Origin of the sequence: Domibacillus indicus, assembly GCF_023715895.1 — a bacterium.
In the GTDB taxonomy this organism is placed as follows: domain Bacteria; phylum Bacillota; class Bacilli; order Bacillales; family Domibacillaceae; genus Domibacillus; species Domibacillus indicus_A.
The window spans coordinates 1-230,686 of record NZ_JAMBOO010000004.1 but is presented as its reverse complement, the minus strand read 5'-3'; the positions used below and the strand labels follow the sequence as shown (position 1 = coordinate 230,686).

The window sequence follows — 230,686 nt, the reverse complement described above, 5'->3', positions numbered from 1 at the left end:
TGCCTTTGGTAATTTTGACTGCTTTATATGATGGATTTACTGCTTGATTTTCAGACATGTGCTTCTCCCCCTCTCTTCGTTAGTCCGTTACGGAAATCCCCTGACGTTTCATCATGGCAATGGTAATGCGTTCTGTTAAAATCCCGCGGATTAAAATGACAATCATGCCGACAAGGAAAAACCGGATGGCCAGTGGTCCTGTTGAAAGGCCAAGCGTCGTAATCCCCTGGGCAATTCCCATGTACACGAACAGCTCCGCTGCATTGGCGTGCGGGAAAAGTCCGGTGATCGGGTGAACGAGTGAAACAGCTGAATCATAAAATGCCGGCTTCTGGCGCTCTGGCAGGAACTTCCCAAATGTATAAGCCATCGGGTTTGTGAGGAAGAAGACGGCCAGGAGTGGAAACAGCGTATAGCGCAAAATAATATTTTTCGTTGTTTTACGGGCGAAGCGGTCAATCCGTTCTTCCCCGATAATTTTAATTAAAGCGTTTACAGCTAGAATCAAACAAATGAGTGTCGGAATGATACCGGTAAACATGCCCATAAAGGTTTCTCCGCCTTTTTCGAACATCCCGATAAATCCTTCTGCAAATTTTACCAAAAAGTCCATCTTACATTCCCTCCTCTTTCTTGTATAATGAAAACTAAACGGTTACAGCTGTATTCATTTGCTGTTTGATTTTATCAGTGGCCATTTCGAGCGACTTTTCCCATTGTTCATCATGCAGTACGGAAATATGCTGACCTATAAACCGCTTACATTTTTTGAATTTAGCAAAAACCGTGACACCGCTCATGACCCGGCATTCTTCAACAATCCCTTGTTCATTTGTAACAAGAATCAGCACGGTACCGGAACCAAGTTTCTTTTTCTCAACACCAACACCCAAGTAACCGCTTTCTCTTCTGCTCATATGTTGAATCGTCATTCGATAATGCTTCATCTGACGCATTGTCAAATAAATTTGAAGCAGCCATAAAACGACAAACCCCGCAAGAAGATAACCCCACATTGAAGATCACCCCTTTTACATTTGTTCTTATATGTTACCTTTGTAATGATTGTAGTCCATCCTATGAATTAAAGTCAACAGTAATCCACAGATTTTATGAAAAATTTTTCAGACAAAAGGAAACACGCTATTTTTGCAACAGGGTTGAACCGTTGCAAAAATAGCGTGTTTCCTTTTTATTAGTTTCCTTGATACGTTCTTCCGCCATCAAGAAGAAAGATTTGGCCATGAATATAATCCGCTTGAGCTGAACTAAGATACTGCACCAGTTCAGAAATATCGGACGGCCTGCCCAGTCTCCCGATTGGGATTTTATTCCTGACCGTTTGTTTTAGCTCGTCCGTTGGATAAAGTGAATCAAGCATTTGTGATTCAATGACTCTCGGGGCGATCACATTAATATTAATTTGGTGTTCTCCAAGCTCTTTCACAAGCGATCTCATAAGGCCAAATGCACCGCCTTTTGAGGCGTAATATTGAATGCCTCCTCCTGATCCTGTAATAGCAGAGCCAGAGCCGATAATAACGATTTTCCCTTTTTTTCTGCCTATCATGTGCGGCGCGGCGGCTTTGATGCTGAAAAACAGACCATGTAAATTAACGGCCATTGTTTTTTCCCATAAAGCCCAGTTTGTTTCTTCCAGCTCCCCTTTTTTCGTTATGCCTGCCGAAAACACAAGCGTATCAATGCTTCCTATCTTATCGATAACCTGTTCGATCATTTCCGAGACGCTGTCCCATGAGCTGACATCTGCTTTAAATCCATATATTTGATTTTGCTGGGTCATGTCTGTTAAAGCTGACTGGTCAATATCCGCCACAGCTGTACAGCATCCTTTTTCGGCAAAGTCTAAAGCAATCTGACGTCCAATGCCTGCAGCACCTCCAATGATGAGTACATTATCCAACGCTTTTCCCTCCATCAACGAGAATCGATTCGCCACTTATATAGCCTCCATAGTCTGAACAAAGCAGCAGCGTCATGGCAACTGTTGAAGAAATGACCTGCTCATTTTCTTTTTCGCCTTTTGCCAAAAAAGCAGGTGCTATGCCGCTGACACGTACGTTTTGCTCTTTATACTCACGAGCCAGTCCGCGCGTCATCGATTGTAACGTGCTGCTTATCGCGGCAAAAGGAGGACCCCCTTCACCTGTCACCGCTGCGGATGATGAAATATTGATTACAATGCCGCCGTGTGCTTTTGCCATGCGAGGCATGATCTCCCGGCACGTCAGAAAAGGAACATCCACGTGGTACTGGAACAAAGACAGCCATTCTTCTGGATCCGTCTCCAAAAGAGAACGGGCTGGAGGGGCTGGAAAAGAATGAATTAAAATATCAATCTTTTTATCTTTTTCCAAAATACATTCTGCCAATTTTTTCACTTTGTTCGGCTGGCGAACATCTGCTGCAATAACTTTGCTGGAGGGGCTCATCACGGCTTCTTTTTCTTGAAACACTTGATGCCATACTTCGGCACCTGCTTCAGCCAGTGCTTCACAAAGAGCTTGATTGATTGGACTGATTCCCCCAATCAGCAGTACCGTTTTTTCCTGCAATGTAATATTCATAACACTTCTCCTTATGAAGGGGTAATGAGTACCTTGAGCACTTTTTCATTCGCATCGTGTGCACAGCGGATCGCTTCATGCAGCTGTGAAAGCGGAAAACGATGGGTCACCATTTTATCTGCTTGAATGATCCCTTGTTGAATCATTTGAAGCGCACTTTCATAGTTATAAGGGTTGGATGAATAGGAGCCGATGATTTTAATTTCATCATTAAAAAATCGTTCAGCTGGTATTTGTACAAACTCCTTTTTAAACGGAGCAAAAACAAGAATCGTGCCGCCTCTTCGCACGCATTCCATTGCTTGAGGAAGCAGGCTGCCTATCCCTGCAGAGATAATCACGTGGTCTGCTCCGTTTCCGTTCGTCAAACGCATCACCGTATCGAGCAGGTCTTCTTCTTTACTGTTAACCGCATGATCTGCACCAAACTGAAGAGACTGTTCAAGCCGATAGGGATTAATATCACTGACCATGATTTGTCCGGCTAAAAGATGACGGGCAATTTGAACCTGCAGACAGCCAATTTGGCCGGCTCCTAAAATAAGAAGCGAGTCTCCCGGCTTGACTTGAATCGATTCAAATCCGTGCAGGCAGCAGGCAACGGGTTCGACAAGTGCTCCTTCTTCAAAGGTGACGCTGTCTGGCAGTTTTCCCATCGTGTGCTTAACATGAAGCTCTGGTACACGAATGTATTCGGAGAAGCCTCCTGGATCCAGGTTGGTTTCTTTAAACTGCCTGCACAGGGTATACATTTTCCGCTGGCAGTAATGGCATGTAAAACAAGGTACATGATGAGCCACGAATACCCTGTCTCCTTCTTTAAAGTTCGAAACCCCTTGTCCTGTTTTTACAATCGTACCGGATACTTCATGGCCGAGAATGCTTGATTCTGGTACGGATTCGTCAAGCACCTTGTGAATATCCGTGCCGCACAGTCCGCACACTTCCATTTTTAACAGCACTTCTCCAGGTCCTATTTCCGGAATGGCCCGCTGTTCGTATTGAATGGTTTGTTTATCATAGAAAACGGATGCCTTCATGCTCTTTTCACGTCCTTTTGGCTTTTCTGTTCTAAAAAGCTGAGGAGCTCCTTATAGTCATTCATTTCATGTGTAATCCAGTATCTGCCGCCTAAAATGCGCGGCTTGCCAAGCCGGATAAACGTCTTTCCTACATACTCATACTTCCGGACAAAAATAACCCCCGCTTCTTCCCATGTGTACGTGTGGCTTCGGCCAAAGCCGCTGAAGGTAATCGACTGGTCGGTCACTTTTACACTCGATGGATTGTGAAGCCCGATAAAAGAAGACAAAAGAAGCACCGGCATTGTATATAGAATCAGCTCATTTAACGGAAACCTGTTTTCTGACAGCAATCCATAGACGGCCCAGGCGAAGAGGCCGGCCATAACCAATACCGGCAAAAAGATTGTCATGTTTTTTGATGATTTGCTGTACGTGTAAATAGACATCGAAAACACCTCCCCATCGCATCATAAGAAGAGGGGAGAGTCTCCCCTCCGCCTTTTTATCCCAAGTACTGAATAATTTTTTCGATATCTGTGTCGATTCCAACACCTGTTAGAAAGGAAATGGTTTGAATAACAGGCGTGCTTCCCGCATCGCTGATTGGCGTAGTCGTGACAATCACATCGGCACCTGCTGCTTTATAAGGAACCTCTGATGCTTTACATTGCTCGACAACGACGTCATACCCTTTGCTTTTCAATGTCTCTTCTACTTTTTTAGCGACAACCGTTGACGTAGCGACTGCTGTTCCGCATGAAACCAATATTTTTTTTGCCATTCTTTATTCCCCCTAATAATTAATTAATGTTTTCAAGCTTTTTATCTGCTCCATTTTCCTGCTGTGCATCAAGGCCCATTTCCTTGGCGTACTGCTTGCGGATATCGTTGCGTACCCAGTACCAAAGCAATGCGTACACAACGGCTGCGCCGATTGCGGCAAAGAAATAAGGATTAGACGGATCAAGCAGGCGAAGGATAATCCATGGAAGAACGTGTGATCCAAGGTCAATCCCTGAAATTAATGTGGCCCCTTCAGGGAAAGCAAAGCCGACTGCACGTCCCATCGTCGTTGCAAGATCTGCCAGGTTTGTTGCCAAAAAGAACACAATCATCAGCGTAAAGATACTGTTAATCAATCCGCGAATAATATTGCCTCTAGCAGCAGCAACTGCCCAGACAACGGTAAATGGAAGCACGGATAAATCAGCAAATGGAAGCATGTTGTTGTAAGGCAGAATCACCGCCAGCAGGATTGTGATCGGAACCATTAAAAGCGCTACAGCCATATTAGCCGGGTGCCCGATGACGATGGCTGTATCAAGCCCAATGTATACGTTTTTCCCGGGAAATTTCCGGTTAATATAATCGCGCGCGCCTTCCGAGATCGGGATAAGCCCTTCCATCAGCAGGGCAACCATTCGCGGCATTAAAATGAGGACAGCTGACATTTGCACGCCCAGCGTCAGAACGCCTTTCGCGTCATATCCGCCAAGAAGGCCAATTAACATCCCTAACACAAGCCCCATAACAAGCGGTTCGCCGAAAATACCAAAGCGTTTTTTCAAGGTTTCAGGATCGGCATGCAGCTTATTCAGTCCAGGTATTTTGTCAATGACTCGGTTAGATGCATACATGAGTGGTGCAAAGTTAACGGTTTCGGAATGGGCCATCGATACACCCTTCAACCCGAAGTGATGCTCGATTGTCGGAGCCGTCCAGTCCGCCAGTTTCAAGGTAATCGCGGAAACAACCAGGCCGACTACAATAGCGAGCAGCATATTGTCGTACGCATAGTACGCAATAGAAGCAGCGAAAATAAGGTGCCAGAAATTCCAAATATCGACATTCAATGTTTTCGTCCAGTTTAACGAAAGCATAATTACATTCAATATGAGAATAAGCGGAATCATAAGCGGGGCCACCGGTGTACCGAATGAAATAGCCGCGCCGATCGGCCAGCCGACATCCAGGATGTCCAGGCTGAGTCCTAATGATTTGACCATGGCTTGTGTGGCAGGCCCGAGCGCTTCCATAAGCAGACCAATCACAAGATTAATTCCGACGAAGCCGATACCGATGGTTAAAGCCGCTCGGAACGACTTATTAAATCCCTGTTTTAAAATAAGTCCAAACGCAAGCATAATAATGGGAAGCATAATGGATGGCCCTAAATCTAATACAAAATCCACAACATCTTTAATCATGTTTACACCCCCTGATTAATATGAGATTGAAGCGCTTTCATCTTACTTTATTTCGATAAGCTGCAATTTATTATTCAGCAGCTCGACAATTTTTTCTTCTGCCTCGGCATTTTTAATGGCTTCCATCGCCTGTTCATCCTGAAAAACATTCATCAGCCGCTGCAGCATGGCCAGCTGCTTTTTCGGATCAGAGATTGCCAGCATCAGTACAATATCGACACTAATTTGTGTGTCCGGGCTGCCCATCATATTGAACACAACCGGGTTTTGCAGGACACTGACCGCGATAGCCGGCTTCAATACATGCTCTGAGTCCGTGTGCGGAATGGCCACACCCATTTTTGAAAGCGGCAATCCGGTCGGGTAGATTTCCTCCCTCTTCAACACGGCTTCTAAAAAAGACTTTTTTACATACTGGTGTGTATGCAGTTTTTCAAACAAGTGCTCAATAACAGCTGAGCTTGAGCGGTGATTTGCTTGAAGTTCAATCAGCTGTTTCGTTAAGGTAATGTGACTGTCCATTTTGCTCACCCTTTTCTATATACATTTTAATTCTCCCGGCAGCGTCCGCTTTGCTTTTTGCTTTTGCTATTCGCTGAACTTCTTCGTGCTCAAGCGCCAGCTGTGAAAGCTGAAACAATGCTCGAATATGCTTTTCTTTGTCTTTTGCCGCAATCACGACCACTAAATGAATATGAAAATGGTCTGAAAATGGCACACCATCCTCGACGCACAGCAGGCCCATCGCTGTTTCGTGCACGCCTTTTTCCGGGCTCGCATGAGGGATAGCGACATGTTTTCCCAAAACCATATAAGGGTTTTCGTAGTTGTGTTCTTTGATCATCGCTTCTGTATATTCCGGCTCGATTTTCCCGGCTTGAACGAGCGGAGCTGCGGCCAGGCGGATGGCCTCTTTCCAATCGGACACAGACGGGACAATGGTCAGCGTGCTTTCGTTGATAAAATGGGTCAAGTCAAGCCGCTCCTGTTTTTTCAGCGTTTGAATCCCTGCCTGCTTCGCCTCGAGCAGTGTCTGTAATTCTTTTTTCAGCTTTTTTTCGTCTTTGATCTGGCCATGCTTGTGAATAATTGAAAAAATTTCTTCCACATTCAAGGCGGATGGCACATATCCATATAACTCCTGCATCACCCGCTTCCTAAGCTGCATTTTCTCTTCTTCCGTCGGCAGCTGCTTTACAATAAACAGGGGTTTATCCGTCAGCAGTACATGCGGGGCAAAAACCAATTCGTACTCGCGCGTATACTGCTGAAATTCCCTGATCGATAGAGAATCCCAAAATAAAAACTCCGGAAAAATGGTTTGAAGTGTTTGTTTCATCAGCTTTGAAACTGACAACCCGTTTGGACAAACCACGACCGCCCGTATTTTGCTGTCGATCCGGTCCCCCTGCCGTTCGAGCCATCCCCCTATAAACATCGTTAAGTAGACGATCTCACTTTCTGGAATAGGCTCTCCAATCAGTTCTTCTAACGGCGCGATAGACTGCTTAATTAAAAAATGAAGTTCTCCAAATTCTGCATCGATTTTTTCGGCATACTGGTTAGAAGTGGTCAGATGATACTTGATCCGGTAATAAGCCGGCTTCATGTGAATAAAAATAAGCCGGGTTAAGTTTTCTTTTTCCTTTAGCTCAATGCAGGCATTTTTTTCAAACAAATGCAAGGTGGTTTCTACTGCTTTTACGAGCTCAGGAAGATCTGTATCTGTCAGGACCTCATAGGAAGAAACATTGGATGCCAGGAGATTTAAGGCGATAAACAGCCGCTCTTCCCTTGGAATGGTTTCATCACCTTGCAAAAGCAGCTCGACCGCCTGATATTCTTTCGTATCTGACAGTTCCTCGTAATGAATACAAAATGCCGCATCAATTCGTTCAAATTGCTCAATTCTCTCCAGTGTAATCGCAAGGACGTAAGGAAGCTGCTTCATTTTTTCGTCGGTAAACGTTAAATTCAGCTGCTGTTCTACTTGCTCAAGCCATTGCTGAATATCCACTTTTCTTTGTTTATGAATTTCTTTGACACTTTCAAGAGCCCATTCTCCATGCTCTTTTTCAAGTATTCTTTGCACAAGATGAATCAGAAATTTTCTTTTTTGAATTTCACTTCCGATCATTTCGTACCCGCTCTGCCGGGAGTAACCTACTTCAAGACCGTGCGGCTGCAGCAGCGTTTGAGCCATTTTCAAATCATTTAAAATGGTATTCTTGCTTACACATAGAGCACTCGTAAAATGGATAAGCGACAATTCCTCCCTTTTGCTTAAAATCATAAGTAAGATGAGCTCTGCCCGTTCATTCTCAGAAAAAATGTACGGCTGCCCGGCGGCCTCTGCTTGATGATCCATTTTGAAGTAAGAGCGGACTTCTGTTTGAATGATAAAAAATCCATTTTTTGCCCTTTCAATAACAGGCAAATTATTTGAAGTCAGCCAGCTGTTAATTTTGTTAATACTGTAACCAACCTGACGCCGGCTCAGCCCGTACTTTTCCTCTAAATCCTTGTTTTTAACATGAGGATTGAAAACGAGGTCTTTTAACAATAAGCTGCTTCTTTCGTCCAGATACATCAATATGACCTCCTTGCTTAATTACATGCTATCACGATTTTCCCTCAAAATGTATGCGTTTTCATCACAGTTTTTATCCATCGCTTTGTACACAATTGTGCTGAAACGAAACAAATGAAAAAACTGCCAGAAACCTCCGGCAGCTTAAACAGCAATGATTTAGTTTAAAAGAGCTAATGCGGTTTGTTCATCGGTAATGAGCGTTTGTACGTAGCCGCCTTTCAAGGCCGCTTCGATACTTTCCGCTTTGTAGGTTCCCTCGACAATGCCGATCACGTACGGAATGTTCTTTAAGTCTCTCAGCCGAAGGCCGATAATCCGCTTGTTTAATTCATGTTCAATCGGGACACCATCCTGATCGAAAAAGCGGGAACCGATGTCTCCGATGGCGCCTGCTTTTTTCAAGCTTTGGATATCTGTTTCATGAATATAGCCGATGTCTTTCATCGTAGATCCTTTATGCGGGTTCCCGATTCCGACAATCGCTACCTCTACATTTTTTCCTTCTTCGAGCACCTGGGCAATATCCTGCATTTGTACGAGCCGCTCGGTTAATTCGACTGATTCTACAATGGCAGGTGCGTACAAGTATGAGCAGGTGCCGTTCATTTTTTTCGCCAGCTCGTACGCCAGCTGGTTGGCATGAATCTCTACACTTTTTGTTCCCATGCCGCCGACAAGCGGCACAATATTCATATTCTCCCGCCGTTCAAATGGATATTCCTTTACAAATTCAGACAGTGTCGTCCCCCAGGAAATGCCGAGCCGCTCCACATCTGTTTTTAAATGACGCGACACGTAATGAGCGGCGGCCTGCCCGACCGCACGGCGTACCATATCTGGTGTAAAACCGACCGATGGAACCACGACCGTATCTTGAAGACCGAACTTTTCTTCCAATCCTTTCTCCAGCTCTACCGTATGCACACTTTCGTCTTTTATGTACACTTCTACAATGCCGGCGTCTTTTGCCCGCTGCAGCATTTTAGAAATCACTGGACGGGATACCCCGATTTTTTTGGCAATCTGCTGCTGTGTCCAGCCTTCCGTATAATATAAATTCGCCACTTTCACAAGTTGACGGCGCTCTTCCCAGCTTAACATTGAAACCCCTCTTTTTGTTTATGTCATAGATAATGTTTTGACAGGACGTAATACGTCTCTTTCTATTTTATTATAACAATTACATGCAAAAATGAGAGCGTTTTCTTTGAGAAAAGGAAGAAAAAAACACACCTTGTTTCAGATGTGTTCTTTTGTAAGCGCCTCAATCAATTGTTCAGAAGCGTCATGGCCAAACCTTCATCAACGACCAATATGTTGACGATTCCGCTTGCGAGAAGACCCTTCATGCTTCTTTGTTTATTCGTTCCATCTGCCACTGCCATGACGGATGGAATTTGTTTAAGCTGCTCAAGCGGAATGCCGACCACTCTGTTGTTAAAAGGGTGATCAACGGCGGAGCCGTGGTCATTAAAAAAACGGAATCCAACATCACCCGCTGCTCCTGCTTCTTTAAGAGATTCCGCTTCTTCTGTACGAAGGTAGCCTACTTTCTCAAGCGTCGAATCTTTGTGCGGATTGCCTACGCCGATAATCGCCATTTCCACACTGGCTCCTTCATGAAGTACACTTTTAATGTCAGCCATCTTCATAAAGTGATCTTTCATTTCTTCTGAATCCACAATCGCCGGCGCATATAAATACGAACAGGAGGCGCCGCTTTTTTTCGCCAGCTCATAAGCCAGGTGATTCGCGTGAATATCGATTGATGCTCTTCCCATTCCGCCTTCAAGCGGGACAATGTGCAAATCCGGACGCTTATCAAACGGAAAATGCTTTACGAGCTCCGCCACGGTGGTTCCCCAGGAAATACCGAGACGATTCACATTCCTGGTTTTTTTAGCGGCATAGTACGCACCGGCTGCTGCAACAGCACTTTTCATAGAATGGCCCTGCGCCCGGCTTTGAGGTACGACGACTGCTTCGTCAAGGCCGTATACCGCTTCAAGCCGCTGTTCCAAGGCAACTGTGTGAACCGTTTCATCCTTAATAAACACTTCGACAATTCCCTCATCCTTTGCCCGCTGAAGCAGCCGGGAGACAATGGGACGGGACATGCCGATTTGCTTGGAAATTTGCGCCTGTGTCCATTCATCGTGGTAGTAAAGCGAAGCGGTTTTCACCATCAGCTTTTGTTCGTCCCCTCCCATGTTCATGCCTCCTTTTTTGGTTATGCCTGCTTCTTCAGCTTATTGACCGCGTGAACCGCTGCTTCAAAAAATGTTTCCGAGATCGTTGGGTGCGGATGAATCATTTTGGCTGCTTCATCCACTGTGCCTTCTAAATACATAAAGGCAGAGGCCTCAGAGATCATTTCCGTTACATGCGGGCCGGCCATCACCACGCCGATGATTTCACCGTACTTCGCTTCGTAAATGATCTTCGTAAATCCTTCCGGCTCGCCGGCTGCCAGCGCTTTGCCGCTTCCGGCAAAATCAAATTTCTCAACCCGTACGTCTATCCCCTGCGCTTTTGCTTCGTCTTCTGTTAAGCCAACACCCGCAATTTCCGGCAGTGTATAAATACAGCGCGGCATCACTTTGTAGTCGATTACATCCGGGACGCCGGCTGCATTGTTTGCCGCCACGACTCCTTCCGCGCTTGCCGCGTGGGCCAGCTGCCAGCCGCCGATTACATCGCCGACCGCGTAAACGTTAGGACTGCTCGTTTCCATTCGCTCGTTTACAGCGATAAACGGCCCGTTCATGTCCAGGTTCAGCTCACCGGCTGCAGATACATTCGGCCGTCTTCCTGTGCTGACAAGCAGTGTATCAGCTTCCACCTCAAACTCTTTTTCTTTCGCATCCACACAGGTGACGATTTTGATCCCGTTTTCTTCCCGTACCGACTGCACTTTCGCTTTTGTTTGAACCGCGACGCCTTTTTTCTTCAGCGCTTTCGTTAACAGCTTGGCTGCTTCTGCATCCTCTGTCGGTACAATTCGATCCGCTGCTTCCACGATCGTGACCTTTGACTTGAGAGAAGCGAAGATGCAGGCAAATTCTACACCAATCACCCCTCCGCCGATAATGACGACGGACTTTGGAATCTCTGGAATATCAAAAATCGTGTCACTCGTATCAAAGCGGACTAAGTCAAGGCCGGGAATCGGCGGCACAGCCGGTGTTGAACCGGTGGCGACGATCACTTTCGCCGCCTGGATCGTTTCTTCACCGGATTCCGTTTTGACCGCTACACGCCCGCCTTCCTTAACAGAGCCAAAGCCGTTATAAACATCGATTTTGCCCTGTTTCAGCAAAAACGCAATGCCTCCGCGCAGCCGTTCAATCACGTCATTTTTCCGCTTTTTCATTTTATCGAACGAAAGCGTCATTTCCCCGGTTTCAATACCCCAGTTCTTTGCTTTTTCGATCGATTCTATGATTTCTGCATGCTTGAGCAGCGTTTTAGACGGAATACAGCCGCGATTCAAGCATGTGCCGCCTAAAAAATCTGGTTCTACTAATGCTGTCCTTTTGCCAAGCTCCGCTGCATGAAGCGCCGCGACATACCCCCCCGGTCCGCCTCCTACAACGACAATATCGTATGATGTCATCAGTTACACTCCTTATACAAGCAGCTCATATGGATTTTCTAAAATGTCTTTCAGCTCCGTTAAAAAGGCGGCTGCCGGTGCCCCGTCAATCACACGGTGGTCAAATGACAAGCTGAGTGTCATCATTGGCCGGATTTCAAGCGCTCCGTTTACCGCGACTGGCTTGTCCTGCATCCGTCCTACGCCTAAGATGGCGCTTTCCGGCTGATTAATGACCGGCGTAAACATATCAACGGCATACATACCAACATTGCTGATCGTAAACGTGGACCCTTTCATTTGATCAGGGAGCAGCTTATTTTCACGCGCCCGCTGGCTGATTTCTTTTGCATCCTGTGTCAGCTCCGCCAGCCCCTTAGCGAGCACATCTTTAATGACCGGCACCATTAAGCCGTCCGCCACCGCTACGGCAAGGCCAAGGTGAACGTGGCCGTGCTGGACGATTTCATCGCCTTCAAGCGATACGTTGATTTCTGGATGCCGTGCTAGAGCTGCGGCTGTTGCTTTCATTAAAATTTCTGTGTATGACAAGCGGAAGCCCGTCTGCTTTTCCACAACCGGCAGAAGCGATGCACGCAGTTCTTTTACTTTTGTCATATCAATCTCGCTCGTCATCGTGACGTGAGGTGCTGTCTGCTTGCTTTGTACCATACGTTCAGCGATCACTTTACGCATACCCGACATTTTTTTGCGCGTCGATGTATCCGCAGCAGGCGCTGTTGTGCGTTTGGCGGAAATCACATCCTGCTTCACGACTTTGCCATTGGCGCCGCTTCCCTGCACAGTGGACAAATCGACACCTTCTCCTGCCGCAACCTTGCGGGCAAGCGGTGTTGCTTTCGCCTCGGCCGGACTGCCCTCTGCGTGAGCGGTTACGTCTTTTTTATGCACGCGTCCGTTCGGGCCGCTTCCCTGTACCTCACGAAGCTCGATTCCTTCTGTCCGGGCAAGATGCCGAGCGGCCGGTGTAGCCCGCGGCTTTTCGTCCGTGATTACTGTTTCTGCACTTCCCACTGCAACAAGCTGCGGCTCTGGATTTTCTGTTGGAGCAGCTTCTTCTGTTTCAGCACCGGATACCCCTGGCGCTTCTTGTGGCACGTCATCCCCTTCGGTTCCAATATAACCGATCACATGATTGACCGGCACCTGGTCGTCTTCTCCAAAGTACTTCTTTAATAAAACGCCTTCATCATATGACTCTACTTCAATATTGATTTTGTCCGTCATAATTTCAAAAAGCGGCTCGCCAATCTCGACGCTGTCTCCCTCTTCCTTAAACCATTGAAGGAGGGTTCCTGTTTCCATCGTGCTGCTCAGCTTTGGCATAAAAATTTCTTTAGCCATCGTTCTCCCTCCTTCTTACTTGTTTTTCACCGTTTCTTTTACTGCTGCAATAATATCCGGTACCTGAGGAATCGCCGCTTTTTCAAGTGTCGGATTGTACGGAATCGGCACAGCCAATCCGCCCAGGCGCTTGATCGGCGCATCCAGATAGTCAAATGCTTCACTTTCCGCAATCATACTGGCGATTTCTCCGCCGATGCCGCCGCGCTTTACCGCTTCATGTACTACAATGAGACGCCCCGTTTTCTTGACAGACTCAATAATCGTTTCTTCGTCCAGCGGCACGATCGTGCGCGGATCGATAACTTCAACGCTAATGCCTTCTTTTTCAAGCTCTGCGGCTGCTTCGAGCGCTTTATGCACCATAATGGCTGTTGCCACAATCGTTACGTCTGTTCCTTCCCGCTTTACATCAGCTTTTCCGAGCGGAATAGAGTATTGTTCTTCCGGCACATGACCGGATGTTCTATATAGTAACTTATGTTCATAGAACACAACCGGATTGTCGTCATCCATCGCTGCCTTTAAAAGTCCTTTTACATCGTAGGCTGTAGAAGGCTGAACCACTTTCAATCCTGGAATGTGCGCCATCCACGCTTCTAAGCTTTGCGAGTGCTGGGCAGCCGCGCCTGTTCCAGACCCAGCCGGTGTGCGAAGCACCATTGGCACTTTTCCTTTACCGCCAAACATATAACGTGTTTTGGCGGCCTGGTTGACCATCTGGTCCATGGCAATTGTAATAAAGTCCGAGAATTGCAGTTCTAAAATCGGACGCATCCCTGTCAAAGCCGCCCCGACCGCTGCACCAGAAATTGCTGCTTCTGAAATCGGCGTATTGCGCACGCGCTCCGGACCGAATTCTTCAATCATGCCGCGCGTTACACCGAACGCGCCGCCGTATACGCCTATGTCTTCTCCAAGAATAAATACATCGCTGTTTTGGCGCATTTCCTGGCTCATGGCTTCCCGAACGGCTTCTAGATACGTAATTTCTCTTCCTGTTGCTGGCGTAGCTGTTGTCATGGTCTCCACCCCTCCTGTTTTTACGCGTATACGTCTTCTTCTAAAGTATCAATGGACGGTTCTGGACTCGCTTCCGCAAATCGCACCGCTTCTTCAATTTCCTGATTGGCTTCTTCCTGCAAGGCTTTCGCTTCTTCTTCTGTTAAAACACCTGAGGTAATCAGCGCTTCCTTAAACCGCTTAATGCCGTCCTTCGCTCTCCATTCATTTTCTTCCTCACGTGTACGGTATTTTTTCGCATCGCTTTTTGAGTGGCCTTTCCAGCGGTATGTTTTCATTTCAATCAACGTCGGCCCGCCGCCTTCACGCGCCCGGCGCACAGCGTTGTCTACGCTGTTCATAATGTCGATCATGTCACAGCCGTCTACAATCTCTCCCGGAATTCCGTATGCTTTCGCGCGGTCTGCAATATGTTCAACGCGGGTCATGTCTTTGACCGGGCCCGACATGCCGTACTGGTTATTTTCACAAATAAACACAACCGGCAAATCCCAAATAGCCGCAAGGTTGACCGATTCATGGAAACTTCCTTCATTGGACGCCCCGTCTCCAAAGAAACAAAGCACTACATAGTCTTCATTTTTCATTTTGGATGTCAGGGCTGCTCCAACTGCAAGCGGAATGCCGCCGCCTACGATCCCGTTTGCACCCAAGTTGCCTTTTTCTACGTCTGCAATGTGCATCGAGCCGCCTTTTCCTTTACAGTAACCGGTTTCACGACCGAACAGCTCAGCCATCATTTTATTAACATCGCCTTCTTTGGAAATACAGTGCCCGTGACCCCGGTGTGTAGAGACAATTTTGTCCCGAGGCTCGAGTACAGCGATCGAGCCAGCCGCTGATGCTTCCTGTCCGACACAAAGGTGCGTCGTTCCATGAATAAGCCCCTTCGCAAAAAACTGGTCTACTTTCTCGTCAAAATAACGGATCATCCACATTTCTTTGTATAAGTCTCTTAGTTTTTCATCCGTGATCGAAGTGGGCAGGTTTAATTTGGTTACCATGATTGTTCCTCCCTTTTACTTTTGTTCGTATGTGTTACATTTGTAAATAGCATATAACCTTCTCTTCTTTTCGTCAAGAGGTTAAGCGAAAATAAAGCGATTACTTTTCTGAAAATTAAAAGCGTTTACATAATGTTTCAATTGTTCGATTGACTTTCGTTTGCTAGTATATAAAGGGAAAATAAAACGCGAAGGGGATTTTTATGAGCCAAAAAATTATTTTTTTTGATATAGACGGCACATTGTACGATCATGACAAAAAGCTGCCGGCTTCTACCGGGCAGGCTATCCGCGAGCTTCAAGAGCGCGGCCATGAAGTAGCGATTGCCACAGGGCGTGCGCCATTCATGTTCGAAGGTCTGCGCAAGGAGCTGGGTATTGAAACATTCGTCAGCTACAACGGTCAGTATGTTGTTTTCAAAGGAGAACCGCTCTATAAAAATCCGCTTAATAAAGAAGCTTTACTCCGCTTAACAGATGTAGCCGTTGAACGAAAGCATCCTGTTGTGTTTATGGATCATGAAGATATGAAAGCCAACACGCCTGAACACGAGCATGTTACAACGGGTATTAGCTCACTAAAAATCAATTACTTCCCTGAGCATGACCCGACCTACCATGAAGGGCGCGACCTGTATCAGTCTCTGTTGTTCTGCCAGGACCCGGAAGACAAAGAATATGAAAAAGCGTTTCCTGAGTTTGATTTTGTCCGCTGGCATCCCGTCTCTGTTGATATCGTGCCTGCTGGCGGATCAAAAGCCAAAGGAATTCAAAAAGTCATTGATAAACTTGGCATCTTACCAGAAGATATTTATGCATTTGGGGACGGCTTAAATGACGTAGAAATGCTGAAAATGGTGGCAAACAGTGTAGCAATGGGCGATGGACACCCAGAAGCGGTCAATGCCGCCAAGCATGTGACGACCAATGTTGATGCAGACGGGATTTTAAACGGTTTAAAAATGGTTGGACTGCTTGATTAATATAAAAAACCACTCTCTTCATGAAGAGAGTGGTTTTTTATATTATTTATCGGCCGGTACGGAGCTTCTCGGTACGTAAGCAATCCAATACACCATGGCAACAAAAACAAAACCGCCGACGGCATTTCCCAAGTATACCGGTACAAAGTTTCGCAGAAAGTCCATCCAGGTTAACTCTCCGGCAAAAATTGCTGCCGGAATCACAAACATGTTGGCGACAATATGCTGGAATCCGATCGCGACAAAGCCCATAATCGGAAACCAGATGGCCAGAATTTTCCCGCCAATATCGTCTGCGCCGTACGCGAGCCAGACAGCCAGCCCTACAAGCCAGTTGCAGCCGATGCCGGAAATGAAAGCCGGCCAAAAAGCTGTATCTACTTTTGCGTGGGCGGTTAAAACGGTTTTCTCCAAGTATGGGCCGGTTTCTGTCAGTCCAACTACGTGGCCAAAAAAATATGCGACAAACAGGGCACCGATAAAGTTGCTGATCGTAATCCAAAACCAATTATGCAGCAATCTTGAAATGGTCACTCTTTTAGCCAGAAATGCCATTGGAATGGCCATCATATTGCCGGTCAGCAGTTCTGCTCCGCCAATGAGAATTAAAATAAGGCCAAGCGGAAAAACGGCTGCGCCTAAAAAAGAAGCAAACGATCCCCATTCATGCGGAACATCAGCTGATACCCGGATCGCTAACAAGTATCCAATTGAAATAAAGGCGCCTCCTAAAAATCCTAATACAAGCATTTGAGGAAGCGGGAGCTCTGTTTTTGTTTTACCTGCTTCTATGGCCACCTGGGCAATTTTCTTAGGGGGATAATAAGCCATCTGAAGCCCTCCTGGTCTGTAATAGAAAAGCAGTGCGTTCAACCCGTATTCTTAAACGCACTGCTTTTTCTTTTTACTGATGATGAACGACGTCGTACTCGGGAGATTCCGAATCTGTTTTATCTGACTGCTTCGATAAAAGAACGACGCTGGCAAGTGACAGGCCTGCGGCTAAAAGCCAGCTCTTTTTCCCTTTTTTCTTCTTTGGCACAGGCTGCGGCGCACCTGCTCCCATTCCTTTGAGGAACGAAAGAAGAAATACGAGCGCTTCTTTTGTTTCCGGAGCGGCTAAGGTCCGAAGTATGGAACCGTAGCCGGCTTCTTTATTCTCTGAGCGGACAGCGTGATGTAAGCCGCCGTTGATTTTATCAATAAATGGATTCATGTCTTCAATGTTGATTTTTCCAAGCGAGCCAAGCAGAAGCAAGCTGTTTTTAATGATTTTCGCGACTTCAGGCTTGTCCGTTGCTTTAACCAGCACATCGAGTACCTCATCGCCTTTATCAAACAAGCCGGTCACCACATCCAGGCCGCTGCGGTCTTGAATTTTATTCAGCATATGCAGAAAATCTTTAATGACTTCTTTGTGTTCGATGAGCAATGTTCCTAATTCTTCAAGGTCCCGGCGGCGCTGTTCTTCCTCACTGATTTCTAAGCGGCGTATCGCCGTGATTGCTCTAGCCACGCTTCGACACTCCTTTCGTTACCAAGTCACCAGGGAACACATAATCCGGCCGCGCCCATTTTTTCTCGACTTGTACGCCGATTTGCGGCTGCGGATTGCCGTTGCGGTGATTGATGCTTGGCAATGGGTTGTCTCCCTTGGCTGATAAGATTTCCATTTTCGCACTGATTTCTTTGTAAGCCGGCGTATCCGTATCTTTGTCAGCATAACTGCTCGTCAAATAGTTGATCGCGCCTTCTCCCTGGCTGTTCATCGGCAGGTACACTTCTTTGTCTTTCACTCGGTCTGTGACAAGACATGGAACTTTTACGCTTCCATACGGTGATGTCAGCCGGACAACGGTTCCGTCTTCAAGCCCCCGCTCGGCCGCAAGCTCCGGCGATACCTCCAAGAAGACGCTCGGTGTTTTTGAAGAAATACCAGCAGATTTATACGTCATGTTCCCTTCATGGAAGTGCTCCAAAAGCCTGCCATTGTTGACATGAAGGTCATATTCTTCCTCGTATTGGAGCGGCTCGCTCCAATCGACCGGATAAAGCCGTGCTTTGCCATCCGGGAACGGGAACAGTGTTTTAAAGAGCAGCGGTGAGTCAGTCCCGTCTTCCGCTACCGGCCACTGCAGACTGTTAAAGCCTTCAAGGCGGTCATAGGTGACACCTGAATAAATCGGCATCAGGCTTGCTGCCTCAGCCATAATTTCGCCTGGATGCGTGTATTCCCATCCGGCACCAAGTCGGTTTGCTATTTCCATGATGATCTGCCAGTCCGGTTTTGAATCGCCCATCGGCTCGAACACTTGATACAAGCGCTGAATACGGCGTTCTGTATTTGTAAATGTGCCCTCTTTCTCAAAAGACGGGGAAGCTGGCAGAACGACGTCGGCAAACTGAGCCGTTTTGGACAAGAAAATATCTTGTACCACGAAGAAATCCAGTTTCTCAAAAGCGGAATGAACGTAGTTTAAATTTGAATCTACTAAGCCCATGTCTTCGCCTTTTAAGTACATCAGTTTCACGTTGCCTGCATGGATGCCGGACACCATTTCATGGTTGTTTAAGCCTGGCTCCGCTGGAATTTTTGTACCCCAGCTTTTTTCATATTTAGCGCGGACAGCGTCATCCTTCACGCTTTGGTAGCCCGGGAATCGGTCCGGCATACTGCCAAAATCGCTTGCACCCTGCACATTGTTATGGCCGCGCAGCGGATAACTTCCGGCACCTGGTTTTCCGTAGTTGCCGGTAATGAGCAGCAGGTTCGAAATGGCTGTACTTGTGTCACTTCCGCCCACGTGCTGTGTAACACCCATTGCCCAAAGAATGCACGTTGATTTTGTGTTGTGAATGGTTTCGGCAATCGTAATCAGTTCCTGCTGTGAAATACCGGTTACTTGCTCGGCGTACTCGAGTGTATATGGCTGAATGCTGGCAATATATTCTTCAATGCCGTTGACCCGCTTTTGCAGGAATTCTTCATCAGCCCAGCCCTGGTCCACAATATATTTCGTGACTGCTGAGAGCCAGACAAGATCGGTACCGGCTTTTGGCTGAATAAACAAGTCAGCCCGGTCTGCCATTTCGTTTTTCCGAAGATCTGCAACAATCAGCTTTTGGCCAAACAATTTATGGGACCGTTTAACCCGTGTAGCGAGTACAGGGTGGGACTCAGCACTGTTCGCACCGACAATCATCACGAGGCCGGCCTGTTCAATATCCGTGATAGAACCAGAGTCACCGCCGTAACCGACTGTCCGGAACAGCCCGACTGTTGCTGGTGTCTGGCAGTAGCGTGAGCAGTTATCGACGTTGTTTGTGCCGATGACGCCGCGGGCAAGTTTTTGCATTAAGTATGATTCTTCATTTGTACATTTTGAAGAAGAAATGAAGGCCATTGATTCAGGACCATATGTTTCTTTTATGTTTTTAAATTTCGATTCGATCAGTGAAAGAGCTTCTTCCCATTCCGCTTCGCGGAATGTTTCGCCGTCTCGAATCAACGGTTTTGTCAGACGATCCTCGCTGTTAACAAAATCCCAGCCGAACTTTCCTTTTACACAGGTAGATACACCATTTGCCGGTGCTTCCACTGTCGGCTCCACTTTTAAAATATGCCGGTCTTTCGTCCATACTTCAAAGCTGCAGCCAACACCGCAATATGTGCAGACCGTTTTTGTTTTCTTAATGCGCGTCTGGCGCATCGCTGCTTCCACATCAGAAATTGGCATAATGGAACTAAAGCCTGTTTCTGCATTTTTCGTCAATTCAATCATGGATTTCAGCGTATCTTGTTTAATGCCTGTCAAAAAGCCGGCTTCCCCGACCATTCCCTTTTCCATCATGGCGTTACATGGGCAGACAGTAGAACAGTGTCCGCACGATACGCATGAAGATTCGTTAATCGGACGCCCATCATCCCACACAACACGCGGCCGCTCCAGGCTCCAGTCAATGGACAGCGTTTCAGTTACCTGCAAATCCTGACACGCTTCTACACAGCGTCCGCACAGGATGCACTGATCCGGATCATAACGGTAAAAAGGGTTTGTATTGTCGACTGCGTATGGCTTTTCTTCATAAGGTTCATTTTGATGCTCAATTTTCATTTGTTTAACGGTATTGTGCACTTCACAGCGTCCATTATTGTAATCACAGACCGTGCAATACAAGTCATGATTATGCAAAATCCGGTCCATCGCGATATTCTGAACCCGCTTTACTTCACCCGAAGCGGTATCAATGACATCCCCGTCTTCAATAGGAGTAGAACAAGAGCGGACAAATTCCCCATTCACTTCAATCAAACACGTATCACACGTTTCAATGGCACCCAGCTGCGGATGATAACAAACATGCGGCACCTCTACCGCCTGCTCTTGAAGTGCCTGCAAAATAGATACGTCTCCTGGAATACTCATTTTCTGCCCATTAATCGTCACCTTTACGTAATCGGTCACAGCAAGAACTCCCCTCTTTTTCATGATCATTGTGCCTGCCCATTTTTAACATTTTCTATCATTTCAAAAGACTTTGTAAAAATACCCTTTCGGGAATAGAAATAAACAAAAAAAGACAGCATGCTCCTGTGAGCATGCTGTCTGCTTCTTTCGTTTCCCGTCGAAAGAAATGCCATTACTATCATGATAGAAAAACGAGGTGGCTCGTTTTCTATTTCCTTCATCACCGAAGGAAGCCTTTTCATGTAAGCGTTATCTATTATAGCAAAGGGCCCTTTTTAACGCAAGATGATTCGTTCAGGCCCGGTATACACGTTCATAGAGCCGCCCCGAATAAAGCCAACCGTGGTAATGCCGAGTTCTTCGGCTGCCTGCAGGGCCAATTCTGTTGGCGCTGATTTTGACAAAACCATTTCACAGCCGATCTTGGCTGCTTTAAGCAAGATCTCCGAGGAAATCCGGCCGCTGAACACAAGAATTTTCCCCCTCGTCGATACGCCATTCCGCAGGCAATATCCATATAATTTATCGAGAGCGTTATGCCGGCCAATATCCATTCGATGCAGCAAAATACCGGATTCATCGCAAAGCGCTGCGTTGTGAACACCGCCTGTTTCTTTAAACACATCCGCATCTTCCTGCATCTGCTTCATCAACGAAAAACAAAGATCCGGTGTTGCTTTCACATGAATATCATGCATTTTTTTCGCGGTAAGCGCGTCGTTGGCAAACACGAATCCCTGCCGGCTCATGCCGCAGCACGATGTGACATACCGCTTGTTTTGGAGCTGTTCAAAAAATGGATTTATACGCGCCAGCTCTACATGAACAAAGCCCGAATCGTCTATTCGCATTTGCTTGATATCCTCATAACGGCGGATAACACCTTCTGACGCTAAATAACCAATAACCATATCTTCTATGTAAGACGGGGTACACACCATGGTAACAAACTCGTTTCCATTTATTTTGACCGTTACCGGCTGCTCGGTCACAATGCGGTCTTCCGTCTGCTCTGCTGTTCCTTTATGAAAACGGAGCACTACCCGTTTCGTTTGGACATCTTTCATTTTGTGCTCCTCCTTTTCTTATCTTTAGCATTTTACCACTTACAGTAAAATCTAAAACAACCGCCCGGCTTTTTTGGTACAATAAAGAAGGAAGCAATTTTTGGAAGGAGTCGATTACATATGAGCAAAACGGTTGGATTTATCGGAACAGGTGTAATGGGAAAAAGCATGGCCGGCCATTTAATGAAGGCAGGCTACCCGGTTGTCGTCTATAACCGGACAAAAGCACGGGCGCAGGAACTGCTCGACGCAGGCGCTGTCTGGAAAGATACACCGGCAGAAGTAGCGCAGGCAGCCGATGTAATCATTACGATTGTCGGCTATCCGAGTGATGTAGAAGCCGTTTATCTCGGAGAGGATGGCATTTTATCAAACGCTAAACCGGGATCGTATGCCATTGATATGACGACTTCAAGCCCCCTTTTAGCTGAGAAACTGTATGAAGAAGGCAAAAAGAAAGACATTCACGTCTTGGATGCACCGGTATCGGGCGGGGATGTGGGCGCCAAAAACGGTACATTAACGATTATGGCCGGCGGGGATCAAGCTGATTTTGACGCAGTAAAACCCGTCCTCGAAGCAATGGGGCAAAACATTATTCTTCAAGGACCGGCCGGTGCAGGCCAGCATACGAAAATGTGCAATCAAATCGCCATTGCGTCGAACATGATGGGTGTCGCAGAAGCGATTGTATATGCGGAAAAAGCAGGACTTGATCCAGAGCAGGTGCTTGGCAGCATCGGAAGCGGAGCCGCTGGCAGCTGGTCACTGGCAAATCTTGCGCCGCGCATGATCAAAGGTGATTTTGAACCTGGCTTTTACATTAAGCATTTTATTAAAGACATGAACATTGCAATCGAATCAGCTGAGGCCATGGGCATGAACACACCAGGCCTTACGCTCGCTAAATCGCTGTACGACAAACTGTCGGAGCAGGGCCACGACGATAAAGGAACGCAGGCTATTTATTTACTGCTGGCGGGCGAACGAAAACCTCTGGTTTAAGCCGGAAACATAACAAATAGGCCGGATTTTCGCTGATGGCCGGAAACTTCTTCTTCCGGCCATCGCAGGTAAAAATCCGGTCTACATTCTTTTTATCCGGCCTTACACAAGCACCAATTCACGAATCGCATGGGCCACTCCATGCTCGTTGTTGGATTTTGTTTGAAAATCAGCCGCTTCTTTTACCATCGGAATCGCATTTTCCATCGCTACGCCGCAGCCTGCAAACTGAATCATCGACAGGTCGTTTCCGTTGTCACCGATTGTCATGACTTCTTCCTGTTTAATGCCCAGCTTCTCAGACAAACGTTTCACCGCATTTCCTTTGCTGACTTCGCGATGTAAAATCTCCAAATAAAACGGTGCACTTTTCACCATCATGTATTTATCATTGATTTCAGCAGGAATCGCCGCAATGGTCCGGTCCAGACGTTCCGGCTCATCAATATACATGACCTTTGGCATGGCAATGTCAGTCGGCACTTCTTCTACCGTTGTATGAAGAAATGGAATTTTCGTAATAAACGCTTCATGTACGGTATACGGGCTGATCAGTTTGTTCGTCGTGTATAAATACTCTGCATCAAAAAAGTGCATCGGCGTATCAAGCGTCAGGCTCAGATCATGCAGTGCGCGGAAATCTTCATAGCCAAGCGACTGCTTAAACACTACTTCATTTGTATGTGTGTTTTGCACGATAGCACCATTATAGGCAATCACATAATCCTCTTCATCTTCAAGACGAAGGTCCTTTAAGTAGCGGCGCACGCCGGCAAGCGGACGGCCTGTGCAAAGAACCACCTTCACACCGCGTTCCCGAGCTTCATCAAGGGCGCTGCGCACTTCATCGGTTACTTCATGGTGGTCGTTTAAAAGCGTGCCATCCATATCAATCGCAATTAATTTGTACATTTCCCATACTCTCCTGTCTATGCAATCTACTTTTTATGATAAACGAGCGGCGGAGCGGCGGCAAATCCATTTCTTTCTTTTTGGAAAAGACCGATCTCTCTTGAAAAAAGCCTGCGCTCTTGGCACAGGTTTTCTTTATGGCAAATTCACGCCGCGTGATGCGACATAAAGGGTATACCATTCATCCCGGCTCATTTCTACATCCACTGCTTTTGCCGAAGCCTGAATTCGTTTCGGGCTCGTTGTGCCGATCACCGGCTGAATCATGGCCGGATGCTTCATCAGCCAGGCAAGTACGATCGCTTCTGTAGTCGTGTTCTTTTCCTCTGCCATTCTCTTTACGAGTGCGGCTGTTTCCTGCACCGTCTCCGGTTTGTCTTCAAGTGGCGCCCCCGAGTACATTCCCTGTGCCAGCGGACCCCAGGCTTGGATTTGGATGTTTTCCATCCGGCAGTATTCAAGTGTGCCTTCTGGAAAAATCGTTTCACAAAATGCCGGCTGATTTACATGCACGCCGGATTCGAGCCACCCGATTTTATGCAGGCTCATTTCCAGCTGGTTCACAACAATGCGGTCACTGATCGCACTTTGCAGCAGCTTAATTTGCCCGGCACTCATATTTGAGACGCCAAAATAACGCACTTTTCCAGACGATTTCAGCTGATGAAACGCTTCTGCTACCTCTTCCGGCTCCATTAGCGCATCCGGCCGGTGCAGAAGCAGTGTGTCCAAGTGCGTCGTACCCAGCCGCGAAAGGATACCATCGACACTGTTTAAAATGTATTCTTTTGAAAAATTGTAGCGTGTCGGCAGCCCAGCTTCTTTATCCGGAAACGTAATTCCTGTTTTAGACTGAATTAAAATGTCGTCGCGCAGTGATGGACGCTCCTTTAAGACACGGCCAAATACTTCCTCCGCTTTTCCATATGCATAGATATCCGCATGATCAAAAAAGTTAATACCGGACTCAAGTGCCGCATCCACTGCTTCATGTGCCTGCTTGACCTGCTCCTCGGTAATAGCATCGCGGCTCCAGCCTCCGCCGAATCCCATACAGCCAAGTACAAGCCGGCTTGCGTTTACTCCGTGCTTTTGAATCGGTAACGTTTTCAAAGAACCATCTCCCTTATTCAGTATGTACACTCTCTCTCATTGAATCATAAAATTGCCCGGAATGCGATCCAGACCGTTTTTTTGGAAATACTATGTTCAAGCCGTGCATACGTTGTTTGAGTAAAGCATGAAAAGGTGATATAGAATAAGTAGAAGGCAAAACTTTGAAAAACGGGATGTGTTTGGAGAATGAACCAGGAAACAGAACAACTGAAAGAACAGCAGCGTGTAAACGAAGTGATTGATCTGATCGACCGAAAGGAAGAAGACATCAAAGAAAAAACAGGCTCTTTGAAAGAAGGTATTATCGGTCTTCGCAAAAACTTTTGGGCAGATGTCACGGTTAATATGGACGAGCCAGATGATGTCATTGAAACACAAGCCGGCATTAAGCAGCAGGCCGAATTGCTTCAGGAAAGAGAAAGAAGCCACAGGCAGCTGTTTAACGAGCTGAAAAAGCTGGATCGGCTGCGCCGTTCCCCTTATTTTGGCCGCATTGATTTCCAGGAATCCGGCGAACCGAAGCCGGAACCTATTTACATTGGCATCGCTTCCTTAATGGATGAAGCACAGGAGAATTTTTTAATTTATGACTGGCGGGCCCCTATTTCAAGCATGTACTACGATTACACAACAGGGTCCGCTGCTTACGATACGATGGAAGGCCGGATTGAAGGAGAGATATCGCTAAAACGGCAGTTTATCATTCAGCAGGGGGAGATTACCGGCCAATTCGATACAAGCTTAACGATCGGCGATCATATTTTGCAGGCGGTTTTGGGCGGAAAATCAAGCGCGCAAATGAAAAATATCGTCGCCACCATTCAAAGGGAGCAAAATCAAATTATCCGCAATCAAAAAAGCCAGACGCTGATCGTGCAGGGAGCAGCCGGCAGTGGAAAAACATCGGCCGCGCTGCAGCGTATTGCTTTTTTGCTGTACGCCAACCGCCGGACATTGCGGGCAGAAAATATGCTTCTATTTTCGCCCAATCCCCTTTTCAATAGTTATGTGTCTACGGTACTGCCTGAACTCGGAGAGGAAAATATTCTCCAGACAACCTATAAAGAATATGTAGAGGACCGGATTGGTAATGCCTTCACCGTTCAAAGCCCGTTTGAACAGCTGGAACAGTTTTTGCTGGAGAGAGCAGAGCAGGAGAATCCTGCTGAAGCAGCATCTGTTCAATTTAAAGCGAGTCTCGATTTTAAAAAGATTATTGATGATTATCTCACTTCTCTGTCGCAGAAAGGCCTCCTTTTTCACGACATTGTCTTTCGAGATAAAGTTCTCATTTCTTCGGAAGAAATAAGAGAGCACTTTTATACATTAGCCACTTCCATTTTGCTGCCGAACCGGTTAGAGCTTGTATCGGAATGGCTGCTGAAAAAGCTTCAAAAACTGGAGCGGCTTGAACAAAACGAAGAATGGGTGCGGGACGAAGTGGAGCTTTTAGATAAAGAAGATTTTTTAAACGCGTACCGGGCGCGCCAGAAAAAACAGGCCAAGGAAGAAGATACCTTTAACGATGTAGACATGGAGTGGCGTATTTTAAGCAAAAGCGTCGTACGCAAACAATTCCAGCCTTTAAGGAACAAGATAAAGCGGCTTGGCTTTGTGGATGAAAGAGCCAATTTCCGGCAGCTGTTCGAGACACGTACGCAGACGGCCCCGCCTATTTGGGCTTCTGTTTGTGCCAAGACACTCGAGACACTGGACCAGCACACCCTTGACTGGGAAGACGCCACCGCTTATTTGTATTTTCAAGACCAACTGAAAGGGAAAAAGTCTTTTTCCCATATCCGCCACGTTTTTATTGATGAAGCACAGGATTATTCACCCTTTCAGCTTGCGTATTTAAAAACACTGTTTCCATACAGCAAAATGACGCTGCTGGGAGATGTAAACCAGTCCATCTTTGTGCAGGCCTTAAATGAATCATCCGTTTTAACAGACACACCGGACAACAAGGAATCGTATGAAAAAATTACACTAACGCGCAGTTACCGATCCACCCGGCCGATCGTCGAATTTACACGGCAATTGATCGAAGGCGGCGAACAAATTGAAGCGTTTAACCGGGAAGGGACAAAACCGACTTTAACATATGCGAATCACGAAGATGACCTTCAGCAAAAGCTATTAACGCGTATTCGCTCAATGCTTGAAGGAGACCATCATCAGACGATCGCTGTGATCTGTAGAACGATGCAGGAGAGCCAGCGTGTACACGCATGGCTGTCGTCTCACATTCCCGCCCAACTACTCGATCAGGAAACGTACACGTTTGAGCAGGGGCTGGTTGTCATTCCTGCTTATTTAGCGAAAGGGATCGAGTTTGATGCGGTTCTTCTTTTTAACATATCTGAAGATGTATACGGACGGGAATGGGAGAGAAACTTGTTTTATACTGCCTGCACCCGCGCCATGCATGAGCTTCACCTGTTTTCGTCAGGAAAAGAAACACCGCTTATGCAGGCCGTCGAGCCCCAAACATATACAATTATCGAAAACTAAAAAACGTGCTCCGGCCATTTTAGGCCAGGGCACGTTTTTTCTTATTGTTCACTATAGCTAATCTGCCAGTCAATGCCGAACGGATCGCGGACCTGCCCATACAGCTTGCTCCAGAACGTTTCCTGAAGCGGCATCGTCACTGTACCACCTACAGCCAGTCCTTCAAAATAAGAACGAAGCTTGTCCATATCCGAGCCAACGAGCGCCAGGCTGATTGCGCTGCCCGGTGCATACGGCGTGCCCGGAAACGTATCGGAAAACATAAGCGTTGTACCCTCTACTTCCAAATTCGCATGCATAATGCGGCTTTTCGCTTCTTCCGGCAGTGGGTGATCTGGATGCGGCGGCGCTTCTCCAAATGTCATTCGCTTTGCTTTTGTGCCGAATACATTTTCATAAAAAGAAAGAACGTCCTCGCAGTTTCCATCAAACACTAAATATGGCTGAACCGCCATTCCAATCACTCCTGTTTCTCATATTCATTCTTCCAGCAATCGGTGGAAGGTACTGCTTCTATACATCATTCTTTTTCCACACAGACGTTCGAAAGTCCTTTATTTACAAGCCACAATTTCTTTTAAACTTTATAACAGTCGGGATGCAAGAGGAAGAAGAATATGAACCGTTGTCCCTTTTCCTTCTTCACTTTCAACCCGCATCATTCCTTTGTGCTCTTCGATAATTTTATAGCTGACCATCAGTCCCAGACCCGTTCCTTTTTCTTTAGTAGAGTAAAAAGGTTCAAACAGATGCTTGATTCTTTCCGGTGAAATTCCTTCTCCCTGGTCTTGAAACTCTATATGGAGATGGGACCTCGTTTTTTTGCAGGTAATGGTCAATGTTCCTTGAGAAGCAGTGGCCTCAATCGCATTTTTTATCACATTAATAAACACCTGCTTCAGCTGATGTTTATCGGATTGAAATAAAGGAAGACCCTCCTCTATCACCGTAACAATCTCCACGTTATGCATAATCGCCTGGGCATTCATTAAATGGATGGTTTGCATAAGGATAAGCTCGATATCATTCTTCTGAAAGTTCAGCGCCTGCGGTTTAGCGAGGGCCAAGAATTCACTAATAATGCCTTCAATCCGCTCAAATTCTGATCTTATAATCGAGAAGTATTCTGGCTCACGCTTGTCCGTTTCTTCCAATAATCGAATAAATCCTTGAATGCACGTGAGTGGATTTCGAATTTCATGAGCCACTCCCGCTGCCAGTTGTCCGGCCATTTCTAATTTGGCTGATTTCAGCAAATATTCTTCTGCCATTTTCTTCTCTGAAATATCTCTAAAAGCAACCACAACTCCCCGAATTTCTCCGTTTTCCAGGATAGGGGAACAGATATAGTCGACAGGGAAGCTGGTACCGTCTTTTCTAAAAAAGAGCTCATCTGTTACATGGCGATTCTTCCCATCAAGGAGTGTTTGATAGGACATACAACATTCAAGATCATATAGATGCTTGAATGTATCTTTTGGTGTTTTGCCTAAAAGTTCTCCCACGTCATAACCAAGCATTTTTGCGCCCGCCGGGTTGATTAAAGTGATTTCCCAGTTTTCATTCATGGCGTAAATGCCGTCCCCTATTGAATCCAATACCAGCTCCATTTGTTGTTTTAACGAAAGAATTTCCTGCTGCGCTTTCTTCTGTTCGGTTATATCCTTTACAATTCCATAAACGCCGACAATTTGACCGTCTACCATAATCGGCATATTCGTTACATGCGCCATTACTTCCTGGCCGTTTTGATGGATACCGACTGTTTCATAAGATTGCGGCGTTCCCTGTAAAGCTCTCTCAAAATATTTTTCCGTTTCATTAAAAGATCGCTCTTTTATAAATTTTTCCCAGCTCATCCCTTTCACCTGCTCAGGCGTGTAGCCTAATACTCTATGAAATGAAAGGTTCGTATTCAGCAGTGCTCCATTCACATCCATACTGTAGACAAGATCTGGATTGCAGTAGAAAAGGGACTGGTAACGCTGCTTGTTTTCCTCCAGCTCTCGTTCTGTCCTCTTCTGCTCGCTAATATCCCGGATGATGGCAGATGCTCCGGTTACCGTTCCACTTTTATCTTTAAGCGGAGATTGTGTCACACTGACCGGAATAATTCTTCCGTCTTTACTTAGCCGCTCCGTCTCAAACTGGTTTACCTTTTTTTCTGAAAAGGTAAGCTCGGTAAGACGAGCGAATGTTTCTTTACAGTGGTTCGGCACATTCAAAATCTCTTTGCCTAGCAGCTCGTCTTCCCACCAGCCGAATAAATCCACATACGCCTCGTTCACATAGGTGATCTGGCCGTGATCGTTCACCGTTACGATCGCATCCGCTGTATTATTTATGAAAGATTCCAGCAGCTCCTTCGTTTCACGCAGCTCTTCATGGGCTTTTTTCAGCTCTGTAATATCATTGCATGTGACAATGACTTCAACGACTTGTCCATCTTTAAAAACTGGATTCAGCATCGCTCTATAGTGAATGTCGTGTATCCCCACTTCATAGGCTGCTTCTTTCCCTTCCCAGCCTATTTGATATATTTTCTCTTTTTTTGCGGCAAGCTCCGCCGGGAAAAAGTCATACAGCGTTTTTCCAATCGCTTCTTCGATCTTTAAACCCATTCGCTTGAGCAGCTGTCCTTCTCCAAATGTATGGATAAACTGCCCATTTTCTTTTTTATATTTAAAAATAAGTCCTGAGTGGTTTTTAAACAGGTGTTCCATTTCTTGATGAGTCGTAATCAGTTCATCTTCCAGTTCTCTCTCTCGGGTAACATCTCGGCCGATCCCGTATACGCCTACAACCTCGCCATTCACCATAATTGGAACATTGGTCAAGCTTACAATTAACTGATTTCCTTTTCTATGTTCAACCCTACATTCATAATGCTGAACGCTGCCTTTCTTTGCCTCATTAAAATGACCCCATACTCTTTCTCTATCTTGAGAGGCAATGAACGGAAGAAAGCTTTTCCCGAGCAGCTCCTCTTTTCTATAGCCGGATAGCGGCTCTGATTCTTGATTAAAATCTAGGAAATGACCTTCTAGTGAAAAAATATAAGCAGAGTCAGGATAGTAATCAAACAACGATTTAAACCGCTGCTCGCTTTCCTGCAGCTGCCGTTCCAGCTTGATCCGCCGGTCCCGCTCAATCGCAAGCCCTGCCAGACTGGCGCAGGTTTCGAGCATTTCGATTTCATGGGCAGCTGGTGTACAAATGTCTGAATGGTAAACCGCAAATGTGCCAACCACCTGGTTCTCTACCAAAATCGGGCTGGACCAGCAGGCTTTGAGCCCGAAATGGAGCGCATCCTCGCGATAATCCTCCCAAAGCGGATCATTCCCAATATCAGATGAAATAACCGTTTCTTTTCGGAAGGCAGCTGTTCCACAAGAGCCTATTTTCGGTCCTGCTTCAATAAGATGAATCGCCTGCTGATACGCCTGGGGAAGAGTTGGTGCATATTCTACAGTGAGCCTGTTTTCTTCATTCACCATTAAAAGAGAACAGTGTGTTTTCCGTTGAAAATGCTCCTCAAGCTTTAATGTCAGTGCTTGTATCGTTGTCTGCAGTGAATCGCCGCTGGCGAGCGTTTTAATCATCCATGTATGTAAATCTATAATAGACGCCATTTCATCTGTCGAGACGTCGTTTGAACAACAGCTTTGATTAACCGGCTTCCCTTTGAATATCTCCATGATGTCCCTCCTGGTTAACATAATGGTCTTTTAAAGAAATAAATCTCTTATGTTCTTTTTCAAAAAAAGGTAGCGCTTACAAACCTCTTTTTATGTTCCATATTAGGATGATTATAACATGATCTAAGGTTGGAAATATGACTATTCAGATAGTTATTAAATGTAATAAATTTACATATACAATTATGAGAGAAACTTAGCTGGAGGGGTTCTATAGGAGGTGGAAATGGAAGAAAAACGGGGAAAGCTGTATAGTTAAACCAATTCGGCAACTTTTCTATTAAACTACTTTTTTCTCTCTTTAATAAAGACTACACAGACCTTGCCACAAATGTAGCATGGTCTGTGCTTTCTTCGTCGTAGAGTTCCTTTACTTTACTCAGCATAGCGATCTCTCGCTTTAGCAGAATTAATATCCGTTCATAAGTTGAGTAATCGTAGGAATGTCAGCAGGTGCCCATTCTAATTCATTCAATCGATCACGTGAGACCCACCGCAATTCTGCATGTTCTTCGGCTTTAGGAATTCCGCTTAAAATACAAGAGCGATAGGTTAATAAATTCACGATCACTGCCTCATATTCATGCATGACTTCTTCAATTTTCTCTCCTACTTCAATCTCGCAAGCTAACTCTTCTTGAATTTCACGCTTTAAGCTTTCTTCAGGTGTTTCACCTGCTTCAATTTTCCCTCCTGGAAACTCCCATAAGTTCGGTAGCGTCATTTCTGGAGAACGTAATGCACATAAAATTTCGTTTTTTTCATTTTCAATGACCGCTCCTACTACACGGACTGTTTTTTTCATTTTAATTGGCTCCCTTACTATTAACGTTTTCGGTTTACAAGGAAATATTACCTTTCAATAAGAATACACCTAAGTACTGTTAGGCCGGATTTTTTTATTCTGGTCCAGAATGGCGTTTGTTTAAGCCGGAAAAATTATAATCCGGCCTTGAACAGATATTTTCCGGCCCAAAAGTTATTTTTCCGGCTCAGGAGAGCCATTTTCCGGTCGAAAAATAAAAAAACAGCTCCCCGCCTCAGCAGGAAACTGGCTCTTTTGTTAAAGTCCATATTCTTTCATTTTATTGTAAAGCGTGCCTCTGGAAATGCCGAGCAGGGTGGCGGCTGCGGATTTGTTGCCGTATGTTTTTTGCAGTGCCTGCTCAATGGCGGCCGCCTCATCTGTTTTAGCGGGGCGGGCCATATCCTCCGGCAGGTGCTTTTTGGTGAGTACCGGCCCGTCGCCAAGCAGGACGCAGCGTTCGATGACATTGCGGAGCTCGCGTACGTTGCCAGGCCATTCATGCTCAGTGAGCATAAGCGCCGCATCCGGACTGATCGTATCCATTGGTTTGTTGTATTTGGCGCTGAATTCTTTTAAGAAGGTTTCTACGAGCGGTAAAATATCTTCTTTCCGGTTTCGAAGCGGCGGAATGTCAATGGTGATCGCCATTGTTTGATCGAGTACGATCGGGCTGCTGGAGGCGGTAATAAGCCGGACGTGCTCTGTTGAAGCAAACAGCCGGTCCCGAAGCGGTGCTGGCAGCTTGTCGATATCTCCAATAAACAGTGTGCCGCCCCACGCTTGATTCAGCTTGCCCGTCTGGCTGTCGTTTCCGTAGCCGAACAGCTCCATTTCAAGCAATGATTCCGGTACCACGCTGCAGTTCATCGCAACAAACGGCTCGGCTGCTTTGGAGCCGCTGAAATGAATCGCCTGGGCCATCATTTCTTTCCCGGAGCCCGGTTCGCCCGTTAAGTGAACCGGCATGTTGGCGTGCGCTGCTTTTCGCGCAGCTTCCAGAGAAGCCGCAAGCTTCGGATCACTGCCCGTAATAGAGGAAAAAGGATCTTTCGCCTGTATATGCATGGGCAGCGCTGAATCGAGCTCGTCATTCAGCTTCATCATATTGGTAATATCGTGCTCGGTCGCAATGCCGCCAGCTATATTCCCATCTACCACAACCGGAGAAGCGTTAATGAGCACGTGGTTGGTCTCATTCGGACGGTGATATTCCCCCCGGACGATCTGGCCATGCTGAAGAACACTGTTAAGTACAACCGACTCGGCCTGGAAATGGTCACCGATTTTTTGCCCGATAATTTTTTCCCGGGAAATGCCGTACGTTTCTTCAGCCGTTGTATTCCAGAAAAGAACGGTTCCTTCTCTGTCAACTGCCGTCACGGAATCATTAATCGTTTCGGCCAGTGTATGAAAATACCCGGTTAAAAGGCGGATCCGCATAGCCGGGGTGACGATCTGGTCAATGCCGTTGTCCCGTACGTAAAGAACAGGCCGGCGCCAATCCCAATCGCCTTCTCCTTCGGCCTGAACCGCTGATGATGGAAGCCAGCCGCTTTTCTCCAGCCATTCACCAATGGTGCCCTCTCCTGAAAGCAGGCCCGCTTCGTGCTGTTCGATTGTATAATAATTCTCGCCTTTTTGAATGACGATACAATGGCAGTTTGACAGCTGCTGCCCTGCATCGGCCGCTGCTGTGTCCGGATGAACCGTCTGAAAGGTGATGCGTTCCATAAAAAAACCCTTTCTTCCTTTTTATTTAACTTACCATAAAAGGAAGGGTCCTTTCTACCGGGGGTGCTGGCCCATAAACTGATTCATCTCCCAAATAGCAAGAAGAAGGCGGGCAGGCTGAGGGGGTTTCCCGTCTTTTATTTCGCTGCCATAGCTGAATGATTCGATCCAATCTGCCAGTTCTTCGTTCGATTCATGAAGCGGAACGACGTCCAGAAAGCGGCGCAGCGCAGCCAGCTTCTGCTCAGCCTGATCAAAATAAGCACAGAAGCTGTCATCTGAACGGCCAAAATGGTTTTCCTGCTCCCGTGCTGCCAATTTCTGCGCTTCTTTGATTAAATGGGCCGTATGGAAAAGATCCGCCTCTTTCCAGCAAGGATTTCCGTCCCGCAGTGACAGAACAACGTCAATGAGCAGATGTTTAAAGCGTGCTTCAATTGTTTCTTTTTGAAGGGCGAGCTGGCGTTCAAGCCCCGGCATATACAAATTCACCAGCAGCGCCGCGCTAATACCAATCACCACGAGGCCGATTTCATTTAACACAACCGCTGCTGTCATATGGCCAAATGCGTAAATATGCAGGAGAATGACCGTACTCGTCACAATGCCTTCATTGATTTTCAGCATAACCGTCAATGGAATAAAAACCAGCAGCAGGGCGCCGATCACAGGCGGATGGTAGCCAAATCCTTCGAAAAAAACAAACGAAAACGGGATCGACAGCATGCAGGCAAAAAAGCGGTCACGGGCGCTTTGAAGCGACTTCTGACGTGAATGCTGTACACATAAGATTGTAATGATTGCGGACGATACATAAAACTCAAGCTGAAGAAACCCTGCGGCGGCAATCGCTGCTGACACAGCCACAGCTGTTTTCACTGTGCGAAAGCCTATTTTAAAAGACACCCCGTATCCCTTCCTTTCTCCTTTATCTATCTTTTTCAGTAGAAAAAAGGAGCACCCAAAGGGCGCTCCTTTATTAAACCCATCCACGGTACGTGCAAGCTTCAACCATTTTCTTCAGCCCCGCCATGTAAGCGGCAAGGCGCATATCTGTTTCGTGCTGCTGGGCTGTGTTATACACATTTGTAAAAGCAGCTGTTAAGATCGCTTCAAGCTTTTCATCTACTTCCTGTTCTGTCCAGTAGTAGCCTTGATTGTTCTGCACCCATTCAAAATAAGAGACAATCACGCCGCCGGCGCTTGCCAGTACATCCGGCACAAGAAGGATACCTCGTTCGGTGAGGATTTTCGTTCCTTCCAGCGTCGTCGGACCATTGGCCGCTTCCACTACCACTTTTGCTTGAATGTGAGGCGCATTGGCTGCTGTCAGCTGATTCGAAATGGCTGCCGGCACAAGAATATCACATGGTTTTTGCAGCATCTCTTCATTTGTAATGCAGTTTTCTACTAAATTTGAAACCGTTCCGAATGAGTCGCGGCGGTCAAGCAAATACGGAATATCGAGTCCATCAGGGTCATAAAGAGCACCGTATGCATCAGATACACCGACGATAATCGCGCCTTCTTTATAAAGAAACTGGGCCAGATAACTGCCCGCATTTCCGAAGCCTTGAATGATCACCCGTGCTCCCTGCACAGAAAAACCAGCGAGACGAGCAGCTTCTTTCATGACGATGGTCACACCTTTAGCCGTTGAGGAATCCCGTCCAAGTGAACCGCCGAGTACAAGCGGTTTACCGGTAATAAACCCTGGTGAATCAAATTCGCGAATGTGGCTGTATTCATCCATCATCCAGGCCATGATTTGTGCATTGGTATATACATCCGGTGCCGGAATATCCTTTGTCGGTCCGACAATTTGGCTGATCGCCCGGACATACCCCCGGCTGAGGCGTTCGAGTTCACCCATCGACATAGCCCGCGGATCACATTGAATGCCGCCTTTACCACCTCCATACGGCAGGTTGGCCAAGCCGCATTTCATACTCATCCAGATCGACAACGCCTTCACTTCTTCTACGGTTACGTCCGGATGAAAACGAATGCCGCCTTTTGTTGGGCCAACCGCATCATTGTGCTGGGCGCGCCAGCCGGTGAAAACAGTCGTAGTACCGTCATCCATTCGAACCGGAATTCGGACCGTCAGTAAGCGCTGCGGTTCTTTTAACAATTCGTAGACGTCTTTTCCGTAGGACATTTTACTCAGTGCCTGCTCCATCACAAGTTGTGTACGTTCAAGTACATTAAGCTGCTCTGTTTTTGCTGCCGCGATCATTGGATTCATCCTTTCTTTTATGCCGTTTCCTCGTATTTTTCATATGAGCGGGTTAAATGCGCGCTTGGCGCTGGTGTCATCAGGCTGACTGCCCAGACAGCGACGGTGCTGACAAAGAAGCCTGGGATTATTTCATACAGCAGTCCCGCCAAAGACGGAATACTTGCCCAAACGATAACCGTTACCGCGCCGCCGATAATACCAGCAAGTGCTCCCCATTTGTTCATTCGTTTCCAATACAAACTCATTAAAATAACCGGACCAAATGCAGCACCGAACCCTGCCCATGCATAGCCGACAAGCGAAAGAATCGTACTGTTATTATTAAGTGCCAGGCCAACAGCCACAACAGCAACTGCCAACACAGCACCGCGGCTGATCAGCATCAATTCTTTGTCGGATGCAGACCTGCGGAAAAACGTTTTGTAAATGTCTTCTGTCAATGAGCTTGACGTCACAAGAAGCTGCGAAGAAATTGTACTCATGACAGCCGCCAGCAATGCCGCCAGCAAAAAGCCGCTTATAAATGGATGGAACAAAATTTCACTCAATGTAATAAAGACGGTTTCCGGATCGGCAAGCTCTCCCTGCTGCTGCGAGTAATAAGCGAGACCAAGGAACCCCGTCAGCATCGCGCCGCCGACCGAGAAAATCATCCAGCTCATGCCGATATTGCGTGCTTTTTTAATTTCTTTCACAGAGGTGATGGCCATAAAGCGGACAATAATATGGGGCTGCCCGAAATAGCCGAGTCCCCATGCCATTAATGAAATGATGCCAAGAACGCTTGTCCCGGTAAAAATATTAAACAGATCTGGGTTCATCGCATTCATTTCTGTAAAAACCGGGCCGATGCCGCCAATTTTCATAATGGTTACGATCGGCACTAAAATGAGAGCGCTTACCATAATAAGTCCTTGAACAAAGTCCGTCCAGCTGACGGCTAAAAACCCACCAAATAATGTGTATGCGACGACAACACCGGCAATAATCCATAAACCGACTTTGTAATCGACCCCAAACGAGGTTTCAAACAGCACGCCGCCAGAAACAATGCCTGATGATACATAAAACGTAAAGAAGACGATAATGACAAGTCCGGATGTCAGCCGGAGCAAATTAGAGCGGTCCCCAAATCTGTTTTCCAAAAAAGATGGAATGGTCATTGAATTGTTCGCAAGCTCCGTGTACACACGTAAACGAGGTGCGACATACAGCCAGTTTAAAAAAGCGCCGATCGTCAAACCGATCGCAATCCAGGAAGCACTCAGCCCCTGTACATACATTGCCCCGGGAAGCCCCATTAACAGCCATCCGCTCATGTCAGAAGCGCCTGCACTAAGAGCTGTAACAGCCGGTCCAACCGAGCGGCCCCCAAGCATGTAATCTGATAAATTCGATGTTCGTTTGTACGCTGCGTAGCCGATCAACAGCATCCCCACCATGTATATGCCAATTGGAATAAGTAATTGGATATCCATTTCTCCTTCTCCCCCTTTTGATAAAAGAAAAGCTGCCTTTCAAGACCTGAAAAGCCAGAAAGGCAGCTCGAGATTCACTCTTACAGCTTGCGTGCCAGCATTTTCCCTTGCGTGAAGAGAAGAAGGTAATCATACCCGCCCGCTTTTGAATCCGTGCCGGACATATTAAATCCGCCAAACGGGTGCACGCCAACCAAAGCGCCTGTGCACTTTTTATTTAAATACAAGTTACCGCAATGCATATTTTCAAGTGCATAGCTCAAACGATCTTCTTCTTTAGAGAAGAATCCGCCTGTTAAGCCGTATTCTGTGTCATTGTAAATCGCAATCGCTTCTTTCCAGTCCGCCGCTTTTGCTATTGCCAGTACAGGGCCGAAGATTTCTTCCTGCATAATACGCGCTTTTGGATCTACATCTGCGAAAATCGTTGGCTCGATATAATAGCCGTTTCCTTCCGCTTTTTGGCCGCCTGTTTTTAAAACGCCTTCTGATTTGCCGATTTCAATGTATCCCATAATTTTATCGAATGATTTTTGATCAATTACCGGTCCGATTGATGCATTTTCTTCCGGAAGGCCCACTTGAAGTTCTTTCGTAAGCGCGACTACTTTTTCAACCACTTCGTCATAAACAGATTCAACGATAATCGCACGGGAGCCCGCTGAACACTTTTGACCCTGGAAGCCGTATGCTGAAGCAACAATTGCCGCTGCTGCCGCATCTAGATCCGCTGTTTCATCTACGACGACGCCGTCTTTTCCGCCCATTTCAGCTATGACACGCTTCAGCCATAATTGGCCTGGCTGTACTTTTGAAGCACGCTCGTAAATACGGCAGCCAACAGCACGAGAGCCTGTGAAGGAAATAAATCTTGTTTTCGGATGCTCTACCAAGTATTCTCCTACTTCAATGCCATCGCCCGGTACAAAGTTAAGAACGCCATCCGGCAGGCCGACTTCTTCCATCAGCTGAACAAATTTCGCCGCAACGATTGGAGCAGAATCTGCCGGCTTTAAGATCACTGTGTTCCCTGACACAATCGAAGCAACCGTTGTTCCAGCCATAATCGCCAGCGGGAAGTTAAATGGTGAAATCACGACGCCAACACCAAGCGGAATATACGTTAACTCTGTTTTTTCCCCTTCTACTTGTGTTAATGGCTGGTGCTTGCTCGTTTCGCTTAAACGGATCATTTCACGTGCGTAAAATTCCATAAAATCAATCGCTTCTGCTGTATCTGCATCTGCTTCTGCCCAGTTTTTCCCTACTTCGTATACAAGCGCTGCAGAGAATTCATGCTTGCGCTGGCGCATCAAGTCTGCCGCTTTGAACAAATACTCAGCGCGCTCTGCCGGTGCTGTGTGCTTCCATGATTCAAATGCTGCTAGTGCCGCCTGCATTGCTGCTTCTGCATGCTCTGATGTTCCTTTTGATGCGTAGCCGACAATTTCATCTGTGTTCCCTGGATTAATAGATGTTAGTACTTCTTCTGTTTCTACTCGTTTTCCGCCAATAACAAGCGGGAATGTACCGCCAAGTTCACTTTTTACTTTTGCCAGTGCATCCTGCATCGCTTTTTTGTTTGCTTCATCTGCGAAGTTTGTGAATGGCTCGTTTTTAAATGGTGTGCGCTCGATTGTAGTTGTCATCTTTACCGTCTCCTTTTAATTAAAATAAGTTTTTTAGTACAAACCAGACGTTTGCCGGGCGTTCTGCCAGCCGTCTTGTAAAATATCCAAACCAGTCATTTCCGTATGGTACATATACACGGACTTTGTAGCCTTCTTCTACCAGCTTGTTTTGCAGATCCTCACAAATTCCGTACAGCATCTGAAATTCAAATTGCTCTTTCGGAATGTTATGTGCGCGGACAAGCTCTTTCGTGTAAGCGACAGCGTCCTCGTCATGTGTCGCTACAGCCGCATAATTTCCATTCAGCAGATGCTGCTTGATGATTTTTTTGAAATTTTCGTCTACATCTTTTTTCTCTGGAAATGCAACCTCCGGCGACTCTTTGTAAGCGCCTTTTACGAGGCGAAGATTAGCTCTTTGCTCGTTTAAGTCTGCAATGTCCTGCTCCGTACGATATAAATACGCTTGAATAACAATTCCGACGTTATCGTAATCAAGGCGAAGCTCTCTATAAATATCAAGAGAGATTTGGGCGTGTGCATAATCTTCCATATCAATTCGGACAAAATTATTGTGAAGTACGGCGCGGTCTAAAATTTTCCGCATATTCCGCATGCACAGCTCTTTACTGATATCAAGACCAAGCGATGTCATCTTCAATGATAGATTCGATGTAACACCCGCTTCAGCAATGGCATCAAGTGTTTGGATACACATAGCGGTTGATTCGGCTGCTTCTTCTTCTGTAAAAACAAACTCGCCTAAATGGTCCAGCGTGACCACTTTGCCTTCTGCATTTAATTTTCTTACTGCCTGAATGGCCGTGCTGATCGTTTCCCCGGCAACAAACCGGCCGGCACCGAAACGCAGTCCATATTTCTTTGCTAATTTATTGGCTGATTGATTTTGTCCAATGAATTGAAATACGTTACGCATCATTAGTTCCATTCTATGTACCTCCTTTTCTATTTATACAATATTGTTCATTTGTTTATTTTTGAACAACTTTGTTTATCTGATGAATTTAATATACCATAAACTCTGCCTTAATGTTGCGAATTGTCAGATTTTCTAACAAAAATTTAAAAAAATATGAAAAAAGCAGGTATTGAGCAGTGTAAAACACTCCTAAATACCTGCTTTTCTCTTATCTTTTTTTAGATAAAGAACTTTTCTTCTCAGAAGATGCTGCTTTTCTTTTCGCCCGTCCGCTCTCTTCTCCCTTTTCACTCGATTTTTTTTCAGGACGGAAGTTAGGATCTTTTTTGCAACCGCATCGACGACAGCCGCATTTTTTCATCTGCTGCCACTCCTTTCGTTTACTCACACGGTATGAAAGAAAGAAGCGAACGACACGGCGGACGGCTTACATTGATTGTGAGAATGACATTCATTTATAATAAAGAAAAAAAGGGGGCGGCCGGCGTGGACCGTGCTATGTTTGCGTTTGGAAATGAAGGCGAAGCAATGGGAACCGTAACAGAATGGGCAGGTAATGCACAGCTGCTGATGGCTTCGGCGGAGCAGAACTTAAAAGTAACGTCTCTTCCAGCAGCGGCATCGATGTTTATGCGGCGGTATGGGCTGTTTCTTGCCGGCCACCTGGCCGTTTTTTCAAAAGAGCGGCGCATATGGGACGGTGATCCTGATAAAGTGGAGATCGTCATGGGAGGCGGAGACGGATGGCCTCTTTTATTTCGGCTGAAGCATGAAAACTGGATTTCCTGCGGTGACGAAGGAGCGGACTTTTTGCTGAACCGGATGGCCGAGCCGGTGATCCAAATGATTGCGAAAGAAGCGAAGCTGCCGGCAGTAATTTCCCGGGAAAATATTTTCGGTTATGCGCTTTGGATGTATGTGCATATTTTAAAGGATACCCGCGACCTTGCGCTTCTGCCGCAATATGAACGTTTTTTACGCAAGCAGAAACCGGAGGAGGCGATGGCAAACTTCAGCCGGCTGACGTGCTGCTTATACAAGGAAGTGCCAGGGTGCGAGAAATGCCCATACTGTCCGCTTTTGAAAAAGAAAAACTGTGAAACCGCGCAAACACTTTAAAAAAAGCCCGGCTTCTGTTTTAAAAACAGAAGCCGGGCTTTTTTGTTTATCTTACAGCGCGCCTGCGCCTGCGAATCATTTCTTCCAGTGCGCCTGATCCCATTAACACACCCGGCACAATCAGCAGCAGCCCGAGCCAGTGGTAATAGTAAATCGGTTCCCCCAGAATTACCGCAGATCCGACGATTGAGAAAAAAGTATTTAAGTTTAAAAAAATCGCCGCTTCGGCCGGGCCGATTTTTGTAATCGTATTGTTGTACACTAAATGGCCGACCGCTGTTGCTCCGACTGCAGAGACAAGGAACACAATGACGGTTTGGAAATGGACGTTTTGAAGCGATGCGAGGCCATTCGGCTCTAAGAGAAAGCTCGTCATAAACAGTCCTAATGAACCGAACAGCTGCATATAACCGGTCAACAAAAGCGGATCGATATCACGCGCAGCGCGGCTTACTAAAATAAAGCTGAAGGCCTGGGCTGTAATCGAGAAGAAAATAAACAAATCGCCAAGCACAAATCCTCCTAATCCAGCACCTCCGCCCAGTACGGTCACCAGCACACCGGCTGTTCCCGTTAAAAAGCCAAGCACCCGTAGCGCGGACAATCCCCGCTGGAAAAAAAGAACGGACATGAAGGCCGTTAAAATTGGGCCCAGTCCCAATATAATGCCTGTATGAACAGAGCTTGTTCCAGCAGCGCCAAGCCCTAAAAACAAGTGATGAAAAAAAACATTAAACAAGCCGCCGCCCAAAATATACTTCCAATGATAAATAGCGGGCCAATGAACTTTTCCCATTCTGGTCAAAATAATAAATACAACAAGTGATGCCGTGAAAATACGAAATGCGGTGATCGTCACCGGCTCGACTGTGCTGACTAATATTTTTATGAGCGGGACGTTAAACCCCCAAATCATCATCACTAAAATGAGCAGTAAGTATGGTTTTATTTTTTGCAAAGTGCCCCTTCTTTCTATGCCTGCTTTTTTTCGGCAGGCGCTTTTTTCCGCAAAATCAGCTGGTAAAATACATCGGACAAGATCAGTCCGAGTGCAATAGAACCCGAAATCATAAATGCCTTTGCCGCCAGATTAATGCCGGCATTATAATCGTTTTGTACAAACGAACGCATCGCCCGATACGCCGTGCCTCCAGGAACGAGTGGAATAATCCCGGCAATCGTAAAAATGATAACCGGCGTTTTGTACACCCTCGCGTATACATGGCCGATCAATGCGATGGTAAAGGAAGCAGCAATCGTTGCGGGCAGCGAATCAATGCTGTGCTCGGATAAAAAATAATACACCATCCAGCCGGCCATACCGACGGTGCCGCACTTGAACAGCAGGCTTTTCGGCACATTAAACATAATCCCGAAGCTTGCGGCTGCCACAAAACTGAAAAACATATTTGTTAAAACGGTCATGCCCGCATCCTCCTTAAATAAACGTCATGACAACAGCGATTCCTGTTCCAATGGCAAGAGCGGTTAACAGCGCTTCTGCTCCTTTGGCCAGTCCGGAAAGAAAATGGCCGGCCATTAAGTCACGGACCGCATTTGTAATTAACAAGCCGGGAACAAGCGGAATCAGTGTACCCACAATAATTCGATCAAGATCACTGCCCAGCCCGAGCCGGAAAAACACGTATGCAGCCGCGCCGCCGGCAAGAGCCGCAATAAATTCGGAGAAAAACATCGTCGGGACGATATCGGCTACTTTTAATAGAAGAAAATAAGCAAGTGCTCCAGACAGCATCGCCGGAATCATATTGTCCCATGACCCTTTCAATAAAATCACAAAACAGCCGCTCGTTGAAGCCGCCGCTGCAATCTGTACCAAAAAAGAAAAAAACATGGGCGCTCTCTGAATGGCTTTCAACTCCTTGTATGCTTCGGAAACGGTCAGCTCCCCCGCACTGATCCGCCGGGAAATGGCATTCACCGCGCTTACTTTATATAAATCCGTCGTTCGTTTTGAAATCCGCATTAATTTTGTTTTTGTCGGTTCATCTGTTTCAATCGAAAACATGATGCCTGTCGGCGTTACAAAGCTGTGTGATTCTTCAATACCGTATGACAGGGCAATCCGCATCATTGTATCCTCTACCCGGTACGTCTCGGCGCCGTTTTCCAGCATAATTTTTCCCGCCAGCAGGCTGACGTCCATGATGTCATATTGTTTCTCAAGCAAGGCGTCCAACTGAATCACCCCAATCGTGTTCAATGCCCCCATTATAGCCCTTTCACTTCATAAAAAAAAGCCCGCCAGCTAAATAGCCGACGGAACATCCTTTACCCTTTTTTAATGATGCCAAACGGCTTGCCAACCGGAAGAAATTCGCGTCCGAAATGCGTGTTCAGCACAGCCGCGCCTGCTCCGTAAAACGAGAACAGTGAAATAAGCAGCTCTGAGTAGGCAGCGAGCTGATGCGATGCATGCTCCATAATGCCAAATGAGCTAAGGGACAGCCCAATAAATAAGAAATCAATTAAAAAGAAAATGATAAACAGCACTTTATTTGTTTCCAGTGCGCCAATCGTCATAAAGACCGTAAAAATAAGATAACCGATAAATGCAAAACCAAGCTGGTGCATATCCGCATTTTCCTGCAGGATCTGGCCAAATACACCTAGATTCATCAGCCATGATAAGCTGACTCCCATCCAAAACAGGCCGTATGCTGCAAAAGCAGAGGCACCAAATGTGTTATTATGCTTTGCGTCTAAAATAGATGCGTAAAACTGCGCAATACCGCCGAGAAAAATGGCCCATGGAATCACTAGAGACAATCCATCTGTCCAGCCCAGCTTTTGAGATGAGGCCACAAGTGTGACAATGGCCAGTCCGAACAAGCCAATTGCTGACGGATCAGCTGTTACAATTTTTACTTGTTTTGTTTCGTTCATACTTTCCTCCAACATATATTTTAACCGACTAGTCGGTTTTTTCAGATAATTTCTCTCTACTTCTGAAAAACAACATCTTGTATTGTACACGAATCAGCCTCGCTCGCCTATAGCAAGGAATGGAAATTCGCCTGTTTTCGACAAAAAATTTTGGTATGATAAAGAAAGAGTTGAAATGGGACGGAGATGACCTCGTTTTGGAATTATTTATGATTGTGCTGCCAGCATTCCTGATTTTTTTAACCGGCTATCTCGGCCAAAAATGGATCGGATTTGAAATTCGCTCGATTTCGATGGCTGCACTGTATTTAATGTCGCCTTTTCTTGCCTTTCGAACCTTTTATGCCAACAAATTAACGATGGAATACGTGTACATTACGGTTTTCTGCCTCGTTTTATCGCTTGTCCTCATTGTCGTCGTACTTATTACCGGCTTTTTTATGAAAGCCGGCCGCCAAAAAATGGCGGCGATGGTATTGGGCGGTGTTTTTATGAACAGCGGCAATTACGGAGCACCCGTTGTGCTGTTTGCTTTTGGCGCTGTAGGCTTCGAATACGCGGTTATTATTATGGTCTTTCAATCATTTCTAATGAATACAATCGGCTTGTTTGCGGCGTCTCTTGGCGGCGAAGAAGAAACGACCTTAAAGCAGTCGCTTCAGCGGGTTGTGCGGATGCCTGTTTTGTATGGAGCCTTTCTCGGTGTCTTGCTTCAGCTGCTGCATGTTTCGATTCCGCCATCGTTTATGGACGCGATCAGCTTAGTGGCAGATGCTTCGATTCCAACCGTGATGATTGTGCTGGGCATGCAGCTGGCAGTGATTGCGACAAAGCGGGTCGAATACAAATACGTCAACGCGGTCTCTGTGATCCGTATGATTGTATCACCGCTTCTCGCTGCCGCCATCGTCTCTTTTATACCGGCCAATGATTTATTAAAGGACGTGATGATTCTTCTGGCAGCCATGCCCGCTGCAGCGAATACAACCATGTTTGCGATTCAATTCGGTACAGAACCCGACCTCGTTTCCTTCACAACATTGATCACAACGCTGTTGAGTATTCTCACTATTCCGATTGTCCTGTTTTTTCTTGGCGGTTAACTGAAAGAACCCTCTTTCTATAGAAAGAGGGTTTTGAGACTGTCGACAAAGCCGTCAGTCTTTTTTCACAAAAGCTTTCACTATTAAAAAGAGCAGGTTTCTTTTCGAGAAACATCGCTTCTTAAAAAGAGCCGATAGGGGAAGCCGACCAGACTTCCCCATTTTTTTCTTAAAAGCAGCAAAGAAGGCATATTCACATTTGCTTTTTACCGCTTTGATGATAGCGGAAAGTGTATCTTTCAGGCTGTTCATTTTTGTCCAACCGCATAGGCGACGGGCGAGCGGCGAAGACTCCTATGGGACGAGCGGGCCGGCTGAGACCGGCTGGGCAGCTGTGCTGCAAAGACGGGCTCAGCGCCTGCCCCATGGAAAGCGAAGCCGTGCGCCTGTCGCCTTATCGGCCCTCTTCTTATAGAAAGAGGGTTCTTTCCAGTTCAATCGTTTTTTGGAATGAACTCTGTTCCTCAGATGGATTGACCGATTCCCCTTTTTATGTGTTTAATAGAAGTCGGCTGTTCTTTACCCCCTGCAAAATTTTGCAGCCAAACGCAAAAAAGATTGTCTTTCAATCAATCGAATGGCACATTAGCATTCTTTTTCTTTTAACGGTTTTCGGAAAAATAGATGTAGTACTAAATTTGCACACAGCCATAAGAAGAACCATTTGGAAACGTTTCCAAGTAAAGATGTAAGGAGGAGATCGTATGCAGCAGCCTGGCAGCCAGGAGCTTCAGCGCACGATGAAAACACGGCATTTATTTATGATTTCGCTTGGGGGTGTAATTGGAACCGGCCTTTTTCTTGGATCAGGCTATACAATCAGCCAGGCCGGAGCCGGCGGAGCCATATTATCTTTTTTAGTCGGCGGCTTTGTGATGTATTTAACGATGGCCTGCCTCGGGGAATTGGCGGTAGCTATGCCGGTATCAGGTTCTTTTCAAACGTATACCACTAAATTTATCGGACCGGCAACCGGCTTCACACTCGGATGGATTTACTGGCTCGGATGGGCTGTCACAGTGGCGCTGGAATTTCTATCAGCCGGTCAGCTGATGGGCAGGTGGTTCCCGGATGTGCCCACATGGATATGGTCTGCCGTGTTTGCCGGTATACTTTTTATTTTAAACGCCTTGTCTGCAAAAGCGTTCGGAGAAGCAGAGTTTTGGTTTTCGAGCATCAAAATTATGGCGATCGTGTTATTCATTATTTTAGGCGGCGCCGCGATGTTTGGCTTGATCGATATGAAAGGCGGCCAGGAGGCACCGTATTTCTCTCATTATATTGAGGACGGCCTGCTGCCGAATGGTCTTTCTGCTCTTATCATTACGATGATTGCGGTGAATTTCTCGTTTCAAGGCACCGAGCTGATCGGGATTGCGGCAGGGGAAAGTGAACATCCAGAAAAAACGATTCCCCGCTCAATTAAGCAGTCTGTCTGGCGTACGCTTCTGTTTTTTGTTTTATCGATTTTTGTTTTGGCCGGCATGATTCCGTCTGATCAGGCGGGCGTGCTTGAAAGCCCATTTGTTGTTGTGTTTGACCGCATCGGCATTCCTTATGCAGCTGATATCATGAACTTTGTTATTTTAACCGCTCTGCTGTCCGTTGGAAATTCGGGCTTATACGCGGCGTCCCGGATGCTGTACGCTCTTTCAAAAGAAGGCATGGCCACGCCGGCACTTGCGAAAGTAAACAAAAAAGGCGTCCCGATGAATTCATTGCTTTTAACGCTCGGGATCGCCCTGCTGTCGCTTTTATCTGGCTTTTTCGCGGAAGAAACCGTGTTTGTATGGCTGCTTTCGATCGCAGGACTTGGGGCGCAGGTCGGCTGGATTGCCATTAGCGCGTCACAGCTTGCTTTCCGGAGAAAATATCTTCGTGAAGGCGGAAAAGTAGAGGATTTAAAATTCAAGGCGCCGCTTTATCCGTTTTTGCCGATGCTTGGCCTCCTCCTGAACTGTACCGTTTTAATCAGTATGGCATTTAATGCCGAGCAGCGTATGGCTCTTTATTGCGGCATTCCCTTTATTCTGCTGTGCTACACGGTTTATCATTTGAAAATCAAGAAAACAAAGCTGATGGAGCTGGAAAAGCAGGAAATACAGCTGAATTCAAATAAAAGAATGCTGCTTTAAACAGAAAAAACACGACAAGCCCATTGTCGTGTTTTTTATTTACAAAGCTTTCATAAAGGTAACGGTCCGCGCCGAGGAATCGTACAGCACCCATTCACGGGACTGCCAGACGGCGCCGGCGTTAATCCCATACCGCTTTTTCTTTAAAAAGATGGGCTTTCCATATTCGAATGGCAGCGGTTTTCCTTTCCTGTACAGTCCGGCTGTATGGCTGTGCCCGAAAAAAATGAGCGGCGGATCAGTTTTGGGCAGGACCGGCAGCCAGCCTTTTGCCCATTTCCATTGATGTCCATGCATTAACACGGCGCCGTCGATTGTTAATTCCTCCGGCAGATGAGCAAAATCATGACAGCCGGTCACAAGCATAATCCGCTCTTCCTGGTTTCCACGCACAGATGGAAAAGTGAGAAGCGATGCAAACTTTTCCGGCATCTGCGCCGCTTTTTCCATTGAAATACCTCTTGTTGTCGCTGCTTTTCGCCTGCGGATGCTGCATTCATATAAATCACCAAGTCCCATAATTTCTGCGTCTGGTGCACAGTATTCAATATGCTTCAGCACTGCTTCTGTATCCTCTACACTTGAGTGCAGGTCGCCCAGAAGTGCATATCTCATGTTCTATCTTCCTTTCCGAACGAGTTTAACATTGCAAGGTTTCTTTTCCTTCTTCACACTAAAGAAAAGAGGTAATTTTGTGCATACACTTATTATCAGCGGATTAACAGCAGCAGCCATTTTAGCCCGAACCGGGCATGACGTAACGGTGCTCGAAGCTTCCTCTGAATGGAGTGGATGCGCCGGAAAATTCCAGCAGCGGCATGCTCTTTTTCCAGTAGGTGCAACGCTTGGCATGGGTTTTGAAAGAGGAGACTTTCACAAGCGGGTGCTGCGCCTGCTTGATACGGTTATGACGCTTCATTTCCCAAACAGTCTATTCCTTATTACCGGGACCGTGCACAGTATCTTGAAGCTATTTGTGCCCATTTTCCACATGCGGCCAGCCGGATCCGCTCTTTTTACAAAGAATTATGGGAAACAGCGGCGGCCGTTCGCTAGATCATGAAACCCCTTCCTGCTCTTCCGCCTCAAACAGCCGGCGAATGGGCGTATTTGCTTTTGTCTCTCCTGCCCTGGCATGCAAAGCTTGCGCCCTTTGCGCGCGCCACGCTTGAAAACCGGCTGCACAAGCATGGCCTCGGCAAAGAAGGTGCATTTATTCATTTGCTTGACGGCCAGTTAATCGACAGTATGCAGACAACCTCAAAATATGTTTCCTATTTGATGGCAGCGACGGCACTTAATATTTATCACGAAGGCGGCTTGTACCGTGTCGCTGAAACATTGGCCGATTCGATTCGTGAAAACGGAGGTGTCCTGAAGAAAAAACGATGGATTGTATCCATGAAAAAAACAGCGGATGGACCACTGTTGACGAGCGCGGCAACGAATACCACGCCAAGCATATTATCTTTAGCGGCTCCATCCAGCAGCTGCCCTCCCTCGTAAACGGTCTTTCGGGCCGGCACCGAAAGCTTCCCGGCAGGCCAACCTGGATTACGCATACCCTCTATTTACTACTGGACGGGGCGCTGATCCCGGATTCATTTCCGCCGTTTAGGCAGATTTCCTCGGATTCAAGGAGTGAAGGCAGCCACCTGTTTATGTCTCTTTCTGCTAAATACGACCGCCTGTGGGCACCGGAAGGCAAACGAACGATGACCGTTTCCACTCATTCCTCCCCGGATCATTGGCAGACGAAGCAGGAATATGATGCGTACAAAGAAAAGCTGACCGAGAAAATGCTGGCGATGATCGGATCCGTGTACCCGAATTTCCGCAAACCACTGAGCACGCGCTGTTTGGCTCGCTGTCTCACCGCTCCGGTCTGCCGAATCTATGGCTGTGCGGCGATTCGATTTTTCCAGGCGGCGGCACAATCGGCGCCACCGCGAGCGGTATTCATTGCGCCCGGCTTGTTTGAGCTTTAAGCCTGCCGTTATCCTATAAAGGGCCAAAGCCGTTAGCGGCTTTGGCCTCTCCCTTCGTCTCACAAATGGCTGAGCGACGCTTTCTTATTCTCTTCTGTTATAGATGTCTAGTTTTCAGGCATTCAATCCTGGCTGCTTTCCCCATCCGTGCAGTCATCATCCTGGCACCATTCGGTTTTGCCTGCTGTTACTTCTTCATCAGCCGCTACCTGGTCAAGCACCTGCTTAAACGCCTCAACAGACTGCGCGCCGGAAACAGCATATTTATCATTGAAAATAAAAAATGGAACGCCTTCGATGCCAATGTCGCGCGCTTCTTCTTGATCAGCGCGGACACGGTCGCTATATTTGCCGCTTTGCAGTACTTCTTTTGCTTCAGCTCGGTCCAGACCTGCCTCTTCTGCCCATCCAGCCAGCAAGTCTGCATCTGCAATATGTTCAGATTCAGTAAAGTAAGCCCTTAATACCCGCTCTGTAAATTCATTCATTTTTCCTTTTTCTTTGGCAAAATGGGACAGGCGGTGTGCATCATGCGTGTTTGCTAAAACGATGGTATCCATATTATAAACGAGGCCGGCTTCCTTTGCCTGCTCAGTCATTCGGTCATTCATTGCTTTGGCACTTTCCACTGTCATATCGTACTTTTTCGCCAATGCGCTGTGCACACTTTCCTCTGACTTAACCGGTGCATGCGGGTCAAGCTCATAGCTGCGGAACTCTATCTCTATGTTGCCGTCAAATTGTGCCGCCGCTTCCTCAAACCGGCGTTTGCCGATATAGCAAAACGGGCAGGCGAAATCAGACCAAATTTCTACTTTCATCTTTCTCCACTCCTTTTCTTTAGAGTAGGAGGAAAAAGAAGAAGCCGCAACTATTCTGCCTGCAATAGAGGGGTAGAGTGGATATTCACCTTTAATATTCCATGCGGTACAGTTTATCGTCGCCAGCTGCCGGATTTCCGCGCCCGTCTGTATTGTTCGTCACAAAATAAAGATCATCCCCGTCAGAAAACACATCTCGAATACGGCCGTAGCCTTCAATCTCTTTTGACACCTTTCCTGTTTTGGGATCGATTTTCAGCACCGCTTCACCACGGAGTGAAGCCGCGTAAAGCACTCCTTTACGCCAGGCCATCCCTGAAGGAGCCCATGTTTCATCTGTGCCGGACACAGCAAGAGGTGCTTGAAGTCCCTCGGCTTCTTCCGTTCCTTCAATGTCCGGCCAGCCGTAATTTCTTCCTTTTTGGATGAGGTTTATTTCATCGTTTGCAGACTGTCCGTGTTCAGAGGCATACATCGTCCCGCTTTCATCCCAGGCAAGGCCCTGTGGATTGCGGTGGCCCATGCTGTATACCTCCGCCTCGCCTGATTCATTAATCCGGATAATTTTTCCGTTCCATGAATCAGGATTTTGAGCGGTTTCTGGATTGGACGCATCTCCAATCGTCGCGTAAAGAGCACCATCCGGTCCGATTTCAAGCCGGCCGCCATGATGAAAGCTGCCGGATGGAATGCCATCTAGGAGCGTATCCGCTTCGCTCCAGCGGGAATCATGCTGTTTAACAATCACAATCCGGTTATAGGGCTTTCCTTCCTTGTCATACGTGTAATAAGCATAGGCTTCTTTTGACTCGGCGAAGTCCGGCGCCAGCACGAAACCGAGCAAACCGGCTTCCGCCGCGTCCGAAAGCGGTGCCTCCAGCTCGACCGGCTGATGCTCTACATCACCATCTTCCACTTTGGCAATGGTGCCGTTTCGCTCGGAAATATAAAACACGCCTTTACTTTCGGTAATCGACCACGGAACATCCAAATTTTCTGCTTCTACCTCCAGTTCTTTACGCTCCGCGTCATCTGCCGGCTCCGTCTGCTCTGCTTCCTGCATGCCGCAGCCTGCTGCTAACAACACGCCTGCCAGCCATTTTTTCGCCATCGAATCATTCCTTTCGCTTGTAGTGAATCGATACGATGTCTCCCAGCTTTTCTACACCAGCAAGTGAAAACGAAGCTTCTGTGCCGGGTGGAAACAGTGGAATGCCACCACCCAGCACTTTCGGTATCACAGCGATAAACAGCTCATCAAACAAATCATGAGCAAGGCATTCCTTCACAACTTGTCCACCGCCAACCACCCAAACAGTCCCTTCTTCCCGTGCCAGCACCTCCGTCAGCGGCTCGTCTGTAAAAACAACATGATTTGTTTTTCCTTTCATCGTTCTTGACAGCACGCAGCATTTCTTGCCCGCATATGGAAAATCATCCGTCAGCTGGAGCACTTTCTCGTACGTGCCGCGTCCCATGAGAAGCGTGTCAACCGTTTTATAAAAAGCCAGGTAGCCATTGTCTCCTCCGTCTCCCTTTACGTCATCGAGCCAATCCACTGACCCGTCCTCTCTTGCAATAAAGCCGTCAAGACTTACGGCAATGTACAACACACTTCTGCCCATTTCTCCATCTCTCCTTTATAATAAAAATCAAAAAGGGGATTTTACATTGACGGTGACCTCTCTTTACGAACGCGAACTGCTGACGGTTTTAAACGGCTTTACTGATTATGTCGAGGAGCATGCGGACCCCGAACAGCTTGAACGGCTGCATCATACATGGATTCCGCTTCTCAGCACATACGTCACGCACGATGCAGTTGAATCTGCCCTTGATGAATGGTACGCCATGATCGAAAACGATTTCTTATGGCTTCATTATATCGAAGAAAAGCAGGCGCTTACAGCAAAACCCATTATTCAACACATATTGGAAAGATGGAAGAAGCCATTTGCGTTTGCAGGCTCCCGGCTTCCAAATGACAGATACGAGCACTGGGCAGACGGCATCAAATGGAACATAAGAACTGGATGTGGGGAGTATATCATCGGCATCGCGCTGCCGCTCGGAGAAAACGAGGCCCTGCTTGTTCATTGGTTTGAAACAGACCAGGCATTTCAAGAGCTGCTGGAGGACGGTTTTTCTGAAACAAAGGATTTAACCCGGCAGCAATACTTGAACGGCCACTATTTAACCTGTTTGTCTTTTCAAAGCGATAACACATAAAAAAAGGAGCTCAGCCCAAAGAGCTCCTCAGTGTGTAGACAAAGTCTTTCGCCCTTAAAAAAAAGCCGATACGTGAAACCTGCCGGACTGCGCTTTCCGCGGGCAGTGCGGGAGCCTCCTCGGCTGCTCCTGCGGGGTCTCCCGACTCACTGTACTTCCCGCAGGAGTCTTCGTCCGGCAGTCTTCACTAAGTGTTATTGAACATCAATAAGCACAGATTGAATAGACATTTTCTCTTTTAAACGGAAAGATATGGCCTTATTCACTTTATACAATCTTGTCGCAAGCCACTTGGCGGCGGGAGGGCGGCGCAGACTCCTATGGGACGAGTGGGCAGCTGAGACCGGTGGAGCCGCCAGGCGGAGTCGGGCTCAGCGTCTGCCCCATGGCAAGCGGAGCTGCCTGGACGCCGCCGATCCATCCCATTTATGTGCACGGTCATCCATATCATTTGTCTACAATCTGAGGAGCTCTACCCAAAGAGCTCCCTTTTATTGTTGTTCTTTTTCCGCATTAAAAAGGCCGCCAAGCAAAATCACAACGGCCGTTAAATAAAACCAGAGGACAAGCACGATGATCCCCGACAGCTGCCCGTACAAGCGCGTATAGCTGACCGCCGCTGCATAGCTTTCAAACAGAAAAGACACGATCTGCCAGCCGAGTGCCGCGAACAGCGCACCCGGCAGAACATATAAAATAGGTACTTGATCATTTGGAATAATTTTATAAAAAGCGATAAAAAACACTACCAAAAACAGGGTTCCAATCCCCCATTGGGCTGCCGGCCATATATCTAAAAGCCTTGATAGCTGCTCAAGCGTGCCCGATTGCGATACAAGCCAGTGCAGCACTCTTTCCAGCAAAGGAATCACAAACGACAGCGGCACGATGATCATAAAAATCAATGTAACGCCAAAATCGCGCAGAAGTCCTTTCCAGAAAGGAAGGTCCCGTTCAATTTTGTAGGCGTCATTTAGAGAACGGCCCAATGACTGGACCGCCATCGAAGACAGCCAAAACGTAGAAACTAGGCTGAGTGACAGCACCTGCCCTTGTTCAGCAGAGAGTACGGCCGCGACGTTTTCTTCAATTAAGGTGAACGATTCCCCCGGCGCATACGGACGGATAAAATCGAGAATAGCCTGCTGATCCACTGGAAAAAAACGAATTAATGAAAGCATAAAAATGATAAATGGAATCGCAGACAGCAGCAGGTAGTAAGCCGTTTGCGCCGCCTGATCATAAAAGCGCTCAGCAAAAAAGCGGCTCAAGATCCTCTGAGCAGTATTCATCTATCCACCTCCTTTTTTTATTTTTCCCGTTTCTGTGCAGAAGTAAGCCCACTTAAGCGTACCCGCCCCATTGTATTGGAAAAACAGTATGAACTTTTACCTCCCCTTTTATAACAATTTGATAACAAACTGGGGCATAACCCTTATTTTTCTTTTCATTTCCGTAACAACTCTTTTATCCTTTCTTTCTCTCACTATAATAAGTACAGCAATTGTCGAGAGGGAGCTGTTCTATGAATCTATTGGTTTTCACATTGTTTTGTCTCAGCATTTTGTTTCCCGTTTTACATGTGTTCTGCAGTACTCCGTCCCAGCGCGGGCTGCCCGGTCAAAAGCCTCCTGCCTCCAAAGGCATTAGCGTGTTAATTCCTTGTTTTAATGAAGCGGCGATTATTCAAACGTCGATTGATCACATACAATCTCTTTCTTATCCATCCTGCGAAGTCATTTATATTAATGATGGTTCGAGCGATGAAACCTTTGCGCTTTTGAAGGAAAAGTTGGGTCTCGTTGAATGTCAAAAACAAGCGCTCGGCCAGCTGGCCCATCAACCGATCCACGGTGTGTATCAATCCGGCTTCCTGCCGCATGTATTTGTCATCAACAAAGAAAATGGCGGCAAGGCCGATTCGCTCAATGCCGGTATTGAATATGCTTCTTATGATATTGTGGTGACGCTGGATGCGGACAGCATTTTAAGTGATGATGCCCTGCCTCTGGCAAATGAAGCGTTTCAAACGCCAGATGTGATTGCTGCCGGCGGCATGGTGCATGTGCTGCAAACAAAAGCCGGCGGCCATTTCGGGCGCTTGTCTTTAAAAAGTGCCAACTGGCTGATTCGAGCGCAAATGCTCGATTTAATGAAAGGCTTTTACATTACAAAAGTGTCTTTAGCCCGGTTTCGCGCTCTGTCGATTATCTCAGGGGCGTTCGGTATTTTCGATAAGCGGGTTCTGCTCGAAGTCGGCGGCTACCGCACCACGCTGGGAGAAGATATTGATATTACCCTGCGGATCCAGCGGTACATTTCAGATCACCCGGCCAAACGCATTGTGTTTCTGCCGGAGGCTGTCTGCTATACCGAGCTGCCGGAAAACAACCGGGATGTTTTTAAGCAGCGGGTCCGCTGGCAAAAAGCGTTCGTTGACTGCATCATTCATTTTGCCCCTTTTTTCACTCGCACTCTTTTGCGAAAGCCTGTTTCGTTTTTTTGTGTGTTTGAAACGTTTATTGGCGGCACCGTTACCGCGTATGTGATGACGGCGATGCTGATTCAGCAGCTTACGCTCGGCTCAATGTCTATGATAGAGCATCTTGCTCTTTATGCTGCTGTAACCATGATGTTCGGCTCGTTTTGTGATATAGTCGCCATCACCCGCTCTCATCCTTATGGTGTCTGCTTTAACAAAGGCGAAAGAGGGCGGCTCTTTACAGGCATCCTGTTTGACGTGACGATTTTTCGTTTCTTAAATCTATTTTACGTGATGTACGGCACTATCGCTTACTTCTTTAACCGGACCGGCTGGAACAAAGTAGCCCGGACGGGACGGCGTTACAAAACGGCACCGCCGGTACATAAAAAGGCAGTGTAACCACTGCCCGAACAAAAAAAGGTTTGATCCCGGAGAGGATCAAACCTTTTTTATGTAAACTTACGCCCAAATGTCGCCTGTAGCGCCTTGAGAGATAAAACCGGCATTCGCCTCGTCTGTATCGATATGCATTTCAAGCGCATAGCTTTCAGATACGCGGATCACGACGTTGCGGAACGCGATTGGACGGTCGCCGCCGATTTCTACAGTCACGATCTGGCCGTTTTCTACGTTGTATTTTTCTGCATCTGCTGGTGTCATATGAACGTGCGCCTGGGCAATGATTAAGCCTTCTTCAAGCTCCACTGTACCTGCAGGACCTGTGATCGTCACAGCTTCAGATCCTTTAATATCGCCTGACTCACGAAGCGGCGGACGTACGCCAAGCTTCATAGCATCTGTCCAGCTTACTTCCACTTGTGTAGCAGGACGGCATGGGCCAAGAACACGAACGCGTGCAATTTCACTTTTCTTACCAGCAATCGTTACCGTTTCTTCTGCCGCGAATTGTCCTGGCTGCGATAAGTCCGCACGCTTTGTAAGCTCGTGGCCTTTTCCGAATAAAATTTCAAGGTGCTCCTGTGATAAGTGGATGTGGCGGGCAGAAACCGCTACAGGAATCGTTCCATGGTTTGTTAATGACATCTATCTTCCAGCCTTTCTGATCTTAAAAATTTTATACAGCACTTATTCTACACTATTTTCTTGTGAAAATACGAGCAATAAATGTTTACTGATGTTTTTTTTCGAGCAGCACTAGTTCTACCCCCGGCTCCGGCAGCAGTGTGTCCAGCTCTTCAAATCCAAATTTCTTATATAAATTGCGGGCAGGCTCATTTTTCGCGCCGGTTGTAACAAGAACGGTCCGCCCCGCTGATTCTTCCTGCAGAAAATATGTCAGGAGCTTTGAAGCAACCCCTTCATGAAAGTGTCCCGGATGAACAACCAGCCGTTGAATAAAGGCCGATCCGTCTTCGTCTTTATAAGAAAGAAAGCCGCACAGCTCCCCTTCTGTTAAAAATCCGATAAAAATTTCATCACTGTTTTTAATCATCTCTACCGTTTCATTTAAATGCGGAATGCCGTCATACCCAATTAATGACGCTTCCACTTTATAAGCAGGTATTTGCAGTGCCAGAATTTCCGCTGCTGTTGCTTCTTCCCCATGATGCAGCCGCTCAATCATCCCCGTAAACCCCTTTCATCGTTCTTTTATCCCTGATTATACACGCTTTTCCCTTTTATTTCAGAATTTACTCTCTTTTCACAGTGGAAAAAATGGTTTGTGAAAAATGTCACAAATCATTCAATTTCTACGCTGAAATCCTATATCTTTTGGCAGCAAAAGAGAGTAAATTATAAAGCAGATAGAGAATGTGAACTAATTCACAATATAATATATTATTACTGTGTAAATAGGAGAAAGGGGATTTACGGGATGGATGAACTATTTTTAGCCCGGCTTCAGTTCGGGTCTACCACCATTTTTCACTTTTTGTTTGTGCCGCTTTCAATCGGTCTTGTGTTTTTAGTCGCATTGTTTGAAACACATTATGTTTTAAAAGGCGACGAACGCTACAAAAAACTGGCTAAGTTTTGGGGGCATTTGTTTTTAATTAACTTTGCAGTCGGCGTTGTGACGGGAATTATTCAGGAATTTCAATTTGGGATGAACTGGTCAGAGTATTCCCGGTTTGTCGGAGACGTGTTTGGTGCTCCGCTTGCTATTGAAGCACTGCTTGCCTTTTTTATGGAATCTACTTTTATTGGTTTGTGGATTTTTGGCTGGGACCGCCTATCCAAAAAAGTACACCTTGCCTGCATTTGGCTCGTATCGCTGGGAACGATGATGTCCGCGCTTTGGATTTTAGCAGCCAACTCGTTTATGCAGGAGCCGGTCGGCTTTGCTATCAAAAACGGCCGGGCAGAAATGAATGACTTCTTTGCTCTGTTAACCAATCCGCAGCTCGCGGTAGAATTTCCGCACGTGATTTTCGGTGCGCTTGCTACAGGTGCTTTTTTCATTGGAGGCATCAGTGCTTATAAAATCATTAAAGGCTATGAAGTAGACTTGTTTAAACGGTCCTTTAACCTTGCTATGACCGTCGCCTTGATCTCAGGGCTTGCCATTGCATTTACCGGCCACGCTCAGGCGAAGCACTTAATGGAATCACAGCCTATGAAAATGGCGGCCAGCGAAGCGCTTTGGGAAGACAGCGGTGATCCGGCTTCATGGACAGCATTTGCATTCATTGACTCTAAAAATCAAGAGAACTCATTTGAAATTAACATTCCGTTTGCGCTCAGCTACCTGGCATATGAAAAATTCCAGGGGGACGTGCCGGGGATGAAAACTCTACAGGCAGAATATGAAGCAAAATACGGAGAAGGCAACTATATTCCGCCGGTTAAAACAACTTTCTGGAGCTTCCGGATTATGGTGGGTGCCGGTATGGTTATGATTCTTGCATCGGTGCTGGGCCTTTATTTCAGCTATCGGGAAACACTTGTCCAGAAAAAATGGTTCCTGCGCGGCATGGTGGCGCTTATCTCGTTCCCATTCATCGCAAACTCCGCCGGCTGGATTATGACGGAAATCGGCCGTCAGCCGTGGACGGTGTTTGGCCTGATGACAACATCGGCATCTGTTTCACCAAACGTCAGCGCCCAGAGCCTGCTTCTGTCACTTATTGCTTTTTCTCTTGCTTATACGATTTTAGCGATTGTTCTCGTTTACTTGTTTGTCCGCGAAATTAAAAAAGGCGTTGAGCATCACGAGGCGGCGCCAGAAACGCAAACGATTGATCCGTTTGATCAGGAGGTGTACATGTAATGGGCTTGAATGAGCTATGGTTTTTATTGATCGCGGTCCTCTTTATCGGCTTTTTCTTTCTTGAAGGCTTCGATTTCGGCGTGGGCATGTCGACGCGCTTTCTGGCGAAAAACGACTTGGAGCGCCGTATTATGATCAACACAATCGGCCCGTTCTGGGATGCGAATGAAGTGTGGCTTTTAACAGGGGGCGGCGCTATTTTCGCCGCTTTCCCTCACTGGTATGCGACGATGTTCAGCGGCTACTATGTTCCGTTCGTCTTCGTTCTGCTTGCGTTGATCGGCCGCGGCGTAGCGTTTGAATTCCGAGGTAAAGTCCACAGTGAAAAGTGGACCAAAACATGGGATTATGTTGTGTTTTTCGGCAGCATCCTGCCGCCATTTCTGTTCGGTGTCTTGTTCACAAGCATCCTTCGTGGTATGCCGATTGATGCGGACATGAACATGTATGCAGGCTTTAGCGATTTCGTGAACATCTACTCTGTAACAGGCGGGGTTACTGTCACGATTCTTTGCTTCCTGCATGGCTTATCCTTTTTAACACTGAAAACGGTTGGTGATCTGCAAAACCGTGCCCGCTCACTGGCGAAACGAGTGGTCTGGCTGGCAGTCGCCGCACTCGCTCTGTTTGTTGGATTGTCTTATATCTACACAGATGTTTTTACGGTTCGGGCAGCTGTAACCATCCCGATGATCGGTGCGATTGTACTGGCTTACGTGCTGGCAGCCGTATTCCTCATGAAAAAACGGGATGGCCTTGCTTTTGTTTCAAGCGGCGCCGGTATTGTTTTAACCGTTGCGCTCATTTTCGCTTCGCTGTTCCCGCGGGTGATGATCAGCTCTATGTCTGCCGCTTATAACTTGACGGTATACAACGCAGCATCCGGCCCTTACTCACTTAAAGTCATGACGATCGTGGCGGTGTCCCTGCTTCCATTTGTAATCGGCTATCAAGTGTGGAGCTATTACGTGTTCCGGAAACGAGTCGACGGTAAGGATTTGACGTACTAATGGGAAAAGATCTATTTCACTATAAAGGTGTAGTTCCGGTGCTTGCCGGACTCACCTTTTTCACTATTATCCAGGCAGTGCTGATCATTCTTCAGGCAAAATGGCTTGCAGGCGCCCTTACCCGGCTTTTCAACGGTGAAACACCCAATGCAGTGTTTCCAATGATGATGCTGTTTTTCGGCGCGCTGGCCGGCCGCTACTTTATTGGCTTTTTAAAACAAAAAGTCGTTGAGCACTATTCGGAAAAAACGAGCACGGCACTTCGCCGTGATGTACTGTCAAAACTGTTTGCACTCGGCCCCCGCTATTCAAAACAGGAAGGAACCGGGCGGCTTGTCACATTGATTATAGAAGGAACAAACCAGTTTCGTACGTATTTGGATTTGTTTTTACCGAAAATGATTAACATGATGATTCTTCCATTGGCGATTTGGCTGTTTGTTCTGTGGACCGATCGGACATCCGGCATCGTATTGGCCATCACACTCCCTGTTTTACTCGTTTTCATGGTGCTATTAGGACTTGCAGCCCGAAAAAAAGCAGACAGCCAGTGGGAGGGCTACCAGCGGCTCGCTGGCCACTTCACAGACTCGCTTCGAGGGCTGGAAACATTGACGTTTTTAGGGCGCGCGCGCTCACACCGCAAACAGATCGAGCATGTAAGCGAACAGTACCGAAAATCAACGATGAGCACTTTAAAAGTTGCGTTTCTTTCTTCGTTTGCGCTCGACTTTTTCGCGATGCTGTCTGTCGCAACCGTTGCGGTGTTTCTCGGTCTTGGGCTTGTAGATGGAAAAATGACACTTCTGCCGGCGCTCACGGTGCTTATTTTGGCGCCTGAATACTTTCTTCCGGTTCGGGAGCTCGGCACCGACTATCACGCCACTTTAAATGGACAAGAAGCCGGCCGCGCCATGCAGGACATTTTGGATGCACCTGCTTACACAGAGGCCGATGATTTTTCCCTTTCATCGTGGTCAGATCATGATGAACTGACGCTGTCAGGCGTGAATGCCGCTTCCCTGCAAAACATCTCTCTTTCTATTAAAGGGCGGGCAAAAGTTGGCATTATCGGAGCAAGCGGCGCGGGTAAATCTACTTTAATCGACGTACTGGGCGGTTTTTTAGGGGCTGATGCTGGAACCATTTCGGTGAACAGCCAGACTGTTTCCCATCTTCAGCAGCCGGCCTGGCAGAACCAGCTGACTTATATTCCGCAGCATCCGTATATTTTCAGCGGAACACTGGCAGATAATATCCGCTTTTACGAACCGGATGCATCAGACGAAGAAGTCATCGAAGCAGCCAAAAAAGCGGGTCTGTCTTCGCTTGAGGAGCTGCTGCATACAATGATCGGCGAAGGCGGACGCCGCCTGAGCGGCGGGCAGATGCAGCGTGTAGCAGCGGCTCGGGCTTATCTCAGCAATCGGCCGGTTGTACTGCTTGATGAACCGACTGCGCATCTGGATATCGAAACCGAAGCGGCTTTAAAAGAAACGATGCTTCCTCTTTTCGATCAAAAGCTTGTACTGCTGGCCACGCACCGGCTTCACTGGATGCGGGAAATGGACTGGATTATCGTGATGGAACGAGGACAAATTGCCGAAACAGGAACACATGATGAATTAATGAAGAAAAACGGCGTGTACGCCTCCCTCGTACAAGCCGCACGAGGTGATACACATGGGGTGGCTGATTCCTTATCTGAAAGAACATAAACGATTGCTCATCCTGGTTGTCCTGCTTGGCGGACTGACCATTTTTGCAGCCAGTGCGCTGCTGTTTGTATCCGGCTATCTGATTTCAAAAGCCGCTTCACGCCCCGAAAATCTGCTGATGATTTACGTACCGATCGTATTGGTACGCACCTTCGGCATTATGCGGTCCGTTTCTCGTTATGTAGAGCGGCTGGTAAGCCATAGCTTTATTTTAAAAATCGTCTCCCGCATGCGCGTCCGGCTTTATGAAACACTCCGCCCGCAAATGGCACGTTTTAAAACCGGTGACGCGCTTAGCTTGTTTGCGGATGACATTGAGCATCTGCAGGATGTATATATTAAATTGATTTTTCCATGGCTGAGCGCCCTGCTTTTGTATGTCGCTGCTGTTGTGGCGCTTGGCTTTTTCTCTACCCCATTTGCTCTTGTGATGGCGCTGTACTTTTTCATTTTTACTGTGCTTGTTCCGCTTGTTTCGCTGCTGGTTATGAAAGCACAGCAAGCGAAGCAAAAAGAACAGCGTGCTGCGCAGTATGGCCGGTTAACCGATGCAGTAATGGGCATGGGCGACTGGCTGTTCAGCGGACGCCGGCAAGCGTTTGTGGATGACTTTGAGCGTGCTGAACAAAAATGGACAGAGCTTGAGTCGGCTAAACGGGCTTTTGCCCGCAGCCGCGACTTCGGTCTGCAGCTGCTTGTTGGAGCGGCGGTTGTCACCATGATGGTATGGGCAGGCGGCCAAAGCGTTAACGGTGAAATGGCACCGATCTTAATTGCTGCTTTTACACTAGTGCTGTTTCCGATTACGGAAGCTTTCCTTACCCTCTCTTCAGCAGCACAGGAGTGGACCGGCTACGCCCAGTCTCTCGGCCGTCTTGAAAAAGTCGAAGAAGGAAAAACGGAACCGAACATTATTCAGCCGGTTTTCGTAAAAGGAGTGCCGGCACTTTCTTTTGAAGATGTATCTTTTTCTTACAGCGAAAAAGAACCGGTATTGAAGCATTTCCAATTCTCTGTGCCGGCAGGGGAAAAAGTGGCGATTCTCGGTCCGAGCGGCGCAGGGAAATCAACAATAATGCAGCTGGCAGAAGGATTCATTTCTCCGCAGGCCGGCATAGTATTGGTGAACGGAAATGAACCGGATGAATACATTTCCCGGGAAATAGCCGTGCTGAATCAGCAGCCATACTTGTTTAACACAACGGTCATGAATAATATTCGGCTCGGCAGCCCGCAGGCAACAGACGAAGAAGTCATCGAAGCGGCCAAACGGGTGCATATGCATGACTATATTGAATCTCTTCCAAACGGATATGGAACGGTGATGCAGGAAACCGGAGCCCGCTTTTCCGGCGGAGAGCGTCAGCGGATTGCCCTGGCCCGTATTTTGCTGCAGCAGACTCCTATCGTGATATTGGATGAACCGACCATTGGGCTTGATCCCGTAACAGAACGGCAGCTGATTGATACCGTATTTGAAGTGCTGGACGGAAAAACCGTTATCTGGATTACCCACCACTTGGCGGGTATGGAAAAAATGGACCGGATTGTCTTTTTAGACGACGGACAGATTCAAATGAATGGCACACACGAAGAGCTGTTTCAGCAGGAACAACGCTACAAGAGGCTTTACGAGCTGGATATGGGGATGAAGTAAGAACAGTCTTTACGGCTGTTCTTTTTTATTTGGAAAAATTAATCAACTTAAAAAAATCAGAAAATACGACCTATTTCGACTTGTTTTATGCTATTCTACTATAACGGAGGTGAATACGAATTGAATACGTTCGTAAAAGTTAGTCAATTTGCCGGCAAAACATTCGCTATTTGGGTGCTTGTGTTTGCGGCATTCGCATTTTTTCTTCCCGCACAGTTCACATGGATTGCGCCCTATATTTCTATTTTACTTGGTGTGATTATGTTCGGGATGGGGATGACCATTTCAGGAGAAGACTTTAAAGAAGTCGGCCGGCATCCCATAAAAGTGATCATCGGGGTTTTAGCCCAGTTTATTGTGATGCCATCTTTGGCTTTTGCTCTCGCAAAAGGGCTTCGGCTGGAGCCGGAAATTGCGATTGGTGTAATTTTAGTAGGCTGCTGCCCGGGTGGTACTGCTTCTAACGTCATGACGTTTTTGGCAAAAGGAAACACCGCTCTATCCGTGGCCATTACATCAGTATCTACACTGCTCGCACCGATTTTAACGCCGGCGCTTATATATCTTTTAGCGAGCGAATGGCTTGAAGTATCCGCTTCTGCCATGTTTATGTCAGTGGTACAGGTCGTGCTCCTGCCAATTATCCTTGGCTTGATCGTACAACGGTTCTTTAAAAAGCAGGTGCAAAAAAGCGTAGACATTTTGCCGCTCATTTCCGTTATAGCGATTGTGCTGATCGTCGCGGCTGTAGTGTCAAATAGCAAAGAAAAAATTGTAGAATCTGGATTGCTTATTTTCGGTATTGTGATCTTACATAATGGTCTTGGTTATTTGCTCGGATACTTAGCGGGAAAACTCTTCAAGATGCCATATGAAGACCGAAAAGCCATGGCGATTGAAGTCGGCATGCAAAACTCCGGACTCGGCGCTGCTCTTGCAGCCGCTCATTTCAGTCCTCTTGCTGCTGTGCCAAGTGCCATTTTTAGCTTCTGGCACAATATTTCCGGACCGCTTTTAGCCACCTACTGGGCGCGAAAAGCAGACCGGAAAGCGGACCGAAAAGCAGCATAGAAATCGTATTTTTTATTAGATGAATGCTTTGCCCGCCAAATAAAACAAGTCTCTCCTACACGAGAGACTTGTTTTTGTTTGCTCCATTTGTATAAGCAATGAAGCATCCCCGGTTAACACCTCATGTAAAAACGCTCTGCAATAGTACTGGCAGGGGTCCAGTCTTTGCAAAGCGCTTTTTAGTTTAGGTGTTCAATTACGTATAAAAATCTTACCATGAACTTTTTAAAAAATCTTTTTCACTGTTATATTATCTTACAAAAAATTTCTATCTAACAAATACACGTTTTTCTCTTTTTACCGACTGCATTTCGGTCTTCTATTTTTTGAATGTACGCTGTGGCAAGCGGAACTTTGCAGGCCGTATCCCCAACATCGACGCGTACACTCCCTATGCGGGCTGCCACTTCCTTCGCCCGCTCTGAAAGCGGCTTATAATAAGCACCCACGCAAATCACAAACTGATTCATCACGTACCGAACGCGGTTTTGCTCCGTATGAATGTTTTTTTCCACTCTGTTCAACAGTTTATCGATTTCTTCCCTGTCTACCTCGTCATCTAGAGCAACCGACAGGTAGTTGCTGTAGGTACTCCATCCGGCAGCCATAATCATTTCTTCATCCGACTGCATCCACTCTCGCGCAAGCTCAAGTGCAAAAAGAGATTCCGCTGCAACTTGTGCGACTGTATATTCACTGATCATATACCAATAAGCGCCCCGTGCCCATTCGTTCAGTCGTTCTTTCGTTATTTCTTTCGGCTTCACTGTCAAACCCGCTAAATACATAGCATCGCTATTGCCGGATGCGTACAAGTCGTAGACGAGCTGCTGATCTTTTTTTACTTCCTTTACAAAATGTTTTTTTAAATCGCCGACTTTGACACCAAAAAACGGCTCTTTGGCTCCATGACGGGCAAGTGTTTTTTTCGTTTGATCTGAACCGAACTGCTCAAGCTTTTCCATTACTTCTTCATACGTCATGTTCAAGCCCCCTTTTCTTTATTATAAAGAAAAGTCATTCTCAAAAAGAGAATGACTTGGATTATTTTACAATTAATACAGGGCAGTTTACACGCTTCGCCACTTTATGGCTAACGCTGCCAAGCACCATTTCCTGCAGACTGTTCAGGCCGCGGCTGCCGAGCACTACATAGGAAACAGCTTCCTTGTTCGCGTATTCTACAATCGCCGGTCCCGGCACGCCGTGAAGCAGTTGAATCGAATATGAGACGCCTGCTTCTCTTATTTTCTGTTCTGTGCTTTGAAGCTGTTTTTTTCGCTTTTGTTCCAGATCAATAGCGCCTGCACTATGCAAGACGTCTTTTTTGGATTGATCAAAATCAACGACGAATACAATTACAATGTCTTTGTTCAGCACTTTGGCCAGCTTAATTGCTTCCTCCGCTGCCCGAAGCGCGTGGCTTGATCCGTCTGATGCCAGTAAAATACGACCGTTCATCAACATCCCCCTTTGTTTAAAAAAAGCGCACTGCTTTTACACAATGCGCTCATTTACATGTTAATGTCCAGACAGCTTGGCATCCTGCTTATCGTGAACAGCCATCCGTTTCACCATGGATGAACTTGCTTCATTTAAGCCTGTCAGGACGGCTTTAATGCCATTATCACGGTATTTCAACACAATTTTATCCACTGCCGCCACGCCAGAATCATCCCAAATGTGCGCCTCAGAAAAATCAATATGCACATTCTTAATTCCTTCCGGCTGATAGTCGAATTCATTTACAAAATCCGTAACGGATGCGAAAAAGATTTGTCCTGCTACTTTGTAATGAAGCGTATCCCCCTTGTGGAAAGTCGATACAGTCACCTTTGAAATTTTCGCTGTAAAGAAAATCGCACTGAGCAGAATGCCGGCGAACACTCCTTTTGAGAGGTCATGTGTGAGCACGACGGTTATGACCGTCACGACCATGACGATGCTGTCTGTGATCGGAATTTTCGTGACGGCTTTAAGAGACGACCAGTCAAATGTGCCAATTGAGACCATAATCATGACACCAACCAATGCCGCCATCGGAATTTTTACGACTACATCGCCGAGCACCATAATTAAAAACAGCAGAAACGCTCCTGCCACAAAGGTAGACAACCGTCCGCGGCCGCCGGATTTCACATTAATAACCGATTGGCCAATCATAGCACAGCCCGCCATGCCGCCAAAAAAGCCGGTTACAATGTTTGCAATTCCCTGTCCGCGTGCTTCCCGGTTTTTATCGCTTGTCGTATCCGTCATATCATCCACAATGGATGCGGTAAGCAGTGACTCTAAAAGGCCGACCATCGAAAGTGCTAAAGCCGTCGGGAAAATAATCGACAACGTCTCCATATTCAACGGTACATCTGGAATCAGAAATGATGGCAAAGACTGAGTAATGTTTCCAAGATCACCGACTGTCCGTAAATCGAAGCCGCCCACTAATGCAATGATTGTCATGACAACGATCGCAACAAGCGGAGAAGGAACGGATTTGACGAAGCGCGGAAGGATGTAAATAATAGCAAGCGTTGCCGCCACAAACACATACATAACCACTGAACTGCCTGCGAATTGGGGCAGCTGGGCAGTGAAAATTAAAATAGCGAGCGCATTGACGAATCCAACCATCACTGAACGCGGAACAAATTTCATCAAGCGCGCAATTTTCAGCCAGCCAAAAATCAGCTGCAGCACCCCGGTTAAAATGGTAGCCGCAAACAAGTACTGAAGCCCATGGTCTTTCACAAGCGTCACCATCACAAGCGCCATCGCTCCGGTCGCAGCAGAAATCATCGCCGGGCGTCCTCCCATAAAAGCAATCACAACCGCCATCGAAAATGATGCGTACAGACCCACCATCGGATCTACTCCCGCAATAATCGAAAAAGCGATCGCTTCTGGAATAAGCGCAAGCGCTACGACAATCCCCGACAAAATATCCCTGCGGACATTGCCGAACCATTCTTTTTTCAGTTGTGTAAACATAAAAAAACACGTCACCTCTAGTAATTTATTTTTTTGACCCCCAACTCTCATGGAAGTCACTGTCCGTTTGAAGTTCTTTTATCATATCATGAAATCAGCCCGCTTGAAAACGTACGCTCGTTTTTCCCAGACTGGCAGCCGGGGCCGGAAAACGACAAAAAAAGCCGGAATCTGCTTTGTTGTGGCCGGATTTCTCATATATCCGGCCCAAATCAAGCATTTTCCGGCCCAGCCGCCAAAAATCCGGCCCTGGTCATACAAAAAAAGAAGCTGATGGAACCAGCTTCTTTTTAAATTCCTTTTTCACGCATCAATTCGTATTGCTTCATAACTTCAGCAAAAAGCGGGTCTGACTCATCCAGCTGCGTAAACTTTTTCAGCGCGGATTCAATCCCCCTATGTTCAATTTCCCCTTGCACTTCTACCGCTTCCGGATCCTGTGCATAGTCATATAAAAGCGCCGCTGCAATACTTTTGGCTAAGTAAACCGGCGTTTCACCAAGCAGCTGCTCGTACTGCTTGGCCGGACTGAGGAGACGGTCATTTCCCCCGAGCTTACGAATCGGCGCACGGCCCACTCGGGTAATATGGTCGCGAATATGCGGATTAGCAAACCGGCCAATGATTTTTTGGATATAGTGGTCATGTTCAGACTGATCAAATCTGTATTTCGTTACTAAAAGACGCCCGGTTTCGTTCAAGACTGCCTGGAGCACTTTGGCAACGTGCTTCATTCCGAGTGCTCCATCAATTGTTTGAGCACCGGTCTGCCAGCCAAAATAAGCTGCGGCTGCATGACCGGTATTAACCGTAAACAGCTTCCGTTCAATGTACGGCTTTAAGTCCGGCACCCAGGTGATGCCTTCCACTGCGGGCTTATCGCCAATCAGCTTGAGTTCTTCCACTACCCATTCGTAAAATGGTTCAACGACCACCGTCAATTTATCCTCATTTGACTGGTTAGGCACAATCCGGTCAACGGCCGCGTCCGGAAATCCAGTTCGTGACAAAATAGCATCGCGCTCTTCTTCTGGTATTTTCTCCAGTACCTTCTCTTTTAAGAGCGTACTCCCTCCGATCATGTTTTCACATGCAATTATATTAACAGGTGATGTCCGTTTCCGAAGGCCTTCTGCTACAAGCCGCGAAATGTGCGGCAAAATCGCCGGGCCAACTGCGGCTGTAATGAGGTCTGCCTCAGCAACAGCTTGTATCACACGGTCTGCTTCCTCAGCGCTGTTAATGGCCCGGACATTTCTCACCATATGCTCCTCACGTGATTCATCCGCCATCACAACCCGGTATTCCTTTTTTTCGTTCAGCAGGTCGACCACTTCACGATTCACATCTATAAAGCACAATTCATATCCTGATTGGTATAAAAGACTCCCGATAAAGCCGCGGCCAATATTTCCTGCACCAAAATGAACAGCTTGCATATTCATTCACCTCTTCAACTATTCTCGTCATTTTTCTGGTAAGCAGCTCATTCTTTGGGCTGCTTACCAAGTGATGATGAAGCTTTTCTTCATTTATTTTATTTCTGGCTAAAAGCTTACCGATCTGATACTATCCCTTTTACATTATCTCCTTCTGCTTTAATCGTAAACCTGTCCACGACCTGCTCTTCGAACGAGAAGAACCGCTTCTTTTAAGTTGTTTGTTTTTTCCCTTCTACTTGCAGCTGTTCGTCTCCCATAAAGTAAACCGCCATAAATGCAAGTGCAATCGGGATGAGTGACCACAAGAATGTTGCCGCAATCGAATGAGACATCGCATGGGTGATCACATTCAAAATATCCGCTGGAATTTGAGCGCGCTGCTCGGACTGAAATATAGTCTGAAGGTTATCAATGCCAAACGTTCCTTTACCGCCTCCACCCAATTTATCCTCCAGCTCATTTGTTAACAGCTTCGTCTGGATAGAGCCGAAAACGGTAATACCCAGCGCCAGCCCAAGTGATCGGAAAAAGGAGTTGGTGGAGTTCGCCGAGCCGCGGTGCCGGTAATCCATTTTGTGTACACTCGCAGATGGCAGCAGCGAAAACGAAAACCCGACGCCGAGTCCAACTGTCACCATATAAACCGTCAGCAGCATACGGCTTGTTTCCGGAGAAATAGTTGCCATAAGAGCCATGCCAACCGCGTAGACAATTACAGAAATCCACATAATACGACGGTAGGGCATTTTGGCCTGTGCGATTCCTGCAAAAGCACTTCCGGCAACGGACCCAAGCAGCATAGGCATTAAAATAATTCCGGCATTGGTTGCCGCCCCCCCGTACACCGCCTGAACAAAAATTGGGATAAAAATCGTCAGCCCGACAAACGTAGCCCCGTACAAAAAAGCGAGTACCTGGGAGGACGCAAACAGCCGGCTGCGAAACATCCAAAACGAAATAATCGGCTCTTCCGCTTTTGTTTCGATCCATAAAAACAGTCCAATAAATACAGTAAACAAGCCAAACAGCAACATGCTCTGCCATGAAGTCCAGGCAAACTCTTTTCCGCCAAGCTCCAGCGCAAACATTAAGCTGACAACGGCTGTTACCAGTGTAACTGCGCCAGCCCAGTCAATTTTCTGCTTTGTATGCATCGGCGTTTCCTTGTAAAAGCGCCCAATCAGCAGCAGGACTACTATGCCGATCGGTACATTTACATAAAATACCCAGTGCCAGCTGATGGCGTCCGTAATAAACGCACCGAGCAGCGGGCCAATCACGCTCGAAGCGCCAAACACGGCACCAAGCATGCCGGTCATTTTTCCGCGCTGTTCGGCTGGAAACACATCAAATACAATCGTAAACGCAATCGGCATCAGTGCACCGCCGCCAATTCCTTGAATGGCCCGGTACACGGCCAGCTGTGGGATCGACTGGGCAACGCCGCACAGGGCAGAACCTATTAAGAATACAAGCAGTCCAAATACAAAAAAACGTTTCCTTCCATACATATCCGACAGCTTTCCGAAAATCGGCATGCCGGCCAGCACCGCTACTGCATATGCGGAGGTAATCCATACATAGCTGTCTACGCCGCCTAAGTCAGCCAGAATGGAGCCGAGCGCTGTTGCCACAATCGTGTTGTCCATCGCAGCCATTAAAATGGCCAGCAGCAGCCCCGCCAGGACAAGCCGTAAATTTGTTTGTTCCGTCGTCATTCCACTCTTCCTCTCTTTTTCTACCTGATTACTAGTATAGCAACGAACGACAGAGCCGAACATTAAAAAGCGGTTTTGGGCAAAGAAAGCGGAACCCTTGCATCAGGCAAAATTCTTTGTCAGATAATCTAACCGGCTTGTTGTTCCGCTGCGCTCCCTTCTTTATACTGAGGGTGTCATCTTTACAGAAATATTGCCTCTAGGCAGAAAAAAAGCAGCCGGTAAGCCGGCTGCTTTTTTATCCTGTGATCAGTCCTGAGCCCGTCTCTATAATGTAATAGAGACCGTACAAAACGCTGATTAATGACGTGATCCGCATTAAAAAAAGCGGAATCGTTTTATGTGATGTAACTAAAAACGGAAGGCCCAGCAGAGTTGTAAAAAGCAGCATGCCGACAACTGTTCCCGCTCCGAAAATCAAAATAAACTGAAAGGCTTCTGAGCTGCTGTCAGCTTGTGTCGCTGTTAACAGTACCATGGCCGCACTTCCGGCAAGTCCGTGGATCACGCCAATCGTAAATGATTTTTTGTGGGTATGCTCATAATCTGCTTCGCCCGCCCTCCAGCTTCCTCGCATTCCGTTTACACCCAAATAAACGAGCATGACTCCGACAAAGCATTCGAGCAGAGCTGCAAGATTCTCAGGAATCTGCCGGCCCAGTGCGATCGCGGTGACACCGATGATCAGCAGCGTAGCCGTATGCCCAAGCCCCCAAAACACACCCGTTAATGACGAGCGGTACAGCTTTTTTGTCCGGCTTGCAATCGTCGAAACCGCAATAATATGATCTGGTTCTGTTGCATGCTTAATCCCTAATGTAAATCCAAGCAATAAAATCGATAAAAGTCCGCCTTGAATCATAAATAGCTCCCTCTTTCAATACTTTCTGAGCTGCAGCGGCTCCTGGCCCAGTTTCCGGCGCAGCCAGTTGGTGCACTGCAGAATGATTTCTTCGATGACATGAGAGGCGTGAGCCAGAATCCGTACAGTACAGCCGCCATTTTTCAGCGTAGAAAACCCAATCCGCGCTCCATCGTTATACGGAGCCAGAAGCGGCTCCAGTTCTTCCTGCCAGCCGGGCTCAAGCAGCGGCGAAACGATAAAAAGAGAGCCGACATGTGTATAATCCTCCATTTGCATAAGGGAAAATAAAGGCTGCTGGTCCGGTTTTAAAAAAAGGTGGTCATACACCTGCAGCTGGCCATTTTCATATATTTTGAGCTTCGACCGAATCCACTCATAGCGAAACGGCCGGCCGCTCTCAGACCAGCCCGGCGTTATGCTGTCGCTATAAAGCAGCGTTGCCCCTTTTTCCATATGGATCGTGGTTGTCTGCTCAAAGCGTGCCTGCTCATACGCAATGAGCGGGTCCGGCATATACATAAACACACTGCCCGCCGCGAGAGATACGTTCATTGACTGAAAAACCGGCTCATGCGGTGTTTTATACACTTTTGCGGCAGACTGCGTCGTCAATATCATTCTCGCATCCGGTTCGAGAATCACCTCTGTATGATAGCGGTCGCCTCCTACGTATCCGCCACCGACATGAAGGCTGTATACCGTTGGCTCGTTTTCATTAAAATAGATCGGGCGCGCTACTTTAAACGCGCCGTCAAAATACGTATCAGCTATCACCGTCTTATCGCCCCGGCAGACTGCTTTCATCCGCAGCGTGCCGGTCATGCTCATGCTTCCAGCCCCATCAAAAGCGCATGTTCTTTAATCCATTTCACCACGTCTTGAAGTCCCGTTTCCACTTTTAAGTTCGTAAAGAAAAACGGCTTGTCTGCTCCACGTGATTTTTTCGTATCTTCCGCCATCACATCCAAATCGGCTCCTACATAGGGGGCGAGATCCGTTTTATTGATAATAAACAAATCTGATTTAATCATGCCCTGGCCGCCCTTACGCGGAATTTTCTCACCCTGCGCCACATCGATAATGTAAATCGAAAAATCCACAAGCTCCGGGCTGAATGTGGCAGCCAGGTTGTCCCCTCCGCTTTCTACAAAAATAATATCCAAATCGGGATGTGCCTCTTTTAATTCATCAATTGCTGCAAAGTTCATGGAGGCATCTTCCCGAATCGCTGTGTGCGGACAGCCTCCGGTTTCCACTCCAATAATACGGTTTTCCGGCAGAACCCCGTTTTTAATAAGAAATTGGGCATCTTCTTTCGTATAAATGTCGTTCGTCACAACGGCCATGCTGAATTCATCGTTCATCGCACGTGTGAGCTTTTCTACAAGCATTGTTTTGCCGGCACCAACAGGTCCTCCAACACCGATACGTACTGGTTCCATTCCGCACCACTCCTTTTGTTTTTCACGACATAAAAAGCCGAACAGGCAGCTGTTCATGGCGCATTTGTGCGATTTCAAGCCCCGGCATATTCATACCGAGTTCTTCTTCCGTCATCTCTTCTGTTTGGTCTGCAATCTCTCTCATCAACGGCTGCAGCGCCAGCAGGATCCGCTGGCCGTCTGTCTGCCCAAGCGGAATCGCCCGGACAGCATTTTGAATCAAAGACTGAACACCTGAAAAAAGGTGTGCAGCGATGGCATCTTTTTTACCAGCCTGAAGATAATGGGCCGCCAGGGCAAACACAATAGACGGATGGCCGACCGCTTTCTTTTGGCGGATTTGTTTGTAATACATATTGATCAACGGGCTTTCGTATAAGTCCACACATAGCTTGGCCATTCGTTCACCAATCCTCCGAGTGCCTTCCCGTGTTTCTTTCGGCAGTGCCAGCGCGGAAAGCATGTGGTCAAGCTCCGTTAAATGATCAAAGCGGCAGGCTGCCACATCCTCATAGGCAAGCCGGCAGGCGAGAGCATCCGTATAAGCCATTTGATTGGCCATATAGATTCGCATAGCTGATTCGAATGTTTCAGCATTATGAATGCTGCCTTCGTAAATGTACGTTTCCAGTCCAAACGAGTGCGAAAACGCACCCGAAGGAAAATTGGAATCACACAGCTGCATAAAGGACAGCATTGGATTAATCATGGCTGTGGCCGATATGGCGGAATGCTTTTTTCACCTTGCGCTCTTCACGGCGAAAAGGAATGCCGAGCTGCTCGAGAAGCTGTTCGACTAAATAGTCATACTGCACAATCATTTCATCGCCTTCAAACTGAGCCGGCAGATGCCGGTTGCCAAGCTGGTGGGCAATGTCTCCCATTTGGCCGATTGACTCCGGCATAATAGTTAGAACATCATCGGCCAGTACCTGGATGACAATCATGTTTTTATCATCGCAGTATAAGATATCCCCGTTCTGCAAGTCTTTCGGCTCCCGCAGCCGAATACCGAGCTCGCGTCCATGATCTGTTTTTACACGCTGAATGCGTTTAACAAGCTCGTCACTCGACAGGAAAACCCGTTCTGTATGAGGTGCACGAATATCATCTGTTTCCACATTTCCAATTACTTTTTCAACAATCACTTCGATCCCACCTTAAAATAAGAAATAGCGCTGCGCCATTGGCACAGTTTCTGCCGGTTCACACGTTATCAGATCACCGTTTACTTTTACTTCATATGTCTGTGGGTCCACTTCGATCTTGGGTGTTTCACCGTTGTATTTCATATCGCTTTTTTGCAAAGTGCGGATTCCGCCGACAGGACGGATCATTTTCTCTAAACCGAGTTTTTGCGGAACGCCGCGCTCGATCGCCGCTTTAGACATAAAGGTCATCGATGTTTTGAAAAGTGCCCTGCCAAAGCTTGCAAACATCGGACGGTACAAAGCCGGCTGCGGTGTTGGGATGGACGCGTTTGGATCGCCCATGACGCTGTGGGCAATCAAGCCGCCTTTTAAGACAAGCTCTGGTTTTACACCAAAAAAAGCGGGCTCCCATAAAACAAGATCTGCAAGCTTGCCTGTTTCAATAGAACCAACATAGTCGGAAATGCCATGTGTTAAAGCAGGATTGATCGTATATTTCGCGACATATCTTTTCGCCCGGAAATTATCGCCTTCTCCTGTTTCTTCACTCATTTTCCCTCGCTGCTTTTTCATTTTGTCGGCCGTCTGCCATGTGCGCAAAATCACCTCGCCAATCCGCCCCATTGCCTGGGAATCAGAGCTGATCATACTGAATACACCTAAATCATGCAAAATATCTTCTGCCGCAATCGTTTCTTTCCGAATGCGCGAGTCGGCAAACGCAATATCTTCCGGAACCGATGGATCAAGGTGGTGGCAGACCATCAGCATATCCAAATGCTCGTCCAATGTATTGACTGTGTAAGGGCGGGTTGGGTTTGTGGAGGAAGGAAGAACATTTGGATAGCCGGCCGCTTTGATAATGTCCGGCGCATGCCCGCCTCCTGCTCCTTCTGTATGGTATGTATGAATCACCCGTCCATCGATCGCTGCAATCGTATCTTCCACAAAGCCGCCTTCATTTAATGTATCGGTATGAATAGCAACCTGAATATCGTACTTGTCTGCTGACCTTAACGCCGTATCAATTGTGGCAGCCGTTGTGCCCCAGTCTTCATGCAGCTTTAAGCCAATCACGCCTGCTTGAATTTGTTCTTCAAGCGGCTCGATTCCAGACGCATTTCCTTTGCCAAGAAAGCCGATATTCATCGGAAGCGCTTCGGCCGCTTCAAGCATACGGAAGATATTCCACTCACCCGGGGTGCATGTGGTCGCATTTGTTCCGGTAGCCGGTCCTGTTCCACCGCCAATCATCGTTGTGACACCGGAGGCAAGCGCTGTTTCAATTTGCTGCGGGCAAATAAAATGAATGTGCGCATCGATGCCGCCGGCTGTGACAATTTTTCCTTCTGCGGCAATCACTTCGGTAGAAGCGCCGATTACAATGTCTACTTTGTCCATCAAAAGGGGATTGCCCGCTTTGCCGATGGCAGCAATCATTCCGTCCTTTACACCAATATCCGCTTTATAAATACCTGTGTAATCAAGGATAATGGCATTGGTCAGCACAAGGTCAACGGCTTCTGCGCGTGTGGCAAGGGGGTGCTGGCCCATCCCGTCACGGATCACTTTCCCCCCGCCGAATTTCACTTCATCCCCATACACCGTGTAATCTTTTTCAATTTCGATAAAGAGATCTGTATCTGCCAGACGGATACAGTCACCCGTTGTGGGCCCGAACATATCCGCATACTGCCGGCGTGACATTTGAAAACTCATGCCTCTTCCTCCCCATCAAGCGCGCCATTCACCCGATTATTTAACCCGTATACGCGCCGCTCGCCAGAAAACGGAACGAGCACAACCGGCTTGCCGTCTCCCGGCTCAAAACGGACTGCCGTGCCTGCGGGAATGTTCAGCCGTTTACCAAGCGCTTTCTCGCGTTCAAATTCGAGTGCCTGATTCACTTCTGCAAAGTGAAAGTGGGAACCAACCTGCACGGGCCGGTCACCCCGGTTTGTCACAAAAACCTTCGTTTCTTCTTTTCCTTCATTGCATACAATCGCGGTACTTTGAAGCTTATATTCACCAGGAATCATGTGCGCTCCTCCTCAACGTATCGGGTCATGGACAGTGACCAGTTTCGTGCCGTCCGGAAAGGTTGCTTCCACTTGAATATCATGAATCATCTCCGGAACGCCTTCCATTACATCCTCTCTTGATAGAATCGTTGTGCCAAACTGCATTAGCTCCGGCACGGATTTTCCGTCGCGCGCGCCTTCCATTACTTCGTACGTGATAAGCGCAATTGATTCCGGATAATTCAGCTTTAACCCTCTGTCTTTGCGGCGGCGTGCCAAATCAGCTGCCACAACAATCATTAACTTTTCCTGCTCGCGTGCCGTCAGTTTCATAAAAAACCCCTTCTTCCTTTTCTGCACACCCTTCATTTTACACGTTAAAAGATAAAGGTTTTGTTATTCATGTAATATTTTCTAACATAATTATAACTTTATTTCCAACAAAAAGGAATAAGAGCTGTTAGAAAATTTATTTTATTCATAAAAAAAAGAGGACGATTTGTCCTCATTTCGATTTAAATAATTAAATGTTGTTTTACGAGGTCTTTATGCACCGTATCCGTGATCCCTTCGCTTACTACCTTACCGTGATCCAAAATGTAATAATAATCAGCGCAGGCAAAAGCAAGGTCGAGGCTGTGCTCTACTAGAATAACACCCATTCCTTGCTTTGAAGCAATGTCGATGATCACCTCTTGAATAAGCTGCACGATTGATGGCTGAATTCCTTCCATTGGTTCATCCAAAAGAAGCATTTTAGGCCTGCCAACGATGGCTCTCGCAATTGCCAGCTGCTGTTGCTGGCCGCCGCTCAGGTCACCGCCTTTTCTATGAATCATTTCACTCAAAATGGGAAACCACTCGAATATTTCACCTGGCAGCTCCTTTCGTTCCTTCCTTGGCAGAGCTTCAAGACCCAATAATAAATTTTCCTCTACCGTTAAGGCTGAGAAAATTTCGCGTCCTTGTGGTACATACGCAATACCACTTCTCGCTCGAAATTCAGGAGCTTTCTTTTCTATTCTTTCATCCATCCACTTGATGGAACCGCCTGCCGGTTTAATCAGACCGGCAATCGTTTTAATCAGAGTAGATTTTCCAACTCCATTACGCCCAAGCACTGCTGTCACTTTCCCAATTTCCGCCTGAAGAGATACATCATTCAGCACCATGCTTTCATCGTACCCTGCCCGGATACCTTCTACTTTTAACACGCGCTGTCTCTCCTTCCGAGGTAAACTTCTGCCACTTGTTCATTTTGCTGAATTTCAGACATTGTCCCTTCACAAAGCACCCGGCCTTCATGCATAACCGTCACTTGTTTCGAAAAGTTTCGTACAAACTCCATGTCGTGCTCTACAATTAAAACCGCACAGGTCTTTGAAATGTCATGAATGAGTTCTCCCGTTTTATGGCGCTCAGTTTCACTCATCCCGGCGATCGGTTCATCCAGCAGCAAAATTTCCGGCTCCTGCATCAGCTGCATACCAATTTCAAGCCACTGCTTCTGACCATGCGCAAGTATCCCGGCCGGCTGGTGCCGCTGTTCGGTTAATCCAATACGGTGAAGCATGGCGTCCATCTTTTCTTCGTCTTCCCTTGTTAATTTGGCTCGCATGACTGCCCAGAGGCTTCTTTTTTGTTTAAGGGAAAGCTCAAGGTTTTCCAGCACAGTCAAATTGGTGAAAACGGAAGGTGCCTGAAACTTACGGGTAATACCGAGGCGTACAATTTCATGCTCCTGCAGTTTGCGAATGTTTTCTGTTTCCCGGTATACTACTTCACCATCATTTGCTTTTGTTTTTCCGCAAATCACATCAAGCAGTGTCGTTTTTCCAGCGCCATTTGGCCCGATTAAAAAGCGGACTTCCTGCGGATAAACGGTTAAATTAACTCCTTGAAGTGCCTGAAACCCGTTAAAAGAGACTTTCACATCACGACACGACAGAATCGGCTGCATCGGCAGTTCCTCCCTTTTGCTTGGATTTGATCCGCTTTTCATTCCACGAATTCACCGCGCCAACAATACCATTCGGTAAAAACATCACCATAATAATAAATAGAAGACCTAAAAAGATCGACCATATGTCAGGGTAAGACTCACTAAAAAAGCTTTTGGCACTGTTGACAATAATGGCCCCTAAAATAGCCCCAATCAATGAATGGCGGCCGCCTACCGCCACCCACAGCACCATTTCAATCGACGGGATAATCCCCATCATAGCCGGGGAAATAAGACCAACCTGTAAAACGAATAATGTGCCAGCAAGGCCTGCCAGTGCCGCAGACACGCTGTAAACAAACACTTTATAGGACGTTGGGTTAAATCCTAAAAAGCGCAATCTGTTTTCGCCGTCCCGCACGGCAGACAGCACCCGCCCTGCCCGGCTTTTTGTCAAGGCAGCAGCAAGAGCAAACGAGGCACCCAAAATCAGAACTGTCACCAAGTAAAGGGCAATCTGCACAAGCGGGGACGCCAATGAAAAACCAAGAAATGTAGTGAAATTCGTTAACCCGTTTGTGCCGCCGGTCCAATCCTGCTTCGCCACAAAAAGTGTTACAAACACCACAACGACAGCCTGGCTGATTAGGGAAAAATACACTCCCTTAATTCGATTTTTAAACGTTAAAAAACCAAGCATTGCCGCAAGCAGCGCCGGAATCAGCAAAGATGCACTAAGCGCAAAAACAGGATTTGAAAATGGCTGCCAAAATGACGGAAGAGCCGTTACGCCGCTCCATTCCATGAAGTCTGGCAGCGTCCCGCCCGCCGCCGCTTCAAGCTTTAAGTACATCGCCGTGCAATAAGCGCCGAGGCCGAAATAAACACCATGCCCAAGGCTTAAAATACCGGTGTACCCCCAGATGAGACAGATACCAAGGGCGACAAGTGCAAAACATAAAAACTTGCCTAAGAGTGCCAGACGAAATTCCGTTAAATAAAGAGGGCCTAAAAACAGCGCGATAAAAAAAAGCCAATAGCCCAGTTTTTTCTTATCCATTTTGTTCCCTCCTATTCCAATGACCGCGTGCGTGCTGAGAGCAGCCCGGCCGGTTTAAATTGTAAAAAGGCGATAATAGCTGCAAACACGATGACCTTTGCCATGGAGGCACCCGTCCAGAACTCAGCCACTGTGCCAAGCATACCAATGCTAAGTGCACCAAAAACAGTGCCGACCAAGCTTCCAATTCCGCCTAGAATAACAATCATAAAGGCATCGACTATATAATAGGTGCCAATTGTTGAACCAATTGGACCCAGAACCGTTAAGGCACATCCTGCAATTCCAGCAAGTCCTGAACCGATCGCAAATGCCGTCGCGTCCACTTTTTGAGTGGATACGCCCAGGCTTGATGCCATACTGCGATTCATTGTAACCGCACGCATTTTCCGTCCTGCTGCTGTTTTATCAAGGTATAAATAAAGAGCAATCATACAAATCACAGCAAGGGCGATGATAAATAAACGCTTATACGGAAAAACAGCACCCGCGACTGTTAACCCGCCGTCAAGCCAGGCCGGTGCCGTGACTGCGACATTTGGTGCGCCGAAGATGGACCGTGCCACCTGCTGTAAAATTAAACTGACCCCCCACGTGGCCAGCAGGCTGTCAAGCGGTCTGTGATATAAAAAACGGATAAGCATTTTTTCAAGAACAAAGCCAAGGAGAGCACCAATTAAAAATGAGAGCGGAATCGCTGCGATATAGTAATAATTAAATAGTGCCGCTGGAACATAATGTGAAAACGCCTGCTGGACCACATAAGTTGTATATGCCCCAGCCATAATAAACTCTCCGTGCGCCATATTAATCACGTTCATTAATCCAAATGTGATAGCCAGCCCAAGGGCGATTAAAAGCAAAATAGAGCCAAGACTAATCCCGTTAAACAGCTGTGTAGCCACGACTGTCATGTAGTTCACTCCTTTTTAAAAAACAAATAAGGGAGAAGTTTCCTCCCTTATTTGTACCGATTAATTTAGTCCTTTTGCCCAAGAATACGTTTCTAAATACGGATCCGGTTTAACAGGCTCGCCTGAGTTCCATACTTCCTTAAACTGGCCGTCTGCTTGAATTTCACCAATGCGGGCAGTTTTGTACGTATGCTGGTTATCCCCATCAATGGTGACCGTTCCGCCCGGCGCTTTAAATTCAATGCCGCCTGCCGCTTTTTTCACTGCATCAACATCAAAGGATCCGGCTTTTTCAACGGCAGCTGCCCATAAATAAACGGCATTATACGCTGCTTCAATTGGATCACCGGTTACACGATCATCTCCGTATGCTTTCTTGTAAGCCGTAACGAACTTTTTATTTTCCGGCGTATCAGTTGTTTGGAAATAATTCCATGCCGCATAATGTCCTGTTAAAATATCCGTCCCAATGCCGCGAATTTCTTCCTCCGCAATACTGACAGACAGAACTGTAATATCATCCGCTGTAATTCCCGCATCCTTCAGCTGTTTAAAAAAGGCAACGTTGCTGTCTCCATTCAGCGTGTTATAGATGACTTCTGGGTTTTTTTCTTTGATTTTACTGATCAGTGTACTGTAATCAGTGTGGCCAAGCGGTGTATATTCTTCACCTACTAGAGTGCCGCCTTCCGCTTTAAGTTGTGCTTTGATTTCTTTGTTTGCTGTGCGTGGAAACACGTAATCAGAACCGATTAAGAAAAAAGATTTTCCTTTGTTTTCAAGAAGCCATGTCACAGACGGAACAATTTGCTGATTCGTTGTGGCTCCTGTATAAAAAATATTCGGTGAAGACTCCATTCCCTCATACTGTACAGGATACCAGAGCAGGCCGTTATTCTGTTCGAATACAGGCAGCATCGCTTTTCGGCTCGCAGATGTCCAGCCGCCGAAAACAGTTGCGACTTCATCTTTCTGCAAAAGCTTTTTTGCTTTTTCGGCGAATGTCGGCCAGTCTGAAGCCCCATCTTCAACGACCGGCTCAATCTGCTTGCCAAGAACACCGCCTTTTGCGTTAATTTCCTCAATAGCCATTAATTCTGCATCCCGAAGTGACACTTCACTGATTGCCATCGTTCCGCTTAATGAATGAAGCACACCTACTTTTACCGTATCCCCTTCTGTATTAGCCGCAGGCTTTTCTTTTTCCTCATTTAAAGCACTTGAAGCTGCACAGCCGCTTAATGCAAGTGCAGCTGCCGAAACTGCTGCGATAATGGTTTGTTTGCCCCAGAATCTTTTCGTCCCTATCATATAAGCACCCCTTAAAATAATGTCACAACTTTTTATCTAAAAAGGAAAGCGGATAAATCTGTTATGTATGGTTTTGAAATCAACCTCTTTTATCGCCTCCTAAAAAAGAATTTCCTATCAATGTTTGAAAAAGGAATAAAAAACATATAATTCCATGTGAGATCTAACTATATATTCATACTTTTCAGTTTATTTGTCTGAACTTTTGTTAGATTATGTAACAAAAAAAGATCTTTCAAAAGAAAGACTCCAAACCGTAGACAAATAAAATTGGTTGCCAAAGGACCTCTTTGCTTCTTTTTCATGCAAGGAGTGCGGGCGGTTGGGATGAGAACCGGTAAGGTGTGGGGCGTCGCCTGTGCAATTGGCCAAAACTGCATAGCCTGACAAATCCAATTGCCCCTATCACTAAAGCCGGAAAAAGTGGATATGGATATACCGTTTTGGCCGGCTTCCCCTATCGGCTCTTTTTAAGAAGCGACATTGCCCGAAAAGTCCCCGCCTCGTTTTCGGCAATGGAAGTTTTCATAAAGAAAGACTGCCGACTTTGTCGACAGTCTTAAAAATTTCTCAGAGAAAGATCTTTTTATGCCCGCTCTAATTTTAAATTGTAACGGTAGGTTTCTTCGGCTGATGTCAGCTTGTAACCCATCGCCGGGTTAAAGTCGAGTGCAATGTGGTCATGGAGATTTTCCTGGCTTTCTTTTGAAACAAGAAACGGAATGCCTGAGACGGTAAACAAATCATCGCCTTCTTTTTTACGATCGATTCGCAAATGATATTCGGATGCAATCGAACAGCTGCCGATAAAAATCGATTCAATCCGGACTCCTTCGTTTTCTCCAAACTCATACTTTTTCAGTTCTGCTACAGCGGCCGGCTTTACATTAATATTCATATCCATCACCTCCCTTTTCTTTTCCCCAGAACGCAAAGAAAAAATCATCGGTGGCGGGGCAAGAACCGCTTATTATTCCCAGTGAATGATAAAGCGCCCGCCCGGCCCTACAAACGAAAGCAGCGGCAGGTCTTCCGCCATGATTCTGCCAATCACATTTACTTTTTCATCGGCCGGCAGGTCATTCAGCGTAATTTGCATTTCCCCGGCATAGCGTAAATACCGTTTGTTGTCGACGGTAACCGTTCCTCTCGGCCGCTCAATCGTCTGAAAAGGCTCTACTGTTTTGTCACCGATTTGAGCAAACCCTCTTGATTCAACGGAACGAATACAATCTCTTGCCGGGTCCGGCCGGTTCGTTTGAACGTCCGCATAAAGAGTGACATCCGTAAATGGTTTTGCCCGCAGCGGAATACATTCGTCCTCCTCGAAACACTTAAACTGCCGGAAGGCTTCATCTGACAAGCCCGGATCACCAATCAATACTTTTTGCGTATGCAGCTGACGGATCAGCTCAAGCGCCGCCCCAAAAGGCGCCCGGTTCCGGTGCTTCTCTAATGTAGGCAGTCCCTGAAACAGCGGGCCCCGCTTATGGCGGTCCCCCGGAACAAACGCCATGGTACTCAAACCGAGCGAAAGGAGCCACTTATTTTTTTCTTCTATGTAGGCTTCTCCAAGTCCTGTTTCCGGACGCGGATAAAAATTATGCCACGCTTCGATGCGGCTGATATCCGCTCCTGCCGAAAGAATATCTTCGTATTCACGCTGGGTCAGCGTACTGGCATTGAGTGCTATGTTCATCCTTTTAGAAAGATCCGCAATCGTCTTTCCGGCAATGCCATAATCTACGCGCAGCCCGGTAACGCCCCATTCAAGCAGCTCTTCGGCCCGGTCCATAGACAAGCCAATTTTCTCAAGCGATGCGGGAGAAACATCCGCAAAAAGCGCCATCCCTGTTTCCCGGGCGAGCCTGGCAAGCTGGCGGAACCGGCCGCAAAGCTGTGAGGCATCATCTTCGGGAATATGCAGCGATGTAAATACCCACTTAAAGCCATGCTGCTTTGCTTTCTTTACATACTGCTCTTGCTTTTCTCCGATGTCTTCATTTAAATAAACTGAAATTCCAAACATGCGCATCCTCCTTATGTAAAAAGCGCAGAAGAGAGTCTCTGCGCTTTGCTTTCTTCATTCATCAAACTCTTTGGCCATTTCATCTTTGAAGCCGAACAAATACGTAAACGCAAAACCGGCCGCATACGCGATAACAAGTCCGGCTAAATACAATAAAATTTGATGCGGAAGAACAATAAACGAAAGCGGCAGGCCGGAAACCCCGATCGCACTCGTGGCAATGTTGAAGTATGCTTGAAACGCGCCGCCAATACCTGCACCGAGGCAGGCGGTCAAAAACGGTCTTCCGAGCGGCAGCGTTACGCCGAAAATAAGCGGCTCGCCGATGCCGAGCATGCCGGAAGGAAGAGATCCCCCTATCGCCCGCTTTAATCGTTTTTTCTTTGTTTTCATATAAATCGCAAAGGCAGCGCCCACCTGGCCGGCTCCACCCATGGCCAAAATAGGAAGAAGCGGATCATCGCCGATGGAATTAAGCAGTTCCAGGTGAATCGGTGTCAGCCCTTGATGTAGGCCGGTTACCACGAGCGGCAGAAATGTTGCGCCAAGTACAAAGCCAGCGACAATTCCGCCTATATCTAAAACAGCCAGCAGACCGTTTGTAATCGCGTCAGAAATAAAACCGCCGATCGGCATAAAAATCACATACGTGACAATACCAGTAATTAACAGCGCAATCGTTGGCGTCACGATAATATCGAGCGACTGTGGCACCCCTTTACGAATCCAGCGCTCTACATAAGCGATGAAAATAGCGGCAAACAAAATTCCAATCAAGCCGCCGCGGCCCGGCACCAATGCTTCTCCAAACAATGTAACGCCTTCAATCGCCGGATTGATGACCAAAATGCCGGCCAGCGCACCAAGGGCAGGTGATCCGCCAAACTCTTTTGCTGCATTTAAGCCGACTAAAATGCCAAGGTAAGCAAACAAGCCGCTGCCAATCGCTGTTAAAAGAAGGGCGGTTTGTGAATCAGCCGCCAGCCATCCTGCTTGAATAATTGCTTTCGATATACCTGTAATCAGTCCGGATGCCACGAGTGCCGGAATAAGCGGAATAAAGATACTCGATATTTTACGCAAAAACAGCTTAAACGGCGTGGCGTTTTTTTCTTTTAATTCTGCTTTTACGGCAGCTGCACGGTCTCTCAGCATCTTTCCATCTGACGCATCCATGATTTTGCTAAACTCTTCTGCGACTTTATTGACTTTCCCCGGTCCTAGAATCACTTGAATCGTTTCTTCTTCGACCACTCCGAAAACCCCGTCAATTTTTTTAATCGCCTCTGTATTTACACGCTCATGATCTACTGGTGTTACTCTCAGCCGCGTCATGCAGTGGGTAAAAGATTCGACATTATCCGGCCCGCCTAAACAATCGGAAATTTGCTGTGCGATCATTTTATTTTCGTTTGTCATCCCCGCTCACCCTTTCCCCGTATTTCAACCCTTTGTTTCCCCTTTTTATTTTGATTCCTTTAAAAAGCCGATCGCTTCTCTTGAACGATCAATATACTGTACCGTTTGATCAAATTCTTTTGTTGCCACACCCATAAATAACACATCAATCACAAACAATTGAGCAAAGCGTGAAGCAGTGGCAGCGCTCCTAAGCGGTGCTTCGCTTGATGCAGATGTAAATAAGTTGATATCTGCCAGGGACGCAGCGGTAGACGATCCATACTTGGTTAAGCTGATCGTTTTGACTCCCCGCTTTTGGGCGAGAGACAGGAGACGTGCGACTTCCTGCGTTTCTCCTGAAAACGAAATACCCAAAAGCACATCATCCGCTTCCGCATTGGCAATCAGGGAAGCAACTAAATGTGTATCGGTAAAAGCCGTTGCGTTTTTGTGAATGCGCAGCAGTTTTTGCTGGGCATCCATCGCAATTAAGCTCGAAGCGCCGATACCAAAACAGTGAACCGTTTTCGCTCCCGCCAGGGCCTCGACTGCCGCCTCCATTTGCCCGTAATCCATCAATTCAGCTGTATCCGTTAAGCTTTGAATCCCATTGCTCAATGTTTTCTGTGTAATACCCGCAAGCGTTTCGCCGCTTTCAATGTCCCGGTATCCTGTTTCCGGTACTTTCACTAAATCACCGGCGACCCGGACTTTTAACTCCTGAAACCCTTTAACCCCCATTGATTTGCATAAGCGAATCACTGCCGCGCTGCTTGAGCCAGCCATTTGGCTGATTTCGCTTGCTGTAGCATGCAGTAGTTTTTCAGGCTGCTCCAAAATAAACTGGGCGACTTTTTTTTCTGAAGGAGGCAGCTGGGGCAAAATGCTCCGCAGCCTGTTTAATCCCCCGGTGGTCATCGGCTGCTTCCTCCGCGTGCGCCCCCCATTTTAACGGCTCTGCGCACATATCCTTCCGCTTTTGTTAACAGCTCTTTAGCTTCTTCGAATGGCACGCCGCATTCGAGCATCACAATCGCTGTTTTCACTTCGTTTCCAGCTGCATCGAGTGTTTCTTCTGCCTGCTTTTTGGAAACGCCTGTTACCCGGACAATTGTGTGAACCGCTCTTTGTCTCAGCTTTACATTGCTCACGCGTACATCGACCATTAAATTTTCAAACGCTTTGCCCATTTGCAGCATGGAAGCCGTCGAAATCATATTTAAAATCATTTTTTGTGCTGTGGCTGCTTTCAAGCGTGTAGATCCCGTTAACACTTCCGGTCCGACCACGACCTCGATTGGCTGATCAGCATACGCGCTGATTTGGGCGTTTTTATTGCAGGAAATAGCAGCTGTTTTGGCACCGATTTCCCGGGCATACGCGAGGCCGCCCTTTACGTAAGGGGTCCTGCCGCTTGCTGCTAATCCAACGACTGTATCCCTTTCTGTTAATCCGCGGCTTTGGAGGTCCTGCCGGCCGGCGGCTTCATTATCTTCTGCTCCTTCAACCGCTTTTACAAAGGCATGTTCACCTCCCGCGATAAGGCCCTGCACCATTTGGGGCGGTGTGCTGAACGTTGGCGGGCACTCAACCGCATCGAGCACACCGAGACGGCCGCTCGTTCCAGCGCCCATATAAAAAAGACGGCCTCCTTTCTGAAACGATTGAAGCACAAAGCCAACAACCTGCTCGATGTCGGGAAGCACTTCCTTGACAGCTTCTGCCACGCCATGGTCTTCCTCGTTCATCATGGTTAAGATCGTTTTTGTATCTGCTGTGTCTATCTGCATGGTACGGCTGTTTCTTGACTCGGTCGTCAGCTGCATTAGCTTTTCTTCCAACCAAATCCCTCCTCCTGAATAATGCCACCATTGTAACCGCTTTGATTTTATATTTCAATATTTTTTAATAATTATGAAATAATATTTTAAAAAAGACATAAAACCTTTGAGAATATCCACAAAGGTTTTATGTCTTTTTGACAATAGCTTTCGCTGGTGAAGATAGCCAGGCGGATTTAGCGCCTGCCCCATAGAAAAGTCTGCCGGCTTATCGGCTCTCCAGCTTGAACCTTTATTGCATTAAAAAATCGATCGCTTCTCCAATGCCGTTTTCATCATTTGAGGCGGTTACGTGCTGTGCCGCGGCCCTAACGGCTGCCGGCGCGTTGCCCACGGCAATACCGATCCCCGCACATTGAAACATCGAGATATCATTAAAATTATCACCAATGGCGGCTGTTTGGGAAAGCGGTACGCCAAGCCGCAGGGCAAGATCCTTTAAAGCACTGCCTTTCGTTGCACCGCGAGGCGAAATTTCTAAATTCATATAATTGGAGCTGCTGGCTGCTTCCACATCCGGCAGGCTTGTTTTAATTTTTTGTTCAATCTCCCGAAAATTGCCCGTTTCACTAAAAATGGCCATTTTCGAAACATCCGGATGGTTTTCGAGCCACTGACTAATGTCCGGTGTCACTCGCACCCGGCATTCCTCTAAATATGCGTTTCGCCGTTCCTGCAAGCCGCCTGTTTGAACGAGCGGAAGAATATTTTGGTCTGCCCATTTCTCATTCCAGCGGTTCTTCTCTGGTACAATCAAGTCGTTTCCTTCATATAAATGAACGCATATGTTTTCCTCTTCGCAAAATGAGACAAATTGCTTTAAACCTGCATAAGAGAAGGTTTTTTGACTGAGCAATTCGCCTTTTTCATCGTGAAGCACTGCACCATTCAATGAAATAATAGGTGTTTTCAGACCGAGCGTCTCACCAACCCAGCGCGTGGCCAGCGGCGTCCGTCCGCTGCAAATGACGACCTGGCCGCCTCGCTCTTCAAAGGAACGGATCGCACGGATTGATCGCTGATCAATTTCTTTTTCTTCATTTAAAAGTGTCCCATCCAAATCAATCGCAATCAGTGAGTAAGCCATTTCATTTCCTCCACATTTCGATTTTTATGTATGAAAAAACGGAAAGAAGGGACTCTTCTTTCCGTTTTAAGAGAAGACTTGGGCAAAAATTATTCGCCAAGACCTTGAGTTTTAATTGTTTCGCCTACAGCTTCGATTGCTTGATCTTCGTCAGCACCAGCAGCTGTTACTGTGATAGACGCGCCTTTTGGAATACCAAGAGACATAACGCCCATGATTGATTTTAGGTTTACTGTTTTGCCGTTGTACTCAAGGTTTACATCTGAGCTGAATTTTGAAGCTGTTTGAACAAGTACTGTAGCCGGACGAGCGTGGATACCTGTTTCATCTGTAATTGTAAATGTTTTTTGTGCCATGTTAAGAAAACTCCTTTGTCGTTAAAATTGTACGCTTTTTCTATTATAAAATAAACTGCACACAAATACCACTAAAGTGCTGTCGCATTTTAGCGTAAAACAAAAATCCCTGCTTTTTCTTGTCTCATTGAAAAAAACAGAGAATTAAAAGGAAATTTCTTTTAACTCGTATTGGAGAATATACGTTGACGCTGCCTGTGACACAAGACGGATAAACAGGTTTTGCAGCCATGCCCGCTGGAAGGCGGTTGAATGTTGATCCAAATCCAGCTTTATATTGATATTGGCCGGTATTTTCTCCTCTGGTTCTTGGCCAAGCAGAATACTTGCTGTCATCGCACCGCTTTTTCGTGCGTATCTTAAGCTGCTCTCCGTATAAGAGGGTGCCTCTGCCGCAAAGCAAATGACCATATCACGAGGTCCAGCCTGAAGCTCGTTTAAATCCATTCGTGCTAAAAGCTCATTTTTGCCCGATTTTGGGCAGTATTTTTTTCCAACACTATAATTTTGCAGTCTCAATGGTCCGTTTAAATCGGTTATATGAATACGCTCACTTGCTCGAGGAGTCAGATAAATTAATCGTCCGTTTTTTTGAATCGTTTGAATGGCCGCGATCACCAATTTGTGAATCGAACTCATTTCTTCTTTTATGCTTTTGAACATGATGGAATCGTTTATTTGACCTGAGTGTAACAGTTCGTTGATGTGACGGAAACAGTCAAATGTGTCTTCATCTGCCACTTGCTTAACATCTTGTACGGTTTGCATTTTATCACTCATTTCTCTTGAAGCGTCCCAAATTCTATTATACGCCGGAGAAATAAAAATACAATTTTTTCAGCACATTTTGTGAAATTTTATTTTTTATTATTTTTTTAATTTTGAAACAGCTTCAGATGCTTTTGCATATGGCTCCTCTACATAAGAACCAATTTGATGAAAAACCGCTACATAAAGAGCATCAATCATATTCATCTGAACGGTTCTGGAAGCAATGCTCCCAATCCGCTTTTCATGCTCCACCATTGGCGTTCCAAGGACAATATCCGCTTCTTTGTACAAAACCGATTTACCAACAGTGGTAATAGCGACGACGGTCGCGCCTCTTGATTGAGCAAAACGGGCGAGCTCAATAACGTCTTTTGTTTTGCCCGATGTGCTGATTGCGATCAACACATCTCCCTCCTGCATATGGGCAGCCATCGAAAGTGAAAAATGAAAATCTGGCGTCATGACCGCATGGAAGCCAAGCTTCGCAAATTTATAGTGTCCGTCAACGGCCGCAGCAGCAGAACCGCCTACTCCATAAAATAGGATCATTTTCGATTGAAGCAATGCCTGGACAGCTTTAGGCAGCTCCCGCTTATCCAATGCTGAAAGGGCGGCGTCAAGCGCACCCCGGTTCACGTGGGTGACTTTGTTAAACAGCTCATAGGGCGAATCTTTAGACTGCAGCAATGAAAAGTCATTAACACTCATGGATGTATTCGACAATTCTTTGACGAGTGTTAATTTAAACGTTTTGTAGCTTCCAACCCCAATCGTTTTGCAGAACCGGATGACCGTTGCTTCACTGACTTCCGCCCTTTTCGATAACTCCCCTGTCGTCATGTTCGGTACAAGGTGGGCATTGCTTAAAATAAAGGACGCTACTTTTTGTTCTGCTGTACTCATTTCACTGCTTTGAAGTTTTATTTTTTCCAGCATCGATGTTCCGCTCATTCGGCCCCTCCTGAATGTGTTGTCCTTATCTTATCGGACAGGCTTAAAAAGCGTCAATTGGTGCTGGCACAATTGGTTCTATTTTCAGAAAAAAAGCAGGACTGTCTGGATAACAGTCCTGCTTTTTCACTATGCATTTACGTGGCTCATATGAAGGGGCGGCACGACAAGCCAGCCTTTTTCTTTTAAAAGCCGTAAGTTGGTCTGGCCAAGTTTCGCTTTGGCTGTGTGAAACTCTCCGAACATCATCGCAATGTCCTCACGAATACACTGCGCCATTGCCTGGCTGTGCGATGTTAAGCCCATGCCGATATCCTTTCCGATCATCGACGCAATTTCCGGATCTTGAATACGCGCCCCCGGCGGAATGCTTTCAAGATCCGCATGCGGACGTTCAGGAGGCTCCGGCGGGATCGCTACGCCGTTTTCTCTTAAAATTTCATCCAGGCCTGCCATTTCCGCGCGTGCCAATGTTAAGCCTTCCTCAATCACTCTCTTTAAATCGCCATCACCGGCATGGTTTAACATCGTGCTGTAAAAAGCGGCTGCGCTTTTAGCGGCCAGGGAGCCTGCCCAGACAGCAGCTACTTCACCGTAATGCAGCGGCTCGTCTTTTGGATTTCCACTTAAAATACCCATCGTATCCCTCCATCAAAGTAGATAGTGTGTGCTTGTCTGCACACGACTAGTATTTTGAAGTGGAAGCCATCCTATTCAGAAAGTTCGGGACTGTCCCTTACAGCGTTACGCCTGTTTTAAAAATAGCGAGCTCGCGGAAATTATTCCTTTCATTATTCACCCATTCACCGCTTGCTACCCGGATAATATATTGAATAAAATCCTCAAGGACCAGGTCTGCTGATACGTCTTCAATCAGCGCTCCGGCATTGTAGTCAATCCAATGACGCTTTTTCTCGTAAAGCGGTGTGTTTGTAGCGATTTTTACCGTCGGCACAAATGAGCCAAATGGGGTACCGCGCCCTGTTGTAAAAAGAACCATCTGACAGCCGGATGCCGCTAAAGCGGAAGACGCCACCAAGTCATTTCCAGGAGCGCTTAATAAATTCAGCCCCTGCTTTTTCAAGCGGCCTCCATACGGAAGCACATCCACGATTGTCGATGTGCCGGCTTTTTGCGTGCAGCCGAGTGACTTATCTTCAAGTGTTGTGATGCCGCCTGCTTTATTGCCTGGCGATGGATTTTCATATACTGGCTGGTTGTGATCGATAAAATACTGCTTAAAATCGTTGATCAGCCCGACAATCTTCTTGAACACTTCCTCATTTTCGGCACGCTCCATCAGAATTGTTTCAGCTCCGAACATTTCTGGCACTTCTGTTAGCACGGTCGTGCCGCCCTGGGCAGTGAGAAAGTCAGAAAACCGGCCCAGGAGCGGGTTGGCGGTAATACCGGAAAACCCGTCTGACCCTCCGCACTTTAAGCCAATTTTAAGCTCAGAAAGCGGTACTTCCTCCCGGTGATCGCGCTTTGCGGCTTCCCAGATAGCGTGCAGGCATTTCACCCCTGCCTCCACTTCATTTTCTACGTCCTGTGAAAGGAGAAATTGAACACGGCCTCCATCATACTCACCGAGTGAATCGCGCAGCTCATTAATATTGTTGTTTTCGCAGCCAAGCCCAAGCACCAGCACTCCACCTGCATTTGGATGGACAATGGCGTCTGCTAATATTTGTTTTGTCTGGGCATGGTCATCCCCAAGCTGAGAGCACCCGTAATTATGTTTTAAAACGAGCACATTTTCAAAAGGTGTAATATCTCCGCCCCGTTCCTGCTTAAACTGCTCAATGATCAGGTCGGCAATACCGTTTACACAGCCGACCGTTGGGACAATCCAGAGCTCGTTACGAATACCGACACTTCCATTGGCACGCTTGTAGCCTTTAAAAACCGCTGTTGATCGTTTAAATGGATTATCGTTTAATTTTTGTGTAAAGGTATAGGTCTGAATATCGTTTAAATTGGTTTTCACATTATGCGTATGAATAATGCTCCCCCTTTTAATGGGTTTTGTGGCATGCCCAATCGGAAAACCGTATTTAACAACGTTGTTATTTTCTTCGATATCCTGCAGCGCAATTTTATGTCCTCGGGCTGCGTCCTCTAAGAGCTCTACACCTGATTCGATGCGTGTCCCTTTTGGCAAATCCCGAAGCGCTACAGCGACACTATCACGACCGTTGATGATCAGCGTATCTTTCACCGTGTGCACCTGCTTTCTTTAACGTATCGATGACGCCGCTGCGTTCAATGTGAATCGCAAAACGGGCTGTTTGGTCTGCCAGGCCGGAGATACGGTTTAAATCCTGGCCCCACAGCGCTTCATATCCGATCACATTTCGCACAAGCTCTTCAATGGCTTCATCTGTACCATTACATGCACGCCATTGATCGCGGAAAAAATCGACGATATATGCTTCATCCGTTTCACTTTTTTTGTATACATGAATCCAGGCAGCAAGGGCAAGCGCCATCCGCTGAGGCACTTCACCAAATGCTTCTGCATACTTGATCAGTACCGGCACATTTCTCGTTTTAAATTTCGGTATCGCATTCAAAGCAATGCTTTTCACATAATGTTGAACAAACGGATTGGCAAACCGGCTCAATACTTCATGTGCAAAGGCGGTTGTTTCTTTCTCCGGCAGCCCAATCGCCGGGATAATTTCCTCGAAAATAAGCTCTTCAACAAAAGCATTTGTATCGCTGTTCGTCACGGTTTCTTTTACCGTTTCGATTCCTGAAAGCAGCGCAATCGGCGTTAACGCAGTGTGTGCTCCGTTCAAGATAAACACTTTGCTTAACCGGTACGGAGCCAGGTCCTCCACCACTTTTACATTCAATCCGGCCGCATGAGCTGGAAACTCTTCCTCCAGCCAGCCAGGTCCTTCGATCGCCCATAAGTGATAATGCTCACCGACAGTCATCAACTGGTCTTCAAAGCCAAGCTCCCTTTCCAGCTCTTCTCCATCCTCTTTTGGATAGCCCGGCACAATCCGGTCGACCAAGCTGTTGCAAAATGTATTCGCTGTCTCCACCCATTCCGCGAAGATTTCGCCGAGCTGCCATGCTTTTGCGTAACGCAGCACCATTTCTTTTAACACTGCACCATTTCGGTCAATCAGTTCACACGGAATGATCACGAGCCCTTTGTCGGAATCTCCATTAAAATGGGTAAACCGTTTCCATAACAACGCTGTTAATTTACCTGGAAAACTGTTTTGCGGGCGGCTCTCCAGCTCGTCTTCCTCGTCAAACGCGATGCCGGCTTCGGTTGTGTTAGAGACGACAAACCGGAGATCCGGGCTCTTTGCCAGCGCCATATACTCGTCGTATTGGTCGTGTACATTCAGCGCCCGGCTGATCGATTCGATTACTTCATTCCGGCGCACGGCTCTGCCGTCCAGCATTCCCTGGAGAAAAAGGCTGTACAGCCCGTCCTGCTCATTGATCACATCAGCGGCACCACGTTTAGTGGATTGGACAACTACCACACTGCCGTTAAAATCTGTTTCTTTATTCATACGGTGAATCATCCAGTCGGTAAATGCTCTTAAAAAATTGCCTGTGCCAAATTGAAGCACCCGTTCTGGATATTCTGTTTTACCGTGCGCTGTTTTGGTTAGACGCTGCAAGAAGTCCGCCCCCTTTTTCATCTAAGCCGAAGTCAAAATAAGCGGCCGCGTTTTCAAAGCAAATCCCTTTAACAATTCCGCCAAGAAGGTCCATATCATTCGGGACTTCCCCCTGCTCGGCCCACGTACCGATTAAATCACAGACAAGACGACGGAAGTATTCATGGCGTGTGTAGGACAAAAAGCTGCGTGAATCCGTCAGCATGCCGATAAACTGGCTGAACAAGCCAAGATTGGCCAGCGCCTTCATTTGATCAAGCATTCCGTCCTTCTGGTCATTAAACCACCAGGCCGTCCCAAACTGAATTTTGCCTGGTACGCCGCCTCCCTGGAAGCTGCCTGTTACACTGGCAATTGTATAGTTGTCTTTCGGATTTAAAGAATACAGCACTGTTTTTGGCAGGCTGCCCTTCCTCTCAAGAGCGTCCAGCAGCCCGACAAGCGGCTTTGCGAGCGGCTCATCATTCATGCTGTCATAGCCCGTATCAGGGCCGAGGCGTCCGAACATGCGCTCATTGTTATTGCGGTGGGCATGCATATGATACTGCATCACCCAGCCTCGTTTGGCGTACTGCTCACCAAGGAATGTCAGCGTGTATGTTTTGTACTTTGCTTCTTCTTCAACGGATACCTTTTCGCCATTTAACGCTTTTTTGAAAATGGCACCGGCTTCTTCCTGCGTAGTCTCAGCGAACATCACCTGGTCGAGTGCGTGGTCGGATACTCGTCCGCCCGTTTGGTGGAAAAAGTCAATTCTGGCTTCGAGCGCTTTTAAAAATGCGTCGTAGCTGTCGATGTGTATACCTGCTGATTCTGAAAGTGCCGCCGTCCAATCCTTAAAACTGTCACGGTTAAGTTCAAGGCCTTTATCCGGACGGAATCCCGGCACGACCTTTACATCAAAATCACCTTCTTCTAACAGCTTTTGGTGGTACTCGAGCGAATCAGCCGGATCATCCGTTGTACAAACGACTTTTACGTTGGAGTTCCGGATCAAGTCACGCGCACCCATGCGCCCACTTGCCAGCTGCTCGTTTACCTTTTCCCAAATGGCCGGTGCGCTTTTTTCATTTAATAGCTCGTGAATGCCAAAGAACCGCTGCAGTTCAAGGTGTGTCCAGTTGTAAAGCGGGTTGCCGATTGTCATGGGAACCGTCTTTGCCCAGGCAAGAAACTTATCGTAGTCATCAGCGTCTCCCGTAATATGTGACTCCTCTACCCCATTTGCCCGCATAAGCCTCCATTTGTAATGATCCCCATACAGCCATGCTTCCGTTATATTAGCAAACTGCTTGTTTTCATAAATTTCTTTTGGGCTTAAATGGCAGTGATAATCGATAATCGGCATTCCTTTAGCGTAATCCTCATACAATGTAACCGCTATCTTATTGGTCAATAAAAATTGATCATCCATAAATGCTTTCACGTTTCCCATCTCCCTTTTCATAATAACAACGTTGTTATTATCATACTGCATTGTTTTATTTCATGCAATCCTTTATTGATAACAACGTTTTTTTAGAGTAACATGAAGAAAAACAACTCAGGTGATCGATATGGCCATTACAATAAAAGATATTGCAAAAGCGGCTGGTGTCAGCTATTCAACGGTCTCAAAAGCATTAAATGACAGCCCGCTTGTTCAGCCGAAAACAAAAGAAAAGATTCATCAGGTGGCACGCGAAATGGGGTATGAGCCTAACTTTGCGGCAAAGCAGCTGGTCACCAAGCAGTCCAAAACCATTGGCTTGATTTGGCCGACGCTGGATCGTGCAGCTCATTCCACTCTTGTGACCGAGCTGAACACCGAAATTCAAAGAAGGGGATTTTCGATGATTTTATCCGTTAATCCTGTCCAGGCTTCTCTTGATTTATTCAAACGGTTTCATGTAGATGGGGTGCTGATTTTCGATGAAGAAAACAATCTTTCTTCTGATGTTACCGCTCCGTTTCCCGTTGTTTCGTACGGAGCCGGGCCGCAAAATTCTTTTTCCTTTGTGGACCTTCATTATCAAGAAGCGATGTTTCAGGCAGTCGAATATTTAAAAGAGCTCGGCCACCGGGATATTTCTTTTATCGGCGATTTTTCTCCCCTTAATTTGCGCCAGCAGGAAAAGTACCGCGGCTTTGAACGGGCGATGCAGCATTTTAACCTGCCGGTTCATAAACAGTCGTTTATTAATTCAGCCGGCCTTGAATGGTATGATGGCTATCAGGCAACCAAAAGAATGCTGCGATCTTCTTCTCTTCCTTCTGCTGTGATTGGTGCGAGCTATGATATTAGCGCGGGCATTGTGCGGGCTATACGCGAAACGAGTCTTGTGATTCCGAAAGATATGTCGATTATCGGCTATGACAACATTCCTCAGATGGCTACACTTGAAGTGCCGCTGACCAGTGTCGGTGTTCCCGTTCAAGCTGTTGCCGAGCAAATGACGTCGCTTCTTTTTGAACAGCTGGAAACCGGGTCAACAGAGCAGCTCACCCGCACGATGAACTCTGTTTTAATCGAGCGGCATTCGTGCGCCCGCGTAAACGGACGGTAACCTTCTTTTCTGGGCCGGAAAAAGAAAAATAGAGCCGGTTTTTCCCGCTGCCGGGCCGGAATAGAATAAAATCCGGCCGAACAGCTTTAGAATCCGGCCCAAATTTAACAATTCCGGCCCAGCCAATAAAAAAGAGGCGCGTAGAGCGCCTCTTTTACAATTTTACATATAAATATTCAACTAAGCATAAGATCGCCATCGATTGGCCATACGGCATGGCTGTGACGGGAATCTGCTTGTAAAAATCAAGTGTTTCTCCCATGGCCGTCCCGGCGGATACATGCTTTAGTCCGCCTGTTTCATCAATGTTTTCGATTACTGCTTCTACTGCCTTCAAGCCCATTTCTTTGTACTTTTTTCCAACGTAGCGCTTGCGCACAGCTTTTAATGTACCAAAGCCAAAGCCTGCCGTACAGGAGGCTTCCACGTAAGAAGACGGGTCTAAAAGCAGTGTATGCCAAAGCCCATTTTCATTCTGGCACGCCTGCAGCGCTTCAAGCTGGCGGTCTAACGTGTCGATCAGCACCTGGCGGACCGGGTCGTCTGCCGGCAGTTCCACCAGGTCCAAAAATTCCGGAATCGCAATCGTAATCCAGGAGTTGCCGCGTCCCCACAATGCTTCCGCAAAGTTATGATTGCCCTCAAATGTCCAGCCGTGGAACCAAAGGCCGGTTTTTTTATCAAATAAATACTTAATGTGTACAAGGAATTGTTTTTTGGCTTCTTCTACATATTCCGGCTTGCCTAAAAGCAGCCCGATTTTCGCCAGCGGCAGCACGCTCATCATCAGCGTGTCATCCCAAAGCTGCTGATGGTTCTCTGAGCCGAATACAACGTGCTGGATGCCGCCGTCTTTCGTACGCGGCATATCGTGATACAGCCAGTCTCCCCATGACTCCAGGTATGGCAAATACGTTGGGTTGCCTGTTTCTTCGTACAAATAAGCCATCGTTAACATCTGCACCATCGTATTAACGTTTTTCTCAACGGGCTGCTCTTTAAACTGGTCTTCAAACCATTTCACAATAATATCGAGAACGGCCTGCTTTTTCGTCAGCTTGTAATATTTCATCATGCCGTACAAGCCGACGCCCGCTGTCCATTCCCAGTAATTAAAGCTTTTATTGTCGATCTTCCGTCCGTCCGCAAGCGGAATTGCATACGTTCCGTCCGGGTCGCTTAAGTTCACAAGATTATCAATTAATAAATCAATGGTTTGTTCAATATCATGACGATGCATACGCGTTGCGATCACGAACAAAACCTCCTCCAACATGTGATTTTGTGTTTTGAATCATTTCATCAAATAGTGCTTCGGCCTGCTCAAAACCGAGCGGCGCTACAAGCGGGTCGTTGATAAACGCGTTAAGCGCAAGCTCTCTGTTTTCAGTTAACGCTGCCTGCAGTACCGCTTCTTGATTGGCGGCATGCCGTCCAATAATGCCAAGCAAATCAGCCGGCAGGCTTCCGGCTAAAACCGGCTGCACGCTGTCACGGCGTAAAACGGCATTTGTTTCTACAACAGCTCCGTACGGCAGGTTAGCAATCTGGCCCCCGTTCGGCATATTCACGTTTGTCACAAGCTCCTCGAGTCCAAGAAGGGCGGCAATGATGGCTACTCCTTCTTCTCCAGACGGTGCGAGTTCAAAATCTGCTTCGCCGGCGGCCACTTTTTGATTTTGCTCTATTTTGCTTTTATGGTCTTTTTTCCGGAAATCAACCGGTGTTAAGTGAAACTTCCATTTTGCCACTGTTTCCGGGCTCTCCAGATAAACCGGCGGCATAAATTCTGCTAAATGGCGGTCGCCTGCTGCGGCGATGAGGCCGTACCGGCGAAACAGGTCAAACTTCACCCGGTTCGCAGATGAAAAAACGCTTTTCTCCCAGTCTCCCAGATTTTTCTCGTAGCCTGATTCGGCATGCTTCTCGACAAACTCCTTGTACATCGGCAGCAAGTCCATCTGTTGATAGCTTGCCCGGTCAATCCACGTAAAATGGTTAATGCCGATTACATTAACCTGTATATCCTGGCGCTGCTCGACTGCTGTGCCGGTCATTTCTTCCACCATGTCGGCCAGAAGGTGCTGCACTTCAAACACTTCATGGCAGCAGCCGAACGCTTTTACTTCTGGAAATACTTCATACAGCGTGCGCGTGCAAAGAGTCATCGGGTTTGTGTAATTAATGACCCATGCATCGGGTGCGTACGCTTTAATGTTCTCCGCAATTTCTTTGTAAATTGGAATAGTCCGCAGACTGCGAATGATACCGCCCGGTCCGACTGTATCGCCAACAGATTGATAAATCCCGTATTTCTCCGGCGTATGGACGTCAGATGCCATTTCATCAAACGATCCCGGCAGGATAGAAATAATCACAAAATCAGCATTCGTCAAGGCTTCCTTTATATCTCCGGTTGCTTCGTATACCCACTTGCCGACTGCTTCCTCGCGCGCAGACACACTGTTGCCAATGACAGCATTTTGCCGGGCGGCTTCCGGATAAATATCATAAAGCGAAACGGTCCCGCTGATTCTTGGCTCAAGCGCAAGGTCATTCATCAGCCGTTTGGCCCAGCCTTGAGATCCGCCGCCAATGTAGGCAATTTTCACATTTTCTACTTTCCGATTCATAAAGAAGCACCTTCTTTTCTAAATTGGATAATTCTATATTCGTATGGCTGTATCGTAAGTTTTCCTGCTTCTACCGGCTCCGCCTTCAACTCGTCCTGCCCGCCTGCTGGCAGGGTTACCGTGCCGCCGTGACCATCCATATTGACAATCACCCACATCGCACGCCCATCCTCCGTTTCGCGCGGCACGACAATCGTACCAGGCGTCACATCTGTTTGTACTGCTGCGCCGGCTTCTTTTGCATAATGCTGAAAGATTTCTGCGATCAGTTTCTTTCCTGCCGCTCCAGACGGCATAGAGCCAAGCATCACAACTTTTCCTTTGCCAACATGATGCTCGGTTAAAAACGCTTTGTTCGGTGTAATTCCTTTTGTAACGGTTCCAACCACGCGGGCACCGGCCGGTTCAAATACAGCACTCCATAGTCCAAGCGGCGCTTCACAACCAAATGCTTCTCCAGCTGATGTGTGCTCATCCATCGGGAAGGTAAAAAGGGTTCTGACCCCTGCCCATTCCTCCAGCCGGCCCAATGCGCGGTCTGTATGAATGGTGTGGTTCTTTGTACGGCCGCCTGTCATCGGCCCGGCAATCCAAATGCCTCCCGCTTCCAAAAAAGCCTTCGCTTGTTCCAAATACTCATCCGATACGTATGGAAGCAGCGGTGTAAACAGCAGTTTATACCCTATAAGATCGCCTCCTTCAGGCAGCACATCGCGGTGAAACCCTTCCTGTACAATGATGTTGTATAAGTCGGTCATGAGATCTTTGTAATGAATGCCGTTGTGCGGTTCCGTCAAATGAAACATGCGCGCCCGATCCGAATATGTTATCGCAATATCCGCTTGAACCGGCTTGGTCGCAAGCATGGCCGATTCTATTTTTTTGCGTGCTTCTTCAACCTGCAGCACATTTTCATACCCGACAGATGGCTCGCCCCACGCACTGATCACAGCGCTGTGCGGCAGTTCAGACCCGGTGCGCTGCTGGCGCCAGAGCCAGTAGCAAAAGCCTTGGCCCCCGAGCGCATAAGCGGCAACGGCCTCTGATCTTAAATAACCGTTTTGGTGCGGATTTGCATAGCTTTCAAGTGATGCAGCATAGGAATTACTCGTTTCCATTACCCAAAAAGGTGTGTGTTTCTTTAACCCTCTCCATACGTCGCAGTTTAACAAGTAAGACCCCATTTTTTCCTGCGGGGCATACGTATCAAAGGAAGCAAAATCAAGATGTTTAAACAGACGTTCATTATCAACCGAAAAAAAGAGTGTGCTGTTATGGGTAATGGGTGCTTCGGAATACCGGCGGATAATAGACGCCTGTTCATCCGCAAACTCGGCAATTTTTTCTGATTCAAACAGCCGGTACATCGTCTGCAGCGATGAATGATGAAGAAACGGGGTAGCGGCCGGCTGGGGAATTTGCTCGAATGACTGGTAATATTCACTCCAAATGTGAGTGCCCCAATCCTCATTCAGCTGCTCAATTGTGCCGTATCGTGCTTCGAGCCATTGGTGCCACTGACTTTTACACGAAGCGCACATACACTCGGCGATGTGGCATTTAAATTCATTATCAAGCTGCCAGGCAATTACACCCGGCAGCCGGCCAGCTTCTTTAGCGAGTGCTTCTGTAATGATGGCCGCTTTCTTGCGGAAGTGTGCATTGTTCGTACAGGCATGCTGTCTGGACCCATGAGTCATCGTGCGGCCGGCCTGATCCACATGCATTCTTTCCGGGTGCCCGTGTGAAAACCAGATCGGCGGCGTTGGGGTCGGTGTACAAAGAACCGTATCAATACCGTTTTCATACAGACGATTAATGATATTTGTAAAAAAGCTTACATCAATCTTTCCTTCTTCCGGCTCCATTTTCGACCAGGCAAATTCCCCTATACGCACAACGTTAATGCCAGTTTCTTTCATTCGATCAATGTCTTTGGCGATTGTTTTGTCATCCCACAGCTCCGGATAAAAACAAGCGCCGTGGTAAAGCTTGTCAGCCATTGCGAATGGCCTCCTTTATATACGCCTTGAGCGGCAGATTTAATTCCTGAATGCCTTCTGCAACGAGCGCGGCGACTTTGCGGGCGCCGGTTTCGCAAAAATGGGTATTATCCTGGATGCCTTCGGGGTAATTGTTGTTTTCTCCAGGGGCAAACCAGGTAAACAGCTCTGTGGAACGCTCCGGCCCGTATGACTCATAAAGCCATTTTGTTTTCGCCCACATATCAATAAGCGGCACATCTTTTTTATCTGCCAGCTCTCTCATAGAAGCCGGATAGTCACCAAGCGAGTTTTGGATCGTGCCATCTTCTCCAAATGTACGGCGCTGAACCGAAGTGAGAAGAACAGGCAGAGCTCCCCGTTCCCGGGCTCCATCAATGTACTGGCCCAAATACTGAGGGTATGTGGTCCACGGCTTTGTGCCAAAATCTTTTTGATCGTTGTGGCCAAACTGAATAAACAAGTAATCACCCCGCGAAATGCTGTCCCATATGCCATCCAGCAGTCCTTCCTCAATGAAGCTGTTTGAGCTTCGCCCGCCTTTAGCGGCGTTTACGACTTTTACCTTATCGGTGAAACACTCAGCGGCCACCTGTCCCCATCCCATCATGGGAGCTTCATGAGGGGGACAGTTCGCTGCAGTAGAATCACCGGCAATAAACAAACACAGTTTCTTTCCCATAGAGCCGCTCCTTTTCGTTTCTTATTTCAGTCCGCTTGTGCTGATTCCTTCTACGATATATCTCTGGAATAAGAAGAAAATTAAGACAACCGGTAGAAGTGAAACAACCGACATGGCGAACATCGCTCCCCAGTTAGAAGCCGTCTCAGAATCAAGGAAAAGCTTCAATGCCAGTGAAACCGGATATTTTTCCGGGCTGTTTAAGTACAGCACCGGGTTGATTAAGTCCTCCCACTTCCAGTAAAACGAGAAGATCGCAGCTGTTGCCATAGCCGGCACGATCAGCGGCAAAATCACTTTGTAGAAAATGCCGAAACGGCCGCAGCCATCAATTCGTGCTGCTTCATCAAGCTCAATTGGAATGTTGCGGATAAATTGCACCATCAGGAAAATGAAAAACGCATGGCCGAAAAACTGCGGGACAATAATCGGCAAAAACGAGTTCAGCCAGCCGATTTTCGCGAAAATGATGTACTGTGGAATCATAACGACTTCGTGTGGAAGCATCATCGATACCATCATGCAGGCGAACCAGAATGCTTTTCCTTTAAATGAAATGCGGGCAAATCCGTACGCGATTAAGGACGAAGAAATAACGGCGCCGATTGTGGAAAAACCGACGATGATAAGCGAGTTTTTAATAAAGGTGCCAAACGACTGGCCGGCGATGCCTTCCCATCCCTGCGCATAGTTGCTGATAATGAATGGGTCCGGAATCAGGGAATGCGCCGTAACAAACACTTGCGAACTTTCTTTAAACGAGCTCATCAGCAGCCAGAGAATCGGGTAAAGCATCAGCAGGGCAAATGTGCCGGTCACAAGATGATAAAGCCACTTTTTCCAGTTGAATTTCGGTTTATCGATACGCAGCTGGCGCGGTTCTGCCTGCGGTGTTTCTTGTAGTGCTTTCATTCCTTATCCCTCCTTCGATTCGTAATGCACCCAATACTTGGATGTTTTAAATAAAATCAGTGTTAAAAGACCAACGATCAAGAGCATCACCCATGCCATTGCGGATGCATAGCCCATCTGGAAGAAGTTGAATGCTTTTTGGAATAAATAAAGCGAGTAAAGAAGTGTTCCATCAAGCGGCCCGCCTTCTCCTTTGGAAATGATGTAAGCCGGCGTAAACGTCATAAATGCGGAAATCGTCTGCATGACCAGGTTAAAGAAAATAATAGGGCTGAGAAGCGGCAGCGTAATTTTGAAAAACTTCTGGAACGGGTTAGCCCCATCTACACTCGCTGCCTCGTAATATTCCGGCGAAATATTTTTTAAGCCGGCCAGGAAAATAAGCATGGAAGAGCCGAACTGCCACACAGACAGCAGAATCAATGTCCAAAGCGCCGATGTTGGTTCCTGATACCAGTAGATTTTTTGGTCAATCCCCATAAAGAACAAGATCTGGTTAATGGTCCCTTCATTCCCGAAAATGTTGCGCCACATAATTGCTACCGCAACACTTCCGCCAATGATGGACGGCAGGTAAAACAGTGTCCGGTATACACCTACCATACGGGAAGCACGGTTTAACAGCATCGCAACAATCAGAGCAAAGGTTAAGCGAAGCGGCACACCGGCCAGTACGTAGGTAAAGGTAACTTTAATTGTTGTCCAGTATTTTTCATCTCCGGTAAACATTTCAACGTAGTTGGCAAGCCCAACCCACTGAGGAGCGGAAAACAAGTCATAGCTTGTAAAAGACAAGTAAAGTGAAACAATCATCGGGATAATGGTGAAGGCAAGAAATCCAATAATGAATGGAGAGATAAAAGCATAGCCTGCGAGATTATCTCCTGCCGGGCGTAGTTTCATTTGGGGTCACGTCCTTTCTTATTTTAGAAAAGCAGGAGCACGCTCTGTCTGTCATACTCCTGCCCTGTCATTAGGCGTTTCTGCTTAAAATTTCATCTGCCTGCTTACGGAATTTCTTCGCCCCTTCTTCAGGTGAGATTTTCTCAAACAGGATCTGGTCGGAAATGTCTTTCAAGGCTTTCATTACTTCAGCGCTGCCAAGCGGATCTGGCGGGTCAGCAGGGCTGGCTGTTTCGAAGGCGCTTTCAACATATTCAAAGATTTTCAATTCATCTTCTGTCAGTTCAGGCTTTAAGGCATCGATGATTTCGGATGAAACCGGTACGCCGCGGTCGCCTTTGATCAATTTGTTGGCTTCCACGTCATTTGTAAAGAAATCGATGAATTTCGCTGCTTCTTCTTTGTGCTGAGAGCTTTTCGGCACGGAGAAGAACATACTTGGACGAAGGAACAATGCTTTGTTTTCAGCTTGCTCCGGCGGCAGGTTAAGTGTTAACGGTGCATCTGTCAGCTGTGCGAAACCAAGATATTGGTTGGAGTAGTTCCATGTCATGGCTGCGTTGCCTTTTACAATAAAGTCATCTTCAAGTCCTTTAACCTGAGCAGACACATCTGGCGTTGGGAACGCTTCCGCTTTAATTAAACGAACCTGGCGTTCAAAGAAATCGACAAACAGCTGGTCATCCTTGTAGGCAAGGCCTGTACCATCTTCTTTATAAAAGCGTTCGCCTTGTGTGCGCAGGTAGTACGGGAAAAAGACATCCGGTGGATTCATTGGGTTTGTGCCGTATTTGCCGGTTGCTTTTTGTACGTCAATGGCCGCTTTTTCGAAATCATCCCATGTCCAATTTTCACTATTTAATTCAACGCCTGCCTGCTTCAGCATGTCATCGTTTGTAATGACTGACAGTACATTTGAGCCCATATTAAATCCGTACATTTTGTCTCCAATATTGCCGCCTTTTAGGGTTGTTTCATCAATATTTTCAACATTGATCGTGCCGTCTTTTGTATATGGTGTTAAATCTTCTAATTGGCCTTTTTCACCGTATTGTGATAAGTAAGCTGTATCCATTTGAATAATGTCAGGAAGCTGATTGGCTGCTGCCATCGGCGCCAGCTTTTTCCAGTAGTCATCCCAGTTTGCAAACTCCGCTTCGATGTTTACGTTTGGATGTTTTTTTTCATACATTTCAATAACTTTCATTGTATAATCATGACGCGGCTGGCCGCCCCACCATGCAACACGAAGTGTAATCTCTTCATTTGAACCGCCTTCTTTTGTTTCACCGCTCGTCCCGCTGCTGCTGTCATTGCCACATCCGGCAAGTCCGGCAGCCAGCATGAGGCTGCTTAGCGACAATACTACTTTCTTCATCCCAGTCCCCCGCTTTCGTTTCTTTTTTGAAAGTGCTTACAATCCTTATTTTATGGATTTTTCAAATTATTTAAATGGAAAAACCCGATAACAATGTTTAAAAAACAGTGATCGATGAAAAGTCAAAAAAAGACCCCGACTTCAGTCAGGATCCATCTGTTCATATGGCTTTACGGTATTCCGTCGGTGTAACACCCGTATACTTTTTAAATACCTGGCTGAAATACTGGGGATTGTCCCCAAAGCCGGTCCGCTCCGCCAAGTCAGCGACTCGCACGTCCTCTGTCTGTCCAATTTGCTTGATCGCTTCTTCAATGCGGACTTTCGTTAAATAAACGGAAAAGCGCTCATTTGTTTCCTGCTTAAACAGCTTTCCAAGATAGTCGGCGTTCATATAAAGCATTTGACCGGCTACCCACTTTAAGGACAAATGCTTGTCGCTGAAATGAGCGTAAATAATGTCGACTACTTCGTTAATCACCGGCGAATACTCCCGGCACGGCTGCCGTGTTTCAGCTGCTGGCTGCTTCGGCTGCATTTCTTCAAACTGCTGCCGCTGCTGTTCCTTCTGCTTAATGTTTTTCACCGCGTCCGTGACCGTTTCGATAATATCAGCTTCATTGCACGGCTTGAGCAAATAGTTTTTTACCCCGTGCTGCATGGCGCACCGGGCATATTCAAACTCACTGAAGCCAGACAGAACAATAAATTGAATATCAGGAAAATCAGCCCGCACTTTGCCGGCAAGCTCAAGGCCATCCATACCCGGCATTTTAATATCGCTGATCACAATGTGCGGGTGATGCTCGGCAATTTTTTCGTAGGCTTCAATTCCATTTCGTGCGGTTGCAACCAGTTCCGTATCAAGCGACTGCCAGTCAATCACGTTTGAAATCCCTTCCAAAATGATGCGTTCATCATCCGCCAGCAACACTTTGTACATGATTTTCATCCCCCGTTTCAAAAGGTAAAAAAACCGTCACAGCCGTTCCTCTTCCAGATGCACTGTGAATGGTAATTCCGTATTTCTCCCCAAAAAACAGCTTCGTCCGTTCATCAATATTTTTCAGGCCAATGCCTGTCCCACGTGTTTTAACCTCCCCTTTGTACAGCTTTTCCAGAAACTGTGCATCCATGCCAGGTCCATTATCTTCGACTCTCACAAAAACAGCATCGCGCTTTTTGTGCGCCCTGATCGTGATCGTACACGGATCAATCATTTTCTCAAGCGCATAATGAATCGCGTTTTCAATCAGCGGCTGAATGGTCAGCTTTGGAATACGGCATTCCAGTACTTCCGGCTCCACTTCAAGGTGAAAATCAAGCCGGTCTTCAAAGCGATATTTTTGAATGGTCACATAATGGCTGACTAAATCGACTTCCTGCTCAATCGTAACGATATCTTCTTTTAAATTAACGGAGTTCCGCAGCAAATAAGCAAGGGACTCTACCATTTTAGAAATCTGCGTCTGCTTGTTTGCCTTCGCCAGCCAGTTGACGGATTCAAGCGTGTTATACAAAAAGTGCGGATTCATCTGTGCTTGCAGCGCTTTAAATTCCGTTTCTTTTAAGAGCAGCTGTTTTTCATAGTTTTCTTTGATAAGTTCATTAATGCGCTGAACCATAAATGTAAAATCGCGGTGGAGCATCCCAATCTCATCCTGATGACGAGGAGGCGGCGGCATCGTTTCCGCGATTGCAAAATCCCCTTTCTGTATGTGGTGCATCGTTTGGACCAGTTCTTCAATCGGTGTAGTAATTTTTCGTGTGAAATGAACCACTGTCATAATGACAATAAGCAGTAAAACAACAAAAGCGGCAATAATCGAATACTTCACTTTGGTGATGTTTGAAAATACCGCGTCAAACGGAATAAAGTGCCAATATGTCCAGTCTGCAAACGATGTTTTTACGTAGGTGACAAAATACCGGCTGCCATTGATTTCCTTGACCGTGTACCCTTGCGCTGTCTGCTCGGAAAAATCAAAAGAGCGAAACGGACGTATATCTTCCTCCGAAAAAAACACGTGATCTCCATTTGAAATCATCGTGTTGCCCTGCGTGTCTTCCCATTCTTCAGGCAGTGACGCGACGATTTTGGCTAAATCCACACGAATAACAATCGTGCCCAGATTCTCCATACTTAAATTCTCATAGGAACGGATCTGACGGGCAGCGGTTAGGAACCGGTTCATGCCGTCTGCCGTTACCCATACATTCGATCCGTGCGCCTGCTCTGCCCGTTCAATCAGCATCGCTTTTTCTTCTTCCGCTGCCGGGGCGAGCGAATTGCCTGCTGAATACATTTTGCCATTTGTATCAATCAAGTAAATGGAATGAATATATTTTTCAGAGCTGATGTAGTCGCTTAACCGGTTGCTGATGGCTGTTTGAATGCCATACTGTTCATATCGGTTTGCCGCTTTCTTTGTATGGGCTGTCTGCTGAATAAGAGAAGGGTCGGTGACAATTTCAAATGAAATATCCTGAATACGCTGCAGTTCATTTTCTACACTGTCAGATGACATGCTGAGTACCTGAGAGGATTTTCGATAAATTTGCTGATCATACGTTGTAAAGGCATACTGCAGGCCGGCAATGGTAAAAAGTAAAAAAACACACATAATGGCGGAAACAAACACAATAAACTTATACTTAATTTTTAAATTTTCAAATGTGATAACAAGGTATTCCCATAACGCCTTCAATCACACGCATCCTCCTCCGGCGCATTTTTTACGTTTGCTGCAGAGAGGCTTCTTCCTGCTTTTCCGCTACCTTATGAAATGCCTTCATCGCAAACCACATAAGCACAAACCCGAAAGCGCTTCCACTAAAGAACAACACAAACGTAATATGCTGCATCATAACATATGCCATTCCGATCAGACTCGCAATCATCAGCACGGTATGAACAGGGCGCAGCAGCCCGATCAAAAGTGAATACTTGACCGTTTGTTTGAGCGGAACGTTATAGTGAACATACACCGGAAAAACAAATAATGCAACCACACTATACAACAAAAAAAAGCTTGTTAACAGAAACGGCATAAATGGAAGCGGCGCTCCATATTGCTCAAAGATCATAAAGTTCGCACCAAATAAAACAGCGGGCAGCGTCAGCGTAAGGCCAAGTCGGTTGGACCGCCAAAACAATTCCTTATACGTACGCCAAAATGTCCGAAAAACAGGTATATCTGTTTCCCCCATGGCCCATTTGCGTGTGACTGCAAACAGGGCAGCCGTCGCAGGAAAAAAGCCAAGAACGAGCAGACCCGCCAGTGAAAACGCTATCCATAAAACGTTTAAATAAGCAAGGCGGGTCACCCATTCACAAAACCGGTACACACCATTTGTCATCATTTGTACCATTATACCATCCCCTTTTTATCCAGTTTATCGAAATCAGGAAAAATTTCGATATTACTTTTCCGGGGAGTTTGTTTAAAAATCAGTGATGTTGAGCAGCAAGAAATTGGCGGCTTTCTTCAATAAAGGGGTCACGTACATCTTCCAGTAAAACCGGAATCGACCGGCCTGTTTCCCTGATCAGCCGAAAAACAGTCTCGTAATCAATTAAGCCTTTCCCTACCGGCACCGCTTGAAACGAACCATTTTTCAGCTCAACGTCCTTGGCATGCAGCACGGCAATTTTATCACCAAACAGATGAAACGCCTCTTGGAATATCGCTGCTTGATTCTCCCACGTTTCGGCCGTCAGTAAATTAACTGGATCAAAAATAACACGCACATGATCGGACTGAACAAGGTCAAGCAGCCGCTTCATCGTTTCCGGCGAGTAGATCGGATGGTTCACACCGGCCTCTACTCCAATGATCGCATTCTGCGCTTCTGCTTCAGCAGCCAGTTCTTTCATACTTTCTACAACGGCTAGAAACGGCTCTTCCTTGAAATTGTCTGTTGTGTACGCGATTTCTGCACGAACATTTCCAGTCTCTGTCCCGACCAGCAGGCAGCCAAAATCATTTGCAGCAGCCAGGTGCTCTTTGAAACGATCCAGCTCATGCCGGCGGACAGCGGGGTCCGGATGAATCATTTGAATATAGCAGCCAAGCACCGCAATTTGTACATCATGCCGGCGGAATGTCTCGCCAATTTCCCGGGAAATCTCTTTCGTTAAGCTGCCGGGCCCCGTATAAAAATCGAATGATTTTCCAACTGCCAGCTGCACCGCATCAAATCCTTTATCAGAAATGGTCCGGGCCAGCTCTTCTGCCGGCATTTTTTCCAGATCATGTCCACGGATGCCTAGTTTCATATTTGCTTCCCTCCTGTTTTTCTGCAGGCCGAAAAAAAAACGCAAGGGAGCCGGAATCAGCGAGCCTATGGCCGGAACGATAAAGACTCCGGCCATAGGCGGAAAATTCCGGCCTGTTTTCCTTGTATTTCGGCTATACGGTGTTTTACCCTGCTACTTTATGGATCGTTACAGCTTGAATCCACTTTTCAGTTTCTTTCTTTAACCCTTCCCAGTCATTAGAAGCAATCAAGTCTTTTTTCAACAAAGCGCTGCCTGTTCCGACTGCCGCGGCTCCTGCTTTAATGTAGTCAGCAGCTGTTTCGAGGGTAATGCCTCCGGTTGTCATAATGGGAATATGGCTGAGCGGCCCTTTTACATCTTTGATAAAAGCAGGACCGAGCACGGATGCCGGAAACAGCTTAATGGCTTCTGCCCCCAGCTTCATTGCCCGCATCATCTCTGCCGGCGTAAATACACCTGGAATGATCGGAACGTTTTGCTCGACTGCGTATGCCGTTACTTCTTCATCCAATGCCGGCGTCACAATAAATTGGGCACCGGCTTCAATGGCCCGGCGGCAGTCCTCAATATTCAGCACTGTTCCGGCACCTACCAGCACACGATTGCCGTGCGTCTGAATGGCTTCCGCTATGATCTCCTCGGCCCGGTCGCTTTCCATTGTTACTTCAATTGAGGTTACACCGCCGTCAACAAGCGCTTTTACAATAGCAGTGCTTTTGTCATAAGGCACTTTCCGTAAAATGGGCACAAGGGGCGCCTCGGTTAACTGTTCAATTACCATGCTGTTTCCCTACCTTTCTATCGTTTCACGCTGACCTAAAAACCCTTCCACCTCTTCCAAGTAAGGAAGGCCTTCGTTATCGCCGTTCACCTGTACAACCATCGCGCCAATGGCATTGGCAAATTCAAGTGACCGTTCCACCGGCCAGCCCTGGAGCAGGCCGTATAGAAAACCGGCATCAAACCCATCGCCGGCTCCAACTGTGTCTACTACTTTCGCAACCGGAAAACCAGCCACATGCTGCCACGAGCCATTTTGAAGAACAGCTGATCCTTTGTCGCCGTCTTTCATAATCACCTGCTCAAAAGAAAATCCGCCAAGTGCGCGGCGCAGAAAGCTGTCATCCGCTGAATCAAAGATGATTTCCAGCTCTTCGCGGCCCGTCAATAAATAATCAACATATGGCAAATAGGATAAAATCGTTTCACGCGCTTCTGTCTTTGACCAAAGACGAAGCCGGATATTTGGATCAAAGGACACTTTCACACCATTTTCTTTCGCAATTTGAAGCGCCCGCAGAATCACCTGGCGGTTTTGCGGCTGAATCGCCGGAAATACGCCGGTAACATGAAGAATTTTGGCTCCTTTGATGTATTCCTCCGGCAGTGCCTCCGGTGTCAGTGTTTCAGTTGGTGAAGGCAGGCGGTAATAAAAGGTTCGTCCCGCACCGGATTCCTGTACTTCTTTGAAATTCAACGACGTCGCGTATCCTTCCTCCAGCTTGACCTCGGAAACATCCACTCCTTCTCCGCGGACGGTGTTTATAATATGCCGGCCAAATTCATCCTTGCCAAGGCGGCTGATCCAGCCCGAGCGAAGACCGAGGCGGGCACAGCCCAGCATCACGTTTAATTCAGCCCCGCCAATTTTCCGCTGGAATTGATTGACGAAGCGAAGCGGCCCTTTCGAAGCGGGGTCAAAGGTGATCATGCCATCGCCGATTGTTATTACATCCATCTCTTTCGCCTCCTTATCTTCCCATCCAGCCGCCATCGACAACGAGTACGTGACCGTTCACGTAATCCGCTGCTCTGGAAGCAAGAAAAACAGCTGCACCGGCAATATCATCCGCCTCTCCCCATCTTCCAGCAGGGATCCGGTCCAAAATCGATTTGCTTCGGTCTGGATCGTTACGAAGTGCTTCTGTATTGTTCGTTTCAATGTAGCCAGGTGCAATGGCGTTCACCTGGACGCCTTTAGCGGCCCATTCATTCGCAAGCGCTTTCGTTAAACCGGCTACCGCATGCTTGCTTGCCGTGTAAGCAGGAACGAAGACGCCGCCCTGGAAAGAAAGAAGCGAAGCAATATTAATGATTTTTCCGGAGCCCCGCTCAATCATGAACCGCCCTGCTTCCTGCGATAAAATAAACACGGCATTTATATTTACATCCATGACACGGTTCCATTCTGATTCATCAAATTCGGCTGCCGGCTCGCGGTAAATGACGCCAGCATTGTTGACTAAAATGTCAATTTGATGCTTTTCAAGCACCGGCTTAATCTGCTCCCGAATGCTGCCGGTTTGGCTTAAATCAATCAATACCGTTTCACATGTTCCACCTGCTTCGGCAATCTGCGCTTTTGTTTCTTCTAAATTATCGCGGTGCCCAAGCAATAAAACATGTGCCCCAGACGCGGCAAGACCAACGGAAATCGCCTGCCCGATTCCTGTTCTTGCTCCTGTGACGAGCGCTGTTTTTCCTTTTAGTGAAAAGAACTCCTGTTGAAAAGCCATCCTGTTCCGCCTCCTTAGCGCAAGTCCTTCATATCGACAAACTGCATATCATCAAAGTCAATGTTCTCGCCGCACATGCCCCAAATAAACGTGTAGTTGTTCGTACCGGCACCTGCATGAATCGACCAGCTTGGCGACAGCACCGCCTGCTCATTCGCCATGACAATATGACGTGTTTCCTGCGGCTGTCCCATCATATGAAACACGCGTGTGTCCTCTTCCATGTCAAAGTAAAAATAAACTTCCATACGGCGCTCATGTGTATGGCACGGCATCGTGTTCCAGCCGCTTCCTTTTTCAAGCATGGTCATCCCCATGCTCAGCTGGCACGACTCTAATACATCTGGATGGATAAACTGGTAAATCGTCCGCTTATTCATTGATTCGTCTGCCCCCATCGGACGCGCAATGGCATTGTCAAGACCGACTTTAACCGTTGGATAGGAGTGATGGGCTGGACATGAATTGATATAAAACTTAGCCGGGTTCCCTGCATCTTTTGATTCGAACACGATATCCTTCGTTCCTTTGCCGATATAAAGGCCGTCACGGCTATTGATCTCATATTCTTTGCCATCCAGTGTGACTTTCCCATCACCGCCGACGTTGATGACGCCCATTTCGCGGCGCTCAAGAAAATATTCTGCGGCTAATTCCTTTCCTGCTTCCATTGTTAGCGCTTTCTCAACTGGCATGGCACCGCCATAAATAATCCGGTCAACGTGGCTGTACGTTAACTGAATGCTGTCTTCGATAAACACCTTTTCCATTAAAAACTGTTCACGCAGCTTGTCAGTCGTGTAGTTTTTTACATCATCCGGATGATGGGCATAGATCGTTTTCATATATCGAACACTCCTTTTTATATTGTTCCGTATCGTGGAACAATGTTTCATTATTTATACTTTTATTATAAAGGCGTTTTCATCGTTTGCAAGCTATTTTCTGAAAAAAGAAAAAAATGAGCCTATTTACAAAAAAACAACGATTCCCTATGATAAATGGAACAGCTCTTTGAAGGAGGACACTTTTATGTCCAATGTTCAGTCACTTGAACGCGCATTGACGCTTCTTAATATCATGTCGGACTATCCAGACGGCATTCAAATCAGCCGGCTTGCTGAGAAAGCCGGCTTATCCAAAAGTACGATTCACCGCCTGCTCGGCACACTGCTGAATATGAAGTATGTGACGCAGGATCCGAAAACGGAAAAGTATCGGCTCGGTTATCAAGTTTTGTACTTATCACGCAATATGACGGCTAACAACGGTCTTATTTCCGCTGCCCGGCCCTTTCTTGAAGCTTTATGTGAGGATATTAACGAAACGATTCATTTGTGTGTTGAAGATAATGCAGAAGTGGTGTATATCGATAAAATTGAAAGCAGCCAGACGATCCGCATGTATTCCCGAATCGGCAGCCGTAATCCGATGTACTGCACCGGGGTAGGAAAAATCCTGCTGTCCGGCATGGATGAAGACGAATTTAAACAGGCAACAGCGTCAATCGATTTTGTAAAAAGAACAGCCAAAACGATTGATTCACTTGAGGAACTTAAGAAAGAAATTGATCTCGTCAAACAGCAGAATTATGCATTGGATAATATTGAAAATGAAGAAGGCATTCGCTGTATCGCCGCGCCGATTCGCGACTTCAGCGGCCGCATCGTCGCCAGTTTCAGTGTATCCGGCCCTGTTCACCGCATTACTATGGAACGCATTCATGATGAACTGATCCGTAAAATGCGCGAAACATCCAAAAATATTTCACGGCAGCTTGGCTGTCAAATATAAAAAGCACTTTCCAGACCGTCTTCGGTTCAGAAAGTGCTTTTTTCTTAATTAAAACAGTAAAGTATAAAATATTAATAAATAGGCGTTTTCAACGTTCTCCCCGTAACACCGGCAACCACGTTTTCGGCCGCAAGCATCGCCATCTTTTTACGTGTTTCTTCGGTTGCCGAGCCGATATGCGGCAGCGTAACGATGTTGTCCATTTGTAAAAGCGGGTTGTCGGAGCGGACCGGCTCCTGCTCGAATACATCGAGTCCGGCAGCCCGGATTTGCTTGGACTGTAAGGCATGGATCAGTGCTTTTTCATCTACGACCGGACCGCGTGATGCATTGATAAAAACAGCTGTTTCCTTCATTTTCTCAAACGCTTCCCGGCCGATCATTCCCCTCGTTTGTTCGGTCAGCGGTGTCATCACACACACAAAATCCGACTGTTCAAGCAGCTCATCCATCGTACAATAAACAGCGTTGTATGTATGCTCTGCTTCTTCCTGGCGTGAACGGTTATGATAGAGAATGTTCATATCAAAGCCAAAATGCGCCCGCTTGGCAACGGTCCGCCCGATACCACCCATGCCGATAATACCAAGTGTTTTATGATGTACATCCACACCAAATTGGCCCTCATGAAATCCCTTTTCAGCCCAGCCGCCTGTTTTAACGAACCGGTCCAATTCGGTTACCCGCCGTGCAGCGGCCAGCACGAGCGCCATAATGGTATCTGCGACTGTATCGTCTAAAACACCCGGCGTATTCGCTGCTTGTATGCCACGCTTTTTTAAAAGCCCAATATCGAGATTATCGTAGCCTACTGATTTGTTGGCGATTACTTTTAGATTTGGCGCTTTACCCAAGAGTGCCTCATCCACTTTTAAACCTGAACCAATCAAGCCGTCCGCGCGGCCGAGCGCTTCCACGAAAGCTGGATCGGTTCGTTCATATCCCGGGAAATATTCAACCTGGCATAGGGACCGAATATACTGGAGCGCTTCCTCATACAAAGGCTTGTACACCACAACAACTGGCTTCAATTAAATCATCCTTTCTTTACATTTTCTTCTAGTGTAGCATGAAACGATTGGAAAGCCTTCTTCTATCCTGCGCTGAAACATGTTTACGGCGCTTCACAGCTGTACTATACTAAAAAGTAATTTAAACAAAGGAAAGAGTGTTTCGATTGAACCATTTACAGATACCGGCAAGACAGAAATCCATTGTATTGATCGGTTTTATGGGCGTCGGCAAAACGACGATCGGCGAACTGGTTGCAAAAAAACTCTACCGAACATTTATTGACGTAGATCAGGAAATTGAAAAAGATTTCGGCATGACCATTCCCCAAATTTTCGCCGAGCACGGCGAGCCGTTTTTTCGTGAATATGAACAGAAGAAAACATGCTCTCTTGCCCAGGAAAAGCTGAAAGTTCTGTCTATCGGCGGTGGTGCTTTTTTAAACCCGGAAATCCGAAAAGCGTGCCTGGATCATTGCATCGTTTTTTATCTGGATGTAGATTGGGAAGAATGGAAAGAACGCCTTGATCTTTTGGTCGATACCCGTCCTGTTCTTCAAAGCAAAAGCATAGATGAAATTAAAGAGCTGTTTTACAAACGGCAGAGCGCATACGCCATTCACCATTCTACACTGCCGGTTCGTCATCGTTCCGCAGAAGAAGTAGCCGACTTTATTGTTGATTCTCTTAAATACACATGGGAATTATACGAACCGAATCATAAGTAAAAAAGCTGCACGATAAGGAGCAAGACTCCTTATCGTGCAGCTTTTATTTCATGGAGCGAGGATCCGGCTCCCCCGTTACATACTGGTTCTTTCCGGCATCCATACCGGCGATAAAAAGACCGACCACGGCCGCTATCAATAGCAGAAGAGGCACTGTCCATCCGTTTAGTGTATCATGAATGGCACCAAACAAGGCTGGCCCTAATGCGGCAAATAAATAGCCGGCTGATTGCGCCATTCCGGACAGGTCAGCCGCTTCCAGCGATGTTCTCGTCCGCAGGGTGAAAAACATCATGGCAAGGCTAAAAGAAATCCCTCCAGCCACCCCAATCAAAATAACCCAAAGAACGATCCATTCTGTCCAGGCGAATAAAATACCACTCAAGCCGGCGGCCATAAAGAAGGCGGCCGCGATCACAAGCGGCTGCTGATTCTGCACTCGATCGGCGATGATCGGAACAATGAACGTAAACGGCAGCTGTGTGAATTGAATGGCGGACAGCATCCACCCTGCCGATTCTACACTCAGCCCCTGTTCATGCAAAATGTCAGGCAGCCAGGCGACAAGTGAGTAAAACAGAAGAGACTGAATGCCCATAAAAGCGGTGATTTTCCAGGCGAGTTCCGAGCGCTTAAGGGGTGTTTTTTGGCCTGTACGCCGCCCTGCTTTTAACGGATGCCGAATGTAGCGCCACTGCGTCATCCAAACAAGGATAGCCGCACATGCTGGTATGATCCAAACCCCTAATGAAGCCCGCCAGCCAAAAGAACTGAATGCCGCCATTGGAATACTAAATCCAGACGCAAAGGCTCCTGATAAATTCATAGACATCGCATAAAAGCCTGTCATAACACCGATTTTATGAGGAAAATTCAGCTTTACAACAGCCGGTGTGAGCACATTGCAAAGAGCAATCGCCAGCCCAATCAGGATCGTACCGGAAAACAATCCCGTTACGCTTCCCGCCGGCCTCAGCATCAAACCGATTGTTAAAAGCAGCAATGCGCTAAACAGCACCCGCTCTATGCCAAATGCACGCGCTAACGTTGAGGCAAACGGTGATAATACGGCAAAAGCGAGCAGCGGAATCGTTGTCAGCGCCCCTGCTGCTGCACTTGATAGCTGCAGGTCATTTTGAATCATCGTTGTGAGCGGTCCGACTGAGGTGATCGGTGACCGCATATTTAACGCCAGCAGGATAATACTGAACAGCAGCAAAAGCTGTCCGGTCCTTGACCGCTGTTGTTCTATCTCATTTCTTAAACTGCTCATTTTCTGTTTCCTTTCTCCTTTTCTTATCTCCATAAAGAAAACCCTGCCGCTAATTGACAGGGTTTCTTCGAAAAATATGAACGACGAATGTTCCTACAAACGCCATCGCTAAAATCACAAAGAAGACGGTATGGCTTATTTCTATATACGCAATGCTCAGCATCATTTTAATGGAGATGATCCCAATTAAAATATAAGCAGTCGTCTCAAGCTCCGGCACCCGGTCAATCAGCTTCATAAACAGGCCTGCTACTGTCCGCATCATCAGAACACCGAACATACCGCCCAAAAGCAGGATCCATACTTCTTTGCTGATCCCAAACGCCGCCAGAACGCTGTCGACAGAAAAAGCAATATCCATCAGTTCTACCGCTGCAACCGTTCCCCAAAACGGGCCAAACATCCGAATCAGTACGCCGGTTTTCGTCGTTTCAACAGGCTGTTCTCCTTTATTGGGCTCTTTTAAATGATCCCAAACGAGCCATGCTAAATAAATAGCGCCCAGAATTTTGACCCATCGAATTTCCATCAGCCAGACACCAAGCCCAATCGCCACAAACCGAAATGTATATGCGCCTAAAAGCCCGTAAAACAGTGCTTTTTTCCGCTTATTTTCAGGCAGGTGACGAACCATTACGGCCAGCACCAAGGCGTTATCCGCTGAAAGAAGCCCTTCCATCACGACAAGTGTCCCAATCAATCCCCAGCTGACTGGGTCTGTCAGGACATGAACCCACATGTCCCAGTCAAAAAAGGAGGCGTACGTCTGAACGATACGGTCGATTGCATTCAAATAGAAGGCCTTCTTTCAATTAGTTTCCTTTTAAAAAGGTCACACAAACTCCTTCGGGTACAGTCACTTCTGATTGTGCAGGCGTCAGCCGGCCGGTTTTCGCTTCACGCTTAAACAGGACTACATTATGTGTTTTCTCGTGTGCTACGATTAAAAACATTTCAGTTGGGTCTAAATCAAAATCACGAGGCCAATCGCCTTTTGTGGACACGATCTCTACCAGCTGAAGACGGCGTCCATTTTCAGTTGTTTCAAATACCGCGATACTGTTATGGCCGCGGTTGCCTGCATAAACAAAACGGCCGTCTGATGAAATACGGATGGCACTGCCCTGGCTGTTTGCTGTAAAATCAGCCGGGATTGTTTTGTGGGCGTACAATTGTTTAAACGTCCCATCCTGCTCGTTAAGTTCCAGAACAAGTACTTCGTTGCTCAGCTCTGTCATCACATAAGCTACGCACTCCGTCGGGTGAAACACGATATGGCGCGGACCTGCTCCCGGCTCTGTTTTGAAAACCGCTTTTTTCAATAGGTCTTCTCCAGCCACTTCATAGGTGATAATTTCATCCGTTCCAAGATCCACCGCCACAACAAAACGCTCATCTTTTGTCATACCGAAAAAGTGAGTATGCGCTTTTTCCTGGCGATCTGGATTCGGGCCTGTCCCTTCATGAGTCGCTACATCAAGCAAATCAATTAATTCGCCTGTTTCTGCATGGATGCTGTACATTTCCGCTGTCCCCGTATGGTACTGAGCTGTGAAAGCACGCGTGCCATTTTTATTCAGGGATACGTGACAAGGCACGCCTTCGCTGTCGAGTACGTCATTCAGTTTGTTAAGCTTTCCATTTTGAATTGAAAAAGCTGCAAGACCGCCGCCTTTTCCGCCTTTCTCTACCGCGTATAAAAATTGTTCGTTTTCACTAATCGTGATGTATGTTGAATTGTTTACTTCTGCTGCCACCGCAGCATGTAAGAGTTCGGCTTTTTCTGTATCAAGCTCGAACGTATGAATTCCTTTTCCGTCCTGCTTTGTGTACGTTCCTACAAACCCTGTATAGATCGTCATGAAAGTGCCTCCGTTTCGTAAGTCGCTCCTCTTGTCTATGTATACGACACTTCTATTATATACTATGAACCGTAAATAAGTCTTCATGCTAATTTGTCCAAAAAATCTAAAAACGCTGAATAACAAATAAGCACCTCCATCTGTGGAGGTGCTTTTGTTTATACATCGGCTGTTTGTTTAGCCAGGTCTTCGTTAAATATTCCTTTGTCCAGTTCTCCTGTTACGCGTGCAGTCGTGACACCTGCTGTAATCGCGCCGTTTACGTTAAGAGCTGTCCGTCCCATATCGATAAGCGGTTCAACTGAAATGAGCACACCAGCAAGCGCGACAGGAAGGTTCATCGCAGATAGAACCAAAATAGCCGCAAATGTGGCACCGCCGCCTACACCTGCTACACCGAACGAGCTGATCACGACAACCGCGATTAACGTCACGATAAAACCAGGATCAAGCGGATTGATGCCTGCTGAAGGAGCAATCATTACGGCAAGCATTGCTGGGTAAATACCTGCGCAGCCGTTTTGCCCAATGGACAAACCAAATGAGCCGGCAAAATTGGCTACTCCTTCCGGCACGCCAAGGCGCGTCGTTTGCGTGTTTAATGTCATTGGCAGTGTTCCTGCACTTGAACGTGACGTAAAAGCAAAGCTGAGTGTTTCCCCTACTTTTTTCACGTAAGTAGCCGGGCTCAAGCCGGATAAAGTCAAAATCAACAAGTGAATAATAAACATCACAATCAGCGCTACATAAGAAGCGATGACAAACTTGCCAAGGTTATAAATAGCTCCAAAGTCAGACAATGCAACCGTACGGGCCATAATAGCCAAAATGCCGTATGGCGTCAAACGGAGCACGATCTTCACCACATTGATCACAAGCGAATAAAGAGCATCAATGCCTCGTTTTAGTAAAGCGGCATGCTCAGGCTCTTTCCGGGCTACCGTTAAGTACGCAAAGCCCAAAAATGCAGCGAAAATGACAACGGCAATCGTCGAAGTCGGACGCGCGCCTGTAAAATCCAAAAATGGATTTTGCGGAAGCAGGTCTACAATTTGAGACGGCAGCGGTTTATCTGCCACTTCAGTCGATTGATCCGCAATAGACTGGCCGCGTTCTGTCTCCGCCGTACCCTGGACAATTTGAGATGCATCCAGGTTAAAGCCAATAGCAGATGCAATTCCAACCGCTGCTGCTACAGCCGTTGTGCCAAGAAGAATACCAAGAATAAGCGTCGCCATCTTGGCAAAGTTCTTTCCAATCGTAATTTTTGTGAATGCTCCTAAAATCGAAATAAATACGAGCGGCATCACGATCATTTGAAGCAAACGTACATAACCTGTTCCAATTAAATCAAACCAGGCTGTAGAACTTGCCAGCGTTTCTGATTCTGTTCCATATGCAAAGTGCAAAATAAGTCCATACACGATACCGAGACCAAGTCCGGTAAATACCCGTTTCGAAAACGAAACGTGGCGGCGCTGCATGAAAAACAAAAGAGCAACGAGAATCAGAAGGCCGATGATATTTAAAAGGATAAATCCGTTTTCCATAAAAAAGCCCCCTAATGACTAAAATGTAGATTCTTACTTTAACTCCGTAATTCCGATAAGTCAAGTCGGGAATATTGTCAGAATTTTTAAATCAAATAGCTGTACATATTTTCTTTTTGAATGGACAGAAGAAATAAAGGGCATTCTACGGACTGTACTGCTCGAGACTTCAAAGGAGGAATACACATGACACGCAACAACCGTCCAAAACCGGATAACCGTTCCGACAACGTTCAAAAGCTTCAAGAAATGGTGCAAAACACAATCGGAAACATCGAGGCAGCGGAAGAAACAATGGTTTTTGCAAACGGGAAAGAACGGGCAGCCATCAAAGCGAAAAATGAACGCCGCGAAGAAAGCATTGAAGGAATGCGTGAAGAAATTAAAGACGAAGCGGCTGCACGCAGAAAAGACTAAGCCTAAACATGACAAAGAGAAGCGGGCTTGCTGCACGCAAGACCGCTCCTCTTTTTTTAACCGAATGGATCTTAGGACAGTTTTTTAAACTGGCCCGGTGAATGATTGGTGTACTGTTTAAAGCAAATACTGAAATACTGTGGGTTACTATAGCCGACCATGCTTGCCACTTCGTAAATCTTCAGCTGTTCCTGCCTCAGCAGCTGCATGGCTTTTTTCATTCGCAAATCAAGTAGAAAATCGACAAAATTGATTCCTTTTTCCGCTTTAAACTGCGTACTTAAATAAGCCGCATTCATGTGAACATGGCTGGCTGTTTTTTGAAGTGTTAAGTCTTCTTCACAAAAGTGCTCTTTAATATAATCGACTGCCTCATCCACAACAGACCGTTTTTTGCGCTGCCCTTCTACGGATTGTGCCATTTGTATAAATGTATGGTGAAGTTTTTCAAAAACCTCTTGAATCGTCTGCAGTCCGTTTATATCCTGCACGTAACCGACGATTTCTTTTTGCCGTTCTTCCCTCCAGCTCTCTACTTCCTGTGACAGCATAATGAGCAGGTGAATAGCCGCCATCCGAACCTCCTGAAAAGGCAGGTATGCTCTTTTCAGCTGCTGAAGCCGATCCTCCGAAAAAAATTGCTCTACTTCCGATAACATTCCCATTTTGACTTTTTCGATCACTTTTTCCTGAACGAACTGCTGAAGAAAAGGCTGGGCTTCTTGAACGGACTCCCCTACATCTTCAATTGTGAAAAAGCGGTCTTTTCCGATGATATGCCGAAATTCCATAGCAGCTGCTGCCTCCGAGTAGGCGTCCGGTACACGCTGAAGCTCATCGCAAAGCCCTCCCGCCGTAACGGTTACAGATGTATGCAGAGACCCGCGAATAGTCGATTGAAATGCTTCAACCCTCATTGTCCAGTTTTCCATATCGGCTGGCATCGGCCAAATTACAGCAAACTCATCGGGCCTCATCTCCGTTATCGCACTTGCCGGAAAGTTCTGCTCGGCCAACGCTAAAACTTGCTGCTTGATCCGTTTATTTCCGGACTGCTGATGCACCGGTTCATCCAATTTCACCAGCAGTACAGCAAGGACCGGGCTGTGCAGGGCCAGCCCCAGCTCCCTTATTTGGTCTTCCAGCCCGGCACTGTCTACTTTTTTATAAAGAAGCGCCCGAATGAAATGCTGACGGCGCACGGGAAGATGATCATCAAGCTGGCGCCGGTCGTTTTGTTCTTTTTCCCACTCTGCCCGTGCTTCTTTCGCTTTTTGGAGCAGGCAATCCCGGTTGACCGGCTTTAGTAGATAATCAAATGCCCGAACCGATATGGCTTTTTGCGCAAAGGAAAAATCCTCAAAGCCTGTTAATAGAATGACTTTAATGCCCGTATTCATTTCTTTGATTTTCCCGGCCATTTCAAGTCCGTCCATGTAGGGCATTTTAATATCGGAAATCACAATTTGCGGATTTGTTTCCTTAATTAACGCCAAGCCCTTTTCTCCGTCTGCCGCTTCGCCTGCCAGCTCAAAACCGTGTTCCTTCCATGGAATTGCTGTCGACAAGCTGCGCCGGATAATCCGGTCATCATCTACAATTACTATCCTGCACGTCATGCCCGCTTCACTCCTTGTTCGCGTTTTGGTATTGTCAATGTAATAGCTGTGCCTTTTCCTTCTTCGCTTTCTATAAAGAGTCCATAGGACGGTCCGAAATGCAGGCCAATGCGCTCATGCACGCTGTTTAGCCCGATACCAGTCATCTGCTTTTCTGACCCCTTTTGGTAAATTTCACGCCGGATAGCCGCCAGTTTTTCCGGTGGTATCCCTTTGCCATTATCCTGTACAGAAAGAATTAACTGCTCTTCTTCTTCGCGGACCGAAACCAAAATCTTTCCTTCTCCTCTTGTCTGCTTAACTCCATGATAAAGCGCATTTTCAACGAGCGGCTGCAGGGTAAGCTTCATGATTTGATAGTGTCCCAGTCCTTCGTCCATCTGGATCTCATATGAAAAATCATCACCGTAGCGCATTTCCTGTATAAAAAGATAACTGCGAATATGCTCGATTTCTTCTGCAACGGTAATCAGTTCGCGTCCCTTGCTGATGCTGATGCGAAAAAAGTTAGACAGCGCACTAATCATAGCACTGGCTTCTTCGTTCATGCCCATATCGCTTAAGCTTTTGATCGAGTATAAGGTGTTATATAAAAAGTGCGGGGTAATTTGCGCGTACAAAATAGCGTATTCAAGCCTTCTCTTTTCCTCCTGCTCAACTTTTACCTGTTCAATGAGTTTGTTTAGCTTTTGCATCATTTCTTCCATACCGTGGTTTAAAATTTTCATTTCTTTCATGACATGCTCGGAAGGCTCAGCGGGGATCGCGATATTTTGCTCGTTCACCAGCTTCATATTTTGAACGAGTGACCGGATGGGCCCGGTAATGTAGCGGGCAAAAACATTTGAAATGGCAACAGCGACAATCATTAAACAGAGGATCAGCGTAATCGTTACATATTTAATGTAATTCACTTTTTGAAGCACGTCCTCCTGTGGAAATACAGCGGCCACTTTCCAGTTGTTTAACTCCATCGTATCGTAAATGACGACCATTTCTTTGCCACCTGGCTTTTGGAACTCAAACTGCCCCCGTTCAGCATCCGCTCGTTGTGCGTATTGAACGACCGTTTCATCTATCATATATTCTTCTTCAACCTGCTTGGATAAAACCGATCCATCTTCGCTGATCAAAGCGAGGTAGCCGTTTTCACCAAGCAGCGATTCATTAAAAATGCGTTCAAAATAATCACCGCGCAAGTTAAAAAGAACGATGCCGTGTGCTTTTGACTGGGCTGTTCCAACCAGCTTAAATACGCTGATCACATTGTTGGGTTCGCTGTTGATGCCATAAAAAATATCGTCTGCATGTAAATTCCGCCAGTAATAGCCCTCTTTGCTTCCTGTAAACTTTTGTGCATACTCTTCAAATTGAAAGCGGACAAAATTCGTTTGGCCGTCGTTTTTCGTCAGTTGAAATTTCCCATCATGCACGTCAACCAAAATCGCTTCAATCATAGAGTTATAATTAATAAAAATTTGATTTAAGTGATTGTTAAAAGAAATATAATCTTTCGGATCAATATCATCCGGATCATTCGCAATGATTGCATTCATTGTTGGATCATTCGCCAGCGAAACCAGCTGCTCAAACACATCGGTAAAACGGTTTTCCAAATAGCCCGTCGTCTGAAATACAGTATCATCGATATTTTTGTATGCGTTTTCTTTTATCTGGTCAGCAGCGAGAAAATAAGATACCCCGCCCATAATCGCTATAAACAAAATCATAACCGGCAGGTAAAGGCTGATAATCGTTGATTTAAAGGAAAAAAAGAAGTGTTTTTGAATAAACGCTTTCCATTTTTTTAACTGCATGCGTATTCAAGCCCTTCTCTCATGTGAACTATCCTTTAACGATATCATCTTCCTGCCGGTTTGGATATTTTATTTTTTTGCTTGTTCAAGAGCCATGACTGCTAGTAGAAACGCACCGACTCCGTGCAGGTCATTAGCGGACGCGGGGCGGGAAACGTAATAATCATATACGCCGGCAGAGGTCCCGATGCAAATGCCGTTCAGCTTCCACTGTCCCCCGCTTGTATATACCATATGCTCCATCAAGCCGTTAAACGCCCGTTCCGCCTCTTTTAAGTATGAAGCGTCTGCCCAGCCGTTTTGAACCGCTTTGGCAATCGTGTAAATAAACAAGCTTGTGCCGGATGACTCCAGCCAGTTTTCCTCCTGTGCCCCCTTATGGGTAACTTGATACCATAGCCCTGTTTGTTCGTCTTGAAAAGCGAGCAGCGCCGGGATAAGGGCACGCAGTTCTTCTATTAATTCCGTGCGGGATGGATGATAGTCCGGCAGCCGTTCTGCTATATCGATAAGAGCCGTCCCATACCAGCCAATAGAACGTGACCAAAACTCCGGTGAACAGCCTGTTTCTCGGTTTGCCCACGGCTGCTGTTTTTTCTCATCCCATGCATGATAAAAGAGTCCTGTGTTCTGATCTTTTGTATGGCTACGCATCAGCTTTTCCTGATAAAGAACCTGCTGAATCAGCTCCGGCTCATGGAAATGTTCATTGTACATAAGCGCAAACGGCCCGGCCATATACAAGCCGTCCAGCCACATTTGATACGGGTATTTGTCTTTATGCCAGAAGCCGCCTTCTGTCGTTTTATTGAATGACCCATACAAGCTTCGTAGTTTTTTCGCTGCAATCATGTATCTCTTGTCTCCCGTTTTCTGATACAACGGAAACAGAAGAATTCCTACTTGTATAGCATCCAATTCTTCTCTAGCAAATAAAAAATTTCCTTCTTCGTCAACGAGCAGGTCAATATAGTTCTTTACATAATTGAAATATTCTTCGTTTCCGGTTTGCTCATAGACACGCCGCATCCCTTCCAAAAACACACCTTGATGATAATGCCAAATACCCGCCGGCGGCAGCTCAGCCGGTGTATACGTATTCATAACAGCCCGGCACGCCTGCTCTGCCGTTTCAACCATTGAAATCGTCTTCATTTTCTTTAGCCCCCTTAATAAAAATCTTCGCGCTGCGGCGTAAACACATCTAAAATGATGGAATGATCCTCAAGTGCTGTAACGCCATGCTGGATATTTGACGGAACGTACACGCTGTCTCCTTTTTGAAGCAGGCGAATATCACCGTTTAAGTTAAATTGGAACCGTCCCTGCACGATATAACAGACCTGCTCATGTTCATGTGAATGCATTTCTCCAATTGCTCCCTTTTCAAACTCAACTTCCGCCATTGTCAGCGTGCCGCCGCAGCCAAGCAGTTTCCTCACTGCACCTTCTCCCGCGTGTACTGTTTTTGTTTCGCTCCCCTTAACAAACATGGTTTCACTCCTCCAATGAAAGTAAATAAATCTGGCATTCGCCTTCCCTGTCCGAGGTAAATAAAATATGCCGGTCATCCCAACTGAACGTCGGATGGCAGTGGGTTTTTTGTGACTGCCAGCTCGTTTTGTGCGTGCAAAGAGTTTCAATTGAAGGCTTATTACTGCTTATATCAATTAAAACGAGATCCTCTGCTTCATCGCCGACAAGCAATGTACCCTCTTGGTTAGCATGATAGTGGTTGCAATAATAAGGCAAATCCATAACCCGAATTACATTTCCCTTAGAATCCGCCAGGCCTACATAAGGAACTTGATCCGTCTTCTCCAGTTCAATTGTTGCCTGTGTTTTGTGGACGGTGATCGTTCCATCATGGCCTTTACGCCGGTTGTCGAAAAAAATGCGGCCGTCTGCTGTCCAAAATTCGTGGCCAACACAATCATCCTCTGACTGGCGAAAACAAGGCTTTACATCCCGGCTGGCTATTCGAAGCAGCCAGATGCGCTGATGAACAAGATTCCAAGGTCCCTCGTGACAAAACATGGCAAGATCGCTGTCATGCGGCGAAAATTGAAAATGGCCAAGCCAATGGGTGTCTTCAAATACATTGGTTACCGTCTCTCCATCCATTGAAATCAATGTGATCCAGCCCTTTTTTGTTGTATACATTGTTTCTTTAAACCCTTTGTAATTGGCGCCGCGCTGAATAGGCGCACGCTCATTTCGCGCCAGGCCGATATATGTACCTTCCGCGTTAATGTGCGGGTGGCCAAGGTCTATATCGCCTTGCTCCTCGTACAAAACAGTCAGATCCATCGTATCGGTCTCCAGTTTTTTCACCTTGTTCCCTGTTACATACACAATGATTTTGCTGTCGGGCGTTTTTGTATGGTAACTTGGTGTAATTCCATCCGCTTCATCTGTCAGCTGTGTCATGAGGCCTGAGTCCATATCCATTTTAAACAGGTTGTAGCAGTTTTTCGGTCCACTTCGGTCAGATAAAAAATAAATGTCTCCGCTGTTCTTCGTAAACGAATTATCTGTAAAGTAAAAGTGGAAATTAGATGAAGACGCTGTTAGCTGCCATACTTTTCTGCCGGTTTTCTCATCCATATAGCTTCTTTTTTCCGACGGATATGTTGTGCCGATCAACCTGCATTCCTCCAGTAAATGAAGGAAAAGATGCCTGACCTGGCATCTTTCCTTTTTTATTTTTTAAAGTGTTCGTCATATTGCTTTTGTGATTCTTCAATCGCACCGGCCCATTCATCTAAAAATTCTTTTACAGTCACCTTGCCGCTCATTACATTTTGAATGCCGGAATCCACAGTATTATCAAGAATAGATCGATAATCAGGTAGATAAAACGGCGGTTTGTATAGGACAAGGTTTGGATCTTCATAGACTTCAAATGCTACTTTAATATGATCAGCATTTTTCACCCAGTCTTCCTGCAGCACGTCTGAATTGGTTGGAATCTGGCCAACCTTTTCATTCCAATAGCTTTGACTTTCGGCCGAGTTAATGAACGCAGTAAATTCCCAGGCCGCTTCCGGATGCTCTGTTGATTTAAAAATAGACATACCAATCGTATTGCCGCCTTCTGCTACATATTTACCATCTTCTGATTTCGGAAGTGCAAGCGCTTTAAATTGACCCGGCTCAAGTGATTCGTTATGCTCCCCGTATGAGCCGACATTGTGCTGCACCATCGCAACAGCTCCTGTATCAAATCCTGCAATCATTTCTTTGTAACCGTTTGTTATATCACTTTTTGGTGTGAACTTTTGATACATATCAAAATATTTTTCCAAAAACTCAACGTGTTTCGGATCGTTGATTGTACTTTTGCCATCTTTATCTACATACTCTTCAAGGCCGGAATAAGCATACATAAGGCGCTGCAGCTGGAAGGAGCCCCCTGCTCCGCCGCGGATCGTATAGCCGTACCGATTGTTCGCTTTGTCAGTCATGCTTTCGGCAGCTGTGAAAAATTCATCCCACGTTTCTGGTGCTTTTACATTTTTCTCGGCGAACCAGTCTGGCCGGTACCATAAAATATCCAGGTTTTGTGTATACGGAACTCCGTATAATTTTCCATCCATAACAATTTCTTTGTTAAAGTCAACCGCGCTTTTATTGATTTTGCTTCCTTCTTCCCAGCTGTCAAACTGCTCATCAAGCGGCAGCAAAGCGTCTCGCGCTGCAAATTCCGGCAGCCAGCTTGTCTGCACACTGCCGACATCCGGCATATCGTCTGCTGCAATAGCAGCATCCAGCTTTTGCTTCGCTGAATCCTTTGGAAGTCCTACATACTCTACATCAATATTTTTATGCTCTGCTTCAAAGCGTGTAATCAGCTCTTCCCAAATCGGTGTCCGCTGCGGGCCGGCATTTTCATCCCAGAATGTAATCGTAATTTGTTCATTAGGATCAGATTTTGTGCCAGGACTTGATGAGCCCTCAACTTCTGTGTCACCACTGTTGCAGCCCGCCAGCAGCATAGAAGCCAGCACAAATGACGTTGACATACCGTGAAATAATTTTTTTCTCATCTCAATTCCCCCTTGGATATGTTAACCTTTGACCGCGCCGCCCAGGCCGCTGACCAAATGCTTTTGTGCGTAAATAAACAGCAGAACCGCCGGAACAAGCGCAATGACACTTCCTGCAGCAAGAGCACCGTAGTTCACATTAAATTCACCCATCATGTAGCTGAGCCCAACCGGGAGTGTAAACTTGCTTTGCTGATTGGTCAGCATAAGCGCTAGCAGAAACTCATTCCATGTATAAATCAAAGTAAACACGCCTGTAGCTACAATGCCCGGTACAAGAAGCGGGAAGACAACATGGCGCAGCGATTGAAGCCGATTGCATCCGTCAATCATAGCCGCTTCTTCCAGCTCTTTCGGCACGTTGGAAATAAAGCCGCTCATGAGAACAGTTGTAAATGGAATTTCTACAGCGGCATACGTAATAATTAATGAAAGCGGGCTGCTGATTAATCCCAGGTTTTTGAAAATAATAAACAATGGGATAATAAGCATTGCTCTTGGAATAAACTGTGTACAAAGAAGCATCACCATGAAAGCACGTTTTCCTTTGAATTTGTACCGGCTGAGTGCGTATCCCGATAAAATAGACAGGACCAAAACAAGGGCAACCGTGCTTACACCAACAATTAAACTGTTTTTAAAGTAAGTCGCAAAGCCAACATTGCTCCAGGCAATAACAAAGTTATCGATAGTGGGTGCAGTTGGAATGTATTCAACCGGACGTTTGACAATATCTCCATCCATTTTAAAAGCGGTATTAATTGTCCAGTAAAACGGAAACATGGTGAAAATAAGCATTACTGCAAGCGGAAGCCGGAGTGTCAGCCAGCGATCCATCGTTTTATTCATCGTTCCGCCTCCTCTTTTTCATACTTCGTTACTTTCAAAAAGACAACCGCAAAAATGAGCAGAACAGCGAATGAAACGACCGTAAGCGCTGAGCCATATCCAAAATTGCTGCCGTGCACCGCCTGTGATGCGATGTACATCGTCAGCGTCGTTGTAGATTCTGCCGGTCCGCCGCCTGTTAAGTTAAAAATCAAATCAACATTATTAAACTCCCAAATCGTACGGAGCAGCACGGTTAGGATAATTGTGTTTTTCAGCTGCGGCAGCGTAATAAAGAAAAACGTTTTTCGTCTTCCCGCCCCGTCCACTTTTGCTGCTTCATACATCTCATTTGGAATGCTTTGCAGGGCGGCTAAAAGCGTTATTGCAAAAAAAGGAATGCCGCGCCATAGTTCAGCGACCACAATTGAGCCAAAAGCTGTGCTGACATCAGATAACCATGCCTTGCTTTCGCTGATTATTCCAATCCGCATAAACAAATCATTCAGTACACCCATATGTTCATTGTACATAAGTGACCACATGACCGAGGCCAGAACGCCTGAAATGGCCCATGGAATAAAAGCTGCTGCCCGAAACATACCGCGGAATTTGAACGTTTGATTTAAGAGAAGTGCTACGGCCATGCCAAAAACAAGTTGAAGGCCCACTTGTGACACGACCCATTTTAATGTAATAAACAGACTCGGCAGAAAGGTTTTGTCCGCCGTAAAGATTTCTTTAAAATTTTCAAGACCGATAAATCCATTGTAATAAGGCGCTGATAAATCATAATTAAACAAACTGTAATAAAATACCGTGCCAATTGGATAAAACAGAAACGCTACGACAATGAAAACGGACGGAGCAATCATCAAATATGGAACCCAGTTGATTTTCTTTTGTTTTTTTTCATGTACTTCAAATGGGTGGGCACGTCTGGCCGTATTGACATTAGACGGAGTACTCATAAAATCATCCTCCCTGATTTATTTTTTCTTAGTGTAATTGAAAACGCTATCATTGGTAATTGAATATTTTTAGTAAAATGTTTAAATTTTTTGGGATTAAAAAAACGATCCGGCTGTTGACCAGCCAGATCGTTTTTTTATATAAATGAAATGGTATAGTTGGCTTCGAACCGGCCGCCTGGTTCAAGCTCGTTTATGCCCAGCTTTTCATCCAGCTTGCCGCTGGCATCAACTGTATCAGCGATGCCGTACCACGGTTCGATGCATACAAACGGTGCCATCGTGCCGGTTTTTTTGTTGTAGCTTGACCAAATGCCGACGAAGGGAAATCCAGCCAGGTCCACTTCTACCCCGTGGCCGGTCCGGTTTGAGCGAAGTGAAACACGGTCAATATGGCTGTATATAAAGGCGTCCTGTTCAAACAAGGAGGACTGAATGGAGATCGGCTCTATGGTTTGAACCGTCTTTTTTTCCTTTGCCATTGAATTTACCAGCTCATATTGCGTTGCCTGTCTGCCCGCGGCCGGTGTAAAATTCAATGTATAGTCTTCCGCTTTTTCTTCCGCTTGAAGCGGTACGTTAAAGGCGGGATGGGCCCCGATCGAGAAATACATCTTTTCTTGATGCTCGTTCTTAATTTCCCAGCGGACATTTAAAGAGTCCTCTTTTAACGTGTAATAAATCACCACTTGAAATCGAAACGGGTAAATATCTAAAAATGAATCAAGCGGGTCAAAACAAAAAGCCGCATACTCTTTTTCCTGATCCTGCACGGTAAACTCCACATCCCGCAGAAAACCATGCTGCGGCATTCTGTAAGATCTGCCATCAAGCGCATACCGGTCTCGTTTCAGACGGCCGACAATCGGAAACAGAACCGGTGACACACGTCCCCAATACTGGCTGTCTCCGCTCCACATATAATCCAGACCTATTTTTTTGTGAAATACCTTCCGTACTTCCGCTCCAGATGGAGAAATGTGCACGGTCAGCAGTTCATTTTCGAGAACAATCATTTCAAGGCTCCTTTCCTTATTGCGGCTGCCCATCCGCTTCCCATTGAGCGATTTCTTCACGTACAACCGGCGCCACTTCTCTTCCAAGCAGTTCGATCGCATTCATTACTAAATCATGCGGCATTGTGCCAACCGGAACATGCAGCATAAAGCGGGTAATCCCGACTTTTTTACGAAGATGAATGATTTTTTGGGCGACTGTTTTCGGATCTCCTACATACAAAGCACCCTCGAAGCTGCGGGCGGCATCAAAGCTTGCCCGATTGTACGGCCCCCATCCGCGCTCCCTGCCCAGCTTATTCATCGCCGCCTGTGTAGACGGGAAAAATAAATCAGCCGCCTCCTCTGTGCTTTTTGCTAAAAAGCCGTGCGAATGCGACGCTACTGGCAGAACAGCCGGATCATGCCCGGCATGCACAGCCGCCTTTTTATACAGCTCTACAAGCGGGGCAAATTGAACCGGGCTGCCGCCGATAATGGCGAGCACAAGCGGCAGGCCGAGAAGCCCGGCGCGAACGACCGATTCAGAATTGCCGCCGCTGCCGATCCAGACTGGAAGCGGGTTTTGCACCGGGCGCGGGTATATGCCGAGATTTTGAATCGCCGGCCGGTGTTTTCCCTGCCACGTTACTTTTTCAGCACTCCGAATGTTCAGCAGCAGATCCAGCTTTTCATCAAATAGTTCATTATAATCCTTTAAATCATATCCAAACAAAGGAAAGGACTCAATAAATGACCCCCGCCCGGCCATAATTTCTGCCCGTCCGTTTGACAGGGCGTCAAGCGTAGCAAAGTCCTGAAATACGCGTACCGGATCGGCCGATGACAACACCGTCACCGCACTCGTCAGCCGGATTTTTTGGGTCTGGGGTGCCGCTGCAGCCAGCACCACAGCCGGAGAAGACGCCGCGTAATCTTCACGGTGATGTTCCCCTACGCCAAACACATCAAGACCGACCTGATCGGCTAACACAATTTCTTCTACTACCTGGCGCAGCCGCTCAGCGTGACTGATGACACTGCCTGTCTCCACATCCGGTGTGGTTTCAACAAATGTGCTGATTCCAATTTCCATAAAAAACCTTCCTTCCGCTGCATCTAGCTCTCTCCTTTTAAAGTACCATGATCGGTTTGAGCAAGGAAATGATATGGTCTTTTTACATTAAAAAAACCGGGCAGACAGCCAGATTCTCCTTTTCCTGCTGTCTGCCCGGTTTTTTTAACCGCTGCATTGTATTTATGAATAAAAGCCATGCCGGCAAGTTTTTCTACAATTTCCTGTTGAATTACTGGAATCAAAGCGTAACAGCTGCCAAACATAATGGGTGACAGCTTAAAAAAGGTTAGAAAAATATTGAATAACTGCTTCACCTTATCACCTCTGTTCTATTTTACCACTGCCTTATTCCAAATTACCGGTTTTCTTCCGCCGTGTTAGGGAAAAGAAAAACCAGATCTTATGGAGAAAGGACTGTTTGGATGAGTGAGACCATTTACGGAAATACGCCTTGTTTTTTAGGGTCACAAAATTTAACAGCTGAAAACCTTTTGGGTGAAGTTGACGCTGTTGTGTACGGCGTGCCGTGGGAAGGCGCTGTAACATGGGGCGATTACACGGGGTGTGAACTTGGGCCAAAAGTGATGCGGTTAAGTTCAGGCCGCTATAGCGGCTATTTGCCTGAACTTGATCATATAGACGTGTTTGAACATATGAAGCTCGGAGATATAGGGGATGTAGATGTTGTACCAGCCGATGTAGAAGAAACGATGAACCGGATCACGCAGTTTACCGATCCGCTATGGAAAAGCGGCAAGTTTTTAATCGGGCTTGGCGGTGACCATGGCGTCACATTTCCAATTGTGCGGTCCCTGACGAATCAAGGAAAAAAGGTAGGCATTATTCATTTAGACGCCCATTACGATAACCTGCCGTCTCATGAAGGCGATCCATATGCACGGTGCAGTCCGTTTATGCGGCTGTATGAACAGGAAGGTGTACGAAACGAAAGCATCATTCATACCGGTATTCACGGTCCCCGCAACAAGCCTGAAAGCGGCCGGAATGCCCGCGATGCAGGCGCCATCACCATTACGATTAACGATATTCGGGAGCATCCAGACTTAAGGGCACTGGCACGCCGTCTGCATGAGCTTGCATCTAGAGAAGTGGACTGCGTTTATTTGAGCATTTGCAGCGATGTTCTGGACTATGCGTTTAATCCAGGCGGGCCGGTTGATGGAAACGGGCTGACATCCTATGAATTGTTAACGCTTGTTCATGAAATTGCCAAACAGGGCATTGCCGGGATGGATTTTGTAGAAGTATACCCACAGCAAGACCCTTCACAGCTTTCTGCTCATTTGTCTTCAACTATTGTGTTATATGCGCTCGCCGGCCATATTTTAAACAAGCAGCAATCTGAGGGAGATGGCGCTGTTGGCGAAAACGCTCAAGACCAGGCTTAAATAAATCAGTTTGGGCTCGGAGGCAGACGCTTTCTTTGGCTGTCCGCACAGCAATGATGCTTTTACGTTCCTTTGTCCGTGCAAAATCCATTTTTAGCGATACGACTCACTTTACTTTAAAATATGCGTTCATGTTATTCGTCATTCTTTCTACAATGATCAGCGCCTCTGCGCCCATTGTTAATGGTTTTCTTCATGCTTTGATCTTCATTTCTGCTTTAGCCATTGTTTATTTTATTAAATGCTTAGACTGCCTGCACGCAAAAAGGAAGCCCCCTCTATACAAGGGGCTTCCTTTTTATTTTATCTTGATCGTCATCACAGGCGTTTCGCCGGCGACGGCTCTTACATGTTCATGCTTTGCCATTTGCTTTACAAGATCCCCATTAGAGATGATCAGCGGGGTGATGGTGCTCGCTGCTTTTTCGCGAACGAGTTCCAGGCTGTATGTAAGCAGCACATCCCCCTTCTTTACTTGATCTCCTTCTGAGACTTTTACATCGAACCCTTCGCCTTTCATGTTAACCGTATCAAGCCCAACATGAATAAGAAGCTCAAGGCCTCCGGCTGTTTCCAAGCCAATTGCATGCTTTGTCGGAAACACATTCAGTACTTTTGCGTCAGCCGGCGCCACTACTTTTCCTTCCGATGGATTCACCGCTATGCCGTCACCCATCATTTTTTGTGAGAATACCGGGTCTGGTACCTCTTCCAAACTGATCACATCCCCGCTCATTGGAGAGACAAGAATGATTTCATCCGTATTTTGCGCTGTATTGCCTTCTTCTTTACCGCCAAAAAGCTTGCTTAAAAAACCCATACAGAACCCTCCTTTTTTCTTTGTATTCCCTAAAACACCGTCTTTAAAAACGCTTTTATTTCTTTACTAGACGGCATAGACACAGCAGTGCCTGCTTTCGTAACAGAAAGAGCCGCAGCAGCCTGTCCAAATTGAACGGCTTCTTCGATATTCATACCGCTGGTGATAGCATGCGCAAATCCGCCGTTAAAAGCGTCGCCTGCGCCAGTTGTATCGACCGCTTCCACCGAAAACCCTTCCACTTTCCGGCCTTTACCCGTTCCTTGCGATAAAAACACCCCTTTTTTGCCCATGGTAATCATGACCACACTGGCGCCTTTTTCATGCAGGATATCGGCTGCGCGCTGGGCGGATGCTTCATCTTCTACAGTAATTCCCGTTAAACCGCGGGCTTCTGTTTCATTTGGCGTTACGTATGTAACATGCTGAAGCCACTCCATTGGGAAAGCCGTATAGGGAGCAGGATTTAATAGAATGGGCACACCGCAGCGGGCGGCTTTTTGAATGGCCGCCCCAATCGCCTCAAAATGAATTTCAAGCTGAAGCACCAAAAGATCTGCTCGTTCGATTGCTTCTTCTGCCCTTTCTACATCTGCACCGCTCATCGCTCCACACGCGCCCGGTGCGATGACAATACTATTTTCCCCTGCGTCATCAACGGAAATAAGAGCCGTGCCTGTTGCTTCTTTTTCGCTTCTCTGCATAAACCGAATATCAAGTCCTTCCCGCTTGAAGTGCTGGACCGCTTCCTGTCCAAAGATGTCTGTGCCAATTTTGGTTACAAACATCACATTTGACCCGCTTCTCGCCGCTGCTGTTGCTTGATTGCCCCCCTTACCGCCAGGACCGATTTGAAAAGGACCTCCCAGAACGGTTTCTCCCGGTGCCGGCAGATGCGGCGTCCGGATCATGACATCTGTTACGTAACTGCCTACTACGGTTACTCGCCCCATTTTATTCACCTCTATGTAAGCATAAAAGAAAGCGGCCTCAAATGCCACAAGGAGGCAGACGAGACCACTTGTTTAAGCTGGAAGCTCTTTATGGAACGCTTTCATTTTTTGAAGAAAAAAGTTCTCCTGTTCCCTTCTTTTTCCCTCTAAAAATGTATCCCGGCTAATTTCTGTCACAGACGTAACCCCATTATGCTTCACGCCCGGCATATGAGCAGCCTGATCCATAACCAGCACCGATGTGTAGTGAGCTTCTGTTAATAAATATCGTGCTACACTAACCTCATTTCGCTTGCCTACATGACCATAGCGTAAAACCACCTTCCAATATTTCCATCTCATGTAAATCCCTCCGATTTTATATATTATGTGCTCTATACCCATTTCAGTCCAAAAAATAAAGATTTCACTGATAAAAACAAGCTCAAGATCAAAAAGGGACTGACAAGATCATTAAAAAAATGGAACTGATAGGTGCAATAGACCTCCAAAAAGCAGCGAGTGAAAGGATTGGAGTCCATTGTTAAACCATTTGCATGATTTTTCGTCAATTGTCCGGGCTCTAGACCAGCACTTTTCTATTTCCGTTACCGGTCGAGACGGCATTATTTTGTATGTGAATGACCGTTTTTGCACGCTTTGTAAATACGAGCAGGAAGAAATTATTAGCCAAAAGCATTCCTTATTTGTCTCGGGCATGCATCCGGACGATTATTTTGATGAGATGTGGCATATGTTAGAGCGGGGACAAGTTTGGCAGAGTGAATTGCATAACCGTGCAAAGGACGGGTCTCTTTACAGCATTCATGCAACGGTTGTACCGATCCAGGATGAAAATGGATGCCTTGCAAATTCCTTTCGATTGATGTGGATATTACCGATAAAATTCAAGCAGAAGCCGCTTTAAAACACGTATTAAAAAACGAATTTCAAACGACAGCCAGACATTTGTAAAATGCTGTATTCAAGTATAGGAAAAATGAAGACGGGCAGATTGTGTTGACAATGCTTGAAGGAAAGCTGTTAGAGAAAATGGAGCTTGCAGCTGATTGGGCCGACAAAAGCCAGCTTAAAGATATCGTTTCAAAACAGGCAGCTACATACATATCCGGTTATTTGGGGCGCGCTTTTACCGGTGAATAAGTTAATTTCGAGGTAAATATACTTCATTTCTCTCTTCTCGTTCATCTTTCTCCTCTTTTTGAAGGTGAAAAAGTCACAGAAGTAATCGGCACGGCCACCGATATTACCGAGCGGAAAGAAACAGAAAGACAAGTACAAAAAATGGCTCATTATGATGATTTAACGGGTCTTGCCAACCGGCGTCAATTTCAAAAAAACTAGATGAAGCTCTTTCCTCTTCGTCCCGATATAATCAGTCTTTCGCCCTCATGTTTCTTGATTTGGACCGATTTAAAAATGTAAATGATACCTTAGGCCACAATACAGGAGATCTTTTACTCAGCAAAGTAGCCGCCTGGCTTCAAAAATGTATTAGAGGCACAGACACGGCTGCCCGGCTTGGCAGTGATGAATATGCGATTTTGCTTCCAGCGATTTCACGTGAATCGGCCCAGCGCATTGCCGAACAGGTGGAGCCGATTTTAGAGCGAACCGGCCTTTCACCCGAGTGGCTGACGATTGAAATTACGGAGAGCATGACGGCTGATGCAGCTCACGCCCTGCAGATTTTAGACCGGCTGCGCAGCATCGGCATTCAGGTGAGTATTGATGATTTTGGCACCGACTACAGTTCATTCAGCTATTTAAGCCGCTTTCCTATTACGAAGCTGAAAATTGATCAGTCTTTCGTCCGGGATTTAACCGAGAATCGCCAGGCGATCGTAAAAGCCATCATCGATCTGGCGCAAAATTTAAATTTAAAAGTGATTGCCGAAGGCGTAGAATCAAATGAGCAGGCGGAGCTGCTGCTGGCACTTAATTGTACCGAGGCACAGGGCTATTTGTATGCAAAGCCGTTTTCTCCTGAAGAAATAGAAAAACGGCTGTCCAAGTGTTAAAGGACAGCCGTTTTTTAATTAGCCTGCGCCATACGGTCGATCGCGTTATTGACCGTATACCATTTGTCGTCTGCACTATACCCATTTGTCTGTCCGGCTACTTGGTCACGTGAAAAGTAATAAAGCGGATATCCTTTGTACGTGGACTGCTTTTCCCCTGTATCCTCACGTGTAATCTCGCCAAAATCATTTGGGCTGAACCCTTCCGGCACTTTACTCGATCCAAGATAAAAAGGCGGCCATTCTTCCAAACAATGATTTGTGCAATTAGAAACGCCTTCTTTATCCTCTATGGAAAAGTAAAGTGTCATACCGGCCGAATCTGCCAGGTACTGGCCCGTTTCTTCTTTCTTCATAACACGAAGCTGACCTGTTGGGTTTTGAGCAGCGTCCTGCGCTTCATTCATGGGTGCTGACATTTCTTCTGGTTCTTCATCTGCCATACAGCCTGCCAGCAGAGTAACCGCAATGATCCATTTCCACATTTCATCCATCTCCTTTTTAACAAGAGGATATCCCGAAAAGAAGTACTTTATTCTCTGCTTTAAATAGAACATTTGTAAGAATTTGCATAAGGAAACATTTGGATATATACTTATTTATGGAAATATAAGGATTGGTGAAAGGGGTACTTATGAATGCCTTCCCTGTGAAAACGACGGTTTTCTTTGGCTTGTCCTCTGCACTTTTAACAGCTGTCCTGTATACAGCTATTCTCCTATGGAATGGTGAAGCTCTTTTTTATTGGATGACCCTTTCATTTTTAAGTGCTGTTTCCTTTCTGCTTACAGATCCAAGGAGGAAACGAGTGAATGCTTTACTGATTATGCAGATCATTTTGTTTCTTTATGGGTGGTTTTCTTTGCTTTTTTTGGACCATTTCAGCAGGCTTGCCCTGTCAATCCTCGTTTGGATCTTTATTGGGTTTGGCATTTTTCTTTTATATCGGTTGAATGTAACTGGAAGAAAGGAAAAGGAATTAAAGCGAATCCATGCTTTTTATATTACAGCAGGGCTTTTGGTCGGCGCGGTCACACTTTTTGTTGCATTCAGCTTTTGGATTATGGAAGGTACCTCCATTTTCCTTATCTTGTTTCTTATTCCTTTTCTGCTCTGGGCTATGCTTTATAAAATACGGCTGTCTGCTTGGGAAAAAAAGAAAGGTTCACAGATTGGCTGACGGCTTTCCGTTGGCCGCCTTTCATGTACAGCTCAATGACCGCTTTTGTTTCCCGGTTATTTCCCCAGAAAGAAGGCGATGGATTGAAAAGAAAAACAGGATGGGTGTTAGGTGTTTTTTTCACAGCCTGGGCCGCCTTAATTTCGGCTGGCGTGGCTTTTCAAAAAACAGATGACGAGAAACAGAACGGCTTGACGGATGTGTTTGATCTTTCACCTGCTGAAAATATATTTTATGTGAAACATATAAACGGTATTCCTTCCTTGCGAAGCTTTTCAGAAAACACCCAGAAAGATGAGGAAATCACAAGCTTGCCAGCCGACCGGCTGATCACGGATATAGACGTGTCACCCGACGGGTCAGCTGTTGCATTTATTTCCATTCGTGAAGGCGATGTGATTGAAACGGGGAACATTAGAACCGAGGTGTATATACTGAATCTTTCCAGCGGCAGAAGAGAACTTTTATTGGAAGGAAACCAGGCTGCTTCAAGTCTCCAGTTCTCCAAAGATGGAACCAGCCTTTACTATATTGGCTTAGCCAGTGAAAGAGCCAATTTGGACATTTTTCGGTACAACTTGGCTGACGGAAAGAAAAAACGGCTGACTGCATTGAACTCATACAGCATGAGCAGCCTTCATGTCCGTTCAGACGGAACATCGGCTTTTATACTGATGCAGGATGAATCCGTAGACATGTTTCAAGGCAAAGCATCTGTTTACACAGTTTCACTTGATGGAAAATCCGTTCTGAAGCCATATACAAAGCCTGCAACACACCTTGAAGTGACCGGTTATGCTTTCCATGAACAAAACGGCGATATGGTTTATCAAGCTGTAGCAAACGAAGAAACCACCGGTATTTTTGAATATGAGCTGTTCCGCTACAACAATCAGCCCAAACAAAGACAGGCGCTGACATCTTTCGGCACGTACGCGGGATCTCCTGTTTTTCATCCTTCCGGCGAAACCATTTACTTTATGACAGATCCTAACTTTGGAAATGGAGAGGCGGATTATCATTTATTTAAAATGGATGGTAACGGCTCAAACAAGCAGGAGATCGAATTACCTGAGTAAAAGCCGGCTTTTTATAAAAGTCCGGCTTTTTGAAGAATAAATGCCGTATACTGTTGTTCCTCCTCAAGCTGAAACACAGGATAAGCGGCATCCTCTTGAGGCAGATCAATCCAGCTGATCGCACATTGAATATTTTGAAGCTTTAAAAGCGGCAAGTCCTCCGGTGTGCGAATTAAAACTGCTTTTGGGTATGCTTCCTGTTTGTATCCTTCCACAAAGATGCAGTCCACTGAAAAGGATCGGTACAAAGCGAGGATGTCCCCAAGCGCCCACTGATCCCGCGTAATGGATACCTGCAGAATCCCGTCTCCTTCTACACCAGCTAGAACGGCGCCGGCCTGCCGGTGTCTGTCGCTGTCTTTTTGCCCGTCCGGCGCGCCCCCGTGCCCGTGGTGCTTAATCGCTGCAACGCGCGCTCCCTGCTTTGCAGCCGCTTGTATTAGTTTTTCCATCAGTGTTGTTTTGCCGCTGTTTTGATAACCCACTACTTGAAATACATTTTCCATGACAACAACCTCCGCGTTATAATAGCTCCAGGAGTGATAAAGATGAAAACAGCCGGCATTGTACTTGCCGGCGGCCAGTCATCACGATACGGCCGCCCTAAAATGTTTGAACAGTATAAACAAAAGCCGTTTTACCAGCATAGCGTAGACGCCCTTAACGCCAACGGGCTGCATCCTATTATTCTTTCGACAAACCGCTTTCTTGCTGATAGGTTTGATTTATCCGGCGTTGAGCTGATCGTGGAGCCCACTCCTCATCAAGGACCACTTTTTGCCCTGCATCACGCCATCTCACAATTTAGGGAACCGGATTGGTTTTTTGTGCTTTCTGCCGATATCCCGTTTGTAAGAGAAGCTTTTATTGATCAGCTGCTCCTGCACTGCCACCCCGATTATAACGCGGTTGTGCCGGCAGAAGGAGAAAAACTGCAGCCGCTTCTCGCTCTTTACCATAGACGCTGCCTTCCTTATATGAACGAAGCGCTCGGTGAAGGAAGAAGAAGTTTAATGGCGCTGTTACACAAGATTCCATTCAAGACCGTTCCATTTGAGAACGAACCATCCTTTATCAACATTAACACACAGCTTGACTTCCAAAAACATAACGAAAACAACTAAAAAAGCACTCACGCAATGTGAGTGCTTTAACGTACAGACAAGCGTCCTCTAATACCGGGCGGACAAGGGTGTTACCATTGCGGCACAAACTTTGAAGCCGGGCATTTTACAGGCCGGGTCCAAGGCTTCACTGGTCAGTTTATTGACGTTTTGAATGCCGTCCCAGTGCATCGGCATGAAAATTGTATCCTCACGAATGGATGCGGTCAGCTTGCTGCGAACAACGACTTCCCCCCGGCGGGACCGCACCTTTACAAGCGAATCATCTTTTATCTTCAAACGCCTTGCTGTTTTCGGGTGAATCTCCACGAAGGACTCAAACTGCTGGGCTTCAAGCGTCGGGCTTTGATGTGTCTGCACACCCGTTAAATAGTGCCCCAGTACCCGGCCGGTCGTTAAATAAAGGGGATAGTCTCCTCCCGCCTGTTCTTTCGGAAACTCATTCGGCACCGGCACCATGGCGGCTCTTCCATCCGGACGAGGAAACGATGCTTCGAACAAACGGGCCTCACCTGGATGCTCCGGGGAAGGACAAGGCCAATAAACCCCTTCTTCTTTCCGAAGCCGGTCGTACGTAATTCCATAATAATCCGCAATGCCGCCCTTGCTTGCCAGACGAAGCTCTTCAAAAATCCCTTCGGCATCTGTATACGAAAAATGAGCGGCTTTTCCTAAAGAAGCAGCAATGTCAGATAAAATCTCCCAATCCTGTTTTGCAAGACCCGGTGCCGGCCGGGCTGCTTCCCGAAGCAACACGCGGCCTTCCAGATTCGTTAACGTTCCGGTATTTTCCAAGTAAGCCGCCGCAGGCAAAATAACATCAGCCAGCTGGGCCGTCTCCGAAAAAAGCATATCGGCCACAACAAGAAAATCCAGCTTCCGCAGACCTTCTTCTACGAAGTTTGCATTGGGGTTGGAAACGATCGGGTTGGATCCCATTAAAAACAGCCCCCGGATTTCCTGCGCATGCACTTTTTCCATCATTTCGTATGCAGATACACCTTTACCTGGAAGACTCTCCGCGTCAACGCCCCATATTTTCGCGATGTACGCGCGATGCTCCTCATTTTCAATCGACCGGTATCCTGGCAGCTGGTCTGCTTTTTGGCCATGCTCGCGTCCGCCCTGTCCGTTCGCCTGACCTGTCACTGCTCCGTAGCCGCTTCCTCTCTTGCCGATTTTACCTGTGGTAAGCAATAGATTAATAAAATTCCTTACAGCCAGCGATCCGTCTGTTTGCTGCTCTACACCACGGGCAGTTAAAATCATTCCCGATGCCGCCTGCCCAAATTTCCGCCCTGCTCGTTCGATATCTTCTTGGGGCACACCTGTTAAGGCGGCGATCTCTTCGATTTTACATGAATCGATATGTGCTTTTATTTCTTCAAATCCTGTAGTGCGTGCAGCCAGAAATGCTTTGTCGATATACCCGTTATCTATAATCACTTTCAGCAGTCCATTGGCAAGCGCCGCATCCGTACCCGGCTTGACTTTCAGGTGCATATCGGCCATCTCTGCTGTAGCCGTGCTGCGCGGGTCGATTACAAGGATAAAAGTGCCATTTTCTTTTGCATCTCTAAAGTACGGCATTAGTGTCGGCTGGCATTCGGCAATGTTGGTTCCTGCGAGAATTAAACAGTCTGATTCTCTTACTTCCGAAAGCGGATTTGTTAATCCCCGGTCAATGCCAAATGCTTTATTGCCGGCCGCAGCAGCCGCAGACATGCAAAACCGCCCATTGTAATCAATGTACTTTGTTTGCAGGGCCACGCGCGCAAACTTACCGAGTGTATAGGACGTTTCATTTGTAAGCGAGCCGCCTCCATACACCCCGATCGTATCCCTGCCAAATTGATGCTGCAGAGCGGTAAACCGCTCGGCAATTTGCTTGTACGCTTCCTCCCATGAAACGGGTACAAATTCACCGTTTTTTTTCATTAAAGGTTCTGTGATTCTCTCGCCGGTCAGCGCATGCTGATAAGCGTTCATTCCTTTAATACAAAGACGGCCCTCTGAGGCTGCATTTTGCTTGGGCGCCACGTGATAGGTTGTATGTCCCTGCTCTTCTGTCTCTGTAACCGTCATTTTACATTGAACACTGCAAAAAGGGCACTGTGTTTCCATCACTGTTTTTACGGCTGTTTCCATTTTTTCACCTACTTTACAAGGCAGCGGCTGCCTGTTGATTTTGAATGGATATCCCTTGTCGTTTTCTTTTTAATACTTCTTCTCGAATCGACGTTAAGCCAAGCCGCCCGGCCCAGCGGTCCATCTTTTCTCCATAAAAAGCGGATAGACGATAATAAGCAAGCAGCGCTTCTGTCATCCAGACAGCATCCTCTGGCTTCATTGATGCGTAAAGCCGCTCACCCGACACGTACAATTCCCAGCCGCCCGGTGCCCCGATCAAGCCGACATTTTCCCCGAGTGATCCCGCTTCATCCTCAAGACTTGAGGAAACGGCGACTGTTACCTCTGCCGGGAAAACGAATGATTCCAGCCGTTCTTCCAGCTTCCTGCCAAGAGCCAGCGAGTCGTGAAAAGCATATTTTGCATATCGGATGCCGGCACATGTACCGACAGCGCGAAGAGATGCGCCATAGGAAGGCATGGAAGCAGAAAGAGCTGCTCTCACCTCAGAAATTTTCTCTTCTTTAATGCCATACAGCTCCATTCGGGGTCCAGCTGCCAGCTTGACGAGTGGAATGCTGTACTTTTCCACCACATCCGCAATCGTTCGAAGCTGGTCTGCTCCTGTTATACCGCCGTACATGCGCGGAGCGGCCATGTACGTACCGTCCGCTGTCTGTTCTTCTAAAATATCCGGCACGCAGCTGCTGTGCACACCCATGTAATAGTAAAGAGCCGGCCGGCATACTGCGCAGCCTTCTGTTCTCCATCCAAGCCGGTGCATCACCTGCGCCATCCCTTCATTTGGATGAGCTTGAACCGCCTGTATGATATCTCCGTGATCCGCGTCTGTACAAGCGCAGATCGATGCTTTTTCTGCTTCCCCTTCGACTCCATTTCTTTTAATAAAGTCCAAAATATCCGCTATTACCGGGCGACAGCCGCCGCAGGAGCTTGAAGCTTTCGTGCAGGCCTTCACATCCTCCACGCTTTCGAGCGCCTGCTCGCAAACAGCTTTCACAATGGCTCCTTTCGATACACCATTGCACGCGCACACTGTGTCATGATCCGCCATAGAAGCAATGCGTTCATCTTTGCTGCCGCTGCCCTGGGCCATTTCTTTTTCCAGGACGGCATAATGTTCTTTCTTTTGAATCATCCCGAACAGCTTGGCGCCTTCAGTAATGTCGCCAAATAGCACGGCACCTGCGATTTTGCCATCTCTTACGACGATTTTCTTGTATGTGTTGTTTATTCCATCTATCCATTGCATGGACTGCGTGTCATTACTGTCCATAAATTCTCCCGCTGAAAAAACGTCCACGCCAGACACTTTCAATTGAGTAGACAGCACCGAGCCTTGATAGCCTGGATGCTCCTCTTTGCACAAAGCGGCTGCCAATGCTTTTCCCTGTTCATACAAAGGCGCGACAAGGCCGTAAACAAAGCCCCGATGCTCTGCACATTCTCCAACTGCGTATACATGTGGGACGCTTGTGCGCATATAGTCGTCTACGACAATAGCCCGGTTTACTTCGATGTCTGTGCCGGCAGCCACTTGTGTATTCGGGCGGACCCCAACCGCCATGACGACCAAATCCGCTTCACGCCAGCTTCCATCTGAGAAGCGAAGGCCTTTTACCCGTTTATGGCCGGTAATTTCTGCTGAATTTTGTTGCAGCAGAAAATTCATTCCTTGTGCCTCTAATTCCCGTTGGAGCATGCGAGCCGCGACAGGGTCAAGCTGCCGGTCCATAATGTACTCCCCGATATGGACAACATCGACTTTCATTCCTAAATTAAGAAGACCACGGGCTGCTTCCAGTCCAAGCAGCCCACCGCCGATCACAATGGCTTTTTCGTGTTTTTTGGATGCTTCGACCATTTTCTCGCAATCGTATATGTCCCGGAAAGCCGTCACGCCTTCTTTTTTTGCACCTGGAAGCGGCAGCATAAATGGCAGTGAACCTGTGGCAATTATCAATTCATCATAGGATACGATGCGTTCTTTAGAGGTCACCACATATTTTTCGCTTGTGTGAATTTGAACAACCGGCTCTCCCGTATAAAGAGTAATGCCGTTTTCTTCATACCATGCCCAGTCATTTAAGGTAATGCTTTCAACCGTTGTATCGCCTTGAAGGACTTTAGACAGTAAAATCCGATTATAGTTTGGATGCGGCTCTTTCCCAAATATCGTAATCTCAAATTCATTCGGCTGAATCTTTAAGATTTCTTCAACTGCACGGACACCCGCCATTCCATTTCCGATTACAACCAGTTTTCGTTTATTCATAGAAAAGTCCCCTCCCTTCTTTTTAGTCCGCTTTGAAGGCCGGGTTCTCGTCCGCTTCGTTCCCCGTAAACGGTATACGCATTGATTTGGCTGGCTCTTTGCGGGCGCTCCTATTCGTTGTCCGTGCCAGTATAACCGTTTTGATTTTCATAGCGATCACTCCTTTTTATTTCGTGTCAGCTTAACTAACACAATATAAAACGTTTTTTGGAAAGTCAATCAGATTTTTTTGATTTTTTGAAATAGTTAGTAAGGTTTTCTAACAAGTATATGGAAAGTATCTTTTCGCCGCCCTACACTAACGGTAAGCAACATATCACTCATTGAATGCAAAGGAGAGGAACACATGAAACTAGCAGAATTGCGAAAAAGCGGCCACGCGCCGTCTCTATTGGCGTCATTCTTGTATTTTGATATCAGCTTTATGATTTGGGTTATGCTCGGGGCGCTTGGTGTGTATATTACACAGGATTTCGGTCTTTCTCCTTCTCAAAAGGGATTAATTGTAGCGATTCCCATTTTGGCTGGTTCTTTTTTCCGGATTATTCTCGGAATCTTTACGGATCGGATTGGCCCGCGTAAAACGGCAATAGGCGGCATGATAGTCACTATGGTGCCTCTTTTATGGGGATGGCTTTTCGGAAATTCCATGACAGAGCTTTACTTCATTGGTATTCTGCTTGGCGTTGCCGGCGCAAGCTTTTCTGTTGCCCTTCCAATGGCAAGCCGCTGGTACCCGCCACACCTTCAGGGGCTCGCAATGGGAATTGCCGGTGCCGGAAACAGCGGTACAGTGCTTGCTACACTATTTGGTCCGCGCCTGGCAGAAGTATTCGGCTGGAATGGCGTGATGGGCCTTGCCCTTATTCCTCTTACACTTGTTTTTATTACGTACGTGCTGATTGCCAAAGACGCTCCTACACAGCCGGAGCCACAGCCTTTGGTTAATTATTTTAAAGTGTTTAAACAGCGTGACACCTGGTATTTCTGCTTGCTTTATAGTGTAACGTTCGGCGGGTTTGTTGGGCTGACTAGTTTTTTAAGTATCTTCTTTGTCGACCAGTATGGGCTGACCAGCGTCCGTGCAGGTGATTTTGTGACACTCTGCGTGATTGCAGGCAGCTTGTTCCGTCCGGTCGGCGGCATGATTGCCGATAAAATTGGCGGAGCAGCACTTCTTAAGTTCTTGTTTATTGGTGTAGCGTTGATGATGTTCGGCGTTAGCACGCTGCCTTCTTTAACAGTCGTGACAATGATGCTGTTTGTCGGCATGATGTGCCTTGGCATGGGCAATGGGGCGGTATTCCAGCTTGTTCCACAGCGTTTTCAAAAAGAAATTGGCATGGTGACGGGGGTTGTCGGTGCAGCCGGCGGTGTAGGCGGCTTTTTTGTTCCAAATATTTTGGGTACACTCAAGCAAATGACCGGAACATATGCGGCTGGATTTACTGTTTATGCAGTAATTGGTATCGCTGCTCTTATTCTTTTAACCGTGGCGCAAATTTCATGGCGCAAAGCCTATGCTTTAAAAGAAGAATCTGCTTAATCACCTTTTCCAATACTGGCTGGCCTGTCATAGGCTTGGCCTTTTTTTGTTTTGGTGCCATGTTACAGGGGGAACAGATTTATATAATAAGGAAAGGATTTGATTCTTTGGAAAACCAATCTGTTAAAGAAGCATTAAGAAAACGGGCTGTTACACTGCCGGACGGGGCAGCCGTTCCGGCGCTCGGGCAGGGAACGTGGCGTATCGGAGATGATCCGGCCAAAAAAGAAGCGGAGGTGCGGGCGCTGCGACTCGGCGTTGATCTCGGCATGTCACTGATTGATACGGCAGAGATGTACGGAGAAGGCCGGTCGGAACGGGTCGTCGGCGAAGCCATTCGAGGCATCCGGGACGAAGTGTTTTTAGTATCGAAGGTTTATCCGCATAACGCAGGGCTTGATCAGATTACTGCTTCATGTGAAAAAAGCTTACAGCGGCTTCAAACAGACCGGCTCGATTTGTATCTGCTTCACTGGCGTGGACGGGTGCCGCTTGAAGAAACGATTGAAGGAATGGAACGGTTGAAGAAAGAAGGGAAAATCATCCGCTGGGGTGTTTCTAACTTTGACACAGTCGATATGAAGGAGCTTCTGCAAAAACCGGGTGGAAATGGATGCGCTGTTAATCAAGTTCTCTATCATCTTGGTTCGCGCGGTATTGAATTCGACCTGCTTCCGTGGCATAAGAAACAGGGAATACCCGTTATGGCCTACAGTCCGCTGGCACAGGGCGGCTCGCTGCGAAAAGAGCTGATGGATGATCCTGTTGTTCAAAAAATGGCGCAGGCGCACGGAGCATCTCCCCTTCAAATTATGCTTGCCTGGGCGATTCGCTTTCCTGGTATGATAGCCATCCCCAAATCCGCGCAGGAGGAGCATACAGCCGCTAACGCAAAAGCTGCCCAAATTGTGTTAACAGAACAGGAACTGGCCGAGCTGAACGAGCGATTTTCAGCTCCTGGTCGAAAAGTACCACTTGATATTATTTAAGTTTATTTGAATAATTGGATGTTTGCCGTTGCGGAGAGGATAGCAGATGCATTTACTAGTTGTATAGAAGCGTGGAGGTGAAAAATATGCGTCGTCATGTTCGTCCGATCGTCTGCCCGCCGCAGTGTATTGTAAAAGATACGTATATTCAGCGCGAAATTCCAGTTATTCATCCAGTTGTTACGATTAATCGCCAGCATATCGTCAATGTACCACGCCACATTTATCAGCCGATCACAAGAAACGAAGTTGTGGATCCTGGTTATCCAGGAAAAGGCTGGGGTTGCGGCTGCGGCTGCAAACGTTAAGAAAGAAAGATCCCGGCCTGTTCAAATAACAGCCCGGGATTTTTGAAGTTTGCTTTCAATTAAAATATCGATTCAAAAACAGCATTTGTTTCACGTGAAACATTTTCTAGATTCTTATAACGGCTTTAACAATATTTCGTCTTTCTTTTCAAGGTTTGCCACCATATCGTGCCATTCCTGAGGCTTATTCGATAAAACGGAGTAATAACTGGTGATAAAATTGCGGATCAAACTTGCTTTAAGTGACGCAATATTTTCTTTGAATGGCTGGAAACAAAGGTCCAAATGACTGACCGCTTCCCCTTCATTTGTCCACGCAGGATGAACATACGGGAAATCAAGACGCATGTAGCCGAGGTGGGAAAGTACTTCGCGTCGTACAAATGGATCCATCACTTTAATACCAGCAAAGGAGTGATCCTTCATACGGTACGGGTCATAAATTTCCGCAAACATGCCCATTAAATCAAGTTCGTTTTCTTCTGCCAGGCGCATTAAATCTTCATGGCGTTTTTTCGCTAAAAATGGCCCGACCCCAAGCCCTTCTTTTACGATAATCGTAAAATCCGTCATCGCCACGTTTAATTCTTTATTGTACCGATACTCCGTTATTCCTGCTACTTCATCGTCCTGAACTGCCAGAAATACACGAATCGTCGGGTCTTTCAGCGGCTCCGCCCATAATTCATACTCCAGTACTTCCTCCGGTGGAAACACATCCTGCATTGTTTTATGCAGGCGCGCAAACATCGGATCATCAATGCTGTTCACTTGTACATATTCCATTTCAATACCTCCTTTTTGTTTATCAAAATGACGGTTTTGCTGCTACCAATCATACCATAAATCTAGATGCCGCCTGGACATCTCTGCTTATTCATCTTTCATATAGACGTTTACTTTCTTTTCTTCATCACTGCTAAAAAGCGCGCCATTTCATAAAAAAAGCTGAACCCAATAAAAGGTTCAGCTTTTTTATATCTCATCACTATTCATGTTATATAGAAAGCCGCGTTTATTTAGCACTTAACAGCTTTACAAAAAGAACCAGGTCTAGAAAACACTCATCATACTGCTTTTTTAGCCGTTTTTTATTGGGCTGCTTTTTGGATTTGTTTGCTTCGCAGCTGTCCGCATGCTGCATCAATATCTGTTCCGTGTTCCTGGCGTACAACACAGTTCAAGCCTTTTTTCTTCAGCGTATCATAAAATGCCATAATCGCTTCCGGCGTGCTCCGCTGATACTGGCTGTGTTCATCCACTGGATTGTACGGAATTAAATTCACATACTGCTTTTTATCGCCAATTAATTCCGCCAGCTCAAGCGCGTCTTCCACCCGGTCATTCACGCCTTTTAACAGGATATATTCAAAGGTGATACGGCGGTTTGTGTTTTCCAGGTAGTAATCGACCGCTTCCATCAGCTTTTCAATCGGAATCGCCTGGTTGATTTTCATAATTTTTGTCCGCAGCTCGTTGTTCGGTGCATGTAGAGAAATCGCCAGGTTAACCGGAATTTTTGTATCGGTAAAGTCGTAAATTTTATTCGCCAGACCGCTCGTTGAAACGGTAATATGGCGGGCTGCAATGCCTAATCCTTTTTGGTCGATGACGACTTTTAAGAAATCGATCAGATTGTCAAAGTTATCAAACGGCTCCCCAATCCCCATCACGACAATATGGCTTACTTTTTCTCCGTTGCCTGCTTCATCCAGTGCGTGCTGCACATTCATAATCTGCTCCACGATTTCACCGCTCGATAAGTCACGCGTTTTCTTTAATAAGCCACTTGCACAAAAACTGCAGCCAATGTTGCAGCCGACCTGCGTCGTTACACAAACAGATAAGCCGAATTTATGACGCATCATCACCGTTTCAATTAAGTTGCCGTCTGTTAATTTAAACAAAAATTTGATCGTTCCGTCCGCTGATTCCTGTTTCACGTGTTCTTTTAGGGTATGAAGAACAAAATGCTCTTTCAGCAGTGCGATGCAGTCCGCATTTACGTCTGTCATCTCGTCAAAATCGGTTACCCGTTTCCGGTACAGCCAGTCCCACACTTGCTGCGCCCGGAATTTCTTATGTCCAAATGGCAAAAGCCATGCCTCCAGCTGCTCAAGCGTCAATCCGTAAATGGATTTTTTGTTCATGTATTTATAGCCTCTTTTCGTTGCTTAAATTAAAAATGTACTACCTTCAAAAATAACGCAAATAAGCCTCCTGCACAAGTGGTAAGTTATACAGGAGGCTCTTTGCTATACGGGTTAGTTGTTCACAATAAGCGCAAGCCGCTTGTTTCGCACGTCCCGCTCTTCTTCGGATACAAGATCATATTTTTTCAGGAGATGAAACAAATCATTTAACAAATCCTGTGTCCGCTCTTCCTGCAGGTAATTGTATAAGCTTTCATAAAGATCTGACGGAAGAAATGTTTTCTGGCTTTCCAATTTTTTGATTACATCTGCGTGTGAATGGTCAATGCTGCATTCGCTCATGTTCAAGCACTCCTTTATGATTGGTATTGAAAAAGAACAAACCGTTCATGCTCGTTTTTTTCGTACATCCCGCCTAATTTCACTTCATCGAGCCAGTCAAATACCGTCTGATGCTCCAAATAATACAGATATTCGTCTGATGGATAATACAAAATGAGTGTCACCTGGCGCGGAAAGGCTTCCATTGACGCCAAAATCCGCTGTACGACCCGCACGAAAATTTGCACTGAGAACGGATTAAAAAAGTAAAAAACAGTATCTTCTGCTTTTACTTTATACTCCTGCGCCATCACACATTGAAAATCGATCAATCCGTGCCGGCGCTTTCTTTTTCTCATATACCCTATTTTGTTTTGAAGACACACATCAAAAAAAGCAGGGTTCATTTCAATCCCCGTAACCGAAGCCCGGAATCGGTCATGCACGTAAAAGGCGACCCGCCCTTTTCCGCAGCCGACGTCAACAAATCCGTCGTTTGCATCCAGTGTACAGCGTTCAAAAAGCTCATCAAGCCCCGCATAGGGTGTCGGCTCGTAGCGATGATAGTGGGCAAGCTGAGGAAACCCCTGCTGGTCACCCGTTGTCTGAATGGACAGCTGCTCATCATACGCTTTTTCTAGATGCTTCTTGTCCATTACCAAAGACCAAGCACCTTCCACCAGGCACCGCCGACTCCAAGCCAGACAATTAAATGAACAATGGAAATGATCAGCCCGAGCGTCCACCATTTACTTTGTGTTACATAACCCGCACCAAAAAATACAGGTGCCGGCCCGCTGCTGTAATGAGTTAAGCAGCCGAACAAATTACTGAATACGCCGAGCAAAAGAGCAGAGGCAACCGGCGGAGCTCCGGCAGCCACGATCACAGCCAGAAAAGCGGCGTACATGGCACTGACATGAGCCGTGTTGCTCGCAAAAAGATAATGAGAGTAAAAATAAACGACAGCCAAAACGACCAGTGTCCATAGCCAGGACATGCCGCTGACGGCCCCTCTCATTGTATCCGTAAACCATGGAATCATACCGAGATCGTTTAAGAAGCCGGCCATCATAACCAAAACCGCAAACCAGACGAGCGTATCCCACGCACCTTCTTCTTTTTTAATATCCGACCAGCTCAGCACTTGAGTGATCAGCAGCGCGACAAGTCCGATAAAAGCCGTTGTCGTAGCGCTGATGCCAAAGTTTGTTCCGAAAATCCACAAAGCTAAGATCAGGACAAACACACCGATCATAAACCACTCTTCTCTTTTTAAAGGACCCATCTCTTTTAATTTTTGGGTGGCCATTTGGGGTGCAGCCGGTGTTTCTTTCACTTCCGGCGGGTACAGCTTGTACAGCACATATGGAATAAGCAGCAGGCTGAGCAGACCTGGCACAGACGCAGCTGCGGCCCAGCCGACCCACGAAATTGGTTCGCCGGTAATGTCTCCGGCAATTTGTGCTGCAAGCGGGTTGGCTGCCATCGCTGTTAAAAACATGGCGGATGTGACCATATCTCCATGAAAGGAAACCGTTGTTAAAAACGCCCCTACCTTTCGTTCCGTTCCATCTCCTGACCGGGAGCCGTACGCTTCAGACAGCGACCGGACAATTGGAAGTAAAATACCGCCGGCTCTGGCTGTGTTGGACGGCATCGCCGGAGACAGAATAAGATCACTTGCCACAAGCGAATAAGACAAGCCAAGTGTTTTCTTACCGAACTTTTTCACAAACATGTACGCAACCCGGGTGCCAAGGCCGGTTTTGATAAATCCTCTTGAAATAAAGAAAGCAATGACGATCAGCCAGATCGTCGTGTTTTGAAACCCACTGAGCGCTTCTTCAATGGTCAGTGTCTGTGTTAAAACCGTTGCGGTCAGGGCTAAAACAGCCACACTGCCCATTGGCATGGGCTTAACTACAAGCCCAATAATGGTGGCTACAAAAATAGCGAATAAATGCCATGCCTGAGACGAGAGTCCAGACGGTGCAGGAACAAACCAAATAAGTGCTCCAATTAAAAGCGTTAAAAAAAGAAGACCAAGCCTTACTTCTCCCTTTCCCCGAGCAGGCATCTTGTTTTTACTCATCATTCTCTCTCCTTTCTTCTTACATTGTAAAATACTTCACAAACATAGTCTAAAAAATCTTTCCACTATATTCTTATCCTTTTGGGAAGTACCCTTAAACGCGCTTTCCAGCTGTTTCTTTTTACCTTATCCGTTTCCTGCTGGTGATCATTCATCATAAAAAAGACCTTATACAAGCAGAAAAGACTGCAATCCGCTATGGTTTGCCAGGATTCACACACGAAACAAACATACATTCGTGCATATGTTATACTGGCAGAAAGGAGCTGACGAATGATGGCAGATTTAAAAGATATATACAATAATGACTTTATCGATTCATTAGCCAATACGCTTGAGCGGGCTGACTTGTCCTTTAACCGAAAAGCATTCTTAAACTGTGTGTATCAAGAAGAATGGGAGTCTCTGGCTCTTAAACAACGTGTTCGCCAGTTATCGACTGCGATGTATGTGGGGGTCAATAAATCTTTTCCAGAAGCGCTCCCTGTGCTGCTGGATGCAGCTCCTCCGTTCAAACAGCTGGAAGGACTTGTATTTCCGGATTATGTAGAGCAGTATGGGCTTGCCTTCTGGGAAAAATCGATGGACGCGCTTGCCCGGTTAACCGTATACTCCACTTCTGAGTTTGCCGTCCGGCCTTTTCTGTTGCAGGATCAAGAACGCATGCTTTCTCAGATGATGAAATGGACAAAAAGCAGCAATGAACATATACGCCGGCTCGCAAGCGAAGGCGCCCGCCCGCAGCTGCCATGGGCACAGTCGATCCCAGCTTTTAAACAAGACCCCGCCCCGCTTTTTGCGCTGCTTGAGCCGCTTATGCAGGATGATTCACTGTATGTACGAAAAAGTGTCGCGAACCATTTAAATGATATTTCAAAAACACACCCTGACCTTGTTATTGAGTTTATCCGCCAGCGGTATGGACAGCATCCTTATACCGACTGGATCCTGCGCCATGCCGCCCGTACATTGCTCAAGCAGGGAAATGCGGATGTCCTCCGCCTGTTCGGTTATCCAGACAGTGAGCACGTTTCCGTTCAACGGCTCACCCTTGAAAAACAGACAGTTGTGATTGGCGAGTCCCTGCATTTTTCAGTAGAACTCCATGCCGCACTCGATACAAAAGTACGAGTTGAATATGCGATTGACTATATGAAAAAAAACGGCCGTCCAAGCCGGAAAGTATTTCAGCTTTCAGACACTCACCTTGCAGCCGGACAATCCAAAGTAATAGTCCGTACCCAATCTTTTCGTGATATGACAACTCGCAAGCACTATGCAGGTGAACACACTCTTGTCATTCTCGTAAACGGAATCTCAAAAGAAAGTATGACTTTTCAGGTTACAAAATACACATGAACAATTGGACTATTTTTCCTTTTTTACTTTTTATCCTGTAAATATAGAAGCAAGTGAATCTCTAATTGAAGGAAACGGAGAAACCATATCGTTGCAGAATGAAAGCAGGTGAAGGATCCCCACGCCATTCGTTCCGTTTAAAAAAACATTCAACTGCCCGCCGCTTTTCGATACAATAAAAGAAAGATAATTGGAAAAGTGTGGTGATTATTTGTTTAAACTGCTGCTGATTGAAGATGATGAAACGCTGTTTAAAGAAACGAGGGAACGACTGACGCAATGGTCATATGATGTTTACGGGGTTACCGATTTTGGACAGGTGATGAAAGAATTCACAGCTCTAAAGCCTGATTTGGTCATTATTGATATCCAGCTGCCGAAATTTGACGGCTTTCATTGGTGCCGAATGATTCGTACCCATTCCAACGTGCCGATTTTATTCCTGTCTTCACGCGACCACCCGACTGACATGGTCATGTCTATGCAGCTTGGAGCGGATGATTTTATTCAGAAGCCGTTTCATTTTGACGTACTGGTTGCCAAAATACAAGCCGTGCTGCGGCGTGCCTACAATTACAGTACTGCCCCGTCCCTTCTTAAAGCCTGGTGCGGTGCTACAGTCGATTACGATAAAAACCTTCTTCAAAATGAGTACGGGTCAGTCGAACTAACGAAAAATGAAATGTTTATTTTAAAACAGCTCATTGAACAAAAAAACAACATTGTCAGCCGGGAAAAGCTGATTAAAAGTCTGTGGGACGATGAGCGGTTCGTCAGCGACAATACATTGACGGTTAATGTGAACCGGCTGCGAAAAAAGCTGGATGAACTCGGGATCGGCCATTTTATTGAAACAAAAGTCGGCCAGGGGTACATGGCAGTTGAAGAGGAAAGCGTATGATCGGAGCCTACATAAAAGAACGGCGCAGCTGGATTGGTTTTTTTCTCGTTCAGCAGCTGCTTTTGGTTCTGGTCGTATTCGTCGATACAACCATTCCCTTTTCATCTATTTTATATGTAAACTTCCTGTCTGCCCTTCTTTTCCTCGTTTTCTTCTTTGTCCGCCTTCAAAAAGAATCGGCTTTTTACCGGGAGCTGCAGGAACGGGACACCTCACTGGACGGAGAACCGCTGGCTGAGGCAGAAAGCCCGTTCCAAAAAATCGTTCACACGTACTTCACAAAGCAGGTTGAACAGTATAAACAGGAGGCTTCCCGCCACCGGACAGAGCTTGAACAGGAAAAAGACGATCTGATGTCCTGGGTTCATGAAGTGAAAACCCCTTTAACCGCCATGCATTTAATGATAGACCGGATAGAGGACGAGAGGATGAAAGCGCAGCTTACGTATGAATGGCTGCGCGTTCATCTGCTTTTGGACCGGCAGCTGCATCAAAAACGGATGCCATTTATTAAAAATGACTTGTACGTTGAGCACGTGGCGCTGGAGCCGCTCCTATTTACCGAAATACGGTCTCTCCAATCCTGGTGCCTGCAAAAAGGCATCGGCTTTGATGTTGAGATAACCGGTCCGCCCGTACTGAGCGATGCGAAATGGCTGGCGTTTATTTTTCGGCAGCTGCTGACAAACGCAGTGAAATACAGCGATTCAGGTGATATTATGATTCGCAGTATCCAAAGAGGAAATCAAACAGCCGTTGCAGTTACCGACTTTGGCCGCGGCATTTCGCCACAGGATCTTCCACGTATTTTTGATAAAGGATTTACGGCAACCGGCAGCTTTCATCAAAACGATTCTGCCACGGGGATGGGACTTTATTTAGCCAAAAAAGCGGCTGATTCTCTATTAATTGAATTAGAAGCCGTTTCCCATCCCGGCTCTGGCACAACCTTTACACTTACATTTCCTGAGCCGAATGCGTTTGTCCGCCTGACAAGCATGTGACGAAAATGTCACATGCTTTTGCTTTTTGTTCGTCAAATGAAAGGACTTTCTCCTCTCCTCTTTTTACAATAAATGTATCAATTAAAGGAGTGAATCGATATGAGTATGTTAAAAGCGGCGAAGCTTCGCAAAAGCTACGGAAACAAATTCAATCGCCAGGAAGTGTTAAAAGGCATTGATATCAATGTGGAAAAAGGCGAGTTCGTCAGCATCATGGGTGCATCCGGTTCAGGTAAAACAACGCTTTTAAATGTCCTGTCCTCCATTGACCAGGCAAGCCAGGGAACGATCTGGATTGACGGCCATGAAATGACTCAGATGAAAGAAAAAAAGCTGGCCGAGTTCCGCAAGCACCACCTTGGCTTTATTTTTCAAGACTATAACCTGCTCGATACATTGACGGTCAAAGAAAATGTCCTGCTGCCGCTGACGATTGTTAAAACCGGCCCAAAAGAAGCGACAGAGCGGTTTAATGTCATTGCCAATGAGCTTGGCATCTATGAAATCCGGGATAAATATCCGAATGAGATTTCCGGCGGGCAAAAACAGCGGACATCCGCAGCACGGGCATTTATTCATGAACCGAGCATGATTTTTGCAGACGAGCCGACCGGTGCCCTTGATTCTAAATCGGCCTCTGACCTTTTAAATAAATTAACGACACTTAATAAGAAACGAACCGCTACGATTATGATGGTTACGCATGATCCGACCGCGGCAAGCTTTGGAAGCCGGGTTATCTTTATTAAAGACGGACAAATGTATACCCAGCTTAATAAAGGAGAACAGTCAAGGCAGACTTTTTTCCAGGACATTATGAAAACGCAGGCTCTCTTAAGCGGGGTGCAGCATGAGCATTAATGGTCTGATTCTCCGAAATTTAAAAAAGAATGTAAAAAACTATTATTTGTACGTGTTTGCTCTCGTGTTCAGTGCCGCGCTTTACTTTGCGTTCGTTACACTTCAGTATGATCCAGCGATGGATGAAGCACAAGGCAGTATGAAAGGAGCTGCGGCTATTCGGACGGCTTCTATTCTTTTGATTGCCATCGTGACGGTTTTTCTTTTGTATGCCAATGCCATTTTCATTAAGCGCCGCAGTAAAGAAATTGGGCTCCTGCAGCTGATTGGGCTGACGAAAGGGCAGATTTTCAAGCTGTTAAGTGCCGAAAACCTGCTGCTTTATTTCGGCTCCCTCGTGATCGGCTTGTTTGTCGGATTTGCCGCTTCAAAGCTCGTCACGATGATTTTGTTTAAAATAACGGGTGTAGACGCTGTGGCTTCCCTATCTTTTTCATCACAGGCACTTTTACAGACCTTGATTGTCTTTACGATGATTTATGGATGTATTTTGGCCGTGAACGGGCTGTTTTTAAAGCGGCAAAATATTTTATCCCTCTTCCGGGTGACAGGTACAAGAGAAGAAAAAGGTAGACGAATTTCCATCTGGGAAATTTTCATTGGGCTTCTTGGTATTCTTTTTATCGCAGCCGGCTACTTTGTTTCCTCTAAATTATTCGGCGGCGATTTTAGTTCGATGAACGAGCTGTTTGCGGCGATGGCGTTTATTCTCGCTTCGGTCATTATCGGAACTTATTTGTTCTATAAAGGGTCTGTCCGTTTTCTGTTTCATCTCGTCCGCAAACGGAAAAATGGCTATTTACATGTGAAAGACGTGCTGTCGCTTTCTTCTATTATGTTCCGGATGAAATCAAACGCCCTCATGCTGACGGTTATTACAACGTTGTCGGCACTAGCGATTGGCCTGTTGTCACTCAGCTACATATCGTACTACTCGGCGGAAAAATCAGCCCAGCAGCAGGTGCCGAATGATTTCGTCGTTCCAGACGACCAGGAGGCCGCAAAGCTGAAGCAGGCGTTTGACGCAGAAAATATTGCCTATGAAGAGAAACGGGTCGAGGTTGTACAGGCAGTAGTGAATACGTCTGATATTCTCAGTACTAAGCTGGATGAAACAACGTTTGATGCGGATAAAATGCAAATGCCCATCATTAGCGATAAAAGTGTAAAAGGCATGGACCTGTCGCCAGATGACACTCTTTTTTCCGGTTATGTAGATATGCTCAGCAAGGTGATGCCGCTTGAAGATTCAGGTACTATTGAGCTGCTTGGCAAAACAGAAACCATTCCGCAAAACTATATCGGGCTTGAGCGGGACTTCCTGCTTCCGTACACCTTTACAAGCGGCGGCCGGCCGACTGCCGTTGTGGATGATACGGTATTTCACCGCTTAAAGCAGGACGCCGACCCAGCTCTTCAGTACGGTACTTCTCTTTATATTGGACTGGATGTAACCGACGAATCGCAGCTGGACAAAGCGAATGACGTATTCTCTCAAGGATATTACAATCCGCCTTTCGGCACACAGCTTTCCCAGGCACAGACAGCCGAGACCCAAAAACAAAATATGGGGCTGATAATGTTTGTCGTTGGCTTCCTGGGCTTAACGTTTCTCGTGACCTCCGGCTGTATTTTATACTTTAAGCAAATGGACGAAAGCGAAGAAGAACGAGGCAGCTATACCATTTTACGCAAGCTTGGCTTTACGCGCGGTGACCTTGTGCAGGGTATCCGCATCAAGCAGTTTTTCAGCTTCGGTATTCCGCTTGTGATTGGCCTTTTGCATAGCTACTTTGCTGTACAATCCGGCTGGTTTTTCTTCGGAGGCGAGCTGTGGACACCGATGCTTATTGTGATGCTTTTATATACGGTGCTTTACTCAGTATTCGGTATTCTGTCCGTTCTCTATAGCAAAAAAGTCATCAAAGACGCGCTTTAATATTATAAAATCCTGCTCTGAAAATCAGAGCAGGATTCTTCCATTCTTTCATCTATTTTATATGAGCAAGTGTTTTTTCAAAAATTGACTCCAGACCTGATGAATCGGTTACCGACTGGATCATCGCCTGCATATATTCATCATAGTCAAGCTTTTCGTAAGCCCATTCGAAACCGAAACGCTTTGCATAATGAAATAAAAAAATCCGGGCCGTCCGGCCATTCCCCTCGCGGAACGGGTGCAGCATGTTTAATTCGGCTTTGTAATAAGCGAGACGTTTGGCCGCCTGGACCGTCGTCAGCCCCTGCAGCGAATCATTCGTTAACTCATTGAAAATGTGAGCGGCCATGCTGCCCAGGTAAGAAGCATGGCAAAAAACCGTCGTTCCTTTTGAAATGTTCACGTTCCGGTATACGCCGGCAAACGGATAAACATCTTGAAACAGAAAATGATGAAGCTGTTTAAATTCCTCTTCCGTAAAATGCTTCAGGACGAAGCCGCCTCTTTCCATTTGAGCAGCGCGTACGGTAAACGCAAAAGCTTCGGCGCTGCTCAGTTCCTCCAGCGTTCTTGCGCCGATTACATTGTTTTGAAGCAGATACTCGTCGTTGAGCCCGTCAAAGTACTTTCCCATGAAATTGTTCCTTGATCGATTCACTTGTAATGTCTTTTTTTGAATTTACCAGCTGAAGAGCCCTTTCCTGCAGGTGTTTGCTCAGCTCTAAATTTTCAAGAGACAAGTTTTTTAAAATGCGGTTAAATTCCTTTGATGTTGCGCTTAGCTTTTTCACTTTTTCACAACCCGCCATATCCAGTTTATTTCCTTCTATTATACCACACGCACTACTCTCCAGCATGCGGCTGAGCCGGGTATAAAACTTTGACAAATTTCGACAAAAAAAGACGTTTTCACTTGCCTGAAATATTGATAACGCTTACTATTTGAAAATATCTTACTATTTAAAAAAAGCAGTTGACCTATGCGGCAGAAACCGTTAGAATCTTTACATGTTTGTAGAAAGAATGAGGGTTAAGCGTGAAAAATACAGTATTTAGAAAGAAAAGTGTCGAATCGTTGTTAGGGAAAAATGGCCCTGGGCAGCTTCAGCAGACGCTTGGAGCGTTTGATCTGACGTTGATGGGTATAGGTGCTATCGTCGGAACAGGAATCTTTATCCTTCCCGGAACAGTAGCTGCTACCCACGCTGGACCGGCTATCATCTTTTCCTTTGTCGTTGCTGCAATTGTTTGTGCTTTGGCAGCTATGTGTTATTCAGAATTTGCCTCAGCTGTACCGGTAACGGGCAGTGCGTACACATATAGCTATATCGTCTTTGGAGAATTGGTCGCCTGGCTTGTCGGCTGGGCATTGGTATTGGAGTATGGATTGGCTGTGGCTGCGGTCGCAACCGGATGGTCTGCTTACTTCTCTACGCTTTTAGAAGGATTTAATATTCATCTGCCAAAAGCGATTTCAGGTTCCTTTAATCCGGCAGAAGGAACGTACGTCAACGTTCCAGCCGTGGCGATTATTTTCATTATTGCCATTCTGCTGTCGCGGGGTGTGAAAGAATCTGCCCGCTTAAATCAGGTGATGGTATTCGTTAAAGTGGCAGTTATTTTGCTGTTTATCTTTGTCGGCGTATTTTATGTAGAACCTGCCAACTGGCAGCCGTTTATGCCGTTTGGCGTGGGTGGCATTATGACCGGTGCTGCACTCGTATTCTTTGCGTATTTAGGATTCGATGCCGTATCATCTGCAGCGGAAGAAGTGAAAAATCCGCAGCGGAACATGCCAATCGGGATTATTGGTTCCCTGTTCGTTTGTACACTGCTTTACGTATCTGTTTCACTTGTCCTGACAGGCATGACGCCTTATACGACGTTAAATGTAAGCGACCCGGTCAGCTTTGCCATGCAGCTTGTCAACCAGGACTGGGCAGCCGGTGTGATTTCACTCGGTGCCGTTATCGGAATGATTACCGTTATTCTTGTAATGATGTATGGCGGCACGCGTCTTCTTTATGCGTTCAGCCGCGACGGCTTGCTTCCGAAAATGCTTTCTGAAGTCAATCCGATTTCCAAAACACCTGTGAAAAACACATGGGTTTTCGCCATCATTATCGCGTTTTGTGCAGGCGTTACCCCGCTTTCTAAACTGGCGGAGCTTGTCAACATGGGTACGCTCGTTGCGTTCACGATCGTTTCACTCGGTATTTTGTATTTGAGAAAAAACAAAAACATTCCATCCGGCGGCTTTAAAGTACCGTTCTACCCGGTCTTGCCGATTCTTTCTTTCTTTTTGTGCTTGTTCCTTATGACCCAGCTTTCCGGTCTTACATGGATCGCATGCGGCATCTGGTTTGTCATCGGTCTGTTGATTTATTTCGCTTATGGCCGCAGACACAGCACGTTGAATACAAAATAAGAAATACAAAAATGCATAACAGTCTGGCCTTGCAGCTTAACCGCTGCAGGCCGGGCTGTTTTTTTATATCCCTCTTTTCCTCCGGAAATAATGAAAGGAAAAACGAGCGGGTAAGATAAAGGCTGGATTTAAAGTGGCGGTTTTTACGTAAAGACTGTAAAAAGAGAATTGTAACCGTAGCCGAACTCTTTATAAGAGTTCGGCTTTTCATTTCTCCTTTAAGCTCCCTGCTTGTCACAATCGATGAATACAAATAGCTTAATGAAAAAGTGCGCGGCATATAGATAAGTGACTACTTTTCACGAGGAGGAACTTATGTTTAATGCGAAAAAGCCTGCAGCTAAGCCCTATTTGCGGACGCATCGCCTGCAGCCGGAAAACCAGGAAGCACCCGTTCAATTTTTCAAAACCGACACGGTACCTGATCCATTGTTTTACCGGCGGAACCATTTTTCTTATCCTTCCCTTTCCTACTCTAACTACTGGCTCCCTTTAAACGGATGCGTGGCTAAACCTGCCCTTCTTTCCATACAAGACCTTCTTCATCTTCCATCTAAAACGGTTCAAGTTGTGCTGGAGTGCTCAGGGAACAAACGAAGTTTATTCCATCCTAAAGTATTCGGTGAGCAATGGGAAAAAGGAGCGATCAGTCAAGGTATATGGAAGGGTGTTCCGCTGCGCCTTCTGCTTGAAAGAGCCAGAATGAAAAAAGGAGCGAAAGAAGTAATAGTGGAAGGGTATGACTATGGAAAAAGAACCGACTCAAATAAAGTGTATACGTATGCCAGGAGTTTACCTATCGAAAAGGTCCTTCACCCTGATACCCTCATTGCTTATGAATATAATCATCAGCCGATTCCTTTTAAGCACGGGTATCCATTGCGGCTCATCGTTCCACAATGGTATGCGATGGCTTCCGTTAAATGGATCAAACAAATCACGGTTATAGACGATCACTATAGAGGTCCTTTTCAATCCGTCGACTATGTGTATTATCCGCACAAAGAATCAAACAAAGATGCGTTCCCCGTTACCCATATCAATGTCAATTCGACGATTCAAAAACCGCTGAATATGGATATCTTAAACACCGGAACGCATATGATACGAGGAATTGCCTGGACCGGCAAAGGCGTGATCACAAAAGTAGAAATCAGCTTCGACCGCGGGCAAACATGGCTGACGGCAAAAAAGGAGCCTGCCCAGACGGGCTATGGATGGGTTTCCTGGTCATATGAATGGAAAGCACAGAAAAAAGGAGAATACACGATCATGTCAAGAGCGGTTGACTCCTACGGACGAACACAGCCGGCCTCCCCGTTTTGGAACCGGAAAGGCTACGGATACAATGCCATTGATCAAATTGAAGTGAAAGTCGAATAATGAACTGCTTACAAGTCAATAGAGCAGATTCAGCGGGTGCTTTCTGCTCTATTTTTTATTACATATACGTTGTATGGACCTGAACAGGTTGGAAATAGTAAGAGTATCGTTTTTTACACGCAGGAGGAAACAAATGAACTTACATTCTGGAACGTATTACTGGCCGGCCACTTTCCCTGATGCCCCGTCCTATCCTTCTCTGGATCAGGATCTTAACTGTGATGTCTTAATTATCGGAGGCGGAAGCTCTGGTGCTCAGTGCGCTTACTACCTTGCTTCCCACCGTTTGGATGTAGTGGTGGTGGAAAAAGGAAAAATCGGCTTCGGCAGCACGATTACGAATACAGCCCTGATTCAATATTCAGGCGAAAAAATGTTTACAGACCTGATTCATACATTCGGAGAAGAATATATCAGCCGGCATGCCCGCTTGCTGAAAGAAGCCATTGATGAAATCGAAGAAGCCTCCAAAACGGTCGACCTTGATTTTGAATTCAGCCGGCGAGACACTTTATACTCCGCCAGCTCCAAAGAAGACGTTTCACCCTTAAAGAAGGAATATGAATGGCTGAAGCAGCAAGGCTTTAAACTGGGTTTTTGGGATAAGGACAAAATTGAAGCTCACTATCCGTTCAGCCGAGAAGCCGCGATTTATTCTTACGACGATGGCGAACTGAATCCATTTAAATTTACCCACGCCCTGCTCGGGTGGGCAGCAAAAAGAGGCGCTGAGGTTTACGAAGAAACAGAAGTGAATGGCCATCATTACGACCGTGAGCAAAAACGCATGGTTGTGTCGACAAAAACGGGGCACTCGATCCGGGCACGCCGCGTTATTTTCGCAGCGGGATATGATGGAATAGACGTGAAAAAGGAGAAAAAAGCTTCTTTCGTAAGCACCTATACTGTTACAACCAGCCCGGTCGATGACTTATCCGCCTGGCATAACCGTACGCTGATTTGGGAAACCGCCCGTCCCTACTTGTACCTGCGGACAACAGCGGATAACCGGATTTTGATCGGCGGTCTCGATGACAATACAACGTATCCCGAAGACCGTGACAGCAAGCTGGTGCATAAAAAGAAAAAGCTGATTGAGGAGCTGGAAACATTATTCCCGGGCCTGAATGTAAAGCCTGAGTATTATTCCACGGCTTTTTATGGAGGAACGGTCGATGGTCTGCCGATTGTCGGCCGATACGATGATTACCCGGACAGCTACTTTTTATTCGCCTTTGGCGACAACGGAACTGTATACAGCCAGCTGCTCGCTAAACTGATTGCCGAGGATATACGGGATGGCCACAGTGCTGATTTAGACCTGTACCGGCAGGATCGGCCCCTGCTTGGGAACCAATAAAAAAAGGAGCGGCTCCGCTCCTTTTTTTATTGGTCTTATTTTTAAAAAATCAGTGAGAGTACAAATGTCCAGATGCAGACAAATGCCAGCAGGCCGAAGCTGTATTTGATCGTCATTTTTGTCAGCGCAGCTTCATTCCCTGTTTCACCAACCGCAGCTGTTGCAATCGCAATGGACTGTGGCGACACGAGCTTTGCCATGACTCCGCCCGCTGTGTTTGCTGAAACGAGCAAAGATGGATTTGTTCCGATAATATGACCGGCTGTAGCTTGAATCGGCGCAAACAGTGTGTTGTTGTTTACAACGGATCCTGTCATAAACACGCCGACCCAGCCCAGTATAGGCGATAACAGCGGGAACACCTGGCCGGTTGTTGCCACCGCTTCCCCTAGTGCCACCGTTAAGCCTCCATATGTCATCAGCTTGGCAATCCCAATAATGGCACAGATCATCAAAATGGGAATCCAAAATTCAGCTACTGTTTTACGTAACAGCCTCACACTTTCTTTTAATGAAATCGCGCCTGTTGAAGCGGTTGTTGTTAATCCAGCGAGCAGGATCGCTGTCCCTGTTGCACCAATCAAATCAACACTCATTCCAATAGATGATCCTGGTATCACAAATTTCAAGACCGATTGGGCCAGCATTCCTCCTTCGGCAAACAAACCTTTAAAAACAGGCAGGCTCCAGATCAGGACAAAAATCGTTAATAAGTAAAATGGCGACCACGCTTTGATCACTTCGCCTGCAGAATGCTTTTCTGTTTTCATTTCCCGGCCGTTCAGGAGGAAAATGTGTTTTGGCTGCCATTTTTGCAGGAATAAAGCAAGTAAGCCCATTGCAAGTAAAGATGGAATAATATCAGCAAGTTCCGGTCCTACAAAAACCGTCATCAGTGCCTGCGCGACGGTATACACCGTTGAAGTAACCAAAATAGCCGGCAGTACTTCTTTAATTCCCTTGAAACCATCGATCAGCCATATCAAAAGAAATGGAATCGTAAAGTTGATGATAGGCAGTGTCAGAGCTGTCATCATCGATACATTCATGGATGTTACCCCGTCAAGGCCAAAGGTGCCGACAATACCAACCGGGATACCGATGGCGCCAAAAGCGCCGGAAGCCCCATTTGCGATCAAGCAGAGCATCGCTGCCTGCAGAGGCTTGTAGCCGAGTGAAACGAGCAGCACGGCACAGATGGCAATCGGTACGCCAAACCCTGCCGCTCCTTCCAAAAAGGCGTTAAAACAAAAGCCGATCAGCAGCAGCTGAATGCGCTGGTCCTGCGAAATCCCAACGATACTGCCGCGCAGCACATCAAACTTTCCTGATTTCACAGCAATTTTATACAGCCAGACCGCCATGACGATAATATAGCCAATCGGCCAAATGCCCTGAATAATGCCTTGAATCACACTGCCAACAGACTCGCCGATGGGAAGCTTAAAAACAAACAGGGCGATCAAAAAGGTTACTGCTAAATTCACCAGTGCTGCATGAATGCCTTTCATCTTTAAGACGGTCAAGCATAGTAAAAACAATAAAATCGGAATCGCAGCAACAGAAGCGGAAAGTGCCAGATTATGAAACGGATCAAACGTGCTGACTAACATAAGAAGGACTCCCTTGTGTAAAATACTTAGACGTTACTCTCCTGCCAAATAGCTCCTTGAATATCTTTTAATGTTTGAACAGACCGGGCCAGCTTTTCCCGTTCACTTTCGTTCAAGTTAAGTTCAACCACCCTTTTCACGCCGCCACGGTTAATCACAGACGGAATACCGATATATACGTCGCTGTGTCCATTCTCACCTTCTAGCAGCGCACCGACTGGCAAAATCACATTTTCATTTCGCAAAATCGCTTTTGTAATCCGGGCAAGCCCTGTTGCAATTCCGTAGTAAGTCGCTCCTTTAGCATGGATAATGTCGTAAGCAGCATCACGCACGGCCACTGCCATTTCTTCTTTTCTTTCCTCTGTTAACAATGGTGCCACTGGTGTGCCGGCAATACTTGCTGAGCTCCAAACTGGAAGCTGGGAATCACCGTGTTCCCCAATAATGTAGCCGTGAACGCTTGCTGGTGCTGTATCAAATTCTTTTCCTAATGCAGAACGGAACCGGGCAGAGTCAAGCACTGTTCCTGAACCGATAACCCGCTCTTTTGGAAGGCCGGAAATTTTCCATGTTGCATAAGCCAAAATATCGACCGGGTTTGTTGCGACTAAGAAAATACCGTTAAAACCAGTTTGCATAATACTGCCAACGATGGATTCAAAAATTTTCACGTTTTTGCTGACAAGGTCTAATCTTGTTTCTCCCGGCTTTTGCGGGGCACCTGCACAGATGACAACAAGGGCTGCATCTTTGCAGTCTTCATATGTGCCGAACTTAATCGCCATTTCCCCAGGTGCGTATACAACACCGTGATCAAGGTCCATTACATCGCCTTTTGCTTTTTCTTCGTTTAAATCAACCAGCACGAGCTCATCGCAAATGCCTTGATTCAACAACGCATATGCATAGCTTGATCCAACTGCACCTGTTCCAACTAAAACGACTTTATTGCCTTGTGTAAAATTCATGATAACGTCCTCCGGTTTTATTATTTGTGAAATATTTCACATGTTTTTGTATAAAAAATTGTATAATCGCTGTTTTGAATGGTTGACCTGAAAAATGATCAGCCGTTCCTTTTCTTTAAATATTTGTGAAGTTTTTCACATAAACTGATAAAAAAATATAATTTGTTTCTTCAAAATCAATTGTGAATCATTTCACAATTAGATTGTACTACAGGAATTCTTTCCGTGCAATAGGCAAATTCATTTTTATTGAGAAAAAAATAAAGCCTGCCTGCAGCCGAAAAAAGTGCAAACCAGGCTTCCTTTTCTCATCTTTATTAATCAAAAAACGCTTCATTCATACGGATAAGCAGATCGCCAAATAGTTGTTTTTCATCAGCTGACCACTCACTCGTGATGCTTTCAAATCGTTTCAGCCGCATTTTTTTATCCGCTTTCAATTTTTGCTTGCCAAGCTTGGTAACCGTGAATAAACTGACTCTCCCGTCTGCAGGATCCGAAAAACGGATGATCAGCTCCTTTGCTTCTAAAGCCGCTGCCTGCCTTGAAACGGTTGAAATATCTAATTTAAATGATTCTGCCAGCTCTTTTACACGTGCCGGACCAAACTCATCCAAGTGCCTTAATAATAAGTAAGCAGACCGCTCCAGGTTTCCGATTTTCTTTTCCGAGTTATCGAGATAAACCGCCCGCCGGATAAATGTAGTCAGTTCGTACTCGATGCGTTCAACCGGGCTTCGCTTTTCCATTTTTCTTCATTCCCCTCCCTGAGTATACAGGCTTTCCCTTCGTTGACAAAGTGTTATATAGTTGTATAATACAACTATATATATTTGTATCGTACAAGTAAATAAACAGAAAGTAAAGAAAATTCTCACATTATAATTCAAAGGCCCGGACGGCCGGAAAGGAGGACGTTGTTCTTCACCTAAAGAGCAGCATCTTACATTGAAAGCTATAAAAGTTGTGTTGCAGGTCGCCATTTTATATGTCTTTTCCGTACTGGGAGAAACCATTCATCAACTGTTTCATATACCGATTCCAGGAAGTATTATCGGTTTAGTGCTGATGCTTCTTTGTTTAATTTTTAACATCATCCCGGTTAAAATGATTGAAAATGGCGCTGGTTTTTTATTGTCGTTTCTTCCTCTTTTGTTTATTCCGGCCATGACGGGTGTCATCAATTATCCGTCTCTTTTTTCCAGCAGCGGCGCTGTGCTTCTTTTCGTTGTAGTGCTGAGCACAATCGTTACCATGGCCGCAGCAGGAATTGTCAGCCAGCTGCTGGAGACGCGGGCCAATAAACGAAAGGAGAAAAAAACATGCCGCAATTCATTCTCGCAGTCCTGATCATTTTACTTACCGTTGCTGCTTATTTAGTAATGATGAAGGTATATCAGCGGTTTCCTTATCCATTTTTTCTCCCGGTCCTGACAACGACCGTGTTGATTATTGTGCTGCTGACAGCGTTTCACATCTCGTATAACGGCTATATGGTCGGCGGCCAGTGGATTAGTTCCCTGCTCGGCCCAGCCGTTGTGGCCCTTGCTTATCCACTTTACAAGCAGCGCCATGTGCTGCTTCAATACGGCTTTCCCATTCTCGGGGGCGTACTGGTCGGACTTTTTTCAGGAATGGTCAGCGGGCTTTTATTTGCCGAGGTATTCGGAGTGGACCGTGATTTAATTCTTTCAATTATACCGAAATCTATTACCACACCCGTTGCAATTCAAATCGCCACCGGGATTGGCGGCGTACCATCTATGACCGTTGTATTTGTAATGATTGCCGGATTTTCCGGTGTTTTGCTCGGACCGATGGTTTTAAAGTGGGTGCGTATTCGCAGTTCGTTGGGAAAGGGGATCGCCTTTGGGAGCGCCTCTCACGCTTTAGGCACTTCAAAAGCATTTGAATACGGGGAACTTGCCATGTCCATGAGTTCGGTCTCTATGACGCTCAGCGCTGTGCTGGGCTCCCTGTTTGGGCCCATTGTCGTCTGGCTCTTTCAAATTTAAACCAACACGCAAAAAAGGAGGTCTCTAAGCCGGAAAACCGACTGCTGAGACCTCCTTTTTTTATAGCCGGAAAAAAGAGAATCCGGTCATAATGCAACGTTTTCCGGCCCAAAAGGGAAGCTTTGAAATCATTTCTTCAATTTCTTTAAGCGGTTTACGCTTCCAGCACTGTTTTTCCGGTCCATTCTCCTGTAAATTCCAATTCATCGTAAGCAAAAAAGCGTTTTAAAATCGTGTCTTGATCATCAAGAAAAAGCTGGTCAGCTACCGCGGAGACAATTTTAGGAATCCCATATTTCATACCGGAAAGAGCAGAAGCTGAAATACCACAGCTGATTAACGCTGCATAATTAAAAACAAAAAGGCCGTGCAGCTTTTTTTGCGCTTCTTTATCCCGTCCCATAAACGCAAAGCCGGGGCTGAGATACGGATGCGCATCAATAAGCGGGTTTGCGCGTTCAGCAGGCGCTTTATAATAATCGCTCCAGCGGGCAATTCCGTTTTCAACGAGCTTCAGCTCCGGGCGCAGCGCTGGATCGGTCACAAGACCGGTGCTGATGATCAAATAATCAAACGAAAACGTGCCATGTGGTGTTGTAACCAACGCTTTGTTCTCTTTGCTTTCCACCTCAAGCCAGGGTGATTCAAGATGCAAATGAAATCCCAGCCATGAAGCGGCACGCTGGAATGTATCGTTGGTCGGCGGCTGATTATGCTTGAAAAAATGAGCCATCACCGCGTATTTTTGTTCGTCCGATAACGCATGGAAGCGCTCAATGATCCCGGAGCCTTCCATTTGGCGAATCGGATTAATTCTTGGCATTTCTTTACGGCGGACAAATATATGAGCCTCGGCCACTCCCTCCGTTAGGGCAAAGTTTGCATTATCAAAAGCAGAAGCACCGCCTCCTAAAACGGCTACTTTCTTTCCTTTCAGTGCGTTAAAATCAATTGTTTGGGACGTATGGGCATAAAGATCAGGGGGCAGCTTCTCAGAAATCATTGGCGGCACATGCCACTCACCACCGCCTTGAATCCCCGTCGCTAAAATAACTTTGCGCGCGAGCAGGGCGTTTGAAGGGGCGCCGGGACCTTCAATATGCATCCGGTGAATCCCTTCCTCCATTGGCTCAATGAGCTTAAGCTTCACTTCGTTTATCACGGGCAGCTGCAAAACTTTCCGGTACCAGCGTAAATAATTCATCCAGTCGCTTCGGGGAATTTTATCGACAGCTTCCCAGCCCTTCGGCCCGAATTGCGCTTCCCACCAGGAACGGAAGGTTAAAGAAGGAACGCCAAGGTCAATGGATGTTAAATGTTTCGGTGTCCGCAGCGTCATCATCCGTGCATATGTGACCCATGGTCCCTCATATCCTTCTTTGTTTTCATCGATAATCAAAATATTAGAGATACGCTCGCGCAAAAGGCCAAAAGCAATCCCTAACCCGCTTTGCCCGCCGCCTACAATGACGGCATCATACACGTGGCCTTCAGAATGACGGGCCGGATGCACCCAGCCCTCTCTGCCAAATGCCAAATAAGAAAGATCTGTTTTTACTTGTTCATTCAATGCTTCTATACTCATGGTTCTCATCTCCTTTAAATGATTAAAACGAAATCGTCAGCTTCCGCGGTACACTTGATAGCCCCATGGCGAAACAAGCAGAGGAACATGATAATGCGGCGATGAATGATCGAGCCCGATTCGTACGGAGACCTTTTCCAAAAAAGAAGGCTGCGGCAGCTCGAGCCCTTTTTTTCTAAAATAATCGCCAATCCAAAACAATAGTTCATATTCTCCTGTCCGCATGCTGTCCGAGGAAAGAAGCGGAGCATCCAGACGGCCGTCTGAGTTGGTCTGTGCACGGTTTAAAAGCTGTTTTTCGGAGCCGTTGAGTTCAAAAAGCTCAATCTTTACACTCTCAGCAGGGCGGCCATGCGCCAGGTCTAATATGTGGGTGGTTAATCCAGTCATCGAATCAGCTTCCTTCTTCTTTTATTTGGTCTTCTATTCTAAAGCGGATAATGTGGCTGATCTCGGCCAGCGCCCGGTCGCGTTCCTGTTGCTTTGAATGCTGCAGCCTTTCTTGTATAGAGGCGAAAATCTCTTCTTTGTTTTTGCCCCGGACTGCCAGGATAAAAGGAAAAGCAAACCGCTCAACATACGCTTTGTTTAATTTCAGCAATTGCTCGTATTCAGCTTCCGACAGCTCATTTAACCCGGCGCCTTTTTGCTCGCTTTCGGAAAACGAGGTCATTTTTTTTCGTGTTCCCAAATGAGGATGTGCTTGAATTAAGTTCATTTTTTCTTCTTCATTCGCTGTTTGAATAATCGTCACGATTTGCTGATAAAGAGCTTCGCGGGATCCAAACGGCCGATGCTCTCCGACTCTTTGAATCACCCATGGGGAGTGCTCAGCCAAGTCTTTTAATGTTTCGGTAAACACCTGTTTTGACATGTTGTTTAACGCTTCTATGGTTACCATTTCTTCCTACCGTCCTTTTCTTTGTTATGAAATACGTGCTTTATCCGCTTCCTCCTGGCGGGCAGCACCTGAACCTAAAACGCTCCGGAAATGAAAAAACACATTCAGCAAAATAGCGCACAGGCTGCCAGTTATCACACCATCACTCACTAGAATGCGCAGTGCGTCGGGCAGCTGACTGAACAACTCGGGTACAACAGTCGCCCCAAGCCCCAGTGAAATCGAGCAGGCGACAATCAGTCCGTTTTGCTGATCGCTGAAATCCACTGAACTTAACATTTTAATGCCCGAGGAGACGACCATTCCAAATAACACAACCGTCGCGCCGCCCAGCACAGGAGCAGGAATAATCGTCGCAAGGGCAGCTACTTTCGGAATTAATCCAAGCAAAACGAGAATAAAGCCCGCTGCCACAACGACATTTGCTGATTTGTTCCTTGACAGCTGTACAAGCCCTACATTTTGAGCAAACGTATTGTACGGAAAAGCATTAAAGATGCCGCCAATCATAATTGCCAGGCCTTCTGCCCGGTATCCCCGGGCAAGGTCTTCCTGCGTAATGGGTCGATCACAAATTTTTCCTAAAGCGAAAAAGACGCCTGTTGATTCCACAATAATGACCAGGCCGACAATGAGCATTGTCAAAATCGGTCCGATTTCAAAGACAGGCATACCGAAATAAAAGGGCTGCGGTAAGTGAAACCAGGACGCTTCTGCTACTTCCTGAAAATGAACTCTTCCCATAAGAACTGCAGCTATGGTGCCTGCCACAATGCCAAGCAGCACAGAAAGAGAGCGGAGATAGCCTTTTAAAAAGCGGTTAGCCAAAAGAATGACCCCGATAACACCCATGGACAGCACCAGGTTTTCCAGGCTCCCAAAGTCCGGGCTTCCTGCACCGCCCGCCATGTTTCGAATGCCGGATGGGATGAGTGATAAACCGATAATGGTTACCACTGTTCCGGTTACAACAGGTGGAAAAAACTTGACGAGCTTGCCAAGATAACGGGCAAACAGAAGAATAAAAAGGCCTGCCGCTATAATCGATCCATAAACAGCCTGAAGGCCGTACTCAGAACCGATGGCAATCATGGGCGAAAGAGCGACGAAAGAAGCACCAAGCACGACGGGAAGGCCGATTCCAAAATACTTGTTTTTCCATGCCTGCAGCAGTGTAGCGATGCCGCACGTTAATAAGTCGATGGCTACGAGATAAGCCAGCTGCTCTGAAGAAAGATTTAACGCTCTTCCGACCAGCAATGGAACGAGAATGGCTCCTGCATACATGGCCATTACATGCTGAAATCCTAACGATATGACTTTTGAATTCATTTATTGCTCCTCCTTTTCTATAAAAAAGAGCCGTAGAAATAAAAGGAGACTCCTCCTTCTGTTTCTACGGCTCTTATATGACGTATAACGACATGTAAGCTTCCGGCTTTTTAAAAGAATGCTGGTGAAGAAAAATGATAAATCAAATTTCTCCAGCAGTTTCCTTATTTATGGGATGTATCAAGTGATTCTTTTACATAAATGACGGTGCAGGCATGCTGGCTTACCGCGTCGTAATCTTTAAAAATAGCTGTCACTGTCAGTCCAAACTGTTCTTCAATCCGTTCTTTTAAGCTGTGTTTGTATTCCGTCGCTAAAGCCCCGTCGACAGACAGTGTTAACTCCGGATAGCGCCTGCCTAAAGCGGAAATCAAAGGCGAACGTTTTGTTTGAGCAAAAATGACAATGCGGTTTTCTACAACGTCTATTTTTTGCTTGCTTACGCCTGTACTGTAAATTTCTTGATTCACTTCATTGTACAGCTGAGACAGCTGTTTTTTAAAAGAGGCATTCACCGTTCTTCACCTGCTGTTTATTCTTTTGTTTATCGTATAAAAATTCTGATAAATCGTCACTTTCCATGTCAGAAAATCTAACAAGTTATTTTGAGCCCTGTTTATACAAAAGCAAAAAACCTCGAATGAGACTCATCAAAAGCCGGTCATTCGAGGTTTCGTTTTTCATCGTCAGGACTATGTTATTTATTGATTGATATAAAAAATTCTTGTTTCTTTTGCGGCTTTCCCTGTGCTCGTTTTTGCTTCAAATGTTACCACATGGAATTTTTCTTTGAGTGGTTCTTGAAGCTGGACTGAAACAGTGGATGTTTCCGGATCAAAATGTGGAGTGTATGGAATGCCATCCACCACAATCCGCAGGCTTTCTTCCTTCATTTGTGCAAGCTGCTTTCCTTCCACTTTCGCTGTTAACAAAGGCGTATTGCTTGCGATGGTTTCACCCATTTGCAGGGAAGGAACCAATTTCAGATTTTTGCTGCCGTCTGTCGGCTTATAATCTGCTGCTTTTTCTACTTCTCTTAAAATACGCAGCATATTTTCACCAAGCAATTTTTGAAGGTCCTGCTAGAAATAGACTCAAATGTCTTGCGGCTATATTCTACTTACTCTGATTCTAATTGATTCAGTTCAATTCGGTATAAGTCACGACGCCGGTCGCGCAGCTGTCTGACCGACCCGGCGTTCCGGGATCTTCTCAGCTTTTCCAGATCCACATCCCCTACTACGACCGTGTCTACGTTCGCATCGCATTCTCCTACAATTCCGTCTCTTGCAAATCCGAAATCAGAAGGAGAGAAAATAGCCGATTGTGCGTACTGAATGTCCATATTTTCTACATGGGTTAAGTTGCCGACCGTTCCGGCAATACAAATGTAGGCCTGGTTCTCGACAGCCCGCGCCTGGGCGCAATAGCGGACACGAAGATATCCTTGGCGGTCGTCTGTACAGAATGGAACAAAAATAATGTTGGCTCCCTGGTCGACGGCAATGCGGGCAAGCTCCGGAAATTCAATATCATAACAAATTTGGATCGCAATTTTTCCACAATCCGTATCGAATACTTCAATTTTGTTTCCTTCCGCAATTCCCCACCACTTTTGCTCATTTGGCGTCGCATGAATTTTTTCCTGTTTTTCAATGGTTCCGTCGCGGCGGAATAAATAAGCTACATTATAAATATTGCCTTCGCTTTCAACGAAGTGGGAGCCGCCAATAATGTTTACGTTATAGCGGACAGCCAGCTCCGTAAACAATTCGATGTACTGGTCTGTGTACGTAGCCAGACGGCGGACAGCGCGGTCCGGCCGCTTTTCTTCGAGAAACGACATTAATTGTGTCGTAAACAGCTCCGGAAAAACAGCGAAGTCAGACCCGAAATCAGCAGCCACATCTACGTAGTACTCTACCTGGCGGGCAAAATCCTCGAAGGAATCAATTTTTTTCATCATATATTGGATCGCGCAAATTCTTACCGGGAAAGACGCGCGGTATACACGCCGCGACTTGGCCAGGTAATCAATGTTGTTCCATTCCATTAATGTAGCAAAAGAATCGGACGCTGCGTCGTCAGGAAGATATCGCGTATTAATACGCTTAATCGTAAATCCTTCAAGAAGCTGGAAAGATAAAACCGGATCATAAATGCTGTGCTTTTCAACAGCCGCCACATACTCACGCGGTGTCATCTCCGCTTTGTGTTTATGATAATTCGGAATTCGCCCTCCGATAATGATGCTTTGAAGATTTAACTGGCGGGCGAGCTCTTTCCGCGCTTCATAAAGACGGTGCCCGATTTTCATCCGGCGGTATTCAGGATCTACCATCACTTCAATACCGTATAAGTTAAAACCATTGGGATCATGGTTTGTAATATATCCATTGTCTGTAATCGTGTTCCACGTGTGCTGGTCATCGTACTCGTCAAAATTAACAATCAGGCTTGAGCAGGAGCCCACAATTTTATCCTCATATTCTACACAAAACTGACCTTCAGGAAAAATGTGGATATGACTTTCCAGCTGCTCCCGCTTCCATGGCTCCATACCTGGGAAACAGCGGCCCCACAGCTTCATGATTTCATCAATATCTTCATAACGTATATTTCGCACGATAATTTTTTTCTCGTATTTTGACATATCGGTCTCTGACACGTTTCCACGTCCTTTTTCAGTCTATAACACTTGTAAGCCTGTCCTTGATTGAGTAAAATAGGCCTGTCTTTACCTACCCTCTTTTCCGTGGACATAAACTTATATTCTCTTTTGTTTTCACAAGGAAATTTACGCCAAGAGATACTGACAGCCCACTCCTTTTCTTTTCTCCGTCCTCCCTTTCCATACCTTCTCTTTTGAGCAAACTATTTTCCTTTCGCCCGTTCATTATTTATACTGATCATCATCATAATCCATTCACTCACGGGCACAATATGTGGGTAAAAAACATGCTATAAAAAGGAGTATTCAAGTATATGAGCCACTCTTCTATTACACACCAGGACATTTTAAAGGCTTTCGAATTTAGACATGCCACAAAAGAATTTGATCCAACGAAAAAAATACCGAAAGAAGATTTTGAGCTGATTTTAGAAGCAGCCCGCTTATCTCCAAGCTCTGTCGGCTATGAGCCTTGGAAGTTTTTAGTGATCCAGAATCCAGAACTCCGTGAAAAACTGCGTGAAGTTTCCTGGGGAGCACAAGGGCAGCTGCCGACTGCAAGCCACTTTGTCGTGATTTTGGCAAGAACGATCAAAGATACAAAGTATGATTCAGACTATGTAAAGAATCAAATGCTGAACGTAAAGAAATTTCCGCCTGAGCTCTTTGACAAAATTAAAGAACGGTACAAATCTTTTCAGGAAGAAGATCTTAACCTTTTAGAAAATGAGCGTACCATGCTGGACTGGGCTGGGAAACAAACGTATATTGCGATGGCCAATATGATGACGACTGCCGCTTTGATCGGCATTGATTCATGTCCGATTGAAGGCTTCCATTTTGAAAAAGTACAAAAGCTGCTTAAAGAAGAAAATCTGCTTGAAGATGATCATTTAGCGATTTCTGTTATGGTCGCATTCGGCTATCGCAAGAACGAGCCGCGTCCAAAAACAAGAAAAGACATGAATGATATTGTTCAGTGGATTGAATAAAAAAGCTGTGCAGCAAAAAGCCGCCTCTGGATTTTCTTCCACAGGCGGCTTCCTATTCAAGTGCACTCTTGCCTTTATATAACTATGGCCGATTATTTTTTTATACAACACAATGAAAAGCGTCGAAAGAACTTTTCCAACAGTCTGAAAAATCACCAGAAAAGATGATACTTTTCCATTAAATTCTGCCATTAATGCGCAAAAACCTTTTTTATCCCTTCTATTGAAAAGCCTTGTTTTTCATATGTTCAATATGAGCTTTCCCCCACGTATGCATGGCTTCTAAAACGGGCTGAAGTTCCCTTCCGTGTTCTGTAATGGAGTATTCCACTTTAGGCGGAACTTGAGGATACACAACCCGAAGGACAATATCCCTGCTTTCTAATTCCCGCAGCTGCACGGTCAGCATTCTTTTGCTTATGTCAGGCACCAGTTTATGTAATTCATTAAACCTTTTTGTGCCTCCTTTTAGCAGATGTAAAAGCAGAATCGGCTTCCATTTCCCCACTCTTGCTTCAAGGGCCGTAAATATTTTGCTTATATCTCTTTCGGCTTCAGTATCCCCGATACGCTTTACTTCCGACTCATATATCTTAAGCAGAACCGGATGGAGTGTTTTTCCATGCTCTGTCATCGAATATTCTACGCGAGGCGGAACCTCTGGAAAAACGACCCGCTGCACGATGTCCTGCTCTTCTAATTCACGCAGGTGAAGCGTGAGTGTTCTTTTGTTAATCTCGGGTATTAACTTTTGCAGTTCGCTAAACCTCTTTGTTCCTTCTCTTATCAAATGTAAAACAATAATGGGCTTCCACTTTCCGACCATCATCTCCAATGGTGTCAATTCTTTACAAACTTGATCCTTGTAATCCAATTTTCCACCTGCTTTAACTTTTTTAAACACACCTGTCCATCTTGTATCGATCATATCATAACTTGGAATCGTTTTCAAATATAAGTATATAAAAGAAACTAGGATAAAAAAGTATTACTACTTCACAAATTTTATCCTGGGGTTCATAATGGTACTTAAAGGCGGCACTTTTTAAAATGGCTGGCTGCTGTCGTGCACTCGTTTTGGCTTTAAGATCAAACAAATGCAACATGAGCATTTTAAGAAGATTTCCCTTACTACTTACTGACCATCAAATTGGTTTACAGCCCCGTACCTAAGCTGGCTCACTTTTCATAACGCTGTTTAAAATGGAAGGCATACATAAAAGCAAGGAAAAAGGCTTCCGGAAAGCAGGAGTAAGGCCCGGCTCATGGATGCACGAAAAGCCAGCGTGCTTGACTGTCAAAAGAACAGAAATGGACACTGCCGCCAAACAGATAGGAAGAAGGAATAGAAATGACCACGGAAGTAAAAACAAATATGAAATGGGAAACCTCTTTGAGAGGAAAAGAGGTTCTTTTAAACCCTTTTATCAATAAAGGGGTGGCTTTTACAAAGAAAGAGAGAAAAGAACTTGGGCTTGAGGGATTACTTCCCCCTCAGGTGCTGACACTTGATCAGCAGGCAAAGCGGGCGTATACACAATTTGCTGCTCAATCAAGCAGCATTCGTAAAAACGGCCTGCTTCATGATTTATATAACCGTAACGTTGTTCTGTTTTACCGTCTGCTGAAAGATCACCTCAGCGAAATGCTGCCGATCATTTACACGCCGACTGTCGGTGAATCGATTCAAAAGTATTCTCACGAATATCACCGTCCCGGGGGATTATACTTATCAGTTGATAATATGGAAGAAATGGAAGAAGCCTTTCAAAACCTTCACTACGCTGCAAATGACATTGATTTGATTGTAGCAACAGATTCCGAGAGCATTCTTGGTATTGGAGATCAAGGTGTAGGCGGAATTAATATTGCGATTGGTAAATTGGCTGTTTACACTGCGGCCGCCGGTATCGATCCGAGCCGCGTTCTTCCTGTTGTACTTGACGTTGGAACGGATAACGAAAGCCTTCTTCATGATGAGCTTTATGTTGGCAACAAGTTTAGCCGTGTTCGCGGTGAAACGTACGCCAAATTGATTGATCTGTTTGTTGCCAATTGCCAGCAATTCTTCCCTGAAGCGCTTATTCACTGGGAAGACCTTGGAAACGTGAACGCACGCAATATTATCGATCAGTACGGTGATTCCATTCTGACGTTTAACGATGATATACAAGGTACTGGTGCTGTCACCCTTGCTGCTGTAATGTCCGCCCTGAAGATAACAGGTGTTCCGTTAACCGAACAGCGGGTTGTTGTATTCGGCCCTGGTGCTGCAGGAATTGGAAACGCCGATCAAATGGCAGAAGCAATGGTGCTGGAGGGCATGTCTAAAGAAGAGGCATACAATCAATTCTGGGCTGTCGACTACCGCGGCTTATTAACCGATCTTATGACGGATGTTTTTCCATTTCAACAGCCATACACACGAAAAGCAGAAGAAGTAAAAACCTGGGCGCGCAGCGAAGACGGTATCATCCCGCTTATGGAAGTGATTAAACAGGTCAAGCCAACCATTTTAATTGGTACTTCCGGACAAGCCGGCGCTTTTTCAAAAGAAATCATTCAGGAAATGGCCAAGCATGTGGAGCGTCCGATTATTATGCCGATGTCGAACCCGACTCCTTTAGCAGAAGCTACACCGGCAGATTTACTTGCCTGGACGGAAGGCAGAGCTTTGATCGCAACAGGAAGCCCATTTGAGGATATATCCTATAACGGTGTAACGTATGAAATCGGGCAATCAAACAATGCTTTTGTGTTCCCTGGACTTGGATTAGGCGCGATTGCGGCCAAAGCAGTCAAAATCTCCAAAGGAATGCTTGCTGCAGCCGCAGCCGCAGTCGCCCAATCATCAGATACAAGCAAGCCTGGCGCTTCTCTCCTGCCTTCTATCGATCAGCTGCAGGAGGTCTCTCGATCTGTGGCGCTCGAGGTAGCCAAAACGGCTGTAGCGGAAGGAATAGCTAGAGCGGATATCGCTGCGATTGAAAAAGCAGTCATAGAAGACGTATGGAAGCCTGAGTACAAAGAAATTATTTACAAAAAGTAAAAAGTTTTATCGGTCTGGATGCTCATAAAAGAGGAAAGATGAACAAGCTCTTTCCTTTCGAGCAGGCCGATCAAGTGCATATTTAAAGAGAAATTCTGAAAGTGAAGTGTGTATAGAATGAGTATTAGCAGTATTTTCTTAACGTTGGTTCCTATCTTTTTTACGATTATACTCGGTTATTTAGGCGGTTATTTTCGAGTATTTAATGCCGATTCCTCTAAAGGCCTGAATACATTGGTAACGAAATTTGCCCTGCCGGCCCATCTCTTTATTGGCATCACATCAACGTCTAAACAAACGCTGATGAACCAGTGGCCTTTCTTCTTAACGATGACAATTGGTATTATTGGCTTTTATGTGATTCTTTTATTGATTGCTCGTTTTGGGTTTAAGTACGATTTAACAAAAGCATCCATGTTTTCACTCAACTCAACCCAGCCGGCATTTGCTTTTATGGGCATCTCTGTGCTGGGAAGCTTATTTGGGGCCCAGGAAGTGGCAATTCCCATTGCTGTGACGGGAATTGTCGTGAATGCCCTCCTGGATCCTTTAGCGACAATCGTGGGGACAATCGGACAAGGCAGCAGCGGCGCATCTGGAGAGGAGAAATCAAGTACGCTTGGCATTATTCTTCATGGCCTGAGCGAACCGCTTGCCTGTATCCCGCTTGCTGCCGTCGTGCTGACACTATTTGGCTTCCAGTCACCGGATCTCGTAAAAGATGCCCTTGACCAGATTGGATCTGTTACATCCGGCGTTGCGCTATTTGCTGTCGGTGTCACAGTTGGTATCCGCAAAATTAGCTTTAAAGCCATTTCATTTGGCATTTCTATTTTAAAGGTTGTGGCGATTCCATTATTCATGATTGCCGTAGCCCATATGGTTGGTATTAATCATGCAGATACAGTCAAAGCTATTTTGCTTGTGTCATTCCCGGGTTCCGCTGTGGCAGCCATGATTTCAACCCGTTTTGATTCGTTGAGTACAGAAACGGCTTCTTCTTTTGTTATTAGCACTGTTTTATCCCTAGTTTCCTTGCCGGTTTACATCTCTTTATTGATGTAGGGCATAAACATTGTCTTGCTTCCTCACAATAAGTTATCTGTTTGTTTTTGATCAGAACCATTATGTCTTTTGAAAATACATTGACTGAAAGAAGGAAGAAGTATGGCGGCAGATCTTGGACTATTAATCATTCGGCTTGTGATTGGATTAACTTTTGTCGGACACGGTGCCCAAAAGCTGTTCGGCTGGTTCGGAGGTACAGGTATTACCGGAACGGGAAGCTGGCTCGAGTCAATCGGCATCAAAGAGGGCGCAAAGGTGTGGGCCGTCCTGGCAGGACTGTTTGAATTCATTGGCGGCCTGCTGTTTGCTGCCGGCTTTCTGACCTGGCTCGGCGCGATCATGATTGTCATTGTTATGATTGATGCCATTTTTGCGGTTCATGGCAAAAACGGCTACTGGATGACAAACGGCGGGTTTGAATACAATCTCGTTTTGATTGCAGCAGCCATTGGCGTCGCTTTAATCGGGCCGGGTGAGTACGTTTTAATTTATACACCGTGATAAAAAAGCTGGCCCTTTCAGGCCAGCTTTTTTGTTTCATCCTGTTTATCTATTTTGTTTTTATTTATGGAAGGGTTCTCTACTCTTCTAACTGCTGTACCTCGTTTTAAATGTCAGCATTATTTGTATCATTGATTCAAGCCAATGATCTGTTGCGGCCTTCTTATTTAACTCAAAATCAACCGTATAACGCAGCAAGGATTTTATTTCTGCCTCTAAAAAGAACAATCATATCGAAAATGGTTTACTCATGGTTTGTTATTGATTAGAATAAAAAATGCTTGGAACAGTTATCCAAGCATTTTTTATTCCCGTTATATTGTGCTGCCAGCATCAAAATAGCCTTTGTAAGCTGTGGTTCCAGTATAAAACCTTTACAGCAGCTCGTTATCGAATGTAACTCCTGCATTCCGCTTACTATTATTTGTGATATGGTTCACCGCGGTTTATCCGAAAACTCCGATATACCTGCTCAACCAAAACGAGTCTCATAAGCTGATGTGGAAAAGTCATCGGAGAAAATGACAGCTTGTCATCTGCCCGTTTTAAAACGGCATCACTCAGTCCGAGTGATCCGCCGATCACGAAAGCAATCTTGCTTTTGCCATAAGTGGCGAGCTTATCAAGATCGGCAGCAAGCTGTTCAGAAGATTTCATTTTTCCATTGATGGCCAAAGCGATCACGTAGGTGTCCTGGCCGATTTTGGCAAGAATGCGCTCGCCTTCTTTTTCTTTCACCTGTTTCATTTCCGCTTCACTTAATATTTCCGGTGCTTTTTCATCCGGAACTTCGATGATATCGATTTTTGCATAAGCAGATAATCGTTTCACATATTCATCTATGCCTTGCTTCAAGTACTTCTCTTTTAGTTTTCCTACTGTTATAATCGAGATATTCACAATTTGACCCCACTTTACAAACAATTTACGAACAGCTTATCCACAGAAGTTATCCACATATTAACAGCCCTTTTGTTCATCTTTATTTTATCATACTATCCACATGTGAATATCTTTTCCTGCGGCGTTTCTTTTTTTATTTTCAGGAAAAAAGAACGAATTTTTCGTCTTTTTTGTTAACTTATTTTTTCCTTCACACTCTGTTAATAATCCCCTGCCAAAATAAAGAAGCAGTTTATTTTAGGAGGGATTAGAATGAAAAAGAAAAAGATTGTTCCATTGTTTTTAGCTTCTAGTTTTTTATTAAGCGCAAATGAATGGGCACCTGTCCACACGCTGGCAGCAGAGCCTGTTTTACAAGAATCCTTCGATGCGTCTTCACTGCCGGCTGGCTGGGAAGTGATTCAGGGACAAGCTTCTGTTCAAAACGGTGCCCTTGTTTTGTCATCTCCTTCTTCTTCAAAGCCTGCTCGCGTGCTTGCACCTTCGTCTGTTTCTGGCGGTGACTATGTGATTGAAGCCGATATGACGTTTTTATCCGCTGTTGAAGATACGCGCTGGGCATCGATTATGTATCGCGTACAGGGTAATGACTATCCTTATTATCAAATGGCTGTCCGCCGCGGTGCCCAGGCGCTAAATGGCATTGAATTTGCCCTTCGTAACGAAAACAATCAATGGTCTGTGCTGAACAAAGCCCCTTACAGCGAGGCTTTTGCTTACAACAAAACGTACAAGCTGAAAATCATTTCAAAAGGAAACCGCGTGCAGCAATTTATAAATGGCCAGCTCGTTATCGACACAGATGCGGCAGCAGCGCTTCAAAACGGCCGAATCGGTTTTCAGGCATCGGGCGCCACTGTTCAATTTGATCATATCCGTATTACTGAACAAACAGAAGAGCTTCCTTCTTTGGCCGAAAGCGGTGCTTTTCTTGGCGATCAGCCGGAAACCAACCTGCTTAATGCACCGACCGTGATTTCGTCAGTGCCTCAGCTCCAACAAATGGAGGGTGTTTCATCTATGCTGCTTCAGCCAGGAGCTGATTTGAAGGTGAAAGATGTACCTCTTCGCACTTATTTGGAAGAAATGGCAGGCGAAACGATTCCGGTCATTCGACTCGAAGAAGCCGAAACGGCTGAGAAAACAGCCGAATTGCTTCAGGAGTTGTCCATCCAGGACGTACATATTCTTTCCAGTCAGCCAGATGTGTTAAAAGTCGTTCGAGAAACAGTTCCGTCTGCACGCGGCGCACTCCTCTATAACCGGTCTTCACTTAATAATCACGACGTGAACCGCTTTATCCAGTCCATTCACGCGTCTGGCGCTAAAACAGCGGTATTGCCGCAAAAGCTGCTTTCAGCGGACCTTGTTCATGAGTTTCACCGCCGTGCTGTGGCGGTTTGGGGAGAGATGGAAGGTGCATCAGAGCTGGCTGCACATAGCCTTATTCATGCAGGAGTCGACGGCATGATTGCAGGTGACACCATACCGGTAACGGCTGCATTCAGCCGTTACCCGGAAAACACGCTCGTTCAGCGCCCCATTGTTGCAGCGCATCGCGGTATCCCATCATTAGCCCCAGAAAATACAATGGCCGGCTACCGAATGGCGTATGAACTTGGCGCAGATTTAATTGAAACAGATGTGCAGAAAACGAAGGACGGCGAAATCGTCATTATGCATGACTATGCCGTCGACCGGACGACGAACGGAACAGGCAATGTAAAAGATTTGACCTTGAAAGAAATTCAGTCTCTTGATGCAGGCTCTTATTTTAGCAGCCAATTTGCCGGTGAACGCGTGCCGGCCTTCCGTGAATTCCTTCAGGAGTTTAAGGGGAAAAATGTCATTCTTTTAGTGGAGCTAAAAGCAGATGGCATTGCGGAAGATACGATTCGGATCATTAACGAGGAGGAAATGGCGGATCAAGTTGTCCTGCAAAGCTTTCATTTAAACAGCGTTACCCAGTCAGTCGCTTCCGCACCGCATATACCGTCGGGCTACTTGTACTCTTCATCTGTTCCAGGCGGGGAAGCAGCACGGCTTAATGATGCCCGGAGCATGCTTCAATATGCTTCGCGTATCAATGCCACGCTTAACGCCAGCTACAGCAGCTTATCGCCGGAATTTACATCTTATCTTCGCCAGCGCGGCATGATCAGTTTTCATTGGACTTTCCGCAATGAAGCAGATTTTGGCAGCGAGCTGCAAAACGGCATGATTGGACCGATTACGGATTATACACAGTGGCTGACCGATGCACCGATTCGGATTGAAACACCGATTCAAAAACGACATTTGCGTGTCGGACAGACCACAGAGATTCAAGCAAAAGCCTTTCTTAATTACCGTACAGAGAAAAAGGAAAATATTGAAACTACTCTTTTTTCTTCACATGATGGCGTAACCATTAGCGGAAATACCATTCAAGCGGTGCAAACGGGCACTTTTTACGTTTTTGCCCAGCATACATTTAACATGCTTGGACAAGAATGGCGAATTGTCTCCCAGCCGATTGAAGTAGTGGTAAAATAAAGAAAAAATTCCCGTTATCAACATGTTGATAACGGGAATTTTCTGACTTTATCCACATACCCACAGAATTAATCCACATTTTGAGGGCAACGATTAGCTGCCCACAACATATAGAGCCACGTTTTGACAAAATTCGCAGGATGCAGGTTCTTCTGCTTGTTGCATAACCGGCGCCGTTTCCCATTCGTCCACGGCTATATCAAGCGCCAGTTCCACGTGCTCCAGACAGCACGTTATTTCTTTTTTCTCCATTACAAATCACTCTCCGCAACGAGCGTCATCTTTGTTTCCCGCTGCTTTCCATCACGATAGTAGGTTACGTTTACAGTGTCGCCCTCTTTTTTATTGTTGTACATATATTTGCGCAGGGCAATAACATCCTGAACAGGCTTGCCGTCAAGAGCTGTGATCACATCATACTCCTGCATGCCCGCTTTCGCTGCCGGAGAATTTGTTAACACTTGCTCAATGATGACACCTTCTTTAATATCTTTAGGCAGCTTTAATGTTTCTTCCTGATGATAAGACGGCAGCTCGCTTACATTCTGCAGGGTAACACCCATTGCCGGACGCTTTACTTCGCCATATGATTCAAGGTCTTTGATAATGGGCAAAGCCGTGTCAATCGGAATGGACAAGCCGATGCCTTCCACTGCGCTCTCGGCAATTTTCATAGAGTTGATCCCAATAACCTGGCCTGCAATATTAACCAGCGCGCCGCCGCTGTTGCCGGGATTAATCGCTGCATCTGTCTGCAGGACTTCTGCCTGCCAGTCATTCACCATATCTCCATTTAAATCAACGGGAATGGCCCGCTCCAGTCCTGACACAACCCCTTGTGTAACAGACCCGGAAAATTCAAGTCCAAGCGGATTCCCAATCGCAATGACTGGTTCGCCGATTTTTAGCGCTCCTGAATCCCCGAATTCGGCTGTTTTTTTCACATTGGCGCCTTTAATTGTTAAAACGGCAAGATCCGTCCATACGTCGCCGCCAAGCAGTTCCGCCGGTTCTTTTGTGCCGTCCGCCAAGGTTACTTCAAGCTGCTGGGCACCTTCGATAACGTGATAGTTCGTCACAATAAAAGCCGTATCATCGCTTTTTTTATAAATGACACCACTGCCGCTTCCAGCTTCCTGAGGACCAGATTCTGATCCGAAAAAGTCCATAGAAGCCTGGATATTGGTGATCCCGACTACCGTGTCTTTGGCTTTATCCACAGCCTTCGTTACGTCCGTTGTTACATCAAGTGATACCTGCTCCGCGTTTTCATTTTGGACAGACTCATTCTCAGAAACAGAAACGCCTTCTTTGTTTTGATACTCTACAATAGATGGAAGCGTGCCGACTACAAGTCCAGCCCCGACCACCACACCGGCAAGTCCTGATAAAAAGTAGCCGCCTTTTCCGCTTCGCTTGTTTCTTCCTGTGCGCCCTTCATCATAATAGCCCAATACGATTCATCCTTTCTGCCAACTTATTGTTTCACCATTTCTCTCATCTATTCTAAAAAATTATACGCTTTTGCCAAAAAGAAGGGCAACTCATATGCCGCCTGCTGTGTATAACGGGCAAGTAGAAAAGGTTGAAAGAAATCAAAAGCTGGCAGAAAAAAGCCCGCAGCTGTCTGCCACGGGTGTGGATTAAATAACCGCAAGCGGTGTTGGCACTTTCGGGTCCGTGTCATACAGGTGAAACTGATGGCCGACTCCTGCGTCTTTTTGTTCAAGCGTCTGCGTGACACTCATTTTTGCAAGTTCCTTCATATTATTATCTGCACTTAAATGTGCTAGATAAATACGCTTTGTCTGCGGGCCGATTACATCTGTCATCGCAAGCGCCGCATCTTCGTTTGATACATGTCCTACATCGCTTAAAATGCGCTGCTTAACGCTCCAGGGATAGCGGCCCATCCGAAGCATTCCAACATCATGATTGCTTTCAAAGACGTATGCATCGGCATTGGAAATAAGACCTTTCATCCGATCACTTACGTATCCCGTATCCGTGATCAAAACAAACTTTTTGCCGTTGTTGTGGAAAATATAAAACATCGGCTCGGCCGCGTCATGTGAAACACCGAAAGATTCAATATCCACAGCGCCGAATGTTTTCACTGTTTCCGTTTCAAAGACAAATTTCTGGCTGTCGTCAATTGTACCGGTCAGCCGGTCCATCGCCTGCCATGTTTTTTGGTTTGCGTAAACCGGCAGCTTGTATTTTCTCGCCAGCACGCCAAGTCCTTTAATATGGTCGCTATGTTCATGGGTAACAAAGATGCCCGATAAATCGGCTATCTTGCGTCCAATCGATGAAAAAAGCTCTTCCATTTTTTTGCCGGAAAGGCCGGCATCCACAAGAAAGGAATGGCCGTCTGATTCCACGAAAACCGCATTGCCGGTGCTTCCGCTTGCCAGTACACTAAATTGCATTGTCATGCTGTTCACTCCAGTTAGATTGCTACGATTCTTTTTGCTGTGGATTAATGGATCCGTCAAACGCATTTACATATACTTCTTCGATTTTATCACCTTTTTTAAGCTGAAAATACCAGGTCGGTGACAGCACCTGCTGTACATTCGATTCGTCGAGCTCTATTTGCTGAGACTCATCAACTCGCACAACGGTATAGTATCCGAGTTCTGCGTCGCTGATTTCACTGTCGAGCTGAATAAGGCCGTTTTTATAAAGCGAATCAATGGCCTGAAGGGCAGGCAAAATCGTTTCCTTATTCCGGTTGTCATCCACACTTGAAAGCATTGTTTGAGAATAACTCACAATATCTTTATCGTTATTAAGCTGTACAGTCAGCATGCCGGCTGCATTTTCAAACAATTTTTTACCGGCAATCTTCTGATAGTAGATAACGGTGTTAGCTTCCTGATTTCGTTTCCAATAAGCGTATTCCCCGCCATGCAGCACATTGTTTTTCACAAAGGCATTTAATTTGCTGCGTGCTGCTCCATCGGTTTCATATGGTTCTTCGAGCAGGCTGACAATTTCTGTTCCATTTTTTTCAATCGCCCATTTTTGTTTCGTTAAAAAAAACAGCTCTTTCTCTGTAAATGTTTTTGGTTTTGCGACGATCATAGATCGTTCACCCGAGTCATCAGGCATTTCTTCGTGTTTGACCCCGTCTTCTTGCAGCTTTTGTTCAATCGATGTTTTTTTAATTACTTCAAACCGGGAAGTTCCATATTTATTAAAAAACATCACGGCTAGAAAAATATCCAGGACGAGAAACACGGCGATAAAAATGGTTTTTGTTTTATTCCAATCCATCCACTTGTCCTCCTTCGTCCGTGACAAGCTTTTGCCATCCACCGTCATACTGGTAGTACCAAAACGGCTCGAATGCTACCACTACTTTTGGTGATTCCTGTTTCAGCGTCATTTCATATCCAATCCGCATATCTGTCAACAGCTTCGGGTCTACTGTCTCTAGTTCCAATACTTCATTGAGCGCTTCCTGGCCGCTTTTTAGTTCTACGGTTCCTGTTCCTGGAGAAACCGGTTTGTCCAGCTCCACAATAAAAGAAGAACGGTCGTACTGATAAATACGTTCCCGACCCCAAATTTGTGAAAGCTCCGTCATGCTGGCCATTCCCGGTGGACTAAATACGGGGAAGTCTCCTAAAAACAAACGATAGCTGATTTCCGTTGAACCTGGTTTTGTTTGAAACAAGCGGTAGCTATCTACCCAGCCATGGTGCTCGTTCACAAAATCAATGCTTTTTTCAATCAACTGGTCCAGCGGCATCGGTTCAGGTACAACAGATGGATTTACATATCGGACTGTGCCTGTACTGCTGTTGATCCGCATAAAGCTCGTTCCGTCTGTTATATATCCTTCTCCTTCACCACTTGAACTACGCTGTACGTAGCTTGGATCGTTAAAAAGCGCCCGTTTAAACGTGTCTGCATCAATCTGCTCTGGCAAATAGCTTTGAACAGTTAAAACAGGCGGCTCTTTGCGCACGTATAAACGAGCACCATCAGGAACTTGATAAGAGATATATGGCTCCAGACGGTCATGGTTTTCTACGTAGCGCTGCTTGAATTCACGCAAAGATCCCGTTTGAACCTCACTTTTGAACACAAGCCTTTCTTTAACCGAAACAAAATAAACAAACACTTTGTTTTTTTGCTCTGCTTCCGTGATAACCACTCGGTTAAACACCGCATTCGGAACGGTTTTATCACTAAATGAAACCATTGTTTTAAATGTATTGAATGGAATAGACGAGGAAAAAAACAGCTCTACATGTGAATCACTGGACAACAGCTTTGAAAATTCCGCTTCATTTAAGGAATTGGATATGTTTTCAGGCTCCATAAACGTCCATTCCCTCATTTCCTTCATCACCCAGTCCAAATCCTGCTTGGCAATGGTTCCATAGTGGCTTCCCTCCTGGTGGGAGATAAGCCGGGAAGGCTTTAATAAATCGGAAATTTTGCGCTCCTCGCCCATTTCCACTTCTGTTACGATATTTTCACCCGCACTATCTGTAATGGTTTGATAGGAAGGCTGATAGTTCCAAATACCCCATGTCAACGCCAGACTGATCAAGACCAGCAGCGCGAGCGCTGCGGATTTGATTTTTTCATAATTCATTCCCAATCATCCTCTTCGGAAAGATCCGCCGGCAGTGTAAAGAAAATCGTCGTCCCTTTCCCTTCCACACTTGTCGCCCAAATGTGGCCGCCGTGCGCGGTAATGAGTTCTTTCGCAATGGCAAGCCCTAGACCGGTGCCGCCCATTTTTCTTGAACGGGCTCGGTCTACCCGGTAAAAACGTTCGAAAATACGCTCCAGACTTTTTTTCGGAATCCCCATCCCCTGATCACTGATGCTGACTTGAATGGTATCTCCGTGTTCCTCCACTTTAAAAGAAACAAGGCCGCCTTCCGGTGAGTATTTGAGCGCATTGGAAATAATATTATCAATCACCTGGGTAAGCTTATCCTGATCGATCGTTACATAAATCGGATAGCGCGGCAGCTTGCGCCGAAACGTTACTTCCTGAGATTTTGTCATTTCAAAGCGGTCAATAATTTTATTGAAAAACTCAATAAAATCAGTGTCCTTTTTTATTAAATTGTATTCCTGGCTGTCAAACTTTGAAAGCTGCAGCAAATCGTTCACAAGCCGAATCATCCGCTCCGTTTCCGTCTGGGTGACCTCAAGGAAATTCGGTGCGATGTCCGGGTCCTGCCAGGCACCTTCCGCGAGTGCTTCGAGATAGCTTCGCATCGTTGTCAGCGGTGTCCGCAATTCATGTGAAACGTTCGTTACAAACTCGCGGCGCTCCATTTCAATTTTTTCCTGCTCGGTAATATCGTGCAAAACGGTAATAAGCCCGTTCACAAAGCCCGTTTCTTTTTGAATGACAGAAAAGTTCGCGCGCAGCACATAAGGCCGGTCATGCGTACTGTAGTCCAAAATAACAGAATCCTGCTCATTAAGTAAATCATCAAAGGAATAGTCCTCTTCCAGATTGAGCAATGAAACAATCGGCTGTGAAATAACTGTTTCACGTGAAACACTCAGCATTTTGGATGCGGGCTCATTAATTAAAATCACCCGGCCGCGCCGGTCGGTCGCAATCACGCCATCCGTCATATAAGAAAGAACCGATGACAGCTTGCGCCGTTCCCCTTCTGTGGTGGCTTGAGCTTCCTGAAGGCGTTTCGTTAAGTTATTAAAGGTAACGGCCAGTTCACCAATTTCATCCTGCCCATACACTTTTACTTTACGGGAGAAATTCCCCTTTCCAAGCGCCACTGCCTGCCGTCTCATATCGGTGATCGGCCGAGTGATCGTCCGTGCCAGCGTGATCCCTAAAACAGCAGTAATCGCCAGCGCCAGAATGGCAGCTGAAAACAGAATTTCATTAATGTCATCGAGCTGGCCGTACACCGTCTCAATATCTGCAACAAGATAAATGGCACCTTTCACTTCGCTGTTGTACGAAATCGGTGAAGTCCGCTCCCAGATACGCTTGCCGGCATCCACATACATTTTATCTTCTGTGGCTCCTGCTGACAGCGCCCTTTTCACGGAAATATCCGGCTGGCGCTGGCCGACGAGGTCACGTTTATTCGAATCGGACGTACCGATAATGCGGCTGTTCACATCGATCACCCGCACTTCAATAACGTCACCTGCTGAAAAATCTTCTAAAATAGTGCGTATATCTTGCTCGAGCGTTTTCGACTCTTCATCCCGCTCTTTTAATATTTCTTCACGTACGTTATATTCCAGTAATTCAACCCGCTGTGCCAAAGACTCTTTAAAGTTATTGGTGAATTTTTCTTCAAGGGAATTAACAAAATAAACACTGATAATCTGCATCGCGAATAAAATAAGCAGCACATAAATCAGCACGAATTTCATTTGTATCGAACGAAAAAAACCTACCCGTTTCATTCACGTTACTCCTGTTCAGGGTTGCGCAAATAGTAGCCAACGCCTCTTCGTGTTACGATCCAGGATGGGTGGCTCGGATTGTCTTCAATCTTCTCACGAAGGCGTCTGACTGTTACATCTACTGTTCTAACATCTCCGTAGTAATCATATCCCCAAACCGTCTGCAGCAGGTGCTCGCGTGTCATTACCTGTCCAATATGCTTGGCCAAATAATGAAGAAGTTCAAATTCACGGTGAGTTAACTCAATTGTTTCTCCGCGTTTTGAAACGATGTAGGCATCTGGATGAATCGTTAAAGCCCCTACCGCAATCTCGTTTGTATCAACCTCTTCTTCTTCTGGCGCCGGCGCTGCTTGATGGCGACGAAGATTTGCTTTTACCCTTGCAATCAGTTCACGTGTAGAAAACGGCTTTGTCACATAATCATCCGCTCCGAGTTCCAATCCAAGCACTTTATCAATCTCGGAATCCTTCGCTGTCAGCATGATAATCGGCATTTCGTATTTTTTACGCACTTCCCGGCATACTTCCATCCCATCACGGCCTGGAAGCATGATGTCAAGCAGCACCAAATCCGGCTGCATGTTCTCTACCATTTCAACTGCCTGGTCGCCATCGTATGCGCATTGCACGTCATATCCTTCTTTTTTTAAATTAAACTGCAAAATATCTGCAATGGGTCTTTCATCATCGACAACCAATATTTTCTTTTGCATCATGTATGTCCCTCACTTTTAGTTTCACAGAATAAAAGATGGCTTCAAATATTATATTTTATCACATTTTTGCCCTTTACGCTTTTCTTTACTTTACCATGGCAGGAAGACTGCGGCATCTGGCAATAGGCGTTAGAAATAACAAAAAGCACCACGGGAGCGAAATCACCGCGATGCTTTTTCTATGGCTCAGGACGGAATCGAACCGCCGACACAAGGATTTTCAGTCCTTTGCTCTACCAACTGAGCTACTGAGCCGGAATTAAACAACATGTTTATACATAGGTTATTACGTTTTTACTGCCAGAAGTGCATGAAGACTAAATTTTCAAAAAACACAGCGGCCGTTTTTTTCGTGAAGGACAATTCAAAGATGCGGACGGCCGCCATCAAGAACATAACGATAGATAAGGTTTAAGTAAAGTAAAAATGGCGGTCCGGACGGGACTCGAACCCGCGACCTCCTGCGTGACAGGCAGGCATTCTAACCAACTGAACTACCGGACCACTTTTAGCGCTGTTTCCCAGCAACGTTGTTAATAGTATCATATGGGGGGAAGGGTGACAATACATTTTCACCATATTTGTCGAAAAAAACGAACAAAATAGTGGAATTTCGACAATTTCATGCTTTTTTCCAAACATTCCAAGGAAACAAATACAAAATCATACATTTTTATCTTATATAGGGAGTATTTGCAGGAGGACCATTGACATAGATAGATAGAAAAAAGCGGGACAAAACTTAGAAAAATAAAATCTTTTGGCAAAGTATCTCTTTGTTTCTTTTTTCCAAGAAGTGCGGCAGTTCAGATGAGAGCCGGTAAGGCGGCACAGGTTAATAGAACAACACATCTCCTATCACCAAAACGGTAAAAGTATATGTGAAGATTCGGCTTTTTAGAAACAAATGGGGAATCCAGCCGGACGAAGACTCCTGCGGGATGCACAGTGAGTCGGGAGACCCCGCAGGCGTGTACGCCGAGGAGGCTCCCGCACTGCCCTAAGGGGCGCGAAGTCCGACCGGCTTCCCTATCGGCTCTTTTTTTTAGAACTGATAGTCTCCTGCCCATTTTCGGCGGCGAAACTTTCATAAAAAAAGACTGACGACAAAGTCGTCAGTCTTAAGCTGCCCTATCTTAAGGCAGCTTTTTTATTATTTAACTCCACACACTGCGGACTATATTTGTCTGGTTGCGGTCTGGGCCTACTGAGAAAACAGACAATGGGATACCAGTCAGCTGCGACACACGCTCGATGTAATGACGTGCATTTGCCGGCAGCTCACTTAAATCTTTAACACCTGTAATATCTTCTGTCCAGCCTGGAAGCTCTTCATATACCGGCTCACACTCTGCAAGTACGCGAAGGTTTGCTGGGTATTCTGTGATTAGCTCGTCTTTGTAGCGGTACGCTGTACAAATTTTCAACGTTTCAATTCCTGTTAGTACGTCGATTGAGTTCAATGAAAGATCTGTGATTCCGCTCACACGGCGCGCATGGCGTACAACAACACTGTCAAACCAGCCAACACGGCGCGGACGGCCTGTTGTTGTACCGTACTCACGGCCCACTTCACGAATTCGATCTCCGATTTCGTTGTTCAGCTCCGTTGGGAACGGACCATCGCCGACACGAGTTGTATAAGCTTTGGATACGCCAACAACGTGTGTAATTTTGGATGGACCGACACCCGAACCAATTGTTACACCGCCGGCAACTGGATTCGAAGAAGTAACAAACGGGTATGTTCCCTGGTCGATATCAAGCATAACGCCCTGGGCGCCTTCAAATAGAACGCGGCGGCCTTCATCAAGCGCATCGTTCAGGACAACGGATGTATCACAGACAAGGTCTTTGATTTGCTGCCCGTACTCATAATATTCGTCCAGAATATCTTCCACTTTAAAGCCTTCTGTTTCATAGAAGCGCTCAAGCAGGCGATTTTTTTCTGCAATATTATGCGTCAGCTTTTCTTCAAATGTTTCGCGATCCAAAAGGTCAGCCATGCGGATTCCCATCCGTGCAGCTTTATCCATATAAGCAGGGCCAATGCCTTTTTTTGTCGTGCCGATTTTATTGGCGCCTTTGCGCTCTTCTTCCACTTCATCAATTTTCAAGTGGTATGGCAAAATCACGTGCGCACGGTTTGAAATGCGCAGGTTATCTGTTGACACGCCATGTCCATGCAAATATTCCAGCTCTTTTACAAGCGCTTTTGGATCTACAACCATACCGTTGCCGATTACACAAATTTTATCCGAATAAAAAATACCAGATGGAATCAAGTGAAGTTTGTATGTAACACCGTTAAATTTAATTGTATGACCTGCGTTGTTACCGCCTTGGTAACGGGCTACGACTTCTGCGTTTTCAGAAAGAAAATCGGTTACTTTCCCTTTTCCTTCATCGCCCCATTGTGTTCCTACTACAACTACTGATGACATTTTTTGCACCTCCGAAGGTTCATGAAAAACGTTTTATCAAACACGTTTATTTTACCAGCAGAAAACGGAGCCGTCAAACTAAAAGACGAACATTTTAAACTTAATCAGATTTTTTTATTCGTTTTTATTCCAAAAGTACCGGTTGCTTCAAGTGAGAGAATGCTTGAAAACGCATAAAAACAAAAAAAGCCAGCAATCGCTGGCTTTTTTATGCTCCAGGCGGCGCTCCCATTTCATCCATGCGCCGTTCCACATTTACGAATTTATTGTATTCCTTCACGAAAGCGAGCTCGACTGTTCCAGTCGGGCCGTTCCGCTGCTTGGCAATAATAATCTCGATCATATTTTTGTTTTCGGTTTCTTTATCGTAATAATCATCCCGGTACAAGAACGCTACAATATCGGCATCCTGCTCAATCGATCCAGATTCCCGGATATCGGACATCATTGGACGCTTGTCCTGCCGCTGCTCCACGCCACGGGAAAGCTGGGAGAGCGCAATAACCGGCACTTCCAGCTCACGGGCGAGCGCTTTTAGGGAACGGGAAATTTCCGATACTTCCTGCTGGCGGTTTTCGCCGGAGCGCCCATTCCCTTGAATGAGCTGCAGATAGTCGATCAAAATCATGCCCAGTCCCTGCTCCTGCTTCAGCCGGCGGCATTTGGAGCGGATTTCTCCAATGCGTACACCCGGCGTATCATCAATATAGATACCTGAATTAGACAAGCTGCCCATTGCCATTGTCAGCTTGCGCCAGTCTTCATCCGTCAGGGTGCCTGTCCGCAAGCTTTGCGCATTAATATTTCCTTCTGCGCAGAGCATCCGCATAACCAGCTGCTCTGCCCCCATCTCAAGACTAAAGATCGCAACCGTTTCATCCGTATTCGTTGCGACGTTTTGTGCAATATTAAGAGCAAATGCCGTTTTCCCGACAGACGGACGTGCGGCAACAATAATTAAATCATTTCGCTGGAACCCTGCGGTCATCCGGTCCAGCTCGGCAAATCCGGTTGGAATGCCGGTTACATCGCCTTTTCGGTTGTGAAGAAGCTCAATATTATCATACGTGCGCACAAGCACGTCTTTAATATTGTGAAAGGCACCCGCATTTTTCCGCTGGGCCACTTCCATAATGTTTTTTTCTGCTTCACTCAGCAAGCCTTCCACTTCATTCTCGCGCTCGTACCCGTCTGTGGCGATGGTAGTCGCCGTGCGGATCAACCGGCGCAGAAGCGATTTTTCTTCTACAATGCGGGCATAATATTCAATATTAGCCGCTGTTGGGACGGCTGCCGCCAATTCACTCAAATACGAAATACCGCCGACATCTTCAATCAATTTATGAGCGGCCAGGTCTTCGGTGACCGTCACCACGTCCACTGCTTTTCCGTGGTCGCTGAGCTTCAGCATCGCTAAATAAATCTGCTGGTGGGCATTCCGGTAAAAGTCTTCCGGAATTAATATTTCCGAAGCGACTGTTAACGCGGACGGCTCCAAAAAGATCGCCCCCAGCACAGCCTGTTCTGCTTCAATATTTTGCGGCGGTACACGGTCCGTTAATACATCGCTCATTGTTACCCTCCTCGCGAAAAAAACATGTGATCAGAGAAATCTGACCACATGTTTTTCTATTATTTTTCTTCTGTTACATGTACCTTAAGTGTAGCTGTGACTTCATTATGCAATTTAACCGGCACGTTTGTGTAGCCAAGACCGCGGATGCCGTCCGGAAGATCGATCTTCCGTTTATCAATCTTAATTTTATGTGTTTTGTTTAATTGATCTGCCACTTGTTTAGCTGTTACAGAACCAAAAAGCCGGCCGCCTGCACCTGTTTTAGCGTGCAATTCAACAGTCAGTGCTTCAATCGTTTCTTTCAGGCGCTTTGCTTCCTCCAGCTCTTCTGCTGCAAGAGCTGCTTGTTTTTTCTTTTGAGCATCAAGCGCGTTTTGGTTACCCGATGTTGCTTCAACTGCATAACCGTTTTTAATTAAAAAGTTATGTGCATAGCCATCGGCTACATTTTTAATATCGCCTTTTTTGCCTTTGCCTTTTACGTCCTTTAAAAAGATTACCTTCATTCTTCATTTCCTCCTTCAGTGACTTCATCAATAACGCGGCACAGCTCCATTTCAGCGTCTTCTACAGAAGCGTTCCGAATTTGCGTTGCAGCATTTGTTAAATGGCCGCCTCCGTTCAACTGCTCCATAATGATCTGTACGTTGACCTCACCAAGTGAGCGGGCACTGATCCCAATCGTTTCTTCGGACCGGCGGGCAATCACAAACGATGCCTGGACCCCATTCATGGTCAAAATCGTATCCGCTGCCTGAGCAATTAAGACAGAATCATACACATAATCATCACTGCCTTTGGCAATCGCCAGGCCGTCTTTATAAAAATAAACCGTTTCAATCAGCTGGCTGCGCTGAATGTAGGTGCCAATATCTTCTTTTAAAAACTTTTGAACCAAAATCGTATCCGCACCGTTTGTACGTAAATAAGCAGCTGCGTCAAACGTGCGGGCTCCAGTCCGCAGTGAAAAACTTTTTGTATCGACAATTATACCAGCAAGCAGGGCCGTTGACTCAAGCATCGATATTTTTTTTGTTTTCGGCTGATATTCCAACAGCTCTGTGACAAGCTCTGCCGTAGAAGAAGCATAGGGCTCCATATAAACAAGAAGCGGGTTTTTAATAAATTCTTCTCCGCGCCGATGGTGATCGATCACAACCACTCGTTCCGCTCTGGAAAGCAGTTTTCCTTCAATGACAAGCGACGGCTTATGGGTATCCACCACAACAAGCAAGGTTCGATTCGTTGCAATTTCAAGCGCTTCTTCTGGTGTAATAATTCTTGAATGAAGTTCAGGATTCTGTTCTTTCAGCTCGTTAAGCAGTCGTTTCACTGCCGTATCGATTTGTGCAGGATCAACGACAATATAACCTTCCCGCCCATTTAATTCTGCAACATGGCGAATACCCATTGAAGCACCGACTGCATCCATATCCGGATACTTGTGGCCCATTACGATCACTTTGTCACTCTCAGTTACGATGTCACGAAGCGCGTGTGAAATCACACGAGCACGCACCCGTGTCCGTTTCTCGGTTGGGTTTGTTTTCCCCCCGTAAAACTTTACTTTCCCGTCTCCCTGCTTGATGGCAGCCTGGTCACCGCCGCGCCCAAGAGCCAGATCCAAACTGGATTGAGCGAGATCGCCCAATTCCGGCAGCGGAACAACTCCCTGTCCGATACCAATGCTCAATGTCAGCGGGGCATAATGCTTAGCCGTTTCTTCACGCACTTCGTCCAAAATGGAAAACTTATCTTCTTCAAGTTTGGCTAAAATACGCTCGTTCATCACAGTAAAAAAGCGCTCCGACGACACACGTTTTAAAAACATGCCGTGTTTTTTCGCCCAGCCATTGAGCATAGAAGTAACCATGCTGTTTAAGCTGCTTTTTGTTTGATCATCCATCCCCTGTGTTAAATCATCGTAGTTATCGAGAAAGATGATGCTGAGCGTGGTTTTTTCTTCTCTAAACTGGCGGGAGATCCGTTCTTCTTCGGTCACATCAAAAAAGTAAAGAAGCCGTTCATCTGGTTTTGACACCACACGAAAGGTTTTGTCGTTTAAATTAAGCATGGCTTCTTTGCCGCTTTTAATAGCCGAAAGCAAAGGTTCCGCTACTTCATAAAGCGATTCGCCAACAAGGGTCTCTTCTTGAAAGTAAGAGGTTAAAAAAGCGTTCGCCCATTCGATTGTATACTCTTTATTGTAAAGCAGAATGCCAATCGGCAGCTCCTGAAGCGTTTCTTCACCGACTTTTTGAAGGCGGTACGATAAAGTGGCCACATACTTCTGTACATCTTCATGCATTTTTCTTTCTGCCAAATATAAAAAGAGGAGCAGAAAAATCGTCAATGTAAGCAAGCCGGCGCCGGCAGCCCAATTGTAGGAGAACAGCCAGGCCGACGCGGCCACAAGCACAAGCGTAATGACAATGATCGGTACTTGAATCATCCGCCTGTTATAATACGAAAGCATTCGCTTCAGCTCCTCGTTCTAAAGCTCCACCTTTTGTGCTCGATGGAGCTAATTTTAAAAAGCATCTTACCGCTTTTTTTGCATCCGTTGTCTTAAGTCGAACCCTAAATCAATTATACCTAATAATCGGATAAGATAAAGAAGCGGAATTAGAGGAATTGATAAAAGGGCCGCTAAAACCGGGATGGCTTTTGGCCATTTTTTGCTGTGGGCAAAGAAAAAAACAAAAGACAAACCTTGTATATATAAGCATGCCTGCAAAATAAACAGCACGTTCACATAAATATCATACCAGCTTGTACCGGGCTCCGGCTGAACAAAAATAGCTCCTGCCATTAAAAGGAGATAATACCAAAGGATTGTCCGGGGCAGACGTACTGTCCGGAATGGCTGAAGCGGTTTTATTTTGACGCCGAGCCGTTTGGCAATCGGGTAATTCACCGTTCTTAAAAGCAGCACCGTAAGAAAAGCCAGCGCTGTGAGAATCGCCGGTAAAATAGCGTTCATATAGTCAATCAGCGTATTGATTTCCTCGCCTGTGTAAGGCACATCCTGTCCGAGCACGCGGCTTGTTTCGGCTGCTGACTCCTTAAAGGCTTTACTGAATTCGTCTGCAAACGAAACATCAAAAAGCCACATGGCTGCCGCATACTGCACAATCAAATTTAATAAAAATACGAGACTTCCGCCCATATAAACAATCCAGCCATCTGACTGTCTGCGGATGAGTGCCCCCATCATCAAGCCGGTTGTTCCGTACATAATCGCCAGAGGCACAGAGATTACGCTTCCTATAATAAAGGACAGCGCTACCGCACAAGCAAGCAGCCCAAAAGCCGGCCCGGCCGGATATTTAGCACTGTATATCAAAAAAGGAAGCAGTAAAAAAAGCGCGCCGACAATAGAGATAATCGGTACGTAGACGGAGACCGCCAGTAGAATCGCAAAGATGGCCAGCATCATTGCTCCTTCTGTTATGACTTTTGTTCTTTCCACTTTAACACTCCGTTCATTTACCAAGCATTTCGGCATTCTCCCCCCTTATTCTACATTCCTTTAGTCCCCCATTCAACTTTAAAACAAAAAAGTCCGAACAAAAGATCGGACTTTTTCACTTATTTTTCATATTTGAAATTGGCGTATTGCTTGAATCAATTCTTCATTAAGTAAAGACAGCTGTTCGGAAGCCGCCGCTACGCCCTCAATGGCCAACAGCTGCGTCCGCGTTCTTTCCTGGGCTTCTTCACAGGAAAGAGCCGAAACTTTGGCTTCTTCCGCCAGCTGGCCGGCCGTGTACACAACTGTATCTTTTTCCTGATCGGCTGTATGAATCCCTTTGACCATTTCGGCAATCGCTGCCTTCATTTTCTGTACAACTTCTTCCTGATGAATAAATACTCCTTCGGTTTCCTGCACCGCTTCTGTTTGTGCAGTAATAAATCCGCCTGCTTCCGTTACCGTCTGGATCGCCTGAACGGACCCTTCCTGCACCGCCGCAATTTTTTTATGTATCTCACCGGCCGCCTTGCCCGACTGCTCAGCAAGCTTTCTCACTTCCTGGGCAACCACTGCGAAGCCTTTGCCATGGCTGCCTGCCCGCGCTGCTTCAATCGATGCATTGAGCGCCAGCAGGTTTGTCTGAGCGGATATCCCTTCAATCACATGCACAATGTCTTCAATCCGTTTAATGTCCTCTGCCAGTGTGCTAATAGACTTCATCGCCGCGTCCATTCTTTCAGCGGAAGCACCCATAGATTCTGCCATCACCGACACATGCCTTGCTCCTGTTTCAGCTGCCTGGGCTGCCGTGCCAGCAAGCTGGGTCATGGCATCTGCTTCACCCGATATGGAGCTGATTAACGTACCCAGCTCCCGTGAACGATCCGCCGCTTTTTGCGAGCCGTTTGCGGATCTTTCCGTTCCATGAGTTAATTCATCCAGCGCAGACGCTGCTGCTGTTCCGGATTCATTGATTTCCTGTACGGCGATATTTAAGTTCTCAATGGATTCCCTTACATTTTTCGCTGCATCTTCTGTCACCCCGACAATGCTGCGCATTTTCACGACCATTTCATTAAAATTGCGGCTTAGTTCCGCTGTTTCGTCCCTTCCTGAAACATAAACGTGTGTTTGCAAGTTGCCTTCTGCCACTTGTTTCACAGAGGCTTTCAATGTTTGAAGCGGCTTTGTAATGTTTGATGTCAGCCAAAACACAACAAGCATCACAACCACAAGTGCCGGCAGCGCCGTAAGGGCCAGAATTTTTTTCATTTCGTCTGAAACGCTGAACAAATGGCTCTTTTCGTAGACCGCCCCGATTTTCCAGCCGGTCTGTGCAGCTGTATCGTAAACAATCAGCTGGTTTTCTTTTTCTAAAATGCCGCTTTTTTCACCAGCTAACATCGCTCCCATCAGCGCATCTTTTGATACATCTTTGCCTTTTTGAGATGGGTGAACAAGTGCCCTTCCTTGCTCGGATAGGACAACCGGGTACCCTTCGTATCCGACGTTCAGCTTGTTCATTCGATTGGTCATGCTCGTTAAGTCAATATCAACCCCAATGACGCCGAGCACCTCTGAGCCGCTCATAATGGCTTTGGAGACTGTAATAACATCGTCCCCTGTTTCGCTTTGATACGGTTCACTCCACACCGGCTGTCCGCTTTCGGCTGCCTGCTTATAGGAGAGCTCCTCTAACGGGTTAAAATCTTTTGGAAGCGATGTGGCAGGTGCCATTTTAAAAGTGCCGGCTGCTGATGTATAGTAAACGCTTAGTGTTTCTTTATAAATATCGGTGTACCGGTTAAACACAGCCTGCAGCTCCCTGTCTGCTTTGCCAGCCGGCTGTTTATCCGACTGCGCCAGCTGGGCATATTCGAGTACTTGTGCGCTTTCAGATAAAAGCAGAATACTTTCTTCGTACTTTTGCAAAAAGGCATCCGCAGAATTGTTTAATTCTTTTACAAACTCTTTTGTTTGGGCGGCTGCATTTTTTTCAATCCGCTGTTCTGTTTTTAATCCAGTAAAAAAAATAACAAAAGCAAAGGCACTGATCAGAATAATCGCAATGGGAAGCATAAATTTCATTCGAATTGATTTCATTTCACTACACCTTTCTTCCTATTTCCGCCCCCCATTATAGTTTTATAGTCCTAACACAGTATTAAGGTAATGTAAAAAATTTATTAAAAAAAGGACGCCGGTACTAGCCGGCATCCTTTTTATAGTTTAAATTGATCTACAATTCCTTTTAATTCCGCACTTAACTCCATCAGCTGCTCAGAGGAATCTGTCACGGTCCGAACCGCTCTTAATTGCTCTTCGGCCGAAGCACTGACTTCTTCACTTGCAGCGGCAGACTGCTGGCTGGCCGCGGCAATACCGGTCATCGTATGGATCACTTCATCCTTTATGACTCCTACTTCTTTGATTTCCCCATTGATTGTGGCAATGGACGAATCAATCGTACTGACAAGAGACGAAAGCTGGTGGAAAACCTTGCTTGTTTCTTCTACCGCTTCCGTTTGCTCATCGAAATTGCTGCGTGTTTTTTTCATTTGCTCAACGGCTGTACGAGAGCCTGATTGAATGTCGAGAATCGTTCGTCTTACTTCATCTGCTGCTTCGCTGGACTGCTCTGCCAGCTTGCGGACTTCTTCTGCAACCACAGCAAATCCTTTGCCGTGCTCGCCGGCTCTTGCCGCTTCAATCGATGCATTAAGCGCCAGCAGATTCGTCTGGGCGGAAATGTCAGTAATGGCTCCAATCACAGCCTCGATCGAGTTCATTTTCGATTCCAGCTCTTCAATCACCATTTGCATACCGGAAATGTATGTTTTCGTTTCATTGTTTGAAGCGCGAAGCTGTTCAATTTGCCCGGCTCCTTTTTGGTTTGCCTGCTCAGCCTGGGAAGCGGCGTGCGCCATGTCTCCTGCCTGGCCGGTAATCACATCGATTTGGCTGCCTAAGCTGTTTGAGCGCTCAGTTGCCTCAGCAGAATCTTCTGCCGAACGGGAAACTCCCAAGGTAATTTCATTGATCGCATGGGTCATTTGTTCGCTGGACGCACTTGTTTCTTCCGATACGGCACTTAAGCTTTCAGCAGATGCTTTTACATCCTGTACCGAGTCATTCACTTTTTGCAAAATGTTTCGCATGTTGGCGGTCATTTTATTAAATGCTTCGGACAGCTGTCCTACTTCATCCCTCGTTGTGACCGGCACCTGCACCGTCAAGTCACCTTCAGCAATTTGAGAAGCAGATCGTTCCAAATAGCGGAGCGGATTCACGATTTTTGAGATCACAAACAGCATTACGGCACTGATCAACAAAAGCAGCGCAATGCCGGTCCAAAGCAGAGACTTACCAATAGATTGAGACAAACCGAGTAAGTCAGCCTGGTTATAAACGGCTGCTGTCGTCCAGTTCACACCGGGCACATTGTTAAATACGATAATACGGTTTTCCCCGTCCAGCTGATAGTACTTTCTGCCGGATGGAGAGGAACCATCGATAATGCTTTTAATAACCGGAATCTTTGTTAAATCTTCTCCCTGTCTATCCGGATGGACAATGCCCATGCCTGCTGTTGAAAACACAACGGGGTAGCCTTGATAGCCAAGATCTGTTTGTTTGACCCGTTCTGTTAGGACGGTTAAATCAATATCAGCACCTATGACACCAAGGAACCGGTCATTATCGTCATAAAGGGCTCTCGACACCGTTACGACAGAAGAACCGGTGGCCTGGTCTTCATACGGCTCGCTCCAAACCGCTGCTTTTTTATTTTCAGCTTGTGTATACCATTCTCTCTCCCGGGGATCGAAATCTGCAGGAAGCTCAATTACCGGGGAAATAATGGTCGTTCCATCTGCTGAACCAAAATAAACACTCGACACATCCTGATACGTATCCAAGTAATTGGTAAAAAGAGTTTCTATTGACTGGCGGTTCGCCTTGTCTTGGGCTAATTCATTTTTTGCGTAAGATTGAATCGTATCGTCGAAAACAAGCAGATCAATACTTTTCTCATGTTGGTCCAAAAATGACTTTACCGTACCTGACAAACTTTCTACTGTACCCTCACTTTGATCGATCACGCTTTTTTCCACACTGTTTTCTGTTTGCCAGCTAATAAATATAATAATAAAAGCAAACGCCAAAACAAGCGCTGCAATAATAGGAATAAGCAGTTTCGTGCGAATAGATTTGATGCCTTTCAACTGTGTACCTCCTTTTGTAGTAAAAATACCCTATGCTTATTTTACCTATTAATGAATAAATATCTAGCCTTTTCTTTTATTTCATTAAAAATTTAATATTTTCTTCCTATTTAATCCATATATTTACATACAAAAAAGCACAGTCCTGAATGATCAGAACTGTGCTTTTTCTTATATAAAAGATCTTATCTTTCCTCTCCAACGAATGGAAGAAGTGCTACCTGACGCGCACGTTTGATTGCAATTGTCAAACGGCGTTGGTATTTAGCACTTGTACCTGTTACACGGCGTGGAAGAATTTTTCCACGTTCAGATACGAACTTTTTAAGCAAATCAACATCTTTATAGTCGATATGTGTAATACCGTTAGATGTGAAATAGCAAACCTTTTTACGCTTACGTCCACCTCTGCGTCCTGCCATGAGTTTCCCCTCCTTGCTTGAATTAGAATGGAAGATCGTCGTCTGAAATATCGATCGGCTGTCCGTTATCTGCAAACGGATCTTCATTCATTTTAGAATAACCGGCATTGTTATTGCCGCGCTGTTGATTCTGCTGTGGCTGACCAAATGGAAAGTCCTGATTGCTTTGCTGGCCGCCATAACCGCCACCTTGCTGCTGGGGAGCATTGCCATACTGCTGGCCGCCTCCACCACCTCCGGATTTTGGTTCGAGAAATTGGACACTGTCTGCCTGGACTTCTGTCACGTATACACGCTTTCCATCCTGGCCTTCATAACTACGTGTTTGAATGCGACCTTCTACGCCGGCAAGGCTTCCTTTTTTGAGGAAATTTGCCACGTTTTCAGCCGGACGACGCCAAATCACGCAATTAATAAAATCCGCTTCCCGGTCGCCTTGCTGATTTGTGTACGCGCGGTTCACCGCGAGCGTAAACGTTGCAACAGCTGCACCAGCTGGCGTATAGCGAAGTTCAGGATCTTTCGTTAAACGGCCCACTAAAACCACTCGGTTTATCATCAGAATCAACTCCTTTTCTTTTAAAATGTTTCAGCTTGAAACATGATGAAAAAGATGTATATTTAGTGCGTTTCAATTACTTTGCTTCTTCTTTAACAATGATATGACGGATAATGTCATCGCTGATTTTCGCAAGACGGTCAAATTCATTTACTGCAGCTGCATCTTCAGCGTTAGCATGAATAAGTTGGTAGAAACCTTCGCGGAAATCGTTGATTTCATACGCTAAACGGCGTTTACCCCATTCTTTTGAATCGATGATTTCAGCACCGTTTGAAGTAAGGATGTTGTCAAAACGCTCAACTAGCGCTTTTTTCGCCTCATCTTCAATGTTCGGGCGGATAATGTACATGAATTCGTACTTTCTCATCTTCGTTCACCTCCTCGTGGACTATGCGGCTGTCGCCTTCCCTTTACGGGCTCGACAGCAAGGAGCAAATTTTCATTACTCACAAGTTGAAATTATAACATGAATCTCTCAACAGCGCAATATTTTTCGCAATACAATAAAACAAAAAGGGACTTATGGCGATTCAGGTGATACTCCCTTATTATAGAACATATGTTTGAAATGTGCAAGTTTAAAACATTCTTTGCTTGAAAAAAGCGGGGTATGCAAGAAAAGAAACAATCATAGCCGTAATCGCCGTGTTGCCAAATGTGGTTAAGGCAATGACAAGCTGATACTTCACAGCGACAACAGGGGAAGCACCGGCGATAATGGCTCCTGTCATCATACCTGGAAGCTGCACAAGGCCGATGGTTTTCATTCCTTCCATGCTCGGAATCAAAGCGGCTTTGACTGTTGCCTCAATCAATTCCTGTGATGCCTGGCGGCGCGTAGCACCCAGCGCCAGCTTTCCCATAATCAATTCTTTTGTCGAATCAAATTCCCGCTTCAGCCTGTCAAACACGAGACTGACAGCCACCATAGAACTGCCGATAATCATGCCGCTCATTGGCAGAATGTACTGGGCTTCAAAATCTACAATATCAAATGTTACCCAGATTACAGCAGAAGCCGCTTCCGCTGCTACTAGCGCAGCGAAGGCAATCCAGAGGGAACGTTCAAAGGCATCCCCCCGCTTGGCGGATGTCCGAGAAGCAATGACAATCATAATAAAAATAATAAATAAAAACAAAACCGGGTTTTCAATCGAGAAAACAAATGTAATGATATACCCGATCACCGTCAGCTGAACAAAAGCCCGAACCGAGGCCGTCATCATTTCTTTTGAAATACCAAGTTTTTGTTTGTACGAAAGCCAAAACGGAATAAGCATAAATAAAAAAGCGGCCAGCAGGGCTGCATAACTGATATCTTTCAATCCAAACACCTCCTACAAAAAAACTCCACCGGTTTATCTGGTGGAGTCATTGTACTTGTCTAGCTGCAGATGTTTTAGGCCCGCGGGATGATAAGCCTGGCTGGCTTTTACATGCCGCTCCGGCCAAACGCTTTTTGCTTTTCGCTTAAACGTTAAAACGGAAGTGAACAACATCTCCGTCTTTCATGACGTATTCTTTTCCTTCAAGACGGACTTTGCCGGCTTCTTTCGCTGCGGTCATCGAGCCGTTCTCAACAAGGTCATCGTACGAAACCGTCTCAGCACGGATAAAGCCCCGCTCAAAGTCTGAATGGATAATGCCGGCACACTGTGGTGCTTTCATGCCTTTACGGAACGTCCAGGCGCGTACTTCCTGCACGCCCGCTGTAAAGTACGTTGCAAGTCCTAAAAGCGAGTACGCAGCTGTGATCAATTGATCCAGGCCGGATTGTTCAATGCCAAGCTCTTCAAGGAACATGGCTTTTTCATCATCATCAAGCTCGGCGATTTCTTCTTCTACCTTCGCGCTGATCACAATGACTTCCGAGCCTTCACCAGCCGCGTATTCACGCACTTTTTGCACATGCTCATTGCCTGATGGGTCCGCGATTTCTTCCTCGCTCACATTGGCCACATACAACATTGGTTTAGCTGTTAACAAGTGAAGCTGCTTGACGATTTTTTGCTGCTCTTCAGTGAATTCCACAGAACGGGTAGGCTTGTCAGACTCAAGCGCTTCTTTCACCAAGACAAGCACGTCATGCTCGGCAACAGCGTCTTTATCTTTTTGCTTAGCAAGCTTTGCCACGCGCGTAAGACGTTTGTCCACCGATTCAAGATCTGCCAAAATAAGCTCAAGGTTAATAACCTCAATATCATCAATCGGGTCTACTTTTCCAGATACGTGCGTGATGTTTTCATCATCAAAGCAGCGTACGACCTGACAGATCGCGTCTACTTCACGGATGTGGGACAAAAACTTGTTTCCTAAACCTTCACCTTTGCTGGCACCTTTTACGATCCCGGCGATATCCGTAAATTCAAATGCCGTTGGAATGGTTTTTTTTGGTGTTACCATTTCCGTTAGTTTCGCCAGACGCTCATCCGGTACTTCTACGATGCCGACATTCGGATCAATTGTACAGAATGGATAGTTGGCTGATTCGGCACCTGCTTTTGTAATTGCGTTAAACAAAGTCGATTTTCCCACGTTTGGAAGACCGACGATTCCTGCTGTTAATGCCATATAATTGGTTCACTCCTTGTTTTCTGTAAACACGTACATAGTATTCTAAACCTTTCCCCATTATATGGACTAAGGCGGAAAAAGGCAACGTAAGAAAAGCGCAAGCCCAAGGTCAGGACGAAATACCAGGGGAAACAGCTTCTATTTTAAAACGTCTTTTTGCTCCAAAAGAAAGAGCGGCTTACTCGCCGCTCTCGGTTACTACTTTTTTCATTTTTTTCGCAAATTCACGCCGCGGCAGCATGACACTGTGTCCGCATCCTTCACACTTGATTCGAATATCCATGCCAAGACGAATGATTTTCCAGCGGTTTGTTCCGCAAGGATGGGCTTTTTTCATTTCTACCACATCGTGCAACGCAAACTGTTTCTCTTCCATTTATGCCGTTCCCCCGCTTTTCGCCTGTTTTGAGCCTGCTTGTGCTTCCTGCTCCGTTCTTGAGTACATCACCATGCGCGGATATGGAATTTCAATTCCGTTCGCATCCAGACATTCCTTGATGTCTTTGCGCATCATTCGAGCCACATACCAGTGATTCATCGGCGTTGTTTCCGCTGTAATCCGAAGAGTCACATCTGACGGTCCCAGCATTTGAATGCCGAGTAGCTTCGGTGTATCGACAATTTCAGGATACTTGTCTTTTAATGTCTCAAGAAGCTCGTTAATCACCTTCTCAGCTTTTTCCACATTTTCCTCATAGGCAATACTGATGTCAACGACAGCCACACTGTTATGAAGAGAGAAATTCGTGACTTCTATAATGCTGCCGTTTGGCAAGATATGAATTTCACCCGTCCATACTTTCAACTTTGTTGTGCGCAGGCCAATTTCCTCGACTGTTCCTTCAAACTGGCCGATTCGGACAAAATCTCCTACTGAAAACTGGTCTTCAAAAATGATAAAAAAGCCCGTAATCACGTCTTTTACCAAGCTTTGAGCGCCAAAACCAATCGCAAGCCCGAGCACCCCGGCTCCAGCGATGAGTCCTTTTACATCAAAGGTTAGAACCCCAAGTATATTCACAAGCGCAATAAAGTACACCACATACGCCAGCACATTTTCAATCAATTTGAGCAATGTGTTTTCCCGACGCTCAGAAAACGTCAATGGTGCTTTTGAGCGAAGAGCAAAAAAATTGCGGATGGCGATTTTCCCAACTTTTACAATAAACCACGCCACCAGAATCGTCAGGGTAATTTTAATAGCGCCTTCTCCGAACGCAAGCCACGTTTCTTCATTGGTAAACTTTCTCCACAACGATTCGAGGGCGCGCTGATAGGTTGATAATGATTGATCGTCCAAAAAAAGCCCTCCTTCTGCTGGTTTACATAAGTCGTTTCCATTTTAACAGGAGAAAACACTTTTTCACAGAAAATTGAATTATGCGTGTGTCCGCTTATAGTAAGTGAGCGCCAGGGCAAAAGCAAGAACAGACCCTTTTACAATATCCATCGCATAATAAGGGACAGACATCATCACAAGCCCATTTTGCAAAATACCGATTAACACCGCACCAACAAAGGTGCCGAGCGCGTTCGGCTTGCCGGCACCGAGAACGGATAATCCAATAAACGCAGCGGCTACCGCATCCATTAAGTAAGGGCCGCCTGCGTTAATTTCAGCCGTCATCACGCGGGAAGCTAATACAATACCGCCAAGCGCGGCTAAAAGTGCTGACAAAATATAAGCGGCTACTTTGTATTTGTTCACAGGAATGCCGGACAAGCGGGCAGCTTCTTGATTGCCGCCGATCATATACATAAACCGGCCGTGCTTTGTCAGTGAAAGAAATCCTTGAACAGCTAAAACGACTACGACCATGATGACGATAATCCAGGGAAGCTGTCCAAGCTTGGCAAAAACAGGGCTGATCACACCTTCTGCATAAGATCCATCAGCCATGACCATGTTTTCAGAAATGGTTGCTCCTTTTGTATATGTTAAAGCGACGCCTTGAATGATAAACATCATCGCCAATGTAGCCAGCATATCTGGAATTTTCAGTTTAACGATCATAATAGAGTTTAATATACCGATGAGCACAGCGCCGAGAAGGGCTGCCAGCAGCGCTACCACAAAGCTCTGCGAAAACCAGACAAACATAGAGATCACCACAGCACTTGCCAGGGAAGCGGATGAGCCGACCGATAAATCAAATCCATTTATCGAAAGTGACACTGTAACCCCTACAGCAATAATCGTGACAATGGAAATCGAGCGTAAAATGTTCAAAACATTGTCGCTGCTTATAAAAGCAGGATTTAGGGCGGTAAAAACAGCAATTAACACAATAATGGTTAAGATCGTGCCATATTTATAAAAAAAATCAAACAACTGAAACGGTTTTTTCTGAGACACTTTATTTTCCTCCTGTTGAATAATACATAACTTCTTCTTCTGTCGTAAGCGCGGTTTCTTTTTCCATCACAGCCTGTCCGTCGTAAATCACATACATCCGGTCTGTCATACCAAATATTTCAGGCAGTTCACTTGATGCGTATAAAATGCCTTTTCCGCGTGCGGCAAGCTCGGCGATTAAGTCAAAAATTTCCCGCTTCGCCCCGACATCAATGCCTTTTGTCGGCTCGTCAAAGATATACACATCCGCTTCGGCAAGCAGCCATTTTCCAATCGCAATTTTTTGCTGGTTTCCGCCTGACAGATGGCGGACCTTCGTTTCAGGAGACGGTGTCCGCACATCCAGCCGCTCGATAACAGAAACAGCCGTTTCTTTTTCTTTTTTAAAATCAATCCAGGCACCCGCTCTCAGCATCGACTTCAGCGTGGTGACGGTGATGTTTGAGCGTACGGATTCTGACACAAATACACCTTCACGGCGCCGTTCCTCCGGCACAAGTACAAGGCCGCTGAGGACTGCATCGTAAGGCGAACGAAGCGATACCGGCTTTCCTTTTACTTGAATGTTTCCCGCTTCCACTTTGGATTCCCCAAACAGCGCTTTGCATATTTCCGATTTGCCGGCACCGACAAGCCCCGTTAAACCGACCACTTCCCCGGCGTGAACGGTTATATTTACACCGTTTACACCGGCTGCTGAAAGGCTGGATGCTTGAAGCAGTACCATTCCTTTTTCAGATTTACGGACTGGAAACTGCTCGTCCATTTTTCGGCCCAGCATGCTTTCGACTACTTCATTTTGCGTCGTGTCTGCTATGCGTTTTTTTGAAACAAGCTCCCCGTTGCGCATAATCGTAATATCGTCGCAGATCTCAAACAATTCCGGAAGGCGGTGTGAAATAAAAATGATGCTTACATCCTCTTGCTTCAGCTGCCGCACAATCCGGAATAATTCATCAGTTTCTGCCTGGCTGAGCGGAGCGGTCGGCTCATCTAAAATTAAAAAGCGGCAGTCATTTGAAATGGCCCTTGCAATCAGCACCATCTGCTTTTCTGCCAGTGTCAGCTCACTTACCTGCTTTGTTGGAGAAAGAGAAAGGTTCATTCTTTCCAGCAGCGCAGCGGACTTTTCCCGGAGCTTCCTCCAGTGAATCCATCCGCTTTCCCCTTTGCCGTTTACAAGCTGATCCATCATAATATTTTCACCAACGGTTAAATGAGGAATAAGTGCTGTATCTACTTCCTGATAAACCATTTGAATACCATACTTTTTTGCATCAGCCGGCTGACGGACATGAATAAGCTCTCCGTTGATCGACAGCTCTCCTTCATAATGGCCGTAGGCACCGGATAAAATTTTCATAAGCGTTGATTTCCCGGCTCCGTTTGCGCCGATTAATGCGTGAACCTGCCCTGTCTGCGCCCCAAAATCCACTCTGTTCAGCGCTTTTACACCGGGAAAGGAAATCGAAATATTTTTCATATCAAGTGTTGTAGTCATCTTGTATCCTCCTTTCGGCGACAGAAAAGGAGGAAATCTCTTTAAAAGAGATTTCCTCGGGTTCTGTTCTTATTTTGCATAATGTTCTTTTAACGTTTTCATCCAGTCTTCTGTGAATTCATCCGACTGTCCCCAGCCTTCCACAACATCGGACAGGCTTTCCATGTTCACTGCGCCATCAGCGGATTGAAGCTGCTCTTTTGAAATAAGCGATGGCTCAAGCGCATATTCCTGTGGTGTTTCTTCACCAGCGATCTTTTTCGCCAGAATACGCATATCGATTGAACCAATTAGTGCCGGGTCTACGGCAGCTGTGTACTGCCAAGGGCTTTTTGGATCTTGAATTTCCTGCAAATCTGCATTGGAAACGTCAATACCGTAAATCTTTACATCATCCCGTCCTGCTTCTTGCACGGCGCGCGCGGCACCGATAGCGAAAGCATCCCATGTTGCAAAAATAGCATCGAGTTTGCCTTCTGGATATTTTTTCAGCATGGCCTGCACGGCATTTTGTGTTTGAACCGTTGTATCAGCAGCGGCTACACCGAAACGGTCCACTTCCTTGATACCTGGGTTTTCACTTAGCTTTTGCTCGTATACCGCATTGCGGCGTACCATTGGCGGGAACCCGTCCACCCATAAATAAGCAATGTTTGCCTTGCCCTTTGTATCTTTAATCAATTGGTCAAGAGCCAGTGTTGCCAGTGCTTCGTCATCCTGGGATGTCAGGGTCACGCCTTTCACATTTTTTAGTTCCTCATTGGAATCAAATGTAACGACGCTTTTTCCTGCTTCCACAAGCTTTTTCACTTCGCTGACTGTTGCTGCATCATCGCCGTGTGAAATAATAAAGCCGTCGTAATCCTGTGTGAGCCCTTGATTAATCGCATCATGGAATTTAGCAGAGTCACCGTTAGCGGTGAATGTGTCTACTTGAAACCCAAGCGATTCGCCTTCTTTTTGTGCGCCCGCTAAAAACTGGGCCGTATGGTCATCACCGCCAATTTTGCGGATTACTTTAATTTTAACCGGATCTTCTCCGTTTACCTGCTCGGGTACGTTTTCAACAGGTGTATGGCTTCCGCCTGATGAAGCATTTTCGCCGCCGCAGCCTGCTAGAAAAAGTGAAAGTGCTACAGCCGAAAGGCCTAATGTTTGTTTTAACTTCATTGAATCCGCACAGACTATCCTGTGCTGCCCCCCTTCCATTTCAATAACCTTATAATTCTTATGTAATAACTAGGATTATTACATGGGAAGGAGCAGGTGTCAATGAGTTTTTTGAAAAATGAAAAAAGCTCCTCCGAAGAGAAGCTTACGGCCAAATCGTTACAAACAAGGCGACGAAGGCAATTGCCGGCAGCAGATTGGCAATGCGTATATTGGTAATTTGAAGCAAATTCAGACCGATGGCAAAAATCATAATCCCCCCGGCTGCAGTCATTTCTAAAATAAAGGCATCCATCCATTCCTGCGAAACAAAACGGTCAATTTGCGTCGCAAACAGGGCAATAAGCCCTTCATATAGAAGAACAGGGACAGCGGAAAATAAAACACCGATGCCAAGTGTAGTCGTTAAAATAAGAGCCGTAATCCCATCAATCAGTGATTTTGTAAACAGCACTTCATGATTTCCCCGGATGCCGCTGTCAAGCGCGCCAATAACACCCATTGCCCCAATGACAAAAATAAGGGTCGCCGTTACAAACCCCTGCGAAATGCTGCCGCTTCCTTTTGAACCTACTTTCTGCTCAAGCCAATTGCCAAGATCATTCAGCCGTTCATCAATTTTAAGCAGCTCACCCACTACAGCGCCAGCTGTAAGACTCAGAATTACGAGCAGAAAATTTTCGCCCTTCAATCCCATTTGTAAGCCAAGCACTACTACCGACAGCCCAATCGCGTGCATGACTGTTCCTTTTATTCCTTCTGGAATCCGCGCCATAGAGGCGCCGAGCAATGCACCGGCGCTAATGGCAATTCCATTCACGAGCGAACCTGTTATAAACATCGTTTAACCTCTGTTATCAAGCATTTCCAAGATGCGGTTTAAGTCTTCGGTAGACATATATTCAATTTCAATTTTGCCTTTTTTGCCGTTTTTAGATTGGCGTATTTGCACGGATGTGCCGAACCGCTCCCGAAGGACCTCTTCTTGATCTAAAATGAAAATATCTTTTTTAACCGGCTTTGTTTCACGTGAAACTTTTTCTTTTTCTTCTCGAATCCAACTTTCAAGCTGGCGAACGGTCCAGTTTTCTGAAACTGTTTTTTCAGCTGCCTTTAGCTGCTTTGCTTTCGGCTTTACACCGAGCAGCGCACGGGCATGTCCCATCGATAATTTTTCATCTGAAATCATATCTTGAATCTCACCCGGCAAATCAAGCAGCCGGACGTAGTTGGCAATATGCGGACGGCTTTTGCCGATCCGCGTGGCAAGCTCTGCCTGTGTAACGTTAAGCTTGTCCATAATCAGCTGATAAGCTGCCGCTTCTTCCATTACGGTTAAATCCTCGCGCTGAAGGTTTTCTAGCAGAGCAAGCTCCATCATTTGAGCTTCTGTTAATTCTTTAATGATCGCCGGCACAGCTTTCATGCCAGCCGCTTTAGCAGCACGGTAACGCCGTTCTCCGGCTACAATCTCGTATCCTTTTATGCTTTTTCGAAGCACGATCGGCTGCAGGATGCCGTGTGACTGTATAGACTGCTTTAATTCTTCAATTGCTTCTTCTTTAAACTTTTTCCGCGGCTGATGCGGATTCGGGCGAATCTCTTTAACGGAAATATCCTGCACAGTGCTGTTTTTATCATCAGCACCTAAATCTTTAAAAAGTGCATCCAAACCTCTGCCGAGCCCTTTAGCCATGTGCTGCCACCTCTTTCGCAAAATCAAGATACACTTCTGCACCGCGTGAACGGGCATCATACAGTAAAACCGGTTTGCCGTGGCTCGGTGCTTCACTTAATCGGACATTACGTGGTATGACAGATTGGTACACCTTGTCATGAAAATACTTTTTCACTTCTTCTGCCACTTGAATACTTAAATTGGTCCGGGCATCAAACATAGTTAATAGAACACCTTCTATGTAAAGGTCTTTATTTAAATGCTTTTGAACGAGCCGTATTGTATTTAACAGCTGATTTAATCCTTCAAGCGCATAATATTCACATTGAACTGGAATTAAAACAGAGTCCGCTGCCGTCAGCGCATTGATCGTTAACAAACCAAGCGATGGCGGACAGTCGATAATAATATAATCAAAGCTTTCACGGAGCGGCTCGAGTGCCCTTTTCATTCGAAGCTCGCGGGAAATGGCAGATACAAGTTCAATTTCAGCACCCGCGAGGGCAATGGTTGCCGGTGCAACAAACATGCCTTCCGCTGTTGTAGGCTTAATGACATCAGCCAGTTCCACATCATCCACAATGACGTCATAAATGCATTGATCTACGCTTTTTTTTTCAACGCCGGCACCGCTTGTTGCGTTTCCCTGCGGATCAATATCAAGAAGAAGCACCTTCTTGTCAAGAGAGGCGAGTGATGCCCCTAAATTTACTGATGTTGTTGTTTTTCCAACGCCGCCTTTTTGATTGGCGACCGCAATTACTTTTCCCAAAAGAAGCCACCTGCTTTCGTCTGTCGGTGTTATCTGTTTTTTATTTTATCAAAATTGGCGCGTTTTGGCTTTTACGCCGTAAAAAAAAAGCCGCTTTTTATCAAAACGGCTGAGAGTGTAGACAAAGTAAGAAAGCAGGCTGATTGAAAACGCCTGCTCTTTCCAAGAACGCTGCCGGCTGAGAAGCGGAGTGACCTTTTTTAGGTCATGAGCATTCGCAGACGGCAAGTGACGCCGAACGCGGACGTTTGTGGGCAGCCTGAACCGTTTTTTATCAAAACGGCATTGTTTATGATTGCTTTGGTTTTTTCGGAATTTGAATCGTAATCCGATAGAAATCTTCATGGTCTTCTTCAGCTTGTTCCACGTTGATGCCGCTTTTCTCTACAAGCACAAGAGACTGGCGAATCGTATTTAACGCAATGCGAATATCACGGCTGACCGCTTTTGTGCGCGGGCGCGGCGGTTCTTTTTCAAGCATTTTGACCACACGGTCTTCTGTTTGTTTTACATTCAATCCTTTATCGAGCACAATACGCAGAAGCTCACACTGCCATTCAGGCTTTTTCAGTGGCAGGAGCGCCCGAGCATGGCGTTCGGTAATTTTTTTTTCAGCAACCGCCTGCTGCACTTCGTCCGGCAGCTTTAACAGCCTCAGCTTATTCGCAACAAACGACTGGCTTTTTCCGACCATTTGGGCAAGAGACTGCTGGGTTGTATTATTTATATGAAGAAGGCTTTGATAAGCGCTTGCTTCTTCAATTGGAGACAGCTCTTCCCGCTGTATATTTTCAATCAGCGCTGCTGAAGCGGTCTGCTCGTCCGTAAACTGACGGACAATAACGGGTACCGTTTCATGCCCAAGGCTTTTGGCTGCCCGAAAACGGCGCTCTCCTGCTATAATTTCATATTTTTCTTCCTCGATCTCCCGGACAACAATTGGCTGAATAATGCCATGAACGGCAATAGTTGACGCAAGTTCTGCTATTTTTTCTTCTTGAAAGATAAAACGTGGCTGAAATTGGTTCGGTTCCAGAGAGTCTACCGGTATTTCTTTGACTTCATCTACGGGAAACATCATGGCTGTTTCACTTTTTCCGCCAAACAGACGGGAAAAAGGACGCTTCATGTTTACACCACCTTTTCATTCTCCATTCTGATAGTATTCGCCATGAGGCGCCCTGTTCCTGCTTAAGAACTATTCAATTGGTGTTTTATTCGGTGTGCCCGGCTTTCGCGGGTACTTTTTCGGCGTTTCTTTTTTCTTCCGAATCACGATAATCGTCCGCTCACTGTTTTCAATCGGCAGGCGGAAAGAGAAAACCTCTTCCGTTTGACCGCCAAGTGTTCCGATTGCTTTTGCAGCTGTTTCCATTTCATCCGCCGCACTCGCTGCTTTCATGGCAACAAATGTACCGCCCTTTTTCACAAACGGCAGGCACAGCTCAGACAGGACAGACATGCGGGCAACAGCACGTGCCGTTACGATGTCATACTGCTCGCGATGCTCCGGGTTCCGTCCCATTTCTTCTGCACGTCCGTGAACAAATTGAACATGTTCAAGCTTCAGCTCGGATGCCAGATGATTCAAAAACGTAATACGCTTGTTTAATGAATCAATAATGGTAACATCCAAATTCGGAAAAGCAATTTTCAATGGGATGCTTGGAAAGCCGGCGCCGGCGCCGACATCACAAATCCGGGCTGGTTTTGTTAAATCGGTATAGATGCCGGCTGTAAGTGAATCGTAAAAGTGCTTCATATACACTTCTTCCTGCTCGGTAATCGCAGTGAGATTCATTTTTTCGTTCCACTCTACAAGCAGTTCATAGTAGCGCTGAAACTGGCCAAGCTGTTCTTCAGACAGCTCAATGCCGTTTTTGGCAAGTTCGGATTGAAATTGGTCGATTTTCATGTTTTCGTTCCTTTCTTATTCGCTGACGGTCCGTGCAACACGGCCCTGCTCAATGTAAACAAGCAAAATGGAAATATCGGCCGGGTTCACGCCTGAAATACGTGAAGCCTGTGCGATGGAAAGCGGACGGACTTCTTTTAAGTTTGTCCGTGCTTCATTGGCGATACCGTTCACTGCATCGTAATCAATGTCAGCCGGAATTTTTTTGTTTTCCATCTTCTTCATCCGGTCGACCTGTTGAAGGGACTTTTCAATGTATCCTTCATATTTAATTTGAATTTCCACTTGCTCTTCCACTTCTTCATCAAGCGGAGCATCTGCCGGGATAAGCTGCTTGATTGCCTCATACGTCATTTCCGGACGGCGCAGAAGGTCTGCTCCTCGAATGCCGTCTTTCAGCTCGCTTCCACCCGCTTCACGAATAAGCGCCTGTGTTTTTTCGTCCGGTTTAATAATCGTTGCTTTCAACCGATCGATTTCAGCTGCAATCGCTTCTTTTTTCGCCAGGAAAGCTGCATAGCGTTCTTCAGAAATCGTGCCGATTTTATAGCCTATTTCTGTTAAGCGAAGATCCGCGTTGTCATGACGAAGAAGAAGGCGGTATTCCGCACGGGAAGTGAGCAGGCGATATGGTTCGCTCGTTCCTTTTGTGACAAGGTCGTCAATCATAACACCGATATAAGCGTCGGAACGGCTCAGCACTACTTCTTCTTTGCCAAGCACACGGCACGCAGCGTTAATACCGGCCATTAAACCTTGTCCAGCTGCTTCTTCATAACCGGATGTACCGTTAATCTGCCCAGCTGTGTACAAGTTTTTCACTCGTTTTGTTTCCAGTGTCGGCCACAGCTGTGTCGGCACAACTGCATCATATTCGATCGCATAGCCTGCACGCATCAGCTGTGCTTTTTCAAGGCCCGGGATTGTCCGAAGCATCCGGTATTGTACATCTTCCGGCAGGCTTGTAGAAAAGCCCTGTACGTATACTTCTTCTGTATTCCGTCCTTCCGGCTCAAGGAAAATCTGGTGGCGCGGCTTATCATTAAAACGGACTACTTTATCTTCGATTGATGGACAATAACGCGGTCCGCGTCCTTTAATGACGCCAGAGTACATCGGAGAACGGTGCAGGTTTTCACCGATAATATTATGTGTTTCTTCATTTGTATACGTCAGCCAGCATGGCAGCTGATCCATGATAAATTCTTTTGTTTCATAGCTGAATGCACGGGGAACATCATCGCCCGGCTGAATTTCCGTTTTGGAGTAGTCGATTGTCCGGCTGTTGACACGCGGCGGTGTCCCTGTTTTAAAACGGACAAGTTCAAAGCCAAGCTCATCTAAATGCTCGGATAGCTTTACAGAAGGCTGCTGATTGTTCGGGCCGCTGGAATATTTTAAATCACCGAGAATGATTTCACCGCGCATAAACGTTCCGCTCGTAATAATTACAGCTTTTGAACGATAAACGGCACCTGTTTGTGTGATGATACCGCGGCATTCTCCCTCTTCCACAATTAACCGCTCTGCCATTCCTTGAACGAGCGTTAAATTCGGCTCGTTTTCAATCGTTTTTTTCATTTCCTGCTGGTACAGCACTTTATCCGCCTGCGCGCGCAGCGCCCGCACAGCCGGTCCTTTTCCTGTATTCAGCATTCTCATTTGAATGTGTGTTTTATCAATATTTTTGGCCATCTCACCGCCAAGCGCATCGATTTCCCGGACAACAATTCCTTTTGCCGGTCCGCCGACAGACGGGTTGCATGGCATGTAAGCGATCATATCAAGGTTAATGGTAATCATTAGCGTTTTAGCGCCTGTCCGTGCAGAAGCAAGCCCTGCTTCTACTCCAGCATGGCCCGCCCCAATAACAATGACTTCATATTCGCCTGCTTCATAGTAATTCATGCTGTTTTTCTTCCTTTCCGTTCATTATTTCCCGAGGCAAAATTGTGAAAACAGCTGATCAATCAAGCTTTCGTGGACGCTTTCGCCGATAATTTCCCCGAGCAGCTCCCACGTTCTTGTTAAATCAATTTGAACAATATCAATTGGCACGCCTGCTTCTACTCCATGAATAGCGTCTGTTATAGAGCGGCTTGCCTGGTTTAATAGGGCAATGTGACGGGAATTAGACACATACGTCATATCCTGCGCACCAACTGCACCTGAGAAAAACAAACCGGCAATCGCTTCTTCCAATTCATCAATTCCTTTTTCCTCAAGAAGCGATGTCGTCACAAGACGGCTGCTGCCAGCCAGTTCTTTTACACGGTCCATATTTATTTTCGGCTCAAGATCCGTTTTGTTCACAATAACAATAACATCCATGCCGCTTGCTGCTTGAAACAGCTTTTCATCTTCCGGCGTCAGCTCGTCAGAATAGTTTAATACAAGCAAGATAAGATCCGCTTCTTTTAATACTTTTCTTGAGCGCTCCACACCGATTCGTTCCACAATATCTTCTGTTTCGCGAATACCCGCCGTATCAACTAGACGGAGCGGCACGCCGCGCACGTTCACATATTCTTCAATTACATCACGCGTTGTGCCGGGAATATCTGTCACAATCGCTTTGTTTTCTTGTACGAGCGCATTTAAAAGTGAAGATTTACCGACATTCGGACGCCCGATAATGACTGTCGACAACCCTTCACGTAAAATTTTACCTTGTTCAGCTGTCCGGAGCAGACGTTCAATTTCAGATTGAACAAACTGTGATTTTTCAAGAAGCACACGGTGCGTCATTTCCTCCACATCGTCATATTCCGGATAATCAATGTTCACTTCCACATGAGCCAACGTTTCAAGAATCTCCTGGCGAAGCCGCCCAATCAATCGGGACAGCCGCCCTTCCACTTGGTTTAATGCCACATTCATCGCCTTGTCTGTTTTGGCACGAATCAAGTCCATTACAGCTTCTGCCTGTGATAAATCAATACGGCCATTTAAGAAAGCACGCTTTGTGAATTCACCGGGTTCGGCAAGACGCGCTCCTTCATTTAAAACAAGCTGAAGTACTCGGTTAACGGCTGTAATGCCTCCGTGACAGTTGATTTCCACAACATCTTCGCGGGTGAATGTTTTTGGCCCTTTCATTAAAGATACCATCACTTCCTCCGCGACACGCCCTGTGGATGGGTCCATTAAGTGGCCATAGTGAATTGTATGGCTTGGCACTGTGGACAACTGTTTTTGTCCAGGTGCACGAAACACTTTATCCGCAATGGAGATCGCCTGATCGCCGCTTAATCGAACGATCGCAATAGCCCCTTCTCCTGGCGGTGTTGAAATAGCTGCTATTGTATCAAATTCCACGTTGTTCACCTCTTTCATATTTATGTTGATATATGTGATTGCCTATTCGCTTTTATTTGATTCCCTAAATAAATAGAATATCACAGCTGTTCACCGAAAAAAAGGTATATGTTCATCCACATGTTGATAACTTTTTTCTTTAAAAGCACGTTTATGTATGGAAAGATAACCCTTTTTCTACACAAAAAAAAGACATTGCTAACATCGCAATGTCTTTTCTTCTACTCATTATTAAAGGCCAGCATCCTGAACCGGCTTGTTCCTGCCAATAATTAACGTTTGAATAATCATAAAAATACTGCCGACTACCCAATACAAAGCAAGTGCCGACGGCAGCGTAATCCCAAACACGATGATCATGATCGGCATTAAGTACAGCATCATTTTCATTTGCGGATTATCACTTGCAGGTCCTGCCATCATTAATTTTTGCTGGAAAAAAGTAAAAACACCAGCTAAAACAGATAAAATAATATCCGGCGAGCCTAGATCGAACCATAAAAAAGTGTGGTTTTTAATTTCGCCCGTCCGCATAATGGCTTGATAAAGCCCAATGATGATCGGCATTTGCACTAAAATTGGGAAACATCCAGCCAGCGGGTTTACCCCATGCTTCTGGAACAGCGCCATCGTTTCCTGCTGTAGCTTTTGCTGTGTCTGCGCATCTTTTGATTTGTATTTTTCTTGAATTTTCTTAATTTCAGGCTGAATCTCCTGCATCGCTTTAGCACTTTTTGTCTGCTTAATCATAAGCGGCAAAATAATGATCCGAATAATGATCGTAACAACGATAATACCAAGACCGTAGCCGCCTACGAGGTCAGATGTAGCGGTAATAAATTGTGAGAGCGGATAAATGACGTATTCATTCCAGAATCCTTCACTTTCTGCTGTAATTTCTTGATTTACTTCCGTACATCCTGCCAGCAGGACGGAAAAAAGAGCCACGATCAAGAATGAAAGCGTTCTTTTCTTCAAGCGGTTGCTCCCCCTGTCATTGGCTGAATTCCTGCTTATTCATTTGGATTATTTTCGCTGAAGCGCTCGCGCCAGTTTCAGTACATGTATTAAGCTTGTTTTTATTTCTGCGCAGGACATGTCCACTGCCGGCTTACGGGCAATGATAATAAAATCCCAGCCAGGCTGAATTTCTTCTTTTAATTCCGTAAAGCTCTGTCTGATGCAGCGCTTAATGCGGTTGCGCATCACAGCATTGCCCAGCTTTTTGCTGACAGACAAGCCGATCCGGAACGGAACATTCTGCTCTTTTTTATACATATATACAACAAACTGGCGATTTGCGAACGACTTCCCTTTGCTGAAGACCGTTTGAAAATCATTGTTTTTTTTGATGCGGAATGATTTTTTCATTTATGCCACCTGCCGGCTTTTCATTCATATAGAACAAAGGCGGACTTGACAGCTTTCTGCCACGCCGCCTTTGCGGACCATTTCTAGCAATCCTAAAAAAAGACCACTGAAATGGTCAGTGGTCTTATGCAGATAGTACTTTTCTGCCTTTAGCACGGCGGCTTGCTAAAACACGGCGGCCGTTTTTAGAACTCATGCGTGCACGGAAACCATGAACTTTGCTTCTTTTACGTTTGTTAGGCTGGTACGTTCTTTTCATATTAAAACACCTCCCTGAGGTTTTCGAATTCATATTTTCAAAACAGTCTTTGTTAATTATAAGGACCAGAGTCCATCCTGTCAACCACCTTTTAAAAGCCTCAAAGATCCAAATTATTTTACTGTCTTTTTGATGAGGAATGCAGGTTATACAAAAAGCATCATATCTTGCCCCATTTTCCATCTGTGGACAGCAATCGACGGCATTTTCGATTATCCACAACTTCTTCGATGGTTCTTTCACAAGTCCTCACCCTGTGGACAAACATTTTCACAAGCAGAAAAAGCCTGTGGATAATTCATTGAAGTGATTGCAGAGTCTCATTTTTTCTGCTATTATTATTTTGTTTTCACTCTGGATAACTAAATTCGACATATTATCTATCCACAGCTGTGGATAATATGTGGAAAAACAATAAACAGGGTGTTTTTATTTTTATCCACAACCTGTAGATTTTGTCGAAAAACTAGTTTTATCTTATTATATATTTACTCACAAACATTGTCATGCATAATTATGAATTCTCAACTAAATGGGTTGTACAAACATTAAACAAACTGCACTGACAGTCAGTAAGGAGGGGCCAATGGAGAACATCGATGATTTATGGAATAAAGTGCTGGAGCGTATCCAGGCTCGAATTAGCAAGCCAAGCTACGAAACGTGGGTGAAGTCAACCAAAGCGCATTCACTTCACGGAGACGCTATTGTAATAGCGGCACCTAACTTTTTTAATCGTGATTGGCTTGAGGGGCATTATACGCATTTAACGTCCGAAATTATTGATGAATTAACAGGCGAAAAGCTTGATGTTTACTTTATTTCGCCAGATGTTCACGACATGGAATCATATGTACCGCCTTCGCATCGGGCTGAACAGCCGGCTCCACCGCCAAAGCCAAGCGGGGAATCAACCATCCAAAGTATGCTGAATCCAAAATATACATTCGACACGTTTGTCATCGGATCCGGCAACCGGTTTGCCCATGCAGCTTCTCTTGCAGTAGCAGAAGCACCGGCCAAAGCGTATAATCCACTGTTTATTTACGGGGGAGTAGGATTGGGCAAAACACACTTAATGCATGCAATCGGGCATTACGTACTTGAGCATAATCCCGACGCTAAAGTGGTGTATCTGTCCTCGGAGAAGTTTACGAACGAATTCATTAATTCCATTCGAGACAATAAAGCGGTGGAGTTCCGTAATAAATACCGCAATGTGGACGTCCTGCTTATTGATGATATTCAGTTCTTAGCCGGAAAAGAACAAACACAGGAAGAATTTTTCCACACATTTAATACGCTGCATGAAGAAAGCAAGCAGATTATCATTTCCAGCGACCGGCCGCCAAAAGAAATCCCGACTCTTGAAGATCGACTTCGTTCCCGGTTCGAGTGGGGGCTTATTACAGACATTACACCGCCGGACCTTGAAACGCGGATTGCCATTTTGCGCAAAAAAGCCCGCGCTGAAAACCTTGATGTGCCAAATGAAGTGATGCTGTATATCGCCAATCAAATTGATACGAATATTCGTGAGCTTGAAGGCGCATTGATCCGGGTCGTTGCTTACTCTTCTTTAATCAACAAAGAAGTGAACGCGACAGTAGCAGCAGATGCTTTAAAAGATATTATTCCGGGGGCTCGTCCGAAATCCGTGACCATTCCGGATATTCAGCGGGTAGTCGGGGAGCAGTACGGCATCCGCCTGGAGGATTTTACAGCCAGGAAGCGGACAAAATCGGTTGCTTTTCCAAGACAGGTAGCCATGTATTTGTCACGCGAATTAACGGATTTTTCACTGCCTAAAATTGGCGAGGAGTTTGGAGGACGTGATCACACGACCGTTATTCATGCCCATGAGAAAATTTCAAAGCTCATGGAAACAGATCCTGCTGCCGCTCAAAAAATAAATGAAATTATCACCATTTTAAAAGCTTAATAAATTGTGAATAAAAAAGGGCGCTCATCAACAGTCTGTCCACATGTGGATAGGCTGTTATTTCTTCGTTTTTGCATACTTATCCACAAATCAACAGCGCCTACTACTACGTCTATTATTTTTTTAATATAAAAATACTAAATTCACAGTTACGTGAATTGCTATATCAAAATAATTTCGGAGGGATCCCCATGAAATTTTCGATACAAAAAGACCGGCTTGCTGCTGGCGTACAAGATGTTTTAAAGGCAGTAAGCTCAAGAACAACTATTCCCATTTTGACCGGTATTAAAATTCATGCGTCAGATGAGGGGATCACCTTAACGGGAAGCGACTCCGATATTTCCATTGAATCGTTTATTCCAAGTGAAGAAGGGGATGTATCCATTGCTTCGATCGAGCAAACAGGGGGCGTGGTTTTAAATGCCCGTTTTTTCAATGAGATTGTCCGCAAGCTGCCGGCTTCGACGATCGAATTTGAAACATCTGCTTCTTTTCAAACGATCATTCGTTCAGGGCACGCGGAATTCAGCTTGAACGGCCAGGACGCAGATGAATATCCGCATTTGCCGCAAATCGATGACGAGAATGTTTTTAAGCTGCCGGCTGATCTTGTTAAAACATTGATCCGGCAAACGGTATTTGCTGTATCTACTTCAGAAACGCGTCCAATTTTAACGGGTGTAAACTGGAAAATTGAAAATGGCACGCTTATTTGCACCGCTACGGACAGCCATCGTCTGGCTCTTCGTAAAACAGCGGCAGAAGGGCTTCCATCAGGAGAATACAACGTCGTGATTCCTGGAAAAAGCTTGACGGAATTAAGCAAAATTTTAGATGACACAAATGAGCCGGTTGAAATCGTCATGACAGAAAACCAAGTATTGTTCCGTTCAAAGCATGTTTTGTTTTTCTCGCGGCTGCTTGACGGCAACTATCCTGACACAACCCGCTTGATTCCTGATGAATACAAAACAAAAATTGATTTAAATACAAAAGAATATCTGCAAGCGGTAGACCGTGCTTCTCTCTTAGCGCGGGAAGGGCGGAACAACGTCGTGAAAATGAGCAGCGAGGACGGCGGGACGGTTGAGATTTCATCGAACTCACCAGAGATCGGAAAAGTAACCGAGCAAGTAAACAGCTTGTCGTCTGAAGGAGAGGAATTGAAAATCTCATTCAGCGCAAAATATATGATGGATGCACTCAAAGCAATTGAGGGGAATGAAATTGAAATTCAATTTACAGGCGCAATGCGTCCATTTGTGATTCGTCCGCTTCATGATGATTCAACACTTCAGTTGATCCTGCCGGTGCGAACGTATTAATTCAAACTCCGGAAAAGCGGGGCATATTTGCGCCGCTTTTTTTGTATTTATGTTAAAATAAAGTACTAAGATGTTTACGGAGGAAACCACATTATGATGACAAAAAAAGCTGAAAACGAGGAATTTATCACCCTTGGCCAATTTCTGAAACTGGCTGGCATTATTCAAACTGGCGGCCAGGCAAAATGGTATCTAAGTGAACACGAAGTATACGTTAACGGAGAGCTTGATGACCGAAGAGGAAGAAAGCTGTATGAAGGGGATGAAGTGGAGATTCCTGGAGATGGCGTATATGAAGTAGGATTTGGAACAGAGGAAGAAAGTGATTAAGGGCCGTCGAAAGGTGTTTTTGCATGCACATTGAACAACTGGCTTTAGAGAATTACCGAAATTATGAATCACTCCTCGTTGAATTTGATAATACTGTAAATGTCATCATTGGCGAAAATGCCCAAGGGAAAACCAATATCATCGAATCCATTTACGTGCTGGCTATGGCTAAATCGCACCGGACTTCGAATGATAAAGATTTAATTCGCTGGGAAGCGGAGTATGCTAAAATAAAGGGAAGAGTGCAGAAAAAGCACCAATCGCTCCCGATTGAGCTTCTGATCTCCAAAAAAGGCAAAAAAGCCAGGGTTAACCACTTGGAGCAGACGCGTCTCAGCCAGTACATCGGCAACATGAATGTCGTGATGTTTGCCCCGGAAGATTTAACATTAGTAAAAGGCAGTCCGCAGGTAAGAAGGCGGTTTATTGACATGGAAATCGGTCAAGTATCGCCTGTGTATCTGCATGACTTAAGCCTTTATCATAAAGTGCTGCAGCAGCGGAATCATTATTTAAAACAGCTGCAGACGAAAAAAGCATCTGACTTGACGATGCTTGAGGTTTTAACTGAACAGCTTGTTGAGCTGGCGGTAAAAGTAACAAAAAAGCGCTTTGAGTTTATTCATCTGCTTCAAAAATGGGCTGGTCCGCTTCATGCCGGTATTTCAAGAGGAGTTGAAGAGCTGGCCATTATATATGAGCCGGCCGCTGGGATAAAAGAGGAGCAGAGTGACGAGCAAATAAGGTCGGCTTTGCTGGATCTTTTCCAGAGAAGCCGGACGAGAGAAGTAGACCGGGGTGTGACATTAACCGGTCCGCATCGCGACGATCTCCTTTTTTATGTGAACGGAAAAAATATTCAAACGTTTGGATCGCAAGGGCAGCAGCGGACAACGGCGCTTGCTGTAAAGCTTGCTGAAATTGAGCTGATTCAATCGGAAATTGGTGAATACCCGATTTTGCTGCTGGATGATGTGCTATCTGAGCTTGACGATTACCGCCAGTCACATCTGCTGAATACGATTCACGGAAAAGTGCAAACGTTTGTTACAACAACAAACACGGACGGCATTGAGCATGACACGTTAAATGCCGCCTCTGCCTACAGCGTTACCGCTGGGGCAGTAACCAAAATAAAGTAAGATTATTTTACCGAAAGAGAAGGTGACTGGATTTGACTATGGACCCGCAAAATACGACACCTTCCTATGATGAAAATCAAATACAGGTGCTCGAAGGACTTGAAGCTGTCCGAAAACGTCCTGGTATGTATATTGGTTCAACAAGTGTAAAAGGACTTCATCATCTCGTCTGGGAAATCGTTGATAACAGTATCGACGAAGCACTGGCCGGGTATTGCGATGAAATCAACGTCATCATAGAAGAAGACAACAGTATTACTGTAAAAGACAATGGGCGCGGCATTCCGGTTGGGATTCATGAAAAAATGGGACGCCCGGCGGTAGAAGTAATTTTAACCGTCCTGCATGCCGGAGGTAAATTTGGCGGCGGCGGCTATAAAGTATCCGGCGGACTTCATGGTGTTGGTGCTTCTGTTGTAAACGCACTTTCTACACTTCTAGAAGTATATGTACACCGTGACGGAAAGATTCATTACCAAGCATTTAAACGCGGTGTGCCGCAGGGAGATTTGAAGGTAGTAGGCGAAACAGATGTTACCGGCACACACATTCACTTCCGTCCAGACAGTGAGATTTTTACAGAAACACTCGTGTATGACTACGATACGCTTGCTCAACGGCTTCGTGAACTTGCTTTCTTAAACCGCGGTATTAAAATTACGCTCGAAGACAAACGTGGAGAAAGCAAGAAAAATGAGTATCATTACGAAGGCGGTATTAAATCATACGTTGAGCATTTAAACCGTTCCAAAGAAGTGCTTCATGAAGAAGCGATCTTTATGGAGGGTGAGCGTGAAGGAATTCAAGTTGAAGTAGCTCTTCAATACAACGACGGCTATACAAGCAACATTTATTCATTCGCCAACAATATCAGCACGCACGAAGGCGGAACGCATGAATCTGGCTTTAAAACCGCTTTAACACGTGTAATCAACGACTATGCCCGGAAAAATGGCCTCGCAAAAGACGTTGATGCCAATTTAACAGGAGAAGATGTCCGTGAAGGTTTAACGGCCATTATTTCCGTGAAACATCCGGATCCACAGTTTGAAGGTCAAACGAAAACAAAGCTTGGCAACTCAGAAGCGAGAACGGTGACAGACAACGTCTTTGCCGGCCGTTTTGAAACATTTATGCTTGAAAACCCGAATACGGCTCGGAAAATTGTTGAAAAAGGCATGATGGCAGCCCGGGCAAGAATGGCTGCGAAAAAAGCGCGGGAGCTGACGCGGCGCAAAAGTGCGCTCGAGGTATCCAGCCTTCCTGGTAAACTGGCTGACTGCTCATCACGCGATCCGAAAATCAGCGAATTGTATATCGTAGAAGGAGACTCTGCCGGCGGTTCAGCCAAGCAGGGGCGTGACCGCCACTTCCAGGCTATCCTGCCGCTGCGCGGAAAAATCCTGAACGTTGAAAAAGCGCGTCTTGATAAAATTTTGTCAAACAATGAAGTGCGGGCAATGATTACAGCACTCGGAACAGGGATCAGCGAAGAGTTTGACTTGGAAAAAGCACGTTATCACAAATTGGTTATCATGACGGATGCGGACGTGGATGGCGCCCATATCCGCACGCTGTTGTTAACATTCTTTTTCCGCTACATGCGTCCGCTTATTGAAGCGGGGTATGTTTATATTGCCCAGCCGCCGCTTTACAAAGTACAGCAGGGCAAAAATATCAGTTACGCATACAACGACCACGAGCTGGATGAAATCATGAAAGACATCCCGGCAAATGCAAAACCGAGTTTGCAGCGTTATAAAGGTCTTGGAGAAATGAATCCGGCGCAGCTATGGGAAACGACCATGGATCCATCCACACGTACACTGCTTCAGGTAACCCTGACAGATGCGATGGAAGCCGATGAAACATTTGAAATTTTAATGGGCGATAAAGTAGAACCGCGCCGTAATTTCATTCAGGACAACGCACGCTACGTTAAAAATCTTGATATATAAGTTTAAAAAGCGCCCGTAAGCCGCGGGCGCTCCCGCTTTTTAATAACACCTAAGTTCCAGGCGCCAATCGGCTGAAAGCTCATTGAATATGGGCGGCAAGGACAGGCTTATCCCATGCTTGTCACCGATAAATGGGCGCCTTGTACTTTTCTTAAAAGGAGGCTTTTTCATGGCTGATACGCCACACTCGAACGTAAAAGAGATTAATATAAGCCAGGAAATGCGTTCATCGTTTCTTGATTATGCGATGAGCGTTATCGTATCCCGGGCGCTTCCGGACGTGCGCGATGGCTTAAAGCCGGTGCACCGCCGTATTTTGTATGCGATGAATGATCTCGGCATGACAGCCGATAAAGCGTATAAGAAGTCTGCCCGGATCGTCGGTGACGTTATCGGTAAATATCACCCGCACGGGGATTCAGCTGTATACGAAACGATGGTACGGATGGCGCAGGACTTTAATTACCGCCACATGCTGGTTGATGGACATGGAAACTTCGGTTCAGTTGACGGCGATGCGGCTGCGGCGATGCGGTATACAGAAGCCCGCATGTCCAAAATTGCCATGGAGATCACACGTGATTTAAACAAAGACACCATTGATTACAAAGACAACTACGATGGTTCTGAGCGTGAGCCCGTTGTGTTACCGGCCCGTTTTCCGAACCTGCTTGTAAACGGTGCTTCCGGTATTGCGGTCGGTATGGCAACCAACATTCCGCCTCACCACCTTGGAGAAGTCATTGATGCGCTGCTTGCTGTCAGCAAAAACCCGGATATGTCTGTTCTGGACTTAATGGAATTTATTCAAGGACCTGATTTTCCAACAGCAGGTATTTTAATGGGCCGCAGCGGCATCCGCCGTGCCTATGAAACAGGCCGCGGTTCGATTATTTTGCGTGCCCGTACGGAAATTGAAGAAAAAGCAAACGGTAAAGAAACGATTATCGTGACAGAAATCCCGTACCAAGTAAACAAAGCAAAGCTCATTGAACGTATTGCGGAGCTTGTCCGTGAAAAGAAAATCGACGGCATTACCGATCTTCGCGATGAATCAGATCGTGAGGGTATGCGAATTGTAATGGAAATTCGCCGTGATGCCAATGCGAGCGTTGTATTAAATAATTTATATAAATACACAGCCATGCAGACAAGCTTCGGTATTAACATGCTGGCGCTTGTAGACGGCCATCCAAAAGTACTCAGCTTAAAAGAGTGCTTAAAGCATTACTTAGCGCATCAGCAGGAGATTATCCGCCGGCGTACGCAATTTGAATTAAATAAAGCCGAAGCACGCGCACACATTTTAGAGGGTCTTCGTATTGCTTTAGATCACATAGATCGCATTATCGCATTGATTCGCGGCTCGCAGACAACAGAGGCTGCCCGCGAAGGCTTGATGGAGCAGTTTGGTTTATCTGAGAAACAAGCTCAAGCCATCTTAGATATGCGTTTGCAGCGCTTGACCGGCCTTGAGCGTGAAAAAATCGAAGAAGAATATCAAAACCTTCTTGCAGTGATTAAAGAATTAAGAGCGATTTTAGCGGACGAGGAAAAAATTCTTCAAATTATCCGTGAAGAGCTGACTGAAATTAAAGACCGGTACGCCGACAAACGCCGGACAGAAATTACTGATGGAGCGCCTGGTGATTTGCTGGATGAAGATTTAATTCCGGTTGAAAAAGTTATTATTACATTAACCCATAAAGGATATATTAAACGTCAGCCAATCTCGACTTACCGGAGCCAGCGCCGCGGAGGCCGCGGTATTCAAGGTATGGGAACAAATGAAAATGATTTTGTTGAGCAGCTTCTGACAACCTCAACCCATGATACGATTCTGTTCTTTACAAACAAAGGGAAAGTGTATCGATTAAAAGGCTATCAGATTCCAGAATTCAGCCGGACGGCAAAAGGAATTCCGCTTGTGAATCTGCTTGGTGTCGAGCAGGATGAGTGGGTGAATTCGATGCTGTTTGTCGAAGAATTCACAGAGGATTCGTTCCTGTTCTTTGCAACGAAGCAGGGAATTGTAAAGCGGACACCATTAATGGATTACGCGAATATTCGGACAAACGGCTTGATCGCCTTGAATATCCGGGAGGAAGACGAGCTCATTTCCGTGCGGCTTACAAATGGTGAAAAACATATTGTAATGGGAACACGCGATGGCATGCTGATCCGTTTCCCGGAAGACAATGTCCGTTCCATGGGACGCACATCAACAGGGGTAAAAGGCATTACCTTATCTGATGGAGATTACGCGGTTGGAATGGAACTCGTAGAAGAAAATGATTATATTTTAATTGTTACCGAAAATGGATACGGCAAATTAACGCCTGAATCTGAATACCGCATTCAAACACGTGGCGGAAAAGGGCTTAAAACGCTGAATATTACCGGCAAGAACGGGACACTCATCGCAGTCAAGACGGTTACAGGTGAAGAAGACCTGATGCTTATGACCATGGGCGGCGTCATGATCCGGATGGATATTGCCAGCATTTCCATTACTGGCCGAAACACGCAGGGGGTTAAGCTGATCCGCCTTGGTGAAAATGAAACAGTGGCAACCGTAGCAAAAGTAGAAAAAGAAGAAGAACCGCTCGAAGAAGAAGAAGAAGAAATAGAAGAATAAAAACACGGCACAGGTATTTCAAAATACCTGTGCTTTTTTGTCTATCATTTGGCTGTGATTTTTCTTATAATTAGGTACAAAGATGCAAGAGGAGGCAGAGAATGTACATAAAAGTTGAAGACACCAAGCCCGGATACCAGGTGAAAGAAGCCGTCATGGCTGCGACGGCCAATCCCATCATTGCGGCTGGAACGATTTTAACAGATCAGCATATTCGTTTTTTGCACGCTTTTTCTATAAGATCCATTGATGTACTAGTAAAGGAAGAGCAGCCAGAGGCGGTGCTGCATTCTTCAGATTCATTCAATCGTGTACTGCCGGCTGCAGATCGGATAGAGCAGCTTTATTTTAAGACATTAAAAAGTGTAAAAGAAGAATTTCAGCGGTGGCAGTCAGGGATGAATGTAGATATTGCCCGAATACGTACAATCATCCTGCCTATACTTGAATACATGTTAGAACATCCGGGGGAACTCGAAAAAGTCTCATCATACTCTAAAAAAGACGAGTATCTTTATCACCATACATTGGCCGTCAGCCTGCTGAGTGGACTGATTGCCCAAAAACTCCATTACGATAGAGGATTGATTGTTCAGGCAGCATTAGCCGGGTTTTTAGCTGACTGCGGGATGTCAAAAATAACAACCTCCTTATTAACAAAAAAAACGGCCCTGACAGAGGGTGAATACAAAGAGATTCAAAATCATCCAGTGGTCAGCTACAAAATGGTGAAAGACTTAAAACTTCTCAAACCGGAAGCAAAGCTGGCTGTTTATCAGCATCACGAGCGGATGGACGGATCTGGTTATCCGGCAGGTACGAAAGGAAAATCAGTGCATATACTTTCACAAATAGTAGGACTGTCTGATACCTTTCATGCTTTAACAACAGATCGATTATTTAAAGGCAGGCAGTCTGTATTTAAAGCAGTTGAAATTATCCAGCAGGATTTGTTTGGCCAGTTTGATCTGTCGATTACAGAAGTATTGTTTTCGCTGACAGCCGAGGTTTCACAAGATATGCAGGTGACGTTATCAGATGGCAGCAAGGGCAAAGTCATTTTTGTGCCGCCTGGGAATAAAACAAGACCGATGATTCAACTTCCGAATGAAGACATTATTGATTTGGTTCAAAGAAGAGATTTATACATTGAAACAAGAGATTAAAAAAACAGCCATGAAAAAAAGGCTGTTTTTTTATAAAAAAGCTTGCTCTTTGTTTTTATACATGATATATTATTTAAGTCGCCAGATGGTGACGGCAAAAACAAAGCAAATTGAACATTGAAAACTGAACAAAATCAATAAAAACGTCAACGTTTTAAATTTTTATCTCCCATTAAAAACACCCCGTGTTTTAGTGGGAACAAATGAGCAAGTCAAACACTTTTTGGAGAGTTTGATCCTGGCTCAGGACGAACGCTGGCGGCGTGCCTAATACATGCAAGTCGAGCGGACTTGACGGAGCTTGCTCTGTTCAAGTTAGCGGCGGACGGGTGAGTAACACGTGGGTAACCTGCCTGTAAGACTGGGATAACTCCGGGAAACCGGGGCTAATACCGGATAATATCAAGAGCTGCATGGCTCTTGATTGAAAGGCGGCTTCGGCTGTCACTTACAGATGGACCCGCGGCGCATTAGCTAGTTGGTGAGGTAACGGCTCACCAAGGCGACGATGCGTAGCCGACCTGAGAGGGTGATCGGCCACACTGGGACTGAGACACGGCCCAGACTCCTACGGGAGGCAGCAGTAGGGAATCTTCCGCAATGGACGAAAGTCTGACGGAGCAACGCCGCGTGAGTGAAGAAGGTTTTCGGATCGTAAAACTCTGTTGTCAGGGAAGAACAAGTACGGGAGTAACTGCCCGTACCTTGACGGTACCTGGCCAGAAAGCCACGGCTAACTACGTGCCAGCAGCCGCGGTAATACGTAGGTGGCAAGCGTTGTCCGGAATTATTGGGCGTAAAGCGCGCGCAGGCGGCCTTTTAAGTCTGATGTGAAAGCCCCCGGCTCAACCGGGGAGGGTCATTGGAAACTGGAAGGCTTGAGTGCAGAAGAGAAGAGCGGAATTCCACGTGTAGCGGTGAAATGCGTAGAGATGTGGAGGAACACCAGTGGCGAAGGCGGCTCTTTGGTCTGTAACTGACGCTGAGGCGCGAAAGCGTGGGGAGCGAACAGGATTAGATACCCTGGTAGTCCACGCCGTAAACGATGAGTGCTAAGTGTTGGGGGGTTTCCGCCCCTCAGTGCTGCAGCTAACGCATTAAGCACTCCGCCTGGGGAGTACGGCCGCAAGGCTGAAACTCAAAGGAATTGACGGGGGCCCGCACAAGCGGTGGAGCATGTGGTTTAATTCGAAGCAACGCGAAGAACCTTACCAGGTCTTGACATCCCGCTGACCGGTCTGGAGACAGATCTTCCCCTTCGGGGGCAGCGGTGACAGGTGGTGCATGGTTGTCGTCAGCTCGTGTCGTGAGATGTTGGGTTAAGTCCCGCAACGAGCGCAACCCTTGATCTTAGTTGCCAGCATT

General features: G+C 46.1%; 219 protein-coding genes, 2 tRNA genes, 1 rRNA gene and 1 pseudogene (1 of these 223 cut by a window edge). 53 read left to right on the top strand and 170 right to left on the bottom strand.

All coding sequences use genetic code 11. From position 1 onward, the window contains the following. From srlE to pdhA, 17 genes are all read right to left on the bottom strand, one after another. On the bottom strand, window positions 1-58 hold the 5' portion of the coding sequence (srlE, locus tag M3221_RS10015) for a PTS glucitol/sorbitol transporter subunit IIB (protein WP_251271461.1). It extends 980 nt beyond the left edge of the window; 58 of the gene's 1,038 nt are visible here — the first part of the coding sequence; the start codon lies at window positions 56-58; the stop codon falls past the left edge of the window. A 21-nt stretch (window positions 59-79) separates the two neighbouring features. Continuing rightward, window positions 80-613: a PTS glucitol/sorbitol transporter subunit IIC gene (gene srlA / locus M3221_RS10010; RefSeq protein WP_251271459.1), complete on the bottom strand. Its 534-nt coding sequence runs from the start codon at window positions 611-613 to the stop codon at window positions 80-82. Window positions 614-647: 34 nt separating this feature from the next. Continuing rightward, the gene (locus M3221_RS10005) at window positions 648-1,016 is read right to left on the bottom strand and encodes a transcriptional regulator GutM (protein ID WP_251271458.1); all 369 of its coding nucleotides are present in this window, start codon (window positions 1,014-1,016) and stop codon (window positions 648-650) included. 179 nt (window positions 1,017-1,195) lie between these two features. Next, complete coding sequence (locus M3221_RS10000; RefSeq protein ID WP_311316131.1) at window positions 1,196-1,960, bottom strand: SDR family NAD(P)-dependent oxidoreductase; 765 nt, start codon at window positions 1,958-1,960, stop codon at window positions 1,196-1,198. Next, window positions 1,917-2,588: an SDR family NAD(P)-dependent oxidoreductase gene (locus M3221_RS09995; RefSeq protein ID WP_251271455.1), complete on the bottom strand. Its 672-nt coding sequence runs from the start codon at window positions 2,586-2,588 to the stop codon at window positions 1,917-1,919. Before M3221_RS09995 ends, M3221_RS10000 begins: the two co-directional genes overlap by 44 nt. A gap of 11 nt (window positions 2,589-2,599) precedes the next feature. Beyond that, window positions 2,600-3,628 carry a zinc-dependent dehydrogenase gene (locus M3221_RS09990; protein WP_251271452.1) on the bottom strand — a complete coding sequence of 343 codons (1,029 nt, stop codon included), beginning with the start codon at window positions 3,626-3,628 and terminating at the stop codon, window positions 2,600-2,602. Further along, on the bottom strand, window positions 3,625-4,059 hold the full coding sequence (locus tag M3221_RS09985) for a hypothetical protein (protein ID WP_251271450.1): 435 nt from the start codon (window positions 4,057-4,059) through the stop codon (window positions 3,625-3,627). Before M3221_RS09985 ends, M3221_RS09990 begins: the two co-directional genes overlap by 4 nt. Before the next feature lie 56 nt (window positions 4,060-4,115). Beyond that, window positions 4,116-4,394, bottom strand: a complete 279-nt coding sequence (locus M3221_RS09980; RefSeq protein ID WP_251271448.1) for a PTS sugar transporter subunit IIB — start codon at window positions 4,392-4,394, stop codon at window positions 4,116-4,118. Between the two features lie 19 nt (window positions 4,395-4,413). After that, the gene (locus M3221_RS09975; protein WP_251271446.1) at window positions 4,414-5,820 is read right to left on the bottom strand and encodes a PTS galactitol transporter subunit IIC; all 1,407 of its coding nucleotides are present in this window, start codon (window positions 5,818-5,820) and stop codon (window positions 4,414-4,416) included. A gap of 42 nt (window positions 5,821-5,862) precedes the next feature. Beyond that, a complete protein-coding gene (locus tag M3221_RS09970) occupies window positions 5,863-6,342 on the bottom strand; it encodes a PTS sugar transporter subunit IIA (protein WP_251271444.1) in 480 nt (159 codons plus the stop codon). Continuing rightward, window positions 6,305-8,410, bottom strand: coding sequence for a BglG family transcription antiterminator (locus tag M3221_RS09965; RefSeq protein ID WP_251271442.1), 2,106 nt, complete (start codon window positions 8,408-8,410; stop codon window positions 6,305-6,307). Before M3221_RS09965 ends, M3221_RS09970 begins: the two co-directional genes overlap by 38 nt. 159 nt (window positions 8,411-8,569) lie before the next feature. Then, window positions 8,570-9,514, bottom strand: a complete 945-nt coding sequence (locus tag M3221_RS09960; RefSeq protein WP_251271440.1) for a sugar-binding transcriptional regulator — start codon at window positions 9,512-9,514, stop codon at window positions 8,570-8,572. A gap of 167 nt (window positions 9,515-9,681) precedes the next feature. After that, a complete protein-coding gene (locus M3221_RS09955) occupies window positions 9,682-10,623 on the bottom strand; it encodes a sugar-binding transcriptional regulator (protein WP_251271438.1) in 942 nt (313 codons plus the stop codon). Window positions 10,624-10,643: 20 nt separating this feature from the next. Beyond that, window positions 10,644-12,032 (bottom strand): dihydrolipoyl dehydrogenase, encoded by a 1,389-nt coding sequence (lpdA, locus tag M3221_RS09950; RefSeq protein ID WP_251271766.1) that lies wholly within the window; start codon window positions 12,030-12,032, stop codon window positions 10,644-10,646. A gap of 9 nt (window positions 12,033-12,041) precedes the next feature. Beyond that, the gene (locus tag M3221_RS09945; protein ID WP_251271436.1) at window positions 12,042-13,373 is read right to left on the bottom strand and encodes a dihydrolipoamide acetyltransferase family protein; all 1,332 of its coding nucleotides are present in this window, start codon (window positions 13,371-13,373) and stop codon (window positions 12,042-12,044) included. Between the two features lie 15 nt (window positions 13,374-13,388). Then, entirely contained in the window at window positions 13,389-14,396 is a 1,008-nt protein-coding gene (locus tag M3221_RS09940; protein WP_251271434.1) for an alpha-ketoacid dehydrogenase subunit beta, read from the bottom strand. A 20-nt stretch (window positions 14,397-14,416) separates the two neighbouring features. After that, complete coding sequence (gene pdhA / locus M3221_RS09935; RefSeq protein WP_251271432.1) at window positions 14,417-15,400, bottom strand: pyruvate dehydrogenase (acetyl-transferring) E1 component subunit alpha; 984 nt, start codon at window positions 15,398-15,400, stop codon at window positions 14,417-14,419. Window positions 15,401-15,603: 203 nt separating this feature from the next. On the opposite strand from pdhA, the gene M3221_RS09930 reads away from it, so the two are divergent. After that, on the top strand, window positions 15,604-16,383 hold the full coding sequence (locus tag M3221_RS09930; protein WP_251271430.1) for a Cof-type HAD-IIB family hydrolase: 780 nt from the start codon (window positions 15,604-15,606) through the stop codon (window positions 16,381-16,383). 42 nt (window positions 16,384-16,425) lie between these two features. Here M3221_RS09930 and M3221_RS09925 read toward each other — a convergent pair whose 3' ends face one another. The 4 genes from M3221_RS09925 to fdhD all read right to left on the bottom strand — a co-directional run bounded on the left by M3221_RS09925 (window position 16,426) and on the right by fdhD (window position 21,919). Beyond that, window positions 16,426-17,214 (bottom strand): formate/nitrite transporter family protein, encoded by a 789-nt coding sequence (locus M3221_RS09925; RefSeq protein WP_251271429.1) that lies wholly within the window; start codon window positions 17,212-17,214, stop codon window positions 16,426-16,428. 73 nt (window positions 17,215-17,287) lie between these two features. Then, window positions 17,288-17,899, bottom strand: a complete 612-nt coding sequence (locus tag M3221_RS26560; protein ID WP_251271427.1) for a helical membrane plugin domain-containing protein — start codon at window positions 17,897-17,899, stop codon at window positions 17,288-17,290. Further along, entirely contained in the window at window positions 17,892-20,873 is a 2,982-nt protein-coding gene (gene fdhF, locus M3221_RS09915) for a formate dehydrogenase subunit alpha (protein WP_251271425.1), read from the bottom strand. The genes M3221_RS26560 and fdhF overlap by 8 nt, the downstream gene beginning before the upstream one ends. A gap of 254 nt (window positions 20,874-21,127) precedes the next feature. Next, window positions 21,128-21,919, bottom strand: a complete 792-nt coding sequence (fdhD, locus tag M3221_RS09910; protein WP_251271423.1) for a formate dehydrogenase accessory sulfurtransferase FdhD — start codon at window positions 21,917-21,919, stop codon at window positions 21,128-21,130. 120 nt (window positions 21,920-22,039) lie between these two features. On the opposite strand from fdhD, the gene M3221_RS09905 reads away from it, so the two are divergent. Continuing rightward, complete coding sequence (locus M3221_RS09905) at window positions 22,040-22,924, top strand: NAD(P)-dependent oxidoreductase (RefSeq protein ID WP_251271421.1); 885 nt, start codon at window positions 22,040-22,042, stop codon at window positions 22,922-22,924. A 102-nt stretch (window positions 22,925-23,026) separates the two neighbouring features. On the opposite strand, the gene yidA is transcribed toward M3221_RS09905, so the two are convergent. Together yidA and M3221_RS09895 are read right to left on the bottom strand one after the other, a co-directional pair. Beyond that, a complete protein-coding gene (yidA, locus tag M3221_RS09900; RefSeq protein WP_251271419.1) occupies window positions 23,027-23,836 on the bottom strand; it encodes a sugar-phosphatase in 810 nt (269 codons plus the stop codon). 135 nt (window positions 23,837-23,971) lie between these two features. Next, window positions 23,972-24,949, bottom strand: a complete 978-nt coding sequence (locus M3221_RS09895; RefSeq protein WP_251271418.1) for an aldo/keto reductase — start codon at window positions 24,947-24,949, stop codon at window positions 23,972-23,974. A 189-nt stretch (window positions 24,950-25,138) separates the two neighbouring features. Between M3221_RS09895 and helD the strand changes: the two genes are divergently transcribed. Continuing rightward, on the top strand, window positions 25,139-27,466 hold the full coding sequence (helD, locus tag M3221_RS09890; protein ID WP_251271416.1) for an RNA polymerase recycling motor HelD: 2,328 nt from the start codon (window positions 25,139-25,141) through the stop codon (window positions 27,464-27,466). A 41-nt stretch (window positions 27,467-27,507) separates the two neighbouring features. On the opposite strand, the gene M3221_RS09885 is transcribed toward helD, so the two are convergent. From M3221_RS09885 to M3221_RS09840, 10 genes are all read right to left on the bottom strand, one after another. Beyond that, on the bottom strand, window positions 27,508-27,921 hold the full coding sequence (locus tag M3221_RS09885) for a VOC family protein (protein ID WP_251271414.1): 414 nt from the start codon (window positions 27,919-27,921) through the stop codon (window positions 27,508-27,510). A gap of 129 nt (window positions 27,922-28,050) precedes the next feature. Continuing rightward, window positions 28,051-31,164, bottom strand: a complete 3,114-nt coding sequence (locus M3221_RS09880; protein ID WP_251271413.1) for a PAS domain S-box protein — start codon at window positions 31,162-31,164, stop codon at window positions 28,051-28,053. Window positions 31,165-31,573: 409 nt separating this feature from the next. Beyond that, window positions 31,574-31,969: a (deoxy)nucleoside triphosphate pyrophosphohydrolase gene (locus M3221_RS09875; RefSeq protein ID WP_251271411.1), complete on the bottom strand. Its 396-nt coding sequence runs from the start codon at window positions 31,967-31,969 to the stop codon at window positions 31,574-31,576. A gap of 258 nt (window positions 31,970-32,227) precedes the next feature. After that, on the bottom strand, window positions 32,228-33,703 hold the full coding sequence (locus M3221_RS09870) for a sigma-54 interaction domain-containing protein (RefSeq protein WP_251271409.1): 1,476 nt from the start codon (window positions 33,701-33,703) through the stop codon (window positions 32,228-32,230). A gap of 54 nt (window positions 33,704-33,757) precedes the next feature. Then, window positions 33,758-34,609 (bottom strand): aromatic acid exporter family protein, encoded by an 852-nt coding sequence (locus M3221_RS09865; protein ID WP_251271407.1) that lies wholly within the window; start codon window positions 34,607-34,609, stop codon window positions 33,758-33,760. A 73-nt stretch (window positions 34,610-34,682) separates the two neighbouring features. Continuing rightward, complete coding sequence (locus M3221_RS09860) at window positions 34,683-35,942, bottom strand: Glu/Leu/Phe/Val family dehydrogenase (RefSeq protein WP_251271405.1); 1,260 nt, start codon at window positions 35,940-35,942, stop codon at window positions 34,683-34,685. 17 nt (window positions 35,943-35,959) lie between these two features. Next, a complete protein-coding gene (gene putP / locus M3221_RS09855) occupies window positions 35,960-37,423 on the bottom strand; it encodes a sodium/proline symporter PutP (RefSeq protein WP_251271403.1) in 1,464 nt (487 codons plus the stop codon). Between the two features lie 80 nt (window positions 37,424-37,503). Beyond that, the gene (gene pruA / locus M3221_RS09850) at window positions 37,504-39,072 is read right to left on the bottom strand and encodes an L-glutamate gamma-semialdehyde dehydrogenase (RefSeq protein ID WP_251271401.1); all 1,569 of its coding nucleotides are present in this window, start codon (window positions 39,070-39,072) and stop codon (window positions 37,504-37,506) included. A 19-nt stretch (window positions 39,073-39,091) separates the two neighbouring features. Further along, window positions 39,092-40,003 (bottom strand): proline dehydrogenase family protein, encoded by a 912-nt coding sequence (locus M3221_RS09845; protein WP_251271399.1) that lies wholly within the window; start codon window positions 40,001-40,003, stop codon window positions 39,092-39,094. A gap of 199 nt (window positions 40,004-40,202) precedes the next feature. Further along, window positions 40,203-40,355, bottom strand: coding sequence for a hypothetical protein (locus M3221_RS09840; RefSeq protein WP_251271397.1), 153 nt, complete (start codon window positions 40,353-40,355; stop codon window positions 40,203-40,205). Window positions 40,356-40,480: 125 nt separating this feature from the next. Between M3221_RS09840 and M3221_RS09835 the strand changes: the two genes are divergently transcribed. Then, complete coding sequence (locus M3221_RS09835; RefSeq protein ID WP_251271395.1) at window positions 40,481-41,113, top strand: hypothetical protein; 633 nt, start codon at window positions 40,481-40,483, stop codon at window positions 41,111-41,113. Between the two features lie 46 nt (window positions 41,114-41,159). Here the strand turns inward: M3221_RS09835 and M3221_RS09830 are convergent, their stop codons facing one another. From M3221_RS09830 to M3221_RS09815, 4 genes are read right to left on the bottom strand one after another with little or no spacing between them, the layout of a single operon-like run. After that, complete coding sequence (locus M3221_RS09830; protein ID WP_251271394.1) at window positions 41,160-42,071, bottom strand: DMT family transporter; 912 nt, start codon at window positions 42,069-42,071, stop codon at window positions 41,160-41,162. 14 nt (window positions 42,072-42,085) lie between these two features. Further along, window positions 42,086-42,538, bottom strand: a complete 453-nt coding sequence (locus M3221_RS09825) for a threonine/serine exporter family protein (protein WP_242232636.1) — start codon at window positions 42,536-42,538, stop codon at window positions 42,086-42,088. Window positions 42,539-42,551: 13 nt separating this feature from the next. Next, a complete protein-coding gene (locus M3221_RS09820; RefSeq protein WP_251271392.1) occupies window positions 42,552-43,346 on the bottom strand; it encodes a threonine/serine exporter family protein in 795 nt (264 codons plus the stop codon). Window positions 43,347-43,405: 59 nt separating this feature from the next. After that, window positions 43,406-44,020 carry an acetate uptake transporter gene (locus M3221_RS09815; RefSeq protein WP_251271390.1) on the bottom strand — a complete coding sequence of 205 codons (615 nt, stop codon included), beginning with the start codon at window positions 44,018-44,020 and terminating at the stop codon, window positions 43,406-43,408. A 197-nt stretch (window positions 44,021-44,217) separates the two neighbouring features. Here M3221_RS09815 and M3221_RS09810 point away from each other — a divergent pair, with 197 nt between their 5' ends. After that, the gene (locus M3221_RS09810; RefSeq protein WP_251271389.1) at window positions 44,218-45,123 is read left to right on the top strand and encodes an AEC family transporter; all 906 of its coding nucleotides are present in this window, start codon (window positions 44,218-44,220) and stop codon (window positions 45,121-45,123) included. Between the two features lie 704 nt (window positions 45,124-45,827). Beyond that, a complete protein-coding gene (locus M3221_RS09805; RefSeq protein WP_251271388.1) occupies window positions 45,828-47,258 on the top strand; it encodes an amino acid permease in 1,431 nt (476 codons plus the stop codon). Between the two features lie 39 nt (window positions 47,259-47,297). On the opposite strand, the gene M3221_RS09800 is transcribed toward M3221_RS09805, so the two are convergent. Beyond that, window positions 47,298-47,873, bottom strand: a complete 576-nt coding sequence (locus M3221_RS09800) for a metallophosphoesterase family protein (RefSeq protein WP_251271386.1) — start codon at window positions 47,871-47,873, stop codon at window positions 47,298-47,300. Window positions 47,874-47,952: 79 nt separating this feature from the next. Here M3221_RS09800 and M3221_RS09795 point away from each other — a divergent pair, with 79 nt between their 5' ends. The 3 genes from M3221_RS09795 to M3221_RS09785 are packed head-to-tail and all read left to right on the top strand — an operon-like array spanning window position 47,953 to window position 49,246. Next, window positions 47,953-48,321: an NAD(P)-binding protein gene (locus M3221_RS09795; RefSeq protein ID WP_251271384.1), complete on the top strand. Its 369-nt coding sequence runs from the start codon at window positions 47,953-47,955 to the stop codon at window positions 48,319-48,321. Then, window positions 48,318-48,764 (top strand): hypothetical protein, encoded by a 447-nt coding sequence (locus M3221_RS09790; protein WP_251271383.1) that lies wholly within the window; start codon window positions 48,318-48,320, stop codon window positions 48,762-48,764. The genes M3221_RS09795 and M3221_RS09790 overlap by 4 nt, the downstream gene beginning before the upstream one ends. Beyond that, window positions 48,647-49,246: a phytoene desaturase family protein gene (locus tag M3221_RS09785; protein WP_251271381.1), complete on the top strand. Its 600-nt coding sequence runs from the start codon at window positions 48,647-48,649 to the stop codon at window positions 49,244-49,246. Before M3221_RS09790 ends, M3221_RS09785 begins: the two co-directional genes overlap by 118 nt. A gap of 122 nt (window positions 49,247-49,368) precedes the next feature. Here M3221_RS09785 and M3221_RS09780 read toward each other — a convergent pair whose 3' ends face one another. The 3 genes from M3221_RS09780 to M3221_RS09770 all read right to left on the bottom strand — a co-directional run bounded on the left by M3221_RS09780 (window position 49,369) and on the right by M3221_RS09770 (window position 51,692). Further along, complete coding sequence (locus tag M3221_RS09780; RefSeq protein ID WP_251271379.1) at window positions 49,369-50,067, bottom strand: DsbA family oxidoreductase; 699 nt, start codon at window positions 50,065-50,067, stop codon at window positions 49,369-49,371. Window positions 50,068-50,158: 91 nt separating this feature from the next. Then, window positions 50,159-51,178 carry a PQQ-dependent sugar dehydrogenase gene (locus M3221_RS09775; protein ID WP_251271377.1) on the bottom strand — a complete coding sequence of 340 codons (1,020 nt, stop codon included), beginning with the start codon at window positions 51,176-51,178 and terminating at the stop codon, window positions 50,159-50,161. 4 nt (window positions 51,179-51,182) lie between these two features. Then, window positions 51,183-51,692, bottom strand: a complete 510-nt coding sequence (locus tag M3221_RS09770; RefSeq protein WP_251271375.1) for a dihydrofolate reductase family protein — start codon at window positions 51,690-51,692, stop codon at window positions 51,183-51,185. Window positions 51,693-51,738: 46 nt separating this feature from the next. On the opposite strand from M3221_RS09770, the gene M3221_RS09765 reads away from it, so the two are divergent. Further along, a complete protein-coding gene (locus M3221_RS09765; protein ID WP_251271374.1) occupies window positions 51,739-52,296 on the top strand; it encodes a hypothetical protein in 558 nt (185 codons plus the stop codon). 491 nt (window positions 52,297-52,787) lie between these two features. Here the strand turns inward: M3221_RS09765 and M3221_RS09760 are convergent, their stop codons facing one another. After that, a complete protein-coding gene (locus M3221_RS09760) occupies window positions 52,788-53,588 on the bottom strand; it encodes a YihY/virulence factor BrkB family protein (protein ID WP_251271372.1) in 801 nt (266 codons plus the stop codon). 233 nt (window positions 53,589-53,821) lie between these two features. On the opposite strand from M3221_RS09760, the gene M3221_RS09755 reads away from it, so the two are divergent. Beyond that, window positions 53,822-55,180 carry a glycosyltransferase family 2 protein gene (locus M3221_RS09755; RefSeq protein ID WP_251271370.1) on the top strand — a complete coding sequence of 453 codons (1,359 nt, stop codon included), beginning with the start codon at window positions 53,822-53,824 and terminating at the stop codon, window positions 55,178-55,180. Between the two features lie 60 nt (window positions 55,181-55,240). Here the strand turns inward: M3221_RS09755 and pduL are convergent, their stop codons facing one another. Next, complete coding sequence (gene pduL, locus M3221_RS09750; protein ID WP_251271369.1) at window positions 55,241-55,825, bottom strand: phosphate propanoyltransferase; 585 nt, start codon at window positions 55,823-55,825, stop codon at window positions 55,241-55,243. An 85-nt stretch (window positions 55,826-55,910) separates the two neighbouring features. Continuing rightward, on the bottom strand, window positions 55,911-56,366 hold the full coding sequence (locus M3221_RS09745) for a GNAT family N-acetyltransferase (protein WP_251271368.1): 456 nt from the start codon (window positions 56,364-56,366) through the stop codon (window positions 55,911-55,913). Between the two features lie 252 nt (window positions 56,367-56,618). On the opposite strand from M3221_RS09745, the gene M3221_RS09740 reads away from it, so the two are divergent. The 5 genes from M3221_RS09740 (at window position 56,619) to M3221_RS09720 (ending at window position 63,469) form a co-directional block, all read left to right on the top strand. Further along, a complete protein-coding gene (locus M3221_RS09740) occupies window positions 56,619-58,013 on the top strand; it encodes a cytochrome ubiquinol oxidase subunit I (protein WP_251271366.1) in 1,395 nt (464 codons plus the stop codon). After that, window positions 58,013-59,023, top strand: coding sequence for a cytochrome d ubiquinol oxidase subunit II (gene cydB / locus M3221_RS09735; protein WP_251271365.1), 1,011 nt, complete (start codon window positions 58,013-58,015; stop codon window positions 59,021-59,023). The genes M3221_RS09740 and cydB overlap by 1 nt, the downstream gene beginning before the upstream one ends. Beyond that, window positions 59,023-60,741: a thiol reductant ABC exporter subunit CydD gene (gene cydD, locus M3221_RS09730; RefSeq protein ID WP_251271363.1), complete on the top strand. Its 1,719-nt coding sequence runs from the start codon at window positions 59,023-59,025 to the stop codon at window positions 60,739-60,741. The genes cydB and cydD overlap by 1 nt, the downstream gene beginning before the upstream one ends. Continuing rightward, window positions 60,707-62,398 carry a thiol reductant ABC exporter subunit CydC gene (gene cydC, locus M3221_RS09725; protein ID WP_251271362.1) on the top strand — a complete coding sequence of 564 codons (1,692 nt, stop codon included), beginning with the start codon at window positions 60,707-60,709 and terminating at the stop codon, window positions 62,396-62,398. Before cydD ends, cydC begins: the two co-directional genes overlap by 35 nt. 120 nt (window positions 62,399-62,518) lie before the next feature. Next, a complete protein-coding gene (locus tag M3221_RS09720) occupies window positions 62,519-63,469 on the top strand; it encodes a bile acid:sodium symporter family protein (protein ID WP_251271360.1) in 951 nt (316 codons plus the stop codon). A gap of 272 nt (window positions 63,470-63,741) precedes the next feature. Here the strand turns inward: M3221_RS09720 and M3221_RS09715 are convergent, their stop codons facing one another. From M3221_RS09715 to uxaC, 31 genes are all read right to left on the bottom strand, one after another. Further along, entirely contained in the window at window positions 63,742-64,452 is a 711-nt protein-coding gene (locus tag M3221_RS09715; RefSeq protein ID WP_251271358.1) for a DNA alkylation repair protein, read from the bottom strand. A gap of 61 nt (window positions 64,453-64,513) precedes the next feature. Further along, entirely contained in the window at window positions 64,514-64,930 is a 417-nt protein-coding gene (locus M3221_RS09710; RefSeq protein ID WP_251271356.1) for a universal stress protein, read from the bottom strand. Between the two features lie 60 nt (window positions 64,931-64,990). Beyond that, window positions 64,991-66,457 carry a SulP family inorganic anion transporter gene (locus M3221_RS09705; protein ID WP_251271355.1) on the bottom strand — a complete coding sequence of 489 codons (1,467 nt, stop codon included), beginning with the start codon at window positions 66,455-66,457 and terminating at the stop codon, window positions 64,991-64,993. Window positions 66,458-66,747: 290 nt separating this feature from the next. Continuing rightward, window positions 66,748-67,896 (bottom strand): mannitol-1-phosphate 5-dehydrogenase, encoded by a 1,149-nt coding sequence (locus tag M3221_RS09700; RefSeq protein WP_251271354.1) that lies wholly within the window; start codon window positions 67,894-67,896, stop codon window positions 66,748-66,750. Window positions 67,897-68,108: 212 nt separating this feature from the next. Beyond that, window positions 68,109-69,617 (bottom strand): MDR family MFS transporter, encoded by a 1,509-nt coding sequence (locus M3221_RS09695; RefSeq protein ID WP_251271352.1) that lies wholly within the window; start codon window positions 69,615-69,617, stop codon window positions 68,109-68,111. 238 nt (window positions 69,618-69,855) lie between these two features. Next, window positions 69,856-70,479, bottom strand: coding sequence for a HoxN/HupN/NixA family nickel/cobalt transporter (locus tag M3221_RS09690; protein WP_251271351.1), 624 nt, complete (start codon window positions 70,477-70,479; stop codon window positions 69,856-69,858). 15 nt (window positions 70,480-70,494) lie between these two features. Continuing rightward, the gene (locus M3221_RS09685; RefSeq protein WP_251271349.1) at window positions 70,495-71,310 is read right to left on the bottom strand and encodes an urease accessory protein UreD; all 816 of its coding nucleotides are present in this window, start codon (window positions 71,308-71,310) and stop codon (window positions 70,495-70,497) included. Continuing rightward, the gene (gene ureG, locus M3221_RS09680) at window positions 71,307-71,924 is read right to left on the bottom strand and encodes an urease accessory protein UreG (protein ID WP_251271348.1); all 618 of its coding nucleotides are present in this window, start codon (window positions 71,922-71,924) and stop codon (window positions 71,307-71,309) included. The genes M3221_RS09685 and ureG overlap by 4 nt, the downstream gene beginning before the upstream one ends. A 22-nt stretch (window positions 71,925-71,946) precedes the next feature. Further along, entirely contained in the window at window positions 71,947-72,633 is a 687-nt protein-coding gene (locus M3221_RS09675; RefSeq protein WP_251271347.1) for an urease accessory protein UreF, read from the bottom strand. After that, on the bottom strand, window positions 72,626-73,072 hold the full coding sequence (gene ureE, locus M3221_RS09670; protein ID WP_242232607.1) for an urease accessory protein UreE: 447 nt from the start codon (window positions 73,070-73,072) through the stop codon (window positions 72,626-72,628). Before ureE ends, M3221_RS09675 begins: the two co-directional genes overlap by 8 nt. Before the next feature lie 12 nt (window positions 73,073-73,084). Further along, window positions 73,085-74,794 carry an urease subunit alpha gene (ureC, locus tag M3221_RS09665; protein WP_251271345.1) on the bottom strand — a complete coding sequence of 570 codons (1,710 nt, stop codon included), beginning with the start codon at window positions 74,792-74,794 and terminating at the stop codon, window positions 73,085-73,087. Beyond that, complete coding sequence (locus M3221_RS09660) at window positions 74,791-75,114, bottom strand: urease subunit beta (protein ID WP_251271344.1); 324 nt, start codon at window positions 75,112-75,114, stop codon at window positions 74,791-74,793. The genes ureC and M3221_RS09660 overlap by 4 nt, the downstream gene beginning before the upstream one ends. 12 nt (window positions 75,115-75,126) lie before the next feature. Next, window positions 75,127-75,429, bottom strand: a complete 303-nt coding sequence (locus M3221_RS09655) for an urease subunit gamma (protein WP_251271343.1) — start codon at window positions 75,427-75,429, stop codon at window positions 75,127-75,129. 182 nt (window positions 75,430-75,611) lie between these two features. Continuing rightward, window positions 75,612-76,310, bottom strand: a complete 699-nt coding sequence (urtE, locus tag M3221_RS09650; protein WP_251271342.1) for an urea ABC transporter ATP-binding subunit UrtE — start codon at window positions 76,308-76,310, stop codon at window positions 75,612-75,614. After that, the gene (urtD, locus tag M3221_RS09645; RefSeq protein ID WP_251271340.1) at window positions 76,304-77,056 is read right to left on the bottom strand and encodes an urea ABC transporter ATP-binding protein UrtD; all 753 of its coding nucleotides are present in this window, start codon (window positions 77,054-77,056) and stop codon (window positions 76,304-76,306) included. The genes urtE and urtD overlap by 7 nt, the downstream gene beginning before the upstream one ends. After that, window positions 77,031-78,098 (bottom strand): urea ABC transporter permease subunit UrtC, encoded by a 1,068-nt coding sequence (urtC, locus tag M3221_RS09640; RefSeq protein ID WP_251271338.1) that lies wholly within the window; start codon window positions 78,096-78,098, stop codon window positions 77,031-77,033. Before urtC ends, urtD begins: the two co-directional genes overlap by 26 nt. 11 nt (window positions 78,099-78,109) lie before the next feature. After that, window positions 78,110-79,012: an urea ABC transporter permease subunit UrtB gene (urtB, locus tag M3221_RS09635; RefSeq protein ID WP_251271336.1), complete on the bottom strand. Its 903-nt coding sequence runs from the start codon at window positions 79,010-79,012 to the stop codon at window positions 78,110-78,112. Between the two features lie 60 nt (window positions 79,013-79,072). Next, entirely contained in the window at window positions 79,073-80,323 is a 1,251-nt protein-coding gene (gene urtA / locus M3221_RS09630) for an urea ABC transporter substrate-binding protein (protein WP_251271334.1), read from the bottom strand. Window positions 80,324-80,909: 586 nt separating this feature from the next. Beyond that, the gene (locus tag M3221_RS09625) at window positions 80,910-81,221 is read right to left on the bottom strand and encodes an iron-sulfur cluster biosynthesis family protein (protein ID WP_251271332.1); all 312 of its coding nucleotides are present in this window, start codon (window positions 81,219-81,221) and stop codon (window positions 80,910-80,912) included. 72 nt (window positions 81,222-81,293) lie between these two features. Next, window positions 81,294-82,352 (bottom strand): DUF871 domain-containing protein, encoded by a 1,059-nt coding sequence (locus M3221_RS09620; protein ID WP_251271331.1) that lies wholly within the window; start codon window positions 82,350-82,352, stop codon window positions 81,294-81,296. A gap of 54 nt (window positions 82,353-82,406) precedes the next feature. Next, window positions 82,407-83,771, bottom strand: a complete 1,365-nt coding sequence (locus M3221_RS09615; RefSeq protein WP_251271330.1) for a PTS transporter subunit EIIC — start codon at window positions 83,769-83,771, stop codon at window positions 82,407-82,409. A gap of 45 nt (window positions 83,772-83,816) precedes the next feature. Further along, entirely contained in the window at window positions 83,817-84,671 is an 855-nt protein-coding gene (locus tag M3221_RS09610) for a MurR/RpiR family transcriptional regulator (RefSeq protein WP_251271329.1), read from the bottom strand. Next, on the bottom strand, window positions 84,668-85,579 hold the full coding sequence (gene murQ / locus M3221_RS09605; RefSeq protein WP_396120268.1) for an N-acetylmuramic acid 6-phosphate etherase: 912 nt from the start codon (window positions 85,577-85,579) through the stop codon (window positions 84,668-84,670). The genes M3221_RS09610 and murQ overlap by 4 nt, the downstream gene beginning before the upstream one ends. A 247-nt stretch (window positions 85,580-85,826) precedes the next feature. Continuing rightward, window positions 85,827-86,681, bottom strand: coding sequence for an HAD family hydrolase (locus M3221_RS09600; protein WP_251271325.1), 855 nt, complete (start codon window positions 86,679-86,681; stop codon window positions 85,827-85,829). Between the two features lie 89 nt (window positions 86,682-86,770). Further along, window positions 86,771-87,037 carry a phosphocarrier protein HPr gene (locus M3221_RS09595; RefSeq protein ID WP_251271324.1) on the bottom strand — a complete coding sequence of 89 codons (267 nt, stop codon included), beginning with the start codon at window positions 87,035-87,037 and terminating at the stop codon, window positions 86,771-86,773. Window positions 87,038-87,181: 144 nt separating this feature from the next. Further along, window positions 87,182-87,817 carry a phosphoheptose isomerase family protein gene (locus M3221_RS09590; RefSeq protein WP_251271322.1) on the bottom strand — a complete coding sequence of 212 codons (636 nt, stop codon included), beginning with the start codon at window positions 87,815-87,817 and terminating at the stop codon, window positions 87,182-87,184. An 87-nt stretch (window positions 87,818-87,904) separates the two neighbouring features. Then, window positions 87,905-88,759, bottom strand: a complete 855-nt coding sequence (locus M3221_RS09585) for a MurR/RpiR family transcriptional regulator (RefSeq protein WP_251271321.1) — start codon at window positions 88,757-88,759, stop codon at window positions 87,905-87,907. Between the two features lie 129 nt (window positions 88,760-88,888). Beyond that, window positions 88,889-89,398, bottom strand: a complete 510-nt coding sequence (locus tag M3221_RS09580; RefSeq protein ID WP_251271319.1) for a DUF3231 family protein — start codon at window positions 89,396-89,398, stop codon at window positions 88,889-88,891. Between the two features lie 97 nt (window positions 89,399-89,495). Next, on the bottom strand, window positions 89,496-90,980 hold the full coding sequence (locus M3221_RS09575; protein WP_251271317.1) for a UxaA family hydrolase: 1,485 nt from the start codon (window positions 90,978-90,980) through the stop codon (window positions 89,496-89,498). Further along, on the bottom strand, window positions 90,949-92,412 hold the full coding sequence (locus tag M3221_RS09570) for a tagaturonate reductase (protein WP_251271315.1): 1,464 nt from the start codon (window positions 92,410-92,412) through the stop codon (window positions 90,949-90,951). The genes M3221_RS09575 and M3221_RS09570 overlap by 32 nt, the downstream gene beginning before the upstream one ends. After that, entirely contained in the window at window positions 92,381-93,826 is a 1,446-nt protein-coding gene (gene uxaC / locus M3221_RS09565; RefSeq protein WP_251271764.1) for a glucuronate isomerase, read from the bottom strand. The genes M3221_RS09570 and uxaC overlap by 32 nt, the downstream gene beginning before the upstream one ends. A 142-nt stretch (window positions 93,827-93,968) precedes the next feature. Here uxaC and M3221_RS09560 point away from each other — a divergent pair, with 142 nt between their 5' ends. Further along, the gene (locus tag M3221_RS09560; protein ID WP_251271313.1) at window positions 93,969-94,958 is read left to right on the top strand and encodes a LacI family DNA-binding transcriptional regulator; all 990 of its coding nucleotides are present in this window, start codon (window positions 93,969-93,971) and stop codon (window positions 94,956-94,958) included. Window positions 94,959-95,112: 154 nt separating this feature from the next. On the opposite strand, the gene bglB is transcribed toward M3221_RS09560, so the two are convergent. From bglB to kduI, 16 genes and pseudogenes are all read right to left on the bottom strand, one after another. Then, on the bottom strand, window positions 95,113-96,213 hold the full coding sequence (gene bglB, locus M3221_RS09555; RefSeq protein ID WP_251271311.1) for a beta-galactosidase BglB: 1,101 nt from the start codon (window positions 96,211-96,213) through the stop codon (window positions 95,113-95,115). Further along, window positions 96,185-97,591: a family 4 glycosyl hydrolase gene (locus M3221_RS09550; protein ID WP_251271310.1), complete on the bottom strand. Its 1,407-nt coding sequence runs from the start codon at window positions 97,589-97,591 to the stop codon at window positions 96,185-96,187. The genes bglB and M3221_RS09550 overlap by 29 nt, the downstream gene beginning before the upstream one ends. After that, window positions 97,588-99,594 carry a beta-galactosidase gene (locus M3221_RS09545; protein WP_251271308.1) on the bottom strand — a complete coding sequence of 669 codons (2,007 nt, stop codon included), beginning with the start codon at window positions 99,592-99,594 and terminating at the stop codon, window positions 97,588-97,590. Before M3221_RS09545 ends, M3221_RS09550 begins: the two co-directional genes overlap by 4 nt. Further along, window positions 99,587-100,276: a rhamnogalacturonan acetylesterase gene (locus tag M3221_RS09540; RefSeq protein ID WP_251271306.1), complete on the bottom strand. Its 690-nt coding sequence runs from the start codon at window positions 100,274-100,276 to the stop codon at window positions 99,587-99,589. The genes M3221_RS09545 and M3221_RS09540 overlap by 8 nt, the downstream gene beginning before the upstream one ends. Window positions 100,277-100,297: 21 nt before the next feature. Then, a complete protein-coding gene (locus M3221_RS09535; protein ID WP_375164541.1) occupies window positions 100,298-101,071 on the bottom strand; it encodes a carbohydrate ABC transporter permease in 774 nt (257 codons plus the stop codon). Between the two features lie 120 nt (window positions 101,072-101,191). Next, the gene (locus tag M3221_RS09530) at window positions 101,192-102,091 is read right to left on the bottom strand and encodes a carbohydrate ABC transporter permease (RefSeq protein ID WP_251271303.1); all 900 of its coding nucleotides are present in this window, start codon (window positions 102,089-102,091) and stop codon (window positions 101,192-101,194) included. 70 nt (window positions 102,092-102,161) lie between these two features. Beyond that, a complete protein-coding gene (locus tag M3221_RS09525; RefSeq protein ID WP_251271301.1) occupies window positions 102,162-103,469 on the bottom strand; it encodes an ABC transporter substrate-binding protein in 1,308 nt (435 codons plus the stop codon). A 160-nt stretch (window positions 103,470-103,629) separates the two neighbouring features. Continuing rightward, on the bottom strand, window positions 103,630-103,863 hold the full coding sequence (locus M3221_RS27085; RefSeq protein ID WP_472843773.1) for a helix-turn-helix domain-containing protein: 234 nt from the start codon (window positions 103,861-103,863) through the stop codon (window positions 103,630-103,632). Window positions 103,864-104,073: 210 nt separating this feature from the next. Next, a pseudogene (locus M3221_RS27080) lies at window positions 104,074-104,412 on the bottom strand (response regulator); the annotation flags it as partial. Then, window positions 104,387-106,177 (bottom strand): cache domain-containing sensor histidine kinase, encoded by a 1,791-nt coding sequence (locus M3221_RS09515; protein WP_251271299.1) that lies wholly within the window; start codon window positions 106,175-106,177, stop codon window positions 104,387-104,389. The pseudogene M3221_RS27080 and the gene M3221_RS09515, both read right to left, overlap by 26 nt. Window positions 106,178-106,205: 28 nt before the next feature. Beyond that, window positions 106,206-106,841 carry a YesL family protein gene (locus M3221_RS09510; protein WP_251271298.1) on the bottom strand — a complete coding sequence of 212 codons (636 nt, stop codon included), beginning with the start codon at window positions 106,839-106,841 and terminating at the stop codon, window positions 106,206-106,208. A gap of 79 nt (window positions 106,842-106,920) precedes the next feature. Then, window positions 106,921-107,748 carry a sugar phosphate isomerase/epimerase family protein gene (locus M3221_RS09505; RefSeq protein WP_251271295.1) on the bottom strand — a complete coding sequence of 276 codons (828 nt, stop codon included), beginning with the start codon at window positions 107,746-107,748 and terminating at the stop codon, window positions 106,921-106,923. A gap of 145 nt (window positions 107,749-107,893) precedes the next feature. Beyond that, window positions 107,894-108,532: a bifunctional 4-hydroxy-2-oxoglutarate aldolase/2-dehydro-3-deoxy-phosphogluconate aldolase gene (locus tag M3221_RS09500; protein ID WP_251271293.1), complete on the bottom strand. Its 639-nt coding sequence runs from the start codon at window positions 108,530-108,532 to the stop codon at window positions 107,894-107,896. Between the two features lie 9 nt (window positions 108,533-108,541). Beyond that, on the bottom strand, window positions 108,542-109,489 hold the full coding sequence (locus M3221_RS09495) for a sugar kinase (protein ID WP_251271291.1): 948 nt from the start codon (window positions 109,487-109,489) through the stop codon (window positions 108,542-108,544). A 13-nt stretch (window positions 109,490-109,502) separates the two neighbouring features. Beyond that, window positions 109,503-110,267, bottom strand: coding sequence for a 2-dehydro-3-deoxy-D-gluconate 5-dehydrogenase KduD (gene kduD, locus M3221_RS09490; protein ID WP_251271288.1), 765 nt, complete (start codon window positions 110,265-110,267; stop codon window positions 109,503-109,505). A gap of 14 nt (window positions 110,268-110,281) precedes the next feature. Continuing rightward, on the bottom strand, window positions 110,282-111,112 hold the full coding sequence (gene kduI, locus M3221_RS09485) for a 5-dehydro-4-deoxy-D-glucuronate isomerase (protein WP_251271286.1): 831 nt from the start codon (window positions 111,110-111,112) through the stop codon (window positions 110,282-110,284). 187 nt (window positions 111,113-111,299) lie between these two features. Here kduI and M3221_RS09480 point away from each other — a divergent pair, with 187 nt between their 5' ends. Continuing rightward, the gene (locus tag M3221_RS09480) at window positions 111,300-112,061 is read left to right on the top strand and encodes an IclR family transcriptional regulator (protein WP_251271283.1); all 762 of its coding nucleotides are present in this window, start codon (window positions 111,300-111,302) and stop codon (window positions 112,059-112,061) included. 71 nt (window positions 112,062-112,132) lie between these two features. Here the strand turns inward: M3221_RS09480 and M3221_RS09475 are convergent, their stop codons facing one another. Beyond that, window positions 112,133-113,092: a 2-hydroxyacid dehydrogenase gene (locus M3221_RS09475; RefSeq protein WP_251271281.1), complete on the bottom strand. Its 960-nt coding sequence runs from the start codon at window positions 113,090-113,092 to the stop codon at window positions 112,133-112,135. 200 nt (window positions 113,093-113,292) lie between these two features. On the opposite strand from M3221_RS09475, the gene M3221_RS09470 reads away from it, so the two are divergent. Further along, entirely contained in the window at window positions 113,293-113,799 is a 507-nt protein-coding gene (locus M3221_RS09470) for a shikimate kinase (RefSeq protein WP_251271762.1), read from the top strand. 43 nt (window positions 113,800-113,842) lie between these two features. On the opposite strand, the gene M3221_RS09465 is transcribed toward M3221_RS09470, so the two are convergent. The 4 genes from M3221_RS09465 to M3221_RS09450 all read right to left on the bottom strand — a co-directional run bounded on the left by M3221_RS09465 (window position 113,843) and on the right by M3221_RS09450 (window position 118,484). Beyond that, window positions 113,843-115,072 carry a CynX/NimT family MFS transporter gene (locus M3221_RS09465; protein ID WP_251271279.1) on the bottom strand — a complete coding sequence of 410 codons (1,230 nt, stop codon included), beginning with the start codon at window positions 115,070-115,072 and terminating at the stop codon, window positions 113,843-113,845. Window positions 115,073-115,121: 49 nt separating this feature from the next. Beyond that, the gene (locus tag M3221_RS09460) at window positions 115,122-115,811 is read right to left on the bottom strand and encodes a TerC family protein (protein ID WP_396120267.1); all 690 of its coding nucleotides are present in this window, start codon (window positions 115,809-115,811) and stop codon (window positions 115,122-115,124) included. Window positions 115,812-115,884: 73 nt separating this feature from the next. Next, window positions 115,885-116,934 (bottom strand): lactonase family protein, encoded by a 1,050-nt coding sequence (locus M3221_RS09455; RefSeq protein ID WP_251271275.1) that lies wholly within the window; start codon window positions 116,932-116,934, stop codon window positions 115,885-115,887. Window positions 116,935-117,092: 158 nt separating this feature from the next. Then, complete coding sequence (locus tag M3221_RS09450) at window positions 117,093-118,484, bottom strand: L-cystine transporter (protein ID WP_242232567.1); 1,392 nt, start codon at window positions 118,482-118,484, stop codon at window positions 117,093-117,095. Window positions 118,485-118,670: 186 nt separating this feature from the next. Between M3221_RS09450 and tlp the strand changes: the two genes are divergently transcribed. Then, on the top strand, window positions 118,671-118,901 hold the full coding sequence (tlp, locus tag M3221_RS09445; protein ID WP_251271273.1) for a small acid-soluble spore protein Tlp: 231 nt from the start codon (window positions 118,671-118,673) through the stop codon (window positions 118,899-118,901). A gap of 71 nt (window positions 118,902-118,972) precedes the next feature. Here the strand turns inward: tlp and M3221_RS09440 are convergent, their stop codons facing one another. The 11 genes from M3221_RS09440 to M3221_RS09390 form a co-directional block, all read right to left on the bottom strand. Next, a complete protein-coding gene (locus M3221_RS09440) occupies window positions 118,973-120,520 on the bottom strand; it encodes a response regulator (protein ID WP_251271272.1) in 1,548 nt (515 codons plus the stop codon). Next, a complete protein-coding gene (locus M3221_RS09435) occupies window positions 120,517-122,337 on the bottom strand; it encodes a cache domain-containing sensor histidine kinase (protein ID WP_251271271.1) in 1,821 nt (606 codons plus the stop codon). The genes M3221_RS09440 and M3221_RS09435 overlap by 4 nt, the downstream gene beginning before the upstream one ends. A gap of 69 nt (window positions 122,338-122,406) precedes the next feature. After that, the gene (locus M3221_RS09430; RefSeq protein ID WP_251271269.1) at window positions 122,407-123,492 is read right to left on the bottom strand and encodes a glycoside hydrolase family 88/105 protein; all 1,086 of its coding nucleotides are present in this window, start codon (window positions 123,490-123,492) and stop codon (window positions 122,407-122,409) included. A gap of 14 nt (window positions 123,493-123,506) precedes the next feature. Continuing rightward, complete coding sequence (locus tag M3221_RS09425; protein ID WP_251271267.1) at window positions 123,507-123,830, bottom strand: cupin domain-containing protein; 324 nt, start codon at window positions 123,828-123,830, stop codon at window positions 123,507-123,509. A gap of 4 nt (window positions 123,831-123,834) precedes the next feature. Continuing rightward, window positions 123,835-124,983: an oligogalacturonate lyase family protein gene (locus M3221_RS09420; RefSeq protein ID WP_251271265.1), complete on the bottom strand. Its 1,149-nt coding sequence runs from the start codon at window positions 124,981-124,983 to the stop codon at window positions 123,835-123,837. 56 nt (window positions 124,984-125,039) lie between these two features. Continuing rightward, the gene (locus M3221_RS09415; protein WP_251271263.1) at window positions 125,040-126,386 is read right to left on the bottom strand and encodes an ABC transporter substrate-binding protein; all 1,347 of its coding nucleotides are present in this window, start codon (window positions 126,384-126,386) and stop codon (window positions 125,040-125,042) included. Window positions 126,387-126,407: 21 nt separating this feature from the next. Next, window positions 126,408-127,235, bottom strand: a complete 828-nt coding sequence (locus M3221_RS09410) for a carbohydrate ABC transporter permease (RefSeq protein WP_251271262.1) — start codon at window positions 127,233-127,235, stop codon at window positions 126,408-126,410. Continuing rightward, window positions 127,232-128,185, bottom strand: a complete 954-nt coding sequence (locus tag M3221_RS09405; RefSeq protein WP_251271260.1) for a carbohydrate ABC transporter permease — start codon at window positions 128,183-128,185, stop codon at window positions 127,232-127,234. The genes M3221_RS09410 and M3221_RS09405 overlap by 4 nt, the downstream gene beginning before the upstream one ends. Before the next feature lie 137 nt (window positions 128,186-128,322). Then, entirely contained in the window at window positions 128,323-129,201 is an 879-nt protein-coding gene (locus M3221_RS09400) for an aldose 1-epimerase family protein (RefSeq protein ID WP_251271258.1), read from the bottom strand. Window positions 129,202-129,217: 16 nt separating this feature from the next. Then, complete coding sequence (locus tag M3221_RS09395; RefSeq protein ID WP_251271257.1) at window positions 129,218-130,276, bottom strand: LLM class flavin-dependent oxidoreductase; 1,059 nt, start codon at window positions 130,274-130,276, stop codon at window positions 129,218-129,220. A gap of 23 nt (window positions 130,277-130,299) precedes the next feature. Then, window positions 130,300-130,572, bottom strand: a complete 273-nt coding sequence (locus tag M3221_RS09390; protein WP_251271256.1) for a hypothetical protein — start codon at window positions 130,570-130,572, stop codon at window positions 130,300-130,302. A 108-nt stretch (window positions 130,573-130,680) separates the two neighbouring features. Between M3221_RS09390 and M3221_RS09385 the strand changes: the two genes are divergently transcribed. Next, the gene (locus M3221_RS09385; protein ID WP_251271254.1) at window positions 130,681-131,667 is read left to right on the top strand and encodes an agmatinase family protein; all 987 of its coding nucleotides are present in this window, start codon (window positions 130,681-130,683) and stop codon (window positions 131,665-131,667) included. Between the two features lie 298 nt (window positions 131,668-131,965). Here the strand turns inward: M3221_RS09385 and M3221_RS09380 are convergent, their stop codons facing one another. The 3 genes from M3221_RS09380 to M3221_RS09370 form a co-directional block, all read right to left on the bottom strand. Then, window positions 131,966-132,487 (bottom strand): PTS sugar transporter subunit IIA, encoded by a 522-nt coding sequence (locus M3221_RS09380; protein ID WP_251271252.1) that lies wholly within the window; start codon window positions 132,485-132,487, stop codon window positions 131,966-131,968. Between the two features lie 29 nt (window positions 132,488-132,516). Beyond that, a complete protein-coding gene (gene rbsK, locus M3221_RS09375) occupies window positions 132,517-133,440 on the bottom strand; it encodes a ribokinase (protein WP_251271250.1) in 924 nt (307 codons plus the stop codon). A 72-nt stretch (window positions 133,441-133,512) separates the two neighbouring features. Continuing rightward, on the bottom strand, window positions 133,513-133,782 hold the full coding sequence (locus M3221_RS09370; RefSeq protein ID WP_251271248.1) for a hypothetical protein: 270 nt from the start codon (window positions 133,780-133,782) through the stop codon (window positions 133,513-133,515). A gap of 178 nt (window positions 133,783-133,960) precedes the next feature. Between M3221_RS09370 and M3221_RS09365 the strand changes: the two genes are divergently transcribed. The 3 genes from M3221_RS09365 (at window position 133,961) to M3221_RS09355 (ending at window position 135,461) form a co-directional block, all read left to right on the top strand. Then, window positions 133,961-134,347, top strand: a complete 387-nt coding sequence (locus tag M3221_RS09365; protein WP_251271247.1) for a PAS domain-containing protein — start codon at window positions 133,961-133,963, stop codon at window positions 134,345-134,347. A gap of 89 nt (window positions 134,348-134,436) precedes the next feature. Next, complete coding sequence (locus M3221_RS09360; RefSeq protein ID WP_251271246.1) at window positions 134,437-134,583, top strand: hypothetical protein; 147 nt, start codon at window positions 134,437-134,439, stop codon at window positions 134,581-134,583. 185 nt (window positions 134,584-134,768) lie between these two features. Beyond that, window positions 134,769-135,461 carry an EAL domain-containing protein gene (locus M3221_RS09355; protein WP_251271760.1) on the top strand — a complete coding sequence of 231 codons (693 nt, stop codon included), beginning with the start codon at window positions 134,769-134,771 and terminating at the stop codon, window positions 135,459-135,461. Between the two features lie 14 nt (window positions 135,462-135,475). On the opposite strand, the gene M3221_RS09350 is transcribed toward M3221_RS09355, so the two are convergent. Beyond that, complete coding sequence (locus M3221_RS09350; protein ID WP_251271244.1) at window positions 135,476-135,946, bottom strand: COG4315 family predicted lipoprotein; 471 nt, start codon at window positions 135,944-135,946, stop codon at window positions 135,476-135,478. Window positions 135,947-136,095: 149 nt separating this feature from the next. Here M3221_RS09350 and M3221_RS09345 point away from each other — a divergent pair, with 149 nt between their 5' ends. Then, window positions 136,096-136,641, top strand: a complete 546-nt coding sequence (locus M3221_RS09345; RefSeq protein ID WP_251271242.1) for a hypothetical protein — start codon at window positions 136,096-136,098, stop codon at window positions 136,639-136,641. An 83-nt stretch (window positions 136,642-136,724) separates the two neighbouring features. Next, complete coding sequence (locus M3221_RS09340) at window positions 136,725-137,720, top strand: TolB-like translocation protein (protein ID WP_251271240.1); 996 nt, start codon at window positions 136,725-136,727, stop codon at window positions 137,718-137,720. An 11-nt stretch (window positions 137,721-137,731) separates the two neighbouring features. On the opposite strand, the gene mobB is transcribed toward M3221_RS09340, so the two are convergent. Continuing rightward, window positions 137,732-138,226, bottom strand: coding sequence for a molybdopterin-guanine dinucleotide biosynthesis protein B (gene mobB / locus M3221_RS09335; RefSeq protein ID WP_251271238.1), 495 nt, complete (start codon window positions 138,224-138,226; stop codon window positions 137,732-137,734). A 42-nt stretch (window positions 138,227-138,268) separates the two neighbouring features. Here mobB and mobA point away from each other — a divergent pair, with 42 nt between their 5' ends. Then, on the top strand, window positions 138,269-138,844 hold the full coding sequence (gene mobA / locus M3221_RS09330) for a molybdenum cofactor guanylyltransferase (protein WP_251271236.1): 576 nt from the start codon (window positions 138,269-138,271) through the stop codon (window positions 138,842-138,844). A 48-nt stretch (window positions 138,845-138,892) separates the two neighbouring features. Here mobA and nasC read toward each other — a convergent pair whose 3' ends face one another. Genes nasC through M3221_RS26275 form a run of 3 tightly spaced genes read right to left on the bottom strand, consistent with a single transcriptional unit; the run spans window position 138,893 to window position 143,421 of the window. After that, entirely contained in the window at window positions 138,893-140,992 is a 2,100-nt protein-coding gene (nasC, locus tag M3221_RS09325) for an assimilatory nitrate reductase catalytic subunit NasC (RefSeq protein ID WP_251271234.1), read from the bottom strand. 13 nt (window positions 140,993-141,005) lie between these two features. Continuing rightward, window positions 141,006-143,270, bottom strand: coding sequence for a nitrite reductase large subunit NirB (gene nirB / locus M3221_RS09320; protein WP_251271232.1), 2,265 nt, complete (start codon window positions 143,268-143,270; stop codon window positions 141,006-141,008). Window positions 143,271-143,292: 22 nt separating this feature from the next. Then, window positions 143,293-143,421, bottom strand: coding sequence for a hypothetical protein (locus M3221_RS26275; RefSeq protein WP_285879855.1), 129 nt, complete (start codon window positions 143,419-143,421; stop codon window positions 143,293-143,295). Window positions 143,422-143,616: 195 nt separating this feature from the next. Here M3221_RS26275 and M3221_RS09315 point away from each other — a divergent pair, with 195 nt between their 5' ends. From M3221_RS09315 to M3221_RS09305, 3 genes are all read left to right on the top strand, one after another. Next, complete coding sequence (locus tag M3221_RS09315) at window positions 143,617-144,816, top strand: MFS transporter (RefSeq protein ID WP_251271230.1); 1,200 nt, start codon at window positions 143,617-143,619, stop codon at window positions 144,814-144,816. Between the two features lie 59 nt (window positions 144,817-144,875). Continuing rightward, on the top strand, window positions 144,876-145,805 hold the full coding sequence (locus M3221_RS09310; RefSeq protein WP_251271229.1) for an aldo/keto reductase: 930 nt from the start codon (window positions 144,876-144,878) through the stop codon (window positions 145,803-145,805). 86 nt (window positions 145,806-145,891) lie between these two features. Beyond that, window positions 145,892-146,113, top strand: coding sequence for a hypothetical protein (locus tag M3221_RS09305; protein WP_251271228.1), 222 nt, complete (start codon window positions 145,892-145,894; stop codon window positions 146,111-146,113). A gap of 114 nt (window positions 146,114-146,227) precedes the next feature. Here M3221_RS09305 and M3221_RS09300 read toward each other — a convergent pair whose 3' ends face one another. From M3221_RS09300 to M3221_RS09280, 5 genes are all read right to left on the bottom strand, one after another. Then, window positions 146,228-146,899 (bottom strand): GNAT family N-acetyltransferase, encoded by a 672-nt coding sequence (locus tag M3221_RS09300; RefSeq protein ID WP_251271227.1) that lies wholly within the window; start codon window positions 146,897-146,899, stop codon window positions 146,228-146,230. Window positions 146,900-147,204: 305 nt separating this feature from the next. Further along, a complete protein-coding gene (rlmN, locus tag M3221_RS09295) occupies window positions 147,205-148,263 on the bottom strand; it encodes a dual-specificity RNA methyltransferase RlmN (RefSeq protein WP_251271225.1) in 1,059 nt (352 codons plus the stop codon). A 114-nt stretch (window positions 148,264-148,377) separates the two neighbouring features. After that, a complete protein-coding gene (locus M3221_RS09290) occupies window positions 148,378-148,608 on the bottom strand; it encodes a group-specific protein (protein ID WP_251271223.1) in 231 nt (76 codons plus the stop codon). A gap of 14 nt (window positions 148,609-148,622) precedes the next feature. After that, window positions 148,623-149,243 carry a class I SAM-dependent methyltransferase gene (locus tag M3221_RS09285; RefSeq protein ID WP_251271758.1) on the bottom strand — a complete coding sequence of 207 codons (621 nt, stop codon included), beginning with the start codon at window positions 149,241-149,243 and terminating at the stop codon, window positions 148,623-148,625. Further along, window positions 149,243-150,682 (bottom strand): anion permease, encoded by a 1,440-nt coding sequence (locus M3221_RS09280; RefSeq protein WP_251271221.1) that lies wholly within the window; start codon window positions 150,680-150,682, stop codon window positions 149,243-149,245. Before M3221_RS09280 ends, M3221_RS09285 begins: the two co-directional genes overlap by 1 nt. 276 nt (window positions 150,683-150,958) lie before the next feature. On the opposite strand from M3221_RS09280, the gene M3221_RS09275 reads away from it, so the two are divergent. From M3221_RS09275 to M3221_RS09255, 5 genes are all read left to right on the top strand, one after another. Then, the gene (locus M3221_RS09275) at window positions 150,959-152,041 is read left to right on the top strand and encodes a DNA alkylation repair protein (protein WP_251271756.1); all 1,083 of its coding nucleotides are present in this window, start codon (window positions 150,959-150,961) and stop codon (window positions 152,039-152,041) included. 211 nt (window positions 152,042-152,252) lie between these two features. Then, window positions 152,253-152,942 (top strand): response regulator transcription factor, encoded by a 690-nt coding sequence (locus M3221_RS09270; RefSeq protein ID WP_251271754.1) that lies wholly within the window; start codon window positions 152,253-152,255, stop codon window positions 152,940-152,942. Then, window positions 152,939-153,946 (top strand): sensor histidine kinase, encoded by a 1,008-nt coding sequence (locus tag M3221_RS09265; RefSeq protein ID WP_251271219.1) that lies wholly within the window; start codon window positions 152,939-152,941, stop codon window positions 153,944-153,946. Before M3221_RS09270 ends, M3221_RS09265 begins: the two co-directional genes overlap by 4 nt. A gap of 99 nt (window positions 153,947-154,045) precedes the next feature. Next, the gene (locus M3221_RS09260) at window positions 154,046-154,807 is read left to right on the top strand and encodes an ABC transporter ATP-binding protein (RefSeq protein ID WP_251271217.1); all 762 of its coding nucleotides are present in this window, start codon (window positions 154,046-154,048) and stop codon (window positions 154,805-154,807) included. Beyond that, the gene (locus tag M3221_RS09255) at window positions 154,797-156,746 is read left to right on the top strand and encodes an FtsX-like permease family protein (protein WP_251271215.1); all 1,950 of its coding nucleotides are present in this window, start codon (window positions 154,797-154,799) and stop codon (window positions 156,744-156,746) included. The genes M3221_RS09260 and M3221_RS09255 overlap by 11 nt, the downstream gene beginning before the upstream one ends. Before the next feature lie 52 nt (window positions 156,747-156,798). Here M3221_RS09255 and M3221_RS09250 read toward each other — a convergent pair whose 3' ends face one another. Together M3221_RS09250 and M3221_RS09245 are read right to left on the bottom strand one after the other, a co-directional pair. Beyond that, window positions 156,799-157,380 carry a Fic/DOC family protein gene (locus M3221_RS09250; RefSeq protein ID WP_251271214.1) on the bottom strand — a complete coding sequence of 194 codons (582 nt, stop codon included), beginning with the start codon at window positions 157,378-157,380 and terminating at the stop codon, window positions 156,799-156,801. After that, a complete protein-coding gene (locus tag M3221_RS09245) occupies window positions 157,364-157,537 on the bottom strand; it encodes a Zn-dependent hydrolase (protein ID WP_251271213.1) in 174 nt (57 codons plus the stop codon). The genes M3221_RS09250 and M3221_RS09245 overlap by 17 nt, the downstream gene beginning before the upstream one ends. A 245-nt stretch (window positions 157,538-157,782) precedes the next feature. Here M3221_RS09245 and M3221_RS09240 point away from each other — a divergent pair, with 245 nt between their 5' ends. From M3221_RS09240 to M3221_RS09230, 3 genes are all read left to right on the top strand, one after another. After that, window positions 157,783-159,174: an amino acid permease gene (locus tag M3221_RS09240; RefSeq protein ID WP_251271212.1), complete on the top strand. Its 1,392-nt coding sequence runs from the start codon at window positions 157,783-157,785 to the stop codon at window positions 159,172-159,174. 315 nt (window positions 159,175-159,489) lie between these two features. After that, the gene (locus M3221_RS09235; protein WP_251271210.1) at window positions 159,490-160,557 is read left to right on the top strand and encodes a sulfite oxidase; all 1,068 of its coding nucleotides are present in this window, start codon (window positions 159,490-159,492) and stop codon (window positions 160,555-160,557) included. Window positions 160,558-160,690: 133 nt separating this feature from the next. Further along, window positions 160,691-161,917: an NAD(P)/FAD-dependent oxidoreductase gene (locus M3221_RS09230; protein ID WP_251271208.1), complete on the top strand. Its 1,227-nt coding sequence runs from the start codon at window positions 160,691-160,693 to the stop codon at window positions 161,915-161,917. A gap of 41 nt (window positions 161,918-161,958) precedes the next feature. On the opposite strand, the gene M3221_RS09225 is transcribed toward M3221_RS09230, so the two are convergent. The 3 genes from M3221_RS09225 to M3221_RS09215 all read right to left on the bottom strand — a co-directional run bounded on the left by M3221_RS09225 (window position 161,959) and on the right by M3221_RS09215 (window position 165,250). Then, window positions 161,959-163,530: an L-lactate permease gene (locus tag M3221_RS09225; RefSeq protein WP_251271206.1), complete on the bottom strand. Its 1,572-nt coding sequence runs from the start codon at window positions 163,528-163,530 to the stop codon at window positions 161,959-161,961. A 26-nt stretch (window positions 163,531-163,556) separates the two neighbouring features. After that, window positions 163,557-164,501 carry an L-lactate dehydrogenase gene (locus tag M3221_RS09220; protein WP_251271204.1) on the bottom strand — a complete coding sequence of 315 codons (945 nt, stop codon included), beginning with the start codon at window positions 164,499-164,501 and terminating at the stop codon, window positions 163,557-163,559. A gap of 317 nt (window positions 164,502-164,818) precedes the next feature. After that, on the bottom strand, window positions 164,819-165,250 hold the full coding sequence (locus M3221_RS09215) for a MarR family winged helix-turn-helix transcriptional regulator (protein WP_251271202.1): 432 nt from the start codon (window positions 165,248-165,250) through the stop codon (window positions 164,819-164,821). Between the two features lie 199 nt (window positions 165,251-165,449). Here M3221_RS09215 and M3221_RS09210 point away from each other — a divergent pair, with 199 nt between their 5' ends. Both M3221_RS09210 and M3221_RS09205 read left to right on the top strand, forming a co-directional pair. Continuing rightward, window positions 165,450-165,851: a CidA/LrgA family holin-like protein gene (locus M3221_RS09210; RefSeq protein WP_251271201.1), complete on the top strand. Its 402-nt coding sequence runs from the start codon at window positions 165,450-165,452 to the stop codon at window positions 165,849-165,851. Continuing rightward, window positions 165,824-166,516 carry an LrgB family protein gene (locus M3221_RS09205; RefSeq protein ID WP_251271200.1) on the top strand — a complete coding sequence of 231 codons (693 nt, stop codon included), beginning with the start codon at window positions 165,824-165,826 and terminating at the stop codon, window positions 166,514-166,516. The genes M3221_RS09210 and M3221_RS09205 overlap by 28 nt, the downstream gene beginning before the upstream one ends. A 154-nt stretch (window positions 166,517-166,670) precedes the next feature. Here M3221_RS09205 and M3221_RS09200 read toward each other — a convergent pair whose 3' ends face one another. From M3221_RS09200 to M3221_RS09170, 7 genes are all read right to left on the bottom strand, one after another. Continuing rightward, window positions 166,671-168,101: a flavin-containing monooxygenase gene (locus M3221_RS09200; RefSeq protein ID WP_251271197.1), complete on the bottom strand. Its 1,431-nt coding sequence runs from the start codon at window positions 168,099-168,101 to the stop codon at window positions 166,671-166,673. Window positions 168,102-168,137: 36 nt separating this feature from the next. Beyond that, the gene (gene uraH, locus M3221_RS09195) at window positions 168,138-168,491 is read right to left on the bottom strand and encodes a hydroxyisourate hydrolase (protein WP_251271196.1); all 354 of its coding nucleotides are present in this window, start codon (window positions 168,489-168,491) and stop codon (window positions 168,138-168,140) included. A 4-nt stretch (window positions 168,492-168,495) separates the two neighbouring features. Beyond that, window positions 168,496-169,002 carry a 2-oxo-4-hydroxy-4-carboxy-5-ureidoimidazoline decarboxylase gene (gene uraD, locus M3221_RS09190; protein ID WP_251271195.1) on the bottom strand — a complete coding sequence of 169 codons (507 nt, stop codon included), beginning with the start codon at window positions 169,000-169,002 and terminating at the stop codon, window positions 168,496-168,498. A 24-nt stretch (window positions 169,003-169,026) separates the two neighbouring features. Continuing rightward, complete coding sequence (locus M3221_RS09185; RefSeq protein WP_251271194.1) at window positions 169,027-170,334, bottom strand: nucleobase:cation symporter-2 family protein; 1,308 nt, start codon at window positions 170,332-170,334, stop codon at window positions 169,027-169,029. A gap of 164 nt (window positions 170,335-170,498) precedes the next feature. Beyond that, window positions 170,499-170,849 (bottom strand): Na-translocating system protein MpsC family protein, encoded by a 351-nt coding sequence (locus M3221_RS09180; protein WP_251271193.1) that lies wholly within the window; start codon window positions 170,847-170,849, stop codon window positions 170,499-170,501. 186 nt (window positions 170,850-171,035) lie between these two features. Next, a complete protein-coding gene (locus M3221_RS09175) occupies window positions 171,036-171,401 on the bottom strand; it encodes a hypothetical protein (protein ID WP_251271191.1) in 366 nt (121 codons plus the stop codon). Window positions 171,402-171,454: 53 nt separating this feature from the next. Continuing rightward, entirely contained in the window at window positions 171,455-173,002 is a 1,548-nt protein-coding gene (locus M3221_RS09170; RefSeq protein ID WP_242232517.1) for a GNAT family N-acetyltransferase, read from the bottom strand. 317 nt (window positions 173,003-173,319) lie between these two features. Here M3221_RS09170 and M3221_RS09165 point away from each other — a divergent pair, with 317 nt between their 5' ends. Next, a complete protein-coding gene (locus M3221_RS09165) occupies window positions 173,320-173,997 on the top strand; it encodes an NAD(P)H-dependent oxidoreductase (RefSeq protein ID WP_251271188.1) in 678 nt (225 codons plus the stop codon). A 220-nt stretch (window positions 173,998-174,217) separates the two neighbouring features. Here M3221_RS09165 and M3221_RS26270 read toward each other — a convergent pair whose 3' ends face one another. After that, window positions 174,218-174,901: a winged helix-turn-helix transcriptional regulator gene (locus tag M3221_RS26270; protein WP_311316130.1), complete on the bottom strand. Its 684-nt coding sequence runs from the start codon at window positions 174,899-174,901 to the stop codon at window positions 174,218-174,220. Between the two features lie 447 nt (window positions 174,902-175,348). Between M3221_RS26270 and M3221_RS09150 the strand changes: the two genes are divergently transcribed. The 3 genes from M3221_RS09150 (at window position 175,349) to M3221_RS09140 (ending at window position 178,615) form a co-directional block, all read left to right on the top strand. Continuing rightward, the gene (locus M3221_RS09150) at window positions 175,349-177,046 is read left to right on the top strand and encodes an NAD-dependent malic enzyme (RefSeq protein ID WP_251271187.1); all 1,698 of its coding nucleotides are present in this window, start codon (window positions 175,349-175,351) and stop codon (window positions 177,044-177,046) included. A gap of 117 nt (window positions 177,047-177,163) precedes the next feature. Continuing rightward, window positions 177,164-178,111, top strand: coding sequence for an AEC family transporter (locus tag M3221_RS09145; protein WP_251271185.1), 948 nt, complete (start codon window positions 177,164-177,166; stop codon window positions 178,109-178,111). A gap of 102 nt (window positions 178,112-178,213) precedes the next feature. Next, window positions 178,214-178,615 carry a DoxX family protein gene (locus tag M3221_RS09140; RefSeq protein WP_251271184.1) on the top strand — a complete coding sequence of 134 codons (402 nt, stop codon included), beginning with the start codon at window positions 178,214-178,216 and terminating at the stop codon, window positions 178,613-178,615. 420 nt (window positions 178,616-179,035) lie between these two features. Here the strand turns inward: M3221_RS09140 and rlmH are convergent, their stop codons facing one another. Then, window positions 179,036-179,515 (bottom strand): 23S rRNA (pseudouridine(1915)-N(3))-methyltransferase RlmH, encoded by a 480-nt coding sequence (rlmH, locus tag M3221_RS09135; RefSeq protein WP_251271183.1) that lies wholly within the window; start codon window positions 179,513-179,515, stop codon window positions 179,036-179,038. A gap of 255 nt (window positions 179,516-179,770) precedes the next feature. Here rlmH and M3221_RS09130 point away from each other — a divergent pair, with 255 nt between their 5' ends. Then, a complete protein-coding gene (locus tag M3221_RS09130) occupies window positions 179,771-182,053 on the top strand; it encodes a glycerophosphodiester phosphodiesterase family protein (RefSeq protein WP_251271182.1) in 2,283 nt (760 codons plus the stop codon). A gap of 93 nt (window positions 182,054-182,146) precedes the next feature. Here M3221_RS09130 and M3221_RS09125 read toward each other — a convergent pair whose 3' ends face one another. The 36 genes from M3221_RS09125 to rpmH form a co-directional block, all read right to left on the bottom strand. Further along, window positions 182,147-182,305 carry a CxxH/CxxC protein gene (locus tag M3221_RS09125; RefSeq protein WP_251271181.1) on the bottom strand — a complete coding sequence of 53 codons (159 nt, stop codon included), beginning with the start codon at window positions 182,303-182,305 and terminating at the stop codon, window positions 182,147-182,149. Continuing rightward, a complete protein-coding gene (locus M3221_RS09120) occupies window positions 182,305-183,507 on the bottom strand; it encodes a S1C family serine protease (protein ID WP_251271180.1) in 1,203 nt (400 codons plus the stop codon). Before M3221_RS09120 ends, M3221_RS09125 begins: the two co-directional genes overlap by 1 nt. Before the next feature lie 189 nt (window positions 183,508-183,696). Then, window positions 183,697-184,491: an MBL fold metallo-hydrolase gene (locus M3221_RS09115; protein ID WP_251271178.1), complete on the bottom strand. Its 795-nt coding sequence runs from the start codon at window positions 184,489-184,491 to the stop codon at window positions 183,697-183,699. A gap of 22 nt (window positions 184,492-184,513) precedes the next feature. Continuing rightward, window positions 184,514-185,335 carry a two-component system regulatory protein YycI gene (locus tag M3221_RS09110; RefSeq protein ID WP_251271177.1) on the bottom strand — a complete coding sequence of 274 codons (822 nt, stop codon included), beginning with the start codon at window positions 185,333-185,335 and terminating at the stop codon, window positions 184,514-184,516. Continuing rightward, window positions 185,322-186,668 (bottom strand): YycH family regulatory protein, encoded by a 1,347-nt coding sequence (locus tag M3221_RS09105; RefSeq protein ID WP_251271174.1) that lies wholly within the window; start codon window positions 186,666-186,668, stop codon window positions 185,322-185,324. Before M3221_RS09105 ends, M3221_RS09110 begins: the two co-directional genes overlap by 14 nt. Further along, window positions 186,665-188,482 carry a cell wall metabolism sensor histidine kinase WalK gene (gene walK, locus M3221_RS09100; protein ID WP_251271173.1) on the bottom strand — a complete coding sequence of 606 codons (1,818 nt, stop codon included), beginning with the start codon at window positions 188,480-188,482 and terminating at the stop codon, window positions 186,665-186,667. The genes M3221_RS09105 and walK overlap by 4 nt, the downstream gene beginning before the upstream one ends. 5 nt (window positions 188,483-188,487) lie before the next feature. Beyond that, window positions 188,488-189,198 carry a response regulator YycF gene (yycF, locus tag M3221_RS09095; protein WP_242232813.1) on the bottom strand — a complete coding sequence of 237 codons (711 nt, stop codon included), beginning with the start codon at window positions 189,196-189,198 and terminating at the stop codon, window positions 188,488-188,490. 185 nt (window positions 189,199-189,383) lie between these two features. Then, window positions 189,384-189,456 (bottom strand) — tRNA-Phe (locus tag M3221_RS09090). Window positions 189,457-189,628: 172 nt separating this feature from the next. Then, window positions 189,629-189,705: transfer RNA gene (locus M3221_RS09085), tRNA-Asp, on the bottom strand. 653 nt (window positions 189,706-190,358) lie between these two features. Beyond that, window positions 190,359-191,645, bottom strand: coding sequence for an adenylosuccinate synthase (locus M3221_RS09080; RefSeq protein ID WP_251271171.1), 1,287 nt, complete (start codon window positions 191,643-191,645; stop codon window positions 190,359-190,361). Window positions 191,646-191,853: 208 nt separating this feature from the next. Next, entirely contained in the window at window positions 191,854-193,218 is a 1,365-nt protein-coding gene (dnaB, locus tag M3221_RS09075; protein ID WP_251271170.1) for a replicative DNA helicase, read from the bottom strand. 59 nt (window positions 193,219-193,277) lie between these two features. After that, window positions 193,278-193,727 carry a 50S ribosomal protein L9 gene (gene rplI / locus M3221_RS09070; protein ID WP_242232497.1) on the bottom strand — a complete coding sequence of 150 codons (450 nt, stop codon included), beginning with the start codon at window positions 193,725-193,727 and terminating at the stop codon, window positions 193,278-193,280. Further along, a complete protein-coding gene (locus M3221_RS09065; protein WP_251271168.1) occupies window positions 193,724-195,697 on the bottom strand; it encodes a DHH family phosphoesterase in 1,974 nt (657 codons plus the stop codon). Before M3221_RS09065 ends, rplI begins: the two co-directional genes overlap by 4 nt. 66 nt (window positions 195,698-195,763) lie before the next feature. After that, entirely contained in the window at window positions 195,764-196,729 is a 966-nt protein-coding gene (locus M3221_RS09060; protein ID WP_251271166.1) for a YybS family protein, read from the bottom strand. A gap of 90 nt (window positions 196,730-196,819) precedes the next feature. Continuing rightward, entirely contained in the window at window positions 196,820-198,799 is a 1,980-nt protein-coding gene (locus M3221_RS09055) for a methyl-accepting chemotaxis protein (protein WP_251271163.1), read from the bottom strand. A 119-nt stretch (window positions 198,800-198,918) separates the two neighbouring features. Next, entirely contained in the window at window positions 198,919-200,919 is a 2,001-nt protein-coding gene (locus tag M3221_RS09050) for a methyl-accepting chemotaxis protein (protein ID WP_251271161.1), read from the bottom strand. A gap of 185 nt (window positions 200,920-201,104) precedes the next feature. Beyond that, a complete protein-coding gene (gene rpsR / locus M3221_RS09045) occupies window positions 201,105-201,341 on the bottom strand; it encodes a 30S ribosomal protein S18 (protein WP_046176393.1) in 237 nt (78 codons plus the stop codon). A gap of 22 nt (window positions 201,342-201,363) precedes the next feature. Then, complete coding sequence (ssb, locus tag M3221_RS09040; RefSeq protein WP_251271159.1) at window positions 201,364-201,900, bottom strand: single-stranded DNA-binding protein; 537 nt, start codon at window positions 201,898-201,900, stop codon at window positions 201,364-201,366. 76 nt (window positions 201,901-201,976) lie between these two features. Continuing rightward, entirely contained in the window at window positions 201,977-202,270 is a 294-nt protein-coding gene (gene rpsF, locus M3221_RS09035; protein ID WP_242232491.1) for a 30S ribosomal protein S6, read from the bottom strand. Between the two features lie 211 nt (window positions 202,271-202,481). Then, entirely contained in the window at window positions 202,482-203,228 is a 747-nt protein-coding gene (locus tag M3221_RS09030; RefSeq protein ID WP_251271158.1) for an ABC transporter permease, read from the bottom strand. Between the two features lie 145 nt (window positions 203,229-203,373). Further along, entirely contained in the window at window positions 203,374-204,474 is a 1,101-nt protein-coding gene (ychF, locus tag M3221_RS09025; RefSeq protein WP_251271157.1) for a redox-regulated ATPase YchF, read from the bottom strand. A 181-nt stretch (window positions 204,475-204,655) separates the two neighbouring features. Then, window positions 204,656-204,853 (bottom strand): DUF951 domain-containing protein, encoded by a 198-nt coding sequence (locus M3221_RS09020; protein WP_242232488.1) that lies wholly within the window; start codon window positions 204,851-204,853, stop codon window positions 204,656-204,658. Next, window positions 204,854-205,777 carry a mechanosensitive ion channel family protein gene (locus tag M3221_RS09015; RefSeq protein WP_242232487.1) on the bottom strand — a complete coding sequence of 308 codons (924 nt, stop codon included), beginning with the start codon at window positions 205,775-205,777 and terminating at the stop codon, window positions 204,854-204,856. Window positions 205,778-205,855: 78 nt separating this feature from the next. Beyond that, window positions 205,856-206,833: an ABC transporter permease gene (locus M3221_RS09010; protein ID WP_251271155.1), complete on the bottom strand. Its 978-nt coding sequence runs from the start codon at window positions 206,831-206,833 to the stop codon at window positions 205,856-205,858. Window position 206,834: 1 nt separating this feature from the next. Further along, on the bottom strand, window positions 206,835-208,334 hold the full coding sequence (locus M3221_RS09005; protein ID WP_251271153.1) for a sugar ABC transporter ATP-binding protein: 1,500 nt from the start codon (window positions 208,332-208,334) through the stop codon (window positions 206,835-206,837). 69 nt (window positions 208,335-208,403) lie between these two features. Next, the gene (locus M3221_RS09000; protein ID WP_251271151.1) at window positions 208,404-209,504 is read right to left on the bottom strand and encodes a sugar ABC transporter substrate-binding protein; all 1,101 of its coding nucleotides are present in this window, start codon (window positions 209,502-209,504) and stop codon (window positions 208,404-208,406) included. Between the two features lie 145 nt (window positions 209,505-209,649). Next, on the bottom strand, window positions 209,650-210,345 hold the full coding sequence (locus M3221_RS08995; protein WP_251271150.1) for a DUF554 domain-containing protein: 696 nt from the start codon (window positions 210,343-210,345) through the stop codon (window positions 209,650-209,652). 3 nt (window positions 210,346-210,348) lie between these two features. Beyond that, the gene (locus tag M3221_RS08990; RefSeq protein ID WP_251271148.1) at window positions 210,349-211,200 is read right to left on the bottom strand and encodes a ParB/RepB/Spo0J family partition protein; all 852 of its coding nucleotides are present in this window, start codon (window positions 211,198-211,200) and stop codon (window positions 210,349-210,351) included. Beyond that, window positions 211,193-211,954 carry a ParA family protein gene (locus M3221_RS08985; RefSeq protein WP_251271147.1) on the bottom strand — a complete coding sequence of 254 codons (762 nt, stop codon included), beginning with the start codon at window positions 211,952-211,954 and terminating at the stop codon, window positions 211,193-211,195. The genes M3221_RS08990 and M3221_RS08985 overlap by 8 nt, the downstream gene beginning before the upstream one ends. A 289-nt stretch (window positions 211,955-212,243) precedes the next feature. Beyond that, on the bottom strand, window positions 212,244-213,083 hold the full coding sequence (noc, locus tag M3221_RS08980; RefSeq protein WP_396120265.1) for a nucleoid occlusion protein: 840 nt from the start codon (window positions 213,081-213,083) through the stop codon (window positions 212,244-212,246). A 69-nt stretch (window positions 213,084-213,152) separates the two neighbouring features. Next, the gene (gene rsmG / locus M3221_RS08975) at window positions 213,153-213,869 is read right to left on the bottom strand and encodes a 16S rRNA (guanine(527)-N(7))-methyltransferase RsmG (RefSeq protein ID WP_251271146.1); all 717 of its coding nucleotides are present in this window, start codon (window positions 213,867-213,869) and stop codon (window positions 213,153-213,155) included. 15 nt (window positions 213,870-213,884) lie between these two features. After that, window positions 213,885-215,777 carry a tRNA uridine-5-carboxymethylaminomethyl(34) synthesis enzyme MnmG gene (gene mnmG, locus M3221_RS08970; protein ID WP_251271145.1) on the bottom strand — a complete coding sequence of 631 codons (1,893 nt, stop codon included), beginning with the start codon at window positions 215,775-215,777 and terminating at the stop codon, window positions 213,885-213,887. A gap of 24 nt (window positions 215,778-215,801) precedes the next feature. Further along, entirely contained in the window at window positions 215,802-217,187 is a 1,386-nt protein-coding gene (gene mnmE, locus M3221_RS08965) for a tRNA uridine-5-carboxymethylaminomethyl(34) synthesis GTPase MnmE (RefSeq protein WP_251271144.1), read from the bottom strand. A 231-nt stretch (window positions 217,188-217,418) separates the two neighbouring features. Then, window positions 217,419-218,165, bottom strand: coding sequence for a YidC family membrane integrase SpoIIIJ (gene spoIIIJ, locus M3221_RS08960; RefSeq protein ID WP_242232477.1), 747 nt, complete (start codon window positions 218,163-218,165; stop codon window positions 217,419-217,421). Between the two features lie 48 nt (window positions 218,166-218,213). Next, entirely contained in the window at window positions 218,214-218,558 is a 345-nt protein-coding gene (rnpA, locus tag M3221_RS08955) for a ribonuclease P protein component (RefSeq protein ID WP_251271143.1), read from the bottom strand. A gap of 124 nt (window positions 218,559-218,682) precedes the next feature. After that, window positions 218,683-218,817 (bottom strand): 50S ribosomal protein L34, encoded by a 135-nt coding sequence (rpmH, locus tag M3221_RS08950; RefSeq protein WP_046180646.1) that lies wholly within the window; start codon window positions 218,815-218,817, stop codon window positions 218,683-218,685. Between the two features lie 586 nt (window positions 218,818-219,403). Between rpmH and dnaA the strand changes: the two genes are divergently transcribed. The 8 genes from dnaA to M3221_RS08910 all read left to right on the top strand — a co-directional run. Further along, window positions 219,404-220,759 (top strand): chromosomal replication initiator protein DnaA, encoded by a 1,356-nt coding sequence (gene dnaA, locus M3221_RS08945; RefSeq protein WP_242232475.1) that lies wholly within the window; start codon window positions 219,404-219,406, stop codon window positions 220,757-220,759. Between the two features lie 191 nt (window positions 220,760-220,950). Next, window positions 220,951-222,087, top strand: a complete 1,137-nt coding sequence (gene dnaN / locus M3221_RS08940; protein WP_251271141.1) for a DNA polymerase III subunit beta — start codon at window positions 220,951-220,953, stop codon at window positions 222,085-222,087. A gap of 93 nt (window positions 222,088-222,180) precedes the next feature. Continuing rightward, complete coding sequence (yaaA, locus tag M3221_RS08935) at window positions 222,181-222,417, top strand: S4 domain-containing protein YaaA (protein WP_050180215.1); 237 nt, start codon at window positions 222,181-222,183, stop codon at window positions 222,415-222,417. A gap of 23 nt (window positions 222,418-222,440) precedes the next feature. Then, entirely contained in the window at window positions 222,441-223,559 is a 1,119-nt protein-coding gene (recF, locus tag M3221_RS08930; protein ID WP_251271140.1) for a DNA replication/repair protein RecF, read from the top strand. 38 nt (window positions 223,560-223,597) lie between these two features. Then, window positions 223,598-225,517 carry a DNA topoisomerase (ATP-hydrolyzing) subunit B gene (gene gyrB, locus M3221_RS08925; protein ID WP_251271748.1) on the top strand — a complete coding sequence of 640 codons (1,920 nt, stop codon included), beginning with the start codon at window positions 223,598-223,600 and terminating at the stop codon, window positions 225,515-225,517. 169 nt (window positions 225,518-225,686) lie between these two features. Further along, entirely contained in the window at window positions 225,687-228,155 is a 2,469-nt protein-coding gene (gene gyrA, locus M3221_RS08920; protein ID WP_251271138.1) for a DNA gyrase subunit A, read from the top strand. Window positions 228,156-228,256: 101 nt separating this feature from the next. Next, window positions 228,257-229,321 (top strand): HD-GYP domain-containing protein, encoded by a 1,065-nt coding sequence (locus tag M3221_RS08915; RefSeq protein ID WP_251271135.1) that lies wholly within the window; start codon window positions 228,257-228,259, stop codon window positions 229,319-229,321. A 220-nt stretch (window positions 229,322-229,541) separates the two neighbouring features. After that, window positions 229,542-230,686, top strand: a 16S ribosomal RNA gene (locus tag M3221_RS08910); the annotation flags it as partial.

What these genes read in the sequence shown, in the direction of transcription:
- nirB (WP_251271232.1), bottom strand. Translation starts at nt 143,270, where the DNA reads ATGAATAAACGAAAACTGGTTGTAATCGGAAATGGAATGGCGGGTGTC.
- M3221_RS09715 (WP_251271358.1), bottom strand. Translation starts at nt 64,452, where the DNA reads ATGACGTATGAAGAAGTAATGGAAAAGCTTGAGCAGTTCGGTTCAGAT.
- M3221_RS09785 (WP_251271381.1), top strand. Translation starts at nt 48,647, where the DNA reads ATGGATTGTATCCATGAAAAAAACAGCGGATGGACCACTGTTGACGAG.
- M3221_RS09870 (WP_251271409.1), bottom strand. Translation starts at nt 33,703, where the DNA reads ATGGAACGCATCACCTTTCAGACGGTTCATCCGGACACAGCAGCGGCC.
- M3221_RS09945 (WP_251271436.1), bottom strand. Translation starts at nt 13,373, where the DNA reads ATGGCTAAAGAAATTTTTATGCCAAAGCTGAGCAGCACGATGGAAACA.
- M3221_RS09200 (WP_251271197.1), bottom strand. Translation starts at nt 168,101, where the DNA reads ATGAGTATAGAAGCATTGAATGAACAAGTAAAAACAGATCTTTCTTAT.
- M3221_RS09300 (WP_251271227.1), bottom strand. Translation starts at nt 146,899, where the DNA reads ATGGAATATGTACAAGTGAACAGCATTGATGATCCGATGTTTGCGCGC.
- M3221_RS09620 (WP_251271331.1), bottom strand. Translation starts at nt 82,352, where the DNA reads ATGTTTGGAATTTCAGTTTATTTAAATGAAGACATCGGAGAAAAGCAA.
- M3221_RS09430 (WP_251271269.1), bottom strand. Translation starts at nt 123,492, where the DNA reads ATGAAGACGATTTCAATGGTTGAAACGGCAGAGCAGGCGTGCCGGGCT.
- M3221_RS09415 (WP_251271263.1), bottom strand. Translation starts at nt 126,386, where the DNA reads ATGAGAAAAAAATTATTTCACGGTATGTCAACGTCATTTGTGCTGGCT.
- M3221_RS09380 (WP_251271252.1), bottom strand. Translation starts at nt 132,487, where the DNA reads ATGGGTTTTTTAAGCAAGCTTTTTGGCGGTAAAGAAGAAGGCAATACA.
- M3221_RS09505 (WP_251271295.1), bottom strand. Translation starts at nt 107,748, where the DNA reads ATGAAACTAGGCATCCGTGGACATGATCTGGAAAAAATGCCGGCAGAA.
- M3221_RS09450 (WP_242232567.1), bottom strand. Translation starts at nt 118,484, where the DNA reads ATGGAAAACGGATTTATCCTTTTAAATATCATCGGCCTTCTGATTCTC.
- M3221_RS09370 (WP_251271248.1), bottom strand. Translation starts at nt 133,782, where the DNA reads ATGAGATGGAAATATTGGAAGGTGGTTTTACGCTATGGTCATGTAGGC.
- cydC (WP_251271362.1), top strand. Translation starts at nt 60,707, where the DNA reads ATGGGGTGGCTGATTCCTTATCTGAAAGAACATAAACGATTGCTCATC.
- M3221_RS08995 (WP_251271150.1), bottom strand. Translation starts at nt 210,345, where the DNA reads ATGTTTATAACAGGTTCGCTCGTGAATGGAATTGCCATTAGCGCCGGT.
- M3221_RS09510 (WP_251271298.1), bottom strand. Translation starts at nt 106,841, where the DNA reads ATGGTACAAATGATGACAAATGGTGTGTACCGGTTTTGTGAATGGGTG.
- recF (WP_251271140.1), top strand. Translation starts at nt 222,441, where the DNA reads ATGCACATTGAACAACTGGCTTTAGAGAATTACCGAAATTATGAATCA.
- M3221_RS08915 (WP_251271135.1), top strand. Translation starts at nt 228,257, where the DNA reads ATGTACATAAAAGTTGAAGACACCAAGCCCGGATACCAGGTGAAAGAA.
- M3221_RS09770 (WP_251271375.1), bottom strand. Translation starts at nt 51,692, where the DNA reads ATGGGCAGAAGTGTGTTGTACATTGCCGTAAGTCTTGACGGCTTTATT.
- M3221_RS09695 (WP_251271352.1), bottom strand. Translation starts at nt 69,617, where the DNA reads ATGACGACGGAACAAACAAATTTACGGCTTGTCCTGGCGGGGCTGCTG.
- M3221_RS09125 (WP_251271181.1), bottom strand. Translation starts at nt 182,305, where the DNA reads ATGGAGAAAAAAGAAATAACGTGCTGTCTGGAGCACGTGGAACTGGCG.
- M3221_RS09535 (WP_375164541.1), bottom strand. Translation starts at nt 101,071, where the DNA reads ATGCTTTACCCGATTCTCTGGCTGCTGATGAGCTCGTTTAAAGAAAGT.
- M3221_RS09600 (WP_251271325.1), bottom strand. Translation starts at nt 86,681, where the DNA reads ATGGCTTACTCACTGATTGCGATTGATTTGGATGGGACACTTTTAAAT.
- cydD (WP_251271363.1), top strand. Translation starts at nt 59,023, where the DNA reads ATGGGAAAAGATCTATTTCACTATAAAGGTGTAGTTCCGGTGCTTGCC.
- M3221_RS09140 (WP_251271184.1), top strand. Translation starts at nt 178,214, where the DNA reads ATGGCGGCAGATCTTGGACTATTAATCATTCGGCTTGTGATTGGATTA.
- urtD (WP_251271340.1), bottom strand. Translation starts at nt 77,056, where the DNA reads ATGCAGCCGATTCTGTCGTGTCGTGATGTGAAAGTCTCTTTTAACGGG.
- M3221_RS09560 (WP_251271313.1), top strand. Translation starts at nt 93,969, where the DNA reads ATGGCCATTACAATAAAAGATATTGCAAAAGCGGCTGGTGTCAGCTAT.
- M3221_RS09005 (WP_251271153.1), bottom strand. Translation starts at nt 208,334, where the DNA reads ATGACTACAACACTTGATATGAAAAATATTTCGATTTCCTTTCCCGGT.
- kduD (WP_251271288.1), bottom strand. Translation starts at nt 110,267, where the DNA reads ATGGCTTTTCAACAGGAGTTCTTTTCACTAAAAGGAAAAACAGCGCTC.
- M3221_RS09110 (WP_251271177.1), bottom strand. Translation starts at nt 185,335, where the DNA reads ATGGATTGGAATAAAACAAAAACCATTTTTATCGCCGTGTTTCTCGTC.
- M3221_RS09165 (WP_251271188.1), top strand. Translation starts at nt 173,320, where the DNA reads ATGAGCCACTCTTCTATTACACACCAGGACATTTTAAAGGCTTTCGAA.
- M3221_RS09525 (WP_251271301.1), bottom strand. Translation starts at nt 103,469, where the DNA reads ATGAAGAAAGTAGTATTGTCGCTAAGCAGCCTCATGCTGGCTGCCGGA.
- M3221_RS09540 (WP_251271306.1), bottom strand. Translation starts at nt 100,276, where the DNA reads ATGGGAAAGAAACTGTGTTTGTTTATTGCCGGTGATTCTACTGCAGCG.
- M3221_RS09400 (WP_251271258.1), bottom strand. Translation starts at nt 129,201, where the DNA reads ATGATTGTTCTCGAAAATGAACTGCTGACCGTGCACATTTCTCCATCT.
- M3221_RS09655 (WP_251271343.1), bottom strand. Translation starts at nt 75,429, where the DNA reads ATGAAACTGACGGCACGCGAGCAGGAAAAGTTAATGATTGTTGTGGCA.
- M3221_RS09805 (WP_251271388.1), top strand. Translation starts at nt 45,828, where the DNA reads ATGCAGCAGCCTGGCAGCCAGGAGCTTCAGCGCACGATGAAAACACGG.
- M3221_RS26275 (WP_285879855.1), bottom strand. Translation starts at nt 143,421, where the DNA reads ATGAAAATCAAAACGGTTATACTGGCACGGACAACGAATAGGAGCGCC.
- M3221_RS09455 (WP_251271275.1), bottom strand. Translation starts at nt 116,934, where the DNA reads ATGACGATCTATACAGGGTTTGTAGGAACGTACACAAAGCAGGACGGA.
- rpsR (WP_046176393.1), bottom strand. Translation starts at nt 201,341, where the DNA reads ATGGCAGGACGCAGAGGTGGACGTAAGCGTAAAAAGGTTTGCTATTTC.
- M3221_RS09065 (WP_251271168.1), bottom strand. Translation starts at nt 195,697, where the DNA reads ATGCTTTCGTATTATAACAGGCGGATGATTCAAGTACCGATCATTGTC.
- M3221_RS09480 (WP_251271283.1), top strand. Translation starts at nt 111,300, where the DNA reads ATGTCCAATGTTCAGTCACTTGAACGCGCATTGACGCTTCTTAATATC.
- M3221_RS08990 (WP_251271148.1), bottom strand. Translation starts at nt 211,200, where the DNA reads ATGGCTAAAGGGCTCGGCAGAGGTTTGGATGCACTTTTTAAAGATTTA.
- M3221_RS09020 (WP_242232488.1), bottom strand. Translation starts at nt 204,853, where the DNA reads ATGGAAGAGAAACAGTTTGCGTTGCACGATGTGGTAGAAATGAAAAAA.
- M3221_RS09250 (WP_251271214.1), bottom strand. Translation starts at nt 157,380, where the DNA reads ATGGGAAAGTACTTTGACGGGCTCAACGACGAGTATCTGCTTCAAAAC.
- M3221_RS09585 (WP_251271321.1), bottom strand. Translation starts at nt 88,759, where the DNA reads ATGAGCGGAACATCGATGCTGGAAAAAATAAAACTTCAAAGCAGTGAA.
- rplI (WP_242232497.1), bottom strand. Translation starts at nt 193,727, where the DNA reads ATGAAGGTAATCTTTTTAAAGGACGTAAAAGGCAAAGGCAAAAAAGGC.
- dnaA (WP_242232475.1), top strand. Translation starts at nt 219,404, where the DNA reads ATGGAGAACATCGATGATTTATGGAATAAAGTGCTGGAGCGTATCCAG.
- M3221_RS09395 (WP_251271257.1), bottom strand. Translation starts at nt 130,276, where the DNA reads ATGGAAATTGGAATCAGCACATTTGTTGAAACCACACCGGATGTGGAG.
- M3221_RS09260 (WP_251271217.1), top strand. Translation starts at nt 154,046, where the DNA reads ATGAGTATGTTAAAAGCGGCGAAGCTTCGCAAAAGCTACGGAAACAAA.
- M3221_RS09440 (WP_251271272.1), bottom strand. Translation starts at nt 120,520, where the DNA reads ATGACGTGCAGGATAGTAATTGTAGATGATGACCGGATTATCCGGCGC.
- M3221_RS09435 (WP_251271271.1), bottom strand. Translation starts at nt 122,337, where the DNA reads ATGCAGTTAAAAAAATGGAAAGCGTTTATTCAAAAACACTTCTTTTTT.
- gyrA (WP_251271138.1), top strand. Translation starts at nt 225,687, where the DNA reads ATGGCTGATACGCCACACTCGAACGTAAAAGAGATTAATATAAGCCAG.
- M3221_RS09080 (WP_251271171.1), bottom strand. Translation starts at nt 191,645, where the DNA reads ATGTCATCAGTAGTTGTAGTAGGAACACAATGGGGCGATGAAGGAAAA.
- M3221_RS09980 (WP_251271448.1), bottom strand. Translation starts at nt 4,394, where the DNA reads ATGGCAAAAAAAATATTGGTTTCATGCGGAACAGCAGTCGCTACGTCA.
- noc (WP_396120265.1), bottom strand. Translation starts at nt 213,083, where the DNA reads ATGAAGCGTCCTTTTTCCCGTCTGTTTGGCGGAAAAAGTGAAACAGCC.
- M3221_RS09845 (WP_251271399.1), bottom strand. Translation starts at nt 40,003, where the DNA reads ATGGAACTAATGATGCGTAACGTATTTCAATTCATTGGACAAAATCAA.
- M3221_RS09530 (WP_251271303.1), bottom strand. Translation starts at nt 102,091, where the DNA reads ATGAAACTACGCCCGGCAGGAGATAATCTCGCAGGCTATGCTTTTATC.
- M3221_RS09825 (WP_242232636.1), bottom strand. Translation starts at nt 42,538, where the DNA reads ATGACCGTTTTAACAAATATGTTTTTCAGTTTTGTGGCAGCCGCAAGC.
- M3221_RS09675 (WP_251271347.1), bottom strand. Translation starts at nt 72,633, where the DNA reads ATGATTAATCCAATGCTGTCCTTTATGCAGCTGTGTGATTCCAATTTT.
- pdhA (WP_251271432.1), bottom strand. Translation starts at nt 15,400, where the DNA reads ATGGTAACCAAATTAAACCTGCCCACTTCGATCACGGATGAAAAACTA.
- M3221_RS09860 (WP_251271405.1), bottom strand. Translation starts at nt 35,942, where the DNA reads ATGATCGCGGCAGCAAAAACAGAGCAGCTTAATGTACTTGAACGTACA.
- M3221_RS09940 (WP_251271434.1), bottom strand. Translation starts at nt 14,396, where the DNA reads ATGACAACAGCTACGCCAGCAACAGGAAGAGAAATTACGTATCTAGAA.
- M3221_RS09880 (WP_251271413.1), bottom strand. Translation starts at nt 31,164, where the DNA reads ATGGAGATATTCAAAGGGAAGCCGGTTAATCAAAGCTGTTGTTCAAAC.
- yidA (WP_251271419.1), bottom strand. Translation starts at nt 23,836, where the DNA reads ATGTACAAATTAATTGCGATTGATATGGATGGCACGCTTTTAAACGAC.
- urtB (WP_251271336.1), bottom strand. Translation starts at nt 79,012, where the DNA reads ATGACAGTCGTGGCTACACAGCTGTTTAACGGGATTAGTCTTGGCTCT.
- putP (WP_251271403.1), bottom strand. Translation starts at nt 37,423, where the DNA reads ATGGATATCCAATTACTTATTCCAATTGGCATATACATGGTGGGGATG.
- M3221_RS09230 (WP_251271208.1), top strand. Translation starts at nt 160,691, where the DNA reads ATGAACTTACATTCTGGAACGTATTACTGGCCGGCCACTTTCCCTGAT.
- M3221_RS09615 (WP_251271330.1), bottom strand. Translation starts at nt 83,771, where the DNA reads ATGACAAACGAAAATAAAATGATCGCACAGCAAATTTCCGATTGTTTA.
- M3221_RS09410 (WP_251271262.1), bottom strand. Translation starts at nt 127,235, where the DNA reads ATGAATAAAACGATGGATCGCTGGCTGACACTCCGGCTTCCGCTTGCA.
- M3221_RS09220 (WP_251271204.1), bottom strand. Translation starts at nt 164,501, where the DNA reads ATGAATTTTACACAAGGCAATAAAGTCGTTTTAGTTGGAACAGGTGCA.
- M3221_RS09470 (WP_251271762.1), top strand. Translation starts at nt 113,293, where the DNA reads ATGGGCGTCGGCAAAACGACGATCGGCGAACTGGTTGCAAAAAAACTC.
- M3221_RS09990 (WP_251271452.1), bottom strand. Translation starts at nt 3,628, where the DNA reads ATGAAGGCATCCGTTTTCTATGATAAACAAACCATTCAATACGAACAG.
- urtA (WP_251271334.1), bottom strand. Translation starts at nt 80,323, where the DNA reads ATGATAGGGACGAAAAGATTCTGGGGCAAACAAACCATTATCGCAGCA.
- ureG (WP_251271348.1), bottom strand. Translation starts at nt 71,924, where the DNA reads ATGGAACCAGTACGTATCGGTGTTGGAGGACCTGTTGGTGCCGGCAAA.
- M3221_RS09315 (WP_251271230.1), top strand. Translation starts at nt 143,617, where the DNA reads ATGAAACTAGCAGAATTGCGAAAAAGCGGCCACGCGCCGTCTCTATTG.
- M3221_RS09780 (WP_251271379.1), bottom strand. Translation starts at nt 50,067, where the DNA reads ATGAAAGTAGAAATTTGGTCTGATTTCGCCTGCCCGTTTTGCTATATC.
- M3221_RS09385 (WP_251271254.1), top strand. Translation starts at nt 130,681, where the DNA reads ATGAGTGAGACCATTTACGGAAATACGCCTTGTTTTTTAGGGTCACAA.
- walK (WP_251271173.1), bottom strand. Translation starts at nt 188,482, where the DNA reads ATGAAACGGGTAGGTTTTTTTCGTTCGATACAAATGAAATTCGTGCTG.
- M3221_RS09290 (WP_251271223.1), bottom strand. Translation starts at nt 148,608, where the DNA reads ATGAGCGAATGCAGCATTGACCATTCACACGCAGATGTAATCAAAAAA.
- M3221_RS09265 (WP_251271219.1), top strand. Translation starts at nt 152,939, where the DNA reads ATGATCGGAGCCTACATAAAAGAACGGCGCAGCTGGATTGGTTTTTTT.
- M3221_RS09685 (WP_251271349.1), bottom strand. Translation starts at nt 71,310, where the DNA reads ATGAGCATGACCGGCACGCTGCGGATGAAAGCAGTCTGCCGGGGCGAT.
- M3221_RS09215 (WP_251271202.1), bottom strand. Translation starts at nt 165,250, where the DNA reads ATGGAAAAGCGAAGCCCGGTTGAACGCATCGAGTACGAACTGACTACA.
- M3221_RS09960 (WP_251271440.1), bottom strand. Translation starts at nt 9,514, where the DNA reads ATGTTAAGCTGGGAAGAGCGCCGTCAACTTGTGAAAGTGGCGAATTTA.
- M3221_RS09425 (WP_251271267.1), bottom strand. Translation starts at nt 123,830, where the DNA reads ATGTTTGTTAAGGGGAGCGAAACAAAAACAGTACACGCGGGAGAAGGT.
- murQ (WP_396120268.1), bottom strand. Translation starts at nt 85,579, where the DNA reads ATGCAGCTGACGACCGAGTCAAGAAACAGCCGTACCATGCAGATAGAC.
- helD (WP_251271416.1), top strand. Translation starts at nt 25,139, where the DNA reads ATGAACCAGGAAACAGAACAACTGAAAGAACAGCAGCGTGTAAACGAA.
- rpsF (WP_242232491.1), bottom strand. Translation starts at nt 202,270, where the DNA reads ATGAGAAAGTACGAATTCATGTACATTATCCGCCCGAACATTGAAGAT.
- M3221_RS09150 (WP_251271187.1), top strand. Translation starts at nt 175,349, where the DNA reads ATGACCACGGAAGTAAAAACAAATATGAAATGGGAAACCTCTTTGAGA.
- M3221_RS09610 (WP_251271329.1), bottom strand. Translation starts at nt 84,671, where the DNA reads ATGACCACCGGGGGATTAAACAGGCTGCGGAGCATTTTGCCCCAGCTG.
- M3221_RS09580 (WP_251271319.1), bottom strand. Translation starts at nt 89,398, where the DNA reads ATGGGTATTTTAAGTGGAAATCCAAAAGACGAGCCGCTGCATTACGGT.
- M3221_RS27085 (WP_472843773.1), bottom strand. Translation starts at nt 103,863, where the DNA reads ATGAACGCCGACTATCTTGGAAAGCTGTTTAAGCAGGAAACAAATGAG.
- M3221_RS09625 (WP_251271332.1), bottom strand. Translation starts at nt 81,221, where the DNA reads ATGAATATTAATGTAAAGCCGGCCGCTGTAGCAGAACTGAAAAAGTAT.
- uraH (WP_251271196.1), bottom strand. Translation starts at nt 168,491, where the DNA reads ATGACTGGATTAACCACCCACATATTAGACCTGGCGCATGGCCGCCCT.
- M3221_RS09590 (WP_251271322.1), bottom strand. Translation starts at nt 87,817, where the DNA reads ATGAGTGATAAAATGCAAACCGTACAAGATGTTAAGCAAGTGGCAGAT.
- M3221_RS09185 (WP_251271194.1), bottom strand. Translation starts at nt 170,334, where the DNA reads ATGAATTCAAAAGTCATATCGTTAGGATTTCAGCATGTAATGGCCATG.
- urtC (WP_251271338.1), bottom strand. Translation starts at nt 78,098, where the DNA reads ATGGATAAGAAAAAACTGGGCTATTGGCTTTTTTTTATCGCGCTGTTT.
- M3221_RS09115 (WP_251271178.1), bottom strand. Translation starts at nt 184,491, where the DNA reads ATGACAATGCAATTTAGTGTACTGGCAAGCGGAAGCACCGGCAATGCG.
- M3221_RS09955 (WP_251271438.1), bottom strand. Translation starts at nt 10,623, where the DNA reads ATGGGAGGGGACGAACAAAAGCTGATGGTGAAAACCGCTTCGCTTTAC.
- M3221_RS09755 (WP_251271370.1), top strand. Translation starts at nt 53,822, where the DNA reads ATGAATCTATTGGTTTTCACATTGTTTTGTCTCAGCATTTTGTTTCCC.
- M3221_RS09705 (WP_251271355.1), bottom strand. Translation starts at nt 66,457, where the DNA reads ATGTTTACACAACTGAAAAAAGAATGGTTCGGCAATGTCCGCAGGGAT.
- M3221_RS09930 (WP_251271430.1), top strand. Translation starts at nt 15,604, where the DNA reads ATGAGCCAAAAAATTATTTTTTTTGATATAGACGGCACATTGTACGAT.
- M3221_RS09690 (WP_251271351.1), bottom strand. Translation starts at nt 70,479, where the DNA reads ATGATTCAAGGCGGACTTTTATCGATTTTATTGCTTGGATTTACATTA.
- M3221_RS09225 (WP_251271206.1), bottom strand. Translation starts at nt 163,530, where the DNA reads ATGTTAGTCAGCACGTTTGATCCGTTTCATAATCTGGCACTTTCCGCT.
- fdhD (WP_251271423.1), bottom strand. Translation starts at nt 21,919, where the DNA reads ATGAAAGATGTCCAAACGAAACGGGTAGTGCTCCGTTTTCATAAAGGA.
- M3221_RS09875 (WP_251271411.1), bottom strand. Translation starts at nt 31,969, where the DNA reads ATGAAAAAAACAGTCCGTGTAGTAGGAGCGGTCATTGAAAATGAAAAA.
- M3221_RS09205 (WP_251271200.1), top strand. Translation starts at nt 165,824, where the DNA reads ATGCCGCAATTCATTCTCGCAGTCCTGATCATTTTACTTACCGTTGCT.
- M3221_RS09760 (WP_251271372.1), bottom strand. Translation starts at nt 53,588, where the DNA reads ATGAATACTGCTCAGAGGATCTTGAGCCGCTTTTTTGCTGAGCGCTTT.
- dnaN (WP_251271141.1), top strand. Translation starts at nt 220,951, where the DNA reads ATGAAATTTTCGATACAAAAAGACCGGCTTGCTGCTGGCGTACAAGAT.
- dnaB (WP_251271170.1), bottom strand. Translation starts at nt 193,218, where the DNA reads ATGAGCGATGTATTAACGGACCGTGTACCGCCGCAAAATATTGAAGCA.
- M3221_RS09460 (WP_396120267.1), bottom strand. Translation starts at nt 115,811, where the DNA reads ATGTGGGTTCATGTCCTGACAGACCCAGTCAGCTGGGGATTGATTGGG.
- M3221_RS09740 (WP_251271366.1), top strand. Translation starts at nt 56,619, where the DNA reads ATGGATGAACTATTTTTAGCCCGGCTTCAGTTCGGGTCTACCACCATT.
- M3221_RS09985 (WP_251271450.1), bottom strand. Translation starts at nt 4,059, where the DNA reads ATGTCTATTTACACGTACAGCAAATCATCAAAAAACATGACAATCTTT.
- yaaA (WP_050180215.1), top strand. Translation starts at nt 222,181, where the DNA reads ATGATGACAAAAAAAGCTGAAAACGAGGAATTTATCACCCTTGGCCAA.
- M3221_RS09925 (WP_251271429.1), bottom strand. Translation starts at nt 17,214, where the DNA reads ATGGCTTATTATCCCCCTAAGAAAATTGCCCAGGTGGCCATAGAAGCA.
- M3221_RS09280 (WP_251271221.1), bottom strand. Translation starts at nt 150,682, where the DNA reads ATGAGTAAAAACAAGATGCCTGCTCGGGGAAAGGGAGAAGTAAGGCTT.
- M3221_RS09775 (WP_251271377.1), bottom strand. Translation starts at nt 51,178, where the DNA reads ATGGCGAAAAAATGGCTGGCAGGCGTGTTGTTAGCAGCAGGCTGCGGC.
- M3221_RS09000 (WP_251271151.1), bottom strand. Translation starts at nt 209,504, where the DNA reads ATGAAGTTAAAACAAACATTAGGCCTTTCGGCTGTAGCACTTTCACTT.
- M3221_RS09305 (WP_251271228.1), top strand. Translation starts at nt 145,892, where the DNA reads ATGCGTCGTCATGTTCGTCCGATCGTCTGCCCGCCGCAGTGTATTGTA.
- ssb (WP_251271159.1), bottom strand. Translation starts at nt 201,900, where the DNA reads ATGATAAACCGAGTGGTTTTAGTGGGCCGTTTAACGAAAGATCCTGAA.
- M3221_RS09255 (WP_251271215.1), top strand. Translation starts at nt 154,797, where the DNA reads ATGAGCATTAATGGTCTGATTCTCCGAAATTTAAAAAAGAATGTAAAA.
- M3221_RS09275 (WP_251271756.1), top strand. Translation starts at nt 150,959, where the DNA reads ATGGCAGATTTAAAAGATATATACAATAATGACTTTATCGATTCATTA.
- M3221_RS09815 (WP_251271390.1), bottom strand. Translation starts at nt 44,020, where the DNA reads ATGAACGAAACAAAACAAGTAAAAATTGTAACAGCTGATCCGTCAGCA.
- M3221_RS09310 (WP_251271229.1), top strand. Translation starts at nt 144,876, where the DNA reads ATGTTACAGGGGGAACAGATTTATATAATAAGGAAAGGATTTGATTCT.
- rpmH (WP_046180646.1), bottom strand. Translation starts at nt 218,817, where the DNA reads ATGAAAAGAACGTACCAGCCTAACAAACGTAAAAGAAGCAAAGTTCAT.
- pduL (WP_251271369.1), bottom strand. Translation starts at nt 55,825, where the DNA reads ATGTCATTAACAAACCATGGAACGATTCCTGTAGCGGTTTCTGCCCGC.
- M3221_RS09105 (WP_251271174.1), bottom strand. Translation starts at nt 186,668, where the DNA reads ATGAATTATGAAAAAATCAAATCCGCAGCGCTCGCGCTGCTGGTCTTG.
- M3221_RS09745 (WP_251271368.1), bottom strand. Translation starts at nt 56,366, where the DNA reads ATGATTGAGCGGCTGCATCATGGGGAAGAAGCAACAGCAGCGGAAATT.
- fdhF (WP_251271425.1), bottom strand. Translation starts at nt 20,873, where the DNA reads ATGAAAAAGAGGGGAGTTCTTGCTGTGACCGATTACGTAAAGGTGACG.
- kduI (WP_251271286.1), bottom strand. Translation starts at nt 111,112, where the DNA reads ATGAAAACGATCTATGCCCATCATCCGGATGATGTAAAAAACTACACG.
- M3221_RS09465 (WP_251271279.1), bottom strand. Translation starts at nt 115,072, where the DNA reads ATGAGCAGTTTAAGAAATGAGATAGAACAACAGCGGTCAAGGACCGGA.
- M3221_RS09595 (WP_251271324.1), bottom strand. Translation starts at nt 87,037, where the DNA reads ATGGCACAAAAAACATTTACAATTACAGATGAAACAGGTATCCACGCT.
- uxaC (WP_251271764.1), bottom strand. Translation starts at nt 93,826, where the DNA reads ATGGATGATCAATTTTTATTGACCAATAAGATAGCGGTTACATTGTAT.
- M3221_RS09800 (WP_251271386.1), bottom strand. Translation starts at nt 47,873, where the DNA reads ATGAGATATGCACTTCTGGGCGACCTGCACTCAAGTGTAGAGGATACA.
- rnpA (WP_251271143.1), bottom strand. Translation starts at nt 218,558, where the DNA reads ATGAAAAAATCATTCCGCATCAAAAAAAACAATGATTTTCAAACGGTC.
- M3221_RS09235 (WP_251271210.1), top strand. Translation starts at nt 159,490, where the DNA reads ATGTTTAATGCGAAAAAGCCTGCAGCTAAGCCCTATTTGCGGACGCAT.
- M3221_RS09500 (WP_251271293.1), bottom strand. Translation starts at nt 108,532, where the DNA reads ATGGTAATTGAACAGTTAACCGAGGCGCCCCTTGTGCCCATTTTACGG.
- rbsK (WP_251271250.1), bottom strand. Translation starts at nt 133,440, where the DNA reads ATGGGGCGAGTAACCGTAGTAGGCAGTTACGTAACAGATGTCATGATC.
- M3221_RS09130 (WP_251271182.1), top strand. Translation starts at nt 179,771, where the DNA reads ATGAAAAAGAAAAAGATTGTTCCATTGTTTTTAGCTTCTAGTTTTTTA.
- mobB (WP_251271238.1), bottom strand. Translation starts at nt 138,226, where the DNA reads ATGGAAAATGTATTTCAAGTAGTGGGTTATCAAAACAGCGGCAAAACA.
- rlmN (WP_251271225.1), bottom strand. Translation starts at nt 148,263, where the DNA reads ATGAACAAAAAATCCATTTACGGATTGACGCTTGAGCAGCTGGAGGCA.
- cydB (WP_251271365.1), top strand. Translation starts at nt 58,013, where the DNA reads ATGGGCTTGAATGAGCTATGGTTTTTATTGATCGCGGTCCTCTTTATC.
- M3221_RS09820 (WP_251271392.1), bottom strand. Translation starts at nt 43,346, where the DNA reads ATGGGGGCATTGAACACGATTGGGGTGATTCAGTTGGACGCCTTGCTT.
- tlp (WP_251271273.1), top strand. Translation starts at nt 118,671, where the DNA reads ATGACACGCAACAACCGTCCAAAACCGGATAACCGTTCCGACAACGTT.
- M3221_RS09345 (WP_251271242.1), top strand. Translation starts at nt 136,096, where the DNA reads ATGAATGCCTTCCCTGTGAAAACGACGGTTTTCTTTGGCTTGTCCTCT.
- M3221_RS09285 (WP_251271758.1), bottom strand. Translation starts at nt 149,243, where the DNA reads ATGGACAAGAAGCATCTAGAAAAAGCGTATGATGAGCAGCTGTCCATT.
- M3221_RS09975 (WP_251271446.1), bottom strand. Translation starts at nt 5,820, where the DNA reads ATGATTAAAGATGTTGTGGATTTTGTATTAGATTTAGGGCCATCCATT.
- M3221_RS09545 (WP_251271308.1), bottom strand. Translation starts at nt 99,594, where the DNA reads ATGGCTGACAAGCTTTACCACGGCGCTTGTTTTTATCCGGAGCTGTGG.
- M3221_RS09145 (WP_251271185.1), top strand. Translation starts at nt 177,164, where the DNA reads ATGAGTATTAGCAGTATTTTCTTAACGTTGGTTCCTATCTTTTTTACG.
- M3221_RS09970 (WP_251271444.1), bottom strand. Translation starts at nt 6,342, where the DNA reads ATGGACAGTCACATTACCTTAACGAAACAGCTGATTGAACTTCAAGCA.
- yycF (WP_242232813.1), bottom strand. Translation starts at nt 189,198, where the DNA reads ATGCAAAAGAAAATATTGGTTGTCGATGATGAAAGACCCATTGCAGAT.
- M3221_RS09405 (WP_251271260.1), bottom strand. Translation starts at nt 128,185, where the DNA reads ATGAGTACTCCGTCTAATGTCAATACGGCCAGACGTGCCCACCCATTT.
- gyrB (WP_251271748.1), top strand. Translation starts at nt 223,598, where the DNA reads ATGGACCCGCAAAATACGACACCTTCCTATGATGAAAATCAAATACAG.
- M3221_RS09350 (WP_251271244.1), bottom strand. Translation starts at nt 135,946, where the DNA reads ATGTGGAAATGGATCATTGCGGTTACTCTGCTGGCAGGCTGTATGGCA.
- M3221_RS09550 (WP_251271310.1), bottom strand. Translation starts at nt 97,591, where the DNA reads ATGAATCGGAAAGTAGAAAATGTGAAAATTGCCTACATTGGCGGCGGA.
- rsmG (WP_251271146.1), bottom strand. Translation starts at nt 213,869, where the DNA reads ATGAAAATCGACCAATTTCAATCCGAACTTGCCAAAAACGGCATTGAG.
- M3221_RS09660 (WP_251271344.1), bottom strand. Translation starts at nt 75,114, where the DNA reads ATGATTCCTGGTGAATATAAGCTTCAAAGTACCGCGATTGTATGCAAT.
- M3221_RS09710 (WP_251271356.1), bottom strand. Translation starts at nt 64,930, where the DNA reads ATGAACGGTCGTATTTTACTGGCATCAGACGGATCAAGCCACGCGCTT.
- pruA (WP_251271401.1), bottom strand. Translation starts at nt 39,072, where the DNA reads ATGACAACTACAATCGAGCGCACACCATTTAAAAACGAGCCATTCACA.
- M3221_RS09905 (WP_251271421.1), top strand. Translation starts at nt 22,040, where the DNA reads ATGAGCAAAACGGTTGGATTTATCGGAACAGGTGTAATGGGAAAAAGC.
- M3221_RS09495 (WP_251271291.1), bottom strand. Translation starts at nt 109,489, where the DNA reads ATGGATGTAATAACAATCGGCGATGGCATGATCACCTTTGACCCCGCT.
- M3221_RS09840 (WP_251271397.1), bottom strand. Translation starts at nt 40,355, where the DNA reads ATGAAAAAATGCGGCTGTCGTCGATGCGGTTGCAAAAAAGATCCTAAC.
- M3221_RS10005 (WP_251271458.1), bottom strand. Translation starts at nt 1,016, where the DNA reads ATGTGGGGTTATCTTCTTGCGGGGTTTGTCGTTTTATGGCTGCTTCAA.
- ychF (WP_251271157.1), bottom strand. Translation starts at nt 204,474, where the DNA reads ATGGCATTAACAGCAGGAATCGTCGGTCTTCCAAACGTGGGAAAATCG.
- mnmG (WP_251271145.1), bottom strand. Translation starts at nt 215,777, where the DNA reads ATGAATTACTATGAAGCAGGCGAATATGAAGTCATTGTTATTGGGGCG.
- M3221_RS09055 (WP_251271163.1), bottom strand. Translation starts at nt 198,799, where the DNA reads ATGAAATCAATTCGAATGAAATTTATGCTTCCCATTGCGATTATTCTG.
- M3221_RS09060 (WP_251271166.1), bottom strand. Translation starts at nt 196,729, where the DNA reads ATGCCGAAATGCTTGGTAAATGAACGGAGTGTTAAAGTGGAAAGAACA.
- M3221_RS09965 (WP_251271442.1), bottom strand. Translation starts at nt 8,410, where the DNA reads ATGTATCTGGACGAAAGAAGCAGCTTATTGTTAAAAGACCTCGTTTTC.
- srlA (WP_251271459.1), bottom strand. Translation starts at nt 613, where the DNA reads ATGGACTTTTTGGTAAAATTTGCAGAAGGATTTATCGGGATGTTCGAA.
- mobA (WP_251271236.1), top strand. Translation starts at nt 138,269, where the DNA reads ATGAAAACAGCCGGCATTGTACTTGCCGGCGGCCAGTCATCACGATAC.
- M3221_RS09885 (WP_251271414.1), bottom strand. Translation starts at nt 27,921, where the DNA reads ATGGCGGTTCAGCCATATTTAGTGTTTGATGGAAACTGCGAGGACGTT.
- M3221_RS09995 (WP_251271455.1), bottom strand. Translation starts at nt 2,588, where the DNA reads ATGAATATTACATTGCAGGAAAAAACGGTACTGCTGATTGGGGGAATC.
- ureC (WP_251271345.1), bottom strand. Translation starts at nt 74,794, where the DNA reads ATGAGTTTTCAAATGTCACGCCGGCAGTATGCGGATATGTTCGGGCCC.
- nasC (WP_251271234.1), bottom strand. Translation starts at nt 140,992, where the DNA reads ATGGAAACAGCCGTAAAAACAGTGATGGAAACACAGTGCCCTTTTTGC.
- uraD (WP_251271195.1), bottom strand. Translation starts at nt 169,002, where the DNA reads ATGGTAACCATAGAAGCGTTAAACAACATGTCAAAACAGGTGTTTACC.
- M3221_RS09790 (WP_251271383.1), top strand. Translation starts at nt 48,318, where the DNA reads ATGAAACCCCTTCCTGCTCTTCCGCCTCAAACAGCCGGCGAATGGGCG.
- M3221_RS09700 (WP_251271354.1), bottom strand. Translation starts at nt 67,896, where the DNA reads ATGCAAGCTGTTCATTTTGGTGCAGGAAATATTGGCCGCGGCTTTATC.